Source organism: Brevibacterium antiquum, from assembly GCF_016107655.1.
GTDB classification, from domain to species: domain Bacteria; phylum Actinomycetota; class Actinomycetes; order Actinomycetales; family Brevibacteriaceae; genus Brevibacterium; species Brevibacterium antiquum.
Map to the genome: position 1 here is coordinate 1 of NZ_JABASX010000001.1, position 230,686 is coordinate 230,686.

Consider the following 230,686-nt stretch of genomic DNA (forward strand, 5'->3'; position numbering starts at 1 on the left):
GATGGTACTGCAACTTGGTGGTTGTGGGAGAGTAAGTGACTGCCGCAATATTCTTCAGTGGGGAGGCCATCCTGTCGTTGACAGGGTGGCCTTCCTGCATTCAATGGGGGAGTGTTCCTGGTTGGCTGTGATGGTCGGTGAGAGCAGTCCTCCCTTTTGCAATTCACAGGCTCTGACGGTCAGGCGTACGGGTGTGCGCTCATGCAGGGGCGAGTCCCAGGAAACGGCGAATCTCCTCGGCGCCGGCGACCTCCACTGGATCGGGACCCCGGACGATGTTCGACGCTGCCAGAATCAGTTGGTGTTCGGGGTGAGCAAGCCCGTCCTGTGCGATGATGGTCTTGACTCCGTTGGGGGAGTACCCGAGCTTCTCTGAGACTCTGCGGCTCGCATCATTGCCCTCGAAATATCCGGAATGAAAGACGGAGGCATCGAAATGATCGGCAAACGCGGTCACGACAGCCCTTCGCATCTGAGTGCCGTAGCCCTTGCCCTGCTCTTGCAGGGCCAGCCACGAACCTGTTGAGACTGACCGGGTGCGGACGAAGTCTTTCGCGCTTACCCCCTGTACGCCGACAACTCGACCGTCGACCCTGACGATGAACTCAATTGTCCACTCATCGACTCGGAAGTTCGCCCGTGTGCTCCATTGATACTGAGCGATTGACCGTGCAATTTCCTCACGGGTACCCGAATCCCAATTGATGAGAAAGGCCGGTTTGCCGTGCCTGCGAACACCGCCGTCGGCGATAACGGCCAATTCCGGATAGTCGGACTCGCGCACGGGTGACAATTCCATATCGCCGCATTTAATTCTTAAGGCAAACGGCGGCCAGACTTCTTCTAATTCCATATGTCGAGTCTAAACTCGTCATGGTTTCGGGAACGGCAATTTCCGAAACTCGCATTATATCAAATGTGCGTCCCGACACCGTAGTGTCCATTATTCGGGCGTATCAGCTCATGTTATGCGGATCACGGTAAGTTGATCCCATGAGCTTACATCCATCACTGCAGCCAATCTTCGACACTGTGCTCCATCGCAATCCCGGAGAGTCGGAGTTTCATCAGGCGGTACAGGAAGTTCTCCATTCCCTGGGCCCTGTCGTTGACAAACACCCTGAATACCTCGAACTCTCAGCGTTCGAACGCCTCTGCGAACCGGAACGCCAGATCATCTTCCGGGTGCCGTGGATCGACGACCAGGGAGTCGTGCAGATCAACCGTGCATTCCGAGTTCAGTTCAACTCTGCTCTTGGCCCCTACAAGGGCGGTCTGCGTTTCCACCCATCGGTGAACCTGGGAATCGTGAAGTTCCTCGGCTTCGAACAGATCTTCAAGAACGCCATCACAGGTCTGCCGATCGGCGGCGGCAAAGGCGGCTCGGACTTCGACCCGAAGGGGCGCAGTGACCTCGAGGTCATGCGCTTCTGCCAGTCATTCATGACTGAGCTCTCCCGGCACATCGGCGAATACCGTGACGTCCCGGCTGGCGATATCGGGGTCGGCGGCAGGGAGATCGGCTACCTGTTCGGGCAGTACAAACGGATGAAAAACGAGTACGAAGCCGGTGTTCTCACCGGCAAGGGTCTGTCCTATGGCGGATCCATGGTCCGCACCGAAGCAACCGGCTTCGGCGTCGTGTACTTCCTCAAGGACATGCTCGCCGCAGCTAAGAAGAACATTGACGGACGTACTGTTTCGATCTCAGGGTCTGGCAACGTCGCTGTGTTCGCAGCAGAGAAGGTCGAGGCCTTCGGCGGTACCGTGATCACCATGTCGGATTCTGCCGGGTTCATCCATGATCCTGATGGAATCGATACGGAGATCGTCAAGCGCATCAAGTTCGAAGAACGCGGTCGGATCTCCGAATACGTCGACGAACGCGGCGGCCGTGCCAAGTACTACGCAGGCGGCAACGTCTGGGACATCGAGGTCGACGTCGCGCTTCCCTGTGCCACCCAGAACGAACTCGATGAGGAGTCGGCGAAGACTCTCGTCCGCAATGGCGTCATCGCCCTCGCAGAAGGCGCGAACATGCCCTGCACGCCAGAGGCGGTGAGGACCTTCTCCGAGGCCGGTGTGCTCTTCGCACCCGGCAAGGCAGCCAACGCCGGCGGCGTGGCCACCAGCGCCTTGGAAATGCAGCAGAACGCCAGCCGCGACACATGGGACTTCGACTTCACTGAGGCTCGTCTGGCCGAGATCATGGGAGACGTGCACGACAGCTGCGCCGCTGCGGCCGCAGAGTTCGGTTCACCTGGTGACTACGTCGCCGGGGCCAACATCGCCGGCTTCATCCGGGTCTCGGAAGCGATGCTGGCACAGGGCGTCGTCTGACCCAAGCGACCAGGCGCAGACAGTAAGGCGCAGACAGGCTCGGGACCGAGCAGCGCACAGCGGCCCTCCGATTCTCAGACAGCTTCGCACGACGCTGTCAGGAGATCGGAGGGCCGCTGTCGTTGGTCTGGCTGCCTTGGGTCAGCGGGGTCCGATAGATCCGTAGGCCTTGCGCCACCTCAGCAGCGGTTTGTCCTTGCTGCTTTTCTCGCCGGCTCCCAAAGATACGACCTCCCCGACGACGAGGCTGTGTGTTGCCACTTCGAGGATCTCCGTGGTCCGCAGCTCAAACCAGGCGATCGCATTCGTGAGCACAGGCTGACCCGAATGGGGTGCAGGAAACGTATCGATCCCTTTGAGTGATCCGTAGAGGGGCTGTCCGGCTGCGCCCAGGCGTTCGGAGATGTCCCGCTGTGATGAGTTGAGCAAGGAGATGGCGTAATGCTCACTCGTCTCCAGCGTCTCCATCATGCGCGACCCGCCATAGATGCTGACTGCCATCGTCGGCGGATCATAGGACACGTCGAGGAACGAGTCGACGGTGATCGCGTGCAGGGCATTGCCGCGCTTGGCGGAGATCACAGCCACAGCAGCAGCAATATCGTCGCTGAGTTCGCGATAGCGTTCTGTGAGGGAATCCTCGTGAGTTCTGTCCATGGCACTCATTCTAGGGAACTACAATGGAGCCATGACCTATCCAGCATCAGGTGGTTCAGCAACAATCGAGCGTGAGCAGTCCGAACAACTTGTTGAACCCGGAGACCACGAACGTTTCAGCCACTACGCACCCAAAGACAAGATCATGGAATCCATGGTCACGGGCACACCGCTGATCGCCCTGTGCGGAAAGGTGTGGGTGCCTACCCGAGACCCCGAGCGGTTCCCCGTATGCCCGCGTTGCAAAGAGATCTACTCCACCATGTCTGAAGGACCTAAGGAGTAAATGGCCGCGGAACGTCTCCCAGGGACATCCGCCGCCGAACAACTGCCACCGGCCTTTCCCGAGCGTGCTGCTTGGGGAACGGCCGGAAAGTTGCGCGCCTGGCAGGCTGAAGCCCTGGAACAGTATTTTCGGGAGCAGCCGAAGGATTTTCTCGCGGTTGCGACACCGGGCGCAGGCAAGACGACATTCGCTCTGCGAGTCGCTGCCGAGTTATTGGCGCAGCGCGTCGTCAACCGAGTCACCGTCGTCGCACCCACAGAACACCTCAAGGTGCAGTGGGCTGATTCCGCCTCCCGCGTCGGCATCAAACTCGACCCGCACTTCAAGAACGCCCAAGGCAAGCACGCCCCCGGCTATCACGGTGTGGCCATCACCTACGCGCAGGTGGCCGCAAAACCGGTGCTGCACCACAACCGCACTGCGGCAGGCCGCACCCTCGTCATCCTCGACGAGGTCCACCACGGAGGTGACGCACTGTCATGGGGCGATGCCGTGCGAGAGGCCTTCGGTCCCGCCGTGCGCAGACTCTCCCTGACCGGTACCCCCTTCCGGTCGGATACCTCACCGATCCCGTTCGTCACCTATGCTCCCGACGAGAACGGAATCCGCACCTCGGTGGCCGACTATTCCTACGGCTATGGGCGGGCACTCAAGGACTCCGTCGTCCGACCCGTCCTGTTCCTCACCTACGCCGGCACCATGTCCTGGCGGACCAAGGCCGGCGACGAGATGTCGCACGTCCTCGGTGAAGAGACGACGAAGGACATCAACTCTCAGGCGTGGCGAACTGCTCTCGACCCCGGCGGCGACTGGATCCCAGCCGTGCTCAAGGCAGCAGACCGACGCCTGACAGAGGTCAGGCGGACCGTGCATGACGCCGGAGGCCTCGTCATCGCCACCGACCAGGACAACGCTCGAGCCTACGCCAAGGTGCTGCGTGAACTGACGGGCGAAGCACCCACAGTCGTCCTCTCCGACGAAGCAGGAGCTTCGGCACGGATCGAGAAGTTCCAGAACTCCACCGACCGTTGGATGGTCGCCGTGCGCATGGTCTCCGAAGGCGTTGACGTGCCGCGACTGTGCGTTGGGGTCTATGCGACCTCCTCGGCGACTCCGCTCTTCTTCGCTCAGGCCATCGGACGCTTCGTGCGTGCACGCAAACGCGGTGAGACGGCGTCTGTGTTTTTGCCCTCCGTCCCGATCCTCCTTGCCCTGGCCAACACGATGGAAGTTGAACGTGACCACGCCCTCGACCGGCCGAAGAATGAGGACGAGAACGATGTCGTCGTCTTCGACGATCAGGCCATGGAGCAGGCGAATCGCGAAGAGGGGGCCTCGGACCAGCTGGGCTCGTTTGAGGCACTGGGCGCCGAGGCGCTCTTCGACCGGGTGCTCTTCGACGGCGGCGAGTTCGGCACAGGCGGAGCGATCGGTTCCGAGGATGAACTCGACTTCATCGGCATACCCGGACTTCTGGAACCCGACCAAGTCCACGAACTGCTGCGGACCCAACAGGCTCGTCAGGCGAAACGGAAGACGGATGCTGCACCGCCGGCACCAGAACCCGAGCTGAGCGAACTCGACCACCGGGCGATGAAAGAGGAGCGCAACCAGCTCCAGAGCCTCGTCGGTGCCTGGTCGCGCCGCACGGGAACGCCACATGCGACAGTCCATGTCGAGCTGCGCAAAGCGTGCGGAGGTCCCGCAGTGGCACAGGCGACCCAGGAACAGATCCAAGCTCGGATCAAGAAGCTGCAGGGCTGGTTCGTCGGCAAGAAATGACGCCTCACCGACTCTGTGGGGAGACCTCAGCTCGACTGGGTCGGGCCCCGGTCATTGGGGATAGAACACAGTCGGGATCGCCGGTTCGCCGTCCTGCATGCGACGGGCCGAACGTGGCAGCTCGGCCAAGGACTCATCATGCCGAGCGCAGGCCTTCGTGACTCCCGCGGCACCGATATAGGACTCGTCGATCTCACCGTCGACGACGAGGTCAACGGTCAACGATCGGCCATCGCCGAGGTCGTCCGGCAGGGTCGGGATGCCGACGGCCTCTTCGACCGCGATCGCACCATCGATGAGGCGCAGAGCGTCCTTGTGTCCTCCGCGTGAGGGTTTGCCGGTGGAATTCTTTGCCACCGAGGTCCATGCCCCCGACTCGTCGGCACGAGCCACGAGCTTGTACACGAGCCCGGCCGCCGGAGCACCCGAGCCGGTGACCACTCGAGTTCCGACGCCGTAGGAATCGACGGGGGAGGCAGCGAGAGCAGCGATCGCATATTCGTCGAGATCGCTGGTGACCGTGATTGTCGTATCGTGAGCGCCGAGGCGGTCGAGGCCGGCACGGACTTCGCTGGCCTGCTCGACGAGGTCGTCCGAGTCGATGCGCACCCCGCCCAGGTTCTCGCCAGCCAGGCGCACAGCCGTGGCCAGCGCCTCCTCGACGTCATAGGTGTCCAGGAGCAGCGTCGTGTCGGTACCTAAGGATTTGAGCTGAGCGGCGAAGGCCTCCTGCTCCGAATCGTGAAGCAGAGTGAAGGAATGAGCGGACGTGCCGATCGTGCGCAGGCCGTACCTGAGTCCGGCGGCGAGATTCGACGTCGACGCGAAACCGCCGATGACGGCCGCGCGCGCAGCGGCGACCGCGGCATGTTCGTTGGTGCGGCGACCACCCATCTCCGCGCAGGGCCGATCTCCTGCCGCCTGGGCCATTCGCGAGGCCGCCGAGGCGACCGCACAGTCATAGTTCATCGCTGAGAGGATGAGCGTCTCGAGGATGACCCCCTCTGCGAAGGTGGATTCGATCGTCATCAGCGGCGAACCCGGGAAGTAGATCTCGCCCTCCGCGTACCCGCGGATGCTGCCTGAGAAGGAGTAGTCGGCCAACCAGTCGATGGTCCTCGAATCGACGATCTGCTCACGGCTGAGGAACGAGAGCTCCTCGTCGCCGAAGCGGAAGTCCCGGAGCATCTCGAGGATGCGGCCAGTGCCGGCAACGACTCCGTAGCGCCGACCGGCAGGCAGGCTGCGGCCGAAGACTTCGAACAGGCTTCTGCGGTGAGCGGCGCCTGATTCCAGGGCTGCCTGGACCATCGTCAATTCGTACTGATCGGTGTAGAAAGCCGTCGAACCGGACCGTGTGAGATCACTCATAGGCGCGATACTACGTCACGACAGCGTCAGTGTTCTGCCGTAAGGTGGAAACGTGAGCAATCCAACGACTCCAGTTCTGGAGCCGGACGTCGACATTCGACCGGCGACAGAACAGGCAAAGCCATGGAAGACCGTCGTCTTCAACGACCCCGTCAACCTCATGAGCTACGTCAGCTACGTCTTCCAAGCCTACTTCGGATATTCGACCGAGAAGGCGCATTCGCTGATGCTTGAAGTCCATGAGAACGGTCGCTCCGTCGTTGCCACAGGCGGACGTGAAGCGATGGAGCGGGACACCCAAGCCATGCACGAGTACGGTTTGTGGGCCGCGTGCCAACCTGAAACAGGATCCGACTGACATATGGCAGCAATTGACGCTCGTGGGGACGATGTAGTCCTCAAACTCGAGGACAACGAACGATCCCTCATGCTCACCGTATTCACCGACCTCGCAGCACTCCTGGCAGAAGACGACAATGAAGACGGACGTCCAGATTCGGAGAACTGGGAGGCACGCCTGGGACTGGTCGACCGGCCACGGCCACAGGACCCGGCGCTGCTGCGCCTCTTCCCTGACGTCGACCCGCTCGATGAGGAACGTTCGAAGGAGTTCCGGCGCCTCACTGAGTTCGACCTGCAGCAGGCGAAGGCCCATAACGTGCGCATCGTTCTCAACGGTCTGGCCAAGGGCCCTTCGATCGCTTTGAGCCACGATGAGGTTCTGGCCTGGATGAAGGGCCTCAACGACCTGCGCCTGGTCCTGGCTGTTCGCATGGGCATCGACACGGAGGAAGCTCAAGAGGAGAAATATGCTCAGCGGGACGACCTTGACGAGTCCGAAGATCTGACACTGACCCTGTACGACTTTGTGACCTGGATTCAGGACCGACTCACCACCACCTTGCTCAGCGATCTGCCGGGGGACGACGACGAATGAAACTCACTGCCATCGGCACAGCCGGCTCCTTCCCCGGGCCCAATTCGGCTGCCAGCTGCTACCTCATCGAAACCGACGAGGAATCTCCGACGCGCATCGTGCTCGACCTCGGTTCCGGGGCGCTGAGTCCCTTGCAGCGTGCCGTCGACACGGATGGGCTGACCGCAGTCGTGCTCAGCCACCTGCACCCCGACCACTGCATGGACATGACCGGGCTGTACGTCAAGCACTGCTACGATCCGAAGTTCTTCAACGGCAACATCTCCGACACCGGATCGATCCGCACGAGGACGAACGTCCTCGCCCCGGCCGGCGCACAAGAACGACTGACCCGGGCCTACTACACGGACCCCGGGAAGTCCCCAGTCGCCGCCAGCGCACATGACACTGACCTCAGCCATGCCTTCGACTTCGCCGACCTCGACCATGGGACCAGCCATCAGGTGGGAAGCCTGCAGATCGAATCCTTCCTCGTCGACCACCCGGTTGAGGCCTACGCCCTGCGAATCACAGACGCCAAGGGCGCGGTGATCACCTATTCCGGTGACAGCGACGAATGCGACAACCTCGTCGAAGCGGCCCGCGGAGCAGACCTGTTCCTCTGCGAAGCTGCCTTCCAGGAAGACCGCGACAGCGCTCGCGGCATCCACCTCACCGGCAAACGTGCTGGCCGAGTCGCGCAGGCCGCAGATGCCAAATCCCTCGTCCTGACTCACATTCCCTCCTGGACGGACTGCTCCATCGTCCGTGGCGAAGCCGCCCGCGAATACCGCGGGCCCATCGAACTGGCCAAACCGGGCAACAGTTGGACCGTGTGACGCACCGCAGCGATCGACGCCGACGGGCCCTCTGAAAGACCAGCCTGAATTCCCTGAGACCAGACCAGATCAGATCAGCAAAGATCAGCACCGACTACCGAAAGAGGCACACAGTGCGCGCAGACGGACGAACCGCCGATGAACTCCGCGAAGTGACCATCACCCGCAATTGGATCAACACCGCCGAAGGATCCGCCCTGGTGGAATTCGGCAACACCCGCGTTCTGGTTGCGGCTTCGTTGACCGCGGGCGTGCCGCGTTGGCTCAAGGGTCAGGGCCGCGGCTGGGTCACCGCCGAATATGCGATGCTGCCGCGCGCCACGGATTCGCGCAACACCCGTGAGTCCGTCAAGGGCAAGCTGGGTGGACGCACACATGAGATCTCGCGGCTCATCGGCCGCAGCCTGCGTGCTGTCATCGACCTCGAGAAGCTCGGCGAGAATACCCTCGTCCTCGACTGCGACGTCCTCCAGGCCGACGGCGGCACTCGAACCGCTTCGATCACGGGTGCCTACGTGGCACTGGCCGACGCGATCGACAAGGGTCGCTCAACGGGAATCATCCCCGCAGCGAACAACCCGATCAAGGACTCGATCGCCGCGATCAGCGTCGGCATCATCGACGGTGAGCCAGTCCTCGACCTGCCCTACGTCGAAGACTCGCGTGCCGATACCGATATGAACGTCGTCATGACCGGCAGCGGAGCGTTCGTCGAGGTCCAGGGCACCGCCGAAGGTGCCCCCTTCGACCGTGAGGAACTGGGTCGCCTGCTCGATCTCGCGGCCAAGGGCTGCACCGACCTCACTCGCATCCAGACCGAGGTTCTGGGCAGATGAGCACCTTCGTGCTGGCCACCCACAACGACGGGAAGAGGCGCGAACTTCTCGCGATCCTCCTCCCCACGTTAGGGGAGGACACCCACGTCATGACCGCCGCCGAGGCGGGTCTGGGCGACATCCCGGAAACCGGAGTCACCTTCACAGAGAACGCCCTGATCAAGGCCCGGGCCGCAGCGCAGGCCACCGGCCGCACCTCCATCGCCGATGATTCGGGGATTGCCGTGGACGTTCTGGGCGGGGCACCGGGAATCTTCTCCGCCAGATGGGCGGGCCGACACGGAGACGATCGGGCCAACCTCGAGCTTCTGCTCGCCCAGCTGTCCGACATCTCCAGCGAACATCGCGGGGCGCAGTTCCGCTGCGCTGCCGCAGCAGTCACCCCGGACGGACGCGAATTCTCAGCCGAGGGAGTCATGCCAGGACGTCTGGCCACGAGCCCATCAGGGGAGCACGGGTTCGGCTATGATCCGATCTTCGTTCCCGACGGGGGCGACATCAGTGCGGCGCAGATGACACCCGAGGAGAAGAACTCCCGGTCACACCGGAGGGTCGCCTTCGACAAGCTCGCAGCAGTCCTCGCCGCACAGGCAGGGCTCTGAGACGGGATCGTCGAGCTCCGGACAGGTGCCGGAGTCTGCTCGTTCGCTTTTCCACGATATGAACTCCGGCGCTTCAGCTGGTGAGAACTTCCGCTAAACTGGCGAGGCCGGTGCACATCTGTGCAATGTCCGGCCAGAGAAGACGTATGAGCCAGTGTGGGTTCGTGAATTTGGGAGAGCGATGAAGACTCCGCGTGTCAGTTCGTGGATGGCAGCCGTGGTTGCCTCGAGCCTATTCCTGGCAGGCTGTTCGGCAGGAGCTTCGGACTCCGGCGAGCAGGCGAAGAAGGACTCGATGACCATCGCCTTCACCGCTGAACCCGTCAACCTCGATTTCACCTCCACCTCGGGGATCGCCATCCCTGAGGCACTGATGGAGAACGTCTACGAATCTCTCGTCCGCGTCGACGGTGAGGGAGAGATCCAACCGGGCCTGGCTGAGGACTGGGACGTGTCCGAGGACCGCAAGACCTACACCTTCAATCTGCGGAAGGGTGTGAAGTTCTCCAACGGCGCCGACCTCACAAGCGAGGACGTGAAGTTCTCCTATGAACGAGTGCAGAACGATTGGAAGAACGCACTGAAGTCCAAGATGGACGTCGTCGACTCGATCGAGACCCCCGATGACCTCACGGTCAAGATCTCACTCAAGAAGCCCTCGAACACGTGGCTGTTCAATATGACCAGCCTCGTCGGAGCCGTCTTCGACACCGAAGGCACCGACGACCTGGCCAACGAAGCCATCGGCACAGGACCCTTCGCCATCGAGAAATTCAGCCGCGGTCAGTCGATCGACTTCGCAGCACGCGACGACTACTGGGGTGAGAAGCCGGCAGTCAGCAAGGTCCAATTCAAATACTTCAAAGACGCCGTTTCGGCCTCGAACGCCCTGAAATCCGGAGAGATCGATGTCGTCTCCAATCTCCAGGCCCCCGAACTGGCCGGCGAATTCCAGAGCAGCGACTACCAGATCATCTCCGGCACCACGAATGGTGAAGTCGTGCTCTCGATGAACAACGCGAAGGGCATCTTCAAAGACAAGAAGGCGCGCGAGGCGGTCATGCATGCCATCGACCGCAAGGCAGTCCTCGACACCGCATGGGCCGGCTACGGCGAGCTCATCGGCTCGATGGTCCCGCCGACCGACCCGTACTACGAGGATCTGACAAAGGTCTGGGACTACGACCCGGCGAAGGCCAAAGATCTCGTCAGGGCAGCCGGCATCGAGGGGGAGACGTTCGCCTTCACCGTGCCGAACCTCCCGTATGCGAAGGCGATCTCCGAGATCGTGTCCGCGCAGCTCGCCGAGGTCGGACTCAAGGCCGACATCGAGACGCAGGAATTCCCCGCGGTCTGGCTGGACAAGACCTTCACCGAGCACAAGTTCGACATGTCGGTGATCAACCATGCCGAACCCCGTGACATCCTCACCGTCTTCTCCAACGACTACTACATCGGCTACGACGATTCGAAGATCAAGAAGATCGCGGAGAAGGCCGACACCGGCACAGAAGAGGAATATGTCTCAGGGATGAAGGAGATTGCGAAGACGATCACCGAAGACGCTGCCTCGGACTTCCTGTTCCTGTTCCCAAACCTCGTCATCGCGAAATCCGACGTCGCCGGAATCCCCGCAAACAGGGTCTCCGACTCATTCCGGATCGCGGATCTGAGCTGGAACTGAAGTACCCTCACCCATGATCACCTATGTGGCCAACCGTGCGATCCAGTTCGTTCTGGCGCTGATCGTCGCCTCGGTGGTGGTGTTCGCACTCATGAGCATCCTGCCCGGCAATGCCGCGCAGGTCGCCCTGGGAACGAACGCCACACCTGATGCGGTGGCGGCTCTCGAAGCTCGGTACGGACTCGATCAGCCGCCGCTCATCCGCTACTTCAATTGGGTCGTGGGCATGCTCAGCGGCGACTTCGGAACCTCATATGTGACCGGGGCCGCGATTACCCCGGTCATCGTCGGCAGCGTCCAGGTCACCGCGATCCTCGTCATCGCTGCGATCATTCTCGCGATCGTCATCGCCGTTCCCTTGGGCACCTTCGCAGCCCTTGAACAGCGCAACTGGATCGGAGTCACGATCTCCGCGCTGAGCCAGATCGGCATCGCCGTGCCGAACTTCCTGGCCGCCATCATCCTCGTCATCATCTTCTCCCTGACGCTCGGCTGGTTCCCGTCCCAGGGGTGGATGGCCCCGGTCGAGGGACTGGGCGGGTTCCTCATCCGCCTGGTGCTGCCCGTCGTGTCTCTGGCACTCGTCCAGGCCGCGATCCTCACCCGGTACGTGAGATCGGCGGTCCTCGACGTCATGCGCGAGGACTACATCCGCACCGCCCGGGCCAAGGGCCTGACCCGCACTAAGGCCCTGTTCGTCCACGGACTGCGCAATGCAGCCATCCCCGTCATCACCGTGGCCGGGGTTCAGCTCGCGACGCTCCTCGTCGGTGCCGTCATCATCGAACAGATCTTCGTCATCCCCGGCATCGGCTCCGAACTCGTCCGAGCCGTGGCCAACCGCGACCTCGTCACAGTCCAGGGAATCGTCATGGTCCTCGTCTTCCTCGTGCTCATCATCAACCTCATCGTCGACGTGCTCTATCCGATCGTCGACCCTCGGATCAGGAACGCGTCATGAGCGGGGACCCGAGCACCACCTCGGCGGGGGATGCCTCTGTGGATCGGGGCAGACGCACGAAGCTTCGGCTCAACGCCTCGATGATCATCGGTGCCGTCCTCATCCTTCTCATCGTCGCGCTCGCACTCGTGTCCTTCGTGTGGACACCCTACGATCCCAGCGCAGTCGATCCGGCCGCGCGGCTGCAGCCATCGAGCCCCGAGCACCCCTTCGGCACCGACAAATTCGGTCGCGACACCCTGACCTGGATCATGTACGGTGCCCGAATCACCCTCATGGTCGGAATTGTGGCCGTCGGCATCGCCGTACTCATCGGCACACCCATCGGCATCATCGCCGCGGTCTTCGCACAGTACCCATGGGGTGCGTGGCTGAGCGCCGTGATCATGCGCGCCAACGATATCCTGCTCGCCTTCCCGGCACTGCTGCTGGCGATCGTCTTCGCCGCCGTCTACCAGCCGGGCACGGGGCCGGCCATGGTGGCCGTGGGAATCGCTGCGATCCCCGGGTTCGCCCGCGTCGCCCGCTCCGGCACGATGCAGGTGCTCGGCTCCGAATACGTGCGCGCGGCCAAGGCCTCGAACCGGAACGCCCCAGCGATCGCCGTCGTCCACGTCCTGCCCAATATCGCGGGCATGGTCATCGTACAGGCCTCTGTGGCATTCGCGATCTCCGTCCTCGCCGAGGCGGGCCTGTCCTTCCTGGGACTGGGCACGCAGGCTCCCGTGCCGTCCTGGGGACGGATGCTGCAGGAGTCCCAGCAGTTCCTGTCCACCCAGCCGCTGCTGGCGCTGTGGCCCGGACTGTTCATCGCCCTCGCCGTGCTCGGGTTCAACCTCCTCGGCGACGGACTCCGCGACCGATTCGACCCGAAGATGGAGGCCCGCGGCAATGGCTGAGAACCTGCTCGAGGTCCGTAACCTCACCATCACCCCAGCAGGCGCCGAGGCCTCTGTTCTCCACGACGTGTCTCTGAGCCTGGCCCCCGGTGAGAGGGTCGGACTCATCGGCGAATCGGGGTCGGGGAAGTCACTGACGGCACAGTCCGTGATGGGACTGCTGCCCTCAGAGCTGCGGGCCCAGGGCACCGTGTCGCTCCAGGGCTTTGCCGGAAACATCCTCGAGGCGAAGGAGAGGGCCCTCGCCAAGATGCGTTCGGACCTCGTGTCCATGGTGTTCCAGGAGCCGATGAGCGCACTCAACCCGCTGATGCGCATCGGCGACCAGATCGCCGAGGTGCTTCGCATCCATGGTGAAGTGGCCCGCGGTGACATTCCCGGTCGAGTCCTCGACCTGCTGGCAAGCGTGCGCATGCCCGATCCGAACAGTGCCCGTTACGCCTACCCGCACCAGATGTCGGGCGGTCAGCGACAGCGTGTGATGTTGGCGATCGCCCTGGCGAACTCGCCGCGGCTGCTCATCTGCGATGAGCCGACCACCGCACTCGACGTCACGGTGCAGAAGCACATGCTCGATCTCATATCCGAACGCGTCGCCGCCGTGCAGGCAGGACTGCTCTTCATCACCCACGACCTGGCCGTCGTCGCCGGAGTCTGTGACAGAGTCATCGTCATGTACGCCGGTCGCATCGTCGAGACCGGCAGCGTGGCCCAGATCTTCACCGACCCACAGCACGAATACACGCGCGGGCTGCTGGCCTCCTCTGACCTTGAGGCCACGGACGCTCACGGGAAGCTCTTCACCCTCAAGACCGCACTGTCATACGCAGGACCGATCGGCAAGGCGGGACCGAACGACGAAACAGGGGCGGGTGAGGAGGTCGCGGCGGAGGACGAGGACGAGCAGTCCTCCGCCGACGGGCCCGCCGATGTGCGTGAGCCGGCACCCGCCTCGGCGGGGGAAGCATCCATAGGCGACGGATCCGCACCGCTCATCGATGTCAGCGGAGTCTCGAAGCACTTCCGCTCGCGAGGCCTGCTGCTGCGGCGACGCTCCCCGGTTCGCGCACTCGATGACATCAGCTTCAGAGTCGCTTCCGGACAGCGCCTGGGAATCGTGGGGGAGTCGGGGTCGGGCAAATCGACCTTGCTCAACCTCCTCTCCGGATTGGATCGTCCGACCTCAGGGCATGTGCGGGTCGGCGACATCCGTGTGGAGTCGGCGAGCTCATCGGCGCTGAGGTCGCTGCGCGAGGATCTGCAGATCGTCTTCCAAGACCCCTTCGCCTCCCTCGACCCCCGCATGCGGGTCGAAGACATCGTCTCCGAACCCCTCATCGCCCGCGGTATCGCTCGAGTTGAGCGACTCGCCAGGGTCGAGGAGATGCTGCTGGCCGTGGATCTGGACACGAAGGCGATGCGCCGCTATCCGCACCAATTCTCCGGCGGACAGCGACAGAGGATCTCGATCGCCCGGGCGCTGGTGACCCGGCCGCAGATCCTGGTCGCCGATGAACCCGTCTCCGCCCTCGATGTCTCCGTGCGCTCCCAGGTCCTCAACCTGCTCACCGACCTCGTCGATGACTACGCGCTGACCCTGCTCTTCGTCTCCCACGACCTCGGCGTCGTCAAACACCTGTGTTCCGACGTCATCGTCATGAAGGACGGGCACATCGTCGAATCAGGGTCGACCGAGGACATCTACGCCCACCCGCGTGAGGAATACACCCGCAGCCTCATCGCGGCCACGCCCAGCCTGGCCGGAGCGCTCGCCTCAGCCACCTGAGCCCGCCCCCTGCGCCACTGACCCCAAGATGCCACAGAAGAAAGGACGGCAGATGAGCCACACCACGCTTGCCGACCACACAGCAGAAGCCATGACCAGCGGCTACACCTCGGGAGACTTCGATCCACTCGAGGTCCTCTCCGCAGTCGTGAACCGGATGGACGAATGCGAACCCGTCATCAACGCCCTCCACCACCGTGACGATGAGCGCTCCCGAGTTGCGGCAGAAGCCAGCACCACCCGTTGGCGCGAGGGCCGACCCCTGAGCCCCCTCGACGGGATCCCGGTCACGATCAAGGAGAACATCGCACGCAGGGGAGTGCCGATGCCCAGCGGGCATGCCTGGGTCGAGGCGCCGGTGTCGCCTCACGACGCCCCCATCACGCAGCGCCTCGAAGAAGCCGGCGCGGTCATCGTCGGGTCGACGACTATGCCTGACTGGGGCATGCTCTCCTCCGGCGTCTCCTCACTGCACGGCATCACCCGCTCACCCCTTGACCCGAGCCTGACCACGGGCGGATCGAGCGCAGGCGCTGGCGCCTCGGCCGCTGCCGGTTACGGTCCCATCCACATCGGCTCCGACATCGGCGGCTCGATCCGCCTGCCATGCACCTGGCTGGGACTGGCAGGCCTCAAACCCAGCTTCGGCCGGGTTCCGCTCGACGCCCCGTACATGGGCCGATGCGCCGGGCCGCTGGCCAGGACGATGGCCGACGTCAAGGCCGCGATGGAGATCATCTCCGCCCCCGACGACCGTGACTACTCGAGCCTGCCAGTCTCGGCCGACGAGGCGTCAGACCGTCCCGATTTCGACCCGAAGGGGATGAAGATCGGACTCCAGCTCGATGCCGGATGCGGAGCACCCGTCAACCCGGAGATCACGTCCACCATCGCCGAGGCTGCTGACTGCTTCGCACGAGCCGGAGCCGTCGTCGACACCGTCACCCCGTTCATCGATGATGAGCTGCTCAGAGACATGGACCTGTTCTGGCGTGTGCGCTCATGGAGTGACCTCCATGCCCTGCCGGTGGAGGAACAGGCCCTCATTCTGCCCTACATCCAGCAATGGGCCCAGGGAGGGGCCGACGTCACGGGACTGCGCCTCATGGAGTGCTACCACAGCGTGCAGGAGATCAGACGTCGCAGCGTGGCAGCCACAGCAGCCTACGACCTGGTCATCTCGCCCGTCTCACCCGACGCAGCATTTCCAGCAGAACAGCCCATGCCCTACCCGAAGGTTCACGAACCGATGGGACACATCGGCTTCACCATGCCCTACAACATGTCGGAACAGCCAGCAGGCACCGTCCTGGCCGGTTACACAAAGGACGGGCGCACCATCGGCGCCCAGATCTCGGGACGTCGCTTCGCCGATGAGCTCGTGATGGCGGCCGGCTCCTGGTTCGAACGGGCAGCAGGAGTGCCGGCGCCTGTCCGGGCTTCGATGAGCTGACGACGACACAAAGGAGGGCCTGAGTTCTGCAGAACTCAGGCCCTCCTTGCTGCGCGTACTCATTGTGGTGGGACCACCTCGGCGGGAGCGGCGAGGAACGTCATCGACGAATCGGATCAGAAGTCGAAGAACTCAACCGAGAGCTTGTCCCCGTCGATCTTGACGCTGCCGGAGACCGACAGCGTGTTGCCGTTGGAGAAGTACGAGGAACCAGCCTTCTGGCCCTGCACAGTGAAGTCGAACTTGCCCGGCTTCTTGGTGAAGAACGAACCGGTGTTCGTGTCACCTGAACCGAAGCTCGCCTCAACCTCTGGCATGTCCTTCATGTCCCACTTCGCGGTGTTCTTCTTCGCCAGATCAGCCAGCTTCTTATCGGAGCCGCCGACAGGGATCTCAGTCGGATCGAACTTGATGAACTTGCACTTGGGCTTGATGTCCTTGTTGTCGAAGCACTTCTTGAGCTCCTTCTCGACCTGCTTCTGAACTTCCTTCTGGAAGGCACCAGTCGGTGCGAGATCAAGATTGAGCGTCGTCGGAGCGACCTCTTCGTTGTTCGGCTTATCACCCGGGGCGAAGGCCTGCGGGAAATTCACCGCTGCAGTGTCTTTGGCTTCACTGACCCATTTGCTCTTGGGGATCGAGAAATCGTAGTTGCCCGGATATACCGCGAATGAGGTGGTGCCCGCCTTCGCCTTGTAGTCGTTGCCATTGACGCTGAGGCCATCGGACGCAGGGATGTCGAGTGCGATGACGTTGAGCGCAGGCCCGGTCAGCGACCATTTGTCGAAGAAGAGATCCTGTTTGCCGTCCTTCTTCGCCTTCAGCTCGACGTTGTATTTGGTGCCGTCGAGATCGTAGGAGACGACGACTGTGCCCTTGTCACCATCGACCTTCGAGGACTCGACCTTCGCATTCTCGACCTTCGCCGAGGACGCGTCGGTGAAATCCTTGGCCAGGAGGTCCAGGTTCGTTCCCTCCGGACGAGGCGAGGGCGCGATCTTCTCAGCAGCAGCGAAGTCACCCTTGCTCAGAGCCGATACGTAGTCCTCGGCAACCTTGTCGGGGCCGTAGTTGTTCTTGTTGACCGTGTTGACCACGAGGAACCCGACGAGGACGAGAATGATGACAAGAGCCACCGCACCCAGAGCGATGAAGAGAGGCATCCTGCTCTTCTTCTTCTCAGGGGTGGCGTCGGCACGCGTAGCGGTGGCTGCAGAGCCGGCGAATCCAGGAGCCGGAGCCGGCTGTGGGATCGCCTGCGACTGGCCGGGGCCCGAACCCGTCCGCTGTCCATTGGGACCCGAACCGGTCTGGTACTGGCCGGACTGACCCGGCTGACCCGGCTGAGCCGACTGACCTGGCTGGCCGGACTGATAGGGCGAACTCTGTGCCGAGCCCGACTGGTACGGACCACCCGGGTAGGGCGCGCCGCCCTGATACTGACCGCCCTGATACTGACCGCCCTGGTACTGGCCGGGCTGCTGCTGGCTGCCGGGCTGTTGTCCGCCGTTGTAGTTCGGAGCCTGATTCGAGCTGGCCTGCTGCACCTCTGGGCGCGGCGGCTGTGACTGCTCGGGCGGGGAAGGCTGTTTGCTGTTGGGCTGATCGTTTGCAGCGAATGGAGGAGCCTGGTCATCCCGGTAGGATGGAGCCTGTTCGGGACCGCGGGCAGGCGCCTGCGAGCCGGAGCTGCCTGTGTCCACCGAATCACCAGTGCTGTTGTCCGCCGACGTCTCCGAACCCGATCCCGTTCTGTTGTTCTCGGGTGGGTTCTTGGGAGGTGGCGGGAAATTCGGTTCGTCGTTCCCGTTGCTCATCGTTGGATGCATCCTTCTTGTCTACAAGCGTGTCCTGGCGCAATTGTACTTCCCACTGCAGAGAATCGCGCGGTCAATACCAGGAAGAGGGCGCCGAGTCAGCGAAAATGGTAGAGATGCACACTTCTCCTCACTCTCGGACCCATCGCCATCCAGTTCTGCTGGGACTGCTGGAGGCACTGCGAATCGACCTCATCGCCGTTCCCGCGGCCTTCGTCATCGCCACCGTCTTCTGGATCATCGGCCTCGGCTCGCAGCTGCCGTATTCGATCATCTCGGAGTGGGCGTTCGCCCTGTGGGGCGTCGTCCACGGACTGAGCGTGTCGACGATGGGCTTCGACTTCTCTCTGGCACCGAGCCTGGTCACGTTGGGCGTGTGGTTCTTCTTCGCCGCAGGTGCCAAACGGTTGGTCGCGCGCTTCACAGAAGCAGATCCCGATGACGCCGATGGCCTGGACACATCCTGGTGGAGGCAGGTTCTCGTCGCGTTGGCGACCTACATCCTCGCCTATGCCGTACCTCTGAGCGTATTGGCCCTTGTGGTGGGGGAGGGGACGCTGGCACCATGGGGCTTCCTCCGACTTGCCCTCATGCTGCTGTCCGCCTCGGCTGCCGGCTTCCTGTGGGTCCGCGGCGTCGACGACATCCCACGATTGCAGGATCTCGACAGCGAGGTGTGGGATGCCGGGGCCCATCTGGTCAAGAGACTGCTCTGGGGAGCCGCGTTCCTCTCGGTCCTCGTCATCGCAGTCGGCATCGTGCTGAGGTGGGACGAATTGGCCCAATCGCTGCAGGGTTACAGCTCCCCGCTGTCTGCTGGTGTGGGTCTGCTGGTCATTCAGATTCTCTTCGCCCCGGGAATCCTCTTCGCCTCATTGTCCTGGATCGCAGGCACAGGCGTGAGCGTGGGAGACGGGGTGCTGAGCTCGGTGTTCCATGCTGCGGCAGGACCAGTCCCGCACGTTCCGGTGCTCCAGCTGCTCGTCGGCGACTACCCAGAGTGGACGAACGCGGCACCGGTGCTGCTCGTGCTGCTCGGAACCCTCAGCGTCATCCTCGGGCGAGATCATGCCCGTCTGGTGATGCTGGCTTCATGGCCCGGGCTGGCCACCGCGGCAGTCAAGCTCTTCGTCGCGCTCCAGGTCCTTGCGATCTTCGCTCAAGGCGCCATGGGCCCCGTGGGCCTTGCGACGTTCGGACCCTCGCCACTGACATCTGCGCTCGTCATCACCGCATGGGTGGTGCTGGGGATGGCCGGAGGGCTGCTCCTGACCAGGCTCTCGGATATGCAGGCCGGAACCAGGGCCGCCGATGAGGAAGACGGAATCGACGACGAGCCCTTCGGCCACATCGCCGATGAACAAAGCCCCGACTATTCAGACGAAGACTGAGCAGGCTGACCGAGGATTCGGTCAGCGGAGGCCTCAGTTCGTTCCTGGCAGTTCCTGGCCGGTCAGCTGCTTGAACCAATCACCGAGGCCGGTCTGATATTCCGTGGTGCAGGAGAGTTGGGCCTGCTGCGTGATGGCATCGCGCACGCACTCCTCATACTTCGACTGGACCGGCCAGAGGACAACGGACGACAGCGTCGAGAAGATGAGGTAGAGGCTGAGCAGGCCGCCCAGAATGCCCAGGGACATGTTGCGCTTCTGCTTCGTCCTGACCACGGCGATGATGTAGCGGATCGACCACACGATGGCGGCAATGGCGAATGCGATCGACGCGACCTTGAACGGAAGCGGATACGTGAACGTCAGGACCGAGGCAAGGATCAGCAGGATCAGGACCAGGCCGTGTCGAGCGGGTGCGGCCTGCTTCTCCTCTTCGGGAGTGGGCGCGCTTTTCTCTTCAGTATTGTTTGGTGACGTCACGACAATAGTTTGTCACAGTCCACTGACAAAAGCCTTGACGGAGGTCAGCGCCCGCGTTGTTTCGGCCCGCGACCGACAGCAGATGATTCAAACGTTAGAATGGGTCCGTGCGCATCGTTCTTCTGGCATCCGGCTCGGGTACCCTCACGCAGGCAGTCATCGACGCATTCGCCGAATCGGAGCGTGGAGTCGAGATCGTCGGGGTCGGTTCTGATTCGCGGACGGCGGGTGTACTCGACCGGGCGAAAGCCCACTCGATCCCCACTTTCGTCGTGCGCCCCAAGGACTGCGCGAGTCGCGAGGACTGGAACCTCCACCTGCGTGATGCCGTCGCAGACCTATCGCCCGATTGGGTGATCTCCGCAGGATTCATGCGGATCCTCGGCCCGGATTTCATCGCGGCCTTTCACAACCGGATCATCAACACACACCCGGCTCTGCTGCCGGCGTTCCCCGGCGCCCACGGAGTCCGTGATGCGCTGGCCCACGGTGTGCGCATCACCGGAGGCACCATCCACCTCGTCGACTCCGGGGTCGATACGGGCCCGATCATCACCCAGTTCGCGGTTCCCGTCAGCGACGCGGACACGGAAGACACGGTGCACGAACGCATCAAAACCCAGGAAAGAGCCGAGCTCGTCCGCCTCCTGACCCACCTCGCCCATAGCGACCTCATCATCGATGGACGGCATGTCAGCGGATATGCCACCTCGGCGTCCCCAGCCTGACCCACACACCAACCGCACGAAACGGCAATCGAGCCTTCAAGGAGGACTTGTGACAGGAACCCGCGCGATCAAGAGAGCGCTCGTCAGCGTCTACGACAAATCGGGATTGGAGGACCTGGCCCGCGGACTGCAAGCCGCCGGTGTGCAGATCGTGTCCACCGGTTCGACAGCAGCGAAGATCGCCGAGGCGGGCGCTGCGGTCACGAAGGTCGAAGAGCTGACAGGATTCCCCGAATGCCTGGAAGGCCGGGTGAAGACACTGCACCCGCGAGTCCACGCCGGCATCCTCGCCGATTCGCGCAAGCCGGATCACATGAGCCAGCTCGACGAGCTCGAGATCGAGCCCTTCGACCTCGTCATCGTCAACCTCTACCCCTTCGCCGAAACCGTGGCCAGCGGAGCCGGCTTCGACGACTGTGTCGAGCAGATCGACATCGGTGGACCCTCCATGGTGCGGGCAGCGGCGAAGAACCACCCGAGTGTCTCCGTCATCACCGATCCCAGCGACTACCCTGCTGTCATCGAAGCGGCACAGGGACAGGGCTTCGATCTCGACGCCAGGCGAGGCTTCGCCGCCCGAGCCTTCGCCCACACTGCTGCCTATGACACGGCTGTTGCTTCCTGGTTCGCCACCGAACTCACTTCCGGTGCGCAGGCGGCAGAAGCCGAGGATGCAGCCTCGGCCGCGGGCAAGCCCGCTTTCGCCGGTGTGACCGGGGAGAAGCTGAGAGACCTGCGCTACGGCGAGAACCCTCATCAGGCAGCGGCAGTGTATTCCGATGGAACCCGTGGAATCGCCGGTGCGAAGCTGCTGGGCGGCAAGGCGATGTCCTACAACAACTACACGGACACCGATGCTGCGATCCGCGCGGCCTTCGACTTCGACCGTCCGGCAGTGGCGATCATCAAACACGCCAACCCCTGCGGAATCGCCGTTGCTGATACTGCGGCCGCCGCACACAAGGCAGCCCACGAATGCGACTCTCTGTCCGCCTACGGCGGTGTCATCGCGACCAACCGCGAGGTCGACGCCGAGCTGGCTGCCTCGATCAAGCCGATCTTCACCGAGTGTCTGGCCGCACCTTCCTTCTCTGCCGAAGCACTGGAGCTGCTGTCGAGCAAGAAGAACCTTCGCCTGCTCGAACTCGGCGACGTCGACTTCGCACCAGCGGAGATCAAACCGATCACCGGCGGGTTCCTCGTCCAGGACCGGGATGCGTTCCAGGCCGATGGTGATGCCCCGGAGAATTGGAGCCTGGCCGCGGGCGCAGCAGCGACCGCCGGGGTTCTGGCCGATCTGGAATTCGCCTGGAAGGCCTGCCGTGCAGTGAAGTCCAACGCCATTCTCGTGGCCAAGGACGGCGCGTCCGTAGGCGTAGGCATGGGCCAGGTCAATCGAGTCGACTCGGCGAAGCTGGCTGTCGAACGTGCAGGGGAGGAGAGGGCCACCGGCGCCGTGGCCGCCTCTGATGCCTTCTTCCCCTTCGCCGACGGACTGCAGATCCTCATTGATGCCGGTATCAGCGCGATTGTGCAGCCGGGTGGCTCGATCCGCGATGATGAGGTCGTCGAAGCGGCCGAGAAGGCGGGGATCACCATGTACCTGACCGGGAGTCGCCATTTCTTCCACTGAGAAGACGAGGGCCCATCCACCACGCCATGCCAGGCGCGGGCGAGGCCCGATCGCCAAGCGCTGGATCTACTGGAAACGGCGCTACTCGAACCCCGTACTCCGCGACTGGGCTCTCCTGGGCTGTCTGTTGGGCATCTTGACTGCGGCCGCATGCACCATCATCGACTTCCGTCTCGGCGCGATCGTCATGGCTGTCGTGCCGGCGGGGCTCGCGACGATGCGTGCGATGCCCCCGCCCTGGGACGAGGTCTGGACCAACCGATCGAAGAGCGTCGACATCGGAACGGGCCTGTTCTTCGCCCTGGTTCTCGTGGCGTTGGCGTTCGTTGTTCCGGAGTCACGCTGAAGCTACTGGCAGTCGAAATACGGTCACTTTGTGCATTCCCTGAGAAACGCGAAGGTTCGGTTACACCGAAGCATAATAAGTGGCAGGGTGAGTGGTGTAAGAAGGTTCGAAAGAACCTTTTCCATTGAAGGGAGACAGTATGGGACTCGACGATCTGACAAACAAAGCCAAGGACGCCGTGAATAGCGACAAGGGTGAAGAGTTCAGCGATCAGGGTCTTGATAAGGCTACTGACTTCGCCAATGACAAGACCGGCGGCAAGTTCGAAGACCAGATTAACCAGGGTCGCGACGGAGTCGACGGAAAACTTGGCAACGACTGACTTTTAGCTCCATCGCCGCGTCTGGCATGGAGAAGCGCCGAGGTGAATGTATTTTCACCTCGGCGCTTCATTTATGTCTGCGGGCCGGCGAACCGTATGGTTGGCAGCCCGGCAGCCCGGCAGCCCGGCAGCCCGGCAGCCCGGCAGTCGGACGAAAGTGCGCGAGTGGGTCTCTCCCTGTCGCGGTAACCTCAGCCGAGCTTTTCGATGGGGGCATAGCGCAGCAGGAGGCGCTTCGTTCCCAGAGAGCCGAAATCGACGACCGCGACAGTCTTGTCTCCGACGCCGTTGACCTCTGTCACGGTGCCGAGGCCGAAGGACTCGTGTGAGACCTTCTCGCCCACCGACACGGTGATGACCTCTCGGTTGGGCCGGATCCGATTCGGGAAACCAGCCACAGGAGACGAGGAGCTCGCGGACCCTGAGCGTGAGCGAGACGAACCGCCCGATCCTCGAGAAGAACCGAATCCGCCGCCGCTCGAGCCGCTGTAGCCATGGCCGCCTCCGCTGTAGCCGCCGGACGAGAAGCCGCCGCCGAGGCTGGATGAGAAGCTGCCGGTGTTCTCCCATTCGATGAGGTTCTCGGGAATCTCGGCGAGGAACCGGCTCGGCGGGTTGTACTGCGGCTGCCCCCACATGCTGCGCGTCTCCGCGCGAGTGACGATCAGACGCTGCCGGGCTCGGGTCAGACCCACATAGGCAAGACGACGTTCTTCTGAGAGCTCATTGGGATTCTCGAAGGAACGGGCATGCGGGAAGCCACCGTCCTCCAGGCCGGTGAGGAAGACGACCGGGAACTCCAGGCCCTTCGCTGTGTGCAGGGTCATGAGCGTGACCTGTCCCAGTTCGGCATCGGGGATCTGATCCGTGTCGGAGGCCAGTGCTACTTGCTCGAGGAAAGCCTCGATCGACGAATTGCCGGCCGCAGCACTCGCTGGACTCTGCACATCCGCATCGTCCTCGGTGCTCCCACCGTCACCTTGGGCTTCGCCCTCGGCGTCCTTGCTCACAGCCGATTCGGACTCAGCATCACCGGAGGCAGCCTCAGACGCGCCTTCGGAAGCAGCCGCGGTTCCTGTCTCTGCCTCAGCGTCGGCTACATCAGCGTCATCACCCGTTGCAGCGAGGGCCTGCGTGGCGACGAAGTCTTCGGCCACGGCCACGAGCTCAGCGAGGTTGTCGACACGCGACTCGTCCTGCGGGTCCGTGCTCTTCTGCAGTGACTCGAGGTAACCGCTCTGCTCGAGAATCGCCTCGATGACGCGCGACAGCGGGGCAGCCTCGGCGGTGGCTGCCAGATCTCGCATGAGGTCGTAGAACTTCGACACGGAGGTCTTCGCCCGGGCAGACAGATGGACGATCTCATCAAGACGCCCCAGCGCCGTGTAGAAGCTGATGCCCTCCCGATCGGCGAAGTCCGCAACGATGCCCTCGGTACGGTCACCGATGGAGCGTTTGGGGACGTTGAGGATGCGGCGCAGGTTCACATCATCATCTGGATTGGCGACCACGCGCAGATACGCGAGGGCATCCTTGATCTCCTTGCGCTCGTAGAATCGTGTGCCGCCGACGACCTTGTACGGGATGCCCGAGCGCACCAGAGCATCCTCAATGGCGCGGGACTGAGCATTGGTGCGGTAGAAGACGGCGAAGTCACCATAGGTGTACTTCTCGTCGTCGATGAGCTCATCGACCCGGTCGACGATGAAACGGGCCTCCGACTGTTCGTTCTCCGCTACCCAGCCGACGATGGATTCGCCCGTGCCTTCCGAGGTCCACAGCTTCTTGTCCTTGCGGTCCTGATTGTTCGAAATCACAGCGTTCGCAGCATCGAGGATGTTCTGCGTCGAGCGATAGTTCTGCTCCAGCAGAATCGTCTCCGCATCGGGGAAGTCCTTCTCGAACTCCACGATGTTGCGCACGGTCGCCCCACGGAAGGCGTAGATCGACTGGTCTGCGTCACCGACGACGGTCAGCTCGGCGCCGGTGGCGCCACCGGCGCCGTCGCCGGCCAGGGACTTGATGAGAGCGTATTGAGCCGGGTTCGTGTCCTGGTACTCGTCGACGAGGATGTGCCGGAACCGTCTGCGGTAGAAATCGGCCACTTCGGGGAAGGCACCGAAGAGATGAACGGTCTCGGCAATGAGGTCATCGAAGTCGAAGGCATTGGCCAGACGCAGACGAGAGGTGTAGCGCCTGAACACATCGGCGAGGACCTCATCGGCGGGGTTGTTCGGCCGGGGAGTGAAGTCATCCGGCGTCTGCAGGTCGTTCTTGAGATTGGAGATCCGGTGCAGCATCGACCGAGGCGTGTACTTCTTCGTGTCGATGCCGAGTTCTTTGAGGATCTGGGACACGAGCCGCTGAGCATCCTGGGCATCGTAGATCGTGAAGTTGGTCTTCATGCCCAGCACCTTGGCCTCACGGCGGAGGATGCGCACACATGAGGAGTGGAAGGTCGAGACCCACATCGCTCGCGAAGCCGGTCCGACGATGGAGCGCACGCGCTCAGCCATCTCCTTGGCCGCCTTGTTGGTGAACGTGATCGCCAGGACCTCGCCGGGGTGTGCCCGACCGGTGGCCAGAGCATAGGCGATGCGCCTGGTCAGTACGGTCGTCTTACCCGAACCGGCCCCCGCCACAATGAGGAGCGGTGAACCCGTATGGGCAACGGCCTCGCGCTGTCGCGGGTTGAGTCCGGTGAGGAGTTCGGCCGAACGTGAGTCGGCTCCCGGAGTGGCTTCTTCGATGTTCTCAGCTGCAGCAGTCATGTCCGGATCAACGATACCGTCAGCGACTGACGCAGAGAAAAGGGCAGTCAGATAAGCAGAGAAAAGCTCCGCCAGCGGCCCGGACCACATGCACGGGTCGCCGGCGGAGCCGGAATCGTCTGGGACGAGAGCCTCAGTGGACGAAGACGGCCACCAGCACGTTGATGATCGCTCCGGCGAAGACCAGGTGAGCCATCGACGCCGAGGGATTCTTCACCGCGCTCACCACGGCTGTGTCGGCGTCGCCTCCGGCCGGGGCAGCACCCGCAGCCGGTGCGGAGGCGAAGGCCTTCTGCTTCTTATTGCCGATGAATGCGAAGACGGTGACGAGAATCGCAATGAGGAGCTTGATGCCGAGCTTCATGTGGTTGACGTCGCCATCGCCCATCTCTGCCAGACCCATCAGCAGAAGCCCGGTGATCAGCTGAAGATAGGCGCCGTGCAGCATGCCGGGAGCAACTTTGGGAGAGCGGATGAGGGTGAAATATCCGCCCACGATGATCGCCATTCCGATCAGATGCAGGGCCACGAGAATCTCGCGAAGAATTTCCATACGGTTCATCGTAGTGGCATGATGGTGTCTCGTGAGCGCGGGCCCTCAACTGGTGCACGCTGTTCCGCCCTGGTGTAATGGCAGCACGCCGGCCTTTGGAGCCGTGTGGTATAGGTTCGAATCCTATGGGCGGAGCTGGCCCAATCCGACTTGCGAAGGATTCAACACATGTCGCAGACCAGACCCATCGCCGTCATCGTTCTGGCCGCTGGCCAGGGCACCCGTATGAAGTCGACCCTGCCGAAGGTGCTGCACCCGATCGGCGGTCGTTCCCTGCTCCACCACTCGATCGCGGCAGCGGCAGGAGCCACTCCCGAACACTTAGTCGTCGTCGTCAGGCACGAACGCGATCAGCTCGTGTCCCATCTGGACTCACTGCCGATCAGTTCGACGCAGACTGTGCTCATCGCCGATCAGGATGAGATTCCCGGCACCGGCCGCGCCACCGAATGTGCGCTGACCCAGTTGCCCGACGATCTCTCCGGCACCGTGGTCGTGACCTATGGCGACGTGCCCCTGCTGACTGCTGACACGATCAACAGCCTCGTCGAGGTCCACGAGTCCTCACACAATGCCGTCACGGTCCTGTCCGCCGAGGTGGACGATCCCACAGGCTACGGACGCATCGTCCGCGACGCCTCCGGAGCCCTGCTGCGCATCGTCGAGCAGAAGGACGCCAGCGATGACCAGCGCAGCATCCGGGAGATCAACTCCGGCATCTACGCCTTCGACGCCTCGGCGCTGAGGGACGGTCTCGCCTCACTGACTACGGACAATGCGCAGGGTGAGAAGTACCTCACCGACGTCATCGGATTCTCTCGCGAGGCAGGTCAGTCCGTCGCCGCCACCGCCACCCAGGATCTGTGGCAGGTCGAGGGCGCCAACGACCGCGTGCAGCTGGCCAATCTCGGCAAGGAGCTCAACCGCCGCGTCTGCGAGAAGTGGATGCGCGCCGGCGTGAGCATCATCGACCCCGACACCACGTGGATCGACATGGACGTGTCCCTGGGTGAGGACGTCACGATCCTTCCCGGAGTCCAGCTCCTGGGTGCCACCGACATCGGCACCGGTGCCGTCGTCGGCCCCGACTCGACTCTCAAGGACACCGAGGTGGGTGCCGGGGCACAGGTCGTGCGCACCCATTCGGAACTGGCCGTTGTGGGAGCCTGCGCCACAGTCGGACCGTTCGCATACCTGCGACCTGGGACCAACCTCGGCGAGGACGGAAAGATCGGCACCTTCGTGGAGACGAAGAACGCTGACATCGGACGGGCCGCGAAGGTGCCGCACCTGTCCTACGTCGGCGATGCTGAGATCGGCGAGGGCTCCAACATCGGTGCCGCATCGGTCTTCGTCAACTACGACGGTGTCGAAAAGCACCGCACCGTCGTCGGAAAGCACGCACGCATGGGCTCGGACAACATGTACGTTGCCCCTGTCACGGTAGGCGACGGCGCCTACTCCGGTGCGAGCACAACGGTGCGCAAAGATGTCCCTGCGGGAGCGCTTGCCATAACCGTGGCGCCACAGCGTAACCTGGAGGGCTGGGTCGTCAGCAACCGCCCCGGCACACCTGCAGCGCAGGCAGCCGAGGCCGCATCTGAAGGGGAACCGGCAAGTGAATGAAATTACGACGGCGGGCGAAAAGAAGCTCGTCCTGGTCAGCGGGCGCGCGAACAATGAGCTCGCTGAACAAGTCGCTGAGAACCTGGGGACGGAACTTCTCCCCACTGACATTTACAACTTTGCCAATGGAGAGATCTACGTCCGGTTCTCCGAATCGGTCCGCGGCTGTGACGTCTTCGTCCTCCAGTCGCACTGTGCACCGATCAACGAATGGCTGATGGAACAGCTCATCATGGTCGACGCACTCAAACGCGCCTCGGCCAAGCGGATCACGGTCATCGCACCGTTCTTCCCCTACGCGAGGCAGGACAAGAAGCATCGCGGACGTGAGCCCATCTCGGCTCGCCTCGTGGCCGACCTGTACAAGACGGCCGGTGCCGACCGCATCATCACCGTGGACCTGCACACCGCGCAGATCCAGGGCTACTTCGACGGACCGGTCGACCACCTCATCGCGATGCCGATCCTCGCCGGCTACGTCAAGGACAAGTACCCGACCGAGCTGGCAGTGGTCTCACCCGACGCCGGCCGCATCAAGGTCGCCGAGAACTGGTCGAACTCCCTGGGCGGAGTGCCGCTGGCATTCATCCATAAGACTCGCGACATCACACGACCGAATGAGACCAAGGCCAACCGTGTCGTCGGTGAGGTCGAGGGCCGAACCTGTGTCCTCGTCGATGACATGATCGACACGGGCGGGACCATCGTCCAGGCCGCCGACGCCTGCATGGCCGCCGGAGCCACCGGAGTCATCGTCGTCTCGACACACGCAGTGTTCTCCGGACCGGCCGTCGAACGCCTGTCGAACTCCGTGGCGCAGGAGGTCATCGTGACGAACACGCTGCCGCTGACCGAGGACAAGATGTTCGACAAGCTCACCGTGCTCTCGATCGCCCCGCTGATCGCCCGCGCCGTGCACGAGGTCTTCGAGGACGGATCGGTCACCAGCCTCTTCGAGGTCTGAGCCACCTTCCGCGATCGTTCCATCCGAATCGAACCCCGAGCCGATCTTCAGACTCGGGGTTCGATCTGTCTCATCGGAAGCATCGCCTGCCGGGGGCTCGACCGACGCTCTACACTGGAGACAACCGAGTGAAGGGAACCGTGACGATGTCGTCCCATGATTACAACCGGTACCGGGTCAGCGTCTCTGGCGGGGAACTGTCCGTCGGCGTCTGGGAGCCTGTGGCCTACGGGCCGGGCCGGGTCCCCACCATCTGCGTCATCCACGGCATCACCTCGAACCATCTGTTCTTCGCCGGTCTGGTCGCAGCACTTCCCGGGGTGCGCATCATCGGGCCCGACCTGCGCGGACGTGCTGACTCCCGTCTGCTGGGCCCACCGTTCGGGATGAGGGCCCATGCCGAAGACGTCCTCGTCGCCATCAACACCTTCGCCGAGCCTGGACCGGTCACTCTGGTCGGACATTCCATGGGCGGGTTCGTCGCCATGACCTTGGCCGGTATGGGCGCAGGTGTCGATTCCGACGCCGAGGTGGCCGATCGTTTCCGTGGCCCCGTCCTCATCGACGGAGGACTTCCCCTGCCGGTGCCGCAGGTCGGGGAAGACGAGGTCACCGGGGCACTCGATGATCTCAACGACCACGATCTCGACACCGACCACCTCATCGCCGCGGTGCTCGGACCCGCGTCTGAACGGCTGTCGATGTCATTCGGGTCGGTCGAAGAGTACCTTGCATTCTTCGCCGCTCATCCTGCCTTCGTCGACGGCCTCGACACAGTGGCCTCGGAGAGCTTCGTCTACGATCTCGCGGCCAAGGACGACCACAGCTTCCAACCCTCGACGTCGATCGAGGCGATGCAGGCCGACTCGGCGGACATGTACACCGGCGGTGCCTTCCGGAACGCGCTCGCCCAGATCATGAGCAGCCAGCGGCGCCAGGCCGAGGTGACGTTCCTCTTCGCTGAGCGTGACCTCATCGCATCCGAGCCCGGTCTCTACCCACCGGAACTCGTCGCCTCCTACCAGCAGCGGTGGGAGGATCTGACCGTTGTCGAGGTGCCCGGTACGAACCATTACGACATCCTGCTGACGGAGTCAGGCATCGACGCCTGCGCCGAGGCTGTGACCGCCCGACTTGGCGCCACCGACGACGGTGGCATAGAATCGTAGGGTTGCCTCGGCGAGGGAAACACATGTTTCCGTTATCGACGCGGTCCTGACCCACAGCGCTGACCGGCCCTTCGGAGCCGAATTGAGCCAGCGACAGTGCGGTTGAAGGCTGTTTCGCCGTGGTGCTTGCAAGATAAGTTCACCACGAAGGAGAGAAAATGGCTGACTTCAAACTCATCGCCGAACCCCGCAATGAATTCGGCAAGGGCGCTGCCCGCCGGACCCGCCGCGCAGGACGCATCCCTGCAGTCGTCTACGGACACGGCGGAGATCCTGTGCACATCTCGATTGACGGCCACGCCACCATGATGGCCCTCAAGCACGCCAACGCCCTCTTCGAGATCGAAAGCACCGATGGTGCCAAGAACGTTCTCGCAATCGCTCGCGACGTGCAGACCGACCCGGTCACCCGTCAGATCGAGCACCTTGACCTGATCATCGTCAAGCGCGGCGAAAAGGTCGAGGTCGACGTTCCTGTCCACATCATCGGCGAAGCCGTTCCCGGCACCATGGTGCAGCAGGAAGAGTCGACGCTCCTCATCAAGGCAGACGCCACCAAGCTGCCTGAGTACATCGAGGTCACCGTCGACGGGCGCGCCGCCGGCGAGCACGTTCTGGCCGGACAGATCGAATTGGCCTCGGGCGTCGAGCTCGCTGCCGATACCGAACTTCTCGTCGTCAACGTCTCGGAAGAGGCCGAGATGGACACCGAGTCGGATGCAGACGAGACCGACGACGAGTCGACCGACGAGTCGACCGAGGAAGCGGCAGAGGAGAAGTCCGAGGACGAGTGACCTCGACTTCTTCCGTCTGCGCCCAGCTTCTGGGCACAGCCTGAGATGTGAATTCGGTGGGTCGTTGAAGAAACGGCCCACCGAATTCGTTCTATGAGCACATAGAGTGCAAGAGTTCCCGGCTGATCGGGTGGTCTCGATGAGCAGCGAGAGAGAATGAGCGAATGACGACGATGACGAACGAAGCATGGCTGGTCTTCGGCTTGGGCAATCCCGGCCCCAAATACGAATCGACGAGACACAACATCGGGCAGATGGTCATTGCCGAACTCGCACATCGCATCGGCGTCAATCTGACACGGACCAAACTGCGCTCCAACGTCGGCACATCTCGACTGCCCATAGGTTCAGTCCCCGGAGTTCCCGGGCCGCGAGTGGTGCTCGCGACATCGACGGGGTTTATGAACGAATCCGGTGGGCCGGTCAGGCAGCTCGCCGATTTCTACTCGATTGACACCGACCGGATCATCGCCGTCCACGACGATGTGGACATCGCCTTCGACACGATCAAGGCCAAGGTCGGTGGGGGAGAGGGCGGACACAACGGACTGCGGTCGATGACCTCTGGGCTGGGGACGAAGAACTATCCCCGCATCCGCGCCGGCGTCGGCCGGCCCATGGGACGTCAGGACACCGCAGACTACGTGCTCAAGCCCTTCTCCAAGGACGAACGCGCCACGCTGCCGATCTTCATCTCGGATATCGCAGACGCCGTCGAGATGTACATCGTCGACGGCCTCGAGAAGGTTCAGCTCGAATACCACTCGAAATGAGGATGACGGTCACCGCTGAGGAACACGTCACCGCTCGGCGGCAGGTCGCTTCTGCGCCGCGGAGCCCGGACGCTTGCGGTGGATGAGCCAGGCGGCGAGGATGCCTCCCGCGAAGCCGAACAGATGCCCCTGCCAGGAGATCCCGTTATCCTGCGGCAGCAGTCCGAAGATCATGGACGCGCCGTAGGTGATGAAGACGAAGAACCCGATGGCGAAGTAGACGATCTTGCGGAGCACATCCTCGGTGAACCAGGTGCGCACCGCCAGGTAGGCGAAGAAGCCGAAGACGATGCCCGAGGCGCCGACGACGTGCTGGCCCACCGGCAGCGTCGTCAGCCAGGCGCCGAGCCCGGAGACGACGGCAGTGATGACGGTGACGAGCCAGAAGCGGCGTGCCCCCTCGACGGCGATGCACAGCCCGAGGATGAGGAAGGGGAACGTGTTGGCCATGAGGTGCCCGAATCCCGAGTGCAGGAGGGGAGACGTCACCACTCCGTAGAGGGACAGCGGGGTCCAGGAGGCCAGACTGAACATGTCGAGATCGACGGGCAGGACGGTGTCGACGATCTCAATGGCCCACATGATCGCCAGCAGGACGAGGACAGGGACGAAGCGCGAGAGCCTGTGATCGCGGCTGACAGTGGTCCGCAGATTGGCGACTTTGGGCTGGCCTGCGGGTGGGCGGCCGCCTGACCTGGGCGAATCGGGGGTTGTTGAACCGTTGCCGAAGATGAACTGGGATTCTTCGGGGGTGAAGCGAGGGGACTGGTTGGAACTCATGTCCCAATTGTCGGTGATGAAGCTTGGAGAACCCCGAAGAATCGGGGTCTGCGGGCAATCGTGTCCGATCCGTTAGTCCCGTTACAGTCTTGAGATCTCCGGTGCCTCAGTTCACGGTTGTGCTGCCGATGCGTTCCTTGTCCTCGTTCACGGCCTCGACGACGATCCGGGAGCCGGCGGGGGTGATGTCGGCCGCGGTTTCGAACCCCGTGCGATCGACGACTGCGGTCTCCTCGAGCTGCTCCTCGCTGTCGCCGCTGAGGATGCGCCAGCCCGCGACGTCGCTGGCTCCGTTCCAGCTCATGTGCACTCGTGTGATGCCCTCACCGGGTTCAGATTTCGTCGCGGTGGGCGGTGCTGACGGAGTCGCCTGCCAGTCGAAGCGATAGGCCCTGTAGTTCGATCCGCCCGTGAACGTGGCATCGTAGAGCAGCTTGCCATCATTGGTGAACTCCGAGAAGTACGGTTCGGAGCCCCAGCCGATGAACACATTGCCGTTGTCGAGTTCCTGCAGATTGCCCTGGCTTCCCGATGAGCGATCATCGGGGGCCGGGTACTCGGTGTCGACGCTGGCCTTGTGCGCTTCCTCATCGACGTCGAGGCGCAGACCTCTGGTATCGCCGAGGCGGGGTGCAGCATGGTTGTCGAAGAGGGTGATCATGCCGTCGTCGCGGCGGACGGCGTCATGCTGCCAGGCGAAGGCAGCTCCCTCGCCCATCTCGAAGTCGCTGGCAGACCCGCCCAGCACCCAATTCACGTCGGCGCTCTTGCGATCCAGCTGATAGATCGCATGTGTGTTGCGGGCGGAGACGAGCAGCGAATCACCATCGTCGTCGACGGACACCGAGTTCAGATGGATGTAGTCGAAGGGCTCCTCTTCGGTGCCTTCGTCGTCTTTGAGCTTCGACTGCGTCTGGTCGACGGGAACGTCGTCGAGTGATCGCCATTCGACAACGGGATCACCGGAGGCGATGTCGACCTCCTGGACCACTCCTTCCCAGGCCCAGCCGTCCTTCGCGCCGCCGACGGAGCTGAGGTCTGACTGCGTCTTGATATAGGAGAGGAGGAGCATCGTTCCATCGTCTGTGATCGTCGTCTCGTGCAGATCAGCGGTTTTGTGGGCGAGGTCCCCGCCCATGCCGACACGTGCGATCTCGTTGTAGCTGTCGTCGAGCATGACGACTTCGCCAGCTGTTTCGGGCGTCTCTGCCATTCCCTCCCACCAGGTGAGGACGGGTTCGTTCCTGTATTCCTGCACCCGGAGGTCCCACATCTGGCCCGATCCCTGTCGGATCCAGACCGGTTCTCCGTCTGAGTCGAGGATGAGCCCGCCGACCCAGGATTCCCCGTCATCGGCGGTGTGTCCCTTGGGAGCGAGGAACGTCTCGAGGTCATTGTCTTCCTCGGGCTGCTGTGAGCTGACGGCGATGTCGATCTTCGGCGGGTTCAAGTCGGGCCGCGTGTGGAAATCCCAGCGTTCGGGTTGGGGGACTTCCTCTTCAGCGGTGCATCCTGACAGGAACAGCGTCGCGGCCGCCGCAGTCGCGAACAGAGTGCGATAGGACATGACCTCATCTTCACACGTTTCCACGAAGAGCGGTCAGAGCACGGTCGCCGCCGTTTCTCGTGTCAGGCCAGTGGCTTAGAATTGCATGGTGCTCAAAGGACTCGATCTCACACGCCAGAACTCCACCATCACTGACCTCGTCGGAGCGTTCAACGACCCGGAGACAGCAGGCGGGACGATCGATGCGATCAGGGGTCTGTGGCCATCGATCCTGCGCCGAACCCTGGTGTCGGGCGACAACGATCCGGCCACCTCGGCGCCGCAACTCATCGTCACGGCCACCACGCGTGAGGCTGAAGACCTGGCGCGGGCGCTGGCGGACTGGGTGCCCGAGGATTCGATCGCGATCTTCCCCAGTTGGGAGACCCTCCCACACGAAAAGCTCTCACCTCGATCTGACACCGTCGGGCAGCGTCTGCAGATTCTGCACCGCTTGGCCCACCCGAGCCCGGACCGGCACCTGGCCTTCATCATTGCCCCTGTCCGCGCATTCCTGCAGCCGCTGGTCAAAGGGCTCGGCGACATCGAGCCGGTGGAGTTGGCCGTCGGCGACGAGTACGAGATCGACCAGCTGTCCCACCGCCTGACCGAACTTGCGTACTCACGCGTGGACATGGTCTCCCGCCGAGGCGAATTCGCCGTCCGCGGTGGCATCGTCGATATCTTCCCACCGACGGAGGACCATGCCCTGCGCATCGAATTCTTCGGCGACGAGATCGATGAGATCCGCGAATTCTCCGTCAGCGACCAGAGATCCATTCCCGCCGAGGCGGAGGCGCAACCGCTGAAGCTCTCGGCTCCGCCCTGCCGGGAGCTCCTGCTCACCGACTCCATCCGGGAACGAGCGGCCACGCTGTCGCAGACGCTGCCGGCAGCATCGGACATGCTCGACAAGATCGCCGGTGGAATCGCCGTCGAAGGCATGGAATCACTCTCGGCGGTGCTGGCAGACGGCATGGAGCCGATTATCGCGCTGCTGCCCGAATCCACGAAGATCATCATCACCGAACCCGAACGTGTGCACGCCAGGGCCGCCGACCTCGTCGTGACGACGAACGAATTCCTCGAAGCCGCATGGTCAGGAGCCGCAGCCGGCGGCGAATCCCCGATCGACCTCTCCGCCGCGACTTTCCGGACCATGGAAGAGATGGAAGAAGGCGCTCGCCTCATCGGCTTGGCCTGGTGGGAGCTCGGCGGATTCGCCACCGACGAAGAGCTCGTCTCACCCGCGGAGAATCTGTTCTCCGTTCCGGCTCGCGCACCTCGGGGATATGCCGGTGACGTCGAGGCGATCCTCGCCGATGTCAAGGGACTCATCCACGACAGGTGGCGCATCCTCGTGCTCACCGAAGGACAGGGACCGGGCCAGCGGATGGTCGAGGTGTTCTCGGAGGCTGGGGTGCCCGCGACCTTCGTCGACGACCCGACGGACATCGCCGATGCTCTGGTGACCGTCACCACGGCCGCGCCCTTCGGAGGATTCGTCTTCGACGACCTCAAACTGGCCGTGCTCACCGAAGCCGAAGTGCTCGGACGCGCGGCAGCCACCTCGACGAGGGACATGCGGCGCCTGCCCACCCGGCGCAAACGCAACCAGGTGGACCCGCTCAACCTGGCGCCCGGGGACTTCGTCGTCCACGACCAGCACGGCGTCGGCAAGTTCATCGAGATGACCCAGCGCACCACCGGCAAGGGTGCGAACAAGCACACCCGCGAATATCTCATCGTCGAATACGCCCCGGCCAAACGCGGTCAGCCCGGTGACCGACTGTACGTGCCCAGCGATGCCCTCGACCAGGTCAGCCGCTACGTCGGTGGGGAGAGCCCGACCCTGAACAAGATGGGCGGCTCCGACTGGTCGACGACGAAAGCCAAGGCCAGGAAGGCGGTCAAGGAGATCGCCGGTGAACTCGTCCGTCTCTATTCGGCCCGACAGGCCACCGTCGGCCACACCTATGGCCCGGACACACCATGGCAGCGCGAACTCGAAGACGCCTTCCACTACGTGGAGACCGCCGACCAGCTCACGACCATCGACGAGGTCAAGGGCGATATGGAGAAGGCAGTCCCAATGGACCGTCTGATCTGCGGCGACGTCGGCTACGGTAAGACTGAGATCGCAGTCCGAGCGGCATTCAAGGCGATCCAGGACGGCAAGCAGGTCGCTGTGCTGGTGCCCACGACTCTGCTCGTCCAGCAGCACTTCGAAACCTTCGCCGAACGCTACTCGGGCTTCCCCGTCACCGTCGGTGCGCTCTCTCGGTTCCAGACGAAGAAGGAATCGGACAAGGTCGTCGAAGATCTGGCTGCTGGCAAGCTCGACCTCGTCATCGGCACGCACCGCCTGCTCAGCGGCGAGGTGAGGTTCAAGAGCCTGGGCCTGGTCATCATCGACGAGGAGCAGCGCTTCGGCGTCGAACACAAGGAGACGCTCAAGGCGATGCGCACGAACGTCGACGTGCTCGCGATGTCGGCAACGCCTATCCCGAGGACCCTGGAGATGGCCGTGACCGGCATCCGAGAGATGTCGACCTTGGCCACCCCGCCCGAGGAGCGCCATCCGGTGCTGACCTACGTGGGTAAGAAGGAAGACAAGCAGATCAAGGCCGCGATCCGTCGTGAACTCATGCGCGAGGGTCAGGTCTTCTACATCCACAACAGAGTCAAGGACATCGAATCCGTGGCCGGCCACATCGCCGAACTCGTTCCCGAAGCCAGGATTGCGATTGCCCACGGAAAGATGAACGAACAGCGCCTGGAGCAGGTCATCGTCGACTTCTGGGAGAAGAAGTTCGACGTGCTCGTGTGCACGACGATCGTCGAGACCGGCATCGACATCTCCAACGCCAACACGCTCATCATCGATCACGCTGATCGCTTCGGACTCTCCCAGCTGCACCAGCTGCGCGGCCGGGTTGGTCGCGGCAGGGAACGGGCCTATGCCTATTTCCTCTACCCGGCAGACACGACGCTCACGGAGACAGCCCACGACCGTCTGACTACGCTGGCCGCCCACACAGAGCTCGGCGCCGGCATGCAGGTGGCCATGAAGGACCTCGAGATCCGTGGTGCCGGCAACCTCCTCGGCGGACAGCAGTCCGGACAGATCGAAGGGGTCGGATTCGACCTCTACGTGCGGCTTGTGGGGGAGGCCGTTGCGAACTTCCGCGGTGAGGACACTGAGCCCGAAGCAGATATGCGCATCGAGTTGCCCGTCGACGCACACCTGCCGGCAGAGTACGTCGACCACGAACGGCTGCGGCTCGAGGCCTATCGGAAACTGGCTGCCGCGGCGAACGAGAGCGAACTGCAGGAAGTCCTCGACGAACTCGTCGACCGGTACGGACCCTACCCGGAGGCCGTGGGTGTGCTCGCCGATGTCGCCAGACTGCGGATCAGGGCCAAAGCCTCGGGCATCAACGACATCGTCGTCCAAGGCAACTTCGTGCGCTTCGGTCCGCTCGAGCTCGAGGATTCGCAGCTCGTGCGCCTCAAACGTCTGTACCCGAAGTCTCTGCTCAAGCCCGCGATCCGGTCGGTGCTCGTGCCCAAGCCGATGACCGGAAACGGCTTCGATGCGAAGGAGATGACGGATTCCGATATCCTGCGTTGGGCCCACCAGTTCCTCGACGCGATCGTCCCAGTCGTCGTCTCTGAGGTCGTCGAAGCCGGCGTCTGAGGCCGGGGTCGGAATCCGAAAAGGCCGTAATGAGTCAACCGATCTGATCGACGCAGAACGAATCTGCACGTATTCTGAGAGTTCACATTCTTCCGCCGTTCCTGGCGTAGAGTGCGAATACGAGTACAGACGTACCGTGAGATTTAAGGAGAGACACCATGGGTTTTGACGACAAGTTCGACAACAAGACTGAAGAATTCTCCGGTAAGGCCAAGGAGACAGTCGGCGACATGACCGGCGATGACGAGCTCAAGGCTGAGGGCTCCGCGGACCAGCTCAAGGGCAAGACCAAGCAGGTCGGCGAGAAGGTCAAGGACCTCGGCAAGGGCGTCAAGGACAAGTTCAGCAAGTAATGCAGAATTCGACCCCCATCGCGCCTGCGGTGGGGGTCATTCTTATTGTTCGACCCTCGTAGTGTGTCGAGCCGTCACAGCGGTGCAGGAATCGGAAGGTGTCACGACAGTGGAGCAGGCAGAGACAACGGGCGTCATCGGTGCTCGAACCGAGGGCGCGATCGAGGCGATGGCGACACTGCGGCGCCGATGCCCGTGGTCGAGCAGGCAAGATCACGGAACCCTCGAGAAGTATGCGCGCGAGGAGACCGAGGAGCTCATCGAAGCACTCGAAGACTACCGAGCTGATTCGAATCCGGACCACCGCGCCGCCGTCGTCGAAGAACTCGGCGATGTCTTCTACCAGGTGCTCTTCCACTCCGCGCTGCTGGACGAGAGTGCTTCCGCCCCCTACGGGCACACGCTGGGGATGATCATCGAAGGGCTGGAGGCAAAACTCATCCGGCGTCATCCCCTGGCCTTCGGCGAGGGCGCCAGTGATGAGCACATGGCTTCCCTCGAAGACGTCGAGGCCGAATACCGCCGGATCAAAACAGAAGAGAAACAGCAGAAAGACACGAATCAGTGAGCTTGGATCGCATCGATATCGAAGGCACATTCAACTTCCGTGACCTCGGAGGATCGCCCACCTCGGCGGGGGAGTCGAGCGTCGAAAAGGGGAAAGTCTTCCGGTCCGACGGTATCGCTCAACTGACAGACAGATCGCGGGCCGACATCAGAGCACTCGGCATCAGAACCGTCGTCGATCTGCGCGACGTCGGGGAGCGATCCAAGCTGCCCGACGCACTCGAGGGACTCGACGTGGAGCACATCGAGCTGCCCATCTTCGACGATCACTTCTTCCCTGAGAAGCAGCTCAGCCGCGAGGAGATGCGAGAGGCCGCCGAGGCGACCGGAATGGATCTCTCCGATCGCTCGCTGAGTAAGATCTACGAGCTGATGATCAGTCATTTCGGAACGCGACTGGCCAAGGCCGTTGATGTCGTTGCGCGAAACTGCGAACGCGGAGTCGTCTTCCACTGCTCTGCCGGCAAGGACCGGACCGGCATGGTCGCCGCCTTCATCCTCGCACTCCTCGGCGTCGGGCGTCATGAGATCCTCGAGGACTACGCGATCACCTCCGAGCATCTGTCGGGAGGATTCCTCGAGAACATCACCCGGAATTTCGCCGACGCCGGAATCTCCGGCAACCTCGCCGAGACGGCAACAGCAGCACCGCCGGAACTCATGGCGAAGATCCTCGACTCCATCGACGCAGAATTTGGCGAGAACGGTGTCGAAGCCTATCTGCTCGAGCATGGAATGGATCCGGCGAGCCCGGATAAGCTGCGCGAACAGCTGTTGACGACTGCTGACAGGGAAGAGGCCATCCGGGACTGAGAATGAGCTCGGTCCGCCGGTGCATTAAGCTGTCCTGCAGGCACATGTTCCCCATGTGAAACCAATTGCGAAGGAGTAATCAGTGGCTGAGATCGTTGCCGCAAACGCCCGTGAAATCCTGGATTCCCGGGGAAATCCCACCGTTGAGGTGGAAGTGCTGTTGGCCGACGAATCCGTCGGTCGTGCCGGTGTCCCGTCCGGTGCCTCCACCGGTGAGTTCGAAGCCGTTGAGCTGCGCGACGGAGACCCGGAACGTTACCTGGGCAAAGGCGTCACCAGTGCTGTTGACGCAGTCGTCGACGAGATCCACGAAGTCATCGTCGGCCTCGAAAGCGATGATCAGCGTCTGGTCGACCAGGCCCTGATCGAACTCGACGGAACCGAGAACAAGTCCCGCCTGGGCGCCAATGCCCTCCTGGGCACCTCGCTGGCAGTGGCTCGTGCGGCCGCGGTGTCTGCGGACCTGCCGCTGTACCGCTACCTGGGCGGACCGAATGCCCACGTCATGCCCGTTCCGATGATGAACATCCTCAACGGTGGATCGCATGCCGATTCCAACGTCGACATCCAGGAATTCATGATCGCCCCGATCGGCGCGGCCAGCTTCCACGAGGGTCTGCAGTGGAGTGTTGAGGTCTATCACGCGCTCAAGGGCGTGCTCAAGGAGCGCGGCCTGTCGACCGGGCTCGGCGATGAGGGTGGGTTCGCACCGAACCTCGACTCCAACGCCGCGGCACTCGACCTCATCCTCGAGGCCATCGAACTGGCCGGGCACCGTCCGGGCCGCGATATCGCGGTGGCACTCGATGTGGCCTCTTCCGAGTTCTACTCCGAGGGTGCCTACGAGTTCGAAAGCGAGAAGAAGTCGGCGCAGGACATGGCCGCATACTACGAGGGTCTGCTCGCCAAGTACCCGCTGGTGTCCATCGAAGATCCACTCGACGAGAACGACTGGGAAGGTTGGGCCACCCTGACCGAGTCCATCGGCTCAAAGGTTCAGCTCGTCGGCGACGATCTGTTCGTGACGAATCCCGAGCGTCTCCAGCGCGGCATCGACACGAGCACCGCCAACTCGCTGCTCGTCAAGGTCAACCAGATCGGCACCCTGACAGAGACCCTCGATGCGGTTTCGCTGGCACAGACCAACGGCTACACGACGATGATCTCGCACCGTTCAGGCGAAACCGAGGACACGACGATCGCCGACCTGGCCGTGGCAACGAACGCCGGCCAGATCAAAGCCGGTGCTCCGGCACGGTCCGAACGCGTTGCCAAGTACAACCAGCTGCTGCGCATCGAAGAGCAGCTCGGCGATGCCGCCCGCTATGCCGGACGTGGAGCCTTCCCGCGCTTCGACGGCTGAATGGCTTCGCCCCCGAGGCGGGTGTCAGGTGATCATCAATGGTCACCCGGCACCCGCCTCGGCGGCATTCATCGACAAGACCTCCTGTCGATGACAAAACCACCTGCCCCGGCGCAATTCATACAGCTGCAGAGGTTGTTCATGCGGTTGCGGGTGAGGGGCCCTGCCGCGCCTGCCGAGCGCATCCTCGGATAATCACCTCGTGCCCATGAGGATTCGTCTGATCTCTTCGAACTTCGCCTCCGTGAATAGCTCTTTCCAACTGATTCTGATGACTCGCCATCCTTGATCGCGCAGCCATTGGTCTCTGCGCCTTTCGCGTTCGAGTTCGGCACGGGGCACCTCCGAGCCGAGATACAGCTTTCCGAGTCCATCGATTTCAACGATCAGCCGGGCTGCCTTGTGGCAGAAGTCGACGCGAATCTGACGTCGCAGCGAGGTCGCGTCGAACACGATTTGAGGGACGAATCCGACGAATCCGTGTTGAAAGAATCTCACCGCGGCGATCGACTCGGCGGGGGACTCGCGACGGGCATCGGCCAAGTCGAGAGCGAGTTGAACCTTCTTGGTGTTCCTGGTCTCCAAGCATTGAGCCAGCGTCGCGAGGATCTTCTCCCTCGTCGTCACCTCGGTCCCGCGAACTCCCTGCCGGTGCTGCTTCGGGATCGTTACGCCCCTGACATGGATGCTCTTGAATCTGCGGTTGACTCCGGGGCGCACCACCTCCACCTGGTGGGTGACGGGGTATGCAATCGGCAGGCCATGGATGAGAGCAGCGGAGACATGTGAGAACACCGCGCTCCTGCTGTCCCTGCTTCTGAAATCTGACTTCGCATCGTGCCATGACTGCGGCGTCGCGTTCTTCAATCTGATCGCGGATGTCTCCGTGAGTGAATCCGAGCCGGATGATCTGTTGTGTGGTCATAATTTTGTACATGACATTAAAATGCATCAAAATAGACAAAATAGCAATGAATGGCATTAGGTGGGTGTATAACTCTGTGGATAAGTCCTGTTTGAGGTGGAGGCTGGGAGGGGAGTGGTGAGCTGCCAGGCGGCTGGAGTGGGCGCCTTGGGGCGGTCGGGGCGAGTGCCCGGGGCGGCCGGGACTGGCGGGACTGGCGGGTGAAAGATGCGTGACGGGTGCACGACGGCAGCGAAGGAGCGCGGCGGATGCGGGCTTTCGAAAAATAGAACACGCCACGACACCCAAATCCTCGAAGTCCGGATGCTGACACGGCAGACTTAGATGTGTTGCGACAGCCTTCCCCATCCCCGGTCGCAGAGGAAAGAGACATGGTTCCGAGCAAGCCTAGAAAAAGCGCCCCCAAATCGGCTCCGGGCAGAGCCGCTCCCCGTCGACGCCCTGCCCCGGTCGTCGAGGCTCAGCCCACCGAGGACACTCGCAAGCGGAAGCTGTCCTGGCAGACGGGAGTATTCCTCCTCGTCATCGCCATCGTGCTCGTCACCTTCCTGCCCTCGATCAACTCGGCCCTCAAGCAGGCACAGCAGATCGCCGCTCTCAACAGCGAGATCGAATCGACGAAGTCCGAAGTCCAGGGACTGGAGGAGAAGAACGAGAACCTCAAAGACCCCGCATACATCAAACGCAAGGCACGCAAGGACCAGTACTACGTCGAAGAGGGCAAGAACGCGGTCATCGTCACCAACCAGGAGGCGATCAACGGTGACGATTCGGATACGGACCGCCCGGAGCGCAAACAAGCCTGGTACCTTGAGTTGCTGGAGTCGATTCAAGAGGTCGGCAATACCGTGGAGAAGGGCTGATGATCACAGAGTGCACCGAGGCGGACTTCGCCATCCTGAAGGACCAGCTCGGGCGGATTCCGCGCGGCGTCGTCGGGATTGCCGCCCGCAGCACATCGGGTGAGCCTCTGGTCGTCGCCACCGCTCCGAGGCTCGAGGACGGCACGCCGTTCCCCACCGCCTTCTACCTCACCCATCCCGCTTTCGTCACCGAATGCTCGCGTCTCGAGGCTTCGGGAATCATGGCCGAGTGGTCCGCTGAGCTCGCCGAGGACGAAGAGCTCGCAGCCTCCTATGCCAAGGCCCATACCGCTTACCTCGCGACGCGATCCGAGATCGGTAAGACGGCCGGCCTCGCCGAGGTGGAGGAGATCAAGGACTACTCCGCCGGCGGCATGCCCACCCGAGTGAAATGCCTGCATGCCTTGGTCGGCCACTCACTGGCTGCCGGCCCCGGGGCCAACCCGATCGGTGATCGCGCAATCTCCTTCATGACCGACGTCCCCACCCAGGCGGGCGCAGAGAACGCCTCGGCCGAGGCAAGCGAATAGGAGAGACTCATGCGAGTTGCCGCCTTCGACTGTGGGACCAATTCCCTGCGTCTGCTCATCGCCGACGTCGACGAGCACGGACAGATGACCGAGCTTCGTCGTGAGACCCGGATCGTGCGCCTCGGCCAGGGAGTGGACGCGACCGGTGAGTTCGCCCCCGAAGCCTTGGAGCGCACGTTCGCCGCAGCCCGGGAATTCGCCGAGGTGGCTGCCGAGTACTCACCGGAGAAGCTGAGATTCGTCGCCACCTCCGCCAGCCGTGACGTGAAGAACCGAGACGATTTCTTTGCAGGCATCTTCGGCATCCTGGGCGTCGTGCCCGACGTCATCACCGGTGACGAAGAGGCTCATCTGTCATTCCTCGGCGCCACCGTCGGACTCGGTGCCGACAGCGGACCGTTCCTCGTCATGGATCTCGGCGGGGGCTCCACCGAGCTGGTCCTCGGCACGGAAAGCGTCACCTCGGCGGTCAGCATGGATATCGGATCCGTGCGTCTGACCGAACGCCACATGTCTGTCGACGTTCCCGACCAGGCACAGATCCAGGCGGCCATCGACGACATCGATGCCAACCTCGACAAGGCCGCAGAGATCGTCGATCTCACCGCCCCGCGGACGATGATCGGAGTCGCGGGCACTGTCACGACACTGGCCGCTGGAATCCTCGACCTCGACAGTTACCAGCGCGAACGCATCCACGGCACCCATCTGCGCGTGGCCGATATCGACGGCGAAGCCAACGAACTGCTGCGGATGGGGCGTGAGGCTCGTGCGGCACTCCCGTACATGCACCCCGGACGCGTCGACGTCATCGCGGCGGGAGGACTGCTGTTCGCCCGAATCGCGGCCCGCATCGACTCCGCTGTCAGGAGCGCGGGAGCCGAACTTGACATCATGGTCTCGGAGACGGACATCCTCGACGGCACCGCGCTCGACCTGGCGCGACCGCAGTCGTGAGGCTCGGCGCACCGCGGACACCGACAGCTTCCCAGCGCCCACGCGCTGGAAGGCGCACCGCAAAACTCGCCATCGTCGGTTCTCTGGTTCTGGGTCTGGTCATGGGCACGACTCAGCCGGCACTCGCTGCGCCCGAGCCGGGACCTGGACAGTGGTACATCAAGAAGTACGGCATCGATGACATGTGGAAGAAGTCCACGGGCAAAGGCGTGAAGGTCGCCGTCATCGATTCCGGCGTCAACGCCAAACATGAGGACCTCAAGGGTGTGGTCAGCAAGTCAAAGGACTTCAGCGGGCTCGACAAGGACGGCAAGACCCCGATCGGCGGCAAGACGACGATCCACCACGGCACCGCCGTCTCTGGAGTCATCGCCGGCCAGGGACAGGGCGCCGGACCGACCGGTGTCGCACCCGACGTCGACATCCTGTCTGCCTCGATGTGGTTGGGCCCCGACCGCCCGAAGGAATCAGGCTCCACTCGTGAGCAGGCCGACAAAGCCATCCGCTGGGCCGTCGACTCCGGAGCCAAGGTCATCAACATGTCGCTGGGCTGGGACGATCCTGCCTGGCCCTCCAGCTGGGACGAATCCTTCGCCTACGCCTACGAGAAGGATGTCGTCATCGTCGCCTGTGTCGGCAATGCCTCCCAAGGCGCGACGCAGGCGTGGTCGCCGTCGACGGTGCCCGGCGTCATCGGCGTCGGCGGACTGGGCAAGAACAACCGAGTTCTCTCCGAGTCAACTGCTCCCGGAACAGCTGTGGACCTCATGGGGCCGGCGGAAGACATTCCGATCCCGTACTACTCGGGCGGCTACGCAGAGGGACAGGGATGTTCCTTCGCCTCACCGATCGTCTCCGGAGTGGCAGCGCTGATCCGGGCCGAAGACCCAGACCTCAGTGCCGACGAGGTCACCGCCAAGCTGACCTCGACGGCCAAGCCCGTGCCCGGGCATAAGGGGCAGAGCAAAAAGGGTAAGCCGGATCCCATCGTCGGCTGGGGCCGCCTCGACCCGAAGGCCGCGATGAAGTCCGACGTCCCGAAGACAGTTCTCAGCTCAGCCGACGCACTCGCCGACTGGGTGACGATGCACCGGCGTGCGAAGTCCGACCCGGCTGAGACGGAGAATGCGGCACCGGCAGAGGACAACAACCCGAAAGCAGTCGCGCCCAAGGATGTTGTCTCATCGCAGTCGACGCCCAAGCTGGGCTTCTCGGTTCTGGGTGCCGGAGGCCTCATCGCAGTTATCCTCTTCGTGCTCTCAGCAGTGGTTTTCATCCGTCGCAGACGCTGATGGAACCCGGTGCTGAACCTCTGATCTGGAGCGTCGAGATGCAATTAGTGAAAGTTTTCACAAGGGCCTAAGATGGGAATATGGCACTCATCAGAAACTCAAAATTGCGTCCTCGAATCCTCGTCGTTGGTGGCGGCTACCTTGGTCTCGTTACCGCTCAGAATCTGTTGAAGAACCTCGGTCGTGGCGAAGCCACGGTGACCGTGGTCGATCCCAATCCCTACATGACCTACCTGCCGTTCCTCCCCGAGGTGGCAGCCGGGTCCATCGAACCACGTCACGCCGTCGTGCCGTTGCGCCGCAATCTCTCCGGTGCTGAGGTCATCACCGCGAAGGTCACCTCGATCAACCACGGCGACAAGTTCGTCACCGTTGAGCCGGAGAACGACGAAGCGTTCGAGCTCGACTACGACCACATCATCATGGCCGCCGGTTCGGTGGCGCGCGCTCTGCCGATCCCCGGCCTCAAGGAGAACGCCATTGCGCTCAAGCGCATCGAGGAAGCCGTCGCACTGCGCGATCACCTCCTCAGCCGCTTGTCCGATGCCTCGCTGATGGAAGATGATGACGAGCGTCGCAAGGCGCTGACCTTCGTCTTCGTCGGCGGCGGATTCGCCGGCATCGAACTCCTTACCGAGCTCGAAGACGTCGTCCGCTCCGCAGTGGCTCAGTACGAGACGCTGACAGAAGCCGACGTCCGCTTCGTCCTCGTCGAGGCGCTCGATCGCGTCATGCCCGAGGTCGGCGAAGCTCAGGCTCGTTGGGTTGTGGAGCACATGCGCGAACGCGGCATCGATGTGTACCTCGAGACCTTCCTTCAGGACTGCACCGACAAGCACATCAAGCTCTCCAGCGGCGAAGAGTTCGACGCCGACACCATCGTGTGGTCGGCTGGCGTCAAGGCCAACCCGATCCTCGTCGACTCGGACCTGCCTCTCGATGAGCGCGGTCGCGTGACCGTGCGCGCCGATCTGCGCGTCGAGGGCGACAACGGTGTGGTCGAAGGCGCATGGGCCGCCGGTGACAATGCTGCCGTGCCTGATCTCTCCGGTGGCGGCGTGGGCGGCTACTGCGTGCCCAACGCTCAGCATGCCGTGCGCCAGGCACCAGTGCTGGCTGCCAACGTTCTCGCCGCACTGCGCGGAGAGACCGAGTTCAAGCAGTACTTCCACAAGACGATCGGCACTGTGGCAGGTCTCGGCCTGTACAAGGGCGTTTCGCAGATGGGCGACTTCGAAGCCCGCGGCGTCCTCGCTTGGCTGATGCACCGCGCCTACCACGGCTACGCGATCCCGACAGTGGACCGCAAGGTCAAGGTCTTCGGCAACTGGATCCTCAACGCCATCGTCGGCCGCGACGCCATGCCGCTGGCCGATCTCGACGTTCCTCGTAAGAACTTTGTCGAGGCAGCCAACTCAAAGCCGGCTCCTAAGAAGGAAACCGCCAAGGCCTGATGCCTGAGTGCAGGATTCGCGTCCGGTCATCACCGCGATGTGAACCCTGATGAGGTCTGAAAAACGCCGGGAGTGCAATTGCACTCCCGGCGTTCTTGTCATTGACGGGGGCGGAATCGTAGCGCCCGAGGCCCGAATTCCGTGAGGGTCCGCCGCTAGGCTCTTGATTTCCTCAGTTCGCGACCGTGAACCGGGCGTCAACATGCTTGGGATCGACGATCTCGTCAACCATGGCCACCGCGAAGTCCTCGGCTGAGATCGAATCGCCGGCGGGCGTCTCGAGCTCGGTCTTGTAGGTTCCCGTACGTTCACCGGGGCCGATCTCAGGGGCGGGGGAGATGAGAGTCCAGGGGGAGTGGCTGCCTGCACGCATCAGCTCGAGTGCTCTCGTGCCGGTTTCGGACTCGGCCTTATAGGCCTCCGGGAAGCCTTCGGTGTCCTTGAGCAGCGTGTCGCCGACGAAGAGTGATCCGGCACCGCCGACGACGAAGACGCGCTTGTCTCCGCTTGACTGAGCCAGGGTCTCCAGAGCTTCTAACCACTCTTCGTGGGGTCCGCCGGCGCGGCTGGGGCCAGTGGTGGAGACGATGACGTCATGATCGGCGACGACCTGTCGGTCGAACTCGGCGTCTCCCATGTTGCCCTTGAGATTCGTTGCGGCTCCGGGTGCCTCGGCGCCGGATCGAGTGATGGCCGTGACCTCGAGTCCGCGCTCGGCGGCTTCCTTGGTGACGCGGGATCCGATCATTCCGGAAGCTCCGAACAGTGCGATCTTCATGGTGAGTCCTTTCGTTGAAGCGGCTGTTACGACAAAGATACCCTTTGGATATCGAGTACCTCAAAGATACTATTGGGGTATGAGTATGAGCAGTTCCTGGGAAGGCGATGCCTTCGATCCCGAATGTCCGACCAGAGTCGTCCTCGACCGCGTCGGTGACAAATGGACGGTCCTCATCATCGAGGTCCTCGATGAGGGTCCGAAGCGATTCAGCGAAGTTCGTGTGGCGATCGGTGGGATCACACCGAAGGTCCTCACATCGACCCTGCGGTCTCTGGTGGCAGATGGGCTGGTGACCAGAGAAGTCTTCGGCGAGGTTCCTCCACGAGTGGAATACGCGCTGACCGAACTGGGTCGGTCCCTTCAGGAGCCCGTCGCCGCCCTGCGCCGGTGGGCGGAGCTCAATGTGGCAGCCATTTCGGATAGCCGAGACCGACAGGCGGAGGCGGGCACGCTGCCGCGCAGAGCGGGGACGAGTTGACTGTCCTCGGTCAGTCCTTCTCCGAAGACCACTGCGGAATCGGCCTGCCCAAGGGAGACGTTGAACTCCGCAGCGCCGTCAATGATGCCGATGAGTTAGCCGTCGATCGAAACTCGTCACGCCGGCAGAAATCAGTTATCAGTGATCTCCGCGAGCACCTCGGCGAGTTCGCGAAGTTCACCCGCGACGCGGTACATGCGAGGAGAGCCGGAGTACGTCCAATTGCTCGTGATCATCGACGCGCTCGCACCGCTGGTGGTGACGGAGTACTCCTCACGGCTGAGCTGCGACGTTCGGTCGGCGATCAGCCGCTGGCGCAGCTCGGGGGAAAGGCCCTCCCAGTGGTCGGCTGCCTCGTATCCGAGCTCGTGCCAATCGACGCCGGCCTCACGGTAGGCGACCGGGCGATTCGACCCGGTGGCCAAAGTGCTCCCCGCCTGAGATGTCTCAGGTGCTGAACCTTGGCCGAGCTCACCCGAGGCAGCCGAATTCGCGAAGAGCACGGCAGGTCCCGGCGTGGCAGCGACGCTGGGATCTCCCAGATCGCCGACGGGCTGAGGGGGCCCCTGCGGGGTGAGCAGCACATTCGTCATGTCACCATCTTGCCCGGGCGAACGTCCGGATGCGAACCTCCACGCTCGCGCAGGACGTTCAGATGGTGGCGAGGAACCCATGGACCCGTTCGAGCAGCAGCTCAGTCGCGCCAGCGTCGAAGGAGCCCAAGGAGGAATCGGCGAAGAGATGCTGATCGCCAGGGTAGACGAAGAGTTCTGCCGAGGGTGTGGAGTCGGCTAGGTCGCGGGCAGCGGGCAGGTCCTCTTCGAAGAATTCATCGTCTTCCTTGCCATGGATCTGCACCGGCACACTCTCAGGCCATGCGGGCCCGAATTCGGAGACCGGCAGGCAGGCGTCGATGAGGAGCGCACCGCGGGCTTCGCCGTGGGTCTGGGCGAGCATCTGGGCGATGGTCACGCCGAAGGACAGGCCCGCGAAGACGAGCCCTGTTCCTGGCGCCGGTGTTGCAACGAGGCCGCGCTGTCGGATCGTGTCGAACCCGGCCTCGCCGGCATAGGCGAAACCCTCCTCGATGGACCCGAACGTACGGCCCTCGAACATGTCGGGCACGTGCACCGTATGTCCCGAGCCTCTCAGCTCCTCGGCGAATGCTGCGACCCCGTCGGTGAGTCCCTGTATGTGATGGTAGAGCACGATCTCGGCCATGGCGATGAATATCCTTTGACTGCCTTCGGCGAATGATCCGATTGTACGCAGGAGACAAGCGCGTGGCGGGCTGAGAATGACCGGCAGAGAACGGCGAGGCGAAAGAAGTCCCCCAGTGGGACTCGCACCCACACTTGATCGATGTGGAGTCATTGAATCCGGGAGTTTCCGTGGGGTGGCTCTTGCCTCTAGAATTCAGCGGTCTCGGCGCTTCTGAGGTTCGTGTTGCTGTCATGAGTTTCCGTGGGATTCCGTTGAAAAAGATGGGTAGACGTGGGGTGAGTTGAGTCTTTCGGCTGAAGAGACTGGCGCATCTTTGTTGAAAAAGCGACAAGTTACACAACGTTTTCGTAGCATCCTATTCCGGCAGCCGGAATGACTCTTTCTGCCAGCAAGCCATTGATGCCCTCAACGCAGGCGATTTTGGCCAATGGATGGGAGACAGAGCTTCACCGGATTGGCCATGGTCACTCCGATCCCGAAACCTGTCGGCCCGTCTCTCATCGATGAGGCGAAGACTCTCCGCACGCTTGTGAACAATGTGCGATTTCTCGTCGAGCAGGCGATCGCGAATCTCAAGACTTGGAGAGTCTCGCACATTGACTACCGGAGGCCGTTGCGAACATTCACCGAGACGATCTCAGCCGTGGTCGGCCGCTACTTCTTCACCACCTCTGAATTGGGGCCAGGAATGCCGTGTTGGTTCTTAGCCAAGTCTTCGGCCTCTTGCGTCTCCATTACTCTCGACGAGGAATGGTCGAATGAGTACATTCCTTCACTCCCACGTATCAGCCACAACGGTTTAGTGGGTTGATATTCCAGCCCAAAACAACCTTGCCGCTCTGCACAACACCCGCTTACGCTGATAAGGGATCCCAAATCGGGATCCCAAATCGGAATTTCGAACAGTGATCTGCATCAACGGAATCACCACCACATGTGCACAACTTAGCTGCCCACTCACTGATTTCAATGAGGAACTTCAATGTCGAAGAATCAGCAATCTGACAAACTTTTGCCCACTCTTCCGAAGACGGCTCCACAATCGACAATGACCAGTGTCCGCTGGAAACTTTTCATACTTCTGCTCGTATTGGTCACGGTAAATTATATTGATCGCGGCTCGATCTCCGTCGCACTGCCGATGATTCAGAAGGAGTTCGACCTTGCTCCGGAACTGGTCGGCCTGCTCCTTTCCGCATTCTTCTGGTCATACGCGGCAATGCAAGTTCCCGTCGGGTGGCTCATTGACCGTTTCGGTCCTCGCAAAATACTCACTGCCTCCTGCGTCGGTTGGGGTGCAGCAACCGCTGGCTCCGGCCTGGCAGGCGGATTCGTCTCAATGTTCATCGCTCGTCTGGGAATCGGAATCACCGAAGCAGGCGTGATGCCAGCGGGCGGCAAACTCAACGCCTTGTGGATGCCGGCAAAGGAACGCGGCCGCGGAGCGACCATCTTGGATGCTGGAGCACCACTGGGCGCAGGCATCGGTGGCATCGCAATCGCCGGACTGATCGCCGCGACAGGATCATGGCGATGGGCGTTCATCATTGCCGGTGCCGCCACCATGCTGCTCGGAGTGGCCGTCTGGTGGTATGTACGGGACAGCCCCCGCAACCACCCCGGAATGAACGCGTCCGAAGGCGACTACATCGAAGCTGAGCATCTCAAAGAAGACGAGGAAAATCCCGACAACAATGGGAAAGGCAAGCTGCGCAATTATTTGAAGTATCGCTCGTTTTGGTCGATGTGCTTCGGATGGTTCGGATTCAATGGCGTATTCTACGGCCTATTGACATGGGGGCCCCTGTATCTGTCCGAATCAAAGGGGTTCGACTTGAATACCATCGGTTGGTCCACTTTCGTCATCTTTGCAGCCGGCTTCGTCGGTGAGATTATCGGCGGACGGTTGGCCGATTCGCTACGAGCCAAAGGGATCGGAACAAACAAGGTAATGCGCTCGATGCTGGGAATCTCAGCGATCATGGTCACTCTCGGGCTGGTGGGAACGACGATCATCTTTGATCCGATCACCGCAGTGATCATGCTCTCGGTCGTTCTGTTTTTCCTTCGCTGGGTCGGCCTTTTCTGGGCCGTTCCTGCGACGCTCGGTGGTCGTGCGAACGCGGGAATCCTCGGTGGTGCAATGAATCTGTCTGGTAATGTCGCCGGGTTCCTCACCCCTATCGTCGTGGGCCTCATTGTCGGCGCGACCGGTGGCTACACATGGGCCCTTCTCTATTTTGTCGGATCTGCGGTGATCATGGGACTGGCCGTGGTCACTCTCGACTACTCCAAACGACTCGCGATTTGAAGCAAGGACGAAAGGATGACCATGTCGATAGCTGATGAAACCCCAGCGAAGGCAGCGCCTCTGCGAGAGCAAGTGCGGGACACGATCAGGAAGCGTATTTTTGATGGCTACTACGTTCCTGGGGCTCGCCTTGTCGAACGACAGCTCGCAGAAGAGTTCAAAGTTTCGCGACTTCCAGTCCGTGAGGCACTTCGGATGTTGCGCCAAGAAGGGCTGGTCGTGGAGAAGTCCACGCGAGGATCTCTCGTAGCATCGTTGACCGATAAGGATGTTCGTGACTTGTTCGATCTGCGCGAAGCTCTGGAAGTCCACGCCTGTCGTCTAGCTGCTGTGCGTGCGGGCTCGGATCAGCTCGATGCCCTGGCGGAGATGTTAGACGCAGCTGATTCATTCCTCGCCACTGGCCGACGAGATAAGGCCCAGCGCATCAACAATGAATTCCACGATCGAGTATTCGCACTGGCGGACAATGAACTCCTGCGGTCGGCCTTAGAACCTCTGCTGGGGCGGTTGCATTGGCTCTTTCGACATGCGAATGATCTGAGCGAACTCATCGAAGAACATCGTCTGCTGCTGTCCGCTATCGCAAGCGGTGACTCCGAAACAGCCGCGGCGCAGTCCGCACGCCACATTGCCAAATACCGCATGCAGTTCCCCGACTTGCACGCATCAGCATTGTCAGGAGCACGATGAAACTTCTCGTTGTCAATCCGAATATCTCCAACGATGTGACCACACTGATCGCTGCCGAGGCCGAACGCAGCAAAGCACCAGAAACCCAATTGACGATTCGCACGGCCGGGTTTGGAGTCGAGTACATTGAAACTCGATTGGAGTCACTGCTCGCGGGGACGGCGACGGCAGAAGTCATCGCCGAAAATCCTGGCTTCGACGCGGTGATGGTCGCCGCGTTCGGGGACCCAGGAATGCCGGCATTGAAAGAGCTCTGCGATGCCCCCGTCATCGGGATTACTGAGGCCGCGCTTGCAGCTGCCTCACTTTTGGGGAGCCGCATGTCCATCATCGCAATATCACCTCGGATCACCCCGTGGTATCGCGATTGCGTTGAGTCATACGGATACGCGTCCAGACTGGCGTCCATTCATTCGCTATCTGACCCGCTGAATTCTATCGGATCGGTACAGCAGGAGTTCGGCCAGAAGTTGGTTGAACTCGCGCATCTGGCAGTGGAGCGTGACGGAGCGGATGCCATCGTCTTGGCGGGTGCCCCATTGGCTGGCTTGGCCCGCCAAGTAAAGGATCAGATTCCGGTGCCCGTCGTCGACGGGATTTCGGCAGGAGTGAAATTGACTGAAGCCATCGTGGCACTGGATAGCAATCCTCATCGAGCTAGTTCTTATGGGCCCCCTCCTGTAAAGGTACGCGGAGGCCTGTCCACGGCACTTGATGAACAGATCGCACGTCGTCAGAGCACTATCTACCCGGAGGGGGAAGCATGAGCGAAACCTTAGTCATCGCACATGGACTAGTGGTTAATTCGAATGGCAGACAGCGAGCGCATGTCGTGTTGAGGGATGGAAAAATCTCCGAAGTTGTAGATGCGTCGTCACCTGTGCCAACCGCAGATCGTCTCATCGACGCCACGGGCCGCATAGTGATTCCGGGTGGTGTCGATGCGCACTGCCACATCGCTCAACAGACTGGTCCACATCTCACCACAGACAGCTATGCAATCACCACGGCAGCTGCGCTGGCTGGCGGGACCACCACTGTCATGGACTTCGGCATCCCAGCGGACTCCACACAGACCCCATTGCAGGCGGCCGAATACAAGCTCTCACTAGTACCTGAAGCACGTTGTGACGTAGCGCTTCATTCTTCAGTAATCACATGGGACGAGACTGTACCGGATCAGCTCAATGCCCTCGCTGATCGTGGCATTCGATCGGTGAAACTTTACGCCACCAATAGGGGAACAACAATGGCCGATGGTGACACCATGGTCAAAGTCCTCCGTGAAATGGCGCGAATTGACGGGCTCACTTTCGTTCATGCTGAGCACGACGAGATCATCGTGGACTGCACTGAACGGCACGCCGACATTGGCGAAGTCCACGCCAGAGATCTTCCTTTCACCCGCCCCATTTTGGCGGAGGAAGCCAGTGTGCGAGAAGTCCTTGCTATGGCTGAATATGCGGGAGCGGCAGTCTACTTTGTCCATCAGTCCTCCCCAGGTGCCGTTGACCTGGTCACTGCAGCTCAGGCACGTGGTCTGCCGATCTACTCCGAAACGTGCCCACACTACGTGGCACTCAGCGACGAGGTCTACAACGGTCCCCGGCCAGAGTTCTTCGCCTGTTGTCCGCCCATGCGCGATAAAGAAACAATGTTGGCACTGAGGGAACGTCTGACCTCCGGTGCGATCAACACAGTTGCCTCTGACCATTCCAGCTATGATCTCGCCCAGAAACGCAGTCACATTGAGGACTTGCGATTGATGCCACACGGGCTGCCCGGTGTCGAGACGAGACTGCCCGTGACCTACTCCCATATGGTCGAAGGCGATCTCAGTGGGTTGGAATCCTTTGTCGCGGCATTCGCGACTTTTCCTGCACGAATCAATGGACTCCGGGGCAAAGGCTCAATCGCGCCTGGCTTCGATGCAGATGTCGTGCTCATCGATCCGGAGGAATTCCGCGAAGTTGCTGTTGAAGATCTCCACATGGGCACGGACTTCTCGCCCTTCGAAAGGATGAATCTTCGCGGTTGGCCACATGTTGTCATCAGTGGTGGCACAGTCGTATTTCAAGAGGGGCAGTTCATCGACCCTGGGCCCGTCGGCCGTTTCCTCAAACAGCATCCATTTTCCGAGGCAACGGCATGGCCTGAACTCGGTCTCCCCGGACAGCCCGAGTAAGACGAATGACACCGACAGGAGTAGAACTGATGTCACAGAACGTCGAATCGCTATCACCCCATTTGAACCACCCATCGGTCAAAGGCACTCGTCAGACTCGGATCGGCATGATCGTTCCTTCGTCAAACACGTGTTTGGAACCACAGACCTACAGGATTTTGGGACCTCGGGAGGATGTCACCGTGCACAGTACTCGAATTTCTGTGACGAGGATTGCTCTCGACAAACAGTCCGATCACCAGTTCGATGTCGGTTCGATGCAATCAGCAGCAGAACTGCTCAAAACGGCAGACGTGGATGTCATCGCGTGGAATGGTACCAGCGGCTCTTGGTTGGGTGCAGCACACGACCGGGAGATCACAGACTGCATTTCGGACGCCACGGGAGTTCCAGCCACCACTAGTACTCTGGCTTACCTCGAGATCTTCAATCGTTTCCACATCAGCAAAATCGCACTGCTCACGCCTTACACCACTGACGTCAACGAGCAGGTGGCCGAATCATATGGTCATGAAGGACTCGAAGTAGTCGAATCCCGCTGTTTGGGACTATCCGACAATGAGTCTTTCGCCAATGCGAGTCTGCAGGAGCTGTTGCCAAAGTCGCGCGAGCTTCTGTCCAATACTCCAGATTGCATGGTCTACTTATGCACCAACATGTACGGTGCGCCCTTGGTGGAACAGCTGGAAACGGAATTTGATGTCCCTGTACTCGATTCGGTCGCGGTCACGTTGTGGCATGCCCTGGATCTTGCGGGAGCAGATGCTTTGGATGCTCGGTGGGGGCGGTTACTCTCCAACTGATGACTTGGATTGCCCAGGATCGGAGGGTCGACAGATCAACGCAAGGACACAACTTGGCCAAGAAATGTTGACGTTCATTCATCCGCCATTGCTTAGTGAGGTCTGAGCCCTCAACCGGTGAATTCGCCATAGTCCGAGAAGAGCCTCCTTAGTAACCCCACAGCTTCGTCCATGCGTCGAGAAGGTCGGATTCCTCCGGGTATGACCGCACTGATGGCATTCCTTGGAATGCTGTCCGCGACAGGGATTTCGACGACTCCCGGTGCCAGTGTGTTGATCTCGTGAGGGAGGGAATAGCGGAGAGAGTATCCGAGGCCACTCGCGACCAGGGCGGTCACGGTCGCGAGGTTCGCACTTGTCCATTTGATCCGAGGCTCAACACCGGCCGCGCGCATGAACTCTATCGAGCGATCGCGGCTGGGTGGAATGTCGATCAAGATTGCAGACTCATGGGCGACTTCGGTGAAGGAGATCTCTGTCCTGTCGCCGAGGGGATGCGAGGACGGGAGCATGATTTTCAGAACGACTTCGGCGAGCTCTTGGGACTCGACAGCGTCGATGGTCTGCCGCGAGAAGACGACGGCTACGTCCAGCACTCCATCGATGAGTGCCGCCTGCAAATCACCAGCAGAACCCTCCTGATAGTTGAACGCCACCTGTGGGTGTTCTCGTTCGAAGTGTGCAGCTAATGGCGGTACGACGTGCGGCGATAGTGATGAGACACAGCCGATCTCGAGGGGCCCTGACATCTCGGAGCCACCATCGGTTGCCGAATGCTCGAGGTCGGTAGTCATCGCGATAATTTGTCGCGCACGTGCGGAGAACTCTCGCCCCACTCGCGTTGGTACGACTCCTTTGGCTCGGTTTCGAATGAGCAGATCCGTGCCCAGTTGTCTTTCCAGCTGTCCAATAGCCATTGACACTGTTGCCTGAGTGACATTGACCTGCCTCGAGGCTGCCGTCACCGATCCGGTATCGATGATGGCGACGAAGTATTCGAGCTGACGCAGCGTAATGTCACTCATCAATAATTCCTATGTGCTTGTTCATAACTATTGATTCTACAAAATCAGTGAGGTGAAGCACACTGGAAATTGATCGTTACATCACCGATTAAAAGGGGCCGCATCAATCCATGTCTGAAGACAACAGTCCGCACGTCATCACTTTGGGGACAGCAGGGGGACCACGATGGTGGCGCTATCGTGAGCAGAAGGTTCGCGCAGGTATTTCCACCGCTGTCGTCGTCGGCGATGCGGTCTACATGATTGATTGCGGCTATAGTGCGGGACGCCAGCTTGTCGAAGCCGGACACAGCCTCGACGCAGTGCAAGCGGTGTTCTTGACACATCTGCACTCGGACCACATCGCGGATCTCGCATCGATTGCGATGTTCAGTACGTTCGAGATCACTGACGAAGAACGAGAGGCTATAGTTCTTATCGGCCCGGGGGATCGAGGCGTCTTGCCGACCGTCTCACCACATGCGAAGGTGCCACCTCGACCAGTGTCTGGGCACTCACCGACGCCAGGCACCATTGAGACCTTTACCCGACTGGTCGAAGCGAATGCGACCGATCTCAACGAACGTATCCTCGACAGCCTTCGACCATCTCCTTTGGACATGTTCCAGCCTCAGGACATCGTCCTCCCTAAGGGGATCGGGTTCGAGCCGAACGAGAATCCTGCGCCGCAGATGGATCCTTTCGTCGTGTACGAGGACACTCGTGTTCGGGTGTCGGCGATACTGGTGGAACATCCGCCGATGGCACCGGCGTTCGGCTACCGATTCGACACCGATGATGGGGCCGTAGTCGTATCAGGCGATACGGCGTTTACTCCGAACCTGATCACTCTTGCCGAAGGGGCTGATCTGCTGCTGCACGAGGCCATTGACCTGGAATGGTTGACTGCGAAGTTCCCTGACCCGACGAGTGCCCAGGCGCGCGCGATTCGGAGCCATCACGAACGGTCTCATACGTCGATCTCGGACGCGTTGGCCGTAGCTCGCTCGGCCGACGTCAGTCAGCTAGCGCTTCATCACCTCGTTCCGGGTACATCGGGTCCTTCCCTCGAGCGGCAGCTCGCCGACGAGACCGGCCTGAACGCTGTGGTGCCTAATGATCTCGACATCATTCCATTTGGCCAGCACCGCTAGTGCCTTGTATCCAGGACAATCAACCTGCCCCTACCAACTCTCGGAGTGACAACGATGTACACGCCCCAGAAGCCGAACTTCATCATCGCGACCCTACCGTTGCTGACTCTCATCGGAATGGCATTCATGTCGACCGTATACTGGGGCGTTGGCATGCTCGTACCGATCATCACCGGTATCGCAGTTGCAGGCCTCATCGGAAAGGCATTGGGATATTCGTGGCGCGAGCTTGAGCAATCGCTGACCGACGGTGTGAGCAAGGCGTTGCCCGCCGTGTTCATTCTGATCCTGATCGGCATGATCATTGGCACATGGATCAGTGGCGGTATTATTCCCACACTGGTCTACTACGGCTTGAGCATTATCAACCCAAGTTTCTTCCTGCCGTTAGTGTGCCTGATCACGGCGTTCGTCTCACTTGTTTTAGGCAGCTCATTCACATCGATTGCCACCATTGGCCTGGCCTTCATGGCAATCGGCGAGGGAATGGACATGCCAGCACCGATCGTCGCCGGAGCAGTGATCTCGGGCGCGTTCTTTGGTGACAAGCTCTCACCACTGTCGGATACGACGAACGTGGCTCCTGCGATGGTTGGAGAGAGTCTCTTCGACCACATCCGACACATGCTCTGGGATACGATCCCGGCACTGTTGATCAGCGCCGTCCTCTATTGGATCATCGGCCTCAGAGTTGTCGGCAACTCACCGGTGGGAGCTGGAGACCCTGGCGCGATTCTTGCCGGGTTGCAAGACCAATTCACGATTCACCCCCTCATCCTGATCGTGGTCGTACTTGCGTTGGTCCTCGTTGGTTTGAAAGTGCCAGCAATTCCGGCACTCATCGTCGTCGCCCTCATGGGAGCGATCACGGCAATTTTGGTTCAAGGCAGGTCGCTGGGGGAGACGCTCCAGGCAATGACTGCTGGATACACCTCGGATTCTGGGCAGGGAGCAATCGATAGCCTGTTGAGCAACGGGGGTATATCGTCGATGTTCGAAACGGTCGGCCTCGTCATCGTCGCCACTGCACTCGGTGGGATCCTGGAAAGGACTGGTATCTTCGCTGCCTTGATCGACCCGCTCATTCGTCGGATCAAACGGACGGGCTCGCTCATCGCGGCAACGATCTTCGCGACATTACTTGTCGGATTCTCCAGCGGTGCCCAGTTTCTCGCGATCATTCTGCCTGCTCGTGGATTCTTTGAGACCTATAAGAGGATGAATCTCTCACCGTTGAACCTCTCCAGAGCTGTCGAAGCCGCCGGGACTGTTGGTATCAACCTCGTTCCGTGGGGTGTGCCGGCAGTCTTCGCCGCCGGAGTCTTCGGTCTCTCACCCACCCAGTTCATCCCTTGGATTTTGTTCGCGTTCATCGTTCCGTTGCTCAATATCGTCTACGGCTATACCGGTTTCAGCATTAAGCGACTGACATCGTCTGGGCGATCGAAGGAGAATGAGATGTCGCGGTCGGCTGAATGACGTCGCAGTCCTCCATAACCTGTTCGGTCCCGGTGGTGATGTCGTCTCGAAAACCATTTTGGGAGTTGGTTTGGTTGACACGCCTCGTTGGGCATTATTACTAGGGGCGCAATGAGTTTCGGAGGTGTCAGACCGGACCGCGACGAGAAAGAAGAGATGTCACACGCATGCGGTCGCTGTTGATCCACACATCGGAATATTCGATTGCTCGACCATCTGCGATATAGCTGACTTGCTGCAGATACTGAACGGGGCTCCCAGGAACGATTCCCAATGCACCTGAGACTTCTTCACCTGCGGCTTCGGCGATAAAAGTGCGGCGGGCAGTTGTGACGACCAGACCGTGCTCTGACTCCAGTGACCCAAAGAGGCTCACAGAACGGAAATCTGTATCTTCGATACCTGGTGCCATATCAGCCCTGACATAGTTCACGAGGTAAGCAATCGGCCCTTCGTCTGTGGAGCGCACGCGGCGAAGGAGTAGTACGGGCGTCTCTGGGCCGACATCGAGGAGGCCTGCCACCTTCTGCGGGGCACGGTCCAGTCTGCTTTCGAGAACAGCCACATCGGCGGTGATTCCTCTCGCGGCGAAGTCCTCGGACAGGGTTGTGAGGTTTTGCGCGAGCGCAGGTTCGAACTGCGTGGCCGTGACGAATGTCCCCTTACCTCTGACCTGGACAAGCCGTCCTTCGGTAATGAGAGTGGCGAGGGCCTTTCGCAGAGTTCCCCGAGAGACTCCGAACTCGGCCGCGAGATCAGGCTCTGGCTTGAGGCGATAGTGAACGGGCCAAGCCCCGGTGTCCAGGCGCTCACGGATCACTTCGGCGATCTGGACGTGAAACGGCACGGGGATCGAGCGGTCGACGCCGGGGGAAGTGCTTGCTGCAGTGCTCACATCTACCCTCTCGTCGTTCATTGTTGCTTTCATCATATTGACACAGTGTCCTCTGTCACTTATGTTCATTATTGTACATGGACATATATGAACAAAGAAGGTCACGATGAGAATCGCGGTTGTCGGCAGCTACGGCGTTGGCCTCACCATGCGCACGAGTCATTTCCCTGAGCTAGGCGAAACCCTGACGGGAGGCAGACTGAGTTCAGGGCACGGCGGCAAAGGATCGAACCAGGCCGTCGCGGCACGTCGGCTTGGAGCTGACGTTTCACTCTTGACCACAGTCGGGGACGACGCGCCTGCAAGTGCTGCTCATGATCTGTGGCAGAACGAGGGTATCGACGCTTCCGGTGTTCTCACGGTTCCAGGTGAGGCCACGATGACTGGCATCATCATGGTGGATGACGATGCGGAGAACCGCATCGTCATCGCCCCTGGCGCGCTGGATCACTTTTCGCCTGAAGACGTCCGGTCGCACGCTGAGACCATCGAGGCTGCCGACGCTCTCGTCGTCTGCCTCGAGATTCCGATGCCGACGGCGTGCGAAGCTCTGCGGATCGGGCATGCAGCGGGAGTCCTGACAATCCTCAACCCGGCTCCGGCCTGTCCCGTTCCTTCCGAGGTCTTTGCTCACGTTGACGTCATCACCCCGAACCTCACAGAAGCGACGACGCTCCTTCGAGGCCACGCCGACTCGGTGTCGATCGATGACGACTCCAGGCCAGATCTCGGCGGCGAAACACCAGCGGATGCGAACAGCTCACCGGAACAGTTGGCGACAACCATTCATGGGCGCACGGGTGCACGTGTCGTGCTCACCCTCGGTGGCGACGGCAGCGTCGTCGTCGACTCTCATGGGGCCAGCCGCATACCTCCGGTGCCGCCGACGCGACTCGTTGATACCACTGGTGCAGGGGACTCGTTCACCGCGGCGCTGGCCGTCTCGCTCGTCGAAGGAGAGGATCTGCACACTGCCGCCGGCCGCGCGGCAGCAGTGGGCGCGCATGTCGTCGCGCACGACGAAGTAATACCTGCGCTACCTTACCGCTCCGATCTCTCAGATCGGCTGTGGCCGCCTGTCGGTGAGTCCACAGCTTCCGACGCTCATCTTTGATTCCCTTACGACTAATCACATCGATAGAAAGCAGATACACCATGGCACGTCCTGACTTCACCGCTCTCAGTTCACGCGAGCTTGCACCCTTCATCCAGCACACAAAGATCTCTGTCGGAATCACCCGAGACGAGATCATTGCCCATGCCAAGGAAACTGTTGAATTCGGATTCGGTGCTGCCATGGTGCCGGGTTCCTGGGTCAAAACTGTGTCCGAGGTTCTGGCCGGCACCGGGATCCCGGTGGCCACAGCGCTCGACTTCCCGACCGTCGGTGTGACATCGAGCGCTGGCAAGGTAGCCGAGGCAGCTGAACTGGTCCGCCTCGGTGCAAATCAGATCGACACAGGAGTCCAGATCGGTTGGCTCAAGAGCGGCGACTACGACGCATTCCGAGACGACATCGCAGGAGTCGTCAAGGCTGCCGGTGTGCCGATCAAGGTCATGCTCGAGCTGCCCCTGCTCAGCGAGGACGAGAAGAAGGCCGCGGTTGATCTCAGCCTGGAAGCCGGCGTCTCCTTTCTCAAGAACGCCAGTTCCGGGTCCATCGAGACCGCTTCGCCGGCCAACATCCGCTACCTGGCGGAACGCTGCCCAGAGGGTGTCCAGGTCAAGGCTTCCGGCGGAATCAAGGGGCGGGCGCAGGCAATCGAGCTGCTCGAGGCCGGAGCCGCGTGCGTCGGTACGAGCGCGGGCATCGAGATCGTCACTGATTCCGAATCCGATACCACCACCAGCTACTGACGCCGACTTCTCGTCGACGACGCCGAGAAAGGACTGCCCGCTATGACTAGACGAATCATCATCGACACGGACACCGCCCAGGACGACTGCATCGCCCTGCTGGTGGGTCTCCTGGATCCGGATTCCACGCTTGAGGCGATCACGATGGTCGCCGGAAACGTCGGCTTCGCCCGCCAGGTCCACAACGCCTTCATGACGTTGAGCGCAGCGGATCGCCTAGGAGATGTGCCCGTCCACCTCGGCTGCGAACGGCCGCTGACCAGAGAATGGATCTCGGCCGAGAACGTGCACGGTGACGGTGCCGGTGGGATGCACATGGATCTGGCCGGTCTTGCGCCTGAGAGCGAACACGGCGTCGACGCCCTCGTCAGGCTCGTGTCGGAGAATCCGGGCGAGATCGACGTAGTTGCCATCGGGCCGCTGACGAACATCGCCATGGCCATCGTCAAAGACTCGACGTTCGCAGAAAACGTGCGATCTCTGACGATCATGGGCGGATCGAACAACGGCAGGGGCAACATCACAGCCGCTGCTGAATTCAACTTCTTCGTCGACCCGGAAGCCGCAGTCACGGTCTTCGGCTCCGGTATGAAGATCACGGTGGTTCCATGGGCACCGCTGACGCTCAACGACGCAGTGTTCGGTGCCGACAAGCTGGCGCAGATTGCAAAGATCGGGACGCCGCTGGCCCGCTTCTTCACCAAGGTGTGCGCAGCCACCCTCGATTTCGATGAATCCGTCGGCATCTTCGGCACTACGCATCCGGATTCGTTGTCGGCCGCCGTTTTGCTCCATCCCGAGCTCATCACCTCTGTTTCTGACTACAACGTCCAGGTTGAAGCCAGTTCCGACCTCACTCGCGGATATTCGGCGATGTCGTGGGGAGTGCACGATCTCGAACCCAACGCCCAGGTAGTCGAGTCTGTCGACAGCGAAGGCTTCTTCGACCTCATCTGCAAGTTGCTGTCTGCACCGACCTCACCGTACCGCGAGATCGCGGGTCTCCTATGAATGCGACGAGGATCATAGATCGTCAAGAAGTTCGTCCTCAGCTCGTGCTCACCGCGCTCGTCGTCGCCGTCGCCAGCTTCCAGCTCAACGCGACGATGCTGGCTCCGGCCATCGGCACCATGGCAGACGAGCTCAACACCGACATTGCCACGATCGGCCTCTCGGCCACTGTATTCTCCTTCGTAACCGCAATAGCCGGACTATTCTGGCCGCCGCTTAGCGACATCATCGGGCGCAAGCGCGCGTTGCTCCTGTCGACGTCGATCCTCACGCTCGGCAGCCTCGTCGCCGCGCTGGCGGTCAACGTCCCCATGCTGATGGTCGGACGGGCCATGCAAGGGGCATGCGGTGCCACCTTCGCGCTGTCGTTCCTCATCCTGCGCAAAGTCGTCGACACGACGAGGTTCGGGCGATACGTCGGCATCATCACTGCGATCAACGCCGGCGTCGGCGGAATCGACACACTGCTCGGAGGGCTCATCGCAGATGCTGTCGGCTTCCGTGGAATCTTCGGACTCACCCTCATCCTCGAGATCATTGCGGTGATCATGCTCGCCCGATGGACGCCGGAGGTCAAGGAAATGTCGGGCGCACGCATGGACTGGTGGGGGATCGGCACCCTCACTCTCACGCTCGTCGCCATCAACATCGGACTTACCTCGGCTTTCCTGCCTGGCGGTTGGTCCGATATGAAGACCTGGGTCAGTTTCGGCGTCGCAGTGATTGCGCTCATCGCGTTCCGCATCGGCGAAGGACGGATCTCGAATCCGCTCCTGCCCATCGAAGCGCTCTCCGACCGAGGGGTCTGGGGCCTCTTGCTGACCACGTTCTTCACCTTGGCCTCGAGCTTCTCTGTCCTCGTGTTCGTCGTACCTGCACTGACTCAGGACACAGAGTCGGGATTTGGTCTGAGCTCGACTGTATCGGCGCTGTTCTTCCTCATGCCGTATTCAATCCTTGGCTGGGGCACCGCGCCGGTATTCGGAGCTCTAGCACCCAAAGTAGGCTATCGCCTCGTCCTCAGGGTCGGTCTTCTTGGCAGCCTCTTGCTTACGGTCCTCATGGTCTTTGGTGTGTCCAACGCGGTCATGCTCGGATGCGTCGTCTTCTTCATGGGTGCGACGTACTCGGCAGCGGCATCATGCGCGCTCAACGGGCTCGGGATCATCTATGCTCCTGCATCGCATCCAGGCATCTTGCCTGGCATGAACTCCGCTGCGTTCAACTTTGGGGCGTCAGTGGGGATTGGCATCATGTCGGCGGTCATCGCCGGCAGTACAGATGCGAGCGGCTATCGAAATGCTCTTATCGTTGCCGCAGTATTCACTGCTCTCGCGTTGATATTCTCGCTTGTCCTGCCATCACGGCAGGTCGAAGGAGAAAGGGTCTGAGCTGCGAGGCTGGGCCTAGCTCTGACATATCCAACGGTTTGGCTGGCCTGAACACGTGGCAACTGTCTGCCTTTGGAGCCGGTGTCTGAGTCTGCGTTCCGCAGAAAACTATTAGACGCAAAATACTGCTGTTTGCGCTGGCATTTGTTTGGGTTGAGTGCGATGGGGATCTTGTTATTGCAAATATACGATCACGTCGTGGATCAGTACCGTCCTGAACGTCCAGGTTCTGCCGCGGACCGCCGAGCAGTCAACGGGTACGACCAGCGCGGTGACGCAGCTGTTAGCCGCCCTGTGGCGAGCATCGACGCTCACAGCGGGACAGCATGCGTTGCCGCGAACAGGGCAGAAGGTTAGTTCGAATGGACTGGCGGTGAATGGGCGTCTCGACGTGGGAGCTACCGCCCGTCGACGGGCATCCGGGCACCGTGACCTCGTCTCCACGCGGGTGGCGCGCACCTATGACAACGCCCCGGCCAGGGCAGTAGTCCTCGCAGATCGTTACTTCGATCAGCACCTTGTGGGAGCCCGCTGGCGTGGGCCCCGACTCGACGAGCAGCTAGCGGTGTTGCGGGCAGCTACAGGGCCGCGGCCGCCTAAGCCAAGCTTGCACGAAATCCAGAGGGCTCGGTACAGCCCGATCACGATCAAGTGGCGTCGGGCAGCAGAGCTGTCGTGGCGGATTTTGAACAAGGATCCCCTCGGCGTTGCGGCTCACGACGAGTCAACGCACGGCGTGCTGATCGACGTCGCCGAGCTGTGGGAGCTGTTCGTGTTGCATTGCGCTGGGCTGGCGACCGAGCAGCCTGTGCGTCATGGCACAACCACGCAGACGTCGGGTTATCTGGCGCGCTCGACGGTCGATCCCCGACGAACAATGGGCAAGCTCTACCCAGATGTTCTAGTAGGGAGAGGTTCAATTGCTGCTGTGCTCGATGCCAAGTACAAAAGACTCGGGGGTCAGCGAGGTGTCGACCGGGAAGATCTTTACCAGCTTCACGCGTATTCCTCGACTTTTGGGGCAACGCTCGCGGCGCTGGCGTACCCGGCCATCGATGACGAGGTGCCAGACGACGAGCGTGACAGCCCTTGGCAGACCAGCACCGGCGATCTGTCGTTCCTCACCTTACCGACCGAGAAGAATGCTTGTGTTGATAAGTTGACGAAGTGGTTCGGCCCGAGCTCTATCTGAGTAAATAGACTCAGTCGCTGCGTCAGGTGAACAAGCCGGTCAGCTGCTAGGGCAGCTTGCAGAGCCCGATAACTGCCGGGCGAGCTATACCGATGGATCCTGTTTGCTGTTCCCGATCTGACTCTGGATTGGAATCTTGCATTGCTTGGTTGAGGAGGAGAAGCCCTCGTGGAACCTTTAAAATAGGATCAGCCGTAGTCGAGATCGTGACTGTGGTCCGCTCTGTCGCACCATTCGTCCGGCCGAGTACCGTCTGGAGATGGAGCACGCAGTGGGTCAAATACTCGCCCGTATCAATCGGAAAACAGTTCTTGAAGTCGACGATGCCGAGACCTCGATTCTCCTTGTTCGCAAGGGACAAATCTCGCACAGCTGGGCATTGAACGAAGTAGCTCAAGTTCGCGCAATCGTGGTCAACAAATTTTGGTCATCAAGCTATGTGCGTTTTGTGCGTCAAGGCGCACCCGTGGACGATGGGCCGAAGTATTCGTCGTTCGACGACCCAGATGCCGTGGAAATTTTTGACAATAAAGAGTTCCTAGCCGCGTCAGGAATCTTGAAGGACCTTGCTCGTCGTCGTGGCATCAGTTTTGACGATTCTCTTGGCGTGGGTAATTCCGACGAGATCTCAGTTCGTACAAAAAGGGGCAAAGAGCTCGTCGTCTGGTTGAATGGAACTATTTACGTCAAAGACCGATCAGTGAGCTATCAGATTTCTGACCTCGAAGCTATACGTTTGTTCATCTCCAATTTCGGGATTTCATACATACAGCTTGTACCTAAAGGTGAGATTCTCAGTTGGCCCGATGGCCAACCCGTCGACGCATTTCCGCATACATTCGATCTTGATGGTTTCGACCAGTCGACAGCCTCACTCGAGGCAATGCAGGTTTTTAGAAAGACGTGCGAACTGAGGTATCCGGAGTTGTTCGTTGATCTCAAGAAGAGTCGCAATCGGCAGGCGGTGGAGTCGGACCTGAGCCGTCGGACTGCAGAGACCAAGGGCGGCGAGCCTATTGAGATTCGGGTCGTACCAGTAGCTATTGCCTTTCTCATCTATCCACGAGAGATTTGGACTGGGCAGCCTTTTAGCCCGTCAAGTCGAGGGGGATCGCTTGAGAGTGTGCGTGCGAGCTATTCTGTCTCTGGCAATCATCTGATGCACACTCGCACGACTAATTCTGTCGTCGGCACCACACGTATTCATTCACAGGTGGATATGCGTCAGTTTCAGGTGAATGTTGAAGGTCCCGATTTTTCGTTCACGCGTACGTGGTCAACGGAAGACGGAGCGACGGATGCAAAAATCGCCGCAATGGTGAACACCATTAACGAGGCGAGCCTCAAAGTTAGTCGGCAATCGCAGGAATTAGGTGATGCGGGACCCGCTCTGCAGGAAGAGTCATCGAAGCACTCAGCCACGGCTCCGCAGGATAACTCCGAGCAGTTTCGCCGGCTATTGAATCTGTATGCGAAAAATTTGATCTCTGAAGACGAGTTCGTTGCGGCTCGACAAGATTTAGCACGAGAAGCCGGATAGTGAAGGCGACGTCACGTTCCTTCCGCAACGCGATCGCAGAAGCGTTCATCCACACCTATACACGACGCGATCTCGAAACTGTGCTGGCCGAGGAGCTTCAGCTGCCATGGTCAATACCTGATCGCAAGCCAGGGGACGAGGAATACAAGCGCGACGTCATCAAGGGGTACACCGCAGGCTGGGAACTACCCCGTCTGGTGGCCCTCGCGCGCCGCATGGTCACCGAGCTCGATGTCACCGGCGTGCTTCTGGACGATCTGACTGCGCTGCTTGCTGAGTACGACCGCGGGGGAGGGGTCGGCACGCCGGCCAAGAACCTGATCTTCGCTGCGAACGGGCCCAAGCCCGAGCTGGTGCTCCGTGATGCCGTCAACAACGACATCGAGATCGTCCGCAACGGGGAGTTCTGTCTGGTCTTCGACCAGCCGATCCCGGCCGATGGCCTGACGTACAGCAAGCTCATCGAGTGGTGGCGTGTTCGGCAGGGTTACGCCGACGAGGTGTCACCACGGGAAGTCGGCTTGGATCTTCACAATCGCCTGCGGGACTCCCTGGACAAGAACAAGGTCGAGCAGGTGGTCTTCGACACATACGCAGCGCGGTACAAGGACAAGACGTTCGACATCCCGGCGCTGATCCCGCAGGTCTACCTGCACTTCGATCCGGCCACCCAGCTGGCTCGTCGAACGGCTGGGCAGAACAGCAGCCCGTTGGTGCGGCAGCGGATGGACTTCCTCATCCTGTTTTCCAGCAGTCACCGCGTCGTGCTCGAAGTCGACGGGAAGCAGCACTACGCGGATGGCGACACTGCGAGCCCTAGGCTCTATAGCGAGATGGTCGCCGAGGACCGCCGACTCAGGCTGGCCGGCTACGAAGTTTATCGATTCGGCGGAGCTGAGTTGACGAAAATGAGTGCGGGCAAGATGCTGACTGAGTTCTTCGACCAGCTGGCTGAACGTATGCGTTGAACTGCAATTCTGACGTCCTTAATCTTCTTTTGGAAGTTCACCCACGACACTTACTCGCAAATTGAAGAGCTTCATCACGAAGGTCCGCTACTACCTTGTGGTTCTCGAACATTGAGGCGGAATCCGTAACGAACCCTTTGAGCCTCTCAACTCGCTCGGTCACAGCATCGTCATCAAGTTGATCAACCCATGCAGTGAGAGTTTCGCGCGTTAGATTCGAAGATGTCGGTAAAAGCAGATCGACCAAACTTGGGCGTGCGCTTTCTGCACCGAATCGTCTGCTGGCCTTCTCGTTTGCAGTCACGGATGTCCCCAGTCCTATTGCCTCGCGTTCGTCATCGTGACCGCGCTTGATCTCGTAGCCGGCAGGAATCTTTTCCGGAGGAGGGTCTCCGCCGGTGATCAAGCGAGGAATTGCTTGTTCTCTGACCCATCTGGAAATTTGGTCGAGCTCATCCATCAGAAACGGCCAGTCTTCGGTGCCTGGGCGGTTGATTCCGATGGCGGGGAAAAGGGAGACGGAGACTCTTTCGCCCAGTGGAGTTTGTGCAATCACGTCTCCAACCCGAACCGGAGCCTCTGGACCCGATTTGAAATCGTTCAATGAGCGCGGCGGGTGGTTCTCATCGACAATTGCTGCCAGCCGTACGGCAACGTCCGCGGGTGTGCGGTGTTTGGCATGGTTCGTATGCAAGGCGAGGAGAGCCAATGGATGAAGATCCGGCCTGATGGCTCGGTGTAAAGGTTGAAGGCCCTCTATCCGACGAAACAGTTCGCTTCCTTGGGCTATCGCGGAGGGAGTTTGCTTGCTTTTCGCAAGTTTTTTCGCCCACTTGGCGAAATCGTCGTGCGTATTTCGGGCTGGCATTTCTATGGTCCGCGCCTGGTCGTCGCTCAGGGTTCCGCCATTCAGAAACCGGACTTCAGCGAACAGGGTGTGTTCGATGGCCGTTCGCAGATCGACCATTGCATCAGCTGCGAGCAACGGAAGGCTTCTGGGCATCGGCGCGATTTGTTCAACTACCGCATTGCTCACGATCCCATTCGGCTCTTCACGGATAGTGAATACATCGCCACTGCGCGTTACGTAATCGAATACCAATTCGCTGATCTGGGCAATGAGTTCGTCGGCGTGGGCCAGCGTTGCTACCACGCCCAGATGCCGATCAGGTAACCAGGGAAGTACAGATGTTGTCATAGCATCACCATAAGTGGCGGTGTCAATTCGTTCTCTCCTGCGGGTCTGGGTGTCCTGCAGTCGGTGGTTCGGTGAGACCGGCTCACTTGAGGTGAAGTACTCGAGGACCTGGGTCAATGCATCGGTCGCATCGACTTCGTCAGAGGGCGCATCAGGGTTGATCTGGGTGGGGCGATATGCCATAATTGAAATACCTTTATTTGTACTCGTACATGAGTCGATTAAGTCACCTGCTGCATACAGGTGGATTACTTTGAGAAGCGCCTCGGTTCCACCGGGGCGCTTCTTTTATGTCAGGCGACCGAAGGGGCCAGTAACTGACCGAGCTCGCGTTTGCGATCTGCGTCGAGTGCCGGAAAGGTGTCGACGAGAGCTTTCACTAGTTCGCTGAGCTCGTCTACCGAGGCGACAGGGGCGACGGGGGATTCGACCTCCGGGCCTGACAGGGTCTCGGCGATCAGTCCGAGGTGGCGTTCGCGAATCTTGAAGGTATTGCCAACCTTTACAGCAGGGATCTCATCGTTTTGGATTCTGCGGAGCAGCGTCATGCGGTCCTGATAGCCAGCGGTCTGCAGCTGACGCAAAGTGAAGAGGCGCTCAAGGGGCGGTGCGGCGATGGCCATGACGGGAGGTCCTTCCGGTCGAATCAGATTCGTCCGGTTGCTCTCCGCAGTCTACGGTCCGGCCCAGATACGGGACTCCCGTCCCCCACGCAAAGGCTCCGGCGGTGCCGGCGACTCGATTACAGGCAACACGACCGTAGCGACGCTGTCGACGATCTGGAAGACAGACCCCGACCTGACGAACAATTGCAGTGAGCAAACGATCGAACGCTACTCGGATAGCCTCGAGAATCACATTCTCCCGGCTCTGGGGGAGTACATGCTCATGGAGGTCACCGTCTCCCGCGTCGACCGCTTCCTGCGAAACCTGGCGCTATCCACTCCGGGGCTGGCGAAGACCACGAGAACCGCGCTCAACGGCATGTTCAAGCTCGCTGTGCGCCACGATGCGATCCGGTCGAACCCGGTGCGCGACGTGCGCCTGCCGGCCAACAGGAAGCAGTCCGTCCAGGCTCTCACGGTCGACGAGGTCGCAACACTCCGTGAAGGGCTCCGCAAGTGGCAGGACGGCACCGACTATCGCGGACCGCGGCGGGGGAGTGAACTGCTCGATGTGGTCGACATGATGCTCGGAACCGGGCTGAGGATCAGCGAGGTCCTCGCGCTCCGCTGGGATGATGTGGACCTCGGTGAACATCCGACAGTGACCGTCTCCGCCAAACTGGTCTACCTCAAGAAGAAGGGGTTGTTCAGGCAGACGCATACGAAGACCTCGAGCGGATTCCGCATTCTCACTCTGCCGACGTTCGCGGTCGAGGTGCTGCTGCGCCGAAGTGTCGAGGTGATCCCGACCGAGACGAACGCGATCTTCCCCTCCGGCGCTGGGACGTGGAAGTGGCCGAACAACTATCGGCGCACCTTGCGTGACGCGCTTAATGCGATCGAAGGTCAGCGAGGGTTTTCGCCTCACGTGTTCCGCAAATCAGTGGCGACTCTCATTGATGCCGAGGCGACCCTCGAGGCGGCAGCGGCGGTCCTCGGCCACTCGGGCACGGCGGTCAGGTCGAAGCACTATGTGGCGAAGGCGTCGGCAGCGCCGGACATGTCCTCGATCTTGAACCAATTCGGCCAGAATCAAAACGAAAAAGATGGGTAAGCGTGGGGAGCTCGACTCCCCACCAGATCTGAGTCATCCTCTTACTTTGCATTGTTGCAGGTGAGGGCTGTTTCATTGGTCCCCCCAGTGGGACTCGAACCCACACTTGATCGATTTTAAGTCGACTGCCTCTGCCGATTGGGCTATAGGGGGATATGCGGGCTTTCGGCCCGTTGCGCTGACACTGCAGGTGCGGCGCCAGCACTCACTTTATAGGGTACCGGGGACTGCCGCGATCCGAGACACGGCAGCGTGGCGTCAGCCGCGATCTGAGACACAACGACGAATAGAATGTGAGACGGCTAGTCTCAAACTCATGACAGAGAATCCGCCCAACAGACAGGCCTGGGTGATCCTCGTCATCGGAGTGCTGTCCCAGATGGCGGCCACTGTCGCGATCACCGGTCCGGCCTTCCTGATTCCGTATATGCACACTGACCTTGGCTACACGCTGACTCAGGCCGGCACCGTGGCCGCGGCGCCGAGCTTCGGCCTCATCCTCACCCTCATCGCCTGGGGTGCCTTCGCCGACAGGTTCGGCGAACGATTGGCCATGACGCTGGGCATCGCCCTGACTGCTCTGGCCTCGGGCCTGGCCGTCGCTGTGGTCGGCTCACCGGTGTGGATGGTCGTCATCATCGCGGCCTCCGGAGCGGCCGCTGCGTCCGTGAACTCTGCCAGCGGACGTGTGGTCATGGGGTGGTTTCCCCGTCATCGGCGTGGTCTGGCCATGGGCATCAGGCAGATGTCGCAGCCGCTGGGCACCAGTGTGGCTGCTCTGAGTGTCCCACCCATCGCCTCATCCAGCGGGTTCACCGGGTACCTGTGGTTCATCGTCATCGTCACCGGTGTCATGGCCGTGATCTGCTTCGGGCTCGTCCGGGATCCTCCCCGCGCCGAGGTGGCACCCACCCCCGTACCCACGTCCACCAATGATGCCCGGCCAGGACCCACCTCGGCGACGGGAGAGGTGGAAACGCCCACCTCGACGAGTAATCCATACCGGATGGATTCGTTCCTGTGGCGAATCCACGCCGTCTCCGCGCTGCTGGTGATCCCACAGTTCGCGTTCTCCACCTATGGCCTCATCTGGCTCATCGCGAACCAGCACATCAGCGTCGGCATCGCCGGCGGCATCGTCGCGGCCTCTCAGATCGTGGGAGCGATCGGGCGCATGATCGTCGGCGGCCTCTCCGATCGGCTCGGGTCCAGGGTCGGACTGATGCGGATCGTGGCCATCGCAGCCGTTGTTCTCGTGGCAGCGATCGCGTTGATCTCACTCACACCGATGCCCGCCGTGGCGACAGTGGTGTTCATTCTGGCGTCCACGGTCTCGGTGGCCGACAACGGGCTGGCCTTTGCCTCGGTCGCCGAGGCTGCCGGCCCGCAATGGTCGGGTAAGGCCATGGGCGCTCAGAACACCGGGCAGTTCGTCGTGTCCGCGATCTTGGGTCCGGGATTCGGAGCGCTGATCACCGTTTTCGGCTACCCGCTGTCCTTCGCCATCGTCGCGGCAGCGCCCCTCCTCAGTCTGGGGATCATTCCAAAGCAGGACATCGATCGGATAACCTGATGTTCATCTTTGCTCAGTACTGTGCCTGGAGACTGGTGACGACCGCGAGATGACGAGGCCAAGCCGCTGACGAAGACTGTTGCTGTCGATGTGAAGGAGCGCCCGTGAACAACCTGCTCAATGAGAATCTGCGCGAATACATCGACAAGCTTCGAATCGAGGGCTATCAGGTCGAGGACTCACACACCACTGACCCGCATCTCATCGATCCGATGGGGCGTGCGGTCGAGACCTGGCGTGAGGGCTACCCGTACCCGGAGCTCATGGACCGGGAGGAATACGAGCTCGAGAAGTATCGGCTGCAGGTGGAGCTGCTGAAATTCCAGTACTGGGGGCAAGACACCGACCGTAAGCATGTCATCGTCTTCGAAGGCCGTGACGCTGCCGGCAAGGGTGGGACGATCAAGCGCTTCACCGAGCATCTCAATCCGCGCGCGGCACGCGTGGTGGCCCTGAATAAGCCCTCGGACAAGGAAGCGGGGCAGTGGTATCTCCAGCGCTATATCAGCCACCTGCCCACCAACGGTGAGATCGTCATGTTCGACCGGTCCTGGTACAACCGGGCCAACGTGGAGCGGGTCATGAACTTCTGTACGGACTACGAGTATGAGACGTTCATGGAGCAGGCACCGGTGTTCGAGAAGATGCTCATCGATTCGGGCATCCACGTCACGAAGTTCTGGTTCTCGGTGACCCAGCGTGAGCAGCGGACGCGTTTCGCGATTCGCCAGATCGACCCGGTGAGACAGTGGAAGCTGTCTCCCATGGACCTCGAGTCCCTGGATCGCTGGAACGACTACACCGCGGCGAAGGAAGAGATGTTCCGCCGCACAGACACCGATCATGCTCCGTGGATCACCATCAAGAGCAATGACAAGAAGCGGGCACGACTCAACGCGCTGCGCTACTTCCTCAACCAGTTCGACTACGAGGACAAGGACACCTCAATCGTCTACGAACCCGACCCGATCATCGTCCGCCGCGGACGCGACGCCGTCGACGACTGAGCATAACCACCGTCGAGTGAAACCCGATCGCCGGCGCGCCAATTACTGCTGTCCGACCTGAAACCGACTGTTTGGGAAGGGCTTTCTCAGTCCGGTGGTTCCCACGCCGGGTCCTCTTCCTCCTTCGTGTCCCCGCCGCGGACATCGCGGTCTTCGTCTTCTGTTGAGTCCTTATCCAGCGAGCGCTCTGCTTCAGCCTGGACCTCCTCCGGATCCGTGTCGATCGCTACGTCGTGCTCGGTGGCAATGCGCTCGAGCTTGTCCTCGGGTGTCTCCGAGCTGCCCTCCGCTTCAGCGTCGGAGTCGACTCCGACATTGAAGTCAGTCACCTCCTGCTCGGTGGGCTCATCCATGCTGGGGGCGCCGTCTGGCAGGTTCTTCTTCTCGTCACTCATGGTCCTCTGCTCCTCTCGTTGTTCGAAGCGATCTAGTCGTTCGATCATCGACCGGGTGTCCACGGGAGGGACATCACGAGCCGTATCTTCGACGCTAGTCATGCTGCAGCGTTCCATCAAGGCCGTGACCTGCGATCGGCGGGAACTGGCATGTGCCGCCAAGGCGGCATCCATCCGCGTCTATTCTCGATATGACGTCCCAGAGCGGACGGACAGACGCAGGGCGGACGGACAGACGCAGGGCGGACCGACAGTCGCAGGACGGAGAATTCGGCCGGGTGGAAGGGGAAAGACCACCCGGCCGGAATTGTGGAGCGGGCCTGATCCCGCTGTGCGCAAGCGGGACTGAACCCGCTGTGCTCAGGCTTCTCGCCGGGCCTTCTTCAGCGCACGGCGTTTCTTGTGGCCGGCAAAGCTGAGCCAGAAGAGGACGATGGCCAAGAGGACGAAGAGTCCGCCTCCGGCAATCCCCGCGTCGACCCAGAACTGGGGCGGGAAGAGTCGGATGAGGGAATCGTCGCTGTAGAACTCCCAGGTCCCGTCGGAGAAGAAGATCTTGTGGAATCCGCGGAAGAAGGTGTCCCACCCGAGGAATGCCAGCACTGCCGCGGCGGCCATGGCGATGATGCTGATGATGGCGCCCAGACGCAGCCCGACGTGGATTCCCATACCGTGCCTGCGTGACATGTAGAGGCCGAAGAGGACCGCGCCGATGAGGCCGATCATCGCAATCAGGTACAGCAGTGAGATGAGGTCCTTGACGTCGGCCATGTGATTGAGCTCTTCGGAGATGAAGATGGGCTCGCCATTGGGCATGATCACATCGGCGAGGTAACGCCGAGAGTCGAGGTTCGCCAGGTAGTCGATGACGTAGGTGGCGTAGTGTTCGCGGTCGGCGCTGCCGAAGCCGAATTGGTCGGCCGGGAATCCGGGTCGGAAGTACTCGAACTTGATGAACAGTCCGGAGGCGACGAAGCGCACGGCCAGGGCCAGGAGGATGAACGGTATGGCCAGTGTGATCCAGATGGTGCCGATGACATCGAGGACGCTGCGGCGGCGTTCGGGTACCTCAGGGTCATGAACCTCGGTGGACGTCGCGGCGTGAGTCACGGCGGCCCAGTCGGCTTCGCTCATCACAGCAGTGCGAGCGTTGGCAGGAACTTCGCGGGTCCGGGCGGTCTCGGGGGGATGCGAAGAGTGAGCGGGCGCGACGCGGACGGGTCCGGTTGAGGGTCTGGGCTCGTCCTTGGCGATCGGCTCCCGGATCGGGTCGAACGCCTCGGTGTCGGTCGAAGGATCGTTCGCGGCCTCCAGCGGAGGATCCGTCTGCTTTTCGGCAGCACTACTGGATCCTGAACTCATCCGCCTGCTCAGGAGGTCTTCGGTCTCGTTCTTCTCGTCTCCAGCCACGTTCCCATTGTCAGTGACCCGGGTGGGCAAGCAGGCTCCGACACGCCACAGACCCCCAGATCACCTAGGCGAACGGGTGCGCCGAGGTGGCCCGCCGTCCCGAATTCTGCCCCGCAGCCCGCCCAGATGGGCAGCCCAGTGGGCCGGTCGGTCAACTCAGTAGGGCCTGGCGGTCAACCCGGTAGGGCCGGTCGGTCAACCCAGTGGGGCTGGGCAGTCAGCCCAGCAGAGCAGCGATGATGACGAGTGTCGGCACTGCCAGCACGGTGGTGATGAAGACCGCATCACGCATGAGCGCCTCGGACTGTCGGTACTGCATGGAGTAGATGTAGACGTTCTGCGCCGTCGGCAATGCCGAAGTGACGACGATGGCGAACAGAGCGATGCCGGAGTATCCCAGCAGGGGACCGCCGATGACCCAGGCCAGGGCAGGCTGGATGACCTGCTTGGCGATCGTGATGTACGTCAGCTGCTTCCTGGATCCGGGAGCAGGCAGCCCCCAACCGTCCTTGAGTGAGATGCCGAACGCCAGCAGGGCTCCCGGGACTGCGGTGGCGCCGATCATATCGATGGGTTCGAAGATGAAGCGCGGAAGTTCGAAACCCGTCGCCGAGGCGGCCACACCGGCGGCAGCACCGAGGACAATGGGGTTCCGGAGGATCTGGAGCACGCCGGAGTACCAGCGCTGATCGAGCTTCTTCGTCCCCGCGGCGTCGAGAACGGCCATGCCGATGGGTGCGAGGATGAGCAGCTGGAACAGCAGCACAGGCGCGACATATCCGATGTCGTGGAGGACGTAGGCCGCAATCGGGATTCCGAGATTGCCGATGTTGACGTAGCTGACAGCCCAGGCGGAGAACATCGCCTCGCCGGTGCTGCGTTTGCGGATGTATCGGGTGAGGACGAACAGCAGCACGCCCACGATCACGGCGGACCCGCCCGTGGCCAGGAGTGCTGTGTTGAAGATCAGCCCCAGATCGGTGTCGGCAACGGTGACGTAGAGCAGGGCGGGGGTGCCGGCATAGAAGACGAGCTTCGCGATGACCTGCTGACCGTTGGGCCCGAGGACGTCGGATCGCCCCAGCACGAATCCGACCAGGATGACACCTGCGATGACGGCGAAGCCTTCGAAAACAGCCAGCATGGGCTACCGGTGGTCCTCGCTTTCCGGATCAGTCGGCTTCGGCCGAGGCAGACAGTGGTGGTGGGTCAGTCGGTGGTGGGGTCAGTCTGTAGTGGGGTCAGTCTGTAGTGGCTGAGTCGACGGCTGCATAGGCGGCTGTCGCAGTCACGGCGGCGACGCTGAACACAGCGGGCCAGGCACCGATCTTCTTCGCCAGGGGATGAGAAGCTCCGAACCCGCCGAGGTAGCCCAAGGTCAGTGCCGTGCCGACGGGCCAGCCCGCCTTGGTGAACCAGGTGCGGGCCGCGTAGGCACCGGCGGCTGCGAGCACGACTCCGCCGAGGGGACGGATCCCGGTCTCGCGGGCGGTCAGGAATCCGCCGATGAGACCTGCGGCGACAAGTGGGGCGGTCGAAACTTCACGTGCGTCCTTCATGTCGTCCAGTTTAGGCAACGCCAGACGGGAACCGGACGGCGGTCTCACAGCGAGGAACGTCAATCGAGGGAGATCTTGATGACCGAGGCGATTCCGAGGACGGCGATGAGGCAGACCGAGCTCGTGAGGAAGAGGACCGCCCAGGGGGTCGGACGCCCCCGTTCGGCGCGAATGGACCCCGCTCCGAGGCGGTAGCGCCTGACCTGCAGGGCGATCGCGGCGATCGCCAATGCGATGCAGACGACGAAGATCACGACGGACAGTCCTTCGAACACGTTGATCCAGCGGATGAACAGGAGGCTGACAACGGTCATCGTCAGGCTGGTGCGCAGCCAGGACTGGGTCGTGCGCTCGGGTTGCAGTCCCGGATCGGCATGTGGCTGGGGCCGTCTGGGGCGCGGCGTGGTCATAGGACTCCGGCGAAGACCAGAACGAGGAGGCCGGCACCCAATGCTGTGGCCAGGCTGACGATGGGAATGATGAGAGGCAGCGGCAGCGACGTCTTGTGTCGCATGGCCGATTCGATGCGGTGCCATCTGAATGCCGCACCTGCGGCGAGGATGAATCCGATGACCATGAGCACGATCGACAGAGTCGCACGCAAGCCGGAGGTGAAGATCTCCGAGGTGAAAGCCTCGACGGCAATGCCACCGCCGATGAATGCCAGCGCCGTGCGGATCCATGACAGGAATGTGCGTTCGTTGGCGAGGGTGAAACGCGGATCGGGATCGTCGCCGTCGGGAAACATCCGTCGGGCGATCCTGCTGCGTGAGTCGTCGTGGGTCACGTATCGAGGATAACTGCTGTGGTCGAATACCATGTCAAGGTACGACGATTTCCGCTGAAGTTCGCTTCCAGACGCGGAGTCGCCGGTAGTGCGATGTGGGCGCGACGGTGAGTTCGATGTCAGTGGTGCGGGCGGTGCAGCCGATGACGAAGGTGAAGACGCTACATGACTGACAGTGAAAACAGGCCGCAGCCATCCGGTCCCGGCGACCCGGCAGACCCCGGTGCGGCAGACCCCGGTGCAGGCACGGGTGTGCCCGAGGCCGAGGGGCCAGCCAAATGGAAGGTGATCGGTCCCGGCCTGGTCGTGGCCGCGACCGGTGTCGGTGCCGCCGACATGGTGGCGACCCTTGTGGCCGGCAGCCAGTTCGGCTACGGACTGATGTGGGCCGTGATCGTCGGTGTGATCCTCAAGATCGTCCTCGTCGAGGGCGCAGGTCGATTCACTCTGGCCACGGGGAAGACGATCTTCGAAGGTTGGACGTCTCTGGGGCGGTGGACGACCTGGTACTTCGGGCCTTACATCATCATCTGGGGTTTCGTCTACGGAGCCACCGCGATGAGTTCTGCCGCTCTCCCTCTGGCCGCACTGTTTCCGGGAGTCAACCTCACCGTGTGGGCGATCGTCATGGGCCTGGCCGGTTTCGCCATGGTCTGGTTCGGGCGGTACTCCGTCTTCGAGAAGATCACCGCAGCCCTCGTCGGAATCATGTTCGTCACCGTTGTGGGCCTGGCCATCATCGCCGTTCCCAACATTCCGGAAATGCTCACCGGCCTGATCCCGCTGATTCCGGAAGGCGGCGTCATCTACACCTTGGCACTGGCCGGCGGTGTCGGCGGCACAATCACCCTGGCTGCCTACGGCTACTGGCTGCGTGAGAAGGGCTGGCACACACCCAAATGGATGCGTGTGATGCGCATCGACAACTCCATGGCCTACGTGCTGACAGGGATCTTCGTCATCGCCATGCTCATTGTCGGAGCCGAGGTCGTACGCGCAGCCGGAGTCTCCATCTCTGCCGATGACAAGGGTCTGATCGAACTCGCAGATGTCCTCAAAGCCAAATACGGCGATGTGGTCGGAACCGGCTTCCTCGTCGGCTTCTGGGCCGCATCCTTCTCCTCGATCATCGGAGTGTGGAACGGTGTCTCGCTCATGTTCGCCGACTTCTGGGGGCACATGCGCAAGAAGCCCGCTGGTCACCCTGACACGCTGACCGGCGGCAAGTACTTCAAGTTCTACGTGTTGTGGCTGACCTTCCCGCCCATGCTGCTCTTCCTGCTGGGCAAGCCGATCGGTCTGATCCTGGCCTACGGTGTGCTCGGATCGCTGTTCATGCCGTTCTTGGCGATCACACTGCTCGGTCTCCTCAATGGAAAGAAGATCCCGAAGAAGTGGGCCAACAAGCTGCACACCAATATCGCTCTGGCCATCACAGCGCTGCTCTTCATCATCCTCGGCGTTCAGCAGCTCTACTCGAGCCTGGCTCCGCTCTGGGGCGGATGAGATGTCGCCTGCCGCACCGTCGGGAAGACTCTGTTCTTCTTCCCGCCGGTGCGGCAGACTTGATCCATGGCCCGCGACGATGCGATGAAGACGATCCTGAAGAACCACCTGCAGGCATGCCGCAACGATCTGATGTGGAAGCTGGACGGGCTCGGCGAGCGGGAACTGCGGATGCCGCATACCGCCACGGGCTTCAACCTCGCAGGCGTCGTCAAACATATGGCCAACGTGGAGATCGGGTACTTCGGCGACACCTTCGGCAGGCCCTGGCCGAATCCCGAAGAGATCATCACCGATGAGCAGTTCGACGCCGACCCGCAGGCCGACTGGTATGCCACGGAGAGCGAAACGGCGGACTCCGTCCTCGAGTTCTACAGACGAGTGTGGGTCTTTGCAGACGAGACGATCGACACCCACGCACTCGCGGCGCAGGGCACAGTTCCACATTGGTCGGCTCAGAAGGCTGCGGTGTCTCTGCAGCAGATCATGGTCCACGTCCTCGTGGACCTCGCGCGGCATATAGGACAAGTCGACATCGTTCGCGAGAGCATCGACGGGCAGGTCGGACTCAACCCGCGCAGTCCGAACATGCCGGAGGGCCAGGATTGGGAGGCCTACCTCGCCAAGCTGCGGTCGTTGGCGCATAACACCTGAGCACCTTCACGCACCGCTGCCGGGCGGGTCCTCGCACGTGGGGCTGGATGCGTACACGCACGGGAGGTGCCTGCCTCGGCGGGGCAGGCGATAAGCTGGGACTGAAATGGCACATGAGAACTCAGCATCCTCGACCCCAGGCCCGGGCAACTCGACTCCAGGCAAGGGGGACTCCACCCCGCGTGCGGAACCGACGTCACCTCGCGCCGGTACACATTCACCGCGCAAGGACTCGTCGTCGCCGAAACGGCAACCTCGGCGGAATAATCAGCGGCGCAAGAACACCGGTGCCGGTCACCGGGAGCGCCGGGCACGGCTGAGCGCTGCCCGTCGGTCACAGTCGGTCGATGTCACCTACCCAGCCAACCTGCCGGTCTCCGCGGCGAAGGACGAGATCGCCGCGGCCATCCGCAATAACCAGGTCGTCATCGTCGCGGGTGAGACGGGATCGGGCAAGACCACCCAGCTGCCCAAGATCTGCCTCGAGTTGGGGCTGGGAGTCAACGGACTGATCGGGCATACGCAGCCTCGGCGAATCGCTGCCAGGACAGTGGCCGAGCGCATCGCCGACGAGCTCGGCGAGGACCTCGGCGGGACCATCGGCTACCAAGTTCGCTTCACCGCGCAGGTCGCGGATTCGACCCGGGTCAAGGTCATGACCGACGGCATCCTGCTCTCGGAGCTCTCTCGCGACAAACTGCTGCGTGACTACGAAGTCATCATCATCGACGAGGCTCACGAACGCAGTCTCAACATCGATTTCCTGCTCGGCTACCTCAAAGAAGTGATGGGGAAACGGCCCGAGCTCAAGGTCATCATCACCTCGGCGACGATTGATCCGCAGTCCTTCGCCGCGCACTTCGACGACGCACCGATCATCGAGGTCGCGGGCCGAACCTATCCGGTCGAGGTGCGCTACCGTCCGCTGGTCGACGACGAGGAAGATGACGAGGTCGATGGACCGGGGGAGTCAGGCAGCTACGAAACAGGGCCGGAGGAACAGACCGAAGGCATCATCGCAGCCTTCGACGAACTCAGCGCCGAAGATCCCGGCGACATCCTCGTCTTCCTCTCCGGCGAGCGCGAGATCCGCGACACTGCCGATGCTCTCGAGGCCCACCTGCGCAAACGGCCACGCCTGAGCAACTGGGAGGTCGTGCCGCTGTTCGCCCGACTCTCCGCCGGTGAACAGCAGAAGGTCTTCAAACCGCACTCCAGGCCACGCCTTGTGCTGGCCACGAACGTCGCCGAAACGTCCCTGACCGTGCCCGGCATCAAATACGTCATCGACGTCGGCACCGCCCGCATCTCCCGGTACTCCAACCGCACCCGCGTCCAACGTCTGCCGATCGAACGCATCTCCCAGGCGAGCGCGAACCAGCGCAAGGGCCGCTCAGGCCGTACCAGCGACGGCATCTGCATTCGCCTGTATTCGGAAGCCGACTTCGACTCGCGACCCGAGTTCACCGACCCGGAGATCCTGCGCACGAACCTGGCCAGCGTCATCCTGCAGATGGCCGATCTCGGGTTCGCGTCGAGTGACAAGGAGATCCTCGAGTTCCCGTTCCTCACCCCACCGGAAGCCAAGACCGTCCGTGACGGACGCACCATGCTCTCCGAATTGGGTGCCCTGACCAGCGATAAGGCCGGAACGATCACGGTCACCCCCACCGGCCGGCAGCTGTCGCTGCTCCCGATCGACCCGAGACTGGCGCGCATGGTCATTGCCGGCGCCGAGGCGGGATGCGGGGGAGAAGTCACCATCATCGTGGCCGCGCTGTCCATTCAGGACTCCCGCGAACGTCCCACCGAGGTGCGAGCTGCCGCCGACGAGAAGCACGCCCGCTTCACCCACCCGGGCAGTGACTTCCTCTCCTACCTCAACCTGTGGAACTACCTGGACGACCAGCAATCGGCGCTGACGAGTTCGAAGTTCCGTCGCCAGTGCAAGGCCGAATTCCTCAACTTCGTGCGCATCCGCGAATGGCAGGACCTCGTCGGCCAGCTGCGCTCTCTGCTCGGATCCGCCGGTATCCGCGTCAACAAATCCGTATGGCGCCCTGTCGACGCGTCTGGTGCCGAGAATGCGCCGTCGTCCGGCTCGTCTTCTGGGTCGAATGCCCTCGCCGAGGCGGGCCCTGGGTCCGCGTCGAAGGCTGCCGCAGCGGCGACAGGAGCGAAGAGCGCCAACGGCAAGGTCGGATTCGCCGAACTCAGTGCGCAGAAGCGCAGCGCGAAGAAGAACGGCGGACACGACGACGCGAAAGACTCCGGACAGAGTGCTGCCAGTGCGCGGCTCGACCCGCATGCCGCGGCCATTCATCGTGCGCTGCTGACCGGGCTGCTGTCGATGATCGGCTCCAGGTCCGAGCGCAACAAGGACTATCAGGGGGCCCGCGGCACCCGCTTCGCAATCTTCCCCGGTTCGGGTCTGTTCAAGAAGAAGCCCGACTTCGTCATGGCCGCCGAACTGGTCGAAACCTCCAGATTATGGGCACGCACCGTCTCAGCGATCGAACCCGAGTGGGTCGTCGAAGCGGCCGGTGACCTGGTGACCAGACAGTATTCGGACCCGCACTGGTCGAAGAAGGCCGGCGGCTCGATGGTCTACGAGAAGATCTCACTCTACGGAGTCACCCTCGTCTCCGACAGACGCGTCGGATTCGGCACCTTCGACCGGGAGGCCGCGCGTGACATGTTCATCCGCAAGGGCCTCATCGAAGGTGACTGGCACGAACGCTTCGGATTCCTCGACCACAACGCGACGATCATCGATGAGGCAGAGGCGCTGGCCTCACGCACACGCAACCGCCGGGTCCTGGATCAGGACGATGCCCTCTTCGAGTTCTACGATGAGCGGATTCCGGCCACGACCACCTCGGCGGCAGACTTCCGCTCCTGGTGGAAGAAGCAGAAGCGTCGCGACTCGCATCTGCTGGATCTGACCACGTCGATCCTGCTCAGCGATGACAGTGAGGAACTGACCGCCTCGGTGGCCGACGACTTCCCGATGGAATGGGAACTGGTCGACGGTTCGATGGCGAAGCTGCGATACTCCTTCGAACCAGGCAGCACCGAGGACGGGGTGACCGTCGAGCTGCCTGCAGCCGCCGTGCCCCTCGTGGATTCCGACGAATTCTCTTGGCAGGTCCCGGGACTGCGGGAGGAACTCGTCGCGGCCTACATTCGGTCGCTGCCGAAGAACAAGCGCCGCTACTTCGTGCCCGCACCGGACGTCGCCCGCGACATCCTGCCTGTCCTCACCCCCTATCGCGGGGCTCTGCCCGAGGTGCTCGCTGCTCAGCTGAGCGAACGCGCAGGCGGGGGAGGTCTGAATGACCTGGTGCCCATCACCGTGACCGCCGAGGACTTCGACCGCGACCGCATTCCACCGCACCTGAGGATCCGCTTCCGCGTCGTCGACGGGACCATCACAGTCGGTATCGGCGAGGACCTGAACAAATTGACGGCGACGGCGAAGCCCCAGGTGCGCAAGGCTCGGGCGAAGCAGGTCGCGTTCAATGCCAAGACCGGGCTGACCTCATGGTCGTTCGGCGCTCTGACTGACCCAGACGAGACAGAAGTCGGTGCTGTACCGGGCCTGGCCGACCGTGGCAGCAGTGTCGACCTCATTGCCTTCGATACAGCTGCCCAGGCGCGCCTGGCCTCGCGCGAGGGACTGATCACCTTGCTGAGCCTGCGCACGAACGAGTCACTGAAATACCTGCGAGACGGACTGACGACCGATGAGAAACTCGTCCTCGCCGGCCACCAGAAGTCCTCGGACGAAATGCTCCACGCACTCATTCGAGCCGGCATCCGCACTGTCGTCGAGAACGAATCGGGACCAGCAGAGACCGCCTGGGTGTCAGATGCGGAGGAGTTCGGACGGCTCGAAACCACCATGCAGGCATCGCTGACCGACATGTGCTCGAACCTGCTGCCTCACCTGATGAAGGCGCTGCGGTCCACGACCGAACTCGACCGGCGTGTGTCGAAGGCCTCGTCCCTGGCGATCCTGTCCAACCTCGCCGATGTGCAGGCATGGCGCGGATCGCGAGTCACGGGTGCGTCGGTTGCCGCGATGTCCGGGCAGATGGTTCGCGACCTGCCGAGGTGGGTGCAGGCAGAGGTGGTCCGCATCGACGGAATGCAGAACTCGCCGATGCGCGACAAGCAGCTCATGGACCGCGTCAGCGGCAGCGCCGACTCCGTGATGAAGAAGGTCGGCAACAGATTCCCCGAACTGTCCAAGGCAGACTGGTCGAAGGTTGTCGTCTCGGTGCCCAGTGAGTGGCGGGACGTGATCATCATGCTCGAGGAGCTGCGCGTCAGCCTCTACGCGAACTCGCTGGGAACGGCCCACCCGGTGTCGGAGAAGAGGATCGCAAAGGCCCTCGCACAACTGTGAAGCTAGGCGGGAGCGGAGGTGAAGTAGCCGGCGAACAGCCACCATATGGGGAGGATGGCCGCAGCCAGGAAAGCCGCGACAGACCACCAGATGCGCCATTTCCAGGTGCGCCGGCGGGTGCCGATGAAGAGGAACACGAGGTAGAAGACGAGGCAGAACGCACCGGAGAGGCTGAGCATCACCATGCTGAAGGCCTCCAAACCGGAGGTTCCGAGGTCGAAGAGGTAGCTGGTGACCTGACCGATCTCGAGTGAGAACTTGATCGCGTAAACCAGGAAGGGGATGCCGAGGATCGCTACGATAATCAGCGGTAGAGCCTTGAGCAGGCGTTCCTTCGGTTCAGAGCGTCCGGCGTATTCAACAAATTCCTCATTCATCGCCACCAAGCTTAAACGCAGAATCCGACAGGACGCTGGACGCCCCTGCTGTACCGCTCACGCAGACTGAACACAGCCGCAGACGCGCACCGACCACAACTGTGACTGACCGGACACCCGGTCGGAGACAGAAGAGAGATAAGATATTTTGGTGACTTCTGGCCAGTATTCTGACAAGGACATTCGAACCCAGGCGGCTCGCCGCCGGACGTTCGCTGTCATTTCGCACCCCGACGCGGGTAAATCGACGACCACCGAGGCGCTCGCCCTACACGCGCGAGCCATCGGCAAGGCAGGCGCCACCCACGGCAAGGCCGGTCGCCGCGCAACTGTCTCCGACTGGATGAAGATGGAGCAGGACCGCGGCATCTCGATCTCCTCGGCCGCGCTGCAGTTCGAGTACCGGGATGCGGTCTTCAACCTCGTTGACACACCGGGCCACGCGGACTTCTCCGAGGACACCTACCGTGTGCTCTCGGCCGTCGACTGCGCCGTGATGCTCATCGATGCGGCCAAGGGCCTCGAGGCGCAGACCATGAAGCTCTTCGAAGTCTGTGCCCACCGCAACATTCCGATCATCACTGTGGTCAACAAATGGGACCGTGCCGGTCTCGACGCTCTGGAGCTCATGGATGAGGTCCAGGAGCGCACCGGTCTCCTGCCCACCCCGCTGACCTGGCCTGTCGGACAGTCCGGTGACTTCAGGGGAGTCCTTGACCGTCTCACCGGTGACTACACGAAGTACGACCGCACCAACGCCGGTGCCGCCATCGCCGGGGAGGAGACCTATACCGCAGACAAGGCCATCGAGCTCGAAGGCGATGCCTGGCAGACCGCGGTCGACGAATCCGATCTCCTCGACATGGAAGATCAGAACCACGATCAGGAGACCTTCCTGGCCGGTAAATCGACCCCGGTGATGTTCGCCTCGGCGGTGCTCAACTTCGGCATCCACAAACTCCTCGACATGCTCGTCGACCTGGCACCTGCCGCAGAGGCCCGGTTGGACAAGGACGATGTACCCCGCGACGTGGCCGACCCGTTCTCCGGATTCGTCTTCAAGGTTCAGGCTGGAATGGACTCCAACCACCGTGACCGGCTGGCCTACATTCGCGTCTGCTCCGGCGTCTTCGAACGCGGTTCTGTGCTCACCCACGCCGCGACCGGCAAACCCTTCGCCACGAAGTACGCGCAGCAGGTCTTCGGCCGTGACCGTGACGTCGTCGACGAAGCATTCCCAGGAGACGTCGTCGGTCTGGTCAACGCCAGTGCTCTGCGAGTCGGCGATTCGCTCTACTTGGACAAGAAGGTCGAATTCCCCGGGATTCCGACGTTCTCTCCCGAACACTTCATGGTCATCCGGGCCAAGGACTCCTCGAAGTACAAGCAGTTCCGCCGCGGCATCGAACAGCTCGACCACGAAGGCGTCATCCAGGTGCTGCGCTCTGATCTGCGCGGCGACCAGGCCCCAGTTCTCGGAGCCGTCGGGCCGATGCAGTTCGAGGTCGCCGAGGACCGGATGAACAACGAATTCCACGCACCCTGTGCGTTGGAGCGCCTCAACTTCTCGTTGGCCAGGCGCACCACACCGGAATGCGTGCCGACTCTGGCAAGGGAACGATCAGTTGAGGTTCTGCACCGGTCTGACGGTGAGCTGCTGGCCCTGTTCTCGGATCGATGGCGGCTCCAGGGCGTGCAGAAGAATCACCCGGACCTGGTTCTGGAACCGCTCGTCGTCAGCTGAGCGCACATACCGCGATCGGCGGAGGCCAACCGCCCAGCCGATCACACGTCTCGCCGTTTCGACGAAGACGTCTCGCCGTTTTGACGAGGACATTAAGATGAATAGTCGGGGTCATTCCAAGGTGGCCCCAGTCGGGGAGACCCGACGCTCGGGGAGACCCGGAATGACAAAGGAGATATCACAGACGTGGGAACGAAATCGATTCGAGTCGCGATTGCCGGATTGGGCAACTGTGCCTCTTCCCTGATCCAAGGTGTTGAGTATTACCGGGATACAGCCCCGGGCAGTAAAGTACCGGGACTCATGCACGTTGAATTCGGGGACTATCACGTCGGTGACATCGAATTCGTCGCCGCATTCGATGTCGACGGCAAGAAGGTCGGCACTGATATTGCTGAAGCGATCACGGCCAGCGAGAACAACACGATCAAGATCGCAGACGTGCCATCGACCGGCGTCGAGGTTCAGCGCGGACCGACCCTGGACGGACTCGGGGAGTACTACCGCGAGACCATCGTCGAATCCGACATCGAACCGGTTGACGTCGCGCAGGCGCTGCGCGACGCGAAGGCCGATGTTCTCGTCTGCTACCTGCCCGTGGGTTCGCAGGAGGCCGTCGAGTACTACGCGCAGGCCGCAATCGATGCGAAGGTCGCCTTCGTCAACGCCCTGCCCGTCTTCATCGCCGGCACCAAGGAATGGGACGAGAAGTTCCGTGCCGCCGGTGTGCCGATCGTCGGCGACGACATCAAGAGCCAGATCGGTGCGACCATCACCCACCGTGTGATGGCCAAACTGTTCGAAGACCGCGGCGTCGTCCTCGACCGCACGTACCAGCTCAACGTCGGCGGCAACATGGACTTCAAGAACATGCTCGAACGCAAGCGCCTCGAATCGAAGAAGATCTCGAAGACCCAGGCCGTGACCTCGAACACGACGGCGCAGCTTGAGCCCCGCAACGTCCACATCGGACCCAGCGACTACATCGAGTGGCTCGATGACCGCAAGTGGGCCTTCGTCCGCCTTGAGGGACGCAACTTCGGTGATGCTCCGGTGTCGCTGGAGTACAAGCTTGAGGTCTGGGACTCACCGAACTCGGCCGGCGTCATCATCGATGCCGTCCGTGCAGCGAAGATCGGCCTCGACCGAGGTGTAGGCGGGGCCCTCATCTCCGCATCGTCGTACTTCATGAAGTCGCCCCCGGAGCAGAAGGGTGACGACGCTGCTCACGACGCAGTCGAAGCCTTCATCCAAGGAAACCTCGACCGCTGAGCTGAACGCCACAGCAACCTGAGAATGCCGATCGCACCAACGTGTGGTCGGCATTCTCTCTGCCCGCGGGCGTGCGCATGCTCGCCCACCACCTCGGCGGATGCCGGCAGGCGATCCAGGATATGAGATCGGCTCGCCGCAATCGGTGTTGTCCATAACACTGAGAACTTGCACACAGTGGTCCCTGCCACACATAGGTCGTGACCGGCCGACGAGGTGAACGGCTTCGTCCGGCTCATCTGCACACCCCATTGACGAACCACCGAGGAGCATCGATGTCGCGCAACGCCGCTGCCACCGACACCACACAGAAGAAGCCGGCCGAGCTCAGCTGGCTGATGCGCCTGCTGGTCATCATCGAGAAGGCCGGAAACAAGCTTCCGCACCCTTTCTGGCTGTTCTTGTCACTGGCCGTCGTGGTCATGATCCTCTCGGCAATCTTCTCCGCCTCCGGCCTGCAGGCCGTCAATCCGGCCACCGATAAGACGGTGACTGTGACCAACCTCTTCAGCACGGAATCGCTGCGCGAGATCGTTGCCGGAGCCACGAACAACTTCGTCACGTTCCCACCATTGGGCCTGGTCCTCATCGTGCTCATCGGCGTGGCCGTGGCCGAGCAGTCCGGGCTGATCCCGGCAATGCTGCGCGGAACCATCGCCGGTGCCTCACCGAAGTGGATCACGTTCATCGTGGCACTCGCCGGCACCGCCTCGTCGATCGCCTCCGACGCCTCCTACATGATCATGATTCCCCTCGGCGGGCTTGCGTTCAAAGCTGTGGGACGCAATCCGCTGCTGGGCTGCCTCGTCGCCTATGCCGCCACCTCGGGCGGATACTCCGCAGCGCCCATGGTCAACTCCTTGGATACGATCCTCGGCGGGCTCTCCACATCGGCGGCCCAGATCATCGACCCGGAATATGTGGTCAGCCCCGTCGCGAACTTCTACTTCAACTTCGTCTCGATGTTCGTCGTCGCGGTCGCCGTCACCCTGGTCACCGAACTCCTGCTGACCAAGCGCGCCGACCAGATCGAACTCGACGAACCGGATGAGAACGACCCCGACAACTTCGACGTCAAAATGGCACTGGACGCCAACGAGAAACGCGGAGTGGTCTTCGCTGTGCTCAGCATCGTCGCCTGCGCTGCGATCCTGTTCTTCCTCGCACTGCCCGAAGGCTCCTTCCTGCGCGATGAAGCCGGCGGATTCGGTCCCGAATCGGGCCTGATGGCAGGAATCGCTGCCATCATCGGCTTCGGCTTCTTCATCATCGGCATCGTCTACGGCTACGCCACCGGATCGATCAAGAAGACCTCCGACATTCCCGACATGATGGGCAAGGGGCTCCTGCCGTTCGTCCCCGTCATCGTCCTGTTCTTCGCCGCCAGCCAGTTCCTTGCGCTGTTCAAGATGTCCAGCCTCGGCGAGATCCTCGCGATCAAGGGAGCCGAGTTCTTCGGTTCACTCGACACCGGAACGTTCGTCATCCTCCTCGGAGGATGGCTGCTTGTGGCACTCGGCGCGCTGTTCCTGACGTCGGGATCGGGCCTGTGGACGCTCATGGCGCCGGTCCTCGTGCCGATGTTCATGCTCCTGTCCATCGCCCCGGAGACCACGCAGGCCCTCTACCGCATCGGTGACTCGACGACGAACATCATCTCCCCGATGAGCCCGTACTTCGTCGTCGTCCTCGGCTTCATCCAGCGGTACAAGAAGTCTGCGGGAATCGGCACCGTGCTCTCGTTCACCATTCCGCTCTCATTCGCGATGTTCGTTCTCTGGGGACTGCTCTTCTTCATCTGGTGGGCCACCGGAATTCCATGGGGCCCCGGAGCCGCCACGAGCTACCACATGGGCTGAGGCCTCTGGTTCGGCTCGCGAGGTGGGGCGGATACAACGCCTGCCGTGGATGTGGGAATGACCTGGCCGCCGACGAGCGTTACGATCGTGCAACGCTCGTTGGCTCGAGCACTGGTTCTTCAGTGACTGTCCAGCTCAAGTGACTAGACTGAGACCATGATTCAACTCTCGTGCGGCATATCGTCTGTGCGAGCAACCTGCTCAGATCGAAAGGATCTCGACCGTGAGTAACCCCATGATGAACCGGGCTCTCAACCAGGGAGTTCAGGCCGGACGCAACGAACCGGTCATGTCCGACCAGGAGCTCAACAACCTGTTCGACCAGCCTGCCGCGCAGAACCGCAATACCGGTCCGCAGGTTGCCGACCGGGCAATGACCTACGACGACGTCATGATGAAGACCGGTGTCCTCTTCACCATTCTTCTCGCCGGTGCCGTCGTCGGCTGGTTCGTTCCATTCCTCGCTCTTCCCGCGATGCTCATCGCCCTGGTCCTCGGCCTGGTCAACGCCTTCAAGAAGGAACCCAGCAAGGCACTGATCATCGGCTATGCAGTCTTCGAGGGTGTCTTCCTCGGTGGCATCTCCGCGATGTTCGAAGCCCAGTTCTCCGGAATCGTCGTCCAAGCTGTGCTCGCCACGCTCTGCGTCTTCGGCGTCATGCTCGCCCTGTTCAAGTTCAAGGGAGTGCGCTACGGCTCGAAGATGAAGAAGTTCATGATGATCGCCATCGGCGGTTATGCGATCTTCTCCCTGATCAACTTCGGCATCGCGATGTTCACCGGCACCGGTGGTGCGCGCAGCGTCGAGATCAACATCATGGGATTTGAAATGCCGCTCGGTGTCATCATCGGCATCGTCGCCACCGTGCTCGCAGCCATGACCCTGATCATGGACTTCCAGATGATTGAGCAGGGTGTGAAGCAGCGGATCCCGGAGAAGTACTCCTGGATGTGCGCGTTCTCCCTCATGGTCACCCTCGTGTGGCTCTACATCGAAATCCTGCGCCTCATCTCCTACTTCAGGAACTAGACACCCCAGACCCGGGACTACCCCAGCTGCGTGGTCCCGGGAGCGGTGTCTATGATTGAGCCATGAACAACGTGACGGCGGACCTCGACACAGAGGTCCGCCGTCTGCGTATCCGCATCATCGGTCTCAACCCGCGTCAGCTCGCCGAGGCGGGCCCGAATTCCCCCGACAACGGCGTGGGCACCTTGTCGCGCAGAGACACCATCGCCGAGGCGCTTGCGCAGTTCTCGTCGATCGGCTCCGGTGGCCGGGCGGTCCCTGACTTGGGTGATCAGAGCCTGGCCGACCAGGTCGTCGTTCTCATCGCAGAGGGGGCCGCCTCGGCCGAGGACCTCCCGGAGGCGCAACAGCAAGAGCGTTTGGCTCAGCTTCTTGACGCAGCAGTGCGACTGCGTCGATCTCTTGCCTAGGATGGATAGGACCTCATTGTCGAGCACTGCCGAAATCGGCCGTGGACAACCCGTCATCATTCTGTAAGGTTTCTCGCCCCCTCCGGCAGGCGCTGACGAGGATAATCAACAGCACCATCCGCTGCTCTGAGAAGGTGCCACACTGACGATGACAGATCGCCGCCCGCTGCTCTTCACCCTCGCCGGAATCGTCGCGACCCTCGTGTACTTCGGTGCCGCCGAGTTCATCGCTGGTGCCTTCTCGGCCACCTCGGCGCCTCTGCTGATCCTGGGTCAGACGATCATCCCGCTCGTGCCGACGGCCATGATCAAGGCCGCGATCAGCATCTTCGGCACAAACGACAAACTCGCCCTCGTCATCACTCTGGTCATCGTCGGAGCGATCCTCGGAGGAGTGATCGGACGGATCGGCCTGCACCGGCGTGCCCTGTCCTTCGTCCTCCTCATCGGCCTTGGGATCCTACCGGTGTTCCTGCTGCTGAGCACTGGCGGATCGCTCCTCGACGCGGTCCCGGCTCTTGGGGGAGTGGCATTGGGATGCGCGGCGTACATGGGGCTGATCCGCCTCGGTGATGGCCGAGAACTGCGACCCGAGGACTCGCTGAGCACCGACCGGAGCACCGACATCGACGGCCAGCCGGGCAGCGACCGTCGTGCCTTCTTCGGTCTCGCCGCAGGACTGAGTGCGGTCGGCATCGCCGCGATCGCGGCAGGTCAGTCGGCATCGATTCTCGCCCGGAATGCGGCAGGAGCGGTGACGAAGCTCGTGCTGCCACGGCCGGCCACCTCGGCGCCCAAGATCCCAGCCGGAGCCGACCTGGACATCGACGGGCTCGCACCGATCATGACACCCACTGATGACTTCTACCGCATCGACACCGCGCTCATCCCACCGTCCGTCGACGCTTCCTCCTGGTCCCTGCGAATCCACGGCATGGTTGACGAGGAAGTGACGATCACCATGGCAGAACTGCTCGAGCTGCCATTGGAGGAGCACCGCGTGAGCCTGACCTGCGTGTCGAACGAAGTGGGCGGTGACCTCGTGGGCAACGCCACCTGGTTGGGCTACCCGGTCCGAGACCTGCTCAAACGTGCGCAGCCGAAGGACGGGGCTGACATGGTGCTCTCGACATCCGACGACGGCTTCACCGCCTCGACACCTCTCGAGGTGCTCACCGACGACCGAGCGTCCCTCCTGGCGGTCGGCATGAACGGCGAACCGCTGCCCCGCGACCACGGATTCCCCGCCAGACTCGTCGTACCCGGACTCTACGGCTTCGTGTCGGCGACGAAATGGGTGACTGAACTCGAAGTCACTCGATTCGCCGACAAGGAGGCCTATTGGACGAAGCGCGGCTGGTCCACTCACGGGCCCGTGCTCGTGGCCTCCCGGGTTGATGTTCCCCGCGCCGGTGTCCATGTCAGCCCGAACAAGGAGGGGCAGATCATCACCGCCGGAATGGCCTGGGCTCAGCACGTCGGCATCGCCGAGGTGCGAGTGCGCATCGACAACGGCGACTGGCACACAGCGGAAATGAGTGAGGAACTGACCACCGACACCTGGCGACAATGGCGATGCCGCTTCGACGACGTGGAACCGGGCTCCCACACCGTAACGGTCAGAGCGGTCGACCACGACGGCAACGAACAGATCGCCGAACGTCGCCCCGCGATCCCCGGCAGCGCCACCGGCCTCCATGAACGGGACTTCATCGTCGACTGAGCACTCGGATTGCAGGGACTGGCCGGGCGAGCAGGCCAGATGCCCGAGCCAAGTCTGACGGACGCCCGATTCACTGTGGACAAATGGTCGTTTCAACCGGCGCAATCGACCATTTGCAGACAGTGAAATCCGTTTGTCCACAGCAAGGGGCCGATGCTGCCGGGCCGCTGGGCCGAGAAGCTTGAGAACTATCTGACAAAACGTTGTATCCTCACCTCAACATGGTGGTGAGCCACGTGGAAGCACAGGTCGCCCCGCGCAGCCTGTGGTTCGGCACGGTTCAGTCACCGCCGCATCCTGTCCAGCGTCACAATGAGGTGGTCTCAATGTTCGGTCTCCCGACGGCAACTGTCGTCGTCATCTTCGGCATCCCCGCGATTTGGGTGATCTACACGTTGGTCTTCGTCTACCTCTCGCGCGGTTGGAAGGCCGAAGACGTCGCCGAAGACCAGGAACTCACCTCACGCAATGCCAGCGGAGGGAACGGGCCAAACGGCCCGGCCACCTCGGCGAACCATGACCGCAGGTCCGGGACCGAGAACGGGGGACTGGCATGAACCTCGAAACCTGGTTCCTCATCATCTACTTCATCGCCATGGCCGGAATCGGCGTGTGGACGCTCAAGACCGGCAACAAGGGCAGCGAAGGCTATCTCCTGGGTGGGCGCAGCCTCGGACCGGCCGTGACCGCGCTGCGTCTGCAATCCTCATCGATGTCGGGCTACATGTTCCTCGGCGCCGGCTCCCTGGCCTACACCAAGGGCTACTTCTCACTCTGGTACGCGATGGGCGACATCGGCGGAGGCGTGCTCAACCTGTCCATCCTTGGCAGGCGGATGCGCAAACTCTCCCAGATCCTGGGGTCCCTGACCTCGATCGAATACCTCGAACACCGGTACCCGTCGCCGTGGATCCGCGCCATTGCGGCCCCGGTCGCCGTGTTCTGCATCTTCTTCTACGTCATGAGCCAGTTCATCGCCGGCGGCCGCGGCCTCGAGATGGTCACCGGCATTCCCTACGCCTGGGCCCTGCTCGTCGCCGTCGGCGTCATCGTCTTCTACACCTTCCTCGGCGGCTACCTCGCCGTGGCCTACACCGACTTCGTGCAGGCCATCATCATGCTCATCGGCATGGTCTGGATTCTCATCGGCACGCTGCAGGCAGTCGGCGGTTGGACGGCCGGCAACAATGCCGTCGGTGAGATCAACCCGAATCTGCTGACCATGTGGGGCCCCGACGGCATCGGCTCCGTACAGTGGGGCGTCATCATCGGCGCGGTCCTCGTGTTCTCCATCGGCTACATGGGCTGGCCGCACGTCAACGTCAGCCACATGGCCATGAAGCGGCCCTCGGTCGCGCGCACGGCAAGCATGTACGCCACCGGCTTCAACCTCCTGTTCATTCCCGCGCCCTACATCGTGGGCATCATGGCGCTCATCATCCTGCCCAACCTCGACAACCCCGAACTCGCGGTCTTCCAGGTCGCGGACACGGTGCTGCCGAACTTCGCCGTCGGCATCGTCATGGCAGGCATCATGGCGGCCATCATGTCGACCGCGGACGCCCTGCTGCTGCAGTCGGGCACAATCGCCAGCCAGGATCTGTTCCAGCGCTTCATCAAAAAGGACATGTCCGACAGCCAGTCCGTGTGGGTCTCGCGCTTCACGGTCCTCATCCTCGCCATCATCGGCTACATCGTCGCCGTCAACGATCCTCCGGCCGTCGCCGAGGTGGTCATCTTCTCCACGACCGTGCTCGGTGCCGCATTCGTTCCCGTCTACGTGGCCGCAGCCTGGTGGAAGAAGGCCAATGTTCCTGGTGCGATCTCTTCCATGATTCTTGGCGCCGTGTCCTCGGTCGTGTGGCAGCTGACCGGACTCGTCGACGTCACCGGCGTCGACCCGATGGGAATCGGCATCGTCTGCTCAACCCTGGCACTCATCCTCGTGTCTCTGGCCACCCAGAAGTCCCACCCGGTGCCCGCACACGTCGTCGCCGCACTGAAGGAGACGGACAAGATCGGTGCCATCCCCGCACACATGCTCACCGGGCAGAACGATGCGCTGGCAGCACAGGTGCCCAAGGATGCGTGAGCATTCTGATTCCGGTTCTGCTGGTCAATCCAGCCTGATCGCTCCCGATTCGGTGCTGAAACTGGCACCGAACATCACCGCCGCCGAGGCGCTCGCCGTATTCCGGCGCAAGCTCCCCGACGCGGAGGCTGAGGTTCGACAGGTGCTCCACCCGTTCTGGTGGACGGCGCTGCGCGCACGGACCCGCGGCCTATTCACCCGATCCGCAAAACCAGGGTCGGCGGTGTCGCCGGGCCAACGGATGAACGTTCTGGTCAACGCCTATTCCGGCAAGGGCTTCATCGCAGACTTCGAACCCCGTGGCGAAGCTGCGGCCATCGCTGACTGGGCTGATGCCTTCGATTCCTCGGATCAGGCTGGTCCCCAGCCGGGCGTGGACCAGGTGAGGCGAACAGCGCGTTCACTGGTGCGTACGAAGGTTGTGAAGACGGTGAAGCTGGGTATGGTCATCAGTATTGACGAAGCCGCTGCACCCAGCGGGGTCCTCAAACCGAACTGGATCGTGACCGGAGCCAACGAGAGGTATTCGGCGACGATCCTCGTCGACGGCCTCGACTCCTCCCACTACATCGTTCGGGTCGAGAAGCTGGTACAGGACTGAGACGCGTCCCCGCGGGGACGCCTCGGCGGGACAGCACAGATGCGTCAGCCCCAGTCCTTCGCATCAGAGAGGCAGAATGGGTGCCCTGCGGGATCGATGAGCACCACCCAGGTTTCGCCTGGCTGTGGATCGGCGCGGGTCGCTCCGAGTTCGATGCAGCGAGTGGCTGCAGCTTCGATGTCATCGGCGGCGAGATCGAGGTGGAACTGCTTGTGCCCGTCGTCGGGCCAATCCGGGCGTTTGTAGTCCGGGATCGTCCCGAAGCCCAGAGCGTGGCTGGGGCCGGTGAGCATTGCGTAGTTCTCGTCTGAGTACGCTACCGGCCAACCCAGCACCGCGGAATAGAAGTCGCCGAGCGCCGAAGCGTCCGGGGCGTCGAGCGTGACCATCGCGAGTTTCGCGACAGGGGTCCTCGAGGTGGTGGAATCGGAAACTTTCATCTCTGTGTCAGTCATGTCTGCCATTCTTGTTCCATGGACGAGGTCGTCGATAGGAAAAACCCGCCACGTGGCGAAACACCGCCCGACCACTTCTACGGACGGGTGCTCAAACCGGCAGAGATGCTCGAGCACGCTCACTACTCAGCCGTCACGGACGTTGCCGAAGAGCTGCGGCCGTGGGTGAAGCGCTATTGGTCGGTGAACTGGGATCTGGCCGCTGACGAACGCTATCAGACGGCGACGGTTTCGGAGCCTACGATCAATCTCACTCTCGAATACGGTGACATCGGTCGAGCGAATACGAACGGTGCAGGAATCTGGCTGACCGGTCCGGTGACGGGACGTCGATTCGACGTCGGGCTCTTCGGCCGCGGCGGTGTCATCGGAGTCAATTTCCACCTCGGCGCCACTGTGGCCTTCGCGAACGAACCACCCGCGACGATTCGGGATACGACGGTGCCTGCTCGGGCCTGGTTCCCGGGCATCGACGGCGACCTGCCTGTCCACGATGACTTGGCTGTCGGTGATCGCCTGAAAACCGAGGACGGCCTGGCCGCTGTCGTGAGCGCGATCGAGAGTTGGTTGCTGTCTTTTCGTCCGCAGATGACCGAGGGCTATGCCAGGTTCCGTCAGATCCTCGTCCTGCTCGATGACCCGACGATCATCAGCCTCGGCGATCTGGCGCTGCACAGCGGGACAAGCGAGCGTTCGCTGCAGCGACTGTTTCACGATCACTGCGGTGTCGGGGTCAAACAGATCCTGGTCCGGGCACGGATCAGGGACGCCATTGCCGCATTCGACCGGGGATGGGACGGAGCATTCGGTGAACTGGCTGCGGAGCTCGGGTGGTTCGACCAATCGCACTTCACTGCGGATTTCCACCGCGTCACCGGATACACGCCGACCGAATATCTCAGTGCTCACGAGAGGAGCGGCCAGCTACAGCAGTGAAGCAGCCACAGCAGTGAAGCAGATTGGTGCGGAAAGGGCCGGGCGGAGCCGAGACCATCGCAGGTCAGCGTCGTTTGGCGATGCCGAATCCGGTGTAGCCGAGGATGATCGCGAAGGCGAAGCCGACATAGCAGAACACGGCCCACGGGGCGTAGTCGAGGACGGAGACGCCCAGAACTCCTGCCATGTACACGCCTGCTGATGACCATGGAATGAGTGGAACGACCACGGTGCCGGAATCTTCGAGTGTGCGCGAGAGGTTTTTGGCGTCGAGACCTCGGTCGGCGTAGGCCTTCTTGAACAGTTCGCCAGGGACGATGATCGACAGGTAAGAATTTCCGGTCACCACAGCCATCGTGAGGCAGGAAACCACGGTTGAGAGGACAAGATCTCCCGTACGCTTCACGAACTTCAGCAGAGACCGGATGATGGTCTCGAGAGCACCGGATCTGGACATGATGCCGGCGAAGGCGAAGGCACTGAACGCGATGAGGATGACGCCGGTCATCGATGCCATGCCACCCTGTGAGACCAACTCGACGACCTGCGGGTCCAGATTCTTCAGGGTCGAGGACCCGACCTCGAGCATGTCCGGGGTGAACCCGTCGACGGTGGACGCGAAGATCGATTCGAGGCTGACCTTCTGGAAGATCGCAGCGAGGATACCGGCCACCAAAGACGACCCGATGATCGTCGGAAGTGTGGGCAGTTTGAGAATCGCTCCGCCGAGGACGATGAGCATCGGCAGGAGCAGGAGGACGTTGAAGGAGAAGAGACTGTCCAAGGTTCCCGTGACGGCCGTGATCTGCTCCGAATCGGTCCCGCCGGACTGCTGGTTGATGCCGACGAACAGGTAGAGCGCCAGCGCCACGATGGTGGCCGGGATCGTGGTGTAGAGCATGTGCCGAATGTGTTCCCACAAGGTGGTGCCGGCAGCGATCGGAGCCAGGTTCGTCGTGTCCGACAGCGGTGAGAGTTTGTCGCCGAAGTAGGCACCGGCGACGATGGCACCCGCAGTGGCCGCCAGCGGTGCGTCCAAGCCCGCCGCGATTCCCATCAGGGCGACTCCCACGGTTCCGGCCGAACCCCACGATGTTCCGGTGATGACGGAGACGATCGCGGAGATGACGAAGGCGATGAGAACGATGAACTGTGCGCTGATGAGGCCCAGGCCGTAGTAGATCATCATCGGAATGGTGCCGGCGATCATCCATGTGCCGATGAGGATGCCGATCGAGATGAGCACGAGCAGAGCCGGCATCGCGGTGTCGAGCTTCTCCCTGATCCCGAGGAGCATCTCCTCCCAGCTCAGCCCCATCCGCAGAGCCACCAGGCCGGCGATGATCGCGGAGAGGATCAGCAGCGGTTCGGGTGCGAGCCCGAGAACGCCGTAGCCCACCGCCAGCAGCACGAGCATTGCGGCCAGGGGGACCAGCGACCACCCCAGGGGCGGACGCTTCTCCTCCACATCGGTGGAGGTGGGAGTCGCCGTGTTCTGCTCGTGGCTCATTCGAAGGTTCCTTGGATCTGCGGGGCGCCGCTGCGGACGCACTCTCGTCCTCGGGCAAAGGCGAGCTGAATGGTGTGGCTGTCATCGGTGAGGAGGATGTCGGCATCTGCTCCGACGCGGAGGCGTCCCTTGTGCTCGAGGCCGAGGACATCTGCCGTATTGGAGGTAACGAGTGAGATTGCCTGAGACAGGTCGACACCAGGCAGGTCGGCACACGCCCACACCTGCTCGTACAGAGTCGTCTGCTTGGCAACATCCATGCCGATGAGCCGTCCGTCGGAGTCGAACTCCGGCAGGCTGCCGTTGGCATCGGAGGAGAGGGTGAGACGGCTGAGATCCCCGCCGAGGTCGATGTAGCGTTGCAGCGACCCGGTCGTTGTGGACGAGGCCGTCATATCAACCATGGCGCCCTTGGCGGCCAGATCGACCGCGTCGGCCAGCAGTTCGGGGGACCGGGTGATGTGGGTGGCGTAGATGGCCTGGGGCGCGATCGGATATTCGTCGAGGAGCCGGTGCAGCGGGGCAAGTCGGGTCGAGTAGGGACCGACGTGGAAGTGAGTGATGCCGGCCTTGCCGGACAGCAGCCCACCGACATGCGACTGGCTGACGAGCTCGGCCAGAGCCTCGACGGTGGGTTGGAACGACCGCCGATCCGAGATCGCGACCTCTCCGACGCCGATGACCTTGTCGATGAGGACGACATCGTCGACGACAGCACCGGTCAGCGTCCGGGCCGGGACCTGGTAGCTGCCAGTATAGATATAGGTGGTGATGCCCTCGGTCTCGAGAGCTCGGGCCTTGGCGAGGAGATCGGCGTGGCTGCGGGTCACACCGTCGGTTCCCAGGCAACCGATGACGGTGGTGACTCCGGCGCTCACGATGTCGCTGATGCGGATCTCGGGAGTGCGGTTTGCGTACCCGCCTTCGCCCCCGCCGCCGGCGATATGGACATGCGGGTCGATGAAACCGGGAGTGGCCGTCAGCCCCTGGGCATCAATGACTGTGGCGTTGGGAAGACCCTGGAGCGCCTCGGCGGGCAGATCGCCGATGAAGGTGATCTGCTGCCCCTCGATGAGGATGTCCTGCTTCCCGAGCCGTTCCGGGGCGCAGATGTCTGCTCCGCGCAGCAATGTCACCATGATTCATCTTCTCCTTGCGACGCTTCTTGCCGCCGTTATCCGGGGATGATCCCCTTGCCGTCGACCTTCGGGATGGCCGCGAGCAGTTTCTTCGTATAGGGATGCTGCGGGTCATTCCAGATCTGTTCTGTCGAACCGACCTCGACAATGTTACCTGCCTCCATCACGGCCACACGGTCCGCGATGTCACGGACGACCGAGAGATCGTGGCTGATGAAGATCATGGACGCACCGGAGTCGATGGCCAGGTCCCTCATCATCCGCGCGATCCTGGCTTGGAGAAACGCATCCAGGGAGGCGATCGGCTCATCACCGACGAGCACCTTGGGGCCGGCAGCCAGTGCACGCGCAATGGCGATGCGCTGCCGCTGTCCGCCCGAGAACGAATGCGAGAACCTCTGCGCAGCATCGACAGGCAGATCGACCGCTTCGAGGAGGGACTCCACCGTCCAGTTGTGTTCCGGGTCGAGGGCAAGTGCGTCAGTGAGCTGATCCCTGATGCGTCTGCGCGGATTCAACGACGCGTAGGGGTTCTGAAAGACCATCTGGACTCCCAGGAGATGCTCGGGCCGGCGAGCCAGGACCAAGGGCTTCACCGGGTGGGATTCGAAGGTGATGGTGCCGCCTGCGGTCTTCTCGAGTCCGCAGATGAGCTTGGCCAGCGTGGATTTCCCGCAACCGGATTCGCCCACGAGGCCAAGGACCTCCGAATGCCCCAGCTGCAGTGAGACGTTGCTGACGGCACGGAATCGGCCGCCGCCATTGAGCTTGTATTCGCAGGAGACGTTCTCAAGTTCGAGCAGTGGAGCCTGGGAGGCACGAGGAGTGTCCTCGGTCGTCGTGGTTGTCATCAGCGTGAGACCTCCGCTCCGGGCAGTGATTCGATGAGCGATCTGGTGTACTCATGCTTCGGTGCGGTGATGACAGGTTCACGATCTCCGGTCTCGACCACCAACCCGTTCTTCATCACGACGATGGTGTCGGCCACCGAGGACAGCACACCGAAGTCGTGAGTCACGAGGAGGACGGCCAAGTTGAGGTCATCGCAGAGTTCGCGCAGCAGGCGTAGGATTCCGGCCTGCACAGTCACATCGAGGGCGGTGGTCGGTTCATCGGCGATGAGCACGTTCGGATCGCAGATGATCGCTGAGGCGAAGGCGATGCGCTGCAGCTGACCACCGGAGAACTGGTGCGGGTACTTCCCGATCGCTTCATCGGGGTGGGGGACGTGAGTGCGTTCGAGGATGTGGACGGCGCGCTCGAGGGCGGCCTTCTTCGAGGCCTTCTTGTGATGCCGGTAGTGATCGGTCATCTGATCGCCGATGGTGAGCATGGGATGGAACGCCGAAGCTGGATCTTGGAAGACCATCGACAGCTGCACGCCGCGCAGGCGGTTGTGGACCTTGGCGGGCATCCCCACCAGCTCGGTGCCGTCGAAGTCGATGCTGCCGCTGAGTTGGGCACCGGCGGGGGAGAGGCCCATGATCGCCAGTCCGGTCTGCGTCTTGCCCGAACCGGAGGCACCGGCGACACCGGTGATCATTCCCGCCTCCAGATCGAACGAGACATTGCGCAGGATGTGCTTCTCCACCCTGCCCGTCCTCACCGACAGGTTGAGGTCTTGGATGCTGATCATGCTCATGAGGTGGTTTCTCCCACTTCCTGTGCGGTATGCGGGTCAAGGGAGTCGCGCAGGCTGTCTCCGATGAAGTTGAAGGCCATGACGATCGTGAGGATGCACAGGCCGGGGAAGAACGCGATCCACCAGGCGGCGAACTGCGAGACTCCCTCGCTGATCATGGCGCCCCAGTCCGGTGTCGGTGGGACGACGCCCAGGGACAGGAACGAGAGACCGGCCATCGTGAGAATCGCCGAGCCCACATCGAGCGTGGCAAGAACCACGACAGGAGAGAGCACATTCGGTGAGATCTCCCGGATGAGGGACTTTCCGGCGCTGAAGCCGAGGAGGCGTCCGGCGACGACGTATTCGCTGTTGCGTGCTGACATGACCAGCGATCTGGTGACGCGGGCGTATGAAGGCCAGGAGACGAGGAGGATGGCGATGATCGCGTTCTTCAGGCCGGGTCCCAGTGCTGCGGCGATGACCATAGCGAGGATGATCGTCGGGAAGGCGAAGACGAGGTCGGCGATGCGCATGATGATCTCGTCGACGGCTCGTCCGAAGTAGCCGGCGATCGCGCCGAGGACGGAACCGAGCACGGCCGAGCAGATGACGACGAAGACGGCTGCCGGCAGTGTGGTGCGTGCGGCCACGATGAGTCGCGACAGAACATCACGGCCCAAGGTGTCGGTGCCCAGGAGGTTTTCGCCTCCAGGAGCACTGAGCCGGGGGAAATCCTGTGCCAGCGGATTAAACGGTGCCAGAAGTGGTGCGAAGAGCGCCACGATCAGCCAGATGGTCAGGATGATGGCTCCGATGAAACCCAGCGGAGTGCGCAGTGCCTTTGGAAAGCGCAACTGCCACCGTTTGACACCGCGGTCGACAGGATTGCGATCTGCCGCCTCGGCGCTGGCGGATGTGGTGTGCGTCGGTGGCTGTTTGGGGGTCCCGATGCTCATCGCACCCTCACTCTCGGATCCACGAAGCCGTAGATCAGGTCGACGATGAAATTGACGATGATGTAGACGATGCCGATGACGAGTCCGACTCCCATGATGACGGGCAGGTCGAGTGTCGTCGCACCGCGGAAGGCGTACTGTCCCAGGCCGTTCCACGCGAACACCGTCTCTGTCAGGACTGCTCCGGACAGGAGCGAGCCGAAGGCAAGGCCGACGACTGTGATGATCGGGACGAGAGCACCGCGGAAGATGTACTTGAAGACGACCGTGCGAGCCGGCAGTCCCTTTGCTCGGGCAGCGGTGACGTAGTCGAGTCGGATGATGTCGAGAACGCTTGAGCGGCTGAACCGGGTGAGCAGGCCGATCGTGAACAGTGCCAGCACACACGAGGGCAGAATCAGATGCCCGAATGCGTTGATGAACGTCGACATCTGACCGGCCAGGAGAGAGTCGACGGTGTAGAGGCCGGTGACCCTCGGCGGTGGAGTGATCCACGGGTCAAGGCGCCCGGCACCGGGAACGACGCGGAGTTTGAAGAAGAAGACGTAGTAGCCGACCGCGGCGATCCAGAATGTGGGTGCCGAGATGCCGATGAGGCTCAAGGCGCGGATGGCGTGATCGAGGATCGTGTTCTGCTTGAGCGCGCTGGCCAGTCCGAGCAGCAGGCCGATGATGACCGAGATCAGGATGGCGCCGATACCCAGCTCGATCGAGGCAGGGAAGACCTGGCCGATCGATTGGAGGACTGGTGTCCGGGTCTGGTTCGAGACACCCATATCGCCCTGGAGCAGGTTGCTCAGATACGTGAAGTACTGGACGATGAGCGGCTGGTCGAGCCCGAGGCGCTCGCGGGTCGCCGCAACGATCGCGGGATCCGCGGCCGCCCGGTCGCCGAGGATGGCGGCGACCGGGTCGGTGGGGACCAAGTTCGTCAGCAGGAACGTCACGATGGTCACGCCCCAGATGAGGAGAAGACTGATGCCTATCCGGATGAGGATGTAGCGCAGCAACGGAGGCAACAGAGGCGGTTTTATCCGCTGTGCCTCGTCGTTGCTCGGTGGGTGCGCGGTGGAGCTATCGGTGGTGCCGACCGACATTCTCACTCAGCTTTCGCGAAGTCGAATGAGATGTCGGCGTTGGAGACGTACTTCGAGATGCTCGACCCCACTGCCACGGTGTTGACAGGCTGGACCAAAGGGATCCAGACAGCGGTGTCCGTGGTCGCCTTGTACAGCTTGGCGTAGGCGGCGTCACGGTCGCCGTCCTTGGCCTTCTCCGCTTCGGCTGCGAGCTTCTTCAGCTTCGGATCGGACTTCCAGTTGACGCGGTCGGCGACGCTGCCGCCGGGGATGAAGACGTTGTAGTTCGTGGGATCCGGGTAGTCCGCACCCCACGTACCGATGCCCATGGGCTGCTTGGCCGAGCGGAATCCGTCGAGCTGTGTCGAACTCGGTGCCGGTTTCAGTGCGAGGTTGATGCCGGCTTCTTTCAACTGAGCCTGCAGGGTCTCCGCCAGCTGAGCCAGGTCGACTCCGTTGACTGACTGGTCGCTGGGGTAGTGGAAGGGAATCTTCTCACCGTCGTAGCCGGCCTTCTTCAGCAGCTTCTTCGTCTGCGCAAGGTCCTTCTCTGGAGCGTCTTCCTTCGGCACGGCACCGACGAACTCATTGGGCACGAGGCTCGCCATGCGCTGCGACCCTTCTCCGGCGAGGTCGGTGAGCTTGGCGTAGTCGATGGCAGACATGACGGCCTTGCGGAAGTTCGGATCGGCGGCAGGTCCGCCGAGCTTCTCGTCGGTGTTGTTGAAGATGTAGAGGCTGCGCGTCGAGGGCAGGCTCGCGATCTCACCCATGGAGTCATCGATCTGCTTCGCCTGTTCGGAGTTGAGGTCGTAGGCGACCTGCGCCTGGCCGGACTGGATGTCGGTCAGCTGGGTCTCTGCGGAGACGTTGCGCAGTACGACGCGTTTGTACTTCGGCTCCGGGCCGTTGTAGTGCTCGTTCGCCGTCAACACCACCTGACTGTCGGCATCATACTTTTCGACCTTGTACGGACCCGAGCCCTGCGAGTTCTCGTTGAGGAAGGCTTCGGCGCCGTCCTTCTCGTCGGTGGTGCCTTCATTCTCCTTCACGACCTTCGAGTTCACGATTCCGATCGAGGCGTTGGGGAGAATGTAGGGGAGCGCAGGATTGGGCTTCTTGCTGGTCAGCTCGACGGTCTCGTCGTCGACCTTCTTGATGGAGACACCGTCGAGGAAGAACGAAGGATTGCCCTTGATGCCTTTGAGCCGTTCAAAAGAGAATACGACGTCGTCCATGGTGACAGGATCGCCGTTGGAGAACTTCGCATCTTTCTGCTTGAGCTTCAGCGTCATCTTCTTGTTGTCATCGGACATCTCGAAGGAGCACAGGCCGTCGGTCGGCTTGGTCAGGTCGCCATCCTTGAATTCCAAGGCGGTCTGGTAGATCGCAGTGTCGATCGTCGAGCCGGTGAATTCGAATTGTCGGTGGGGATCGATCGTCTTGAGGTTGAACGCGGTCTCAGCCACGATCGTGTCGCCGGCCTCGCCTCCTCCCTGGTCTCCTCCGCTGCACGCAGCCAGACCGAAGGTGAGAGCGAGAGCTGACCCGATTGCGAGCGCTCGGCGGGGGAGGCGGACCTTCATGTGAGATTCCTTACGGTAGGTGTTGTAGCTCACACTAAATCCGAACCGGCCCCCGTTCAATCAGCCATGCCACAACGCTGAGTGTTTTCTGCTGTGGCATTCTGCCAATGTCTCACCAGGTGGGAGCCTTGACCCGAGGGCTCTCCAGGCAGACGTCGCGTCCCTGGGGCGGTGCCTGCGGCAACCGCTAGGCAGACGTGTATACGTGCGTCACTTGTGTTCGACATCCACACCTTTGGCTAGCGGTCGCAGCGTGCAGGCCCGGGAGAAGGGTTCGGCCCCGCCGAAGCGGGCCCGCACGCCGTGCGTGCTGCGCAGTGTTGCATGGGGTTGGCCGCTGTTGCATGGAGTTGCTCAGTTTCGCATGGAAGCGCCCAGGTCAGATGCGCCTAGGTCAGGCGCGCCCAGGTGGGATGTGCCTAGTCCGGAAGTGCCCAGCCCGGATGCGCCCAGTCCGAGTGCGACGTCAGTGGCCGCCGAGCTGGCCCCGACCGCCTCGGCGTCCCAGTCGGTCCTCTCGATGTCGGGGATTGCTTGGCTCATGACGTCCTTCCAGCCGCGATGCCACTGGGCAGGGAAGGTCGAACGCAGCAGGTCGAGCATGATCGGCACGGCCGTGGACGCGCCGGGCGAGGCTCCGAGCAGTCCGGTGATCGACCCGTCCGCGCCGACGACGAGCTCGGTGCCCTGCTGCAGGGCACCGACCCGCTTCGGGTCAGGTTTCACCAGCTGTGCACGCTGCCCGGCCGGTACCAGCGTCCATTCGTTGAACCTGGCCTTCGGGTAGAAGCGGCGCAGTTGGGCTCCGCGGTGCGCCGACCCAGTCGCGTCGTCGCTCGTCTGCGCGACTTCATCCACGAACGTGCCCAGGAGTGGGCGGCTCCGTAGCCGCGGTACCGGCAGTCGCACCGTGACAACCGCTTGGCAAAGGTGCGCAGGTGCGTCACTTGTGCTCTACCTCCATACCTTTGGCAAGCGGTTGTGAAGAGTCAGTCGTCGGGGAGCGCTGCGAGCGCCCACCGGCCAGTTGCGTTCTCTCACGCCTTCGAACGTGCCAGCAGGTAGACGAAGTAGGGGGCGCCGATGAGCGCGATGATCAGACCGGCGGGAATCTGTGCAGGAGCGATGACCGTGCGGCCCAATGCGTCGGCGACGACAAGGCCAAGTGCGCCGAGGAGCATGGCCGTCGGGACCACCCGGGCGTGCTGAGCGCCGACGAGAGCCCTGGCGGCGTGCGGGGCGACGAGGCCGATGAACCCGACCACGCCGACTGCGGAGACGCTGACTGCGGCGAGCACAGCAGCCGTGACGAGCACGCCCAGACGAACGAGTTCACGTGGGACTCCGACCAGCCTCGGCGTATCGTCGTCGAGGGCCAGCAGATCCAGCTCACGCATCCACACGAAGGCCAAGGGAATTGCAGCCAGGAGGACGAGCGCCACGGGCGCGACATCGGCCCAGACGCGGCCGTAGGTGGATCCGGAGAGCCAGGTGAAGAGTGCCGGTGTATCCCACGGGTTCGCACGCACGAGGAACAGTGTGGTCAGGGCGGTGAAGCCGAACCACATGCCGATGCCGATGAGCACGAGCCGGTCGGTGTTCATCCCGCCGCGCCAGGAAAGCCCGTAGACGATGGCGAATGCGATGAGTGCGCCGGCGATGCCCGCTGTGGAGATGAGCACGACCGTGGCGCCGGGAACAAGGGTGATGACGATGACGGCGCCCAGTCCCGCACCACCGGTGATGCCGAGCAGCCCCGGCTCGGCCAGCGGATTGCGGGCGCTGGCCTGGACGAATGTTCCCGACAGTCCGAGGGCGGCACCGGCGGCAAGAGCGGCGGCCACGCGTGGAGCCCGGGAGTCGAAGGCGAAGGAGATCACTGGTGCCGCCTGGTCCTGCATCCACAGCATCACATCACCGAGGAGATAGAACCGCTCTCCCGTGAGCAGTGAGAGGACCGCACCCACGATGAGCAGGACCGTGCCCAACGCAATGACGAGCCCAGCCTGACGTGGTCCGTGGACCCGGGACCGAGCCGCAGACGTCGCCTGAGCCGGACCCGAAGCGCGCATGGATCGCGCCAGCAGCACGAGGACGATCGCACCGAGCACCGTGGTCGTCACACCCGAGGGCAGGGTGATCGCCTCCGTGGCTCCGACGATGGCGCGCAGCACAGCGTCAGCGAGGATGACGATGATCGCGCCGATGAGCGCCGTGGCCGGAATCATCACTGCATGTCGGCCCAGCACCGGCACCAGCCGAGCGAGCAGCCGGGCGATGACCGGTGCGCACAGACCGACGAATCCGATCGGCCCGGCCAAAGTCACAGCCGTTGCGGTGAGGATGACTGCGAGCAGAATCCCGATCGCGCGAGTCGACCGGATCGGCACACCGAGGACGGAGGCGGCATCATCGCCGAGGCTGAGCAGATCCAGGCGTCGCGACAGCAGGACCGTGGCAGCGACGATGATGGTGATGACGGGAATGCTGCGGATCGCGGCGGTCCCATCGAGCTGATTCAAGGTGCCTGAACCCCAAGAGTAGAGACTTGTCGTCTCCTCTTGGAACAGGATGAGCAGGGTCGAGGTGCCGGCTTGCAACGCCATAGCGGTCGCAGTGCCGGCGAGCACGAGGCGCGTCGTCGACGATGCCGCACCGCCGGCAAGCCCGAGCACCAGAGCTGCGGCGAGCAGTCCGCCGATGAAGGCGACGCCTCCGGAGGCCCACACTGGGATCGTGATGCCGAAGGCGGTGACCACGGTGACTGCGAAGTACGAACCACCGGTCACGGCGAGGGTGTCTGGTGAGGCCAGCGGGTTGCGGGCCAATGACTGGAACAGCGCACCGGCAACGCCGAGGGCGACGCCGACGAGTATTCCCGCACCCACGCGCGGAAGCCGGGACCCGATGAGGATGTCACGGGCACTCGGACCCACCTCGGCGCGGGAAGAAGTAGGCCCGGTCAGGGCCGCGAACAGGTCCTTGAATCCGATCCCTGAGGTGCCCTGCGTGATGTGCCATGCAGAGAGCAGAGCAAGGACGATGACCAGGCCGAGGAGGATCCCGGTGGTCGAGAGCGCACTGAAGAGTCCGGCCTTTCGCTCGGGTGCAACAGGCTTCGGCTCCGAGCCATCGCTTGCCGAGGTGGTCGTGGGCATGGTCGTGGGTGCGGGAGGAGTCATGGACTACTTGGTCAGTGCCTCGACGTAGGCGTCGAGAGCCTGCTCGGACGATTTCGGTCCGCCGAAGGTCCAGATCCCGGAGGGGAACGCAAAGGTGCGATCATCCTTGACGGTGGGAATGTTGGACCAGATGTCGTTCTTCTCCAGGAGCTCGACATAGTCCTCGGATTCGGGATCATCGGTGCCGGTGTAGAAGAAGTTCGCGTCGCCGACCTTCGAGATGCCCTCGATGTCTGTCTGGCCCAGTCCGTAGGCCGGATCGACCTCGCCGGTCCATACGTTCTTCAGACCCAGTTCCTCGCCGAGTTCACCGAAGAGCGATCCCTGGCCGAAGGGGCGCAGTGCCACATTCGAGCCGTTGACCCACCCGTCGAAGTAGACGAATTCCTTGGTGTCGAGCTCGGCGGATTCGAGCGCCTTCTTCGACTCCTCGACCTTCGCATCGAATTCGGCCAGGACGGCGTCGGCGCGCTCGCCGCGGCCGGTGACTTCGGCGACGGTGGAGAAGGTGTCCTTCATATAGGCGACCGGGTCCTTGCCGTCGGCTCCGGTCATCGCCATGACAGGGATGCCCTGATCCTCGAGCTGGCCGACGATCTTGTCGTCACGGGAGGTTGTCTCGATGATGACGAGATCAGGGTTGGCCGAGACGATCGACTCCACATTCGGCTCCTGCCGGGTGCCGACGTCGGTCGTGTTCTCGGGCAGCTGCTCTGCCGTATCCCAGGTGGTGAAGCCCTTCGCATCGGCGACGGCAGCAGGATCGACGCACAGGGAGAGCAGGTCTTCGGTGTACTGCCATTCGAGTGAGACGACCGTAGATGCGGGCTTGTCGAGTTTGATCTGGTGGCCGGTGTCGTCCTTGACGGAGACTGGGTCCGCCGAGGTGGTGCTCGAGTCGTCCGCGCATGCTTCGGAGGTCGACTCGGAGTTTCCGTCATCGGCCGAAGCCTCGGTGCCTGTAGTGCCGCAGGCGGACAGTGCGAGGGCACAGGCGGCGGAGAGGGAAGCGAGGGCGAATAGGGGCTTGCGCGGACGTGGTGGGGTCAGGGTATTCACAGAGGTGTCTCTTTCTTCAGAGGTGAAGCAACGGTGGTGTCAGTGATGGATTCAGGAGGCTGCTGCGAGTGCACGGCGACGGCGGGGCAGCGCCTCGATGCGCACCATTCCGGTGGCCTCATCGACGAGCGTGCGGATCGGCAGCCCGTAGACCTCGGTGAGCACCTCTGCGGTGAATACCGCTTCGCAGGTGCCCGTGGATCTGACTCGGCCCTGGCTGAGCAGGACGATGTCATCGGCGACGGCGGCTGCATGGTTGAGATCGTGGAGAACGACGCCGACGGCCGTTCCGTGATCGTCGGCGAGGTCGCGCATGAGGTCGAGGATCTCGGCCTGATAGCGCAGGTCGAGGTGGTTCGTCGGTTCGTCGAGCAGCAGGACCCCGGTCTCCTGTGCCAGGCAGGTGGCCAGCCAGACGCGCTGCAGCTCGCCGCCGGAGAGCTGATCGACCGAGCGCTCGGCCATTGGCAGCGTTCCGGTCAGTTCCAGAGCCTTGTCGATCGCGGTCCTGTCTGCATCGGTGAGGGAGGCGAAGCGGCGCCGGTGCGGGTGGCGACCGAACGCGACGATCTCGCGCACGCTCAGCCCGGAAGGATGCGGTCGGGACTGGGAGAGCAGAGTCACAGTGCGGGCGAATTCGCGCGCCGACAGCGCGGGCGTCGGAGTGGTCGACCCTGCCGAGGCGATGGTGACCTCGCCGGAGCTGATCGGATGCAGACGAGCCAGGGACCGCAGCACGGTCGACTTCCCGCTGCCATTGGGTCCGATGAGTGCCGTGACCCGACCGGGAGTGATCGAGACGGACACGTCATGGACGACCGGTGTGCGGTCGTAGCTCAAATGCAGGCCCGAGGCGTGCAGCGCAGTGGAGTTCATCGTCCCGGTCGTGTTCATGATGCATAGCCTAACCTAAGTAAGGGTGGGCTGTGTTACAAACTTCGACGGCACGGGTCCGCAGGATTTGCGGGACCGGCTGAATCGCTGCCTTCGCGCTCCGCGAGTATGACCTGTTTCACATTCCATGTCAGTGCCTGTCCGTAGGGTGGATGTGCATACATAGGATGGGGGAGAACCTAGGAGGAACCCATGAGATTCGTCGCCACCGGAGACTGGCAGTTGGGCATGACGGCGCACTATCTCAGTGCCGAAGCCCGCCCGCGGTTTCACCGTGCCCGCCTCGATGCCGTCAAGCGCATCGGTGAGATCGCTGCCGAGCAGTCGTGCGAATTCGTCCTCGTCTGCGGTGACGTGTTCGAGTCCAACCAACTCGACCGAGCCATCATCTCCCGCACCTTCGAGGTTCTGGCCGCCTTCACTGTGCCCGTCGTCCTGTTGCCGGGCAATCACGATCCCCTCGACGCCGCCTCCATCTACGATTCCCCCGCCTTCATGTCCCGGCAGCCTGACCACGTCCACGTCCTGCGCGACAGCGAACCGTTCGAAGTCATCCCGGGCGTCGAAATCGTCGGTGCCCCGTGGTTCTCGAAACGTCCCCAAGGCGACCTGGTCGCCCAAGCAACCCAGAACCTCGCCGAGGTGGCTCCAGGGTGCGTGCGCATCATCGCCGGCCACGGTGCCGTGAGCACGTTGGATCCCGATCGGGAATCTCTGGCCACGATCGACACCGACAGCCTCAAGGCTGTGGTGAAGGAGGGCCGTGCCCAGTTCGTCGCACTGGGTGACAGGCACGCCACCTATTCCGTCGACGAGACGATCTGGTATCCCGGTGCCCCGGAGGTGACCTCTCGACGCGAGGACGATCCCGGCAATGTCCTCCTCGTCGATGTCGACCCCCAGACGCATACAAGCGCGGTGGAGAAAGTGCACATCGGCCGCTGGTCCTACCTCGTCGTCGAGGAGGACGTGAACTCGGACGAGGACGTCACCCGCCTCGAACAGCGACTGACCGACATCCCGAATAAGGACAGCACCGCAGTCTGGCTCGTTCTCAGAGGCACACTGTCCACAGCAGCGAAGTCGCGCCTCGATGAAGTCCTCGACCACGCCGCAGACCTCTTCGCTCTCGTCTCGCTGTGGGAACGGCACACGGACATTGCGGTGGTCGCCGCCGACGAAGACTTCGCCGACCTCGGTCTGAGCGGATACCTGCAGGAGACCCTCGACGAATTGGCGGAATCCGCGGCAGGAGACGACCCAACTGCTGCAGCGGCACAGGACGCACTGGGGCTGCTGTATCGATTTGCGAGGAGCGGATCATGAGATTCCATTCCATCAACCTGCGCAATTACCGAGGCATTGCGGACTCCCGCGTTGAATTCGGCGATGGAGTCACCGTCGTCGAAGGACCCAACGAGGTCGGCAAGTCCTCAATCCATGAAGCCATCACCCATCTGCGCGAAGACAAATCGAGCTCACGCAAGGCCAGCGTAAAAGAGACCCAACCCGTCGGTGTCGATGCCGGACCCGAAGTGGAACTGCACCTGAGCACAGGGGACTACGAACTCAAGTACCGGAAGCGGTGGATCAAACAGCCTTTCACCGAACTCAGCGTGATCAGACCCAGACCGGAACAGCTGAGCAGCGATGATGCCCACGACCGGTTCCTCTCGATCCTCGCCGATACCGTCGATGTCGATCTGCTCGTCGCCCTCGACGTGGCACAGGGAGAAAGCCTGGCCCAGGCACCGCTGGCTCAGATCAAGGCCCTGCACAGTGCGCTCAACGAATCGGGCATCGAGGTCGCCGATCACGACGACTTCCTCGACCGGATCGAAGTCGAATATTCGAAGTACTTCACAAAGTCCGGAAAGGAGACCGGAGACTACAAAGCGGCAAATGCTGAAGTCCCCAGTGCCGAAGCCGCTTTCGAGGAGTTGCGTGAACGCAGCCGCGGGATGGACGAGCTCGTCGACAACCACGCCAGGGCGGCTGCCCGTCTGGAATCCGTCCGGGGGCAGCTGTCACAGGCCCTGAATGACCGTCACGAAGCCGAACAGGCGGCGAAGGCCGTGGCTGAACTCAAAGCAGTGCTCGATCAGACGATGGAACAGGCGAAGTCGGCACAGCGTGATCAGCAGATCGCCCGGGAGGCTCTGGACCGACGCACACAGCTCATCGACGATGTTGCTGCGGCCGAGGAGACCGTGACTGCGACCCGGTCGTCGGTCACTGACCTTGAAGCGACGCAAAGTGACATCGACTCGGACTTCGCTCGCGCGCAGAAGACCCTCGAGGACAAGCAGAGCGCGCTCGACGAGGCACGTGCATTGGCGAAGGCTGCAGCCAAAGACGTGACCGAGGCGCGTGCCCGCACTGACCTCACCGAACTCACCCGTCGACTCGACACTATTCGTGACCATGATGAGAAGAAGAGCCGGGCACAGGCGACGATCGGGTCGATTGCGGTCACCACCAAGGACGTCGAGGCGCTGATCTCGCTGGAGACGGAGGTGAGGATCGCGGAGAATGCGAAGACCTCTGCCGCGGCACAGATCGTTGCGAAGCGCCTCGGCTCGCAGGCCATAGATGTCGATGGAACCGCGCTGGGTGATGGTGCAACTGGAGAATTCGCCGCGGTCAAGGACGTGCGAATCACGATCGAGGGCATCGCTGACATCACCGTGCGCCCGGGAGCATCGCCCGTCGAGCTGGACAAGGCTCTGGCCTCGGCCAAACAAGCCTTCGACGTAGAGCTGCAGCGCCTTGATGTCGACTCCGTGGCCCAAGCCCGGGAAAGAGCCGATGTTCGTGCTGATGCAGAAGCAGTCAAGGCAGAAGCCGATTCGACGCTCAAGGTACTCCTGGGCCAGGACAGGCGAGACAAGCTTGAAGCCGCGCTCGCTCGCGCACAGCAGATCCTCGGAACCGATGGAACCTGCCCAGGCACCGAGGGCAAACCCGAGGACGGCGCCGAGGCAGACAGTCCTCATGATGAGAGGCCCCTCAACGAGCTCGAAAAGGCAGTCACAGAGTCCGAGAAGACTGTCGACGACGCTCAGTCCGCGGTGGATGCCGCCCGCGTCGAACTCGAACGAACTCGCACGAACAGAGATGACGCGCGCGTGGAGACGGTCCGGGCACAGACCAGCCTGAAAGAAGCCGAAACTCAGCACGAGCGACTGACGAGCAGTCTGGCTGCGGCAAGGACGACGAACTCTGACGCCGATCTGGAAGAAGCGGTGAAGTCTGCGAAGGCTCAAGCGTCGAATGTCGACTCACAGGTCAACGAAGCACGAGTCGCCTATGAGGCAGCCGACCCCGAGTCCTTGGAGATGCAGCTGCAGAATGTGCGGCAACTCGTCGGCAGCAAGGAAGCCCAGCGAGAGGAAGTGCGACAGGAGGTCGATCGTCTATCTGCCCTCATCGACGATCGTGCCAGTGAAGGCATCTACGAAAAGCTTGCGGCTGCCGAAGAGGCGCTGGAATCGGCTCTGAGGAAGCAGGCACGGCTGGCCCGTCAGGCGACGGCAATCAACCTGCTGCGCACCACAGTCCTCAAACACAAGGAAGAGTCCCAGCGGAAGTACGTGGCTCCATTCAAGGAGCAGATCGAGCGTCTGGGCAGGCTGGTCTTCGGGCAGGGACTGTCGGTTGAGGTCTCCGAGGACCTTGAGATCGTCTCACGCACCTTGAACGAACGAACCGTGCCCTTCGAATCACTGTCAGGCGGAACGAAGGAGCAGCTTGCGCTCATCGGCAGACTCGCAGTGGCAACACTCGTCGACAGTGATTCTGGGGCACCTGTGGTCCTCGACGACGCCTTCGGCTTTGCCGATGCGCAGCGGCTCAACGCGCTCAACGTCATCCTGAGCACGGTCGGGAAGAGTGCTCAGGTCATCCTGCTCACCTGCCAGCCGGATCGCTTCGCCCGCCTCGGCGGAGCGAAGACCGTGAGCCTGACGTAACCCAGCATCGCGTCAACAGACCCGGACGGACCCGACAGCCGCCCTTCCGGAATGCCCAAACAAACTAACACAGCCGCCGCGTCAAGCAGACGCGGCGGCCTTCGCAGGCTGACGTCATTGGCAGCGTGCAGTCGATTCGCGGATCAGTCGGTACCGGCTGCCCCTGCTTTCGCCTCCTGTGCCGCAGCAACGGCATCGGCGCGAATGGTGCGGCGCAGAATCTTGCCTGAGCTGGTTTTGGGCAGCTCGTCGATGATGGTCACCTGACGTGGCGCCTTGTACGAGGCCAACTTCTCGCGACAGAACTCGACGATCGCAGCCTCGGTGACCTCGTCGGCTTCAGGACCCGACTGCAGAGTCACGAACGCGGCGACACTCTCGCCGCGGTACTCGTCGGGAATGCCGACAACTGCTGCCTCTTGGATTGCAGGGTGTGTGTAGAGGACGTCCTCAACCTCCCGCGGCCAGACCTTGAACCCGGAGGCGTTGATCATGTCCTTCTTGCGATCGACGATGAAGAGCCATCCGTCCTCGTTCATGTATCCGACGTCGCCGGTGCGCAGCTCCCCATTCGGGATCTGTTCGGCGGTGGCCTTCTCATTGTTGATGTATTCGGAAACGACCTCAGGTCCCGAGATGGCGACTTCGCCGATCTCGTTGGGGCCCAGTGGTTCGCCGGAGTCATCGAGGATGCGGATCATGGTGTCCGGTTGGGGCAGACCGCAGGAAAGATTGCCGCTGTCAGGGTCAACCGGTGCTCGCAGTCCAGGTGGGACGGTGGCGACCTGCGCGCAGGTCTCTGTCAGGCCATATCCCTGGCCGATGTAGACGCCGGTCCTCTGCTCGAACTTGTTCACCAATCCCTCGGGCAGCGGCGCACCCCCGGACATGATGCGTTTGAACGATGAGAAGTGATCGGGTGTCGCAGACGGATGAGCCAACATCGCGGTGTAGACCGTCGCCGGTCCGGCCATGTAAGTCGGCCGCTCGCGCAGGAAGAGTTCGAGAAGCGATCCCGGGTCGAAACGATAGTTGAGGACCAGACGTGCGCCCCCGGCGACACCCGCGATGAACTGGCAGACGAACCCGGTGATGTGGAAGATGGGGGCCAAGGTGAGGAAGCCATCGCCTGGCTCGAACGACGGTGTCCGCACACAGTAGCGAGAGTTGCTCGACACGGAGGCATGAGTCCCCGATGCTCCCTTCGACCGGCCCGAAGTCCCCGAGGTGTAGACGACAATCGCTCTGTCGTCGGGCTTCGGAGCAACCGGTGTGAAATCGGTATCCAGCCTGGACTGGACGACGGCCTGGAAGTCGGGGAGATTCGGCACCTGATCTGCGCCGGGATTCTCACCAGGAGTTCCGGGCAGCTCATCGAACATGGAGAAGATCACCTCGGGGCCATCGGTCTGGAAGCCGCGATCATCGTTGAGCACAACCACAGGAAGAGATGCCGCATAAGGAGCGACGCGATTCAGGAATGCAGCCTTCGAGACCATGAGCCCCTTGACCTCGGCATCGGCGAAGATGTGCTCGAGCTCGCCTCGATACATGGGATTGAGCGGGACAACCACACCACCGACCTTCCAGATTCCGTAGGTGGCGATCATGAAGGCGGGAGTGTTCTGATCATAGATGGCGACCCGGTCGCCGGACCCGATGCCCTGCTCCGACAGATAAGCAGCGAACGCGGTGGAATACCGGTCGAATTCCGACCAAGTCAGCGTGAACCCGTAGTAGCTGATGGCCTCTTCATCACCGTACGTTGCGACCGTCGCGGCCAGGTCGCGCAGCGTTGTGGATTTCTCCAAGGTGTGCGGCTCGTTCGCAAGGTCTCCCCAGGTCTTCAGCCAGGGACGGGTGTCTGTCCACGTGCTCATCTCTTCACTTCCTTCATCGTTGAATGGGGTGGCGCACAGCTTGTCCAATTGACCAGCTATTTGCGGTACTTCTTCATCTCGTTCCGAGCGATTGAGCGTTTGTGCACCTCATCGGGGCCGTCGGCCAGACGCAGCGTGCGCATGTGCGCCCACATGCTGGCCAGTGGGAAGTCCTCGGTGACGCCGGCACCGCCGTGGACCTGGATCGCGCGATCGATGATCTTCAGCGCCATCGCCGGAGCGACGACCTTGATCTCTGCGATCTCGTTCTTCGCGACCTTGTTGCCGTGCTTGTCCATCATGTCCGCCGCATGCAGCGTCAGCAGCCTGGCCTGATCGATCTCGATCCGGGCCTCGGCGATCCAGTCCTGGATGTTCGCACGAGACGACAGCTTCTCACCGAAGGTCACGCGCTCCTCGGCGCGCTTGACCATGAGCTCCAGCGCCCGTTCGGCCGCACCGATCGCACGCATGCAGTGGTGGATTCGGCCCGGGCCCAGGCGGGCCTGACTGATCGCGAAGCCCTCACCTTCGCCCTTGAGGATATCGCTGGCGGGGACATGGACGTCTTCGAAGGTGATCTCGGCGTGGCCCTCCCGATCGTGGTAACCGAAGACGGGGAGGTTGCGCACCACGGTGACACCGGGGGCATCGATCGGGACGACGAGCATCGATTGCTGACGATGCACCTCGGCGTCGGGCGATGTTTTGCCCATGATGATGAGCACACGGCAATTGGGGTGCATGCCGTTGGAGGCGAACCATTTGCGGCCGTTGAGGACGAAGCCGTCCTCCGTAGGTTCCATGCGCATCTCGACGTTCGTGGCATCGGAGCTGGCAACCGCGGGTTCGGTCATGGCGAATGCCGAGGCGATCTCACCGTTGAGCAGAGGCCCCAGGTACTTCTCCTTGTGCTCATCGGTGCCGAAGCGGGTGAAGACTTCCATGTTGCCAGTGTCAGGGGCGTTGCAGTTGATGGATTCGGGGGCGATCTCGATGCTGTGGCCGGTGATCTCGGCCAGGGGCGCATACTCGAGGTTCGTCAGTCCCGGCCCCCACTGGGGATCGGGGTGGAAGAGGTTCCACAGTCCCTGGCTCTTGGCCTCGGCCTTGAGGTCCTCGAGTATCTGCGGCTGAGTGTGCGGGCTGGCTGCCGCGGCCATCTGCTGGGCATAGACGGACTCCGCGGGGTAGACGAAGTCGTCCATGAACTTCCTCAGACGTTCCTGGTAGTCGCGGCCGCGTTCAGTCGTTTCCAGCATGTGTGGTCTCCTCTTTGAGTCGGTTCGCTTCGTTGAGCCGGTTCTGATAGCGGCTCATGCCTTTGAGCCAGCGGTCGTAGTCGCTGCCCTTCATGCGGTACATGTCGAGCACCTCGGGGTGGGGGAGGATGAGGAACTGCTCTGCTTCGACGGCATCGAGGGCGACGTCTGCGACGGCGGCGGGTGTGAGCACTGTGCCGGCTTCGGTGACTGCTGCCTGTGCCGGCCCGTCGGCACCACTGGCGCGCAGCAGGTCGGTGTCGACGCCCATCGGAGCGATGACCGAGGCCCGGATTCCGTCTTCGCGGTAGGTCAGGGACAACCATTCGGCGAACCCGACCGAGGCGTGCTTGGTCACCGAATACGCGGCCGATCCGATCTGTGTGAGCAGGCCCGCCGCCGAGGCGGTCGCGACGAAATATCCCGCCCCGGCCTCCTGCCAGCGGGGGATGAGGGCTTGGGCTGCGCGGATGTGGGCGCGCAGGTTGACGTCGATGATTGCGTCCCAATCACCGTCGGAATCACCGAGTCCCGCGGGACCGATGATGCCGGCGTTCGCGAAGTACATGTCGACCCCGCCGAGGCGGTCGTCGGTGAAGGCGATGAGATCGTCGATTCCGTCGACCGAGGATACATCGCCCACCCATGCGTGGACTGCGGCGGGGGAGCCGAGTCCCACGGCGGTGTCGGTGACCGCGGGGGAGAGATCGGCGAGGACGACTCGGGCACCGCGCGCGATCAGTTCGGTTGCCAGCGCCGCACCGATCCCGCCGGCGCCGCCGGTGACGATGACGCGTTTGTCGGTAATGGGGTTCTTCACGCCGTCGCCGGAGGCCGTCGTATTGCCGATGGAGGGCGCCGTGTTGTACTCATGTGCGTTCATGACTTCTCCAGAAGGGTCAGAGCCTGGCGAGCGAGGTCTTCGACTCCGGCGCCAGCGGCTTCCGGATCGAGGTCGAGGTCTCCCATCTTGCCGGTCACCAGGCGTGTGTAGACACCTTCGCGGATGCACGCGAGCTTCCACATCGCGAAGGCCTCGTAGTAGCCGACGTCGTGGACCTCGTGTCCGCTGACTTCCTGGTAGCGGTCGATGATCTCCTCGGCTTCAGGGAAACCGAGGTCGGGGGTCGGCACCCAGATGCTCGTGTAGTCCGTAGGCACCGTGAGCATCGCGACGAAGTATCCCAGATCGGTGAGCACCTCGCCGACTGCCGTGAGCTCCCAGTCGACGACGGCGTTGACGCCGCCGTCGGGGGCGAAGATCATGTTGTTGGGTTTGAAGTCGCCGTGGGCCAGACCAACGGGGCTGCCGGCCGGATCTGGCATTCTCTCGGCGAGAGCGTCGTGGACCTCATGGATGATGGGGATGTCGCGCATGGAGATCTCTTCGACCTGCCCGAGCCAGCGTCGCAGCTGCCGTTCGATGAGACCGCCGTTTCGGCGCAGATCCCCGAGCCCCACTTCGTCGATGTCGACGCGATGGATCGCCGCCAGCGTATCGACCATGCCGAACGCGCACGCCCGCTTGTCGTCGGTTCCCAGTCCAGCAGGTATCCGCGCCCAATCGGAGGGTTCATTGATGGCGAACCCGGGGCAGTGCTCCATGAAGACGAAGGGCACGTCGAGGACCTCAGGGTCGTCGACGATGTCGATGACGTGGGGGACGGGCACAGGGCTGTCAGACAGCGCTGCCATGATCCGACCCTCACGGGAGACATTGTGGGCACTTCCACCGGAGTGACCGAGCGGTGGACGTCGGAGCACCCAGCGCGGGAGCCCGTCCACGGTGATCGTGAAAGTGAGATTTGAGCGTCCGATGGACATGACTTCGACGTCGAAGTCCGTGACTCCGAACCGGTCCTCAATCCATCGCCCGATGGTTGAGGGATCGAATCCTGCAGGTGCTGTGGTCAACGTCGACCCTCCCGAGTGAACAATCGTTCAGTTTCAATCACAGTATTCAACCCAGGCGTGGGAGTCAAGCTGAAATCGTGATGCCGGTCACTACCGAATGTGATAGTGATGAGTGGGTCATCCCACGCTTCTTTCATCCACAGTGAGGACATCATGAGAGCCATTCGCGTTGCCACCCTGACCGGACCAGACGATGTTGAGCTTGCGGAAGTCGACCGGCCGGCTCCGGGGCACGGCGAGGTCCTCGTCGAGGTCGCCTATGCCGGCGTGACGTTCCCCGAACTGCTCCAGACCAGGGGCATGTACCAGGTCAAGCATGACCTGCCCTTCGTCCTCGGGTCGGAAGCAGCCGGCATCGTCGCCGAGGCGGGCCCTGGGTCCCGGTTCTCCGTAGGTGACCGTGTGGCTGCGATTCCCGGCAAAGGCTCGTTCGCGGAGTTCATGGTCGTCTCCGACGAGCAGACAGTGCCCGTGCCTGATGGCATCAGCCTGGCCCACGCTGCTGGAATGCCGATGAACGTGCTCACCGCGGACTTCGCGCTGCGCTTGAGGGCGCAGGCGAAGGCCGGACAGTCCATCCTCGTCCATGGCGCAGCCGGAGGACTCGGATCGGCGGCGGTGCAGATGGCGCTGGCCATCGGCCTCGAAGTCATCGGCGTGGTCTCGACCGAGGCCAAGGCCCAGACGGTGCGCGAGCTCGGCGCCACACATGTGGTCATGGCAGAGGGCTTCAAGGACGCGACCAAGGAGATCTGCCCGAACGGAGTCGACTATGTCTTCGACCCGGTCGGCGGGGACCGCTTCACCGACTCGACCCGAGTCCTCGCGCCCTACGGCCGACTTCTCGTCCTCGGATTCACCGCCGGTGAGATCCCCTCGGTCAAGGTCAATCGTCTGCTGCTGAAGAACATCTCCGTCGACGGTGTGGCCTGGGGTGCCGCGACCCGCGAGCGGCCTGGTTACATCGCCGAACAGTGGGACGCTATCGCTGACTATGTGGCTGCGGGCAAGCTCAATCCCGCGATCCACGGCACCTACCCGCTCAGCGACGCTGCGACCGCGATCGGCGAACTCGACTCACGCAGCGTCCAGGGAAAGGTCCTCCTCGAAGTCAAAGGCGAGTGACTATTTCCTGCGGTAGCGCTTGGCGATATCGCGGCCGACGAGTTCCTTCATCACCTCGTTCGATCCGCCGAATATCGCCTGGACGCGGCTGTCCTTGAACGCTCGGGTAATCGGGTATTCGAGCATGTAGCCATAGCCGCCGAAGAGCTGCAGACACCGGTTGATGACCTCGATCTCGAGATCAGACCCGAGGTACTTCGCCTTGGCCGCATCGACGGGAGACAGTTCTCCGGCGTTGAGGGCCAGGGCGCAGCGGTCGACGAATGCTTCGAGGGCATCGACGCGGGTCTCGAGCTCGGCGAGCTCGAAGCGCGTGTTCTGGAAGTCACCGATGGTCTGCCCGAAGGCCGGTCTGGTGAAGACGTACTCGCCTGTCCATGCCAGTGCTGCCCTGGCGCCCGCCAACGTCCCGGATCCGATGAGCATGCGTTCGGTCGGCAGGTTGACCATGAGGTGGATGAACCCCTGGTCGAGCTCGCCGAGGAGGGCATCGGCGGGCACGCGCACATCGGAGAACGACAGCTCCGAGGTGTCCTGGGCATCCATGCCCAGCTTCTTGAGCTTGCGTCCTCGTTCGAAGCCCGGTGTGCCGTCATCGACGATGAACAGCGACGTGCCCTGGGACGGTTTGGCATCGGGGTCGGTGCGCGCGACGACGATGACGAAGTCGCAGTGATAGCCGTTGGTGATGAAGGTCTTCGCACCGTTGATCACCCAGTCGTCGCCGTCGCGCACGGCCTTGGTCGTGATGCCCTGGAGGTCCGAGCCGGCATTCGGTTCGGTCATGGCGATCGCACCGATCGACTCGCCCGAGGCCAGGCCCGGCAGGTACTTCTCCTTCTGCGCCTGGGTGCCGAAGGCCAACAGATAGCCGGGAACGATGCCGTCGGACACGCCCCATCCACTGGTGGTCCCGCCGACACCTCGGCGGGCGATCTCTTCGCTGCGGACCATCTCGAACCGGAAGTCATCGACCCCGGCCCCGCCGAATTCCTCGGGGATGGTCAGGCCGATGACCCCCGCCTCGGCGGCCTTCTTCCACATCGATCTGTCGACGAGATGGTCTTCCTCCCAGGCCTCGACATGGGGTACGACCTCACGGTCGAGGAAGGTCGCGACGGTGCCGCGGAAGGCTTCGTGGTCCTCGTTGTACAGGTTTCTCTTCACAGGTGGTGTCCTCTTCGTCGATCGGGTTCAGGCGGTTTCAGAGCAGTTCGAGGATGGTGGCGTTGGCCTGTCCGCCGCCCTCGCACATCGACTGCAGGCCGTAGCGGATTCCCTGCTGCTGCATGTGGTGGATCATCGTCGTCATCAGCCTTGCCCCCGAGCCGCCGAGGGGGTGGCCCAGTGCGATGGCCCCGCCGTTGGGGTTGAGGCGGTTGATGTCGGCACCGGTCTCGGCCAGCCAGGCCAGGGGCACCGAAGCGAAGGCTTCGTTGATCTCGAAGACTCCGATTTCGTCGACGGAGAGCCCGGATCTCTTCAGCGCCTTCGCGGTCGCGGGAATGGGGCCGGTGAGCATGATGACGGGATCGGCGCCGGCGAGGACGGCTGTGTGCACCTTCGCCATCGGAGTCAGGCCAAGTTCCTTGGCCTTGGCCGAGGTCATCATCAGCAGGGCTGCCGAACCATCAGAGATCTGAGAGGCGTTGCCTGCAGTGACGACGCCGTCCTGTTTGAACACGGTATCGAGACCGGCCAGCGTGTCCACACTGGTGCCGCGGCGGATGCCCTCGTCGGTTCTGACCTCTCCGGCGTGCGTGGGGACGGGGATGATCTGTGAGTCGAAGCGACCGGCATCGGTGGCTGCGGCTGCGAGTTCGTGGGAGCGCACGGCGAGTTCGTCGAGCTGGGTGCGGCTGAGCTTCCACTGTTCGGCGATCATCTCAGCGCCGATGCCCTGGTTCGGCTTGACGTTGTCATAGCGGGCGTTGAACTTCTCACCGTATGGGGACGCGCCGGCGGCAGATGAGCCCATGGGTACGCGGGACATGGACTCGACGCCGCCTGCGACGACGACATCGTAGTGACCGGCGATGAGCCCGGCCGCAGCGAAGTGCACGGCCTGCTGCGAGGAGCCGCATTGCCGGTCGACGGTGACGCCGGGCACCGACTCGGGGAGCCCGGCGGATAGGGCGACGGTGCGTGCGATGTCACCGGTCTGTTCGCCGGACTGGGATACGCATCCGAAGATGACGTCGTCGATGGCTGCCGGATCGATTACGGTCTGGGCAACGACATCGGCCACGGCGGTGGCGCCCAGATCGGCCGGGTGGATGCCCGAGAGCATGCCCTTGCGCTTGCCTGTCGGTGTGCGCCGTGCGGCGACGATGACTGCGTCGTTCATCTGTGCTCCTCTGTGACGGTGATCGTGCGGTGCGGGTTCCTGTGCCGACTTCTGTGCCGAGTGGCGAAGAATCCGCTGTGAAAATGTGACCCAGATAACTGATCGTGCGTTAAGATTTTCACGAAGACGAGAAACAGTCAAGACAGACCGTAAGTTCGCCAGGTAGTGGTTTCGGCGAATGCAGAGTCGAATGCAGAGGAGTCATCAGATGGAGATTCGCGACCAGGTTGCTCTCATCACCGGCGGAGCCTCGGGCCTCGGCCTGGCCACGGCCCAGCGACTGCTGGCGGCCGGGGGCAAAGTGCTCATCGTCGACCTGCCGAGCTCACGCGGGGACGATGCGGCCGCCGAACTCGGCGAGAATGCCAGCTTCTGCGCGGCCGACGTCACCAGTGAAGAGCAGGTACAGGCCGCCGTCGATGCCGCCGCTGCGATGGGTCCGCTGCGCGTCGTCGTCAACTGTGCGGGCATCGGCGGAGCGGCTCGTGTCTCCGGCCGCAAGGGGCCGTTCCCACTCGACATGTTCACCAAGGTCGTCAGCGTCAACCTCATCGGCACCTTCAACGTTCTGCGCCTCGGTGCGGCGGCGATGCAGACGGTCGACGCGATCGGCGAGGAGCGCGGCGTCATCATCAACACCGCCTCGGCGGCGGCATACGACGGACAGATCGGTCAGGCCGCCTATTCGGCGTCCAAGGGCGGCATCGTCGGAATGACTCTGCCGGTCGCCCGCGATCTGGCCAGCAGCAAGATCCGGGTGATGACCATCGCTCCCGGCACGTTCACGACTCCGCTCATGCAGGGGGCCTCCGAGGAGACGCTGGCGAGCCTGGGGGAGCAGGTGCCCCATCCCTCCCGTCTCGGCGAGCCCGATGAGTACGCGTCACTGGCTGAGCACATCGTGTCCAACCCGATGCTCAATGGGGAGGTCATCAGGCTCGACGGTGCGATCCGGATGGCCCCGAAGTGACTGTGAACCAGCCCGAAGCACCCGACGCCGGAAGCAGGCAGCCCGACCGCGTGGGCCAGGCGGATCGGACCGCGCGGTCGAAGGAACTCATCCTCGATGCGACGATCGAATGCCTTCTCGCCGAAGGATATTCGGCGACGACCACGATGAAGATCCAGGCCAAGGCCGGCGTGACCCGGGGCAGGCTTCTGCACCATTTTCCGTCGAAGCGGGAGCTGCTCACGGCTGCGGTCACGCGCCTCGGGCAGCAGCGTCTGAACCGGAACCTCGAGGACCGCACCGACGACTTCAGTCGCTCCCTGGTCAGACAGCGTCCGTCCGCCGGTGAGGTGGGACCGCGCTCCGACTGGGCTGTGACGACCTTGTGGGCGGGACTGATGCACTCGAGTTTCTTCACCGCACTCGAGCTGTGGATCGCGTCGCGGACAGACGATGCGCTCGCCGACAAGGTCAGAGCGCACGAGAAGAACGTGTTCGAGAGAGTGAGGGAGAACGCCCGCGAGCTGTTCGGCCCTGTCATCGCAGCACAGGCAGGGTACGACCACATGTTCTCCGTGCTCTTCTCGAGCATGCGAGGGATGGCCGTGACCTACACGTTCTCCCACCTCGACCCCCAAACCGAACCGATGATCGCAACCTGGCAGCAGATCGCACGATCCCTCCTGACCGATGAACCTGCCGAGGACCGAACCTGAACCGACCCGATGACCACCGATGTCGACGATGACAAGGAAGTGACATGTATCCAGGAAAATGGGCCGCGAAGAACCCTGACAAACCCGCGCTCATCATGGCTGACACCGAGGCGGTGCTCACCTTCGGCGAACTCGAGGACCGGTCCCTGCGGCTGGCCAACCACCTGCGCTCGGTAGGCTTTGAGAAGGGCGATCACATTGCGGTCATGGCAGAGAACCGGTTCGAGATCATCGAGGCCCTGTGGGCAGCCCTGCGCACAGGGGCGATCATCACGGTCGTCAATTCTCACCTGACTGCAGCGGAATCGGCTTACATCGTCGATGACTGCGATGCCCGAGCTCTCCTCCTGTCGACCCGGTTGGAGAAGTCGAGCGAGGTTGCCGCCGAGTGCCAGCAGGTCGAGAACCGGATCCGCATCGATGCCGTCCCCGACGGTGAGGCGGGGGAGGTCTTCGCCGGCTGGGATGAGTATGAAGCGGTGCTCGCGGCTGCCTCGGCGGATCAGCCCGAGGTCGAGCCTCGCGGTGACGACATGCTCTACTCCTCGGGCACGACCGGACGACCGAAGGGCATCCTGCCCGGAGCCACCGATCTGCTCATCGGGGACGAGGACGTTCCGCTCATCAGCTTGTTCCGCATCCTCTACGGATTCGACGATGAGACGGTCTACCTCTCGCCCGCGCCTCTCTACCACGCGGCACCTCTGCGGTTCGTGATGACGACGCACTCCCAGGGCGGCACCGTCGTCGTCATGCCCCGCTTCGACGCCGAGGAGGCTCTGGTCCTGATCGAGAAGCACCGCGTCACGCACTCGCAGTGGGTGCCCACGATGTTCATCCGGATGCTCAAACTGCCCGACGAGGTGCGACGTTCCTTCGACGTCTCCAGTCTCAAGGTCGCAATCCATGCCGCCGCACCGTGCCCGCCCGAGGTCAAGCGGACGATGATCGAGTGGTGGGGCCCGGTGATCTATGAGTACTATGCTGCGACCGAGAGCAACGGCCTGACCATCATCGACAGCCAGCAGGCGCTGGAGAGACCGGGCTCGGTCGGCCGTGACGGGGTTAAGGGCATCGTCCACATCTGCGGACCTGATGGAAAGGAGCTGCCTGCCGGAGAGGTCGGAGTCATCTACTTCGAAGCCACGTCGGCCCTGTTCGAGTACTACAAGGACCCGTCGAAGACCGCGGCCTCCAGGCACCCGGATCATCCGGACACGTGGGCGACGACGGGAGATATGGGCTACCTCGACGAGGACAGATTCCTCTACATCGCCGAGCGCAGCACGGGCCTCATCATCGTCGGGGGAGTCAACATCTACCCGCAGGAGATCGAGAATGCGCTCGCCCTGCGGCCCCAGATCGACGATGTGGCTGTGGTGGGTAGGGCCGATGACGAGCTGGGCCAGGTTCCCGTCGCATTTGTGCAGTTGGCCGATGGTGTCGCCGAGGCGGGGCAGGCCGACGAGATCCGCAGTTGGCTGGTCGATCGCCTGGCCCGGTTCAAGATTCCCCGCGAGTACTACTTCGTCCCGGAACTGCCGCGAACTCCGACCGGGAAGCTGGTCAAGCGGAAGCTGCCGGATCCAGCGACGCTGGCGGACTCTGCGACGATGGCAGGTTAGCCAGTGCCGATACCAGGGTGAATCGCACTCGGCGGGGAGGGCAGTCAGTCGTCTTCAGGCGCCGTAGACCTGGCCGAAGGCACTCATGTCACCGACGACGACGAGTTTCGTTGTCGCCCGTGACATTCCGACGTAGAGCATGTCCAATGCCCGGTCGGGGTCGCGGAACCCGTTGATGCACAGCACCACGACGGGGCGTTCGAGACCCTTGAAGCCGAGGACGTGTCCGTAGAAGATGTCATCGGCGGCGAAGTACTGGTCCCAATAGGCCGAGGTGCCTTCGGTCTCGACGATCTCTCGTTGGACCGGGTGTCGGCTGCCGGTTGTCAGCAATGCGATGTCGCCGGGATTCCAGCCGGCGTCCATGAGGGATTCGACCTGTGAATCCGCCTCGGCGAGGGCATCGTCGATGTCGACCTCGCTCCACTCGATCTCCTCACCGGGCCCATTGCGGGGAATCGGCGGATCGAGGGCGAGGTCGGCGAAGCCGGCCACGATCTGCTCGGAGTTGCGCAGGTTCTCGTCGAGCTGGATCGGGTTCATCGTGATCGGTGATTCGCCCTCACGGCCGAAGATACGCTGCCGCTCATCGGTGAAGACGTAGAGTGTGCCGTCGACTTGATTGCGCAGGCACGATTGGACGGCCTCCCACCACAGGAGGCTGAAGTCCTGGCCCTCGTCGATGACGATCGCGTCGAAGAGCTTCTTCCGCGGACGCTCGTCTGCGAGGTCTTTGAGCTGCAGCGGCAGACGGCGCTCCCAGTAGTCGGAATCGTCATCGCTGCCAGGTGCCGCTCCCCACGAGATCGGCAGATCATGGAACAGGCCCACGTAGGCGGGGCGGTCGCCTTCGGGCCATTGGGCGGTGAAGAGCTGGAGGAACCGGCCCAGGCCGCGGGAATAGCACATGAGGGCGACCCGTCTGCCTTCGCGAGTGAGCGACTGGGCCTTGAGTAGCGCCAGGTAGGTCTTGCCCGAGCCCGCACCGCCGCTGATCTCGGCCCGGTTCTGATGGCGGAGAATGCTGATGAGCTTCGCCTGTTCCCGGCTGAGCTCATCGGCGCGGTCGGAGATCTCCGTGGCCCTGAGACTGACGTTCTCCACCGCTTGATTCGTCCGTCGTAGGTTCTTGAGGACGAATTCGTGCGGAGTGGAGATACTGTCGCGCTCAGGGGTGAAGTCGTATCTCAGCTGGGTGGAGATGACATCGGCGATCGACCCGAGCTGCGTGGAGTCGACGATCTGGTGCCGAGGTGCGTCCGGTTGGTCCCAGTCCTCGGGCAGCTGCGTGTAGGGCAGCACCGCAAGATGGCTGATGGGCCCGGGCAACGTTGAGACCCGGGTCCGCAGATAGTCGACGAGGGTGTGCTTGGCGACCATCGCCTGCTCGAGCGGGGAGACCTTGAGTCGATTGCGATGGCCCTGAGAATCCTGCGTGATCCAACGCCCGTCCTCGACGCCGACCCGACCACCCTTGACCTCGATGACGGCGATGCCGAAACCGGGCCAGAGCACCAGGATGTCGATCTCGACGTCCTTGTCGTCCCCGGTCAGGCGCTGGCCGTGAACCATCGTCGTGTCGTCGGGAAGCTGCTCGCACAGAGCATTCCACACTGCCGCCTCGGCGGTGGAGCCATTGAAATCAGGCTGCTGCGGGATCAACGTGACCATAGCCCGAGACTAGCCGAGGATAGGACTATTTCTCAGCAAGCACGGACTCTTCCGAAGGAACGTCTTCGTCGATTCCGACCGGAGTATGCTCGCCCCCGAGGTTCCAGAACCGGGTGACGAAGAAGCAGACGGCTCCGAGGGCAACGCCGATGACCGAGAATGCCAGCTCGGGTGCAAAGGTCAGCAATCCAGCCACGATGAGGAGGGCTCGCATCATCCAGTTGGGCCTACGTCCGACGATGACCAGCCAACCTTCGAAGGCACATCCGAGGAAGAAGACCCCGACGATGGCGAAGACGAAGGTGATGAGGACTTCGGGCAACGGTGCTTGTGCGACGAGGGCAGGATTGAGCGCGAAGGCGAATGGGACCACATATTTCACGGCGCCCAAGCGCATCGCGACCAGGGAAGTCTGCATCGGTGGAGTTCTCGCGATGTTCGCCGCGGCAAAGGACGCGAGGGCAACAGGGGGAGTGATGTAGGAAACCGTTGCCCAGTAGATGACGAAGAGATGACCGGCGATCGGATTGACTCCCAGCTCCACGAGAGCCGGAGCCATGACGATGGCCAGGAAGACATAGACTGCGGAGACCGTCATGCCCATGCCCAGGACAAACGACGTGATGGCTGCGGCGATGAGGACAAGAATGAGGTTGCCGGAGAACGCGTTGACGAGTTCGCGAGCCAGCGACAAGCTCACTCCGGTCATCGACAGGCCCCCGACGATCAACCCGACGCCGGCGATGATGCCGAGGATCTCGGCAATCGTCTTGCCCGAGCTGTAGAGGAACTCTCCGAATCCTTTGATGCCCATGCGGTACTTCTTGGAGAAGACTGCCACGACGAGAAGGAATCCAACGATCCAGTAGGGAGCCTGGCTCTCATTCTTCTGGATCACCAGGAGGAGGACCAGGCCTAAGAGAGCCGCGAGATAAGCCCAACCGAATACAACGACTTTGCCGACGTTGGGCAGAAGATTCTTCGCAACGCCTTTCAAGCCCGACTTGGCAGAATAGGCGTCAGCCTGAACGAAGATTCCGATGTAGTACAGAAGAGCCGGGATGACAGCGGCCAGGGCAATCTGTCCGTATGGGACGCCGACGAAGGACACCATCAGGAAGGCGGCGGTGCCCATGATCGGCGGCATGATCGTACCGCCGGTGGCAGCCGTCGCTTCGATGCCGGCCGCGTAGCGTCCGGTGAAGCCCGCCTTCTTCATCGCTGGAATAGTCATCGGACCAGTGGTGAGCACGTTGGAGACGGCGGACCCACTCATCATCCCCATGAATGCCGAGGAGATGACTGAGACTTTGGCAGAACCGCCTCGGAAACGGCCGAACAGACCCATCGCCAGATCGTAGAAGAACGTTGCCCCGCCGGAGTGCTGAAGTGCGACTCCGAAGAGCAGGAAGCCGACGAGAATGGTCGCACCGGTCTGGAGAGGCAGTCCCAGGATGGAGTCCACACCCATGGCATGGATCTGTGCGGCAGTTTTGATGTCGAAGGGGATTCCCTGCAGGAATGGGATCGGAATGTAGGCCGTGAATATCGGGTACAGGGAGAAGACCAGGGCGATGATCGTGACGACGAGGCCAGCCGTGCGGCGCAGCGCTTCGAGCACCACGATCCAGAACACGAATGACAGCGCTGAGGCAGTGGGCACCGGTGCGTAGTCCCATCCCAGGGTCACGATATTTTCTGCGTTGACGCAGAAGTAGGCGCACGTGGCCAGGGTGATGAGGGCCAACGCAATGTCGTGGATGGGGACCGGTCTGTCATTCTGGGACTTCTTCGCAGGGAAGACGATGAAGACGATGGGAAGGAACGCGGCGAGGACGGCGTACATGTACGCGTTCTTCAGCAGCGAGATTCCGCCCGGATTCCAGAAGAACGCCTGGTTCATCGCAATGAGCACGCCGATCACGGTGAGCGTGATGACGGTGGCTTTCCAGAAAGTGGTGATTCGGACGTTCATTGTCGTTCCTCAACTGATTCGCGGCCTGGGCACTGGCGGTGTCGTGGTGCTGCGTCTGATCCGTCAGAGCGAACGTCTGCACTTCTTCCTTGAAAGCTGCGGACGTGCCCGGACGAATAGTGTGGTGTGTTGCATATATTACTTGAATGACAATAATCTAGGTTCATATATTCTGCAATATGTCAGCGGGACGTCCGTGTCTGATTTCTGAGACTTCGCTCGTGCCACTGAGAACGACACCGTGATCCATGCCGATGTGGAAGGCCGAACAATGAAGTTTCGCGCATTACTCGCAATTCTCTTAGCTCTTACGCTGGCACTGAGCGCCTGCACCCCGCCGACGAAGAAGGTGAACGGGATCCGCGACCCGTTGGTATTCGCCACCTATGGCACTGGAACGTCGACCTATGCGGACTTGGCCGCAGTGACGGATGCGGTGTCGACGGATACCGACGCGCGACTGCGCATCATCACCTCCGACACGGCGATCGGCCGACTGGCGCCGATGAAGGCCGGGATCGCCCAGATGGGCAGGCTCGGTGATGAGTACATCTTCGGGTTCGAGGGCCAGAACGAGTTCGCCAGTGAGAACTGGGGGCCACAGGACCTGCGCGTCGTCTGGGCTCCGCTGTCGCCGCACTCGCTGCTCACACGCAAGTCTGATGGGATCAAGACCCCCGCCGATCTCAAGGGCAAGAAGATCCCCAACGTGACCGCAAACCCATCAGTGAACGGAAAGATCGAAGCCTACCTTGCCTATGCGGGGCTGACCCTGGACGATGTGGAGCTGGTCGACGTCGCCTATTCGGAGCAGCCGGCGGCGCTAGAATCCGGCCAGATCGATGCTCTCTATCAGCAGGTCTATGGTTCTTCGCTCTTCGAGCTCGAGTCGAAGTTCGACGTCAGTTGGATTGAACTCGATCCCAAAGACAAAAAGGGAATCGAACGGGTGCATGAGCTGGCACCGCAGCTCAACATCCTGCCGTTCGAAGATGCGCCAGGTCAGGAGGAGGGCACCAGCACACATGGATTCGTCTACACCTTGCCGATTTCCACGTACGCGGATGCGTCGGATGACGAGGTGAAAAGGCTGGTGAGCTCGATGGCATCGACATTCCCGAAGTACAAAGCATCAACGCTCAATACGCCGAGGTGGAAGCCCGATGATGTTGAGACCACGCCTCGAGTCATTCCCTTCCACCCGGGTACTATCGCATGGCTCAAGGAGAACGGTCAGTGGACGGACGAAGCGCAGAAGCGCAATGACGAGCTGATCGAGCGAGGCGAGAAGCTTCGCGCGGAATGGAAGAAGTTCATGGACACCAAACCGAATAAGGACGACATTCCCAAGAAGTGGGCCGAGTGGAAGGTCTCGGCTGATCTGTAAGAAGCGATGCTCAACAAGGTCTAGAATTTCAGACCACCGGCGTGGAAGGTGAAGAGTGGAAGTTCAACAGGCGCGTGTGTTCATGGCGCTCGCAGAAGAGCTGCATTTCGGCCGGGCTGCGGAGCGTCTGGGGATGGGACAGTCGTTGCTGAGTCGGACGATTCGGCAACTTGAGGATGAGCTCGGCGCCACCCTGTTCCAGCGGACTACTCGAAACGTGCGCCTGGCGCCGGCAGGGTTGGCACTTTTCGAACCAGCTCGACAGATGATCAGTCTGGCGCGAGTGGCGGTCGATTCGGTGAAGCGCGCGGCGGCTGGAGAAGTCGGGCAAGTGGGCTTCGGATTTGCACGCGCGTCCTCGCGTGGCATGGCCGCCTCATTGGTGGCGGCGGCATACGAAGACCATCCCGGCATCACTTTCGCCATTGAGTCCAACGTCTTCGCCGACGAAGGACTGACCCGGTTGGCTGATGGGAGCCTCGATCTTGCTCTTGTGAGGTGGACCCGGCAACCACCGAACATCACCGGGCGGCCCGTATTGATCGAACGCCCCGTCGTCACCCTGCCTGACTCGCACCGTCTCGCCCGGAGGAAACTCATTCGCGTCGATGAACTGGCAGATGAAGACCTGCTCTCTCTCCCAGCGAACCCGAACTCGACGCTTCGCGAGACGACAATCCGACTGTGTCACAACGCAGGCTTCTCGCCTCGGGTGATTCTCGAGCTTCCCGACGCTCAGACGATCTCTGCTCTGATCGCAGCGGGCATGGGAATCACCATCACCTTTGACTCGGTCGCGGCAACCATGCGTGAGCCCGGCACTGTGACAGTTCCACTCGACGTTGCGGACGAGTCGTCGGTGGTCTATCTTGCACACCTGCAGACTCATGGAAGTGCATCGTTGTCTGCCGTGTTGGCAATTGCAGAGACCGTCCTGCCGACGGTAGGCAGCACCAGTGAATGATTTTGACTGAGCGGCTCGTTGGGTTCGGTCGACTCTCACCTCGACTCGTCGACGAGTTCCTCTTCCTCGAAGACGACATCGGCGCCCTCTTCGGGAAGACCGGAGCCGCGCAGTGACGCACCCTTCGTCTCCTTCATGAAGACGGTTGCGATGAAGCCGATGACACACGCACCCATCACAAAGTAGGCGGGCACGACCGTGTTCCCTGTGGCCCCGATGATCGCTTCATTGGCTGAGGGCGCGGTGCCGCCGAAGATCGCGGTCGAGACGTTGTAGGAGATCGCGAAGCCGGCGAAACGCACCGGGCCGGGGAACATCGCAGGGAAGGTCGCCGAGATCGTCGAGATCTGCGGAATGTAGAGGATGCCGAGAACGGCCAGGCCGATGAGCGCCCAGACGAAGCCGTTGGCCATGAGCATGAACATCGGAATGGCTGCAACGAACAGGCCGATGAGAGAGAAGTACCAGACCGGTTTGCGTCCGACCTTGTCCGAGAGTATTCCGCCGAACGGAATGAGGACCATCATGAACGCCTGGGCCAGGAACATCACCGTCAGCGCGGAGTTCGAGTCCATGCCGACCGGATCCTGCAGGTAGGCGGGCATATAGGACAGCAGCGTGTAGTTGACGACGTTGACCGCGACGACCATGCCGCCGAGGATGAGCAGCTGCTTCCAGTAGTCGGTGAAGAGAATGCGGAAGACCTCCTTGACCGACTTGCCCTGGTCGTTGTCGTCGAGTTCCTCATAGACAGGGGATTCGTCGAGCTTGGTCCTCATGTAGAGACCGACCACGCCGAGGACGCCGGCGAAGACGAATGGAATCCTCCAGCCCCAATCCATCATGGTCTCTTCACCGAGACCCAGCTGCAGCAGCAGAACGAAGAGCGAACCGGCGGCCATGCCGGCCAGGGTGCCGAATTCGAGGAAGCTGCCGAAGAATCCGCGGCGCTTATCGGGGGCGTACTCGGCCATGAACGTGGCGGCACCGCCGTACTCTCCGCCCGAGGAGAAGCCCTGGATGACGCGGAGGAGGACGAGGACGATCGGTGCGGCGATGCCGATTGTGGCATAGCTGGGCAGGAAGGCGATGAGGAATGTCGATCCGGCCATGAGCAGAATCGTCAGCGCAAGCACTGCCTTGCGTCCGAGGCGATCACCCATCGGTCCCCAGACGATGCCGCCGAGCGGGCGGAAGATGAAGGAGACAGCGAAGGTCAGCAGCGCCAGGAGTTGGCCGTGGCTGCCGGGGAAGAAGTGCTGGGTGATGTAGGTGATCGAGACCGCATACAAGCCGTAGTCGAACCACTCGGTGGCATTGCCGACCGCCGAGGCGGCGACGGCTTTGCGGACCGTCTTGAGGTCCGGCTCGTGTGGGGCCGCGGGGATGGTGGCCTCGGGATGCGTGTTGGAGTTACTCACGTGTTCCTCCGATCGTGTGGGGCCATCATCGTGATGGCCCTCATGAGAGAAGCGACTATGAACGGTACGAGTATCCACTGAGCGTTTCAACGCGAAGATGCTGTCAAGTCAACGGCGTGTCTTTGTCTGTTCTCAAATTCTATGGGTGTCTGACCTGGGGTGATGTGAAGATCAGGCAAAATCTGAACGCACGAATAGTTTCACATGAAATTCTACAGATATCGTTACCTGTCTCCTGTTGACAGAATTTCGGCTGAATGGCGCGCTTCGCTGGGAGTGTGAAGAGGCGTAGTGTTCGCTCATCGCTTTTCCCACACTTCGGCGACTTTCGTGGTGATAGTCTGCCAGAGTTGTGACGTGGGTCATAGAGAGAATCTGACCGCGAAGAATTGGAGGTCCGCTCACGGAAGTGCTGCGCAGGAAGGACGTCAACGACGTCATCCACCAAAACGATGAGCCGGGCGAGGGTGGGCACTTAAGGAAGAACCTCGGGGCCAAAGACCTCATCGGCTTCGGCAGCGGCATCGTCATCGGAACGGGTATCTTCACGCTCACCGGTCTGGAAGCCGAAGAGAACGCGGGACCGGCCGTGATGATCTCCTTCGTGATCGCAGGGTTCGTCGCTCTGCTCGCTGCACTCTGCTATTCGGAACTGGCAGCCGCCGTTCCCACCGCCGGCAGCTCCTACACCTACGCCTGCTCCACGATCGGTGAGATCTTCGCCTGGATCATCGCGTAAGATCTCATCCTCGAATTCGCCCTCGACGCCTCGGTCGTCCCCCGTGGCTGGTCCGGCTATATCGCCGCTGCCGTTGTATTCTTCGCCTATTCCGGGTTCGAAGCCATCGTCAACCTCGGCGAGGAGACGAAGAAGCCGGCGAAGGACATGCCGATGGGCCTGCTGGGCACACTGGCCATCGGCACCGTCCTCTATGTCGGCGTCTGCCTCGTCGTCACCGGCATGGTCCACTACAGCAAACTCTCCGAAGGTGATGCCGTCGCCGATGTCTTCACCCAGAACGGGCTCGGGTGGGCAGGCATCCTCATCGGCATCGCGGCCGTGGCAGGACTGAGTTCGGTCATCCTCGTCGATATCGTCGCAATGGGACGCATCGGCTTCGCCCTCTCCCGTGACGGTCTGCTGCCGCCCATCTTCTCCTGCATCCACCCCCGTCGTCGTTCTGCGCAAGACCTCGCCGGACATGAAGCGCCCATTCCGGACCCCCTGGGTGCCCATCCTGCCCATCGTCTCTGTCATGGCTTGCCCGGGCTTATGGCCAGCCTTGCCGTCGAGACCTGGCAGTGATTCATCGTCTGGCTGCTTCTGGGCTTCGTCGTCTACTTCGCCTACGGGTACCGGAAGTCGCGTCTGGCTCGCCAGGAACGTGAGGAAGAGCTGACATGAGCGTTCTCGTCGGATTCGGTGTCGATACGAAGAGCCGCGCCGCTGTGCGCTTCGGCGCCGACCTCGCCCGGGCCACGGGTGAACCGCTCATCCTCGGCCTCGTGGTCCAGGGCCGGTTCTCATCCAGTCAGATGTCAGACTCCTCCGGGGTCTCCGATGACTGGAAGAAGGAGATCAGGAACATGTCCTCCTAGGCGATCGCCGATGCCAAGGGAGCCCTTCCCGAGGATGTGGACGCCGAGGTGGTCACCCGATCCGGTCGCTCCGTGACCCGAGTGCTCCATACCGAAGCCATCGACCACATCGCACAGGTCCTCATCACCGGATCCTCGGTGTGTGGGCCACTGGGACGCATCGTCCTCGGCAGCACGACTGACCGCTTGGTCCATTCCTCGCCGTTGCCGATCGCACTGGTTCCTCGCGGCTACAACTCGGACCGTACCGAGTTCCGACGGCTGGTCTTCGCTGTCGACCCTTCGCGTAGAACGGAGAGGTATTACGATTCCGTGGCGCGCCTGGCTCATTGGCTGGGCATCGGAGTCGAGGTTGTCACCTTCGCCGTCAGACCCTCTCGACCCACCGGCCTGGGAGCATTCACCGACCACGGTATGTACTCCCACTGGCGGGATCAGGACACTTCCGGACACAAAGAGATCGTGTCCGCGATCGAGAGCAGCGAAGACGCGGTCTCCGTCACTGGGACGGGAATCGTCACCGGCGACCGCTGGTCGAGTGCGGTCAACGCCTTCGACTGGCAGGACGGGGACATCCTCGTCGCCGGATCGAGCGAGTCTGCCATGCACGGTGTGTTCCTCGGCTCCACAGCCACGCACATCATGCGCCACTCACCGGTGCCGATGGTTCTGCTGCCTCAGCCCAGACCTTAGCAAAGTACAGAAGAGGGCCGGTGCCTGCCCTGGCATGACACAGTCAGGGTTATCGAGTGAGTCGCCGCACATACAGATGGTTTCGTGCTCAGAGAATGACTGCTCGTCCACCCGGTCGCCTAGACTTGAGCGCTGCGAATCCTGACAGAATGCTCAACTCAACTGACTGTCCTGTTGCCGAAACCTCGGTCAGCGGGGCTCGGAAGGCAGCAAGACACGTGGACCAGACCAGAAACCCTTCGGAATCACCCGAGACGGATGCAGAACCTCCTCCCGCAAAGGAGGCGAACACCGCCGTCACCGATCATGATTTCCCAACTGGGCCCGCCGAGGCAGTCCAACGCAGCCGTATTGACATCCCCGTCGCCGGGACCAGCGTAGGAATCCTCGCCGTCTTCGTCGTGCTGGCCCTCATCCTTCCGGACAAGATGTCGAACTGGGTGGGCACCGCTTTCACTGCATGCGCGGACATCTTCGGAATGTACTGGCAGATCCTACTGCTGGCGACATTCCTCATCGCTCTCATCCTCATCTTCACCCCATGGGCCAAGGCGCGGCTGGGCAACCAGGCACGACCGGACTTCAAGCGTTTCAGCTGGATCGCCATGATCATGACGACCCTGCTCGCGGCCGGGGGAGTGTTCTGGGCGGCGGCGGAGCCGATGTACCACTATGCGACGACACCGCCGCACTTCACCGACGGTGGAGGCAGCGCTGTCGACGCGGTGGCCGCCGCTCTTGCCACGAGCTTCATCGACTGGGGATTCCTCGCCTGGGCGATCCTCGGGTCTCTAGGCGCGATCGTGATGATGCGGGCCGCAGAGATGGGGATGCCCCTGCGGCCACGCAGCCTGCTCTACCCGGTCCTGGGCAAACGCGCGGCTCACGGACCGATCGCCGCCATCGTCGACGTCGTGTGCATCATCTCTGTCGCTGCGGGCACGATCGGTCCTGTCGGCTTCCTCGGCATGCAGGTCTCCTACGGGCTGAACTCCCTGTTCGGCATCCCTGATATCTACCCGGTGCAACTCGCTGTGATTGCGGTGCTCACCGCCGTCGCCGGTGTCAGCGTCTTCTCCGGTGTCAGCCGCGGAATTCGATTCCTCAGCAGCGCCAACGTCTGGATGGCACTGGCACTCATGGCCACCGTGCTCGTGGTCGGATCGGCCTGGTTCGTGATTAAGAGCTATTTCAGCGGCTTCGCTTTGTACATGACCGACTTCTTCAGCATGACGCTTTACCGAGGAGACACCGAATGGCTCTCGGGCTGGACGGTGTTCTTCTTCGGTTGGTTCCTCGGTTATGCCCCGCTGATGGCGATCTTCGTCGCCCGCATCTCAAGGGGCCGAACCGTTCGGGACCTGCTCATCAGCACCACGGTTCTGCCTCCCATCGCCACAACATTCTGGTTCACTGTCCTGGGCGGCACAGGCATCTTCCTCGAACAGAAGTCTGCCGGTTCCATCTCCGAACCGCTGATGGACGGAGGACTGCCCGCAGCAGTCATGGCCATCAGCTCTAATCTGCCGCTGTCGTTGATCATCAGCCTCGGCTTCCTCCTCCTGACGATGACCTTCGTGGCAACGACCACGGACTCTATGTCGTTCGCGATGTCGCAGTCATGCATGACGAGCGGTGAACCATCGCCGAAGCTGCGGGCCACGTGGGCCCTTCTCATCGGAGCCACCGCGGCCGTGCTCATCAGCTTGGGAGATGGCGGGGTCGACGCGCTGCAATCGGCGATCGTCATCACCGCCGTGCCGGTGGGCTTTGTCATGCTGCCCTCACTGTTCGCAGCGCCGATCTACGTCAGGCAGATGGCCAAGGAACAGAACCTGGCCTGAGATGAGGGGGTCGGCGCCCCACCCTCGTCGAGGGCTTCTTCCCGTGTGGCACTGTTCCGGCGAATATCGTCAATGTTGTTACTGGTGTTGGTCTTCGGCATCCGCCATGATGAGGATATGACTGACGCAAACAGCAGTGCTCACACAGACACAGCGACGATGAAGGCCATGAGCCAGACCGAATTCGGCAGCCCCGAGGTTCTTCACGAGGTGGAGCTGCCGAGGCCGAAGCCGGGGCCCAGCCAGATCCTCATCAAGGTCAAAGCCTCAGGCGTGAACCCCACGGATTGGAAGCACCGCAGCGGCCCCCGCTTCCTCCCCGATCCGCCATTCGTCCTCGGCTGGGACGTGTCAGGGGTAGTCGAAGAGGTGGGTGTCGGGGTGACACTCTTCAAGCCGGGCGATGAGGTCTTCGGGATGTTGCCCTATCCCTTCGGTGTCGGTGCGCACGCCGAATACGCTGTGGGCCCGACACGTGCCTTTGTACCGAAGCCGGGCACCGTCGACCATGTGCAGGCGGGAGCGCTCCCACTCGTGGCGCTGACCGCGTGGCAGTCCCTGGTCGACACTGCGAAGATCGCCCCGGGTGACCGGGTTCTCGTGCATGCCGCTGCCGGCGGAGTGGGGCACGTGGCGGTGCAGATCGCGAAGGCGCGAGGAGCCTATGTGATCGGAACGGCGAGTGCACCGAAGCATGATTTCGTCCGCGGCCTGGGTGCTGACGAGATGATCGACTACCGCGAGGAGGACTTCGTCGAGGCGGCGCGCGACATCGACATCGCCTTTGACACCATCGGCGGTGACTATCAGCTGCGCTCTCTCCGGACTCTCAGGCCAGGTGGGATCATGGTGTCCACGGTTCCTGTCCCGGCCGCGGGGCTCTTCGAGGAGGCCGAAGCCCTGGGAGTCAGGGGTGAGACCATCCTCGTCGAAGCCGACCAGGCAGGCATGCTCGAGATCGCTGCGCTCGTTGAAAGCAGACAGCTGCGGGCAACGATCGCAGCCACGTTCCCGTTGACGGATGCTGCGAAGGCACATGAAGCAGGTGAGACGAACGCGACGACAGGCAAGCTGGTGCTGACCATGGAGTAGAGATGACCAGGGAGTGAAAGAGGGGGGAAGAGCCGCTCGAGGATGCTCACCCTTCCTCTTGGCCATGCACCCCAAGCTCGTTGATCCAGATCCACCCCTCAGGCAGGGGCGCCCACGCGGCCACATCGCGTCTGGCCTTCGAACTGTCCGCGAGTACAACGACGTGCCTTGCGCGTTCGGCGATGAGCTCCTTCGTCCGTGCTTCGTCGAGAGTCGGTTCGCCGAGTCCCTTGGCAGGATCTACCGCGTCAGCACCGAGGAAGGCGACATCGACGTGGAGTCGGCTGAGCGCATGGTCGCTCAGCGCACCCGTCGTCCCATGGGACATCGTCGAGACCTCACCGCCGACCATGATGACCTTCGGTCCCATGGGGTGGGCAAGAGCCAGCGCAATCTCGAGCCCGCGCGTGATGATGGTGAGATCACGACGATCGCGGATGCGCTCTGCCAAACGCACCGTCGTCGACCCGGCGTCGAGGAAGACCGTGCGCACAGTCCCCTCGCCGAGGTGGTCCATCGCGGCCGCGGCAATCGCATCCTTGGCCTCGGCGTTGGCCTCCATCCGCTGTCCCAGCGGAGGTTCGACATAACCGGCGGCAGTGGCCCCGCCGATGGTGCGGATGACCTCGCCGGTCTCCGACATCTCGCGCAGGTCGCGACGGATCGTCGACTCTGAAGTCTCCAGCTCGTCGGCCAGCCGGGAGATTGTCCACGAACCGGTCTTGAGCAGAGACAAGATGTCCTCGCGGCGCTTCTGTGTGCCCGTGCGAATCGCCATGGTGAAAATCCTACTTCGGCAGGTACTGGTTACTTGGGCAGGTATTCGGCGCGGATGCCGTCGACGAAAGGTGCGTAACCGATCGCGGCGGTGTAGGCCGAGCGCATGGTGTCGGCATCGGCGATGCCCTGACCGGCGATGTCGAAGGCCGTGCCGTGATCGACCGAGGTGCGCAGGATCGGCAGGCCCACAGTCACGGAGATCGTGCCGTCGAAGTCGAAGGTCTTCGAGGCGATGTGGCCCTGGTCGTGATATTGAGAGAGGATTCCGTCAAAGCGGCCGGACAAGCCCTGGTGGAAGACCGAGTCAGCTGGAATCGGACCGGTCGCCTCGAGACCGGAGTCGACGACGCGCTCAACGGCGGGTCGCAGGATCTCGATCTCCTCGTCACCGAATGCGCCGTTCTCGCCACCGTGCGGATTGAGCGCGGCGACGGCCAACCTCGGCGAGGCCACACCATAGAGCTGCAGGGCCCGATGGGCGCGTTCGATGGAATCGACCTGTGTGTCGATCGTCAGTGCGTCGATGGCTTTGCGCAGCGACATGTGGCGGGTGGCGAAGAAGATCTGGAGCTTGTGCTCGGGAGCCTTCGTGTTTTCGACGACGAACATCGTGTCCTGTTTGGTCACGCCGGTGAGCTCGCCGAGCATCTCCGTGTGGCCCAGGTGCTTCGACCCGGACTTCCATACGGCTTCCTTGTTGATGGGGCCAGTGACGATGCCGGCGATCTCACGATTCATCGCGGCCTTCGTGGCGACCTCGATCGCTGTCACGGCGGCCTGACCTGCGCGAGCATCGACGACGCCCCATGCCGGCAGATCATCGCCGAGCACGCCGATGTCGAAGACGTCGATGACGCCCTGCCCGGCGGCAGGTGTCGACCAGTCGGTGATGGTCCTCAGCTCCACGTCGAGTCCCAGGACGTCCACGGCACGTTTCATCACGGCCAGGTCGGCTACTGCGACACCGTGCTGGTCCTCACGGCCGGAGAATTCGGCGAGCACGGTCGCTGTGATCTCGGGGCCGATGCCCACCGGGTCGCCCACGGTCATGGCGAGTACGGGTGCGGTCATGTCAGTCTCCTTGTGTGGTTTCATCTGTGAATTGTCATCCCTGTCCGACGCGAGAGGTCGCCATCAGGTAGTCGAGGCACTTGACAGCCGTACCCGAGTCCCCGATGAGTCCGCCCTTCGTCACGATCGGCAGGCCGTCTGCGCTTCCTCCGACGAGGTGACCGCCCACGGCCAGCGGGACGATCTCCTTCTCGATCTCCATCCCGACTGCGCCCACGGCTCTCATCACCATGGCCGTGACATCGCCTCCAGTCGTATAGAGGCCTGTGATGACGGGGGAGCTCATGACGGCGGCCGCAATCATGGCCAGTCGCTTCGTCGTCATCTCCGACTGCTCATTGCTGAGATCGAGCAGGTCACCGGGCTCGAGTACGGTGGCGATGATGATCGCCCGCGCCGAGGTGACCTCCTCGACCCGCTCGAGTGTCGCCTCGACATCGGGGAGGTTCTCCTCATCGAGGATGGTGCGGATCAAGGTGACCGTCGGATCCTCGGCGAGTTTGGTCAGCTGGGCTCGTGTCACCTCAGTGGCCGACCCTGAGATTCCGAGGATGGCACCGCCGGGACGAGTCGGCAGCAGGGACAATGCGAGGGCGAGGCTGCCGGGACCGGGGTCGATGGTCACCCAGTCGAGGATCTCGCCGTTGCGCAGACCGGCCCTTGCTCGGGCGCCGAAGCTGTCCGCCCCGGTGGAGTCTTCTGCGATTTCCCTCGTCACCGAGGCGACGACAGCTCCGACAAGTCTCACGTGGTCCTCAGTCAGGGCATCGGCGATGATGATGTCGGCCCCATTGGAGATTGCATCGAGGACCTCGGACCGAATCGCCCAGTGCCCGGACAACACCGTCGAGATCTCGATGAGGTGGGCGTCGAGATCGGTGCCGGTTCGCAGGATCGCGTCGACATCGGAGGTGTGCATAGGGGAGCGGACATCGTGTTTGAGCTCAGTGTGCTCGAGCAGTCGGCCCTCAAGGAGCTGTTGGCCCTGGACGGTGGTTCGACCCGCGGTGGGAAACGCAGGAACGCAGAGACCCATGACCCGCTTCTTCTGTCCTCCGTGTCCGCCGGCCGATTCGGCTGCCCTTCTGCGAGCGTTGAGTGCCGCCTCGGCAGAAGGGCCGACATTGCCTCGCAGCGTTGTGTCGATGCGGCAGGCAACGAGGTCGATGTCGCTGGTGATCCCGATCAGCGATTCGGTGAGCTCGGCTGCCTTCTCCGGCGGCAGATGCCGGGAGTCGGCGTTGAGTACGACAGCGTCGTAGTCGTTGAGGAGGTCATCGAGGTTGACCGTCTCGGACCGACTCGTCCCGGTCACGGTGATGGTCCGCAGGCCCGCTTCGGCGAATAGGGCACCGCAGGCATTGCCGCCGGTGAGGTCGTCGGCGACGATGAGGATTCGTGGACTGTGCTGGCTCATACGATCAAGTCGAGCACGAACAGCAGCGGAATGGAACCGGCCCACACGGCGGTGGTGATACCCGACCAGCCCTTGATGGCATTGATGCCGTCGAGGCCGGTGAAGCGAGTGACGACCCAGAAGTAGGAGTCGTTGAAGTAGGAGAAGACCATCGAGCCGGCGGTGCAGGCCATGACCGCTACCAGTGGGCTCAGACCCAGGGGAGCGATGAGCGGGGCGGTGACCGAGGCTGCGGTGATCATCGCGACTGTGCCCGAGCCCTGTGCGATCCGGACCAAGGTGGCGATGAGGAACGGCACAAGGAAGGCCGGCAGGCTGATCGACGCGATCGCCTCGGCAAGGGCATCGCCGACACCTGATTCGGTGAGGACCTTGCCGAAGGCTCCACCAGCACCGGTGATGAGCAGAATGAGACCCGCCGAGGCGGCTCCGTCGGCCAACCAGTTCTGCACCTTGTTGCGCGGGGTCACGCGGGGCAGCAGGGTGTAGACGGCGAGGATGAGGCCGATCATCAGCGCGATGACGGGGTTGCCGAGGAACGCCAGCGGGGCGACCCAGGACGAAGGCTCGTAGGCGTCGCCGGAGAGTTCACCCTGATTGCTCTTGTCGATGGCCGTCGACACAGTGTTGGCGACGATGAGCAGCAGGGGAACGATGAGCGGCAGGAATCCGAGGAAGGCTCCCGGATTCTTCGTCGCACCAGTTTCGCTGTTGACGGTGTCCGCGTTGTCACCGGAGCCTGCGGTGTCCGCGTTGTCACCGGTCGCGGTGGCAACTCCGCCGTGACCAGCATCCGTGCTGCCGCCTCCGCTGGCCCCGCCGGTGGCATGTCCTTCCGTCGAGGTGGTCGTGACCGAGCCGTATACTTCGTGCTTGACCGTTGCGTTGAGCACGGGTTCGAGCTTCGGTCCGATCCAACGGGCGTAGATGACGACGACCGGCAGGAGAATGACGGTGAAGATGACGCCGGTGAGGATGACGGCACCGATGTCGGCGCCGAGGATGCCTGTCGCGGCAAGCGGTCCTGGGGTCGGTGGGACCATGTGGTGGGTCAGCGTCATGCCGCAGCCCAGGGCGAGAGCGAGGGTGACGTAGCCGCCGCGCTTGACGCGGGCGATCGAGCGGGCCAGCGGGTTCATGATGACGTAGCCGGAGTCGCAGAAGACCGGGATCGACACGAGTGAGCCCACGGTGCCCATTGCCCAGGGCTCGCGGCCCTTGCCGAAGGCGCTCAGGAAGGCACGGGCCAGTGAGTCCGCGGCACCGGAGACCTCGAGGATCTTGCCGATCCCGACGCCCAGGCCGATGACGATGCCGATGCTGGCCAGTGTGTTGCCGAAGCCGGTGGTGATCGCGTCGACGAGCGAGAGCAGGTCCTGACCGGCGACGATGCCGGTGACGACCGATGCTGTGAGAAGCGCGATGAAGGCGTCGAGGCGGGTCGCCAAGACGATGACGACGATCGTCGCGATCCCGGCGATGAGCGCCAAGATGAGTTGCAGATCCATGAGATCCTCCGCAGTGAGGCCGACTCAGTCAGCGAGCCGGGATTGATCCGAGCCGACTCTCAGCGAAGCCGATGAGTCAGACACGAAGTTGAACAGCATGAGCAAGTATTGCCGATATATGCGCAACTATGCAATGTGTGTGCGCCTTTGCTCCCGAAACGGTCTCGCCGTGCCGGTCTGCGACCCATCGAATCGGCTGTGCCTCAACGGTCGGTGAATGGTGGTCGGTTTTCGACTCCCAGCCGACCACCAGTTACCGACCGTTTGGCTCTTCGGCGCTACATGCTGAGGTGCTGGGCGAGGAGCTTGCCGAAAGCGGACATGTCGGTGCGTTTCGAGACCCTCAGGATCGTCCACCCTTCTGCCTCAATGAGTTGTCGCCGTTCGATGTCACCGGCAAATTGTTCTGGTGAGGTGCGATGGTGGTCGCCTTCGTACTCGATCGCCAACTTGATGCCGGGGTAGCCGAGATCCGGGTGGAGTGTGATGTTCTTGATGTGCGAGTGGATCTCCGGGTGGACGTGAGGCTCTGGGAAGCCATTTCTGATGATCCACAGTCGCAGCCACGTCTCGCGTGGTGAGTCGACATTGTTTCGAAGGAGTGAAATCGCCTGCTCGAGCAACTTCCGGCTCCGCACCTGCCTTCGGGATGCCAGCTCGGTCCGGAAGTGTTCGATCGAAGTTTTCGGGCCGCTGAAGCGCGTGGAAACCACAGCATCTCCCATCTGGACAAGTTCCGAAATGTCGAGGAACGGTGCGACTTCGATCAGCAGATGCGGAACAGAGAGAAGCGGAAGATCGAAGAAGTCGTTGTGGTTCAAGCGCTGATGGCGATGCAGGATGATCCCAGGTCGGTTGACTCTGATGCATGAAGCGTCTCCAGCAATGTGCAGTGCGTGGTCCCGAATGCGATTCGGAACTGGGAGACCGTAGAGGCGGGCAGCCGTCCACACGGTGCCGACAACGTCCGGGCGCAACAATCGAAATCCGCGCAGCCTGGTCGCCTCCCGTAGCCAGGTTGCTCCTGCCCACAGAGGAGTGGCCATCGATGCCTCATCGTCTCTGTCGATCCAGACGTTGCGAAAGATCCGCACGTATCGGGAGTTCGTCTTGAGCGAGTGGGCAGTGATGCGCCTGGCTGCAAGGTCGTTCCTGGTGAATGGTCTCGGCGCGCTCTGGAAAATAGTGGGTTGAGAATGCCAATGCGTCATACCCGACCACAATGAACTTGAGAGTCGGGCTCGTCCAGGCACCAGCGGAGCCTTGTGGACAGTCTGCCGTCATGCACAGCTGAAATGCGTCGAAGTGCAGGTGGGAATCGAACGACCGCTTGCATGGGTATGAGTGCTGGTCACCGCCGAATGCTGTGTGTGGTCGGTTCGCGCAGGACTCGACGTCCGTATTGACCGAAGGTGTTTGAGCCCGAGGCGATCGATGTTATCCACACCGAAGTGAGCGCAAGTGGCTGATTGTGCCTGCATGCCAACGGTCATTCGGTGCTCGTCGTTCCCTGATCCGCCAACGGTCGGTAATCGGCGGTCGATTTTCTGCACCCAGTCGACCACCAAATACCGATCGTTTGGTGTCGACTGCCTGCAGTCGCACATGCGGTTGGATAGTCGATGGCCGCAGTGAAGCCTGTCCCTCGGCGGGGCTCTGGTGCGTGAGCTCACCTCTGGAGCCTTGGGGTTATACCCCTAAGGGGTATATATTGAGGGTATGGGAGCACAGCACGAACATGAGAACCATTCCGGTCACTCGGGAGTCGGTGAGCACCTGAGCCACGATGCCGATAGCGGTCACGCTGACCGCGAAGCACGTCATATGCCCGCGGGACATGAAGAGGACGCCAGCCACAGCGACCACACTGACCATGCGGGTCTCGGTGGCCACGCAGACCACAGTGGCCACGCAGACCACGCCGGTCATGGCGACCACAGTGGCCACACTGACCATGCGGGTCATGGCGACCATGTCGCGCAATTCCGGCGGTTGTTCTGGATCATGCTCGTCATCGCGATCCCGGTCATCGCCTTCAGCCCCATGTTCGGCCACCTCGTAGGCTATGAGGTTCCCGAGACTGGCATCCTCGGCTGGCTGCGTTGGCTCTCACCGGTACTGGGCACCGTCATGTACTTCTGGGGCGGCAGGCCGTTCCTGATCGGCGGTCTCAGCGAGCTGAGAGCTCGCAATCCGGGGATGATGCTCCTCATCGCACTGGCCATCACCGTCGCATTCCTCTCCTCCTGGGGCTCCTCACTCGGTCTCCTCGATGCCGAGCTCGACTTCTGGTGGGAGCTGGCGCTGCTTGTCGTCATCATGCTGGCAGGGCACTGGCTGGAGATGCGCTCCGTGGCCCAGACCACCTCGGCGCTGGACAGTCTGGCGGCGCTGCTGCCCGACGAAGCAGAGACGATCGTCGACGGCGAAACGGTAATGGTCGATCCAGCCGACCTCAGACTCGGCGACACTGTCGTCGTCCGCCCTGGTGCAGCGGTCCCTGCCGACGGCCGGGTCATCGACGGCTCGGCCAGCATGGATGAGTCCATGGTCACGGGGGAATCGACGACCGTTCGTCGCGCGGAGGGCGATACCGTCGTGGCGGGCACAGTCGCCACCGACTCCGGACTGCGCCTGGAGATCACGGCCACCGGTGATGACACTGCGCTCGCCGGCATCCAGAAGCTGGTCTCCGAGGCACAGAACTCGACCTCTCGGGCACAGCGCATCGCCGACAAAGCCTCGGCCTGGCTGTTCTGGTTCGCCCTCGGCGCCGCCGTGATCACCGCGATCGTCTGGTCCCTGGTAGGTATGCCGGACTCGGCGGTCGTGCGCACGATCACCGTCCTCGTCATCGCCTGTCCCCACGCTTTGGGCCTGGCCATCCCGCTCGTCGTGTCCATCGCCACCGAGCGGGCAGCCCGCGGCGGCGTCCTCATCAAGGACCGGCTGGCGCTGGAGACGATGCGCTCAGTCGATTCGGTGCTCTTCGACAAGACCGGCACCCTGACCAAGGGCGAACCGACAGTCACCGCGGTTGAGGTCACGACCGAGGACCGCACCGAGGATGAGATCCTTGCGCTCGCCGCAGCTGCAGAGGCGGACAGCGAGCACCCCTTGGCACGTGCGATCGTTCGCGCCGCTCGGAACCGTGGTGTCGATGTCCCGGTGGCGACGAATTTCTCATCCTCCCCAGCGGTCGGCGTCAAGGCTCAGGTCGATGGCGCCGAGGTGGCTGTGGGCGGGCCGAATCTGCTCAGTGAGCACGGTGTGGGCGAAGCTCCGATCGTCGCACAGTGGAGCGGGGAGGGTTCGATCATCCTCCACGTCATCGTTGATGGAAGCGTCATCGGCGCACTCAAACTCGCCGATGAGATCCGACCTGAATCTCGCGAAGCCGTAGACGCGCTGCACCGGCGTGGTGCGCAGGTGGTCATGATCACCGGCGACGCCGAGGCGGTTGCCCAGGCCGTGGCCGCCGAACTCGGCATCGACCGAGTCTTCGCCGGGGTCCACCCTGCGGACAAAGCGGCCAAGGTCGCCGAGTTGCAGGGAGAGGACCGCAAGGTCGCGATGGTCGGCGACGGAGTCAACGATGCGCCGGCCTTGGCGGCGGCCGATGTCGGCATCGCCATCGGAGCCGGCACGGACGTGGCCATCGGCTCGGCCGGAGTCATCCTGGCCTCCGATGACCCCCGGTCCGTGCTCTCGGTCATCGAACTCTCGCGGGCGACGTTTCGGAAGATGAAGCAGAACCTGTGGTGGGCCGCCGGCTATAACCTCATCTCGGTCCCACTCGCTGCCGGTGTCCTGGCACCCATCGGCTTCGTGCTGCCGATGAGCGTGGGCGCGATCCTCATGTCAATCTCCACGATCGTCGTCGCCCTCAACGCTCAGCTATTGCGCCGGCTGGATCTGCGGCCGGAGGAGTCGGCCTCAGCCGCCCAGTGAGCGAGCTGTCATGCCCGTGTCAGAGAGGCGAGAATACCGCGTCAGGGTCTGGTCGATCGAGCTGCCGCCGATGCCCAGGGTCACCTGCGTGCCCCATGGGTCGGAGACGCGGACCGAGCGGCCGTTGTCGGCAAAGTCCATCGTGCGTGCGCTCAGGCGAGCGACCAGTGCGTCGAGGTCCTCGCGGCCCGGCACGGTGATGGCGACATCGCCGAGGCCGAGGCTGGCTGCGCGTGGACCGACACCGCGACTGTTCCAGGTATTCATCGCAACGTGGTGGTATCCACCGGCCGAGGCGAAGAGGACACCGGGCATTGCGGCGAGCGTCGGCTCGAAGTCGAGGGCGTCGACGTGGGACTTGCGAGCGGTCGGCACGTCGCCGACCTGCAGATGGACGTGGCCGACCTGCAGATGGACGTGGCCGATGAACCCACGAACTGGCTGTTCGTATTCTGCGCGGCGTGGGCAACGGTCGCAGCCAGCGAAGCCTGGTTCTCGAACAGGAAAGCGGTGTGGAAGAGACCAGCCTGGGTGCGGTCGACCCCGGGCAGATTGGGTGTGGCGACGAGCTTGACCAGGGGAGTGCCCCGCGGCCGAGCACACGGTGGATCTCACTGCCGCGCGAAACCTCTTCGAGGGGCTCCATCGCGAGGGCAGTGGAGTAGTAGGCCGACATCCCCTCGAGATCGCCGACGCGCAGGGTGACGGCGTCAATTCCGATGGCAGCGCCCGGTCGTCGATTCAGACGCTTGAGCGACACATCAGTACGGCGTGATAAGACTGAATGAACTGCTGATCACGGATGCCGAAGCCCTCCGTGGCCGACTTGAAAGGAGATGATGGCATGAATGGCGCCGAGAGCCTGCTGGAGACGCTGGGTCACAACGGAATCGAGGTCTGCTTCGCCAACCCTGGCACCTCGGAGATGCATTTCGTGGCTGCTCTGGATCGACAGCCTCATGTCCGCGGTGTGCTCGGTCTCTTCGAAGGCGTCGTCACTGGAGCTGCCGACGGCTACTCGCGGATGCTCGACAAGCCCGCGGCCACCCTGCTGCATTTGGGTCCAGGTGCCGCCAATGGTCTTTCCAGTCTCCACAACGCTCTGCGGGCCCGGGCCTCGATAGTCAACATCATCGGCGATCATGCCGGCTACCATCGGAGCCTTGACGCACCGCTGACCTCTGACATCGAAGGCGCACTGCGGCCCTTCAGCAACTGGGTGCGCACATCACCATCGGCGAACTCGATCGCCAAGGATGCCGCGGATGCCATCGGCTACAGTCTCTCGGGCCAGATCAGCTCGCTCATCCTCCCCGCCGACACTGCGTGGAATAGTGCCGATGAGTACACGCAGCCACCGAACGCGATCGCGCCCACCCCGGCCTCAGCCAATCCGTCCGAGATCGAAGCCGCAGCAGTCCGACTGCGAGCTTCAGGCCCACGCACAGCCATCCTCCTCGGCGGGCGTGCCCTGCGCTCGTCGCAGTTGGAGGTGGCTGTCCAGATCGCCGAGGCGACTGGTGCGACTTTGCTGGCAGAGACCTTTGCCGCACGGACCGAACGAGGTGCCGGTCGGCCGATGGTGACGAAGATTCCGTACCCGGTCGAGCCGTCTGTCGAGCTCCTGAAGAACTTCGACTCGCTCATCTTCGTCGATGCGAAACCGCCCGTCGCCTTCTTCGCCTACCCCGATAAGCCGAGCGTGCTCACCGCACCGGGCACCACCTTCTTCACGCTCAGTCCGATCGGCGCCGACTCGCTGCAGGCACTTGAATACCTTCACGAGGCAGTCGGGGCTGGATCGGCGGACAATCACCTCGCCGGGGCAGCCGGAAGTTCACTTAAGCGGTCTTCTCTGCGCGCGGAGTTGGCTCCGGCGCCTGTTCCCAGCGGCACCATCACTGCGGCGAAGCTCGCCGCGTGGCTCTCGGGTGCCATCCCCGAGAATGCGATCGTCCTCGACGAATCCATCACCACGGGCCGGGATTTCTACGCACAGACGGCCGGGTCACAACCCCACGACTACCTCGGCGGCACCGGCGGATCCATCGGCTGGGCACTTCCCGTCGGTGCTGGGGCTGCGATCTCGAGTCCCGACCGGAAGGTCATCGTCCTGGAATCCGACGGTTCGGGAATGTATAATCCGCAGTCTCTGTGGACTTATGCACGGGAGCAGCTCGACATCGTCGTCCTCATCTTCGCCAATCGGAAATATCAGATTCTGCGCAATGAGATGTCCAATGTCGGCGTCCCCGATTTCGGGCCGAAGGCAGAATCTCTGCTCGACATCGGCAATCCTGCCATCGACTGGGTCTCGCTGTCCTACGGCATGGGTGTACCGGCGACGCGAGTCGAGACCATCGAAGACCTTGATCGCGATTTCCGCGCAGGCCTGGCCGATTCGGGCCCGCGACTCATCGAGGTTCTCGTCTGATCTCAACTGAGCGATGTCAGCCGAAGGTGTCGCCTGCCTTCGACTCGTCAACAGCCTCATGTGAGCCATCGGGATTGAGATAGAGCTTCACTCCCTCATGCATGGCAATGGGCTGAAGACGGGACTCCGAATGGTCCTCGGTGTAGCCGACCTTCTGACCTTGGCCGATATTCACACTCGTGAATCGTTTTGCCAGATGGCTGATCGGATTGATGTATCTGTGTGATTTCTTCACTTCTGCGGTCATGATGTTTCGCCCCGATTCAACGCAGATTTCGTAGACCCATGATAGTTCTGGCGGCTGTGAAAGCTCCTGGGATTCTGCTCGGAATGAGCTATCGGCGACAGGGTTTGAGGGCCACCCGGAGTGCAGGGAGCCGGCCGGATGTCGATAGGGTGGAACCATGAAGTCTGTTCCTCATCTCGTCTCGGCATTGACCGTGACTTGTGCCCTTGCGCTCGGCGGCTGCAGCGCCAAAGAGTCCGACACGAGTGACATCGAACCCGGACAGAGCGCCGAGGTGCCCACCAGCGACTTCGACAGCACCGATGCGCTCGGTGACTATCTTCGCGGCAGCATCGATGAGGCTCATGTGCACCGCGAGTCCGAGAGCAACCCGGACTTCGACCATGAAAGAGACGTCGACCGCCTGCACGTCGAGTTCCCCTCATCCGGACAGCCGAACACCGATAAGAAGGCCACCGCCGACGCGGTTCAAGGCGCAGGAAACGCCGAGTTCGACTATGACATGCTCATGGTCACCGGCACCACCGATGAAGGCACCTGGTCATACATGTTCAGCACCGACACCGTGAAGGACCTGACCAAAAGCGGCGAGGCCGTCGCATCGGACACGGTGTGGGACTCGGCTGACCAGGACTTCGACTCAGTGCATCGCTGAATCGCAAGCACGCGCGGAAGCGCAAGCGCTCGACCGATCTCATCTGGCTCCGGACCGGATCACCCGATGACGGCCTGAGCGATGAGGTTGTCGAGCCTGCGGACATCGAGGCCCTTGCCGATCCTGATCTTCAGGTGACCGGCCCGGGTCCACAGCTCGAGCTCGGCGTTGAAGTCGAGCTTTCCGCTGTTCTCACTCGACCACATGTTGATGGACGAATAGGGGATCGAATACATCTCGATCTTCTTACCTGTCAGGCCCTGCGCGTCGCGAATGATGAGTCTCTTGTTCGTGAAGATCGCCGAGTCGCGGATCGTTCTATATGCAGCGACCGGAGTCTCTCCTGCAACCAGGATCGGACTCAGGTCATCTGGAATGGGGCACTCGGAGGTGAAGGTCCACGCTGCCAATGCCTGAAGTTCGCTAGCCATGACCGAATCATACTATGCAAGTAGTCGAGCGTTGAAACCGCTTGGGCTCCACCCCAGTTGAGGCGGAGCCCAAGCAGGACATCGTCTGGCAGATCAGGTTCGAGGATCGACGATGATCTTCACGTGCTGCTCATTGTTGTTAATGAGCTCGTCGAAGCCGCCCGAGACCAACTCATCGAGCCCAATGCGCCCGGTGATGAAGGGGGAGAGGTCGATCTTCCCGCTGCGGACGAGTTCGATCGTGGAGGGGGCCTGATCGAGGGGGATCTCACCGATCGGATGGGCCCACTGCCGCTGTACGACGATCTTCTCCGACAGTCCACCGCCGCCACCACCGAGCCCGATGAAGTTCATATCCTGCGAAAGCTGATAGCTCTCCCCGATGCTCGTATCGACATCTTCGCCGATGATGTAGGGCTCGACGACGACGTTCTGTCCCACCTCAAGATCAGAGACGCCCTCGCCGAGGCTGGTGATTTGTTCCCGAGAATTCGTGGCCCATGGTCACCGGTGCGGATTCACCCGAAATCGGATGCGGGTGTCCCTCTGGTGGGACGAAGATCGGGCCTTCGAGGTACTCGTGCAGGTCGGTCCCGCAGATTCCGCACCACGCTACGTCGATTGCGACGGTTCCGGGCTTCAGTTCGGGCTCGGGAATGTCTTCAATTCGGATGTCATTGCGATCATAGAATCGTGCTGCCTTCATAAGAGTCGGCCCTTTCGTCATTGAGAACGCAGCCGGTCTGACCAACGGCGGAGATCATCGATGACTCGTGAAGGCCGTGGCTCCTGGCCGAAACTCTACTTCGCGAAATCCCGCACTGCATCGCACCCTTATCGTCTTGTGAGAATCTTCGCGCTCAGCAGGATGCCTGGCCAGGATGCCCGCCTCGCTATTTCTCGACGACGACTCCGTCAGGATCGGCGAACACCATTGCGCCGGGGCGAATGGTGGCTCCACCGATTTCGAGAGTCACATCGAGCTCACCGTCACCGGTCTTGGAACTCTTGCGCGGGTTGCTGGCCAAGGCTTTGATTCCCAAGCCCATCGACGACAGCGCGACTCGATCGCGGACGGCTCCGTTGATGACGACACCTGCCCAGCCGTTGCTCACGGCGAGTTCGGCGATCATGTCACCCATGAGTGCAGTCGCGATCGAACCGCCGCCATCGATGATGAGCACGGCCCCGTCGCCGGGCTGGGACAGAGTCGTCTTCGCCAGCGCATTGTCCTGGTAGCAGCGCACGGTTCGAGCCGGACCGGAGAACGAGTCCTTGGCGCCGAAGTCACCGAAGTTCAAAGCGATCGAATCCAGTTCTGGTCCTCGTTCGTCCCAGAGATCAGCGGTCGAGACTGTCATGGTGTTGTCCTCCAGGTAGGTGAGTCACACAAATAGGTCAATTGAGAAGACGTTCGTCGTTGGTTCCAGACTATGCGAATGCTCCGGCGCGAGCATAGAGTCCGGGCACTCCACCCGAATGGATGAAGACCACGTTGTCGTCGGGCCCGAACCGCCCCTGACGGACCAGATCGATGAGGCCGGCCGCGGCCTTCCCGGTGTAGACCGGATCAAGCAGGATGCCTTCGGTCTGAGCGAGGAGTCGCACGGCTTCGACCATCTCCGGGGTCGGCAGCGCATACCCGGTGCCGAAGTAGTCGCCCAGGCCGAGACTGCGTTCGCGGGGGACTGCCGGCAGGTGAAGGAACGAGGCCACCTCGTCGACGAGGTTGACGATCTTCGGCTCCTGGTCCTCCTGCGTGCGACTGACATTGATGCCGACCACGGGAATCACACTGCCGGCGGCGTGGAGGCCGACGACGAGTCCGGCCTGCATTCCAGCGGACCCACTCGGGGCAACGATCGACGATACGTCCAGGCCCACCTCGGCGAACTGGGCAAGCAGCTCCTGTGCGCAGTCGACATAGCCCAGTGCGCCGGTGACGTTCGAGCCGCCGACCGGGATGACATATGGATTGCGGCCCTGAGCCTTGAGCTCGCCGGCCGACTCGGTGGCACGAGCAATGAGGTCACTGCCGTTGGGATGAACCTCAACCGAATCCGCGCCGAGGAGGTCGAAGAGCAGAAAATTGCCCGTGTGCTCCGGTGGATTGCCACCGGCATCCGCTGGGATCGGCGCGCCCTCGGAACCGAGATCCTCCTCGAGGACCAGATGACATTCGAGCCCCTCACGCCGGGCTGCCGAGAGCGTGAGTCGACAGTGGTTGGACTGCACCCCGCCCGCGGTGACGAGGGTGTCAGCCCCTTGTGCCAGGGCATCGGCGATGAGGAACTCGAGCTTACGAGTCTTGTTCCCACCTTGAGTCAGACCCAACTGGTCATCACGTTTGATCCAGATCCGCGGACCGCCCAACTGCGAGCTCAGGTGCTCGAGATGCTCAAGCGCGGTGGGTCCGTGGGTGTATCGGCGGCGGGGCAATGCGTTCAGGTCAACCATGGTTCCCGAGTCTACTTGCCACCCGCTGTCGGGAGGTTCAGTGAGACGGCTGGGTGCGGTCCTTGAAGTAGACGTGGTGAACCGCGGGGTGCAGGCCATGAGTCGCGGCTTCGTTGTTGACACCGAAGGTCAGCAGTTCTCCGGTGACCTTGTTCTTGTAGACCACGGAGGACGACTCGTCGGCCCCGTCAGCCGCGATGCGATCCCACTGAGTCGCATGCTCGTCACCATGCTCGGTCAGGGCTTCGACGACGCCGGGTGTGGCGTATTCGTTGACCTCCTCGTCGGAGCCGACACCCCACGCCTTCACAAGCGCATCCGCGTAGCCGGACGCATTCCTCGGATGGCCATCGCTGTGCGCATCGCGGGCAACGTTGGCTTCGGCGCCGGACCCGGAATCTGCTGTGGAGTTCGTTGCAGCCAGCGCGGATCCGCCGGTGAGCGCGACTCCCGCAAATCCGGCGATCGCGGCGACTGACAGTGCTGTTGCTCGTTTGCGAAAGGTGGTGTTCATAGCGTCGTTGCCTCCTGCTGTGACGGTCAGTGCGAGTGACCGTCAGTGATATGTCATCGATCCAGCTGATTATCGTCTTTGCAGGTGAGCGACGAACAACGGTCCCTGAGAAAACTCTCAGTGACTGTTGCAGTTCTGCGAATTTCACATTGCGATGAGGTCGCAACTTTGAGATATTCGCATGGAACCTTGTGGAAAAGTCGCATCAATGGCCCTGACAAGGGCTCTTTCAAGGAAGATGTCGAAATAGGATCGTGATCAAGAATTCTCGCGAGATCAAGAATTCTCGGGGGAAGCCACCTCGGCGGGGGAGATCTCCGAATCATCGGCCTTGTCCATCCAGTCCTTCCCGTCGAGCACGCGCGCGACCATCATGGAACTGGCCTGGTCGCCGACCGCGTTGACGGTGGTGGCCGGGGGATCGATGACGGTGCCGATGATCTGGATGATGGGCAGGGCTGCGGCCGGGAAGCCGTAGAGAGTGATGATCATCAGCTCGCCGATGAACCCGCCCGAGGGGATGCCTGCCATGACCATCCCGGCCAGCAGTGCCACGGCGATGCCGATGAGGATGTTGCCGGGGGTGAAGAAGTCGCGGCCGAAGACGGCGAAGAGGAAGGCGATCTTGAGGATCGCGGACAGGCTCGAGCCCTCCATGTGGATCGTCGCACCGATCGGGATGATCGTCTCCCGGATATCGCGGGGCACGCCGATGCGCTTGCCGGCTCGCAGATTGGCCGGGATCGCCGCTACCGAGGAGGACGTTCCCAAGGAGATCGCCGTCGGTTCGATGATGTTCGACCAAAACGCGGTGATCCCGCGTCGGCCGCCGGCGAGGAAGGAGTAGAGCGTGAAGGCGAGAATGAAGTAGGCGATCGCCACCGGATAGTAGACGAGGAAGGCACGGACGTAATCGCCGACCAGCTGTGCCCCGAGCTCACCGATGAGGGCCGCGAAGTAGGCGCCCAGGCCGATCGGGGCGTAGTACATGATGATCGCGGTGAATTTGAGGAAGACCTCGGAGCCGGAATGGAGGAACGCAGCGAACGGTTTGCCCGTCGGGCCGATCTTCGACGTGGCGATGCCGACGATGACGGCGAAGACGATGAGGGCGAGCATGTGTTCGGCGGAGAGGATCTTCGAGAAGTCATCGACGACGAAGGTCGACACCAGCTGATCGCCGATCGACCCGACCTCTTCCACGTCCTTGGGCTGGGTCATCTCGACCTGGACTCCCTCGGTGGCCTTGGTGATCCACAGGGCCGCGATCATCACGATCGAGGCGATGATGCCGGTGATGGCGAAGATGCCGAGCATGCTGCCCAGGATCTTGCCCAAGCGCGTGGCCGAGGACATCCCTGCCACCGCCGAGGAGATGGAGAAGAAGACCAGCGGCACGACGAGGGTGAACATCATGTTGATGAACAGAGTGCCGAAGGGTTTGATGACCGTGGCCTTCTCGCCGAAGATCAGCCCGATGATCGCTCCGATGACGACGCCGGTGAGGATGAACAGCGGGAACCGATAGTTGCGCAGGACCTGCCCGAATTTCGACGAAGTCGTGGGTGGGGTCTCGGCAGTCGGAATGCCTGAAGTGGATGCCATGACGTGACGACCTTTCCGGGAATATTGGGGTGTTCTGAGAGCAGGGCGGACTGTCCTGGAAAGCCTAGAGGATTGAGCGGATGCAGGTTGAGGCAGACTTCCCCATGAGAGCGGTGACCGACGCACCCTCTGCTTAACGATCAATTAGTTTAGACTGAGGTTCGTGAACGATCAGAACCTGGACAAGGTTGCCCCTCCTGCTTCCACTGACTCCCTGCTCTCGTCAGCAGACATCGAGTTCCTCCTCTATGACTGGCTGCGCGTCGACGAGCTCTGTGAGCGTGAACGATTTTCCGGGCACTCCCGTGAAACCTTCGACTCCGTACTGGCTGCCAGTGAGGAACTGGCCAAGGAGCACTTCGCCCCGCATGCGAGGAAGTCCGATCTCAACGAACCGACCTTCGACGGTGAGAGCGTCACCCTCATCCCCGAGATCAAGACCGCACTGGACCGATTCGCCGACGTCGGATTGCTCTCGGCGACCATGGACGAGAAGGTCGGAGGCATCCAGCTGCCCCAGACCGTGGCCACGGCCTGCTTCATCTGGTTCCAATCGGCCAATATCGCGACATCGAGCTACCCGATGCTGACCATGGCCAATGCGAGCCTGCTGCTCGAATACGGGACACAAGAGCAGATCGAGACCTTCGTCTTCCCCGAGATCGAGGGGCGGTTCTTCGGCACCATGTGCCTGTCCGAGCCCGAAATCGGCTCCTCACTCGGCGACGTCACCACACGAGCCGTCCCCGACCCTAACGGCCCCGAAGGCACCTACCGGGTGCATGGGACGAAGATGTGGATCTCCGGCGGCGACCACGAACTGTCCGAGAACATCGTCCACCTCGTCCTCGCCCGGGCCGAGGGCGACGGACTCGGAACCAAGGGGCTCAGCCTCTTCATCGTCCCCAAGCACCTCGTCAACGAAGACGGCAGCCTCGGGCAACGCAATGACGTCGTGCTCTCAGGCCTCAACCACAAGATGGGCTGGCGCGGGACCACGAACACGCTGCTCAACTTCGGCGAGGGCACCCACACACCGCACGGTGCATCGGGTGCTGTCGGCTACCTCGTGGGGGAGCGTGGCAAGGGCCTGTCCTACATGTTCCACATGATGAACTCGGCGCGCATCGGTGTCGGCGCCGGAGCCGTCGCTCTCGGCTACCACGGCTACCTCGACGCCCTGCGCTACGCGCGTGACCGTCGCCAGGGTCGTTCAGACGATGGCCGCGGCAAGGATTCCCCGCAGGTGCCGATCATCGAACACGCCGATGTCCGCCGCATGCTCTTGTCCTCGAAGAGCTACGTCGAAGGAGGCCTCGGCCTCATCCTCTACGCCGCCAGGCTTCTCGACGAATCCGAAACCGCAGACACCGAGGCCGACCGTGCACGCGCAGCCCTCCTCCTCGACGTGCTCACCCCGATAGTGAAGACCTGGCCAAGCGTGTGGGGGCTGAAAGCCAATGACCACGCGATTCAGGTCCTCGGCGGGGCCGGCTATACCCGCGACCATGCCGTCGAGCAGCTCTTCCGCGACAATCGACTCAACCCGATCCACGAAGGCACACACGGCATCCAAGCCAAGGATCTCCTGGGCCGTAAAGTCATCATGGGTGGGGGAGAAGGGCTCAAGGTGCTTCTGACGGAGATGCGATCCATCCTCGCCGAGGCGGGCGCTTCGACCTCGTGGAAGGCCGAATCCGTCGCGTTGGGAGAAGCCATCGACCGCGTCGAGACCGTCACCGCCGCTGTGTGGAAGTCCGGTGAACCCGTTCATGCCTTGGAGAATGCGTGGACCTACCTCGAAGCGGTCGGGCACACGGTCATCGCCTGGCTCTGGCTGCAACAGGGTATGGCCGCCGAGGCCGCCGCGCACTCGCGTGGTGACTCGAGGCTGCTGAGTGGCAAGATCGCTGCCGCCCGCTACTTCTTCGTTCACGAACTGCCGCAGACCGGGCCCTGGTTCGACCTCGTGGAAAGTGGCCCATCGACGTTCACGGGCTTGGACGACAGGTGCCTGTGAGGATGTGACGAGGTGAGGTCCTGTCGGCTTTCGCCCAGAGCATCTCCCTGTTACGGTGGCGGCACAAGCGGAATGGTCCTGTCGTTCCCCTTAAGAATCAGTTCCGGAGCGACGAGGCTTCCGCACTATCCGAGGAGGGAAGCACGATGACAGTACTCTCACCGTCGACAACCACGGATCTCTACCCCACTCGCACCGGCGAGACGACTGAAGTGTTCGACCGCAGGGGTCCGATCGCCTTCGGCTCGGCCGAACAGGGCCCCCTCGATGCGAAGTCGCTGCAGCATTACGATGACAAGGGCTATCTCACCATCGACGAGCTCATCACCCCGGAGGAACTCGAGACGTTCCGGGCCGAACTGCACCGCCTGGCCAATGACCCGACGGTCAAGGACGATGACGCCACCATCGTCGAGGCGAAGTCCAACGAAGTCAGGTCGATCTTCGACATCCACCGCAGCAATGAGATCTTTCGTAAGATCGCCAATGATCCCCGGGTCATCGCCCGCGCGGAGCAGCTGCTGGGGTCCGAGGTCTACATCCACCAGAGCCGCATCAACTACAAGCCCGGGTTCGTTGGCAAGGAGTTCTCCTGGCACTCCGACTTCGAAACCTGGCACGCCGAGGACGGCATGCCCGAGCCACGTGCAGTGAGCCTGTCATTGTCGCTGACTGACAACTACTCGTTCAACGGGCCGCTGATGATCATGCCCGGTTCGCATCAGCGCTACATCAGCTGTGTCGGCGGCACCCCGGAGGACAATTACAAGAAGTCACTGGTCATGCAGGGTGCGGGCACTCCCGATCCGCAGACGCTGAGTGACTTCGCCGATGCCTACGGCATCGATGTTCTCGAGGGACCTGCCGGTGGTGCGGTCATGTTCGACTCCAACTGCATGCACGCCTCGAACGGCAACGTCACCCCGTATTCGAGGTCGAACATCTTCATCGTCTACAACTCGGTGGAGAACACATGCGTCGAACCTTTCGCCGCACCGAAGCCGCGGCCGGAGTTCGCCGGCAGCACGGACTTCACTCCGGCTGGTTCCTAAGAGATGAAGCCCGGCACCTGGATGATCAGGTGTCGGGCTTCGTGCTTGGGGCGTGTGAGTGTCAGTCGTTCGAGTCGTGGGAGACCGCTTCCGGATCGATCTTCGACTCGTCGATGGCCTCATGTGAGCCATCCGGGTTGCGGTAGAGCTTCACGCCCTCGCCGTCGGCAGCGGTTCGGGCTTCCTCTTCGACGTGTTCCTGAACGTATCCGGGAGTTGATCCGTACGAGACGTCCGGTCCGCTCGCCTTCGAAGCCACCTCGTCGAGTTTGTCGTTGATCTTCTCGATCTTCTTCCGCTGATCCTGATCGTCAGTCATGTCTCAACACCTCGCTTTGCTCAGATCGTACGTGGCCCTCATGGTACTCCGGGATCGCCCAGACAGCGGGAGACCGATGCAGTCCGCGCCGTCATCGTGGGAAATGTGTCCTCAACGGTTCATGTCAATCATGGTCGCGCAGTATCGCAAAGGTGATTGAGCGCGCATGATGGTGATACCAGGTTCGAGCTCTGAATTCCGAGGGGAGGTGCAGCCATGTCTGAGAATCACCAGCCAGAGAACGGGCAGGACGAGTCCTCAATCTCCCCCGCCGAGGCGACCGACGGTTCCGCTGAGAGGTCAGAAGCCGCGCAGAGCCGTCACGACCACGACGACAAGATGGTCGACGAATGGGAAGACGAATCATTCCCCGCCAGTGACCCGCCAGGACACTACTGACTAGGCCACGAGAGTGGTCCAGACGACGAGGCCGCCCGGAGGCCACAGCGAAACGAGCAGCGCACTGCCCCGACAGATGAAGACATCCGTTCGTCGGGGCAGTGCGCCGTGTTGTGTAGCTGGGACTCGTTGTGTGAAATGGCTGAGTTCCGTTCCACTCATGCCGTCCATCGTGAAGGATCGGTATCCTCAGCGACTCGGCTGAGCACGTCCAGCGCGGTGGACACCTTCTTCGACACCCGCGCCTCTGCCATCGTCACTGCCACAATCGTGTTAGAGAATTCGGGGTTCGTCACAGGCAGATATCTCACGCGCATGCCCTGAAACGACCGGATCTCTGGGTGGGGCACAGCATTGGCAAGTGAGAACCCGAGGCCCCAAGCCACCATTGAGCGAATCGTTTCCGCGTTCGGCAGGAGCCATCTGACCTTCGGTTCGTGCCCCAAGCCTCTGATCTGCCCGATGAGTAGATCTGCGGTTGGAGGCGAGTCGAGGAGAATTAGCGGGTCGTCGATGAGCTCGGCGATTTCGACTCCGCTGCGATCCGCCAAAGGATGATCTGCTGCAACCACTGCATGGAGCTGAACTTCGGACAATGGGTGCTTTTGGAGTCCCTCGATCTGAACCTGCTTGCGATACATCACAGCCAGATCTATCTCACCCCTCAGGATCATCTGCTGAATGGTAGTCGGGTGGGCTTCGACGAAGCTGACATCAATCTTGGGAAATCGGCGGCCGAAATTTGAGGCAGTTCCGGGAAGCATCCGCGGAGCTGCAGTCGGGATGCAGCCGATGCGCAATGGTCCATGAAGGACGGCAGAGTCTTCGCTGACCGAATCTACAGCTTCAGTGACTGTGGCCAGAATCGACTTGGCGCGTATTCCGAACTCCCTGCCGGCGCTTGTCGGTCGGGCACGTCTCGCTGGCCCGCGGGCAACAAGAGTGACGTTCAACTGCTTCTCCAGTTGGCTGAGTGCTGCCGACATTGTCGCCTGAGACACGTTGGATGCGGCGGCCGCAGCGCTGAGGGAACCGTGGTCAAGGATGGCGAGAAAGTACTCGATCTGTCGGAGGGTAATATCCTTCATCGGTTTTACCTATGTCCTTGGTGACAATAATTTGATTTTCTTTTCGATCTTGTCGCGGAAGACTGAACAGAGTCAACTCATCTACGCAATGAAGCACGAGGCATCCTCACAATGAACAGATCCACAATGAAAGTCATCACCCTGGGTACCGCGGGGGGACCGCGATGGTGGAAGGGTGATCTCAAAGACCGCGCCGGCATCTCCACCGCGGTTGTCGTTGGAGACCGTTTCTATCTCATTGACGCCGGACATGGAGTCGGGCGTAGGGTCCGGCAAGCAGGATTGGATCTCGGTGACCTAGGCGGAGTGTTCATCACGCACTTGCATTCGGACCATACAATCGACCTGCCCTCTCTCGTCGTATTCGGAATGCACGAACTTCAGCAACGAGTCGACACTCCTGTCCCACTCGTCGGGCCGGGGCAGCGCGGAGCGCTCCCTCCAATCTCCCCGCGAGCGAAGTCCACGCCCAAACCAGTTGCTCCGGATAATCCGACTCCTGGAGTCGCCGGCATGTTCAAGAGCATCGTTGAGGCGTTTGCCACCGATATCAATGATCGGGTCCTCGATTCTCTTCGACCGTCACCAGAGCTGCTATTCGACCCACGCGAAATTGAGATACCCGAGGATTCCGGTTATCACCCGAATGATCATCCGACACCCGATATGGAACCTTTCGTCATTTTCACAGATGACCTGGTGACCGTCTCTGCAATCCTGGTCGAGCACCCGCCCATCGCGCCGGCGTTCGCGTTCCGCTTCGACAGCGAATACGGTTCAGTGACCATTTCGGGTGATACCTGTGAAACAGCCAACATGGTGCGTTTGGCTCGAGAGACCGATCTGCTTCTGCACGAAGCTATTGACTTCAGCTGGGTGGAAGACAAATACAGCCACCGCACCGATGACGAAGGAATAGCGTCGCGCGACCACCACTACAAGTCACATACTTCAGTCGATGGTGCGATCCGGATCGCAGACGAAGCCGGAGCGCGAACTTTGGCACTGCACCACCTAGTACCCGGTTCTGCGGACGAGTCCGTCTGGTCTCGAGGGAGCGAACAGTTCCCTGGGACGTTCCTCGTCCCGGAAGACCTCGACACTTTGTCTATTTCAACACCAACACGCGCGACACTCAGGAGCTGAACGCACAATGACGAACAACAATGATGTTGTCGATTCCGAAGGTCTGCAGACTTCGCTCAAGACTCCAGAGATGCGACGAATCCTGGCTTCGAGTTTCGTTGGGTCTGCAATCGAGTTCTACGATTTCATTCTCTACGCCACGGCGTCGTCGATTGTCTTCGCACAGCTCTTCTTCGCCGGATTGGGTCCAGGGCTCTCGCTCTTTGCTTCGTTCAGTACTCTAGCGGCAGGCTATCTGGCCCGACCGCTCGGAGGCATAATCTTCGGGCACTTCGGCGACCGTGTGGGTCGCAAGAAGGCACTCATCGTATCCATGGTGATGATGGGGGTCGTCACAGTCGTTATCGGGCTCATGCCATCGACCGAATCGATCGGAATGATCGCACCGATATCCCTTTTCGTCCTTCGGATCGTCCAAGGAGTCGCGGTCGGCGGTGAATGGGGAGGAGCGGCCCTTATGGCGTTGGAGCATGCACCGAGGAATCGCCGCGGTCTGGCCGCGGCATTCGCCAATGCCGGTGGTCCGGCCGGTGCCATTCTGGCGACCCTCGTCCTGTCTTTGACAGCTACGCTGACAGGAGATGGATTCGCGACTTGGGGTTGGCGACTGCCGTTCCTCTTGTCTGCTGTGCTCATCGTTGTCGGTCTCGTGATTCGTCTCAAAGTGAGTGAGACTCCAGCGTTTCAGCGACTCGAATCGGAAAGCGACGAGCGGAAGGTCCCGTTGCTTACAGTCTTTGCCAGTTACAAACGACAAGTGATCGTAGCACTGATGGCTACGATGACCATTTATGTCACGCAGGGACTGACTACAGTCTGGGGCGTTTCGGTCGCCGTGGCGGCTGGTGAGGACAAGTCAGAGGTACTCAATTGGAAGGCGCTCGGAGCGTTGACCACTTTGATCGTCACCTTTCTGGTCGCTCGGCTCAGCGATCGAATCGGTCGCAAGCTGACCCTGATCGGGGCGCATATTGTGGCGGCCGCGCTAGCGCTGCCAGTCGTGCTACTCATCGTCAGCGGGGAAGTCCACCAGTACGCGATCGCGATCATCCTTGGAAATGGCCTCGTCCAGGGCTTGTGCTACGGACCGATCGCAGCCTACGTTTCGGAGCTATTTCCACCACAGGTCAGATATTCAGGTGCGTCTGTCGGATACCAACTCGCTGCTGCATTGGGCGCCGGCCTCTCTCCGATGGTCGCCTCGGCGCTCATCCTCGTTCCCGGTGCCGGCCCATATCTGATCGCTGCAGCTTGGGCGTTGATTGCGCTCCTCGGCGCGGTCGCAGTATTCATGAGCCGTTCCTACTTAGACGGAGGGACCTCTCAGACAGAACCTGCGATAGGAAGCGTTCAGAAAATCACAGGAAATCAGCGAACTGCAGTGTGAAGTTTCCTGTTGTGCAGCACAAAGTGCGATCTCTCAACTGCTCACATGTCGCCCGAAGACCTCATTGGTCTTCGGGCGACGCGTGGGGTGCACAACTGGCGGGTGACCTCATTCCAAGAACTGAGAACGCGGCTTCTACCGTGAGACGTCGAATCGGGCAGGCAGGATGTCGGGGAACGCCGGCTTTCTGCTGTCGCCCCTTACAACAGAATGGAGGTCTGCAGGGATCGACATACACTTTCAGAAATGGTCGACGAATGGGAAGACGAACCATTCCTGCGGGTGATTCACGAGGATACGACTGATCAGTTCACGATTGAGATGAAAAACCTACTTTCGCGGAGGGTAGGGAAGTCGGGCCGGCCGCGTCAGTCCACTGCAGATCACACTAATCGTGTCCGAGTATTCTGAATGCATGACCCACGACCCCATGCTCACGAATAGTCCGAGCACGCAGGATGAGAGCACTGCTGGGACGACCACACGCAACACCGACGCGCCAATGCTGGGCGCAACGCCGAGTGCCGCAGTGGGTCGCTATTTCCGCAAGTACGCTGTCGTCTCAGGGCGAGCCAGTCGCAGTGAGTACTGGTGGATAGCGCTGCTCAGTCTTGTCATCTACGGTGTCGGCGGTGCCCTCGCCGGTGTGATCCAAGTGGCAACTGCTGGAACGAACGCCTACGGCGACATCAGCGACGAAACCACATTCGGTGCGGGACTGATCAGCTCACTGCTGTTCCTGTATTTCCTCGTCACTATCCTTCCCAACATCGGTCTCGGTGTGCGCAGACTCCACGACGTGAGCCTGAGCGGGTGGGTGATACTGATCGGCATCGTGCCCTTCTTCGGTTCACTCATTCTCTTCGTCCTCTCCTTGCTGTCGAGCAACCCTTCCGGACAGCGATTCGACCGACGGTGAGCGCGGACGACACGACCCCGATCACCGAGGGGCAACCTCGGCGGTGATCACAGAAGGGAAGCAGGACAATGCCACAAGCACCAGGTCCTCAAGGCGCCGGAATCGCAAGCGGGATCACCCCACCGGACTTGTCCTACTTAGCCACCATTGACGTTGATGTGGACGCACCGATCACCATCGGCACTACGGTCGACGGGTTGCGCAAGGTCGCCCCGATCCGCGGCGGAAAAGTCTCAGGCCCGGGACTGCGCGGAGAGGTGCTTGACGCCGGTGCCGACTTCCAGCAATACCCCAGTGAGACCGTGGCCTACCTTGCCGCAGACTATGTACTCAAGACCGATGACGGGCACCACATCCTCGTCGAGAATCGGGCACTGCGCACCGGCAGCAGCAGCGATCTGAACAAGTTGATGAATGGCGAACAGGTCGACCCCGAGCGAATCTATTTCCGCTGCCTACCGCGACTGAGCGCCGACCAGTCGGGCCCGTATGCCTGGCTCAGCGACGTCCTGTTCATCGGCTCGGGTGTCCGCAGCCCCAACGGCGTGCGGATCGACATCTTCCAGGTCCACTGACACCCGCCGACTCCGCTCGCACCATCCAGTGCCGCAGACATCGGGCCTATGACCTGACCGCTATACTCCTGCAGCTTCTCTGGCGTCCGGGCGACGGTTGGCCTCGACATCGACTCCGCGCATGCCCAGAAGCACGACTGCCGCCAGCAGAAGCACCACGCCGACGAAGACGTAGATCGCCTGCGGAGTCCATCCGCCGTCGAGCATCGCACCGGTGGCCGTCGGGGCGATGATCGCGCCGAAGCGACCGATCCCGATTCCCCAGCCCACACCGGTCGACCGCAGTGAAGACGAGTAGGACTGCGGGGTGAGAACGTAGAGTCCGGCGATGCAGCCGTTGCTGAACATGCCGACCAGGACACCGACGATGACGACCAGGACGATCCACTGCGCGGTGAAGATGAACACCGCCATCAGGATCGCGGCCAGCACTGAGAAGCATGTCAGCACCGACCGGGTCGACCAGCGCGAGGTGAACAGCCCGAAGATGACAGAGCCGATGGCCCCGCCCAAGGTCAGTCCGACAGTGACGATCATCGACAAGGTGTCGGTGAGCCCGGTTTCGTGCATGAGGCGCGGGGTCCAAGAGTTGACGAAGTAGAAGCCGAACATCACGATGAAGAACGTTGCCCAGACGACGAATGTGACCCGGCGGTTGCGACGGTTGAACAGAGCCAGGACACCCGAGTCGCTCGTCGCGTTCTCCTCAGCGATGCTCGTGGCACAGAGATCAACACTGTCGGTGAAGCCCAGCTTCCGAGCAATGACGTCGAGGTTCTTCTGTGCGTTCGCCGGTTGCCGGTTGTAGAGATAGGACGGTGATTCCGGCACCAGCAGCAGCACGAGAATGAGGGACACCGTGGCGAGGCATCCGCCGAGGACGAAGACCGCGCGCCACCCTGAGGTGGCGATGAGTGAGACCATCACCGATCCGCCGAGAGCTGCACCGATGCCGTAGCCGGCGGTGTAGATGCTGATGACCAGGCCGCGGCGCTTGCGGGAGGCGTACTCCGCGCAGATGACATTGGTGCCCACCAGAATGCCGCCCACACCCAGTCCTGTGACGACGCGCCAGATGCCCAGCTGAGCCGCCGAGGTGGCGGTGGCGGAGAGGAAGAGACCGCAGATATTGACGATGAGAGCCACAATCGTCATGTTCCGTCGCCCGATCCGGTCCGCAACCGGGCCCAGGACCAGGGCGCCGATCGCCATGCCGAGCAGCGCCGCACTCATCACCAATCCGAGCACCGTCCCCGAGAGTGAGAACTCCTCGCTGACCTGATTCGAGGAGAAGGAGATGGCGAGGACGTCATAGCCGTCCAGGGCGTTGAGAAAGGTGCAGATACCGACGATCAGCCATTGATAGGCCGACATCCGAGAGGTGTTGAGTCGTTCGCGCAGGTCCACCGCATACTCCGATTCTGAGGTGAGATAAGCACCCGCATCATTGCGGGATACCTATGATGATAGTGAAAGCGTGACGCTCAGCACATTATCAGTGGCTTCAGGCTCGAGCAATGCTTGTGCATTGCCGAGTGTGCTCATTGCACCCAGGTGCCACCAGTCGAGGTGCCACCAGCGGGAGACGGTTTACCTGCGGGAGATCATTTACCTATGGACATAGGTAAATACCTATGCGTATAGTGATTTTAAGAACCCACCGCAGTGTTCACGAAAGGAATCGCCACGTGGAGGCAACGACCGCAACCAAGGTGCTGGACGACTTCTCCTTGGAGATGACCGGCAAAGACGTCCCCAGCCTGCAGCAGGCTGCCCATGCGATTCCTCAGGGAACGCGCGTCAACGTCACGTTCCTCGGCAACGAGAACCTGCAGATGCGTGTCGAGGCCGCCAAGGAAGTCCTCGAGCTCGGGTTCGTTCCCGTTCCTCATATCTCGGCCCGTAGGTTGAAGTCAGAGACCGAGCTGCGTGAGTTTCTTCAGGCTCTGCAACAGGCCGGAGCCAGCGAGTATGTCTTCGTCGTCGGGGGAGACCCGGCAACTCCCGAGGGCCCCTATTCCGATTCGCTCTCGGTCATTCGTACCGGCATCCTGCAGGAATACGGGGTGACCGAGGTGGGAATCGCGGGTTACCCCGAGGGCCATCCGGACATCAGCACGGCGAGCCTTTGGGAGCACATGGAGGCCAAGAGCGCGTCCCTGGTAGAACAGGGGCTGGGTCAAGTCGTCCTCACTCAGTTCGCCTTCGACGCCGAGGCGGTCGTGGCGTGGGTCCATGAAGTGCGCGGCCGCGGCATCGAGGCTGACCTTCGCATCGGCACCCCCGGTCCCGCAGGCATCAAGCGACTCCTGGGCTATGCCCGCCGCTTCGGTGTGGGCACCAGTGCGGGAATCGCAAAGAAGTACGGATTCTCGCTGACGAATCTGATCGGCACTGCCGGACCGGAGCGATTCCTCAAGGATCTGACCTCTTACGAATCCATCACCTCGGCGTCCTCAGGGGTCAAGACCCACTTCTACACCTTCGGCGGACTCGCGGCCACAGCCGAATGGGTCCAAGACTTCACCGCACAGGCCTGAACGCCAGGCACACACAGAGATAAGAACAGAGAGGTTCATCGACCATGACCGACAATCTCCAGCAGATCCTCGATTCGACCAATGCCGTTGACCATCTGCGCAATTCGCAGATCGGCTCGTACATCTATCCGGTCGTCCCCGCTGACTTCACCAACTGGATCAAGGAACAGAAGGCATGGCGTGAGACCGCTGTCCTCTACGATCAGTCGCACCACATGGACAACGTGTTCCTCAAGGGCCCCGATGCCATCAAGCTGATCTCTGACACCGCGATCAACTCCGTCGCCAAGTTCGCTGTGAACAAGGCCAAGCAGTACGTGCCCACCACCGAATCCGGCCACGTCATCGGCGACGGCATCCTCTTCCACGAGGCCGAAGACGAGTACGTATACGTCGGACGCTCACCGGCATCGAACTGGCTGCTCTATCACGGTGAGACCGGCGGCTACTCGAACCTCGACGTCGAGGTCGACCGCAGGTCCCCATCACGGCCATACGGTCACGCCGTCAGCCGCCGCTACTACCGCTTCCAGATCCAAGGCCCCAACGCCTGGGCGATCATCGAAAAGCTCAACGGCGGCGAGCTGGAGAAGCTGAAATTCTTCAATATGTCGACCATGACCATCGCCGGCAAACAGGTTCGCACCCTGCGCCACGGCATGGCCGGTGCCCCCGGCCTCGAGATCTGGGGGCCCTACGAGGATCACGGCGTGATCCGAGATGCCATCGTCGAGGCGGGTGCCGAGTTCGGTCTGCTGCCCGTCGGCGCGCGGGCCTACCCGTCGAACACACTGGAGTCGGGGTGGATCCCCTCGCCGCTGCCGGCCATCTACTCCGGAGAGGCCGAGCGCGGCTACCGCGAATGGCTCGGCGCCGACAGCTACGAAGCCACCGGGACCCTGGCCGGATCGTTCGTCTCCGACAACATCGAGGACTATTACCTGACTCCATGGGAGCTCGGCTACGGGTCGTTCGTGAAGTTCGACCACGACTTCATCGGCCGCAGTGCCTTGGAAGCCATGGATCCGGCAGCCCAGCGTAAGAAGGTGACTCTGGCCTGGGATGCCGATGATCTGGGTGAAGTGCTGGCCTCCCCGCTCAATGTCGATGGACCGAATTACAAGTACTTCGACCTGCCCTTGGCCAACTACGGTTCGGCGAACTATGACTCGGTCGTCGATGCCGAGGGCCATGTCGTCGGCTTCTCGATGTTCACGGGGTACTCGGCCAATGAGCGCCGAGGTCTGTCCTTGGCCACGGTCAATCCTGACGTTCCCGAGGGAGCTGAGCTCAAGGTCGTGTGGGGCGAGCCCGATGGCGGTACAGCGAAGGCATCGGTGGAGAAGCACGAGCAGACAGAGGTCGGTGTCGTCGTGAGCCCCGTTCCGTATTCGACGGTTGCACGTCAGACCTACCGTGGCGGGTGGCGCACCGGCCAAGACGCCTGAGAGTTGTAGTCTGAGGGGGTTCGGGCAACAGGCCCGGGCCCCCTCGCTGATTCACAGAATAGGAACCACGATGAGTCTCCGAAGCGCTCTCCTGGCGTTGCTGCGCATCGGCCCGATGTCCGGCTACGAGCTGCAGAAGCAGTTCTCCCAATCCGTTGGTCACGTGTGGCACGCCCCGGATTCGCAGATCTATCCCGAGCTGCGGAAGATGGCGACAGAAGAGCTCATCATCGCTGAGGAGCAGACTCGCGGATCTGCTGGAATGCGCCGTGTCTACCATGTCACCGAGGCGGGGGAGCAGGCCTTCATTGACTGGATGCACAGTCCGTTGAAGTACCAGCGCACACGCGACGCCGCTCACTTGAGGGCCGCATACCTCGAGTCGGCTGACCAGGACGCCGTCTTTACCTTCCTCCACGAGCACATAGCTCACTGGACGAGCGAGCTCAAAGTCTGGGAGGACGAGATCGCCACCATTGAAGCTCTCGAATCTCCGATGCTCAATCGTCGTCTGGCAGTCACGGCCGATGAAGACCGTGAAGTCACCATTGAGTATAAGAAGTTCGCCTACGAGGGTTTGGCCGCCCGAGCCCGCAGCGAGATCGAATGGGCCCAGCGAGGCCTGAAGCTCAGCAAGAGGCTCGAACGAAAGAACGCGCAGACCGCACAATAGGGCGTCGGGGCTTGCTACTGTGACCTCTTGGGTAGGCGCCAGCCGGGTTAAGTGTGATTGTGAACTATGTCCAAAAATACAGTGACACTCTTGTAAAAATGTGATCTGTTTCATACTATTGTCATACTTCGAAGGAGAAGAGGGCAAATGGCTCAGAGTGCTTCACTGTCACCAGAATCCGTCAAAAAGAGTGAGCCGTACATGTCAGGCAATGACGCGTCTCAGGTCCTTGCGGAATCCATCAAGAAGCTGCGCACATCGCAGAAGATGACTCAAAGTGAGCTAGCGTCGAGAGCGCAATTGAGCACCTCGTTCATCAGCCAACTCGAGCGAGGAAACACAGATATCACCTTCAGCACGCTGACACGATTGTGTGCGGCTCTGGGCACGACAATCGGCCATCTGTTCCCGGCAGACCAGCCGAGCGGCCGAATAGTACGGTTCGACGAATACAGGCACCTGGACTACAACGGAGTCGACAAGTACGTCATCACCCGCGAAGAGATGGCAGACGTCGATGTCTGCCTGTTCGACTTCCCGCCCGGGTCAAGCACCGGAACACGAGTCCCTCCAGGGGTCGATCGCACCGAACTGTGGATCTGCCAGGCAGAGTACCTCGGCATCGACATCGGCTCAGATGTTCACCTCCTCAAAGCCGGTGACAGTCTTGACTTCGCCTCCGATCGAACGAACACGGTCTACAACCCAGGACCGAATTCAAGCAGAGCGCTCTTAGTGATCAAGAATCATAAGAAATAGAGGAATCATGATGAAACGATATTCCGCAATTGCTGCGGCACTGATATTGCCATTCGCCCTCACCGCATGCATGCAAGGGGGAGGGAGCACCAGCGAACTCAACGCAGAGGATTTCAAGGATCCGGTCGCCGGTGAAGTTGCCGAAGGATCGTTGGACGGTACGACGATGACGTTTGTCTCCTGGGGCGGAGGGCTCCAAGATGGTCAGACGAAGGCCTTCTCTGAGCCATTTGCCAAACAATCCGGGGCAGAAGTGCTTTCGGATGGTCCGACGGACGCCGCTAAGCTCAAAGCTCAGGTAGATTCCGGCAATGTCTCCTGGGACGCAATCAACGCAAGCCCCACGCAGAACGCCGCGAATTGCGGTACTTTGTTCGAGAAGCTGGATCTCTCGCTCATCGATACCAGCAAGATCCCCGAAGGTACTCCGCAGGGCGACTGCTACCTGCCATCTCTGGTCTATGTCTATGGAATGTTCTACGACGCGGACAAATACGGCGACAATCCTCCCACCGGGTGGAAAGACTTCTTCGATACGGACAAGTTCCCCGGCACTCGTGCCGTTGAAGGCCGTCCATCGGCTACCGCTGGAACATTCGAAGCAGCGCTGTTGGCTGATGGTGTGAAGCCGGATGACCTGTTTCCCCTCGACACAGAACGGTCCTTGAAGAAGTGGGACACCATCAAGAAGGACGTCAAATACTGGCAGACAGGTGCTGAGCAGACTCAGATGGCCCAGGCCGGCGAAGCCGATATGATCTTCGGCTGGAGTGGCCGGATCTATGAAGCCAATCAAAACGGTTCTAACTTCAAACCAGTCTGGGATCAGGGATTCCTTGCCAGCGATACTTTCTCGATTGCCAAAGACTCGCCGAACAAGATCGCTGCACATGCCTATATCAACTACGCGTTGGGTGCGAAGCAGCAGGCAGAAATGGCGGAGGCGACCAGCTATTCGCCCGTCAACGTGGACTCCAAACCGAAATTTGAGGGCGAAGCCAAGGAATTCAATGTAACGCGGCCCGAAGTGCTCGACGTGACGCTCCCGCAGAATGCCGAGTACTGGGGAAAGAACCAGGAGGAGCTTTACGCCGCCTGGGGAGATTGGCTCAATAAATGAGCGGTTTCGTAAAGGTGTTCTCTGATGAGTACTAAGCAATCGCGAACAGCAGTGCTGGCTTGGCCAGCACTGCTGCTGGTGGCGCTCGGCTTCATCGTCCCCGTCGCAATCATCTTGGTGATGAGCGTGACGGACCCGCAGCCGGGTACCCAGAACTTCGAGTGGTTGGCCACGAACTCGACCGCTCACGACATTATGTGGCGGACGATCTACATTGCGGTGTTGGCAACCCTGATCACTGCAGTGTTGGCCTACCCGTTCGCCTATCTGATGGCAACCAGTTCGACCTTGGTCCGCTCGATTCTCATGGTGGTGGTCCTGCTGCCATTCTGGACCTCGATGATGGTCCGGGCATTTGCGTGGATCATCATCCTCCAGAAGAACGGACTGCTCAATACGGTCCTCGGCGCTTTCGGCATCGAACCTCTGACCATTCTGGGCACGAATACGGCTGTGCTCATCGGCATGTGCCAGATACTCATGCCGTTTATGGTCTTGCCGATGGTGTCTGTCATGGTCGGGATCGACTCCCGATTGCCATTGGCCGCACGCATCATGGGAGCTCCGAAGTGGAAGGCATTCCTACAGGTCTATTTTCCACTGTCCCTGCCCGGTGTTTTCGCTGGGTCTCTGATCGTTTTCATCCTGTCCTTGGGCTTCTATGTAACACCGGCACTTCTGGGCTCACCGAGGCAGCAACTCATTCCCAACGCTCTGTTCACACAGGTGCTTGAGCTGCTCTCGTGGGGCAAGGGAGGAGCATTGGCAGTTGCCACGCTGGTCATGGTCGGAGCAGTATTCCTGCTTCTCTTCCTTGTGGCCAAGGTGATGGGCATCAAGATCGGAAAGATCGGGGGCGGACTGTGAACAAATCACGCGTAACACTATGGGCCGCATGCGTCTTCATCGGGCTGTGGCTGATCGCTCCGACTCTCATCGTCATCCCGATGAGCTTCAACGAACAGCGATCGCTGGCGTTCCCTCCCAAGGGTTTCTCCTTGCGATGGTTCGAGAACTTCTTCAGCGACGCACAGTGGCTCGGAGGTTTCCTCAACTCTGTGCAGATTGCGCTGCTGACTGCCGTCTTGGCAACTGTGCTGGGAACACTGGCGGCCTACGGACTGTTCAAGGTCAAGGGCATCAGGGAATCAATCGGCCGCAACTTCCTCATCATTCCGATGATCATTCCGTCCGTCATCTTCGGCGTCGGACTCTACAGCCTGTTCCTCAGACTCGGTCTGGTCGGAACGCTGCCTGGATTCCTCATCGCCCATACCGCACTGGCCGTCCCCTACGTTGTCGTGACGGTGGGGTCGACGCTGGCTGCATATAATGTCTCTCTCGAAAGAGCAGCTTGGGTCTGCGGAGCCAATAAATTCCGCGCATTCATTGGCGTCACCGTTCCCATGCTGATGCCGGGGATCCTCTCCGGAGCATTCTTCGCGTTCATCACCTCCTTCGATGAAGTGGTGGTATCGATGTTCATCTCAAGCCCCTACCTGCAGACACTGCCCGTCACAATGTTCGCCGGGATGCAGCGTGAGGTCGATCCGACGATTGCCGCCGCGGCGACTCTCATCATGATCACTACGACCGCTGCCGCTATCGGCGGAATCCTGTCTCAACACCTCAAGAGGAAACGCACATGAGCACACAAGTCATCGGTGCAGCGCTGAGTCTTCGCGACATCGGCAAACAATTCGGAACCGTCACTGCTGCTGCGGACGTCAACCTCGACGTCGAGCCGGGAGAGTTCATCTCCCTGCTGGGGCCCAGCGGTTCTGGTAAGACAACGACGCTCAACATGATCGCAGGGTTCGAAGAGCCCAGCGGCGGTCGAATCATGATCAATGAGAAAGACATCACCGATATCCCCATCCATCGCCGCAACATCGGCATGGTGTTCCAGGGTTATGCCCTGTTCCCGCATATGACAGTCGAGAAGAACGTCGAATACCCACTCAAGCAGCATGGGTTCGATAAGCCTGAGAGGAAGCGGGCCACCGACGAGGCTCTGGCAAAGGTCTCCCTCGAGAAGTACGGTGCTCGGATGCCGGCACAGCTGTCCGGAGGTCAGCAGCAGCGAGTGGCACTTGCGCGTGCCATCGCCTATAAGCCGCCACTGCTGCTGATGGATGAGCCGTTAAGCGCACTCGACAAGGCGCTGCGTGAAGGACTGCAGACAGAGATTCGGCGCATTCACCGTGATCTGGGCACCACGGTCGTCTATGTCACTCACGATCAAGACGAAGCGATGGCACTGTCCGACCGCATCGTGGTGTTCAACGAGGGGCGGATTCAGCAGATCGGAACTCCCAACGAACTGTACAAGAACCCGAGCAATGAATTCGTCTCGCAGTTCCTCGGCGAATCAATCCACCTCGACGGGTTGATCGAAGAGCAGGGAAGCGGCCACGAGTTCGTTAGAGATGACTTCCGCTTGCCCACCGAGGTCGACCATCGTGGTCCTGCGCAGTTGATGATTCGACCCGAGAGCGTCGAGCTCATCAGCGCTTCGAGCGCTGAACAGTCAGGACCGACCGTAGCAGCAGAGATCATCGACAAGGTCTACGTCGGACATTCGGTGAAATACATGGTCTCCTGCCGAGGCGGGGGAGGCGTTGTCCGATCGCGGCAGACCGACGTCGATGACTTCACCATCGGTCAGGAAGTGCTCCTGACCTGGGAAGCTGCTCGATCTCGCATCCTGCCCCTGGCCACCTCGGCGAAGAACGGGGAGGAATCATGAAGAACGGACATCTGTCCCACTGGCTCGACTCCACCAGGGACCTCAGTCGAACTCGGCAGAGGATCGAAGGTTCCACTCAAGCGGACGTGGTCATCATCGGCGGCGGATATACAGGACTATGGAGCGCCTATTGGACCAAGAAGCAGGATCCGTCACTCGACGTCGTTGTGTTGGAGAAGGAGTTCGTCGGATACGGAGCCTCCGGACGAAACGGCGGCTGGATCAGCGGAAAGACGGTCGGCCTGCGCCGAAATCTCCTGTCCGAATCGGTCAGTGCTGAACAGGTCTTAGAGATCGAGCGCACGTGCCACCAAGCCGTCTTTGAGATCGACGATCTGATGGCCGCCGCAGGCAAAGACATCGACGCACACAGAGGCGGTTGGATGCAGATCGCTCGCAGTGACAGTGAGTTTGCCCGGTTGCGGAGCCACCTTGATGAAGACCGGAGCTGGGGGTTGACCGAGGACGAAATCTCTCTGCTGAGTGAGCAAGAGACCTACGACAGAATCCATGTGCCCGGCGTGCAGGGTGCTGTCTACAGCCCCTATTCGGTCAAATGCAATCCGGCGAAATTGGTGTACGCACTCGCGGAACTATGTGAAGATCTCGGCGTCAGAATCTATGAGAATTCCCCAGTAGTGGAGTTCTCCGATGGCGATTGTCAGACCACTCGTGGACACGTGCGTGGGTCAGTGGTCGTTCTGGCGACCGAGGGATACACCTCGGCGCTGCCCGGCAGGAAACGGGACCAATTGCCGATGGTTTCGTCCATGGTTGTCACTGAGCAGATTCCTGAGTCGCAATGGGAATCGATCGGTTGGTCGGGCTACGAATGCGTGAGTGGCGCACAGCATATCTACTTCTATGCTCAGCGAACTGCCGACAATAGGATCGCTGTCGGCGGGCGCGGGGTGCCGTACTTCTGGGGATCGCGATTCGATACGAGCGGAGAGCTCGACCCCAGGACGACATCTCAATTGGGAGAGATCCTGCAAGGACTGTTCCCGACTGTTCCCATCAAACTTGCGCACTCGTGGCGAGGGGTTTTGGGAGTGCCTCGTGACTGGTCACCCTTCATCGACTATTCCAAGCCGAATCGGCTGGTTCGTGTCGGAGGCTACGCCGGGCAGGGGGTGACGGCCTCTTATGTAGCCGGACGCACGGTGGCAGGACTCATCTCCGAGCAGGATTCTTCGCTGACAGAGTCGGCGTGGGTCCGGAACATGCCGCGTAGATGGGAGGCTGAACCATTACGCTGGATCGGTTCGCGATCTGTGCAGATGATGTACAAGGCGGCAGACACGATCGAGCATCGAAGGGGAGGTGCGGACACATCCGTGTTCGGTCGCCTGGCCACTAAGATCTCGGGACGATAGGGCGGAGGCGGCCGAATGATGTTGAGAGTTGTCATCATCGACCGATCTGATGGCGCGGATTCCTCTCTTCTGGGCGACCTGGGCTCGGCAGCGAACGTCCCGGGCACCGAGTTCAAGGTTCAGCGGTTGCTGCCTGAGGATCTTCGACAGGTTCATCCCGACACTTCGGTGGCGTTCGTGCGTGCGGGATATTGGAATGACGTCGAGCGTCTTCTCGAACTGGCACCGGCAGTGTCGTGGGTGCATGTGAACATGACCGGTGTCGACCATTTGCCCGTGGATCGCATGGAATCAGCCGGAGTCATTCTCACGACTTGTCGCGGAGTCCTCGACCATTCAATTGCCGAATTCGTCCTCGGCAGTGTGCTCCTATGGTCCAAGGGGCTGCTCCGTTCAGCCCTCGATACACGAGAGCGCCGAACAGATTATCGAGAGCCGAAAGCGAATTCCGAACTGAACGCTCTGATCATCGGAACGGGAAATATCGGGTCGGAGTGTGCACGAGTGTTTCGGCAGGCAGGTTTTGGGCGCATCGTCGGCATCCGTCGAACACCTCTTCCGCTTCCTGCCTTCGACGAGGTGGCTAGTGTGAGTGAACTGCAGCTTCACGTCGGTCAACATGATGTGGTTGTGTCTTGTCTGCCAGCTACCACGGCGACCGACGGGCTGATCGGCTCCGCCTTGCTCAGGCAGCTGCGCGAAGAATCCGTCTTCATCAACATCGGGCGAGGATCAACGGTCAATCACCTGGCGCTGGCAGAAGAGATGAACGATCGCGCGGGAGCTGTCGCGGTGCTCGACGTCACCGATCCCGAGCCACTTCCGTCGGATCATCCCCTGTGGGATTGTTCCAACGTGGTGATCAGTCCACACATGTCAGGAGATACCGTCGGCAGGCACGACGCCTTCGCGGCTCTGTTTCTGGAGAATCTGCGGCGCTACTGTTCCGGGGACGACCTGCTCAATCGGGTTGGCCGCTCAGCGTAGGTCGCGGCCACTGGACGACCTTGCCCCGACGCGGTAAGTGGGGATGGAAACTCAACCACGAGTTTCCACCCCACCCGGTTGATCAGCCGATCCTACTGCGCGGCTGAGAGCTCCGGCAGGAAGGTGACAATGTCAGGGATCATAATCAATACCGCAACGACTGCCACATCTGCGACGATGAACGGTACGATTCCGCGGAATACGTTGCCCAAGCCGGCTCCTCGGACGGCACCGGCGTACACGAAAGCGTTCATGCCCACAGGCGGTGTGATCAGAGCCATTTCGGCGACTTTGACGATCAACACTCCCAGCCAGATTCCGTCGAAGCCGTATTCGGTGAGAATTGGGTGCAGGAGCGGCGCCGCAATGAGGATCATGGATATGCCGTCCAGGAACATTCCCAATGGCAACAGGAGCGCCAAGCAGAGTACCAACACCACGTAGGGCGGCAGATCTGCACTGACGACTGAGTTCACGAGCGCTGAACTTGTTCCTGAAAGAGCGAGGAAGTAGGTGAATACGCCTGCACCGGCCATCAGCAGGAAGGTCATTGCGGTGAGTCCGATCGCCTCGGTCATCGAATCTTTGAGAGCACAAAGCCATTTCGGCGGCCGAACCCGAATCAGGGTGACGATCAGAGCAGCGATTGCACCAAACGATGCTGCTTCTGTGGGAGTGGCTATACCCATATATATGGTGCCGATGGAGACGATGAAGATGACCGCAAGGAACGCGACGCCGACAAAATCGAGTTTCGGCTTCTCCTGAATAGAGCCGGTCGTCTGGACCTTCGGCGCTGATGTGACATCCGGATTTGTCCTCGCCCACCGGTTTTCGATCGTCACTATCAGCATTGCTGTGACCCCATAGGCGAGTATCGTCAGCAGACCCGGACCTATTCCAGCCAAGAGCAGCTGACCGATGCTTTCGCTCGCAACTATCCCGTACAGGACCAGCACAATTGATGGTGGGATCAAAACACCGAGCGTTCCACCAGCACAGACGACACCTGCGGCAAGCTTGAGACCATGCCCGGCTTTGGTGATGGCGTCAGTTGAGACTTTCGCCATTGTGGCAACAGTCGCCACGCTTGAACCTGTCACTGCTGCGAAGAGTCCAGAGCCAGCTATGGACGCTAGGGCGCTTCCGCCTGGGAGTTTCCGGAGTGCTCGTGACGAGAAGTCGAAGCCGGCTTGTGCCAGTCCTGCTCGCACAGCCAAGACCCCCATCAATATGAAGAGCGGAATGATGGTGAGTGAGTAGTTGGCCGCTGCGGAATAGGGTTGGTTGGACGCAGTTCCCACTGCGGCATCTAGGCTCCTCAGCACGATGATGCCCAGAATTCCGGAAAGCATCAGCGACAGGCCGACGTGGAGCCGTGTGGCTAGGCATCCGAGGAAGGTGAAGATCACCAGACAGACAGCAAGGATGGCTTCAGCGCTCATCAGTGGCCTCCAATTCTTTCGCAGCGCGGTCCAGCTCTGCTTGTTGCTCCATTGCAAACGGGTCGTGGCCGGAACGGAGGATCCGGAAAACGAAGAATTCCTTCCATAGAGCGGTGACGAAGAAGAAGGCGAACGAGAGTAGGAGAACGACCTTGGCCGGCCAGGTCGGCAACCTCAGAACGTCGTTGGTCGTCTCGCCTCGAGTGAAAGCACTTTCGAGAACAACGGACATGCCGGTGAGCAGCGCTACGGCCAGAACGACTATGAAAATGCTGCGCATAACGCTGAGAACAATTCGTCCGTTCTGTCCCAGATGCTCCTCCACCAGCGAGACGGTCACGTGCTTGCCGTTGACTTCTGCAGCCGCCAATCCGAGGAAGGCAACTGCGACCAAGAGGAGAGTGGAGATCTCGACAACTCCCAAAATTGACTGTCCGCGTACATTTCGGCTCACCACATCAGCAACTGTCAATCCGCCGACGAACAGTAGAAGCACTCCTGCAATAGTTCCCAACCACGACGCGGTACTGCGCAGTGCGCCAGGCAACCCGAAGCTCATCATGTCTCCTCCAAACAACTCGTCAGAGCATCTTCATATGTTGAGGATGCGCCTTCTTCAGCCAGGAAGGATCGATATTCATTGAGAACAGATTGCGCGTCGTATCCGCGCTCCTCGTATCGTGCAACCCACTGATCTGCGATATTTGAGCGTGCTTTGAACTCTTTGACGTCGGCATCTGCCCATTCAAAGAACTCAGTGTCCACTTCCCTTGCTTGCGCACATGCGAGCGAGCCTTCCTTATCGAGTTCCTCGATCCCCATTGACAACGCTTCATCCGACGCCTGAGATATGGCGTTCCGGATGTCTGCCGGCATTGAGTCATACAGCTCTGCATTGATCCCTACAATCGATGATGCATAGGCGCCGATACCTGGGTCTGCAATGTATTTCGTACTGTTCGCCAGACCGAAAGTTGGCAGATTCGACATGCCCAGAGAGGTGTATCCGTCGACGACTCCCCGTTCCATGGATTCGTACACGTCCGTCGCCGTCATGGTCACGGGGTTCGCACCTCCCGCGAGCAAGATCTCCGATACGAGACCGCCGGAACGAATACTCTTGCCGCTGAAGTCGTCAATTGATTTGATCGGTTCGTTCGACCCCATGACCGCGCTGCCGATTGGCAAAGGGAACAATTGACGCACTCCCTGCCGATCGAAGTCTTCTCGATAGGTTTTGTTGTCACTGAAGAGTCGCTGTAGGGATTTCATATGCGCTTCTGGGTTCTGCGTTTCAAACGGCAGTTCCGCGGCTGTATACATCGACAGATCGGAAGCGGCGTACATCGAACCAACTTGTGCCATATCCACACGGCCATCGAGCAGGGCTGGTACCGATTCGTCCGCGCCGACAAGACTCTCCGAGTAATGGAATACGACTGTTACCTCGTCATTGGTCAATTCGCCGATTCTCTCGGCCCACCTCTGCATGGTGAGAGATTGATCGGACGTTGAGTTGGAGTAGGTCGAATAGTGCAGTTCGTACTCGTCACCTTCTGTGGCCGAACAACCGGACACGAGGAGCCCACTGATAGCCAATCCGGCTAACGCGCTCAGTTGTAACCGTCTCTTGATCATGGGATTCAGTCCTTCGGAGTGACCTGGAAGCGCCGCATCCCAAGTGCGGGGTTAGTTTGGCGGACTTGATCGATCCGTTCACGATTGATTTCTGCCTGCGCCAGTCCCGTACCGTCAGCAATCATGGCGACGGAGATTCCCATCGGATCGACAATTGCGCTATGCCCTACACCGGTTGGCGCAGACTGGTCGGCGGCAGCAACATAGACTGTGTTCTCGATGGCTCGAGCGCGCAGCAGTGCTGTCCAATGGAATTCTTTCAACGGTCCAGGGACCCATTCAGCTGGGAGTGCCAGCACGTCAGCACCAGCATCGACAAGCGTTCGTGATACTTCAGGAAAGCGCAGGTCGTAGCAGGTCTGCATCCCGATTCTGAATCCATTGATCTCCATCAACTCCGGTTGAGTCAACGGCCCGGGCGTGACAACTGCTGATTCTTCGACTCCGAAAGCGTCGTAGAGGTGGACTTTTCGGTAGGTCGCTTGGATCTCACCATTGTTGATCGCGACGAGAGTGTTGAACATCCGTCCATGCCCATCAGGCTCATTGACACCGAGGATCACGGAAACCCCATTGTGGGCACTGATTCGCCGCACCTCGGTGACGGTCTTGCCGTCAAGGGGTTCGGCAGATTCGACGAAGGATTCGTCAATGACCGAATTTGTAAACGTTGAGTACTCAGGAAACACGACGAGCTCGGCGCCTTCGCCAACTGCCTTGTGGACAAGTTCTCTGATCTGAGTGAGGTTGTGTGCCTTGTCGGTCGTCGGTGCGAACTGCGCTGTTGCGACTTTGAGGGTCATGCTGGTTCTCCAAACTGTTCAATGATCGCTGCGGCGGTCTCCGCCGCGGCTGTAAAGCCCTGTAGCAGGGCGCCGTACTGCATTGTCGTAATGATGGTGCCGGCCCCTTCCTGGGCAGCTAGTTTCTTTTCTTCATCGCTCCACGCGGGAAGGATCCAGGTCTTTCCAGCCTGTTGTGCAACGCGAGCGATCTGTCGGATATCAGCGAGGTCGTCGTCAGACGCGGTGTATGCTCCGCGGCCACGCAGCAAGGACAGATCTGACGGGCCGATGAATACTCCATCGACGGTATCCAGAGCAAGGATTCCTTCGATTTCGTCTGCGGCAGATGCATCCTCAATCATTGGAAAGCACTGTGTCTGAGTGTCCTGTTCTGTCACCCAGTCGTCGCTGAAGCCTCGATAGTTTGAGGTCCGTCCGCCTGCGAATGAACGATTGCCCAATGGCGCGAACTTGGCGAAGCCGGTGATTTCTCTAGCATGTTCGGCGGATTCGACGTGTGGAATGGCGACGGCGTGTGCTCCAAGATCGAGCGCCTGTTGGATCGGGCCGCGCTCAGGAGCCAGTACCTTCACAATCGACTTCATGCCGTTTGAAGAGATCAGGGGGAGTACCCAATCGAGGGCTCCGAGGTCGAACGTGCCGTGCTCTACATCAAGCACAACGGTGCTATAGCCTGCGATGCGAGCGATTTCGATCGCTGCGCTTGACGGTTCAGACAACCATATGGCCAGGTCTGGAGTGTTGTGCATGAGGTGAGTCACCCTTCAAAAATACGCTGTGTCGACACTGTGTATACAAGATGCGGTAAAATAATAACCATGACGAAGGTCACGGTCAGAATTAACGATAGGAGTAAGCTCGAGAATATGTCAATCCCCAATCAGCCTGGTCGACGGGAAAGCCGAACGGTCAAGCAATCTGCTAAAGACATGGCATACCAGCACATCAGTGAACAGATTCTTCGCGGGACATTCGCAGCAGGAGAATTTCTAGATGAAACGGAGCTCGCGCTCGCGATCGGCGTTTCACGGACACCAATTCGAGAAGCACTTCTGCGACTTCAGGCGGAGCGATTCATCGAACTGCTCCCTCGGCGTGGCGCTCAGGTCCGCAGCATCACGGTTTCAGAGATGCATGAAGTGTATGAAACCCGAATAATGATCGAGTCCACCGCATATGGTCGTATTTGTCGTGCACATCGCCCCATACCTTCGGCTGCGAGAGATCTGATTGCCGAGATGAAGGCGGCTGGCGATTCGCAGGATTGGCCTGCTTACGGGCAATTGGACCAGCGGTTTCATTCACTCTTGGTGCAATGCGCAGACAACTCGGTGATGCACCATCTCTATGAGAGCCTCAGACCTCAACACGTTCGTATTGCCATTCGCGCGATTAGAGAGTCGCCAAGGAGACGGTCCACGATTGAGCGGGAACACGAGCGTATTCTTGACGCTTTGACGGAAGGCGATGATGAGCGTGCGGCCACTATTCTTCGTGAACACCTGAGGGAAGTCCCGGAAGTCGTTGAGGCACTCGACTGAGTCCCGAGGTGTAGTGGCTGAAACTGAACACCATATGCGCTGGTCGGCAGTGCCGATTTCTCAGTGTTGACGACACGAACAACATGGCTTCGGGCGAATATCAAGCAGGCATGCAGGCGGCCTTCGCTTGAAGAGTGAATGCAAGGGTGCTGATCGTCAGGAGCCTATGCCGTCTCGTTCGAAACTGTCCATACGATTCCACCGGTAGCGCGTACGTCTGTCGCACTGCACCAGGATGCGCAGGAACAGACCGCCCGCAATAAGGCCACCGAGGAGGTCTGTGGCCCAGTGCCACCCGAGGAGGAAGGAGACCACCACGGAGTTCACACTGATCGCGACCACGACCCAGCACAGAATATGGACGAGCCGCTGTGATGCACCACTGTAGTTGGCGATGAGGTAGACGGCGGCACCGTAGATGAGCACCGCCTCGGCGGAGTGCCCGGAGGGAAAGCTGATCCCACGATCACCGAACTCGAGCAGACCGCCTTGGAAGAATCTCGGATCATGCAAAGTTGTCGCTGGCCGGGCCAGCAGAACCTTCAGCCCCCCGATGCCGATGAAGAAGGCGGCCTCGGCTGCCAGAGCGAATCCGATAGGACGCCAGGACTGCCTTCTGCGCGCGAGCACAATCGCAACAATCGCCAGCACGGGCATACAGACTGCCTGCCCGGCGATGCTGTCGAGGATGTTCTGTGTGAACCACACCAGATCAGGGTTGAAGAGGTAGAGCCAGCGACGATTGAGTTGGTAGTCCCAGACTCGTAAGGGCCCCATGGCGAAGATGGTCAACACGACGAATCCGAGTGCCAGTACCCAAATTGAGGTTGCCCGAGTAAGCCATCCCTTACTCTTCGCCTGTACTCGGTCATGATCGGTGGGAAGGCCGGTCTGACCATCAGGCGTCATGCGTGAATCGACAACCATCAAGGGCGAGTTTAGTCGGTTCGAGGTGCCTACGTGGAAACAGCTGAATAATGGGAGTTGAACCACCGGCGCATCTTGGCGCTGAATACTATTGGTGTTATGACATAGCTCACGTAGCATCAAGTATGGACGTCGTTGACTTTGTTCCAGAGCGCAATCAGTTCGTCTACACCTTTGGCGGATCCCAACCGGCAGCCACGATCACACCAGGCACAGCCCTGCGCCTGTGGTCCGAGGACGCATTCAACAATGCGATCACCTCTGTCGCTGACGTTCCGAGCGAAAGGCTCGACCCACGGTATCTCAACCCGCAGACGGGACCCTTCTACGTCGAAGGAGCCGAACCGGGGGACACCCTGGCCATCCACATCGTCGAACTCACCCCTGCACGCAGTTGGGGAGCCTCGGCGATGATCCCGTTCTTCGGCGGACTGACGGCGACGGACAGAACCAGCCTCCTGCACGATCCTTTGCCGGAAGGAGTCTGGATCTACGAGATCGATTCCGCCGCACAGACGGTGGGATTCCAGACGCGCAAGGGCGACTTCGAACTGGCGCTGCCTCTCGAACCCATGCTCGGCACCGTCGGCGTGGCGCCGGCCGGCAGTGAGGTGCATTCCTCACTGACTCCCGAACGCTACGGCGGAAACATGGACACACCGGAGATGAAGGTCGGTACGACAGCCTATTTCGGAGTCAACGTCGACGGCGCCATGTTCTCCATCGGCGACGGTCACTATCGTCAGGGTGAGGGGGAAGCGTGCGGCACGGCGGTCGAGGGTGCGATGAACTCGACGATCATCGTCGACCTCATCAAAGGCAGCGCTCCGGCGTGGCCGCGGTTGGAGAACGACGGCCATTGGATGGTGGTCGGGTCCTCCAGGCCGATGGAGGACTCGTGGAGGATCTCCCAAGTCGAAATGATCCGCTGGCTCGGCGAGCTCTACGGACTGGAGACCATGGACGCCTATCAGCTGCTCACCCAGATCTCCTTAGTCCCCGTCGCCAATGTGGTCGACACCAACTACAGCGTCGTGACGAAGATTGCGAAGTCCCTCCTGCCCACGCGCAGTGCCTTCGACGGGATCCACGCGGACCTGCGTGATCGTGCACGTTCCTTGTCCTAGTTCCAGAGAGCATCGAGGAGAAAGAGTTCCGTCATGGACTTGAAGATCAGCGGAAAGTCAGCAATGGTCACCGGGGGTACACGGGGTATCGGGCGTGCCATCGTCGAGGCATTTATCGCCGAGGGTGCCAACGTGGCCTTCTGTGCACGCAACGCCTCAGAGGTCGCCGAGGCGGAAGAATCCTTGGCTTCGAAGGGCAGAGCCATCGGCACGGTCCTTGATGTCCAAGACGCCACGTCTCTGTCCGAATGGGTCGAAGTCACGGCCGCAGAGTTCGGCGGAATCGACATGGTCGTCAACAGTGTCAGCGCTCTGGCGATACCTGATACCGAAGAGAACTGGTATGAGTCGTTCAACGTCGACATGATGGGCACGGTCAACCTGTCCAAGCTCGTGATTCCATATTTGGAGAAGAGCGATGTGGCATCGCTGATATCCATCTCGAGCGTCTCTGGTCGAGAAGCTGACTTCGCCTCCGGGCCCTATGGAACGATGAAGACCGCGATCATCGGCTATATGGCCGGACTGGCGCTCAGCCTGGCTGACAAGGGCATCAGGGTGAACACGGTGTCGCCGGGCAACACCTATCACCACGACGGGGTGTGGCCGGGAATCGAATCTTCCGACCCCGAACTGTTCGCGCAGGCGATGAGTCTGAATCCCACCGGACGCATGGGCACTCCTGAGGAGACTGCGGCGAGCGTCGTGTTCCTGTCGAGTCCGCTGTCGAGTCGGACCACTGGGGCGAATCTCTTGATCGATGGAGCGTTGACGCGCGGGATCCAGTTCTGAGGTCAGAGAGCCTGAGGGGACTGCTCAGCCATTGGATTCGTCGGGCTCGTCATGTTCCCTGTTCGCGGCCTTCGAGTTCAACGCATCTCCCTCGAAGTTCTGTCGACGTTCCTCTGCTTCAAAGTCCTTCGTGTCGAATTCGATTTGGTCGACGCGTTTCTGTGACGGTGCCGCATCAGCAGCTTGGTCAAGGTTCTCGGTAGCTTTGCGAATTCCGTCTTCGGTGGACATGTAGATCACCTTTCGCATTCGAGTGTGAGGTGGCGCCCAGTCTACGCGCTCCTCACAACCCCAACACCCGCACTGCGTTGTCTTTCATGATCAGCGGCACGGCTTCTTCCTTGATGCCCAGGGTTTCGAAGTCGTTGATCCAACGCTCTGGGGTGATGAGCGGGAAGTCGGAGCCGAAGAGTGTCTTCGTTTTGAGCATCGACCCGATCGCGCGGGTCAGCTGCGGTGGGAAGTACTTCGGTGACCAACCGGAGAGGTCGATGAACACATTGGACTTGTGCGTGGCGATCGAGATTGAGGCGTCGGCCCACGGCACGGATGGGTGGGCGAAGATCATCGTCAGCGTGGGGAAGTCAGCGGCCACGTCATCGAGGAGCATCGGGTCCGAGTACCGCAGCTTGATGCCGCGTCCGCCGGGGAGGCCGGCACCGATTCCGGTCTGCCCGGTGTGGAAGAGCGTAACCAGACCGTGCTCGGCGCAAGCTTCGTAGATCGGGTAGTACGTGCGGTCGCTGGGATCGAATCCCTGCAGGCTGGGGTGGAACTTCATGCCCCTGACCCCGTAGTTCGTCGCGAGATCGTGGACCCGGGCAATCGCCTCGGCGGTGTTGAGAGGGTCGACCGAGCCGAAGGGGATGAGCACGTCGTTGTGTTCAGCAGCCTTCTCTGCGATCATCTCCGACGACACCGCAGGGTGCCCGCCGAGTGCCGTCTTGGCATCGACAGTGAAGATCACGGCCGCCATGCTCCGCTCCCGGTAGTACGCTGCGAGGTCATCGACCGTGGGCGTGCGGGGGACCGGTGCCTTGAAATACCCCGCCGAGGCGTCGAGGAGCTCCCGATCGAGTGACGTGTGCTGGTGGTCGTCGGCTTCGACATGGGTGTGCACGTCGATTGCGGTGATCGTCGAGAGATCGATATTGGGCTGGTAGATCATGAGTGTCCTTCCGGAAGCGGGGTGGTCGGCATCGTGTTTGTGTGGGTGGCGGGATCTACGGCAACTCGCCGTACTTGCGTTTGAGGGCGATGAGCTCGAGGAGCATGTCGTCGCGTTGCTTCGCGAGCACCGCCGGGTCACGATCCTGAAGTTCCTCATCAACGCCGGCGATGAGTTTCTCCTTGAGATCTTCGCCGAGGTGGACCTTTTTGAGGTCGTGCATCCACACTTCCTGAGGTGGCCCCAGATGGTCGAGCACGTGCCGCATGCCGCCAGCGCCACCGGATAGGGACTGCTGTGCCAGTGGTCCGAGGATCGCCCAGCGCAGGCCTGGCCCGTAGGAGATCGCGGTGTCGATATCGGATACGGACACGACTCCCCGATCGACGAGCGAGTACGCCTCCTGCCACATGGCGGCCTGGAGGCGGTTGGCCACATGTCCGGGGAGCTCGGCGCGGACAAGGATCGGCTTCTTCCCGACCGCCCGATAAGTCTCCATCGCACGCTCGATGACCTCCGCCGATGTGGCCGATGAGGGGACGACCTCAACTAGAGGGACCAGGTGCGCGGGATTGAACGGGTGGCCGACGACGATGCGCCCTGGCGCCTTTGTCGCTTGTGCGCTGAGCTGGCTGGGCGAGAACCCGGAAGTCGACGAGGCGATGACCGCAACCTCAGGTGCTGCTGCGTCGATTTCGGCGAGCATGGACTGCTTGACCTCGAGGCGTTCGGGCCCGTTCTCCTGTACGAAGTCAGCATCGGCGACCGCCTCGGCGAGGCTGGGTGCGAAGGTGAGGTGCTCCAGCAGTGAGGCGGCACTGCCCGAACCGGCATCCTCAACACAGTTGGTCACCTGCTCACGCAGCCGTTCCTCCGCTCCTTCGGCCGGGTCGAACGCCGTGACGCTGTGTCCCGCACTCAGAAACCCGGTCGCCCAGGCGGCCCCGATGACACCGGTGCCGATGATCGCCACCTTGAGAGTCGTGCCGCTGTCCGTGCCCGGCGCCGCCGTAGAAGAGTCAGTGCTCATGCATCCACCTTCGCCTTCCGCGATTGCGCGTATTCCACATACTCATCGAGTGACTTCGGATCCTGCAAAGCACCGGCGCTCGCCACCGAATCGGCGGTGGCACCTTGGACGATGCGCTTGACCGGTACCTCGAGCTTCTTGCCTGTCCGACCCAGCGGGATCCGGGCCACCGGGACCACTTCATCGGGGGTATGACGTGGTGACAGGCGCGTCTTCAGCTCACGCGAAATCCGGCCCGAGAGCTCAGAAGTGAACGACACACCGGGCTCACATTGGACGAAGAGCACGAGTTCGCCCATCCCACCATCGGGGTCCTCGAGGTGGATGACCAGGGCATCGGCCACCTCGACGAGGGTGTCAAGGACCGAATAGAAGTCAGCGGTACCCAGCCGCACCCCGCCCCGGTTGAGGGTGGCGTCGGAACGGCCGGTGACGACGACCCCGCCACCGGTGGTGAACTTCGCCCAGTCGCCGTGGCGCCAGACGCCGGGGTAGTTGTCGAAGTACGCGGCCTCATAGCGGGCGTCACCGTTCTCACCCCAGAAGGTCACAGGCATGGAGGGTGTCGGCTGGGTGATGACGAGTTCACCCAGTTCATCACGGACCTCGTTGCCGGAAGCGTCGAAGGCTGTGGCCGCGAACCCGAGGGAGACTCCCGACATCTCACCGGAGTAGACCGGGGTCAGCGGGGAGGCCTGGAGGATGCCGGTGCACACGTCGGTGCCGCCGCAGCCCACGTTGAGCAGCACGTCCTGGCCGAACTGGTCCATGACCCATTCGTAGCCCTCGGCCGGCAGTGGTGCGCCGGCGGCTCCGAACTGTGAGACCGTGGACAGGTCGAATTCCTCAGTGGGGTTGAACCCGGCCTTGCGTGCGGACATGATCGCCCCGGGCGCCACACCCATCAGCGTCGCCTTCGTGTTCGCGGCGATGCGCCAGAGTTCCTTCGGATCCGGATAGTTCGGATTGCCGTCGATCATGACGATTGCGGATCCCACGACCAACCCGCCGACGAGGGCATTCCACATCATCCACGCCGTCGTGGAGAACCAGCAGAACTGGCTGCCTGGGCCCAGATCGAAGTGCAGCCCGTGGTTCTTCAGTGTCTCGAGCAGAATGCCGCCATGGCTGTGGACGATGGCCTTCGGCTTGCCCGTCGTGCCCGAAGAGAAGAGGATGAACAGCGGATGGTCGAAGGGGACCGGTTCGAATTCCAATTCCGCTGAGGCGGCTCCATCGTCCGTGCTCGCCGAGGTTGGCCGGAGCCCCGCATAGTCAACGACGTTGATCGCGTGCTCGAGTCCAGAACCGGACGTGAACCGTTCGCGTGTGTCGTCATCGAGGGTGAAGTTCCCGTAGTCGACGGAGACGAGGTGGGCCAGCGAGGGGAGCGCTGCGAGGACCTCAGTGAGTTCGGCGCTGCGGTCGACAGTCTTGTTGCCGTACATGTATCCGGGGATGGCGAAGAGCACGGTGGGTTCGACCTGGCTGAAGCGGTCGATGACTGACTGCGTGCCGAATTCGGGGGCGCAGCTGGCCCAGATCGCGCCGAGACTGGCCGAGGCGAGGAAGGCGACGAGGGTCTCGGGCTGGTTGGGCAGATACCCGACCACCCGGTCACCATTCCTCACCCCCAAGTCCACGAGGCCGACGCGGACTCGTGCCACTTCGGCGCGCAGCTGCGCGAACGTCAGTGTGGAGTCATCGCGGGTCTGAGACACCGCGGTCACGGCCACGTCGTCGGCCTGGTCGGGAGTGCCGAAGGAGTGCTCGGCGTAGTTGAGCGTCGCTCCAGTGAACCACTGAGCGTGCGGCATGACCCGTTTCGCGAGCACCGAGGTGTACGGTGTGTGGGACTGGACGCCGAAGTACTCCCAGACGGTTTCCCAGAAGTCCTCGATGTCGGTGACCGACCACTGATAAAGCTCGTTCCAGCCGGTGAACGCAGAGCCGAACTTCTGGTTGACCCAGCCGAGGAAGTCGCCGATGCGGCTGGTCTCGAGGGCATCAGTGGGAACCTCGCGGATGATTGTCGACATATCAGGTCCTCTCACTTCGTGACTTTGGGGCCGGAGCCGTCGAGGAAGGCGCGCATGAGGTCCTTGGCCTCGGTGCTCGATTGGGCGACGGTGGCCATGAGGGACTCCATCATGTAGCCCTCGTCGCGGCCGGATTCGACGATGCGCGGCAGCGCCTGGGTGATGGCGTAGTTCGTCACCGGGGAGTTCGAAGCGATCGAAGCGGCAAGTTCGCGTGCCTTGGCCAGTCCTTCACCGGCGCCGACGCGGTAGTTGACGAGTCCGATGGCCTCCGCCTCGACCGCGTTGAATCGGCGACCGGTGAGCATCATGTCCTGGACGCGGCTCAGTCCGATGAGGCGGGGGACGCGGACAGAGGCGCCGCCACCGACGAAGAGTCCGCGCTTGCCTTCGGGCAGAGCGAAGTACGCGGTCTCTTCGGCCACACGCAGGTGTGCGGCGGTGGCGAGTTCGAGTCCGCCGCCGATGACTCCGCCCTGGAGGACGGCGACGACGGGGATCTGGGATTCGGTGATCCGGTTCATCGTCGTGTGCCAGCCGCGCGAGTGGTGGAGGCCGGCCACCGCGTCGCGTTCGGCCATTTCTGAGAGGTCGAGGCCGGCGCAGAAGTGATCGCCGATGGAGTTGAGGATGATCGCGGAGACCTCGGGCGGGGTGCGGAAGAACTCGCCGAGGCTGGCCACCGTCGCGTCATCGAGTGCGTTGCGCTTGGCGGGGCGGTCAAGGGTGAGGATTCCGATGTTGCCCTCGGCCGTGAAGTGCAGCGTGTCGGAGATGTCGACCGTGGTCGGCTGTGCCGAGACGTCGGTGAGGTGGGAGGTGGGGAGATCGGTCATGCGTTGTCCTTCGGTGCTGGTGCTGAGTTGGCAGTGCTGGGGTCTGAGAGGCTGGTGGTTGCGTGGGCGCCGAGTCCGCCGGTTGCGCGCAGGGAGACCTTGTGCACCTTGCCGGAGCCGGTGCGTGGCAGGGAATCGACGAAGTCGAAGTACTTCGGCACCTTGTACTTGGCCAAGCGGGCCAGGAGGAACTCGCGCAGCTCGGAGGCGCTCGGCTGCTTCGCCTGAGACTCGGCAGACACGACGATGAACGCGTGTCCCACCTCGCCCCAGCGGTCATCGGCTGCAGCGACGACGGCAGCCTCGGCGACGGAAGGGTGGTCGAAGAGGTTGGATTCCACCTCGGCGGGGTAGACATTCTCTCCTCCGGAGATGAACATGTCCTTGAGCCGGTCGACGATGAAGAGGAAACCGTCCTCATCGAGGTACCCGATGTCACCGGTGTGGAACCAGCCGCCGGGGGAGAAGGCCGCATCCGTGGCGGCCTGGTTGTTCCAGTAGCCGCCGGTGACATTGGGTCCGCGGGCGACGATCTCACCGTTGACTCCCGCCGAGCAGGCGTTGCCGGAAGCATCGCGGACCTCGACCTCGGTGAAGGGCACGGCCCGTCCTGCCGAGCCAGCCTTGTCCAGGGCGAATGCGGCGGGCAGGAAGGTGCATCCGGGGGAGGTTTCGGTGAGCCCGTACCCCTGGCAGAACATGATGTCCTTCGCCTGGTAGGCCTGGATCAGGGAGACGGGGATCGGGGCGCCACCAGAGTTGATGAACCTCAGGGATGACAGGTCAGCGGTCTCCCACCTCGGCGACTGGAGCATATCGGCGAACATGGTCGTCACACCGGCCATCCAGGTCAGCCCCTCGTGCTCGATCGCATCGAAGGCGCGGTCCACATTCCACTTGGACTCGATGAGCATGCGCCCGCCGCGCAGGTAGCTGGTCATCACCTGCTGGTTGAGGCCGATGACGTGGAAGAGGGGAGCGGTGACCAGCGTGACGTCGTCGGCGGTGAGATCGGAGTTGAGCAGGAGGTTGAAGGAGTTCCACAGCAGGTTCGCATGCGTGAGCACCGCGCCCTTCGGCCGTCCCGTGGTCCCGGAGGTGAAGAGGAGGAACGCTGGCTCGTCGCCGCTGACCTCGGCTGCAGGGACGGCAGGCACCGTCGCCGAGGTGGGCGCCTGGTCCCAGTTCACTGTGTCCTGGGCGACGTCGACACTGAGTCCCGCGGCTGTTTCAGAATGCTCAGGGGCGACGATGAGCAGGGAGACCTCGGCGTTGGACAGCTGAAAGTCGAGCTCGGCCGGGGCCAGGCGCCAGTTGAGCGGGATGAAGATGGCACCCAGGCGCAGGCAGGCGAGCAGGACTTCGATGAGCGCTGGGTGGTTGGGCCCGAGGTAGGCGACCCGGTCGCCTCTGCGGATGCCGCGTGAGTGGAGGTCTGCAGCCCGGGTCAGCGTGCGTTCGTGCATCTGGACGTAGGAGTAGTCGATGCCGGCGAAGGTGACCGCGGTCTTCTCGCCGTAGTCGATGGCCTGGCGTTCGGACAGCCGAGCCAGGCTGGGGTGGGTGAAGGTCAAGGAGTCGGTCCTTCCATGGCTGCTGGTGGGGTGTCGGTTGCCGGTGCGGTACTGGTGGGAGTGGTTGTGCCCGAGGTCGAAGCGCTGGGGACAGAAGGAGTCTCGGCGAAGTTCTGTTCGGACAGGATCCGTGACTTCGTTTCTCCCAGGCGCCAGATGCAGAGGATGCTGATGGCGGCCACCGCCAGGAGAACGATGGACAGCGGGATGGTTGATGGTGAACCGGTCGAGCTCATGATTGCGGCGAAGAGCACGGGGGAGATGCCCGCGCCGATGCCGGCGATCTGATAGCCCAAGGAGGCACCTGTGTAGCGGTGCTCGGTGTCGAAGAGCTCCGAGTAGAGGCCCGCCAGTGGGCCGTAGATCATCGGGTGGATGATGCCTTGGCCGACGATCATGCCGATGGTGATGATGAGACCGTTCTTCGTCTCCAGCATCGGGAAGAGGGCGAAGCCCCAGACAGCGATGAGCACGGCACCGGCGATGACGAGGGGCCTGCGCCCGACCGTGTCGGAAAGGCGGGACCAGCCGATGATGCCGAAGATTGCGAAGAAGGAGGAGAAAGACAAAGCGTTGAGGATTGTCTGTCGTTCGATGCCGATCTGGACTCCATAGGCGATGGAATACGTGGTGAGCAGACCCTGGAACATGAACGCGGACAGGCCCACACCGACCGCGAGCACCAGAGTGAGCGGTTGTTTGCGCAAGGTCGCAAGGATCGGGAGGCCACGCTTGGGTGTGCGCTTCTTCGCTGCGAGGAACTCGGGGGACTCGTCGACGGCGGAGCGGACGATGACGCCGATGACCAGCAGGAGGACCGAGGCGAGGAACGGCAGGCGCCAACCCCAGGCGATGAAGGCATCCGGGCCCATGGCTGCCAGGGTGCCAGCGATGACGAGCGCGGAGACGAGCTGACCGGTGGGCGCGCCGGCGCTGGTGAAGCTGGCCCAGAAGCCGCGGTTCTTGGTGGCGTGCTCGGCGGACATGAGCATGGCGCCGCCCCATTCGCCGCCGATGGCGACACCCTGGATGACGCGGATGAGGATGAGGAGGACCGGTGCGATGAGCCCAGCCTGGTCATAGGTGGGCAGCAGGCCGATCGCGGTGGAGGCGATTCCGATGGTGAACATGCTGACGACGAGCATGCGTTTGCGGCCCAGCTTGTCGCCGAAGTGGCCGAAGATGATGCCGCCCAGGGGGCGAGCCAGATAGCCGGTGGCGAATGTGGCCAAGCTGGCCAATGTGCCGACAGCTGGGGTGAGGTTGGAGAAGAAGACGTCCTTGAAGACAAGGGCGGCGCAGACGGAGTAGACGAAGAAGTCGTAGTACTCGATGACGCTGCCCAGGTACGCCGAGGCGGCTGCTCGCTTGAGCATCGGTGTCGATTTCGTTGGCGTGGAGTTCGCGGAAGCCATGTGATCCTCGCTGATTAAGTGGCTTGAATGGTTGTCAGGTGCCGTGGGGGAGGAAGCCCGATCCTCACTGACCGGGCTCACATCGATACTATGCATCACAATGCTGTTACGTCAATGAATTGCGATGCATTAACGAGGTTGAGCGCGGAGGAGACCGTAAAGTAGTTCCATGATGGTTCACCCTCAGTCGCTCTTCTTCGCGCTCGCTGGCCTGCACATGCTCGACGACCCCAGGCCGCTGAGTGGAGCCTCGATCGTCTTCGTGATGGGCAGGCTGGGTGTGGGGGAGTCGGCGTCGAGGTCGGTCCTGCAGCGGATGACGGCGAAGAAGTTCATCGTGCGGCACAAAGAAGGCCGCAAGACCTTCTACACTCTGTCCGATCGTGGCCGAGCAATTCTTCGTGAGGGCCAGGAGAAGATGTTCGCCGGTTGGCAGCCCCAGGATTGGGACGGACGGTGGACCTTCGTGCGCATCCAGGTGCCTGAGTCGAAGCGGACTCTGCGCCACCAAATGGCGTCACGGCTGTCGTGGGCGGGTTTCGCTCAAGTTGATGGTGGGCCATGGGTTGCTCCTGGGCAACATGATGTGGTCGCGATTCTTGGCCCGGAGCATTCCGAGATCTCACCGATCGTCGTCTATGGCATGCCGCAGCCGCCGACGACTGATGAGAAGCTTGTCGGCGCGTTCGACTTGGAGGCATTGGCTGCCGACTATGAGGCGTTCGGTGAGAAGTGGCGGGCAGTTGTCCCCGCTTCACTGTCGTCGGTTGAGGCGCTGGTCAGGCGTGTCGAGCTGCACTTCGACTGGTTGACGCTGACGCGGTCGGATCCACAGCTGCCGGGCGCGTTGTTGCCGGAAGTGTGGCCGGGGACCGTGCAGAGTGCTTCTTTTCGAGTGCTTGATTCTGAGTTGAGCGTCCGTGAAGGCCCGGTGGTTTCGGGCTTCTTCAGGGGAAACTTGTCTGAACATTGCTCAATAGTGTGACAGGCGCCACTTTCTCTGACGATCATCGAGCACTACATGCGTGACGTGATAGGTACAATGAGTCTCTATCGTTAGTAACGGTTGCGTAACCATTGGAGTAGTTTGGCCTCCTTTGGAATGACCACGTTCTTTGGTGGGTATTCTGGAAGAAAGTTGAATCTTCTAGTACCGAGGTAGCATGAGCCAGAGCTTTGATCCCAACAACCGTCCGCCACAGAGCCCGATCCAGGGACAGGCTCAGGTTCCTCAGAACCAGGAGCCCGCCATGCAGCAAGCCAGTGGTATGCCTCCATACGACGGTGCCAATGCATACGGTGCCAACGGACAGTACCCGAGTGGAAGTTTCGTGCCTCCAGCACGGAAACGTAAGAAAAATGTGATGGGTATCGTCGCTTTCATAATCGCCGTCGTAGGGTTCATCTTCGCGTGTATTCCAGGCGCACTGATTATGGGATGGATTCTTCTTCCAATCGCATTCCTTTTGGCAATCATTTCGTTTTTCCTCAAAGGCGGAAAGGGCTTCTCCATTGCGGCGTTGATCTTATCGGTCGTTGGAACCATAGTGGCGATTCTTGTGTTCCTCTTTGTGGTCGCTTCTTCGTTCGACGATGCGTTCAGTGATGATGTCTCAGCGGAAGCGCCAGCCGAAGAAGTTGTAGCGGAAGCTGGGGAAGCAGAGGAAGCCGGAGCCGAAGAAGGTACCCGAGAGAACCCGTACTCTATCGGAACTAAGATCAGCAGTGACGCGTGGGATATGACGATCACCAGCGTCACGTTGGACGCTACTGACGAAGTCCTTGCAGAAAATGAGTTCAACGAGAAGCCGGACTCTGGCAACCAGTACATGATGGTTGATGTCGAGATGACGTATACAGGTGACGCGCCCGATGGTGAGATGCCGATGGCTACCTTTGAATACGTGTCCGTGGGCGGAAATACTTTCGACGGTCTCGACGACATGGTGGTAGCGCCGAACGCGCTCGACGACATGGAGAACATGTACAACGGTGCGACGACATCCGGGTCGATTGCCATTCAGATTCCCTCAGAAGATGCCGAGGCCGGGGTACTGGCAGTCAACCCCGACATGTTCGCTGACAAGGTTTATGTCGCGGTGAAGTGAGCGCACTGAAAACCATCTTCTATTGGCTGTTCCGGATCAATGACTAATGTTTGGCCTAACGTACGTCTGAGCTCAGTTGTTTGTTCTCTTGTGCCGGTATCTCACCTGCAAAGGGAGGGGCTGTGCTCCTTCCTCTAGAGATGCCTCCTGCCAAAGATGTCTTAAACTGTTGCGTTGGAATGATGCTATTGAGGTGCTGAGGATAGCAATTGCAGGCACGTAGGTGATTCGGCGTCAACAGTAGAAATCATGCTGTCGCCACCATCACCCGCCGTCAGTGAACGGCCAACACTCACGCCGCATGCCCGCAAAGTAGCAGTGTGCATTCAGGGCCCCAGCGTCACCGCACGGTCGATGATCGCTCGTGCGGCGGAAAGAGTCTGTCCCAAGAACCCAGTGCCGAACAGCTTTACATGCGCGAGCAACGCGAAGAAGTTGTGTACAGGCAGGTCATCTCGCCAGCCGTCTGGCAGTGGATGAACCGCCTCATAGCCGGCGAAGATGTCATCGAGGAATGGTGTGCCGAACAGCGCCAGCATCGCGAGGTCCTCAAGGCGGTGCCCACCGTGGGCAGCAGGGTCGATGAGGGTGCAGCCAGCTGGTGTCCACATGAGATTCCCTGCCCAGAGGTCGCCGTGGACTCTCGCCGGTTTCTCCGTTCCGATGCCAACGATTCCGTCGAATATTCCGGTCGAGATGGCTTCGATCGCCGAGGTGATGGTTGCTTGTTCGTCTTTCGACAGCTGATTGGCGATGTCATTCGCCACCGGTTCCAGCCTGGTTTCCACCCAGAACTCGGTGAACGAAGCACACGAGGCGACTTCAACTTCGAATGGAGAGTCGAGCGGGCCGAACCACGCAGGCTCTGCCGGTGCCCAGCCGAAAGCCGGAGCACCGGAGTCGTGCAGCAAGGCGAGCCGTCGGCCGAATCCGAAGGCCGAATGCGCATCCGGACTGGATTCTTCGACGCGGTCGAGTCGCAGACTGGTCCTATCGTGATCGATGACTGCGACCACGGGAACAACGTCAGGTTCGGCCAGCCAATTCAGACCGGCTGCCTCGGCGGCGAAGAATCCTCGTGGAGACCTGGCGTGTTCTTTGACGAAATCGTCCATGACCCCAAGGGTAGTGGTATCCGGTCTCGATCATGCTCAGAGAGTCAACCGCATTCTCCGAGGCAGTCCCTCCAGCAACGGCAGCCACAGTTCAGAGGCTGAGGGGAAGCTCGGAACCGCGTGGCGCAGAACATGAACGGGTACCTGCCCGACGATCGCCACCGTCGCTGGGTGAATCAGTTCGGCGGCCTCCGGGCCGACGAACGTGGCTCCGAGGAGCAGGCCGGTACGAGCGTCGACGACAATCTGTGCCGTTCCCTCGGCATCATCGCGCAGAAGCGAGGTGCCCGCGCTGCTGGTGAACGGCAGCTGGGAGACTTCAATCTCGTGCCCATCCTTCCGGGCCTCTGCCTCTGTCATTCCCACCGAGGCAACCTGCGGATCACTGTAGACGACTTGAGGGACCGGAACATTTTCGGGGACGGATTCGGATTCTTCGCCTGTGGCACGAGCACGGATCTGTGCGCCGATGACGCGTGCACGATATTTGCCCCAATGAGTCAGCGGTGCCTCACTGCTGGCATCTCCGAGGGCATACAGCCATTCGGGTAAGCGTCTCGCTGCGATGTCCTCGTCAGCAAGTCCCACGCTCTCAAGTCCGAGCTCGTTGAGTCGAGGCTCTCGGCCCGTTGCCACGAGGATCTCATCCGCTGTGACGGTGGACTCTCCGTCGGGGCCGAGGGTCTGGACTGTAACCTGTCCACCGTGGATCTGGCCCAGCCCGGTGTCTTCGGCGCCAGGCCGGTAGCAGGCCTCAACCTTGGTTTCCCGGTCGACGATGACTCCTGCACTCTCGAGTGCCTTGGTGACGTGTTCTCCTGCGAACGGTTCCTGACCGGACAGAAGGCTCTGACCACGCACGAGCATGCGCACGCGAGTGCCAAGTGCTGCCATCCACGTCGCGGCTTCCACTGCAACGACTCCGCCACCGACGATGATCAACGAATCCGGCACCTCCCTGACGCCGGTCGCGTCACGGGAGAGCCAGGGTGCGACATCGACGAACGTCGAAGGAACGGTCGGCTGAGAACCGGTGGCAATGACAACCGCATGTCGCGCATGCACGACCACCGGATTCGGTTCGTTGATCAGGACTCGCCGTTCGCCGATCAGTTGTGCGTGACCGCGTTCTACCCGCAGGCCAGCACCCTGAGCCCAGTCGATCTGGCCCTTATCCTCGTAATGAGAGACCCACTCATCGCGTCGCTGCAGAAGTGCATCAGCCTCGATACGAGCACCGGTGAGACCCTGCAGGTGCTGGGTCTCGTGGGCAAGTTCAATGGGACGCAGCATCGTCTTCGAGGGGATGCATGCATAGTAGGAGCACTCTCCGCCCAGCAGCTCCTCTTCAATGATGATCGCTTCAAGATCGGAGTCTTCGGTTGCGTACTGGGCCGCGTTCTCACCGACAGGGCCTCCGCCGATGATAATGATATCTGTGGTCAGTGTTTCAACCTTGGCGGTGTTGGCGTCTTCGGTACTCATATCGAACCTGCGCTTCCTTCATTCGGTGGGATTCAGCTGTGTTTTCGCTGCCTCTATATGGTCAGCATCGCCCGTCTGCAGTGCGTAGAGCCCGAGCTCGACCGGCGAGGTAGAGAACAGTTCGCCGCAGTGTTCGGCGAACTTCGGCCACACTTGACCGCCCTTGTCCACATAACGCTGGATCGTCGCATCGAATGCCTGCGCCGAGACGCTGGCATGGTGGAACATGAAGTCCCTGGCCGGGTCGCCGATGGCAGCAGTGGTCCAGTCGAGGATGCTGAGGTTTCTCGCGCCGTCCATGAGCTGGTGTGCCGGATACACCTCGCCATGGGTGAGCGTGGTGAAGGTGGGCCAATAGGCGTCATCGTCGAGCCACGCAGACCACCGCTCACGCAGACTCTGGGCCACATCGAACTCGGCCACAACGCGAGCGATGTCATCGCGTTTACGCAGTCTCACCTCGGCGGGGGAGAACTCATCAATGCCCGAGGAACGCACGAGCGCGGGATCGACGGTGTGGAGCTCGGCGAGGACATCTGCGAGGGACTGGATGTATTCGCCCGACTCGAGGTCGAAATGCCACTGCGGCTGGCCCTGGTCATCGATCGTGAGTCCGGGAGCACCGGGCAACAGCGGATAGGCGATGAGGTCTTCCGTATGGATCTGCCAATCGGGGACCGCGACACTCAGGTGGGGTGCGATGGCACGGAGGAAACGGCCCTCGACGGCGGCTCGGTCGGTGACGTCCGGGCGACGGGGGATCCTCAGCACCCAGGACTGGCCGTCGACCGCCTCGGCGATGGCGACTTGGAAGTCGAGGCCCAGCTCATTGACGTTGATGGTCTCAGGATCTATTTCGAGACCATGCGTACTTGCGAGCTCTCGGATGGTCGTCGTCTGTGAACTGTCGGTTGGCATCTGGTCGCCTTTCGAGAACGGACTCGTTCCGTTGGGATCTACGGTCAGTCTAGGGCGGGGACCTTCGGCTGCGCCCGGTGAATTTTCTGGTCACGCAGGATGACGATGCCGACGATCATCTCCCACACTACGATCGCGTACATACCGATGCGTTCCCAGGTGCCGTCGGCCAGGATGGTTCCGGGAATGACTCGGACGTCGACCTGGAACATGACGATACCGAGGACGCCGACGAGGCCGATCACAACGCTGAAGACACCGAGCAGGCTTCCGCCGCGCACGAGGTGATTGCGGCGCAGTAACAGGGAAAGGCCGAAACATATCGCTGTCAGGTGCCCACCGATGAAGGCGAGGAACGCGCCGAGGAGGTGGATCCCTCCCAGTCCGAGGCTGTTGTTGTGCGCTCCTCCGTTGACCACGGCAATGAGGACCATACCGAGGGCATGGGCAATGGCGAAGACGCTGATCGGCAAACGCAGGGGAAGTCGCGATCCGCGCACCATATATATGGCCGCAGTCGTGAACAAGACGCCGTGGACGAGGAAGGCGATGTTCATGACCATATGCAGCGGCGAATCAATGGCCCGATCACCCAACATTTCGACATCGGGCACGCCGAGATCGCTGATGTAATTCATCGCATATGAATAGTCAGGGAATGCAGATGCGGCAAGAGCCTCGGCGAGGAGATAGACGAGGCCGGCGAGAATCCAGCAGATCGGCGCCGTGGCGCTCGAGCCGGGTTTCGCAGCCGCATCAGATCGGATGTCTCGCATTCTGCTAACACTAGATGGCCCAAAGGTGCAATAAAAGGGTCCATTTGGGCTCTGTGGCACTCGACACGCCGAAGTCGTTACTGTTCAAGCGCTTGTCAGGGGTGAATTGCCGTGCAAATATGAAATCATCCTGTTGATCGGATCCACATGATCAATGAGAACCGAATAGGCAGCAAGGAGAGAGCGCATGAGTACAACTACCATTATCTGGATAGTCGTTGCGATCGTCGTTATTTTGATTGTCGTCGGCATCATCATCGCGGTCAGCCGAAAGGCCGCAGCTAAGAAGCGCGAACACCAGCGCAAGGAGGCCGCCCGGATCCGTCAGGAGACAGCTGAGTCCGAGCATGAAGTCCATGCTCGGGAAGCGGACGCCGATCACCGCAAGGCTGAGGCCAAGAAGGCCGATGCCGACGCTGAGGTTCAGGCCGCAGAGGCTAAGCGCAAGCAGGCTGAAGCCGAGAAGCTGGACGCTGACGCCGCTGAACGCGATCGTCTTGCCCAGGAGAAGCGTCTCGAGCAGGAACGCCAGCTCAAGCGTGCCGATGAGCTCGATCCCGACGTCGACACGCATGGCAACAAGAACGCCGCTCCCGGTGGAGCCGGTGCCGGAGCAGCCGCTGGTGCGGGTGCCGGTGCAGTGGCCGGTCATGACCGTGACGGACACGACCGTCATCACGACGGACGACCCGTTGCCGATGAGCGTCGCGTAGCCGATGACCGTCCAGTCGCTGATGGTCGCCCGGTTGCGGATGAGCGTCATGCGGGCCACGACCCTCGTGCTGCTGATCAGCGTCCCGTCGATGACGGTCGCCCTGTTGCAGACGGTCGTCCTGTTGGTGACGGTCGTCCCGTTGCCGATGAGCATCACGCGAGTCATGATCCTCGTGTCGCCGACCAGCCTCAGGCACCACAGGCTCAGCAGCCGCCGGTTGCAGGCGATCCTCGTGTCGCTGACCAGGGCCAGGCACCTGCAGGCCAGCAGCCGCCAGTGGCCAACGACCCCCGCGTCGCTGACCAGCGTCAGGCTCCGCAGGGCCAGCAGCCGCCGGTCGCGAACGATCATCGCTTTGCCGATCAGGGTCAGGCACCACAGGGACAGCAGCCTCAGGCCCAGCAGCCGCCAGTTGCCGACGACCCCCGGGTCGCTGACCAGCGTCAGGCGCCTGACGGCCAGGATCCGCGCTTCGCAGACAACGGTGCAGGTCGTGCACCAGGTGAGCGCCTCGGCGATCGACCTGTCGACGATGGCCGTCCCGTCGCGGACACCAACCAGCCGGTCGAGGACGATTACCGTATGGGCGGCAACCGTCCAGCTGCGGATGGTCGTGCTCCTCGGGCGCCCGAGGGTGATCCGCGTGCCGCTGAGAACGATCCTCGTCTCAACGACCGCAGCTACGATCCTCGGCCCACCGAGCAGAGGACGTTCGAGGACCCGGACACCCCGCGGCACTGAGAGAGTCTCAGACTCCCACTAGGTTCATAAGCCTGTGGGTGCAACACCAAGTGTTCAACAGTTAGGGAAGGGACAAGACTATGGCTACCATTCTCTGGATCATCGCAGCACTGCTCGTCATTTCGGGCATCTTCGCGATCTTCCGCAAACAGATCCTCTGGGGAGTCATCCTCATCGTGGTCGGTTGCCTCGTCGGTCCGGGTGGAGTGAGCATCTTCACTTGACCTGCTGAGGCACCACTGCGGCGCCCCAACCCACTCCAGGGTTGGGGCGCCGCAGTACGTTGTCAGCAAATGCGCCTGACAGACTGTCAGGATCAGCCGTTGAGGTGCTCGATCGCGTAGTCGGCTTGCGAGGTGGTGAACTGACCGCCATATTCACTGGTCAGCTGGTCGTGGATGGCGGCCGGAGACATCGCCATTTCATTCTGGTAGGTTTTGGCTGACTCGAGCGCATTGCTGTTCCAATCGGCGTCGATATTGTCGACGGCGTACTGGGCAGCATCATCGGTGAACTGACCGCCGTATTCGCTGGTCAGCTGATCGAAGATTCCCTGTTTGCTCATGTGCATCATGTCGGAATAGGTCTCGGCCGAGGTCAGAGCCGAGGTGTACTCAGCCGGAACGCTTGCCTCTTCTTCAGCGGCTGGCTCCTCTTCAACGACCGGTTCTTCTTCAACTGGTTCCTCAACTGCAGTGTCCCCTGCTGGGGCCGCGGCGGGTTCTTCGGCAGGTTCCTCGGCGACGGGGACGTCCTCTGCCGCGGCCTTCTCCTCCGGAGCTTCGTCGGCAAGGGCCTCTTCAATAGGCTCCTCGATGGCTGCAGGTTCGGCCTCGGCGCTGGGAACCGGGTCAGCGATCTGCGTTGAAGCCGTCGACTTCGGCGACAGTGAGCCGATGAGAATCCCCAAGGCAACGAGGACGCCGGTGACGATCCAGGCGGCCTTCTTGTGCTGCTGGTATCCGTTGAGCGGCAGCCCCCGCATGTCCTTCTGTGCGCCGGTGAGAGTGAGAATGAGGTCGACCAGGGCCCAGATGCCGAAACCACCCAATGTGATCAGCTTGAGAATTCCGGTGCCGATCTTTCCCAGATAGAAACGATCGACTCCAAGTCCGCCTAACAGCAGAGAGAAAAGCCATGTTGCAATGAAAGATTTTTGTCCGGTCTGCTGCTGTGGCGGAACCCACGCGCCTGCGTAGGTGGTCGGGGGCATCTGCTGCTGTGTCATTATCACTTCCAGTTTTTTCGATACAAAACAAGTACAGAAATAGTCTACCCTGTAGTTGAACAGTAAACTAGAAATTTGAAGTGATTCTGCTCACCGGATGAAGGTGGCCGCGCAGCTGTTCTGTCAACGCCTGTGCGGGGCTACAGTAGCTGGTGACTCCAGACGTCATTGGCTCAGAGAGGAACCGTCATGTCAGAAGCTCGTCCGCACGTCCCTCCTTTCACCGCCGACACTGCCGCACAGAAGGTGCAGGGCGCCGAAGATGCGTGGAATACCCGCGACCCGCAGAAGGTATCGCTGGCGTACACACCGGATTCGGTGTGGCGCAATCGCAATCAGTTCCTCTCAGGACGCGCGGAGATCGTCGACTTCCTGACCGAAAAGTGGGAACGCGAACTCGACTACGCCCTGCGCAAGAGTCTGTGGTCGTTCAGCGATGACCGGATTGCCGTGCGCTTTCAGTACGAATGGCATGACACGACTGGCCAGTGGTGGCGCAGCTACGGCAACGAACTGTGGGAATTCACCGGTGATGGGCTCATGTCCCGTCGCGAGGCGAGCATCAATGATGTCACCATCGCCGAGGTGGATCGGCGGATATTCGGTCCCCGTCCACCCGAGGAGCACGGTCAGGACATCGATCTCCGCTGACGGAGTGCCACCTCGGCGGCGGTGCTGGGCCCGTGCGGACCGTGCCCAGTGCTGAGGTCACAGAAAGACCACCGGTGATCACGTGATCACCGGTGGCCGTCTGTTTGCGGACCCTCATAGGGGAGGGACAGCCATGTCAGTTCGACGGGGAGCGCGTCTCCGCGCTGAGGAACCACGCCTGCTGCTCCAGCTGTGAGATGAACTCGTGGAAGATGTCTGCCGTGGTCGGGTCGGCCTCATCGACTTCGTCGTGGACCTTGCGCATGGTCGCGACCGTGGCTTCGACGGCGCGCACGCTGAGGTCGATGGCGTCATGAGTCGTGATCTCTCCGGCCGGGAATTCTGGCAGCGACGACTGCTCGGCAACAACGCTGGGGCGACCGTCGGCGGTGGCATGGAGGGCTCTCATCCGCTCGGCAATGCTGTCCGAACCCGTGCGGGCGATGTCCACAACCTCATCGAGGTTGAGGTGGAGGTCGCGGAAGTTGGGGCCCACGATATTCCAATGAGCCTGCTTGGCGACCAGCTGCAGGGCGATGAAGTCGACGAGGACGGACTGCATATTCTTGGCCAGAGCGGGGGAGGCGGTGAAGCCGTGCTCCGCGTTCTCGGCCTTGGTGGTCTTCGTTCCGGCTGGCTGGGGTACCTTGACTGATTGAGCCATGATTCGTTCCTCCTAGAACAGTGCAACGACGTGCCGTATCCGGGCACCTGGTGCCGACCATAGCCCTCATTCTTGGGTATGAGGTTAACGTTGCCCAGAATTGGGAGCGGATACACTGAATCGATATGGAATCCACTCCACGAAATCTTCGTCAGGGAATACAACGTCTCCGCACCATCGCACCCTGGGCTGTTGCCGGGCTCGCCTGCGCCGTTCCCCTCACTATTGGTGCATCGATGGCCATCGACCTGGTGCAGAAGCGTGGTCGCAAACAGCGCAAGGCGCCACGGCCGGGGACGTTCCACACCCGCGTCGAGGACTCCGATCTGAGCATCTATACCGACGGATCGACGCTCTACGATGACATGCTCGACGAGATCGGGTCCGCGACGGAGTCGATTCAGATGGAGACCTTCATCTGGAAGAACGACGAGGTGGGCCAGAAGTTCATCGACGCCTTCAACGCAGCAGCCGAGCGCGGCGTCGACATCCACCTGATCTACGACGGCTTCGCCAACTTGACCATTCCCCGCTCCTTCTACGACCAGCTCGACGAGTCGATCAAGGTTCTGCGGCTGCCGGCGGCCAGGAAGCTCTGGAAGGGGCCGGTGCGTCAAACCGGGTTCAACCACTCCAAGATCCTCGTCATCGACAATGACGTCGCCTTCGTCGGCGGCTTCAACATCGGTTCGCTCTACTCTCGTCACTGGAGGGACACCCACCTCAAAGCGGCCGGACCCGGCACCTGGGGGCTGCGCCAGTCCATCGCGCAGGTGTGGAACGAATTCCATGACTCCGATGAGCAGATCGAATGGGTCAAACCGACCGCATGGGAGTCGAAGCTTCGGGTCTCAGCCAACCTGCCGATACAGCTCGTCTACCCGATCCGCGCGATGTACATCAACGCCTTCGAACGCGCGCAGGACCGGATCTGGCTGACGACACCCTACTTCATCCCCGACCAGCAGCTCCTCAAGGCACTGATCGACGCGGCCGCCCGCGGAGTCGATGTGCGGGTCATGGTGCCCCAGGAATCCAACCACGTCCTCGGCGACTATCTCTCACGAGGATTCTTCGAAGAGATGCTGCGCTCCGAGGTCACAGTTCTGCTCTACGAGGCGGCCATGATCCACTCGAAGATCGCCACGGTCGACGGGAAATGGTCGACGATCGGCACCGCGAACATCGACCGCCTCTCACTGTCATTCAACTATGAGACCAATGTCGAAGTCATCGATCCCGACTTTGCCGCCGAGGTGGAGAAGACCTTCCTCAGCGACGCCGAGCACAGCAGCGTCCTGGGCCGCGACTGGTTGGACCGTCACCCGGTGGCCCACGTCGTCGAAGCCGCGCTGCGGCCAATGCGCCCGTTCCTATGAGTGTCTGAGTAGAAGTCCGGATCCTAAGGAAAGCCCGGGCAGGATTCAGGACAGGAGCTCGGTCAGCGTCTCTGCTTCCTCGGCGCACACGGCGCACCCTGCCAAGTGCACGTCCATGGGCACATCGCGGTAGCTCGAATCGGCAAGCGTGTGTTCGACGTATTCGTCGATGCGAGCGAAACACTCATCACATGACAAGGTCACAGATTCACCTCACTGGACGGGATGGGCGGATTCTCGGCCCGGACTTGCTCCACAACCCAGCTCACCTGCGCTGTTAAGATGTTCGTATGGCTTGGCAGTACTGGACCGAAGCTCACCGACAGGGATGTTGGAGGGAGGTGACGACCCCTCATACAGGGGTGGACGCTGGCGCTGAGGCAGGCGCCGGCGCGAGTCGGATGATGCGGGTGCGCACGACCGCCTCGGCGGTGTCGAAGGGGACCGAGACACTCGTTCAAACCGGTCGAGTGCCACCACGAGTCGCCGAGCTTATGCGAGCCCCGCACCAACTGGGCGATTTCCCCTATCCCGTCTCCTACGGATATCTGGCTGTCGGCGTCGTCGATGAAGGCCCGGCCGAATGGATCGGCACGCGTGTCTTCGGACTGCTGCCCCACCACAGCCATCATCTGGTGACCCCCGACGATGTGTATCCGATCCCCGAGGGCATCACCGATCATCGGGCGCTGCTGGCCGGAGCCGCGGAAACCGGGATCAACATCCTCTGGCAGTCACCCCCGCGCTACAGTGACCGGGTGGCGATCATCGGTGCGGGCATGGTCGGGACCGCCACCGCGCTGTTGGCTTCGCATCTTCCGCTCGAGCGTCTCGAAATCATCGAGACCAACCCTGCACGGCGCACCCTCCTGACTAGCCTGGGCCTGACTGCCCTCGCTCCCGAGGACGCCGGTGATGACTGCGATATCGTCATCCACACCTCGGGGAGCGAAGCCGGTCTGGCGCGCGCCCTCGAGATCGCCGGCGATGACGGGACTATCGTCGAAGCCTCGTGGTATGGGGACACAGAGCCCCAGGTGGCACTCGGCTCTGATTTCCACGCGAGGCGACTGGCGATCGTCGCCAGCCAAGTGGGCCAGATCCCGGCCGGACACCGCGCGCGGAGGACCCGCAGCGAGAGACTGGGTGCCGCACTGAGCGCACTCCACGACGACCGCTTCGACGCCCTCATCACCGGAACTTCGGGGTGGCAGGACCTGCCATGGCTGATGGACGAACTCAGCAGCGACACTGCGCTCGCGACAGCCACCCTGTGCCATGTGCTCGACTACGAAGAAGGATCCTGAATGTTCACCCTCAGCGTCAACGACCACGTCATGATCGCCCACAGTCTTCCGCACGAATTCTTCGGGCCCGCGCAGGCTCTCCACGGTGCCACCCTCGCAGTCGAGGTGACGTTCACCCGGGAGGAGCTCGACGAACATTGTGTCGTCCTTGACATCGGTGAGGCTCTGGCGCTGCTCGACGAGGCCCTGACACCGCTGCGGTACACGAACCTCGATGAGCATCCCGATTTCGCAGGCCGTCTGTCGACGAGCGAAGCGATCGCCGAATACATCGGCACCGACCTCTCCACTTCTCTCGCAGACCGTCCCGAGATCGGGATCACGGTCCACCTGCGCGAGAACCCGCGCGCTGCGGTGTCCTATACCGTTGCGAATCGGCCGTGACCTACACCCTCATCGAACCGGACCTCGGCCGCATCAGCGGGGGACTGCGCTTCAACTCCGAACTCGCCGCCGCGTCCGAGGGGCGGATCGAGCGCATCACCGCGCCTGGAACCTGGGCAGAACCCGCGGGCGAGGATGTGGCCAGGTTGCGCCAGCTGGTTGCACGATGTCAGGAAGCTGGCGATGCTGCGGCTGGGCGGGACCGCCCGGTCCTCATCGACGGGCTTATCGGATGCAGCCTCCGTACACCTCTGCAGGGTCCGATCGTGATCCTCCAGCATTCGCTGGCACAGACACCTGCCGCTGCCCGTCGTGAAGTCGTCTGTCTGCGGTCCGCATCCGCTGTGGTGACGACGAGTGCATTCGCCGCCGCCGAGGTGGCCCGGAAGTACGGCATCACCGCCGAGATGGCCCTGCCCGGAACGCATCCACGTTCCGTGACGCAGCCCGGTTCGCCAGCCCACCTCATCTGCCTCGCAGCGATGGAGGACAACAAGAACCAGCTGTTCCTCGCACACGTCTTTCAGGAGCTGAGACGACGCGGCATCACCGATTGGCGTTGCACCTTCGCCGGGCCCATCACCGACACCGACTATGCCGCGGACGTGCGTGATGCACTGAGTGGACTGAGCTCGGTGGATTGTGTGGGCGAACTCGACGGGGCCGCCGTCGATGAGCTCTACCGGCACGCGGACCTGCTTCTCCTGCCTTCGAAGGCCGAGACCTTCGGGATGGTCGTGCGCGAGGGTGCCGCCGCTGCTATTCCTTCACTCGTGAGCGCGGGCACCGGGGCACAGGAGGCTCTGGTTGCCGGGCACGCACTGGAACTGGACGTCCCCATATGGGCAGATGCCCTGGAACGGTGGATGAGAGACGCGACCTACCGAACCGAACTTGCAGCCACGGCGCTCGAAGCCAGGGAATCCTCTGTGCACGGGTGGGACGAGACAGCGCGCACCATGCTCTCCGTCATGGAGAGCGTCTCATGAACGCCGCAGAACCGGACTGGCTGGATCTGCGGGTGCCCTTCGATGATGCTGCACGACAGTATGCACTTCCGCTCCTGGACATGGCGGCCCGCGCGCTGAGCCTAGACGCAGAACGACAAGTCGGCACAGAACGACCGCTGGTCGTCATCGACCTCGGAGCTGGAACCGGCAACTCCATGCGCTTCTTCGACCGTCACCTCGTACAACGACTGCCGGAACGTCCGCTGCACTGGGTGCTCGTGGATGCCGATGAGTCCGCACTCGAGATCGCCGCCGGCAGGTTCACCACGGCAGTGCGCACGGTCGCTGCCCCCATCACTTCCCTGCCGGGCATCGCTGCCGAAGTGCTTGACGAGGTGCTGACCGAGGTGGGCAAAGCCAGCATGACGGAAGTGGGCACAGCCAAGCCAAGGGACGAGCGGCGAACAGCAGCCGCCGCAGGGACGCCAGATTCGTGTGATCTCCTCATCACCGGCAGTGCCCTGCTCGACGTGCTCACGCGCGATGACCTAACGGCCATCGTCGATACGCTGCATCGTTTCTCCGGGATCGGAATCTTCCTGCTCAGCATCTCCGGCCAGTGGCATCTGACCCCGACACGGCCAGAGGACGGTGTTCTCGATGAGGCGTTCGTCGCCCATCAGCGCCGCGATTCACGCCTTGGCACCCAGGCCGCGCCGGTGCTGGAGACCAAGGCACGCAGCATCGGTGCACGAGTGGAATCATCCGCGAGCCCCTGGCACCTCGAAGCACCACGTGACTCGGAATTCCTCACCCGATTCCTCACCGAACGCGTCGATGCCGCCGTCGAAGAGGGCCCCCGCCTGCGCACGGCCGGTCGAGCATGGTTGACAGACCGATTGGCCCAGGCTGAGCTCCGCGTCGTCGTCGACCATATCGATGTGCTCATCGACGCGACGGGCCACCAGCGCCCGAGGAGATCTCAGCTCAGCACGAGGTCAGACGAGCCGAAGCGATGAGGAAGATGTGGGTGCGGCGGGCGCTGATGTTCCTCATCACCATCGCCCTGCTCGTCCTCACAGTGCGTATAGTCGGGGTCCAGGCCCTGCTCGAAGGCGGACGAGTGGTCACGCCTGTGACGGTCCTCGCCGCGCTGGGCCTCGGTCTTCTCGCCACGACTGCGCAAGCAATGCGGTTCTCTCTGCTGCTGAGGCAGACGGGAACACAGGTGAGTCGCAGCCGAGCTCTTGCCGACTGCTATTCGGCCGGTCTGCTCAACACGATCCTGCCCGGCGGGTTGAGCGGAGATCTTGCTCGTGTCGCCGCCTACCGCAATATCGGCCGCCGCCGGTGGCTGTCTCCGCTCACCGTCGTCGGTGCTGAACGGCTGAGCGCAACCACTTTGCTCTTCATCACGGCCACGCTCGCCCTCATTCCCGTGGCCCCGGCCTTCGCGTGGGTTGCCGCAGCAGTCGCCGTGGTCACCGGGGTCCTCTCCGTCCTGGGCATGCGGGGAATGACAGCATCGACCATCGGGCTCGTGTGGCTGACAGCGGCGGTGACCATCGGATCGTTCTTCGCCCTCTACCTTATTGCGATGCTTGCCCTCGGCGGTCCCGTCATTCCCGCGCTTGCCGTCATCGGCCTCGCGGCGATGAGCATCCCACTGGGCGTCGGCGGCTGGGGAGTGCGCGAAGTCAGTGTGAGTATTCTAGCCGGCAGCCTCGCAAGCTCCGTCGAATGGGCTGTCACCTCGTCGACGGGCTACGGTCTCCTGGCCGCGATCTCAACGCTGCCGGGCGCAATCACACTCATGGTCAGGCTGTGGAGGCAGCACCAGGATGGAGGTCAGGATCCCGTGCAGATCCGTCGCGTGCCAGTTCGCTGAGCAGGTATTCGGTGCACATGTCCTCACCAAACCGGTAGCGCCGGAACGGCCGACGCAGCGCTTCAGCCATAACCTCAGTGCCCACGAAACGGATGCCAGGGACTCCGTTGCCGATGAGCACGGGCGCCGAGGTGAGGAACAGTCGGTCGAGTATGCCGGCCGACAGGAACGACGATACGGTGCGTCCGCCGCCCTCGACGAGGATGGCACCGGAGACACGCTCGCGGATGAGCGAGACGATGGCGGCGGGAGAGATCTCATTCTCTGTCGTCGCTGGCAGCCGAACCATACGGACGTGGTCACCGATGTCCGGTGGGGGGACTATCTCGGCGCCGGTGAGCCATATCGTGGGCGCCTCAGGTGAGGTGAGGACCGTCGCTGTGGCCGGTATCCGACCGTGCGGGTCGAGGACGACTCGCACGGGATTCACGCCGGGGACGGCGCGCACCGTCAGCCGGGGATCGTCGGCGATAACCGTGCCGCAGCCGACGAGGACGGCACCGACGGAAGCCCGGATCCGATGGAGGTGGGCACGGTCGATCTGCCCGGATACGAACTGCGCGTCACCCTTGGACGTCGCGATGAATCCGTCCTCGCTCTGGGCCAGCTGTGCGACGACCTCGTCACCACCGGCGATCGTGTCGTAGACGGCCAGCGTGTTCTCTGCGTACGCTGTGCTCGCGGCGCACTCGGTGTCCGTCTCCGTCTGGTCCTCGTGCGAGTGACCGGCGGGGGCGATATGGTCCATTAGACGGCGTTTGGCCTCGAGATACCCGGCATTCTCTGGTCGGTCTGGCACCTGGAGGCTGAGGCGATCGGCCACCGTGATGCCCATGTCCTCAAGGGCGGTGACCTTGCTGGGGTTCGAGGACAGCAGGGTGATCTGCGGGCAGTCGAGATCGTGGAGGATCGCAGCAGCAGCTGTGTAGTCCCGTGCATCGTCGGGCAGGTCGAGGGCACGATTCGCGGCGACGGTGTCGAGACCGGCGTCCTGGAGGGCGTAGGCGCGCAGCTTGTTCTCCAGTCCGATGCCGCGGCCCTCGTGTCCGCGCAGATAGATGAGAACACCGTCGCCAGCTTGCGCGATAGCCGCGAGCGACGCCGAGAGCTGGTCACCGCAGTCGCAGCGATGCGAGCCGAGGGCATCGCCTGTGAGGCATTCGCTGTGAACTCGTATGAGAGGAGCGTCTGCCTTGGCCGGGTCGCCGATCGACATCACGGCGTGGGCCGTTCCATTGAGAGTGTAGGTGCGAAGCGCGAAGAGCCCGTGGGCGGTGGGCAGTCGGCTCGGCGGCCCGCTGACCAGGCCGGTTGAGTCTATGCTTCCGTGCAAGGCGTTCATCCCTCAAGTGTACGATCACGCTGGCTTTCCGGCTTTTCTGACTTCACCGAAACAGCTTCTGACTTCCCCGAAACAGGCTGGAGCCGGACGGAGCCTTCTGCATATCTGTGGGAATCTTCTGGCGTCTGGGCTCTGGCACGCCTTTCGAGCCACAGGACGTCACGGCCGAAGGAGAAGACGAGTGCGGCAAGGGCGATCGCTGCACTTATGATGCCGATACTCGGATTTTCCAGAGCCAGTGGTGATCCAGCGGTGAGCAGGAGGATTCCTTGACTTGCTGCGATCGTCTTGCGCAGGACCGACGGTGGCAGCTGTTGTCCCCAGGCGGGCCGCAGGAGGGCTGCCCCGCGGAAGAGGTAGTAGAAGGTGCCCGGCAGAACCACCCACCATCCCCAGACTGGAACGAGTGCGACGGAGAAGACGAGGACAACGAGAGCATCGACGGATTCGTCGAAGTCGGCCCCTGCCGAGGTGGCCCCGGTCCGCCGTGCCACATAACCGTCGCAGGCGTCGAGGACGAGCGCCAGCGCACCGATGACGATCGCCAGCCACGAGAAGCCGTCATTACGGATGATGAGGGCAGCGACGACCATGATGAGTCCGAGCCGCACGGTTGTGACGTTATCTGCCGGTTGCCACCTTTCGGCGCGGAACAGACTCTGGCCGGCACCGAGACCGAAGAGGGCGAGCATGATGAGAACAGTTGACCACTGCGGATGGAGCGTGGCAGAGATCAGAGTCGCAGCGCCGAGCAGGGCTAACGGCGTCAGGAGACGGAGGCCGGATGACTTTCCGGATGAGTGGGAAGTGCACATGCATCCGTTTTACCAGAGTTCACGCGGCGGTCAGCAGGCGATGGCCCAGCCTGTGACTATCACCGCCACAGAGGAATAGGATGCGAAGGTATCCTTCTGCCGATCGAATCGAGGCTGCGCACGTGAGCGTGTCACTCCAGCTCCATGACCAACTCACCGCCTGGCGACGGGACTTCCACAAGTTCGCCGAACCGGGATGGACGGAGTTCAGGACCACTTCGGCGATCATCACCGTCCTGCGCGATCTGGGGTGGGACACGACATACGGACCAGAGCTCCACGATGCCGATGCCCGGCTGGGAGTGCCCAGCGCCGAGGTGCTGGCGACCGAACGCGAACGCGCCGTTGAGCAGGGCGCGGACCCGGAGCTCGTCGAGGCGATGGGTGACGGATTCACCGGTGCCCTCGGCATGCTGGAGACCGGACGGCCCGGGCCCGTCGTGTGCTTCCGCTTCGACATCGACTCCAACGATCTGGTGGAACTGGCCGATGAGACCCATCGGCCCTTCGCCGAAGGATTCGCCTCGGTCAACGAGGCTGCCATGCACGGGTGCGGTCATGACGGCCATGCCGCCGTCGGACTGGGGTTGGCCACTTTGCTGACCCAGCGTCGTGACGAACTGACCGGGACAGTGAAGATCATCTTCCAACCCGCCGAGGAGGGGGTGCGTGGCGCTCATTCGATCGTGGCCGCCGGCTGGTTCGACGATGTGGACCTGTTCGTCGCGACCCACCTGAAATCCGATGATGGGAAGGGCAATGTGCTCACCGGGTCCGATGGGTACCTGGCGAGCACGAAGCTCGACGTCACCTTCACCGGCGTCGGATCACACGCCGGGGGAGACCCCGAGAAAGGCAAGAACGCGCTTCTCTCAGCCGCCTCGGCGACGTTGAACCTGCATGCGATACCCCGGCACTCCGAGGGTGCCAGCCGCATCAACGTCGGCACCTTCTATGCCGGTGAGGGCCGCAATGTCGTGCCCAGGGCAGCAACGCTCAGGGTCGAAACGCGCGGCGAGTCGAGCGAGATCAACGAATTCATGCTTGAGCGGGCGCAGGACGTCATCGCTGGTGCCGCGAGGATGTACGACGTCGACTTCGAATCGACTGTAGTCGGCAAGGCGGACCAGGAATCACCGAGTCCGGAACTGCTGCCCTATATCCGGACCTGTTTCGAGGGTGTCGATGGAGTCGCCGAGATCAGCGACACTGGTGGACTGGGCGGATCCGAGGACGCGACGGCGATGATGAAGCGAGTCAAGGAACGCGGCGGCCTGGCGACCTACGTCCAGATCGGCATGGACACCTCCTGGGGGCACCACACCGAACGCTTCGACGTCGACGAGGACATGCTCGCCGTCGGCGTGGAGGCCGAGGCGAAGATTGCGATTGGGGCAGCGGAGTTCCTGGCCGGGTTGAAGTGACACAAACTGCATCCGATAAACTCATGTGAATGTCGAGAATTACGTGCCCTGACCTGAGTTCGAAGGTCGTCACTGCAGAGGCAGCGGCTGTTCTCATCGGTCACGGCGACCGCGTCGCCATGAGTGGATTCACCGGTTCGGGATATCCGAAGTCGGTGCCCGGTGCCATTGCAGTGCAGGCTCGCACTGAGCACGATGCCGGTCGTGACTTCGGTATCGAGCTGTGGACCGGCGCCTCGACCGCACCCGAACTTGACGGAGTCCTCGCCGAGGCGGGAGCCGTGAGCAAACGACTGCCCTTCCAGTCCGACCCGGCAATGAGGAAGTCGATCAACGCCGGCGATACGGAATACGTCGACACACACCTCAGCCACTCGGCCCAGCAGGCGTGGTTCGGCTTCTACGGAGACCTCGACGTCGCCATCGTCGAAGTCGCTGCGATCCTGCCCAACGGTCTGCTGGTTCCCGGCAGCTCGGTCGGCAATTCGAAGACATGGCTCGACCTGGCAGACAAGGTCATTCTCGAGGTCAACTCCTGGCACCCGCGCGCCTACGAAGGATTCCACGACGTCTACTACGGCACCCGCCGCCCACCCGAGCGTCTGCCCATCCAGCTCCTCGAGCCCATGCAGCGCATCGGCGACCCGTACCTGCGCGTGGACCCATCCAAGGTCGTTGCCGTCATTGAGACGAACGCACCCGACCGGAACCTGCCGTTCAAGCCCGCTGACGAGGATTCGAAGGCCATCGCTTCCCACCTCGTGGACTTCCTGCGCCACGAGATCCAGGCCGACAGGCTGCCTGCAGAGCTGCTGCCGCTGCAGTCGGGCGTCGGCAACGTCGCCAACGCCGTTATGGGCAACCTGGCTGACAGCGAATTCGAGGGTCTGAGCGCCTACACCGAGGTCATCCAAGACGGGATGCTCGACCTCATCGACAACGGCAAGCTCGCCTCCGTCTCGGCTACGGCCTTCTCACTGTCGGCCGAGCGTGCCGCCGACTTCAACGAGAACATCGAGTCCTACAAGGGGCGCATCCTCCTGCGCACACAGGAGATGTCGAACCATCCGGAAGCCATCCGCCGCCTCGGCGTCATTGCGATCAACGGGATGGTCGAAGCCGACATCTACGGCAACGTGAACTCCACCCACGTGATGGGTTCGTCCATCATCAACGGCATCGGCGGGTCCGGCGACTTCGCTCGCAATGCCTACCTCAACTTCTTCGTGTCGAACTCCTTGGCAAAAGACGGAATGATCTCCTCGGTAGTGCCCTTCGCCAGCCACATCGACCACACGGAACACGACACCCAGATTCTCGTCACTGAGCAGGGACTGGCCGATCTGCGTGGACTCTCCCCGGTGGCACGAGCACGGACAATCATCGCCAACTGCGCGCACCCGAGCTATCGGGACCGCCTCGGCGACTATCTGGATCGGGCGATCGCAGAGAACCCGAACGGACGCCACACTCCGCACCTGCTGGGTGAGGCGCTGTCCTGGCACGGGAACTTCCAGGCCAACGGGAGCATGTGACGTCCGTCAGTGCGGTTTGCTGAGTCAACCAGTGCGGTTTCCTGAAGCAAGGAGCCGGACTATTTGTCGATCCCGCGTCACCTATTCGTCGATGCCGCACCACTCGGCGATGAAGAGCGCCATGGATTTCGTGCACTTGCGCACGGATTCGATGCTCACACGCTCGTCGAATCCGTGGATGTTCTCCGAGACCGGACCATAGACCAGAGTCGGCATCTGTCCGTAGTTGACGAAGACTCGACCGTCGAGATAGCCGGGAGTGGTGAAGCTCGTGAGCTCGGCGTCGAAGGTCTCACGGTGGGTGCGTTCGAGCAGCTCTTCGGCATCACTGCCGGGCTCGAGGACGTAGCCGTCGGCGTAGAAGCCGTTCGGAGTCAGGACCGTTTCAAAGGTCGGGCGAGCTGAGGAGCCGCCGTCCGCTGACCGTCCGGCGCCGGCATCCCTCACGCATTTCTCGACTTCGGCCCAGGCGTCATCGGCGTTGGTTCCGGGGTAGGTGGCGACGCGGACCTGGAGTTCGCACCAGGCAGGCACGCTCGAGGGCCAGTCGCCGCCGCGGATCTCACCGAAGTTGAAGTTGATCGGGTGGTCGAGGTCCTCGAAATACGGGTGCTCACCCTTCCTGTCATTCCATGTCTGTTCGAGACCGCGCAGAGCCTGCATCACGTCGAACGCGGCATCGATGGCGTTGAAGCCATTGGCCATCTCGCGTGGATGTGTGGGGTTGCCGCTGACTCGGACCGTGAACCACAGAACTCCCACATTGGCTCTGACCAGGGCATCTTCCTCGGGCTCTGAGATGATGACCGCGTCTGCGGTGTATCCGCGCAGCAGTGCCGCCAAGGAACCATTGCCGGTGCATTCCTCCTCGACGACGGATTGGAGGTGGACGCGGCCGGTGAGGTCGAAACCGGCCTGACGGATGGCGTCGAATGCGAACAGATTGGCGATCAGACCTGCCTTCATGTCACCGGCACCGCGGCCGTACATCCACCCGTCGACCACCTCGGCGTCCCAGGGTGAGCGCGACCATCTGTCCTCCGGACCCTGCGGCACGACATCGATGTGGCCGTTGAGGATCAGGGACTTCCCGCTGTCCTGGGCAGGCTGGTACGTGCCGACGATATTGGTCATTCCGGTGTAGTCAACGGTGGAGGGACCGAAGCCGGGGTGGGCCTCCAGCTCGGGGGAATCGATGATCCATCTGTCGATGTCGAGGCCGAGGTTCTGCAGACGGGACTCGATGAGATCCTGTGCGGGCTCCTCATGCTCACGTCTGGACGGCGAATTCACCAGCTCGGCTGTCGCCGCCAGCTGTTGGTCGAATTGGGCGTCGACTGCCGCGAGGATCCGTTGTTGTGCGTCGTTGGTGATCATTGGCTCTCCTTCGAGTGCAGCTCGTTGAGGTGTGGGGTGCTGATTCGAGCCTAGGGGAGCGCGGATGAAGGGGCATTGGATGAATGTCTCGGCTTTGAGCACCGCGGTGTGCATATGAACCTCTGGGCCGGCAATCGTCGGTCAGTACCGTTGCGTGTCCTGCGTCAGAATCAGCGCGATCGCCGCATCACGGGGGATGGTCACGTCCAAACCGGTGATGTCGTGGAAGGACTGCAGACGTTTGAACACGGTGTTCCTGTGGACATAGAGCGAGTCCGCCGCCTCCTGAACCGAACCGTTCTTCAGGTAGGCTGCGATGGTTGTGCCCAGACGCTTCATTCTCTCATCAGACTCTTCGCCCACCGAGCTGACAAAGTCACCGAGCAGTTCATGCTCGAAGCCGCTGATGAGGGGCTCCACCGCGGTGCGGGCGATGGCGGCGAATCCTTCCTTCACAGTGACTGCAGAGCGACCCGGATGAAGCTCGCCGAGGTGTTTGGCCAGTGCCGCTGCCCGTGACACCTGCCCCAATCCGTCGACCTTCGAGATGTGTCCGCCTGCGAGCTCGGGCAGTTCGTCGACCAGGCTGATCAGCGTACGCCGATGACGGAACAGATAGGTCATCTGTTCGTCTTCGTAGGAATGTGCCTCGAGGGTCGAGAAGCTCTGCTCCAGATCATCGGTGATGACATTGGTGGGAAGTGCGATGAGTTCGAATTCACCGTCGTGTCTCATGCCGAGAACCGTGGCGATGGCACTGATGTCGTCATCGACGGCGTGACCGGAGAACAGTTTTGTCAGGGCGCGTTCGCGGGCGGTTCTGCGCGAACGCGCCATTTCCCCCGTCTCGTTGAGAAAGGACCGCTGCACTTCCGTCGCATAACGTTCCACAACGTCGAGGACGCGTTCCCCGTTGTCCATGAGCACGCCGGTGAGATCTGGCTGCGCGGCCCGATGAAGTGCTCGCCACAGCACCCGAAAGTTGATGCGCACAGCCTCAGTGAACTGATCGACTCGCAGGCCCTGTCTGGCACGTCGTCGTCCCAAAGCATCTGGAAGGGACGATTCGTCGGCCATCTGTTCAGCGGTGGACAGCCGCCGGAGGAAGAGGTCGAAGACCTGCTCAGCGGTTCCTGTGAGATCGGAGGCAGGAACGCGGCCGTGGGTGTAGCCCTCATGCTGAGCAAGTTCGGCGAGGAAGTCGTTGAGAAGCTGTGGGGTGTCCTGTCGCACTCGCTCGAGGAGTTCGTGCCAAAGCGGATCGTTCATACTGCATTGTTGCACCGAGGGACTCAAGCCTGGTGAGTTGAGGGACCTGGGCGAGACGAACGGACGCCGGGCCAGGGCTTTCACATGGTCAGCAACCTCGACAGGTCGGCACTCACCTCGTGAGAATCGTCGGCACCGCTGCGACGACCCAGGCCAGTCCGGGACCGATGAGGCACATGAGGCCGGCATAGCCGATCATCTGCTTGTAGTAGCGATCGCGGATCGTCGAGTGCACATTGGCCAGCAGCATCGCACCATTGGTCGAGAACGGACTGATGTCGACGATGGTTGCCGCGATCGCCAGCGCGGCGACGAAGCCGCCCACATGCACGTCGCCTGATTCGAGGAACGGCACGGCCAGGGCGATGACGACGCCGATGATCGCCAACGATGACGCCAATGCAGAGATGAGGCCCGACATGGAGAAGAGCAGAAGGGCAGCCAGCAGCGGGATGCCGATGGCCGAGATCCCGGCCGAGACCCATTCGACGGTACCCGCGGCCTGGAGCACGGCGATGTAGGTGAGGACTCCGGTGATGAGAATGACGACCGACCATGACACCTTGGTCATCGCGGCCTTACCCGCTGCCGGGTTGATGAAGGTGAGAACGATGGCGATTGTGATCGTCACGATCCCGACGTCCCAGCTGAATATCAGCACGGACAGCGCCATCGCGATGAGTCCGATCAGGGTCGGCACCTGGCTCCGAGTCAATCTGGTGGTGCTTGTCTCAGCTTCGGCGGACAGGGCTTCGTCCGCCTCGGCGCGCAATCCAGGTCGCCGATGAAGGACGAAGTAGACGACGAGAGCGAAGACCACGTTGAAGATCAGCGGCGCCAAGAACAACGACAACGGTGTCGGAGTCAGGCCGTTCGTGGCCAGGTAGTCGTTGATGAAGATGCCGTAGACGCTGATGGGGGAGAAAGCCCCGGCCAGTGCACCGTGGACGACGAGGAGGCCGACCATGAACTGGTTGATCCGATGTCTACGTGCGAACGACAACGCCAGCGGCGCGATGATGGCCACGGCGAAGAGCGCACCCAAGGAGATGAGGATCGCGGTGAGGGCGAAGAAGATCCACGGCATGAGCGCTGTCCGACCGCCTACGAGCTTGACGCACCAATTGACGATGACTTCGATGACGCCGTTGTTCTGGGCGAAGCCGAACAGAAAGGTCAGTCCCACAAGGGTGAGGAAAAGGTCGACGGGGAAGCCGGCGAGGAACTCCTCTGGGGCCTGGTGGAGGACGAGTCCGCCGACTCCTGCCGCTGCGACGAAGCCCAGCAGGCCCATGTTGATGTCACGCCATGTGCCGATGACGAACATCAGGCCGAGGACGATCACGCAGATCAGTTCCGCACTCATGGAAGCAGTGTCTCCTTCATCTTCACTATGACGATCATCGACCCACGTTTCGGCGGGGTCTGCGGATGGAGCCGCATATCACACGTTGTTCAACCTAAGCGAAATCTCAATTGCTGACAGCGCTATCTCGCAATGCAGGCAGCGGCGTGGGCGTGGAGTGCGCCGCTGCGGGTGGCCGGTGGCGCAGTCCGCAGTGGATAAGCAACTCGACAATCACTCCACTGCGTACAGTGTGCTGAGTCACCAAATCACTAGAGTTTCACTCGGTCCATCAGCTCTGACTGCGACCGCCCGCGAGAACCTGCGACAAAGAAAGTTGACGATCGTCATGCCCAACGATGTGAATGAACCCAGCCACGCCGAGGTGCTTCGCGCCGCCGACGCCATCGTCGCCGCATTTGCGACGACCGATGCGAAGGCCTACTTCGCAGCCTTTGCCCCCGACGCCACATTCATCTTCCATCCAGAGAGCAACCGCTTGGACTCACGTGCGGAGTACGAGGAGACGTGGGACTCATGGATAGCCGAGGGATGGTCAGTCGCCGACTGCGTCTCCTCAGCCAGGCTCGTGCAGACTTTCCCGGGCGGAGCGGTCTTCTCTCACACCGTCGATACGACGGTGACGACGAGGGAGGGCGCGGAATCGTATCGGGAACGTGAGAGCATCATCTTCCGCCACCTCGGCGACGGAAATCTCCTGGCGATCCACGAACACCTGTCGACTGTCCCCGACGCTGTACCTGCGGATGCGTCCGCTGATGCAGAGCCCAACGCCGCCGAGGTGGTCGCCCAGTGAACTGGTATCGCAGCCTCGAGTCGCGCTTGGAATCCGGAAGCGACGACTCCGGAGTCATCCGCGGGCACTTGGGCACCAGACGAATGTTCATGATCTGGTTGGCCGCCAACCTCGTCGTGACAACCATGCTCACCGGCACACTCTTCGTCCCGGGCATCGACTACCTCACCGCCGTCGTGGTCATCATCGCAGGCACGATCATCGGCACAATCGTGCTCACTCTGATCGGGAACATCGGCACCCGCACCGGCCTGGCCACCATGGCGATCACCCGGGGAGCATTCGGCCCCAAAGGCAGTTATCTGCCTGTCGCAGCCAACGTCGTCATCCTCATGGGCTGGAGCTGGGTCCAAGCCATGCTCGCGGGCATCAGCGTCAACTTCGTCGTCGCGCAGACGACCGGATTCTCCAACCCGATCCTCTTCTCCGTTCTGTGCCAGGCCCTGGTCGTCGGGCTTGCCATCCTCGGGCACGAGGGCATCGAGAAGGCCGAACCTTGGTTCGCGCTCCTCATTCTGCTGGTCATGGCCTATGTCTTCGTCATCGCCTTCAACGGGCACTCACCGAGCGAATACACTGCGATTCGGGCCGATCCCAGTCTGGAATTCACCCCGGTGCTCGCTCTCGATATCGTCATCTCGACTGCGATCTCGTGGACTGTGCTCTCTGGTGACCTCAACCGCCTGGCCAAGAGCCAGAAGTCAGGGATCATCGGCTCGGGCCTCGGCTATATCGCCTCCACGGTGCTTGCTATGGTCCTCGGTCTCACCGCCTTCAGCTACATCCTCCTCGACGGCGCAGACGCGGCTCCCTTCGACCCGACCGCGCTGGCCGCGGAATTCGGGTGGGCGTTGGCGATCGTCATCTTCCTGTCCGTGATGGCGACGAACACGATGGTCGTCTACGGCATGGTCAACTCGGTCGTCGGCGCGCAGAGCCGGACGAAGCTGAAGTTCCTGCCAGTGGCATTGGTGCTCGGAATCGTCTCGATCCTCGGATCGACCTGGTTGGCCCTGCTCGACCAGTACACCGACTTCCTCACAATGATCGGGGCCTTCTTCGTTCCCGTGTTCGCGATCCTCATCGTCGATTACTACATCATCAAGCGCCGGACCTATACGAGGGACATCTTGAGTGACGCGGGAGGTATCTACTCCTACTCGCGCGGCGTCAATTGGGTCGCAGTCGCAGTGTGGATAGTCGGCGCCATTGTGTCCTACCTGCTCACCTATGCATTCCCGAGTCCGATGGGGGCAACGATCCCGTCGTTCGTCGCCTCATTCCTTCTGTATCTGGGGCTCTCATGGCGTTCACGACAGCAGTTCGCCGAGGTTGCCAGCAGTCACCTGTCGAAGTCCAGTGACTGAGTGGGTTGGGCTGACAGTGCCGCACGACAGTACTCGTGTCAGTGCCGTCTGCAATCATTGAACAACAAAATGATCCGGACGGCACTGATGCTTCAATGGAGAATCAGAAATGATCATCAATCAGGTCTATACAAGTGATATTCGAATAATATAGAATGTAACCAGCAGTTAACCTGGTCAGTGTTCTACTCACTCTTCCCGACATAGATGTACGAGGCAGGTGATACACGATGAAAAACACATCCGAAACGCATGACGGGCAACGTAGCGAACGAAGCGAGAAACCCGACTCTGCCGGCGAAGGCGCCGGCGCGAGTGCAGATGAAAGTGCGTCGCCACGTTACAGCGTTCGCTGCGAATCGAGCGTCACCAATCTTGGCAGTGCATCTGCTGAATACGACCAAGCGCAGCTGAAGGTATTCGAGCTCAGTGCGGGAGTCATCCTCGAGCAGGTCATCCAGCACCACGGAGCCGACGTTCCTGAAGGGGACGACCCGTACACGTTCGCCACGATTGCCGGCTCGGTCGATCGATGCCCAAAACCCTCAGAAGAGGAACGAGTCAGAGAAGCCAACCTACGTATGACCGTCAGCGATTTGGCTTGGAACTCGGGACCGCCGGAAGAATTCGACCTCGACGAGCCCTGCGCCGAGCTCGTACTCGTTGTCGACACCTCGACGGCAATGATGGCCTACGATGCCGAATTTGCCCAGAGCCTTCGAACGCCCACGGTTGAACCCGAGCCAGAAGCTCCTGAACCTCCGGACTTCCCCGGTTTCGAGCCCGACACCGACTTCTCGCGGTGGATCCACGACAATGTGTTCACCGAGGACCTCGTTGAGATCTCGGCAATCTTCGGAACCTCAACGCCGCGCACCTACCGCCGCCTGACTGCCGCGATGACGGTGATACACGGTCTCCCACGGTTCGCCGACCGAGTCCGAGACGGCGAGTTCACGCAAGCTCATGTTGATGCCGCTGCCGACCTATGCCAAACGGTTGCCATGCGATTCCTGCCCCGACTGGACGAACATCTCTCTGTCAGAAGAGCAGATGTGACGAGCGAGTACTTCCGAACCGCACTGCGCAAGAAGATCCAGCTCCTCGAACCTGCAGAAGACCGGGCAGAAACAGCCGCCCGTCGACGGAGAGTCGATGTCGACACATTCAAGGATGGATCGGCATGCATGACTCTGACAGGGCCGGCTGCTGAGGTCCATGCCAGCTTTCAGCGCATCCAAGCCATGGCGCGAGCGATTCATGCGGGACAGGCCAACACGTTCAACCTGGCGCCCGGTGTCGAGGTCATCGACGAGCGCACCATCAGCAATCTCATGTTTGACATTGCGACCCGGCCACAGCCGAAGCTGAGCATCAGGGTCAAACGCATCGACCCGGTGACGGGAATCCAAGGCACTACAGAATCGTCGCTTCTTGATGACAAGGGAAGCCCTCTGTTTGATTTCGATGATCAGGGAGTCAGTGGGCTGACCGATTGTGCGAAAGATGCCGCAGGGACGTCTCCGAAGGGCACAGCCTTTTCCCCCGCTTCGCCACCGCAAGAAGAGATCACAGAATATGACGTAACGGTCGGCATGCCCACCGACCAGTGGTGGATAGCGAACCAAGCCGCCGTCGTGGTCACGGTCCCGTACCTGACGTTGACCGGCGAATCAGAGCTTCCGGGAACACTCGCTGACGGTTCGCCGGTGCCAGCAGAGACAGCGCGACGCATCGGTGCCCGTTCGAAGACGCTGACGAGAATACTGACGGATCCGGCGACAGGCACACCCATCGACGCGAAGGCCACCACCTACAGAATTCCGAACGATGTTCGGAGAACACTCATTGCCAAATGGGCGATCTGCACAGTGCCGGGGTGCAGTCGAAAGGCGGAGAAGTCGGAGATCGACCACGTCATTCCATTCGACCATGACCATCCTGACCAGGGTGGGCTCACTCGCTTCAGCAATCTGCACTGTCTCTGTAAAAAGCACCACGCGGTGAAGACTGCCCGAAACTACTCAGTGCGGATGCCGGAATCTGGACTGGTCGAATACGAGTTCTCCCATGGTGTGACAACCACGGTTGCGGCTCCCGACCAGCCCGTCGACGCAGCTCAAGCCATCGAGTTCTACGCACTGACTGGTATCAGTCCCAGAAAGTGGCGATTTCCCAAAGACAAGGTTCCTCCACCGCCGTACGTCCTTGAACTCATGCCCGGTGAGACGACGATTCGAGAACGCGACGAAGCGAGGCAACGCGAGCAAGCAATCGCCGACCATCAGCGACAACTGCAGGAGAGCTATGACCTGGCGAAAGCCAAGCGTCGACAATTGATGGTCGATCGGATGTCGGACTGGCAGAACGCGGTATTCCAACGCTGCCTGCCACCGGGACCGAACCCGGTGACTATGAAACGGCTGCCGCGAGGTCGCCGCAGGAATCAGCCGTACCACCGACTGAAGAAGTCAGGCGACTACCGTACGTCGAAGATCGAGTATGTCCGGATCAAAAGGGCCTGGCAAGAGGCACGTGTGCAATGGGAACATGATCTCGCGAAAGATCCGCCGCCATTCTGAGCAGGCTGGAAACGACGAGACCGTTCAGATGATGCCGGAACCCGTGGTCAAACCGGACCGCTCGACGAGGACAGCGATACGGACCCGGTTACTGGCATCGAGTTTGACGTTCACCCGGTTGAGATGAGTCTTCACGGTGGCCTCGCTGGAGTAAGTCGCCTCGGCGATCTCACGATTCGACAACCCCCGTGCGACGAGGACAGCGATCTCGCGTTCTTTCGCTGTCAGGGTGGAGATGAGCGCGGCGGCATCGCGTTTGGTCCGATGATTCTGTTTCGCTGTGATCGCTCTGATGATCCGCAGCGTCGCCTGCGGTGCCAGAATCGACTCACCGGCATGAACCTTCCTGATGGCCTCAGCAATCTCCGCAGGACCGATGTCCTTGAGGAGGAAGCCACTGGCACCTGCTTCGAGAGCGCCGAAGAGATAATCATCGGAATCGAAGCTGGTGAGAGCAATGACTTTGGGCGGCCGCACACTGTTGGTCAACCGCGCAGTTGCTTCGATGCCACCGATTCCGGGCATCCGCACATCCATGAGCACGATGTCAGGGAAATGAAGTGAAGCCTGCTCCAGTGCACCTTCGCCATTGAGAGCAGTTGCAACCGTGTCAATGCCCTCGGCGACCTGAAGTATGGCCTTGAGCCCAGTCAGCACCATCGGGTCATCGTCGGCGAGGAGGACGCGGATACTGGGAGAAGTCTGAGCCATGAAAACAGACTACAGGAGGCCCAGGACACGACAGCGGCGAAGCCGTGCGGGCACAGCATCGGGAGGGGAACGGCGCCACAGAAGAGCGCCGTGACGCAGGTGATGAGCGTCCCAGAGGTTGGTCAGCCCTGAGACTGGTCAGCCCTCAGGTCGGTCAGCGCTGAGCCTGGTCAGTGTTGAGACCGGCGTTCGAACGGCGGGAAGGATACGTCGACGACGAACAGCCCCTCACGCGGTCCGATGCTGACCATGCCCGAGAGCAGGTGCGTTCTTTCACGAATTCCCTCGAGCCCGGCTCCCGAACCGCTCGTCGATAAGTCCGACTCCGGATCTTCGTTCGTCCTGGTCGTCGGCAGCGCGTTCGATACGACGATGCGCGCTCCCTGGTTTGCCGAAACGCTCAGGCTCAGATCCACAGGTGCACCGGGGGAGTGCTTCAACGCGTTCGTCAGCGACTCCTGCACGATGCGATAAACCGCTCGGTCAAGCACCGTCGGCGCACTCTCAACGTCTTGCATGATGATTGACGGACGAATCTGCGTGCCGGTCGCCTGAACCGAGGCGATGAGCTGCGGGATGGAGTCCATGGAGGGCAGGCTCGGCGGAGTCGACGTCGGTCCCAGTCGGCTCTGTTCGCCGAAGTTTCCTTCACGCACACCGCCGACGAGGTGGCGCAGATCGTCTAATGATGCACGTGCCTCTCGGCGCAGGGCAGAGGCGACGGTCGCCACCTCGGCGTCATCCTGAGTTCCGACTTCCAGCGCCCCGGAGTGCAGGGAGATGACGGACAACCGGTGGGAGAGGGTGTCGTGGAGCTCGCGGGCCAGGAGATTGCGCTCGGACTGGCGAGCTAGTTCCGTAGACAGCGATTCGCTGCGTTCGGTTTCACGCTGGGCGATCGTCTCGACGGTCTTCATTCTGCGAGTCCGGCGCAGCAGCAGTCCGAACCCGATGCTCACCCCAAGTCCGACGACGCCGGCGATGATCGTCATCAGATTCATCGCCAGCAGAGAGTCCGCAGGTGGGGCAGAAGCTTCGACGTCGGTGATCACCGCAGGATCACCCACGATCATGAGGCCGAATGGGTTGAGAGCAGGAGGCAGGAGACAGTGACGGATCACTCCGGCGATGACGAGCACCGACCCGATGACGGCGGTGACGACCATCCGCACCCGAGGTCCGCGGATGACGATATGGAACAGGCCGATGAGGAGCAGGAGCCCATCGCCCCAACCCGCGGCGAGGAGAGCCCCGGCGATGAACGGCACGAGGGGCCAACGACGACGGACGAAGACGCTGAGCCAAACGAGACTCAGCAGCAGGACCACGACGATTCCCGTGTTCGTGAGTTCACCGTTGCTGCCGAAGGCCCACGGGTTCGCCTGCAGCGCCATCGCCGAAATGAATAAGCCCGTCACATAGGCGATGACGCCCACAAGGATGCTCACCGCCAGTTGGGCTCCGTGCCGGAGACGCCGTTTGCGTTCCGAGTGCGAGGCAGCACCCGGATGTGGCGTCGCAGAGGCAGCAGGCATCGGTGGCTGGGCCGGCTTCGGTGGGACGGAGGAGCCATGATGCGGCGGCGGGAACGGATGAACTGTCACAACAGGAATCGTAACCGCACGGGCTGACACCGGACGTCAGCCATCAGGCTGGCGTCGCCTGGCCGATCGATGATCGAGGTCGAGCCGAACGGTTGATGTCCAATCTTCGCCGAGGCGGAATGCTGAAGGAGTATCAACGCGAACCTCGCTATTTCATTTGCGCCAGCTGCTTCGACCCGCCTTCCAGCGGAGCGCGGCGCTCATCATCAAAGGAGCATGATGTCCACTCACAATGACCCACACACGCAGCCCGGTGCTCAGCCGCAAGCACAGCCCGGTGCTCAGCCTCAGCCGCACCCTGGAGCCCAGCCTCAGCCTGGTGTCAATGCGCAAGGTTCCACCTACCGCGTGCCTGGTCCACAGATGGCCGGCTCGCCGATGGCTGACCCGCAGGCGTCCGGTGACCCGGGTGCTGGACATCCGAGCGCGGGCCCCGCAGGAGCCAGCGGCTATGGTGGCCCCGGTGGGTACGATTCTGGTGCGTTTGGCCAGGGCGCCTATGGACCCGGTGGTTACGGCCCCGGTGCCTATGGTCCAGGCAGCTCAGGACAGAAACCGCCGAAGCGGAAGAAGCCGCTGCTCAAACGCTGGTGGTTCTGGATTGTTCTCATCTTGGTCGTCGTCATCATCGGAAGTGCCATCTCCGGCGGGGGAGACGATTCGGCAGAGAATACCGAATCCTCTGCTGCCGTCGCCGAGGATGAGGCGGCAAGCGGTGACAAGGCGAAGGAAGAGCCTGCCGCGGACAAGGCGGCCGAAGAAGACGCTGCTGCCAGCTACGGCATCGGCGATGTGGTGGCCGCCGATGACTGGGAAGTCACCGTCAACTCGGTCAAGGACGGCGTCTCCTCAGTCGGCGACGAGTACCTGGGCGCAGAGGCCCAAGGCCAGTTCGTCACCGTCAACCTGTCCGTGAAGAACACTGCTTCGGCGCCGGACTTCTTCTGGGAGGACAACATCAAGCTCGGCGACGAAGCTGGGAACACTTATTCCGCGGACTCGGAAGCCGGACTCTATGCCGACGCTGATTCCATTCTCTTCGCCGAGGAGATCAACCCGGGCAACACGGCTAAGGGCGTTCTCGTCTTCGACGTCCCCGCCGATGTCTCACCGGACAAGCTCACCTTCGAAGGTGGACTCTTCGCTGATCCGATCGAGATCTCACTGGGTTGAGCGACATGGTCAGACCGGGCCGACTGGCAGAAGCCAGGGACCACCTCGGCGGTCTCTGGCTTCTGCTTTCCCATTTTCCGGTTCATCGCAGCGTCCTCAGGTTCAAAGCGGTGTTCTCAAGTTCAATGCGGACACAGATTCGAGTTCTCACGGGACGCTTAGCCGTGTTTGCTACTGTCACACTGACGAAGTGTGCCAGGTGAGTCGACCTTTCGGGTCGATGAAGGACCGAATAATCGGCGCAGGGCCGCAGAAGGAGAACCGGAATTCGTGCTGTTCAGCAAGCTGTTCGACAGATTCCTACCACCGGACCGCAGATTCAACCCTGAGGCGCTGGCTTGGGTGGCGGTGATCTTCACTGCCATCGTGATGCTCGCCGTCGAGTCCTCGATCGCGGTGGGAGTCCATGAAGCCCCTGTGGCCTTGGCGTTCATCGTCACCGTGATCCACGCGGGGTCGATGCCGCTGTCGATGCTGCGCCCGCTCTTCGGCGCGATCGTCTCCGTCATCGCCTGCGGTGCTCTTCCGCTGCTCGGCCCGTACCTCTCGGGCGCTCCCTGGCCATGGATGGTGCCGATGATGATCACCCAGATCCTCATCATCCTCATTGTGGGGCTCCGTGCTCACTGGGGTGTGGCCTTGGCCGCGCTGCTGGCGAGCATCGCAATCTCAGCGGCGGCTGCCGTCTTCGGGCATATTCAGTACCCCGAGAGCAGGTCGGAATCCTCGATCGTCAACATCGTCATCTTCTCCTGCATCGCAGGTGGCTTCTATGTGGCCGCAGTCATCGTCCAACAGTGGCATCTGATCCGATCGCAGCTGCTGCAGGAACAGGAGAATACCGCCGAGGAGCATTCGAAGCGCGTCGTGGTCGAGGAGAAGACGCGGATTGCCCGCGAACTGCACGACATCGTCGCCCACAGCATGTCGATCATCAACATCCAGGCCTCGAGCGCACCTTTTCGCCACCCCAACATCGACGCAGACGTGGAGAAGGAGTTCGAAGACATCTCCATCTCCGCCCGCCACGCCCTCACCGAGATGCGAGGACTGCTGGGAGTTCTGCGCAATGACGATTCGGGCCAGCAGCTTGCACCTCAGCCGAAGTTCTCCGAGGTCGAAGGTCTGGTGAAGAAGGCACAGCAGGCTGGAGTCAACGTCACCATGGAACGCAGCGGGGGACCGCTGGATCGCAGTCTGCGCGACAGCACCGGGCTGGCCGGATACCGCATCGTCCAGGAAGCGCTGAGCAACGCCATCCGCCACGCCACCGAATCCCAGATTCACATCAAGATCGACAGCGGCGGCACCGCCCTGTGGATCAATGTCGGCAACACTGCCGGGAAGGGCCCGTCGGAGGCGGCGAAGAACGAAGTCCATCGTCATCAGGGCCTCATCGGGATGCGAGAACGTGCGGCCTCGGTCGGAGGCGAGCTTCGAACCGGCTGGACCAGCAGCGGCGGTTTCGAAGTCGAGGCCGTGCTGCCGCTGGCCGTGGCCGATTCGCCTAAGGGCGATTCCGGTAAGCGTGATTCGAGTAAGCGCGATTCGAGCGAGCGCGAAGTACTCGCTGACTCAGGCCCAGATTCAGACATAGCCACAAATTCAGAATCAGACTCAAACGACACAGGCATAAACGCAGACGGCTCAGACATAAGCGCAGACGACACATCAGATCAATCGCAGGGTGATGAGAGGAGCAACGCGTGATTCGCATCGTGATTGCTGATGATCAGGCAATGGTTCGAGCAGGCTTCGCCGCGTTGTTGGACGCGCACCCCGACATCGAGGTGGTGGGTCAGGCGCAGGACGGCGTCGAATGCGTCGGCCTCGTCGCCGAGCTGAAGCCTGACATCGTGCTCATGGATGTGCGCATGCCGGAGCTCGACGGCATCGAAGCCACCCGTGAGATCCTCTCGGCCAGATCGCGGCAGGCGGTCCGGCAGACGACGAACCCGCAGACCATGAACCCGCAGACCATGAACCCGCAGACCACGAACCGGCAGGCGTCGAAGTCGGCATTGAGCACTCAGGACACCAGCGCAATCGACGATGACGTTCCGCGCATCATCATGCTCACGACCTTCGACATCGACGACTATGTCTTCGATGCGATTCGTGCCGGTGCCAGCGGCTTCCTCCTCAAGGACGCCCCACCCGACGAACTCGCCGAGGCGGTGCGGGTGGTGGCATCGGGTGATGGCCTGCTGGCCCCGAGTGTCACCCGCCGAGTCATCGAGCACTTTGCCGCAGGACCGCAGACATCGAATGCGGCCGCCCTGCCCGACCTCACCGACCGCGAACGCGAGATCCTGGTACTGGTGGCACGAGGTGAGACCAACACGGAGATCGCGGCCTCACTGTTCATCGCAGTGCAGACCGTCAAGACCCATGTTTCGCGAATTCTCTACAAACTCGACGCCCGAGACCGCGCTCAGGCAGTCATCGCCGCCTACGAATCCGGGCTCGTCGTGCCCGGCGCCCAGGTCTGATGACGCAACCCCCTACCTGGGTAGGGGGTGAAATACGGTGCTCTGGGGTGATGCCAAGACGATGATCAACCTCGTACCGTAAGTAATATGGAACCAGTAGATGTCGTGAATAGGTCGCTGTCGACGCCCACTCTTGGAAAAGAGTCAAGGGCCGAGGTGCTGGAGCAGAGGCGAGCCAATCGCGGTACCGATAAGCAGGAGTTCACCAGCGATTTCAGCGCGCTGATGGCTCAGGTCAAAGAGGCCGGTCTGCTAGCACGACGCCCCGGGTGGAATACGCTGCGCTTCGTCCTCCTCGGACTCTCCTACGTCGTCGCCTTCGCGATGCTCTTCCTCATCGGCGAGAGCTGGTGGCAGATGGCCACAGCAGTCGTCTTCGGAATCCTCTTCACCCAGACGGCATATGTCGCCCACGACGCAGCTCACCGTCAGATCTTCACCAACGGCAAGGTCGGTGAGTGGGTCTCCACCATTGTGGGCAACCTGTTCATCGGTCTCAGCTATGGCTGGTGGCTGAAGAAGCACAACGCTCTTCACCACGCCAACCCGAACAAAGCCGGAGTCGACGGCGATATCGCACCGGGCGCCCTGATCTTCGACCCTGATGATGCTCAGGGGCTTACCGGAGTGCGGAAATGGTTCGCCTCACACCAGGGATGGTTCTTCTTCCCGCTGCTGACTTTGGCGGGCCTGCAGCTGCATGTGAACTCAGTCAAGGCGATCCTCGTGGGACAGTCCTCGATCAAGCGCCGCTGGATCGAAGGCATCTTCATCGGAATCCGCGTCATCGGCTTCCCCCTCATCGCCATCTGGGCCGCCGGCCCCCTCATCGGCAGCGTCTTCTTCATCGTCCAGGTCATGGTCTTCGGGCTGCACATGGGCGGTTCGTTCGCTCCCAACCACAAGGGACAGCCGATCGTTCCCAAGGACGTGAAGATTGACTTCCTGCGCCGCCAGACACTGATGTCACGCAACATCTCGGGAGGTCGTCCGATGGGCTTCCTCATGGGCGGACTCAACTACCAGATCGAACACCACCTGTTCCCCAGCATGCCCAGCGTCAACCTGCACAAGGTCCAGCCGATGGTCCGCGAGTACTGTGCTCAGAAGGACATCAAATACACGGAGACGACGCTCTTCGAATCGTTCGGCATCATCGTTCGTTACCTCAACCGGGCCGGACTCGGTCAGGCTGATCCCTTCGACTGCCCAGTCACCGCGCAGTTCCGCTCACGCTGATCTTCACAGCATCGCTGGATTCTCCGGCCAGGTCCGTCAACTCGGACCTGGCCGGTTTTTCGTGTTGTGGTTCGGGCCTTACAGGAGCATTCCGGGCGGGGGCTTTCTGAGCAGGAACTCGAGCCGTCTTCTCAAGTGAGCTTGTCGTGGGCCCCTGAGACCCATTCGGCGTAGCGTTCGGCCGAGGTCGCCACAGCCTCCCTGGCTCCACTCGAGATGGTCTGCCCGAAGTTGCCGTACATCCGATCGAAATCGAGGTCAGCCACCGAGGCAGCGATGCGTCTGACAACACCTGCCGACAGCGGCAGATAATTGGGGAAGCTGCGCATGAACGTCACCCACCCTGAGCGGGCGACCGGTGCGATCGTGTCTCCACTGAGCATGACGCCCTGGCCGTCCTGGCCGGTCCACATGGCCACCGCGCTTCCAGGGAAGTGACCGCCTATGCGCATCAATCGGACACCGGGAACAGGTTCAGCAAACTGATAGTAGCGCCAGATGTTCATTCCTTCGCGCTGGACCCAATGGGCATCTGCACGGCAGACGAAGATCGGGGCATCGTCGAAGGCCGCGCTCCACTCGAGCTGCAGGCCGAACATGTGAGGATGACTGGCAGCGATGGCCTGAACTCCGCCGAGGTCCGAGACTGCGGCGATGACGTCCTCGTCGATGTAGGGCGGGACATCGAAGAGCAGATTGCCATGCTCGGTCTGAGCCAGATAGCACGTCTGACCGATGCCCAGCTTCGGCTCCACACGCAACGCGTAGAGACCTGGTTCGCGTTCGACGATGGAGACGCTGTGGTGTTCGAACTCAAGTTGTTCACGCGTCGTCCAGTCCTGCCCGGACGTCGGCAGCCACTGGCGATCATCCGAACAGATCGGACACACATCCGGTGGAGGCGTGCTCGTCTCGACACCGCACGTGCGGCAGATCGTCACGTTCGTCAGTGCTGTCATCGGTGTGTACCCCCTGCACCCGAGGATAGTCGTCGAGTGCAGGTGGGGCCAGGTGACCGGTGTCAGGTGTGGCTGGATGACATCCATATCACTGAGCGAAACAACTGAACAGCCATGCAGTTACTGCTGTTAGCCTCGGGCACTATGGCAACAACTTCTTCGCACCAGCACACACGTACAGAACCACCAGCCGATGCCACGGAGGAATCCTCTGTGAGCAGCAATTGCGCACCTGCCGACCGATACCGCACGAACCCTCGCGGCGTTGACGTCATCGAGCACACGCGCATT

At 61.7% G+C, this 230,686-nt stretch carries 210 protein-coding genes, 2 tRNA genes and 2 pseudogenes (1 of these 214 cut by a window edge); 123 read left to right on the top strand and 91 right to left on the bottom strand.

What is annotated here, in order from left to right:
* Positions 1 to 199 precede the first annotated feature (199 nt).
* Positions 200 to 799 carry a GNAT family N-acetyltransferase gene (locus tag JFC13_RS00005; RefSeq protein WP_198395085.1) on the bottom strand — a complete coding sequence of 200 codons (600 nt, stop codon included), beginning with the start codon at positions 797 to 799 and terminating at the stop codon, positions 200 to 202.
* A gap of 194 nt (positions 800 to 993) precedes the next feature.
* On the opposite strand from JFC13_RS00005, the gene gdhA reads away from it, so the two are divergent.
* Positions 994 to 2,340 carry an NADP-specific glutamate dehydrogenase gene (gene gdhA / locus JFC13_RS00010; protein ID WP_198395086.1) on the top strand — a complete coding sequence of 449 codons (1,347 nt, stop codon included), beginning with the start codon at positions 994 to 996 and terminating at the stop codon, positions 2,338 to 2,340.
* 141 nt (positions 2,341 to 2,481) lie between these two features.
* Here the strand turns inward: gdhA and JFC13_RS00015 are convergent, their stop codons facing one another.
* Positions 2,482 to 2,997, bottom strand: a complete 516-nt coding sequence (locus JFC13_RS00015; RefSeq protein ID WP_198395087.1) for a flavin reductase family protein — start codon at positions 2,995 to 2,997, stop codon at positions 2,482 to 2,484.
* 31 nt (positions 2,998 to 3,028) lie between these two features.
* On the opposite strand from JFC13_RS00015, the gene JFC13_RS00020 reads away from it, so the two are divergent.
* Complete coding sequence (locus tag JFC13_RS00020; protein ID WP_096160529.1) at positions 3,029 to 3,283, top strand: DUF3039 domain-containing protein; 255 nt, start codon at positions 3,029 to 3,031, stop codon at positions 3,281 to 3,283.
* Positions 3,284 to 5,065 carry a DEAD/DEAH box helicase gene (locus JFC13_RS00025; protein ID WP_198395088.1) on the top strand — a complete coding sequence of 594 codons (1,782 nt, stop codon included), beginning with the start codon at positions 3,284 to 3,286 and terminating at the stop codon, positions 5,063 to 5,065.
* A gap of 51 nt (positions 5,066 to 5,116) precedes the next feature.
* On the opposite strand, the gene JFC13_RS00030 is transcribed toward JFC13_RS00025, so the two are convergent.
* Positions 5,117 to 6,436, bottom strand: coding sequence for a nicotinate phosphoribosyltransferase (locus JFC13_RS00030; RefSeq protein ID WP_198395089.1), 1,320 nt, complete (start codon positions 6,434 to 6,436; stop codon positions 5,117 to 5,119).
* A 52-nt stretch (positions 6,437 to 6,488) separates the two neighbouring features.
* Between JFC13_RS00030 and clpS the strand changes: the two genes are divergently transcribed.
* The 10 genes from clpS to JFC13_RS00080 all read left to right on the top strand — a co-directional run bounded on the left by clpS (position 6,489) and on the right by JFC13_RS00080 (position 16,412).
* Positions 6,489 to 6,794: an ATP-dependent Clp protease adapter ClpS gene (gene clpS, locus JFC13_RS00035; protein WP_143921017.1), complete on the top strand. Its 306-nt coding sequence runs from the start codon at positions 6,489 to 6,491 to the stop codon at positions 6,792 to 6,794.
* A 3-nt stretch (positions 6,795 to 6,797) separates the two neighbouring features.
* Positions 6,798 to 7,373: a DUF2017 family protein gene (locus tag JFC13_RS00040; protein ID WP_198395090.1), complete on the top strand. Its 576-nt coding sequence runs from the start codon at positions 6,798 to 6,800 to the stop codon at positions 7,371 to 7,373.
* On the top strand, positions 7,370 to 8,191 hold the full coding sequence (locus JFC13_RS00045) for an MBL fold metallo-hydrolase (protein WP_198395091.1): 822 nt from the start codon (positions 7,370 to 7,372) through the stop codon (positions 8,189 to 8,191). The genes JFC13_RS00040 and JFC13_RS00045 overlap by 4 nt, the downstream gene beginning before the upstream one ends.
* A 113-nt stretch (positions 8,192 to 8,304) precedes the next feature.
* Entirely contained in the window at positions 8,305 to 9,027 is a 723-nt protein-coding gene (rph, locus tag JFC13_RS00050) for a ribonuclease PH (RefSeq protein WP_198395092.1), read from the top strand.
* A complete protein-coding gene (gene rdgB / locus JFC13_RS00055; protein ID WP_198395093.1) occupies positions 9,024 to 9,629 on the top strand; it encodes an RdgB/HAM1 family non-canonical purine NTP pyrophosphatase in 606 nt (201 codons plus the stop codon). Before rph ends, rdgB begins: the two co-directional genes overlap by 4 nt.
* Before the next feature lie 181 nt (positions 9,630 to 9,810).
* Entirely contained in the window at positions 9,811 to 11,313 is a 1,503-nt protein-coding gene (locus JFC13_RS00060) for an ABC transporter substrate-binding protein (RefSeq protein WP_198395094.1), read from the top strand.
* 13 nt (positions 11,314 to 11,326) lie between these two features.
* Positions 11,327 to 12,274 carry an ABC transporter permease gene (locus tag JFC13_RS00065; RefSeq protein ID WP_198395095.1) on the top strand — a complete coding sequence of 316 codons (948 nt, stop codon included), beginning with the start codon at positions 11,327 to 11,329 and terminating at the stop codon, positions 12,272 to 12,274.
* Positions 12,271 to 13,173, top strand: coding sequence for an ABC transporter permease (locus JFC13_RS00070; RefSeq protein WP_198395096.1), 903 nt, complete (start codon positions 12,271 to 12,273; stop codon positions 13,171 to 13,173). The genes JFC13_RS00065 and JFC13_RS00070 overlap by 4 nt, the downstream gene beginning before the upstream one ends.
* The gene (locus JFC13_RS00075) at positions 13,166 to 14,959 is read left to right on the top strand and encodes a dipeptide ABC transporter ATP-binding protein (RefSeq protein ID WP_198395097.1); all 1,794 of its coding nucleotides are present in this window, start codon (positions 13,166 to 13,168) and stop codon (positions 14,957 to 14,959) included. Before JFC13_RS00070 ends, JFC13_RS00075 begins: the two co-directional genes overlap by 8 nt.
* A gap of 52 nt (positions 14,960 to 15,011) precedes the next feature.
* Positions 15,012 to 16,412 (top strand): amidase, encoded by a 1,401-nt coding sequence (locus tag JFC13_RS00080; RefSeq protein ID WP_198395098.1) that lies wholly within the window; start codon positions 15,012 to 15,014, stop codon positions 16,410 to 16,412.
* 116 nt (positions 16,413 to 16,528) lie between these two features.
* On the opposite strand, the gene JFC13_RS00085 is transcribed toward JFC13_RS00080, so the two are convergent.
* Entirely contained in the window at positions 16,529 to 18,229 is a 1,701-nt protein-coding gene (locus JFC13_RS00085) for a zinc ribbon domain-containing protein (RefSeq protein ID WP_198395099.1), read from the bottom strand.
* Positions 18,230 to 18,345: 116 nt separating this feature from the next.
* On the opposite strand from JFC13_RS00085, the gene JFC13_RS00090 reads away from it, so the two are divergent.
* Positions 18,346 to 19,620 carry a cell division protein PerM gene (locus tag JFC13_RS00090; protein ID WP_198395100.1) on the top strand — a complete coding sequence of 425 codons (1,275 nt, stop codon included), beginning with the start codon at positions 18,346 to 18,348 and terminating at the stop codon, positions 19,618 to 19,620.
* 33 nt (positions 19,621 to 19,653) lie between these two features.
* Here JFC13_RS00090 and JFC13_RS00095 read toward each other — a convergent pair whose 3' ends face one another.
* On the bottom strand, positions 19,654 to 20,100 hold the full coding sequence (locus JFC13_RS00095; protein ID WP_198395101.1) for a hypothetical protein: 447 nt from the start codon (positions 20,098 to 20,100) through the stop codon (positions 19,654 to 19,656).
* Between the two features lie 107 nt (positions 20,101 to 20,207).
* Between JFC13_RS00095 and purN the strand changes: the two genes are divergently transcribed.
* The 4 genes from purN (at position 20,208) to JFC13_RS00115 (ending at position 23,129) form a co-directional block, all read left to right on the top strand.
* The gene (purN, locus tag JFC13_RS00100) at positions 20,208 to 20,828 is read left to right on the top strand and encodes a phosphoribosylglycinamide formyltransferase (RefSeq protein ID WP_198395102.1); all 621 of its coding nucleotides are present in this window, start codon (positions 20,208 to 20,210) and stop codon (positions 20,826 to 20,828) included.
* 49 nt (positions 20,829 to 20,877) lie between these two features.
* Positions 20,878 to 22,461: a bifunctional phosphoribosylaminoimidazolecarboxamide formyltransferase/IMP cyclohydrolase gene (gene purH, locus JFC13_RS00105; RefSeq protein WP_198395103.1), complete on the top strand. Its 1,584-nt coding sequence runs from the start codon at positions 20,878 to 20,880 to the stop codon at positions 22,459 to 22,461.
* Between the two features lie 136 nt (positions 22,462 to 22,597).
* The gene (locus JFC13_RS19170; protein WP_232488008.1) at positions 22,598 to 22,807 is read left to right on the top strand and encodes a hypothetical protein; all 210 of its coding nucleotides are present in this window, start codon (positions 22,598 to 22,600) and stop codon (positions 22,805 to 22,807) included.
* Between the two features lie 139 nt (positions 22,808 to 22,946).
* Positions 22,947 to 23,129 carry an antitoxin gene (locus JFC13_RS00115; RefSeq protein WP_198395104.1) on the top strand — a complete coding sequence of 61 codons (183 nt, stop codon included), beginning with the start codon at positions 22,947 to 22,949 and terminating at the stop codon, positions 23,127 to 23,129.
* 191 nt (positions 23,130 to 23,320) lie between these two features.
* Here the strand turns inward: JFC13_RS00115 and JFC13_RS00120 are convergent, their stop codons facing one another.
* Both JFC13_RS00120 and JFC13_RS00125 read right to left on the bottom strand, forming a co-directional pair.
* Complete coding sequence (locus JFC13_RS00120; RefSeq protein ID WP_198395105.1) at positions 23,321 to 25,900, bottom strand: UvrD-helicase domain-containing protein; 2,580 nt, start codon at positions 25,898 to 25,900, stop codon at positions 23,321 to 23,323.
* A 133-nt stretch (positions 25,901 to 26,033) separates the two neighbouring features.
* The gene (locus JFC13_RS00125; protein ID WP_198395106.1) at positions 26,034 to 26,453 is read right to left on the bottom strand and encodes a hypothetical protein; all 420 of its coding nucleotides are present in this window, start codon (positions 26,451 to 26,453) and stop codon (positions 26,034 to 26,036) included.
* 63 nt (positions 26,454 to 26,516) lie between these two features.
* On the opposite strand from JFC13_RS00125, the gene JFC13_RS00130 reads away from it, so the two are divergent.
* The 6 genes from JFC13_RS00130 (at position 26,517) to pth (ending at position 31,779) form a co-directional block, all read left to right on the top strand.
* Positions 26,517 to 26,588, top strand: a tRNA-Gln gene (locus JFC13_RS00130).
* Positions 26,589 to 26,621: 33 nt separating this feature from the next.
* A complete protein-coding gene (gene glmU / locus JFC13_RS00135; protein WP_198395107.1) occupies positions 26,622 to 28,079 on the top strand; it encodes a bifunctional UDP-N-acetylglucosamine diphosphorylase/glucosamine-1-phosphate N-acetyltransferase GlmU in 1,458 nt (485 codons plus the stop codon).
* Positions 28,072 to 29,043, top strand: coding sequence for a ribose-phosphate diphosphokinase (locus JFC13_RS00140; RefSeq protein WP_198395108.1), 972 nt, complete (start codon positions 28,072 to 28,074; stop codon positions 29,041 to 29,043). Before glmU ends, JFC13_RS00140 begins: the two co-directional genes overlap by 8 nt.
* A 128-nt stretch (positions 29,044 to 29,171) precedes the next feature.
* Positions 29,172 to 30,212: an alpha/beta fold hydrolase gene (locus JFC13_RS00145; protein ID WP_332839289.1), complete on the top strand. Its 1,041-nt coding sequence runs from the start codon at positions 29,172 to 29,174 to the stop codon at positions 30,210 to 30,212.
* Positions 30,213 to 30,370: 158 nt separating this feature from the next.
* A complete protein-coding gene (locus JFC13_RS00150; protein ID WP_198395109.1) occupies positions 30,371 to 31,006 on the top strand; it encodes a 50S ribosomal protein L25/general stress protein Ctc in 636 nt (211 codons plus the stop codon).
* Between the two features lie 173 nt (positions 31,007 to 31,179).
* Positions 31,180 to 31,779 carry an aminoacyl-tRNA hydrolase gene (gene pth / locus JFC13_RS00155; RefSeq protein WP_198395645.1) on the top strand — a complete coding sequence of 200 codons (600 nt, stop codon included), beginning with the start codon at positions 31,180 to 31,182 and terminating at the stop codon, positions 31,777 to 31,779.
* Positions 31,780 to 31,806: 27 nt separating this feature from the next.
* On the opposite strand, the gene JFC13_RS00160 is transcribed toward pth, so the two are convergent.
* Both JFC13_RS00160 and JFC13_RS00165 read right to left on the bottom strand, forming a co-directional pair.
* The gene (locus JFC13_RS00160) at positions 31,807 to 32,559 is read right to left on the bottom strand and encodes a rhomboid family intramembrane serine protease (protein ID WP_198395110.1); all 753 of its coding nucleotides are present in this window, start codon (positions 32,557 to 32,559) and stop codon (positions 31,807 to 31,809) included.
* Between the two features lie 106 nt (positions 32,560 to 32,665).
* Entirely contained in the window at positions 32,666 to 34,126 is a 1,461-nt protein-coding gene (locus JFC13_RS00165; RefSeq protein ID WP_198395111.1) for an arylsulfotransferase family protein, read from the bottom strand.
* 85 nt (positions 34,127 to 34,211) lie between these two features.
* Here JFC13_RS00165 and mfd point away from each other — a divergent pair, with 85 nt between their 5' ends.
* From mfd to eno, 5 genes are all read left to right on the top strand, one after another.
* Positions 34,212 to 37,805, top strand: coding sequence for a transcription-repair coupling factor (gene mfd, locus JFC13_RS00170; RefSeq protein WP_198395112.1), 3,594 nt, complete (start codon positions 34,212 to 34,214; stop codon positions 37,803 to 37,805).
* 158 nt (positions 37,806 to 37,963) lie between these two features.
* Positions 37,964 to 38,158 carry a CsbD family protein gene (locus JFC13_RS00175; RefSeq protein ID WP_198395113.1) on the top strand — a complete coding sequence of 65 codons (195 nt, stop codon included), beginning with the start codon at positions 37,964 to 37,966 and terminating at the stop codon, positions 38,156 to 38,158.
* 109 nt (positions 38,159 to 38,267) lie between these two features.
* Positions 38,268 to 38,726: a MazG nucleotide pyrophosphohydrolase domain-containing protein gene (locus JFC13_RS00180; RefSeq protein WP_332839290.1), complete on the top strand. Its 459-nt coding sequence runs from the start codon at positions 38,268 to 38,270 to the stop codon at positions 38,724 to 38,726.
* The gene (locus JFC13_RS00185) at positions 38,723 to 39,538 is read left to right on the top strand and encodes a tyrosine-protein phosphatase (protein WP_198395114.1); all 816 of its coding nucleotides are present in this window, start codon (positions 38,723 to 38,725) and stop codon (positions 39,536 to 39,538) included. The genes JFC13_RS00180 and JFC13_RS00185 overlap by 4 nt, the downstream gene beginning before the upstream one ends.
* An 82-nt stretch (positions 39,539 to 39,620) precedes the next feature.
* Positions 39,621 to 40,901, top strand: coding sequence for a phosphopyruvate hydratase (eno, locus tag JFC13_RS00190; RefSeq protein WP_198395115.1), 1,281 nt, complete (start codon positions 39,621 to 39,623; stop codon positions 40,899 to 40,901).
* A 195-nt stretch (positions 40,902 to 41,096) separates the two neighbouring features.
* Here eno and JFC13_RS19760 read toward each other — a convergent pair whose 3' ends face one another.
* Entirely contained in the window at positions 41,097 to 41,696 is a 600-nt protein-coding gene (locus tag JFC13_RS19760; RefSeq protein ID WP_332839291.1) for a DUF559 domain-containing protein, read from the bottom strand.
* A 501-nt stretch (positions 41,697 to 42,197) separates the two neighbouring features.
* Between JFC13_RS19760 and JFC13_RS00200 the strand changes: the two genes are divergently transcribed.
* The 5 genes from JFC13_RS00200 (at position 42,198) to JFC13_RS00220 (ending at position 46,922) form a co-directional block, all read left to right on the top strand.
* The gene (locus JFC13_RS00200; RefSeq protein WP_198395116.1) at positions 42,198 to 42,689 is read left to right on the top strand and encodes an FtsB family cell division protein; all 492 of its coding nucleotides are present in this window, start codon (positions 42,198 to 42,200) and stop codon (positions 42,687 to 42,689) included.
* A complete protein-coding gene (locus JFC13_RS00205; RefSeq protein ID WP_198395117.1) occupies positions 42,689 to 43,219 on the top strand; it encodes a DUF501 domain-containing protein in 531 nt (176 codons plus the stop codon). The genes JFC13_RS00200 and JFC13_RS00205 overlap by 1 nt, the downstream gene beginning before the upstream one ends.
* Positions 43,220 to 43,228: 9 nt before the next feature.
* Positions 43,229 to 44,176, top strand: coding sequence for a Ppx/GppA phosphatase family protein (locus JFC13_RS00210; RefSeq protein WP_198395118.1), 948 nt, complete (start codon positions 43,229 to 43,231; stop codon positions 44,174 to 44,176).
* The gene (locus tag JFC13_RS00215; RefSeq protein WP_198395119.1) at positions 44,173 to 45,468 is read left to right on the top strand and encodes a S8 family peptidase; all 1,296 of its coding nucleotides are present in this window, start codon (positions 44,173 to 44,175) and stop codon (positions 45,466 to 45,468) included. Before JFC13_RS00210 ends, JFC13_RS00215 begins: the two co-directional genes overlap by 4 nt.
* A gap of 80 nt (positions 45,469 to 45,548) precedes the next feature.
* On the top strand, positions 45,549 to 46,922 hold the full coding sequence (locus tag JFC13_RS00220) for an NAD(P)/FAD-dependent oxidoreductase (RefSeq protein ID WP_198395120.1): 1,374 nt from the start codon (positions 45,549 to 45,551) through the stop codon (positions 46,920 to 46,922).
* Between the two features lie 172 nt (positions 46,923 to 47,094).
* Here JFC13_RS00220 and JFC13_RS00225 read toward each other — a convergent pair whose 3' ends face one another.
* Positions 47,095 to 47,700: an NAD(P)-dependent oxidoreductase gene (locus JFC13_RS00225; protein ID WP_198395121.1), complete on the bottom strand. Its 606-nt coding sequence runs from the start codon at positions 47,698 to 47,700 to the stop codon at positions 47,095 to 47,097.
* 79 nt (positions 47,701 to 47,779) lie between these two features.
* Between JFC13_RS00225 and JFC13_RS00230 the strand changes: the two genes are divergently transcribed.
* Entirely contained in the window at positions 47,780 to 48,181 is a 402-nt protein-coding gene (locus JFC13_RS00230) for a winged helix-turn-helix transcriptional regulator (protein ID WP_198395122.1), read from the top strand.
* A gap of 131 nt (positions 48,182 to 48,312) precedes the next feature.
* Here JFC13_RS00230 and JFC13_RS00235 read toward each other — a convergent pair whose 3' ends face one another.
* Both JFC13_RS00235 and JFC13_RS00240 read right to left on the bottom strand, forming a co-directional pair.
* Positions 48,313 to 48,774: a hypothetical protein gene (locus JFC13_RS00235; protein ID WP_198395123.1), complete on the bottom strand. Its 462-nt coding sequence runs from the start codon at positions 48,772 to 48,774 to the stop codon at positions 48,313 to 48,315.
* A 58-nt stretch (positions 48,775 to 48,832) separates the two neighbouring features.
* On the bottom strand, positions 48,833 to 49,402 hold the full coding sequence (locus tag JFC13_RS00240) for a dienelactone hydrolase family protein (RefSeq protein ID WP_198395124.1): 570 nt from the start codon (positions 49,400 to 49,402) through the stop codon (positions 48,833 to 48,835).
* Positions 49,403 to 49,865: 463 nt separating this feature from the next.
* Here JFC13_RS00240 and JFC13_RS00245 point away from each other — a divergent pair, with 463 nt between their 5' ends.
* The 6 genes from JFC13_RS00245 (at position 49,866) to JFC13_RS00270 (ending at position 55,397) form a co-directional block, all read left to right on the top strand.
* On the top strand, positions 49,866 to 50,216 hold the full coding sequence (locus JFC13_RS00245; protein ID WP_198395125.1) for a hypothetical protein: 351 nt from the start codon (positions 49,866 to 49,868) through the stop codon (positions 50,214 to 50,216).
* Between the two features lie 171 nt (positions 50,217 to 50,387).
* On the top strand, positions 50,388 to 51,716 hold the full coding sequence (locus tag JFC13_RS00250) for an MFS transporter (RefSeq protein WP_198395126.1): 1,329 nt from the start codon (positions 50,388 to 50,390) through the stop codon (positions 51,714 to 51,716).
* A gap of 15 nt (positions 51,717 to 51,731) precedes the next feature.
* The gene (locus tag JFC13_RS00255) at positions 51,732 to 52,409 is read left to right on the top strand and encodes a GntR family transcriptional regulator (RefSeq protein ID WP_232488009.1); all 678 of its coding nucleotides are present in this window, start codon (positions 51,732 to 51,734) and stop codon (positions 52,407 to 52,409) included.
* On the top strand, positions 52,406 to 53,176 hold the full coding sequence (locus JFC13_RS00260) for an aspartate/glutamate racemase family protein (protein ID WP_198395127.1): 771 nt from the start codon (positions 52,406 to 52,408) through the stop codon (positions 53,174 to 53,176). Before JFC13_RS00255 ends, JFC13_RS00260 begins: the two co-directional genes overlap by 4 nt.
* Positions 53,173 to 54,594 (top strand): amidohydrolase family protein, encoded by a 1,422-nt coding sequence (locus tag JFC13_RS00265; protein WP_198395128.1) that lies wholly within the window; start codon positions 53,173 to 53,175, stop codon positions 54,592 to 54,594. The genes JFC13_RS00260 and JFC13_RS00265 overlap by 4 nt, the downstream gene beginning before the upstream one ends.
* Positions 54,595 to 54,623: 29 nt before the next feature.
* Complete coding sequence (locus tag JFC13_RS00270; protein WP_232488010.1) at positions 54,624 to 55,397, top strand: maleate cis-trans isomerase family protein; 774 nt, start codon at positions 54,624 to 54,626, stop codon at positions 55,395 to 55,397.
* A gap of 110 nt (positions 55,398 to 55,507) precedes the next feature.
* Here JFC13_RS00270 and JFC13_RS00275 read toward each other — a convergent pair whose 3' ends face one another.
* Positions 55,508 to 56,422, bottom strand: a complete 915-nt coding sequence (locus JFC13_RS00275) for a LysR family transcriptional regulator (protein ID WP_198395129.1) — start codon at positions 56,420 to 56,422, stop codon at positions 55,508 to 55,510.
* Between the two features lie 110 nt (positions 56,423 to 56,532).
* Between JFC13_RS00275 and JFC13_RS00280 the strand changes: the two genes are divergently transcribed.
* Both JFC13_RS00280 and nhaC (JFC13_RS00285) read left to right on the top strand, forming a co-directional pair.
* Positions 56,533 to 57,555 (top strand): MBL fold metallo-hydrolase, encoded by a 1,023-nt coding sequence (locus JFC13_RS00280; protein ID WP_198395130.1) that lies wholly within the window; start codon positions 56,533 to 56,535, stop codon positions 57,553 to 57,555.
* 54 nt (positions 57,556 to 57,609) lie between these two features.
* On the top strand, positions 57,610 to 59,034 hold the full coding sequence (gene nhaC / locus JFC13_RS00285; protein ID WP_232488011.1) for a Na+/H+ antiporter NhaC: 1,425 nt from the start codon (positions 57,610 to 57,612) through the stop codon (positions 59,032 to 59,034).
* Between the two features lie 127 nt (positions 59,035 to 59,161).
* Here nhaC (JFC13_RS00285) and JFC13_RS00290 read toward each other — a convergent pair whose 3' ends face one another.
* On the bottom strand, positions 59,162 to 60,034 hold the full coding sequence (locus JFC13_RS00290; RefSeq protein WP_332839292.1) for a GntR family transcriptional regulator: 873 nt from the start codon (positions 60,032 to 60,034) through the stop codon (positions 59,162 to 59,164).
* Between the two features lies 1 nt (position 60,035).
* Between JFC13_RS00290 and JFC13_RS00295 the strand changes: the two genes are divergently transcribed.
* From JFC13_RS00295 to JFC13_RS00325, 7 genes are all read left to right on the top strand, one after another.
* On the top strand, positions 60,036 to 61,043 hold the full coding sequence (locus JFC13_RS00295) for a ribokinase (RefSeq protein WP_198395132.1): 1,008 nt from the start codon (positions 60,036 to 60,038) through the stop codon (positions 61,041 to 61,043).
* A 41-nt stretch (positions 61,044 to 61,084) separates the two neighbouring features.
* Positions 61,085 to 61,786, top strand: coding sequence for a deoxyribose-phosphate aldolase (gene deoC, locus JFC13_RS00300; RefSeq protein WP_198395133.1), 702 nt, complete (start codon positions 61,085 to 61,087; stop codon positions 61,784 to 61,786).
* 42 nt (positions 61,787 to 61,828) lie between these two features.
* Positions 61,829 to 62,797: a nucleoside hydrolase gene (locus JFC13_RS00305; RefSeq protein WP_198395134.1), complete on the top strand. Its 969-nt coding sequence runs from the start codon at positions 61,829 to 61,831 to the stop codon at positions 62,795 to 62,797.
* Positions 62,798 to 62,841: 44 nt separating this feature from the next.
* Complete coding sequence (locus JFC13_RS00310; RefSeq protein WP_198395135.1) at positions 62,842 to 64,188, top strand: MFS transporter; 1,347 nt, start codon at positions 62,842 to 62,844, stop codon at positions 64,186 to 64,188.
* A gap of 157 nt (positions 64,189 to 64,345) precedes the next feature.
* On the top strand, positions 64,346 to 65,380 hold the full coding sequence (locus JFC13_RS00315; protein WP_198395136.1) for a 5-methylcytosine restriction system specificity protein McrC: 1,035 nt from the start codon (positions 64,346 to 64,348) through the stop codon (positions 65,378 to 65,380).
* A gap of 259 nt (positions 65,381 to 65,639) precedes the next feature.
* The gene (locus JFC13_RS00320) at positions 65,640 to 66,920 is read left to right on the top strand and encodes a hypothetical protein (protein ID WP_198395137.1); all 1,281 of its coding nucleotides are present in this window, start codon (positions 65,640 to 65,642) and stop codon (positions 66,918 to 66,920) included.
* Positions 66,920 to 67,888: a hypothetical protein gene (locus JFC13_RS00325; protein ID WP_232488012.1), complete on the top strand. Its 969-nt coding sequence runs from the start codon at positions 66,920 to 66,922 to the stop codon at positions 67,886 to 67,888. The genes JFC13_RS00320 and JFC13_RS00325 overlap by 1 nt, the downstream gene beginning before the upstream one ends.
* A 37-nt stretch (positions 67,889 to 67,925) precedes the next feature.
* Here the strand turns inward: JFC13_RS00325 and JFC13_RS00330 are convergent, their stop codons facing one another.
* Both JFC13_RS00330 and JFC13_RS00335 read right to left on the bottom strand, forming a co-directional pair.
* The gene (locus JFC13_RS00330; protein ID WP_198395138.1) at positions 67,926 to 69,269 is read right to left on the bottom strand and encodes a hypothetical protein; all 1,344 of its coding nucleotides are present in this window, start codon (positions 69,267 to 69,269) and stop codon (positions 67,926 to 67,928) included.
* A 110-nt stretch (positions 69,270 to 69,379) separates the two neighbouring features.
* The gene (locus JFC13_RS00335) at positions 69,380 to 69,709 is read right to left on the bottom strand and encodes a hypothetical protein (protein ID WP_198395139.1); all 330 of its coding nucleotides are present in this window, start codon (positions 69,707 to 69,709) and stop codon (positions 69,380 to 69,382) included.
* Positions 69,710 to 69,746: 37 nt separating this feature from the next.
* Here JFC13_RS00335 and JFC13_RS00340 point away from each other — a divergent pair, with 37 nt between their 5' ends.
* A complete protein-coding gene (locus JFC13_RS00340; RefSeq protein WP_198395140.1) occupies positions 69,747 to 70,805 on the top strand; it encodes a tyrosine-type recombinase/integrase in 1,059 nt (352 codons plus the stop codon).
* Positions 70,806 to 70,881: 76 nt separating this feature from the next.
* Here the strand turns inward: JFC13_RS00340 and JFC13_RS00345 are convergent.
* A tRNA-Leu gene (locus tag JFC13_RS00345) sits at positions 70,882 to 70,958 on the bottom strand.
* A gap of 163 nt (positions 70,959 to 71,121) precedes the next feature.
* Between JFC13_RS00345 and JFC13_RS00350 the strand changes: the two genes are divergently transcribed.
* Both JFC13_RS00350 and ppk2 read left to right on the top strand, forming a co-directional pair.
* Positions 71,122 to 72,378, top strand: coding sequence for an MFS transporter (locus JFC13_RS00350; protein WP_198395141.1), 1,257 nt, complete (start codon positions 71,122 to 71,124; stop codon positions 72,376 to 72,378).
* 104 nt (positions 72,379 to 72,482) lie between these two features.
* Entirely contained in the window at positions 72,483 to 73,385 is a 903-nt protein-coding gene (ppk2, locus tag JFC13_RS00355) for a polyphosphate kinase 2 (RefSeq protein ID WP_198395142.1), read from the top strand.
* 86 nt (positions 73,386 to 73,471) lie between these two features.
* On the opposite strand, the gene JFC13_RS00360 is transcribed toward ppk2, so the two are convergent.
* The 6 genes from JFC13_RS00360 to JFC13_RS00385 all read right to left on the bottom strand — a co-directional run bounded on the left by JFC13_RS00360 (position 73,472) and on the right by JFC13_RS00385 (position 77,569).
* Entirely contained in the window at positions 73,472 to 73,780 is a 309-nt protein-coding gene (locus JFC13_RS00360; protein ID WP_198395143.1) for a hypothetical protein, read from the bottom strand.
* A 360-nt stretch (positions 73,781 to 74,140) separates the two neighbouring features.
* Positions 74,141 to 75,190: a TIGR01906 family membrane protein gene (locus tag JFC13_RS00365; protein WP_332839293.1), complete on the bottom strand. Its 1,050-nt coding sequence runs from the start codon at positions 75,188 to 75,190 to the stop codon at positions 74,141 to 74,143.
* 217 nt (positions 75,191 to 75,407) lie between these two features.
* Positions 75,408 to 76,334, bottom strand: coding sequence for an AEC family transporter (locus tag JFC13_RS00370; RefSeq protein WP_198395144.1), 927 nt, complete (start codon positions 76,332 to 76,334; stop codon positions 75,408 to 75,410).
* Positions 76,335 to 76,431: 97 nt separating this feature from the next.
* On the bottom strand, positions 76,432 to 76,749 hold the full coding sequence (locus JFC13_RS00375) for a hypothetical protein (protein WP_198395145.1): 318 nt from the start codon (positions 76,747 to 76,749) through the stop codon (positions 76,432 to 76,434).
* Between the two features lie 59 nt (positions 76,750 to 76,808).
* Positions 76,809 to 77,159 (bottom strand): DUF202 domain-containing protein, encoded by a 351-nt coding sequence (locus tag JFC13_RS00380; RefSeq protein ID WP_198395146.1) that lies wholly within the window; start codon positions 77,157 to 77,159, stop codon positions 76,809 to 76,811.
* Positions 77,156 to 77,569, bottom strand: a complete 414-nt coding sequence (locus tag JFC13_RS00385) for a YidH family protein (protein ID WP_198395147.1) — start codon at positions 77,567 to 77,569, stop codon at positions 77,156 to 77,158. The genes JFC13_RS00380 and JFC13_RS00385 overlap by 4 nt, the downstream gene beginning before the upstream one ends.
* A 132-nt stretch (positions 77,570 to 77,701) precedes the next feature.
* On the opposite strand from JFC13_RS00385, the gene JFC13_RS00390 reads away from it, so the two are divergent.
* The 3 genes from JFC13_RS00390 (at position 77,702) to hrpA (ending at position 84,107) form a co-directional block, all read left to right on the top strand.
* Positions 77,702 to 79,042, top strand: coding sequence for an Nramp family divalent metal transporter (locus tag JFC13_RS00390; protein ID WP_198395148.1), 1,341 nt, complete (start codon positions 77,702 to 77,704; stop codon positions 79,040 to 79,042).
* Positions 79,043 to 79,108: 66 nt separating this feature from the next.
* Entirely contained in the window at positions 79,109 to 79,696 is a 588-nt protein-coding gene (locus tag JFC13_RS00395; protein ID WP_198395149.1) for a DinB family protein, read from the top strand.
* 106 nt (positions 79,697 to 79,802) lie between these two features.
* Complete coding sequence (gene hrpA, locus JFC13_RS00400; protein WP_269769965.1) at positions 79,803 to 84,107, top strand: ATP-dependent RNA helicase HrpA; 4,305 nt, start codon at positions 79,803 to 79,805, stop codon at positions 84,105 to 84,107.
* Between the two features lie 2 nt (positions 84,108 to 84,109).
* Here hrpA and JFC13_RS00405 read toward each other — a convergent pair whose 3' ends face one another.
* Positions 84,110 to 84,484 carry a hypothetical protein gene (locus JFC13_RS00405; RefSeq protein ID WP_198395150.1) on the bottom strand — a complete coding sequence of 125 codons (375 nt, stop codon included), beginning with the start codon at positions 84,482 to 84,484 and terminating at the stop codon, positions 84,110 to 84,112.
* 151 nt (positions 84,485 to 84,635) lie between these two features.
* Between JFC13_RS00405 and JFC13_RS00410 the strand changes: the two genes are divergently transcribed.
* The 9 genes from JFC13_RS00410 to JFC13_RS00450 all read left to right on the top strand — a co-directional run bounded on the left by JFC13_RS00410 (position 84,636) and on the right by JFC13_RS00450 (position 95,215).
* A complete protein-coding gene (locus JFC13_RS00410) occupies positions 84,636 to 86,228 on the top strand; it encodes a peptide chain release factor 3 (protein ID WP_198395151.1) in 1,593 nt (530 codons plus the stop codon).
* A 186-nt stretch (positions 86,229 to 86,414) separates the two neighbouring features.
* Positions 86,415 to 87,500, top strand: coding sequence for an inositol-3-phosphate synthase (locus JFC13_RS00415; RefSeq protein WP_198395152.1), 1,086 nt, complete (start codon positions 86,415 to 86,417; stop codon positions 87,498 to 87,500).
* Positions 87,501 to 87,775: 275 nt separating this feature from the next.
* Positions 87,776 to 89,359 carry an AbgT family transporter gene (locus JFC13_RS00420; protein ID WP_198395153.1) on the top strand — a complete coding sequence of 528 codons (1,584 nt, stop codon included), beginning with the start codon at positions 87,776 to 87,778 and terminating at the stop codon, positions 89,357 to 89,359.
* Positions 89,360 to 89,594: 235 nt separating this feature from the next.
* Positions 89,595 to 90,389, top strand: a complete 795-nt coding sequence (locus JFC13_RS00425) for a Bax inhibitor-1/YccA family protein (RefSeq protein WP_198395653.1) — start codon at positions 89,595 to 89,597, stop codon at positions 90,387 to 90,389.
* Positions 90,390 to 90,451: 62 nt separating this feature from the next.
* A complete protein-coding gene (locus tag JFC13_RS00430; RefSeq protein ID WP_198395154.1) occupies positions 90,452 to 90,799 on the top strand; it encodes a hypothetical protein in 348 nt (115 codons plus the stop codon).
* A 148-nt stretch (positions 90,800 to 90,947) separates the two neighbouring features.
* Positions 90,948 to 92,522 carry a molybdopterin-dependent oxidoreductase gene (locus JFC13_RS00435; RefSeq protein WP_198395155.1) on the top strand — a complete coding sequence of 525 codons (1,575 nt, stop codon included), beginning with the start codon at positions 90,948 to 90,950 and terminating at the stop codon, positions 92,520 to 92,522.
* Positions 92,523 to 92,758: 236 nt separating this feature from the next.
* Entirely contained in the window at positions 92,759 to 93,079 is a 321-nt protein-coding gene (locus JFC13_RS00440) for a hypothetical protein (protein WP_232488014.1), read from the top strand.
* Positions 93,076 to 94,614 carry a sodium/proline symporter gene (locus tag JFC13_RS00445; RefSeq protein ID WP_198395156.1) on the top strand — a complete coding sequence of 513 codons (1,539 nt, stop codon included), beginning with the start codon at positions 93,076 to 93,078 and terminating at the stop codon, positions 94,612 to 94,614. Before JFC13_RS00440 ends, JFC13_RS00445 begins: the two co-directional genes overlap by 4 nt.
* Positions 94,607 to 95,215, top strand: coding sequence for a hypothetical protein (locus JFC13_RS00450; protein WP_198395157.1), 609 nt, complete (start codon positions 94,607 to 94,609; stop codon positions 95,213 to 95,215). Before JFC13_RS00445 ends, JFC13_RS00450 begins: the two co-directional genes overlap by 8 nt.
* 44 nt (positions 95,216 to 95,259) lie before the next feature.
* On the opposite strand, the gene JFC13_RS00455 is transcribed toward JFC13_RS00450, so the two are convergent.
* The gene (locus JFC13_RS00455; protein WP_232488015.1) at positions 95,260 to 95,670 is read right to left on the bottom strand and encodes a VOC family protein; all 411 of its coding nucleotides are present in this window, start codon (positions 95,668 to 95,670) and stop codon (positions 95,260 to 95,262) included.
* 18 nt (positions 95,671 to 95,688) lie between these two features.
* On the opposite strand from JFC13_RS00455, the gene JFC13_RS00460 reads away from it, so the two are divergent.
* Positions 95,689 to 96,606 (top strand): helix-turn-helix transcriptional regulator, encoded by a 918-nt coding sequence (locus tag JFC13_RS00460; RefSeq protein ID WP_198395159.1) that lies wholly within the window; start codon positions 95,689 to 95,691, stop codon positions 96,604 to 96,606.
* A gap of 64 nt (positions 96,607 to 96,670) precedes the next feature.
* On the opposite strand, the gene nhaC (JFC13_RS00465) is transcribed toward JFC13_RS00460, so the two are convergent.
* From nhaC (JFC13_RS00465) to JFC13_RS00515, 11 genes are all read right to left on the bottom strand, one after another.
* The gene (gene nhaC / locus JFC13_RS00465; RefSeq protein ID WP_198395160.1) at positions 96,671 to 98,116 is read right to left on the bottom strand and encodes a Na+/H+ antiporter NhaC; all 1,446 of its coding nucleotides are present in this window, start codon (positions 98,114 to 98,116) and stop codon (positions 96,671 to 96,673) included.
* Complete coding sequence (iadA, locus tag JFC13_RS00470; RefSeq protein ID WP_198395161.1) at positions 98,113 to 99,255, bottom strand: beta-aspartyl-peptidase; 1,143 nt, start codon at positions 99,253 to 99,255, stop codon at positions 98,113 to 98,115. The genes nhaC (JFC13_RS00465) and iadA overlap by 4 nt, the downstream gene beginning before the upstream one ends.
* A 35-nt stretch (positions 99,256 to 99,290) precedes the next feature.
* Positions 99,291 to 100,106, bottom strand: a complete 816-nt coding sequence (locus JFC13_RS00475; protein WP_198395162.1) for an ABC transporter ATP-binding protein — start codon at positions 100,104 to 100,106, stop codon at positions 99,291 to 99,293.
* Positions 100,106 to 100,897 (bottom strand): ABC transporter ATP-binding protein, encoded by a 792-nt coding sequence (locus JFC13_RS00480; RefSeq protein ID WP_198395163.1) that lies wholly within the window; start codon positions 100,895 to 100,897, stop codon positions 100,106 to 100,108. The genes JFC13_RS00475 and JFC13_RS00480 overlap by 1 nt, the downstream gene beginning before the upstream one ends.
* A complete protein-coding gene (locus JFC13_RS00485; RefSeq protein WP_198395164.1) occupies positions 100,894 to 101,835 on the bottom strand; it encodes an ABC transporter permease in 942 nt (313 codons plus the stop codon). Before JFC13_RS00485 ends, JFC13_RS00480 begins: the two co-directional genes overlap by 4 nt.
* Positions 101,832 to 102,932: an ABC transporter permease gene (locus JFC13_RS00490; RefSeq protein ID WP_232488016.1), complete on the bottom strand. Its 1,101-nt coding sequence runs from the start codon at positions 102,930 to 102,932 to the stop codon at positions 101,832 to 101,834. The genes JFC13_RS00485 and JFC13_RS00490 overlap by 4 nt, the downstream gene beginning before the upstream one ends.
* Positions 102,933 to 102,934: 2 nt before the next feature.
* On the bottom strand, positions 102,935 to 104,500 hold the full coding sequence (locus tag JFC13_RS00495; RefSeq protein ID WP_198395165.1) for an ABC transporter substrate-binding protein: 1,566 nt from the start codon (positions 104,498 to 104,500) through the stop codon (positions 102,935 to 102,937).
* A 354-nt stretch (positions 104,501 to 104,854) separates the two neighbouring features.
* Positions 104,855 to 105,358, bottom strand: a complete 504-nt coding sequence (locus tag JFC13_RS00500) for a malate:quinone oxidoreductase (RefSeq protein WP_332839294.1) — start codon at positions 105,356 to 105,358, stop codon at positions 104,855 to 104,857.
* A 179-nt stretch (positions 105,359 to 105,537) separates the two neighbouring features.
* Positions 105,538 to 107,682 (bottom strand): iron ABC transporter permease, encoded by a 2,145-nt coding sequence (locus tag JFC13_RS00505; RefSeq protein WP_198395167.1) that lies wholly within the window; start codon positions 107,680 to 107,682, stop codon positions 105,538 to 105,540.
* A gap of 3 nt (positions 107,683 to 107,685) precedes the next feature.
* On the bottom strand, positions 107,686 to 108,741 hold the full coding sequence (locus JFC13_RS00510; RefSeq protein WP_332839295.1) for an iron-siderophore ABC transporter substrate-binding protein: 1,056 nt from the start codon (positions 108,739 to 108,741) through the stop codon (positions 107,686 to 107,688).
* A gap of 51 nt (positions 108,742 to 108,792) precedes the next feature.
* On the bottom strand, positions 108,793 to 109,635 hold the full coding sequence (locus JFC13_RS00515) for an ABC transporter ATP-binding protein (protein WP_232488017.1): 843 nt from the start codon (positions 109,633 to 109,635) through the stop codon (positions 108,793 to 108,795).
* Positions 109,636 to 109,827: 192 nt separating this feature from the next.
* Between JFC13_RS00515 and JFC13_RS00520 the strand changes: the two genes are divergently transcribed.
* Positions 109,828 to 110,961 (top strand): metallophosphoesterase family protein, encoded by a 1,134-nt coding sequence (locus tag JFC13_RS00520; protein WP_198395168.1) that lies wholly within the window; start codon positions 109,828 to 109,830, stop codon positions 110,959 to 110,961.
* Complete coding sequence (locus JFC13_RS00525) at positions 110,958 to 113,606, top strand: AAA family ATPase (RefSeq protein ID WP_198395169.1); 2,649 nt, start codon at positions 110,958 to 110,960, stop codon at positions 113,604 to 113,606. Before JFC13_RS00520 ends, JFC13_RS00525 begins: the two co-directional genes overlap by 4 nt.
* A 143-nt stretch (positions 113,607 to 113,749) precedes the next feature.
* Here the strand turns inward: JFC13_RS00525 and JFC13_RS00530 are convergent, their stop codons facing one another.
* The 4 genes from JFC13_RS00530 to JFC13_RS00545 are packed head-to-tail and all read right to left on the bottom strand — an operon-like array spanning position 113,750 to position 118,662.
* Positions 113,750 to 115,486, bottom strand: a complete 1,737-nt coding sequence (locus tag JFC13_RS00530; protein ID WP_198395170.1) for a class I adenylate-forming enzyme family protein — start codon at positions 115,484 to 115,486, stop codon at positions 113,750 to 113,752.
* 56 nt (positions 115,487 to 115,542) lie between these two features.
* Complete coding sequence (locus JFC13_RS00535) at positions 115,543 to 116,748, bottom strand: acyl-CoA dehydrogenase family protein (protein WP_198395171.1); 1,206 nt, start codon at positions 116,746 to 116,748, stop codon at positions 115,543 to 115,545.
* Positions 116,732 to 117,631 carry an SDR family oxidoreductase gene (locus JFC13_RS00540; protein WP_198395172.1) on the bottom strand — a complete coding sequence of 300 codons (900 nt, stop codon included), beginning with the start codon at positions 117,629 to 117,631 and terminating at the stop codon, positions 116,732 to 116,734. The genes JFC13_RS00535 and JFC13_RS00540 overlap by 17 nt, the downstream gene beginning before the upstream one ends.
* Entirely contained in the window at positions 117,628 to 118,662 is a 1,035-nt protein-coding gene (locus tag JFC13_RS00545) for a phosphotransferase family protein (protein ID WP_198395173.1), read from the bottom strand. Before JFC13_RS00545 ends, JFC13_RS00540 begins: the two co-directional genes overlap by 4 nt.
* 153 nt (positions 118,663 to 118,815) lie before the next feature.
* On the opposite strand from JFC13_RS00545, the gene JFC13_RS00550 reads away from it, so the two are divergent.
* Entirely contained in the window at positions 118,816 to 119,787 is a 972-nt protein-coding gene (locus JFC13_RS00550; RefSeq protein ID WP_198395174.1) for an NADPH:quinone oxidoreductase family protein, read from the top strand.
* Here the strand turns inward: JFC13_RS00550 and JFC13_RS00555 are convergent, their stop codons facing one another.
* Together JFC13_RS00555 and JFC13_RS00560 are read right to left on the bottom strand one after the other, a co-directional pair.
* Positions 119,788 to 120,954, bottom strand: coding sequence for an acyl-CoA dehydrogenase family protein (locus tag JFC13_RS00555; protein WP_198395175.1), 1,167 nt, complete (start codon positions 120,952 to 120,954; stop codon positions 119,788 to 119,790).
* Between the two features lie 37 nt (positions 120,955 to 120,991).
* Positions 120,992 to 122,134 carry a thiolase family protein gene (locus tag JFC13_RS00560; protein WP_198395176.1) on the bottom strand — a complete coding sequence of 381 codons (1,143 nt, stop codon included), beginning with the start codon at positions 122,132 to 122,134 and terminating at the stop codon, positions 120,992 to 120,994.
* A gap of 208 nt (positions 122,135 to 122,342) precedes the next feature.
* On the opposite strand from JFC13_RS00560, the gene JFC13_RS00565 reads away from it, so the two are divergent.
* Genes JFC13_RS00565 through JFC13_RS00575 form a run of 3 tightly spaced genes read left to right on the top strand, consistent with a single transcriptional unit; the run spans position 122,343 to position 125,424 of the window.
* Positions 122,343 to 123,104 carry an SDR family NAD(P)-dependent oxidoreductase gene (locus JFC13_RS00565; RefSeq protein ID WP_198395177.1) on the top strand — a complete coding sequence of 254 codons (762 nt, stop codon included), beginning with the start codon at positions 122,343 to 122,345 and terminating at the stop codon, positions 123,102 to 123,104.
* On the top strand, positions 123,101 to 123,799 hold the full coding sequence (locus tag JFC13_RS00570; protein ID WP_198395178.1) for a TetR/AcrR family transcriptional regulator: 699 nt from the start codon (positions 123,101 to 123,103) through the stop codon (positions 123,797 to 123,799). The genes JFC13_RS00565 and JFC13_RS00570 overlap by 4 nt, the downstream gene beginning before the upstream one ends.
* A 44-nt stretch (positions 123,800 to 123,843) precedes the next feature.
* Positions 123,844 to 125,424, top strand: a complete 1,581-nt coding sequence (locus JFC13_RS00575) for an AMP-binding protein (protein ID WP_198395179.1) — start codon at positions 123,844 to 123,846, stop codon at positions 125,422 to 125,424.
* A 54-nt stretch (positions 125,425 to 125,478) separates the two neighbouring features.
* On the opposite strand, the gene JFC13_RS00580 is transcribed toward JFC13_RS00575, so the two are convergent.
* Both JFC13_RS00580 and JFC13_RS00585 read right to left on the bottom strand, forming a co-directional pair.
* Positions 125,479 to 127,095 (bottom strand): nuclease-related domain-containing DEAD/DEAH box helicase, encoded by a 1,617-nt coding sequence (locus JFC13_RS00580; protein WP_198395180.1) that lies wholly within the window; start codon positions 127,093 to 127,095, stop codon positions 125,479 to 125,481.
* A 25-nt stretch (positions 127,096 to 127,120) separates the two neighbouring features.
* A complete protein-coding gene (locus JFC13_RS00585; protein WP_198395181.1) occupies positions 127,121 to 129,070 on the bottom strand; it encodes a TRAP transporter permease in 1,950 nt (649 codons plus the stop codon).
* A gap of 271 nt (positions 129,071 to 129,341) precedes the next feature.
* On the opposite strand from JFC13_RS00585, the gene JFC13_RS00590 reads away from it, so the two are divergent.
* Together JFC13_RS00590 and JFC13_RS00595 are read left to right on the top strand one after the other, a co-directional pair.
* Positions 129,342 to 130,457 (top strand): TAXI family TRAP transporter solute-binding subunit, encoded by a 1,116-nt coding sequence (locus JFC13_RS00590; protein WP_198395182.1) that lies wholly within the window; start codon positions 129,342 to 129,344, stop codon positions 130,455 to 130,457.
* A gap of 55 nt (positions 130,458 to 130,512) precedes the next feature.
* Positions 130,513 to 131,421 carry a LysR family transcriptional regulator gene (locus tag JFC13_RS00595; RefSeq protein WP_332839296.1) on the top strand — a complete coding sequence of 303 codons (909 nt, stop codon included), beginning with the start codon at positions 130,513 to 130,515 and terminating at the stop codon, positions 131,419 to 131,421.
* Between the two features lie 35 nt (positions 131,422 to 131,456).
* Here the strand turns inward: JFC13_RS00595 and JFC13_RS00600 are convergent, their stop codons facing one another.
* Positions 131,457 to 132,842 carry an MFS transporter gene (locus tag JFC13_RS00600; RefSeq protein WP_198395183.1) on the bottom strand — a complete coding sequence of 462 codons (1,386 nt, stop codon included), beginning with the start codon at positions 132,840 to 132,842 and terminating at the stop codon, positions 131,457 to 131,459.
* Positions 132,843 to 133,251: 409 nt separating this feature from the next.
* Here JFC13_RS00600 and JFC13_RS19180 point away from each other — a divergent pair, with 409 nt between their 5' ends.
* The 6 genes from JFC13_RS19180 to JFC13_RS00625 all read left to right on the top strand — a co-directional run bounded on the left by JFC13_RS19180 (position 133,252) and on the right by JFC13_RS00625 (position 138,070).
* Complete coding sequence (locus tag JFC13_RS19180; RefSeq protein WP_332839297.1) at positions 133,252 to 133,581, top strand: amino acid permease; 330 nt, start codon at positions 133,252 to 133,254, stop codon at positions 133,579 to 133,581.
* 6 nt (positions 133,582 to 133,587) lie between these two features.
* A complete protein-coding gene (locus JFC13_RS19185; RefSeq protein ID WP_332839322.1) occupies positions 133,588 to 134,148 on the top strand; it encodes an APC family permease in 561 nt (186 codons plus the stop codon).
* Between the two features lie 95 nt (positions 134,149 to 134,243).
* A complete protein-coding gene (locus JFC13_RS00610) occupies positions 134,244 to 134,441 on the top strand; it encodes a hypothetical protein (RefSeq protein ID WP_198395184.1) in 198 nt (65 codons plus the stop codon).
* Positions 134,442 to 134,477: 36 nt separating this feature from the next.
* Complete coding sequence (locus JFC13_RS00615) at positions 134,478 to 135,134, top strand: universal stress protein (RefSeq protein WP_198395185.1); 657 nt, start codon at positions 134,478 to 134,480, stop codon at positions 135,132 to 135,134.
* A 218-nt stretch (positions 135,135 to 135,352) separates the two neighbouring features.
* Entirely contained in the window at positions 135,353 to 136,978 is a 1,626-nt protein-coding gene (locus JFC13_RS00620; protein WP_198395186.1) for a BCCT family transporter, read from the top strand.
* A gap of 117 nt (positions 136,979 to 137,095) precedes the next feature.
* Positions 137,096 to 138,070: an NADP-dependent oxidoreductase gene (locus JFC13_RS00625; RefSeq protein WP_198395187.1), complete on the top strand. Its 975-nt coding sequence runs from the start codon at positions 137,096 to 137,098 to the stop codon at positions 138,068 to 138,070.
* A 46-nt stretch (positions 138,071 to 138,116) separates the two neighbouring features.
* On the opposite strand, the gene JFC13_RS00630 is transcribed toward JFC13_RS00625, so the two are convergent.
* From JFC13_RS00630 to JFC13_RS00650, 5 genes are all read right to left on the bottom strand, one after another.
* Positions 138,117 to 138,848, bottom strand: a complete 732-nt coding sequence (locus JFC13_RS00630; protein WP_198395188.1) for a DeoR/GlpR family DNA-binding transcription regulator — start codon at positions 138,846 to 138,848, stop codon at positions 138,117 to 138,119.
* A 29-nt stretch (positions 138,849 to 138,877) separates the two neighbouring features.
* On the bottom strand, positions 138,878 to 139,921 hold the full coding sequence (gene pdxA / locus JFC13_RS00635; protein WP_198395189.1) for a 4-hydroxythreonine-4-phosphate dehydrogenase PdxA: 1,044 nt from the start codon (positions 139,919 to 139,921) through the stop codon (positions 138,878 to 138,880).
* Between the two features lie 34 nt (positions 139,922 to 139,955).
* Positions 139,956 to 141,338, bottom strand: a complete 1,383-nt coding sequence (locus JFC13_RS00640; RefSeq protein ID WP_198395190.1) for a four-carbon acid sugar kinase family protein — start codon at positions 141,336 to 141,338, stop codon at positions 139,956 to 139,958.
* Positions 141,335 to 142,846, bottom strand: coding sequence for a GntP family permease (locus JFC13_RS00645; protein WP_198395191.1), 1,512 nt, complete (start codon positions 142,844 to 142,846; stop codon positions 141,335 to 141,337). The genes JFC13_RS00640 and JFC13_RS00645 overlap by 4 nt, the downstream gene beginning before the upstream one ends.
* Before the next feature lie 278 nt (positions 142,847 to 143,124).
* On the bottom strand, positions 143,125 to 143,892 hold the full coding sequence (locus tag JFC13_RS00650; protein WP_198395192.1) for a hypothetical protein: 768 nt from the start codon (positions 143,890 to 143,892) through the stop codon (positions 143,125 to 143,127).
* Positions 143,893 to 144,670: 778 nt separating this feature from the next.
* Here JFC13_RS00650 and JFC13_RS00655 point away from each other — a divergent pair.
* Positions 144,671 to 146,797 carry a heavy metal translocating P-type ATPase gene (locus tag JFC13_RS00655; protein ID WP_408610721.1) on the top strand — a complete coding sequence of 709 codons (2,127 nt, stop codon included), beginning with the start codon at positions 144,671 to 144,673 and terminating at the stop codon, positions 146,795 to 146,797.
* On the opposite strand, the pseudogene JFC13_RS00660 reads toward JFC13_RS00655, so the two are convergent.
* A pseudogene (locus JFC13_RS00660) lies at positions 146,783 to 147,557 on the bottom strand (VOC family protein). The gene JFC13_RS00655 and the pseudogene JFC13_RS00660 sit on opposite strands and share 15 nt — an antisense overlap.
* 84 nt (positions 147,558 to 147,641) lie before the next feature.
* On the opposite strand from JFC13_RS00660, the gene JFC13_RS00665 reads away from it, so the two are divergent.
* Entirely contained in the window at positions 147,642 to 149,231 is a 1,590-nt protein-coding gene (locus JFC13_RS00665; RefSeq protein ID WP_198395194.1) for an acetolactate synthase large subunit, read from the top strand.
* Positions 149,232 to 149,247: 16 nt separating this feature from the next.
* Here JFC13_RS00665 and JFC13_RS00670 read toward each other — a convergent pair whose 3' ends face one another.
* Positions 149,248 to 149,478 (bottom strand): hypothetical protein, encoded by a 231-nt coding sequence (locus JFC13_RS00670; RefSeq protein ID WP_198395195.1) that lies wholly within the window; start codon positions 149,476 to 149,478, stop codon positions 149,248 to 149,250.
* Between the two features lie 157 nt (positions 149,479 to 149,635).
* Here JFC13_RS00670 and JFC13_RS00675 point away from each other — a divergent pair, with 157 nt between their 5' ends.
* The gene (locus JFC13_RS00675; RefSeq protein WP_198395196.1) at positions 149,636 to 150,133 is read left to right on the top strand and encodes a hypothetical protein; all 498 of its coding nucleotides are present in this window, start codon (positions 149,636 to 149,638) and stop codon (positions 150,131 to 150,133) included.
* A 59-nt stretch (positions 150,134 to 150,192) separates the two neighbouring features.
* Here JFC13_RS00675 and JFC13_RS00680 read toward each other — a convergent pair whose 3' ends face one another.
* The 6 genes and pseudogenes from JFC13_RS00680 to JFC13_RS00705 all read right to left on the bottom strand — a co-directional run bounded on the left by JFC13_RS00680 (position 150,193) and on the right by JFC13_RS00705 (position 155,140).
* Positions 150,193 to 150,564, bottom strand: coding sequence for a PH domain-containing protein (locus JFC13_RS00680; RefSeq protein ID WP_198395197.1), 372 nt, complete (start codon positions 150,562 to 150,564; stop codon positions 150,193 to 150,195).
* 93 nt (positions 150,565 to 150,657) lie between these two features.
* Positions 150,658 to 151,270, bottom strand: a pseudogene (locus JFC13_RS00685) (alcohol dehydrogenase catalytic domain-containing protein).
* Positions 151,271 to 151,457: 187 nt separating this feature from the next.
* Positions 151,458 to 151,925, bottom strand: a complete 468-nt coding sequence (gene rraA / locus JFC13_RS00690) for a ribonuclease E activity regulator RraA (protein ID WP_198395198.1) — start codon at positions 151,923 to 151,925, stop codon at positions 151,458 to 151,460.
* A 70-nt stretch (positions 151,926 to 151,995) separates the two neighbouring features.
* Positions 151,996 to 153,021 (bottom strand): D-cysteine desulfhydrase family protein, encoded by a 1,026-nt coding sequence (locus JFC13_RS00695; protein WP_198395199.1) that lies wholly within the window; start codon positions 153,019 to 153,021, stop codon positions 151,996 to 151,998.
* 37 nt (positions 153,022 to 153,058) lie between these two features.
* Positions 153,059 to 153,535 carry a hypothetical protein gene (locus JFC13_RS00700; RefSeq protein WP_198395200.1) on the bottom strand — a complete coding sequence of 159 codons (477 nt, stop codon included), beginning with the start codon at positions 153,533 to 153,535 and terminating at the stop codon, positions 153,059 to 153,061.
* A gap of 276 nt (positions 153,536 to 153,811) precedes the next feature.
* A complete protein-coding gene (locus JFC13_RS00705; RefSeq protein ID WP_232488021.1) occupies positions 153,812 to 155,140 on the bottom strand; it encodes a dicarboxylate/amino acid:cation symporter in 1,329 nt (442 codons plus the stop codon).
* A 163-nt stretch (positions 155,141 to 155,303) separates the two neighbouring features.
* On the opposite strand from JFC13_RS00705, the gene JFC13_RS00710 reads away from it, so the two are divergent.
* Both JFC13_RS00710 and thpD read left to right on the top strand, forming a co-directional pair.
* Entirely contained in the window at positions 155,304 to 157,160 is a 1,857-nt protein-coding gene (locus JFC13_RS00710; RefSeq protein WP_332839298.1) for an acyl-CoA dehydrogenase, read from the top strand.
* 146 nt (positions 157,161 to 157,306) lie between these two features.
* Positions 157,307 to 158,212 carry an ectoine hydroxylase gene (thpD, locus tag JFC13_RS00715; protein WP_198395201.1) on the top strand — a complete coding sequence of 302 codons (906 nt, stop codon included), beginning with the start codon at positions 157,307 to 157,309 and terminating at the stop codon, positions 158,210 to 158,212.
* 61 nt (positions 158,213 to 158,273) lie between these two features.
* Here the strand turns inward: thpD and JFC13_RS00720 are convergent, their stop codons facing one another.
* Entirely contained in the window at positions 158,274 to 158,531 is a 258-nt protein-coding gene (locus JFC13_RS00720) for a hypothetical protein (protein WP_198395202.1), read from the bottom strand.
* Between the two features lie 216 nt (positions 158,532 to 158,747).
* On the opposite strand from JFC13_RS00720, the gene JFC13_RS00725 reads away from it, so the two are divergent.
* The gene (locus JFC13_RS00725; protein WP_198395203.1) at positions 158,748 to 158,930 is read left to right on the top strand and encodes a hypothetical protein; all 183 of its coding nucleotides are present in this window, start codon (positions 158,748 to 158,750) and stop codon (positions 158,928 to 158,930) included.
* Between the two features lie 158 nt (positions 158,931 to 159,088).
* On the opposite strand, the gene JFC13_RS00730 is transcribed toward JFC13_RS00725, so the two are convergent.
* Entirely contained in the window at positions 159,089 to 160,018 is a 930-nt protein-coding gene (locus JFC13_RS00730; protein ID WP_198395204.1) for a LysR family transcriptional regulator, read from the bottom strand.
* 513 nt (positions 160,019 to 160,531) lie between these two features.
* On the opposite strand from JFC13_RS00730, the gene JFC13_RS19205 reads away from it, so the two are divergent.
* The 4 genes from JFC13_RS19205 to JFC13_RS00750 all read left to right on the top strand — a co-directional run bounded on the left by JFC13_RS19205 (position 160,532) and on the right by JFC13_RS00750 (position 164,045).
* Positions 160,532 to 161,164, top strand: coding sequence for an MBL fold metallo-hydrolase (locus JFC13_RS19205; protein WP_232488160.1), 633 nt, complete (start codon positions 160,532 to 160,534; stop codon positions 161,162 to 161,164).
* Positions 161,165 to 161,171: 7 nt separating this feature from the next.
* Positions 161,172 to 162,551 (top strand): MFS transporter, encoded by a 1,380-nt coding sequence (locus tag JFC13_RS00740; RefSeq protein WP_198395206.1) that lies wholly within the window; start codon positions 161,172 to 161,174, stop codon positions 162,549 to 162,551.
* Positions 162,552 to 162,966: 415 nt separating this feature from the next.
* Positions 162,967 to 163,470: a DUF805 domain-containing protein gene (locus JFC13_RS00745; RefSeq protein WP_232488022.1), complete on the top strand. Its 504-nt coding sequence runs from the start codon at positions 162,967 to 162,969 to the stop codon at positions 163,468 to 163,470.
* Between the two features lie 68 nt (positions 163,471 to 163,538).
* Positions 163,539 to 164,045 carry a DUF3237 domain-containing protein gene (locus JFC13_RS00750; protein WP_198395207.1) on the top strand — a complete coding sequence of 169 codons (507 nt, stop codon included), beginning with the start codon at positions 163,539 to 163,541 and terminating at the stop codon, positions 164,043 to 164,045.
* 60 nt (positions 164,046 to 164,105) lie between these two features.
* Here the strand turns inward: JFC13_RS00750 and JFC13_RS00755 are convergent, their stop codons facing one another.
* Positions 164,106 to 165,452: an MFS transporter gene (locus JFC13_RS00755; protein ID WP_198395208.1), complete on the bottom strand. Its 1,347-nt coding sequence runs from the start codon at positions 165,450 to 165,452 to the stop codon at positions 164,106 to 164,108.
* Positions 165,453 to 165,733: 281 nt separating this feature from the next.
* On the opposite strand from JFC13_RS00755, the gene JFC13_RS00760 reads away from it, so the two are divergent.
* From JFC13_RS00760 to JFC13_RS00805, 10 genes are all read left to right on the top strand, one after another.
* Positions 165,734 to 166,585 carry a methylenetetrahydrofolate reductase gene (locus JFC13_RS00760; RefSeq protein ID WP_198395209.1) on the top strand — a complete coding sequence of 284 codons (852 nt, stop codon included), beginning with the start codon at positions 165,734 to 165,736 and terminating at the stop codon, positions 166,583 to 166,585.
* Positions 166,586 to 166,629: 44 nt separating this feature from the next.
* Positions 166,630 to 168,033 carry a vanillate/3-O-methylgallate O-demethylase gene (gene ligM, locus JFC13_RS00765; protein WP_198395210.1) on the top strand — a complete coding sequence of 468 codons (1,404 nt, stop codon included), beginning with the start codon at positions 166,630 to 166,632 and terminating at the stop codon, positions 168,031 to 168,033.
* Between the two features lie 70 nt (positions 168,034 to 168,103).
* On the top strand, positions 168,104 to 168,706 hold the full coding sequence (locus JFC13_RS00770; RefSeq protein WP_198395211.1) for a PadR family transcriptional regulator: 603 nt from the start codon (positions 168,104 to 168,106) through the stop codon (positions 168,704 to 168,706).
* A gap of 201 nt (positions 168,707 to 168,907) precedes the next feature.
* Complete coding sequence (locus tag JFC13_RS00775; protein ID WP_198395212.1) at positions 168,908 to 169,465, top strand: XRE family transcriptional regulator; 558 nt, start codon at positions 168,908 to 168,910, stop codon at positions 169,463 to 169,465.
* Positions 169,466 to 169,472: 7 nt separating this feature from the next.
* The gene (locus tag JFC13_RS00780) at positions 169,473 to 170,585 is read left to right on the top strand and encodes an ABC transporter substrate-binding protein (protein WP_198395213.1); all 1,113 of its coding nucleotides are present in this window, start codon (positions 169,473 to 169,475) and stop codon (positions 170,583 to 170,585) included.
* 24 nt (positions 170,586 to 170,609) lie between these two features.
* On the top strand, positions 170,610 to 171,452 hold the full coding sequence (locus JFC13_RS00785; protein WP_198395214.1) for an ABC transporter permease: 843 nt from the start codon (positions 170,610 to 170,612) through the stop codon (positions 171,450 to 171,452).
* The gene (locus tag JFC13_RS00790) at positions 171,449 to 172,234 is read left to right on the top strand and encodes an ABC transporter permease (RefSeq protein ID WP_332839299.1); all 786 of its coding nucleotides are present in this window, start codon (positions 171,449 to 171,451) and stop codon (positions 172,232 to 172,234) included. The genes JFC13_RS00785 and JFC13_RS00790 overlap by 4 nt, the downstream gene beginning before the upstream one ends.
* A complete protein-coding gene (locus JFC13_RS00795; protein WP_198395215.1) occupies positions 172,231 to 173,334 on the top strand; it encodes an ABC transporter ATP-binding protein in 1,104 nt (367 codons plus the stop codon). The genes JFC13_RS00790 and JFC13_RS00795 overlap by 4 nt, the downstream gene beginning before the upstream one ends.
* Complete coding sequence (locus tag JFC13_RS00800) at positions 173,331 to 174,710, top strand: NAD(P)/FAD-dependent oxidoreductase (RefSeq protein ID WP_198395216.1); 1,380 nt, start codon at positions 173,331 to 173,333, stop codon at positions 174,708 to 174,710. Before JFC13_RS00795 ends, JFC13_RS00800 begins: the two co-directional genes overlap by 4 nt.
* A gap of 126 nt (positions 174,711 to 174,836) precedes the next feature.
* Positions 174,837 to 175,697, top strand: a complete 861-nt coding sequence (locus JFC13_RS00805) for a D-2-hydroxyacid dehydrogenase (protein ID WP_198395217.1) — start codon at positions 174,837 to 174,839, stop codon at positions 175,695 to 175,697.
* Between the two features lie 92 nt (positions 175,698 to 175,789).
* Here the strand turns inward: JFC13_RS00805 and JFC13_RS00810 are convergent, their stop codons facing one another.
* Genes JFC13_RS00810 through JFC13_RS00830 form a run of 5 tightly spaced genes read right to left on the bottom strand, consistent with a single transcriptional unit; the run spans position 175,790 to position 180,335 of the window.
* Positions 175,790 to 177,142 (bottom strand): TRAP transporter large permease, encoded by a 1,353-nt coding sequence (locus JFC13_RS00810; protein ID WP_198395218.1) that lies wholly within the window; start codon positions 177,140 to 177,142, stop codon positions 175,790 to 175,792.
* Positions 177,132 to 177,704 carry a TRAP transporter small permease subunit gene (locus tag JFC13_RS00815; protein ID WP_198395219.1) on the bottom strand — a complete coding sequence of 191 codons (573 nt, stop codon included), beginning with the start codon at positions 177,702 to 177,704 and terminating at the stop codon, positions 177,132 to 177,134. The genes JFC13_RS00810 and JFC13_RS00815 overlap by 11 nt, the downstream gene beginning before the upstream one ends.
* The gene (gene dctP / locus JFC13_RS00820; RefSeq protein WP_198395220.1) at positions 177,701 to 178,780 is read right to left on the bottom strand and encodes a TRAP transporter substrate-binding protein DctP; all 1,080 of its coding nucleotides are present in this window, start codon (positions 178,778 to 178,780) and stop codon (positions 177,701 to 177,703) included. The genes JFC13_RS00815 and dctP overlap by 4 nt, the downstream gene beginning before the upstream one ends.
* 5 nt (positions 178,781 to 178,785) lie before the next feature.
* The gene (locus JFC13_RS00825; RefSeq protein ID WP_198395221.1) at positions 178,786 to 179,583 is read right to left on the bottom strand and encodes a carbon-nitrogen hydrolase family protein; all 798 of its coding nucleotides are present in this window, start codon (positions 179,581 to 179,583) and stop codon (positions 178,786 to 178,788) included.
* Entirely contained in the window at positions 179,580 to 180,335 is a 756-nt protein-coding gene (locus JFC13_RS00830; protein ID WP_198395222.1) for an HpcH/HpaI aldolase family protein, read from the bottom strand. Before JFC13_RS00830 ends, JFC13_RS00825 begins: the two co-directional genes overlap by 4 nt.
* A gap of 69 nt (positions 180,336 to 180,404) precedes the next feature.
* On the opposite strand from JFC13_RS00830, the gene JFC13_RS00835 reads away from it, so the two are divergent.
* Positions 180,405 to 181,127 (top strand): GntR family transcriptional regulator, encoded by a 723-nt coding sequence (locus JFC13_RS00835; RefSeq protein WP_198395223.1) that lies wholly within the window; start codon positions 180,405 to 180,407, stop codon positions 181,125 to 181,127.
* A 156-nt stretch (positions 181,128 to 181,283) separates the two neighbouring features.
* Here the strand turns inward: JFC13_RS00835 and JFC13_RS00840 are convergent, their stop codons facing one another.
* Positions 181,284 to 181,922, bottom strand: a complete 639-nt coding sequence (locus tag JFC13_RS00840; protein ID WP_332839300.1) for a phosphatase PAP2 family protein — start codon at positions 181,920 to 181,922, stop codon at positions 181,284 to 181,286.
* Between the two features lie 257 nt (positions 181,923 to 182,179).
* Here JFC13_RS00840 and JFC13_RS00845 point away from each other — a divergent pair, with 257 nt between their 5' ends.
* Complete coding sequence (locus JFC13_RS00845; protein ID WP_198395225.1) at positions 182,180 to 183,181, top strand: acetamidase/formamidase family protein; 1,002 nt, start codon at positions 182,180 to 182,182, stop codon at positions 183,179 to 183,181.
* Positions 183,182 to 183,214: 33 nt separating this feature from the next.
* A complete protein-coding gene (locus tag JFC13_RS00850; RefSeq protein WP_198395226.1) occupies positions 183,215 to 183,973 on the top strand; it encodes an SDR family NAD(P)-dependent oxidoreductase in 759 nt (252 codons plus the stop codon).
* Positions 183,974 to 183,997: 24 nt separating this feature from the next.
* Here the strand turns inward: JFC13_RS00850 and JFC13_RS00855 are convergent, their stop codons facing one another.
* Genes JFC13_RS00855 through JFC13_RS00885 form a run of 7 tightly spaced genes read right to left on the bottom strand, consistent with a single transcriptional unit; the run spans position 183,998 to position 192,035 of the window.
* Complete coding sequence (locus JFC13_RS00855) at positions 183,998 to 184,204, bottom strand: hypothetical protein (protein WP_198395227.1); 207 nt, start codon at positions 184,202 to 184,204, stop codon at positions 183,998 to 184,000.
* A 52-nt stretch (positions 184,205 to 184,256) separates the two neighbouring features.
* Positions 184,257 to 185,141 carry an amidohydrolase family protein gene (locus tag JFC13_RS00860; protein ID WP_198395228.1) on the bottom strand — a complete coding sequence of 295 codons (885 nt, stop codon included), beginning with the start codon at positions 185,139 to 185,141 and terminating at the stop codon, positions 184,257 to 184,259.
* A gap of 55 nt (positions 185,142 to 185,196) precedes the next feature.
* Complete coding sequence (locus JFC13_RS00865) at positions 185,197 to 186,171, bottom strand: 3-hydroxyacyl-CoA dehydrogenase NAD-binding domain-containing protein (RefSeq protein WP_198395229.1); 975 nt, start codon at positions 186,169 to 186,171, stop codon at positions 185,197 to 185,199.
* On the bottom strand, positions 186,168 to 188,210 hold the full coding sequence (locus JFC13_RS00870; protein ID WP_198395230.1) for an acetoacetate--CoA ligase: 2,043 nt from the start codon (positions 188,208 to 188,210) through the stop codon (positions 186,168 to 186,170). The genes JFC13_RS00865 and JFC13_RS00870 overlap by 4 nt, the downstream gene beginning before the upstream one ends.
* 11 nt (positions 188,211 to 188,221) lie before the next feature.
* Positions 188,222 to 189,046 carry a crotonase/enoyl-CoA hydratase family protein gene (locus JFC13_RS00875; protein ID WP_198395231.1) on the bottom strand — a complete coding sequence of 275 codons (825 nt, stop codon included), beginning with the start codon at positions 189,044 to 189,046 and terminating at the stop codon, positions 188,222 to 188,224.
* Entirely contained in the window at positions 189,043 to 190,620 is a 1,578-nt protein-coding gene (locus JFC13_RS00880; RefSeq protein WP_198395232.1) for an acyl-CoA synthetase, read from the bottom strand. Before JFC13_RS00880 ends, JFC13_RS00875 begins: the two co-directional genes overlap by 4 nt.
* The gene (locus JFC13_RS00885; protein WP_198395233.1) at positions 190,617 to 192,035 is read right to left on the bottom strand and encodes an MFS transporter; all 1,419 of its coding nucleotides are present in this window, start codon (positions 192,033 to 192,035) and stop codon (positions 190,617 to 190,619) included. Before JFC13_RS00885 ends, JFC13_RS00880 begins: the two co-directional genes overlap by 4 nt.
* A gap of 169 nt (positions 192,036 to 192,204) precedes the next feature.
* Between JFC13_RS00885 and JFC13_RS00890 the strand changes: the two genes are divergently transcribed.
* Positions 192,205 to 193,020 (top strand): PaaX family transcriptional regulator, encoded by an 816-nt coding sequence (locus JFC13_RS00890; protein ID WP_198395234.1) that lies wholly within the window; start codon positions 192,205 to 192,207, stop codon positions 193,018 to 193,020.
* 178 nt (positions 193,021 to 193,198) lie between these two features.
* Positions 193,199 to 194,143 (top strand): DUF4190 domain-containing protein, encoded by a 945-nt coding sequence (locus tag JFC13_RS00895; RefSeq protein ID WP_232488024.1) that lies wholly within the window; start codon positions 193,199 to 193,201, stop codon positions 194,141 to 194,143.
* A 326-nt stretch (positions 194,144 to 194,469) separates the two neighbouring features.
* On the opposite strand, the gene JFC13_RS00900 is transcribed toward JFC13_RS00895, so the two are convergent.
* The 5 genes from JFC13_RS00900 to JFC13_RS00920 form a co-directional block, all read right to left on the bottom strand.
* Positions 194,470 to 195,258 carry a fructosamine kinase family protein gene (locus JFC13_RS00900; RefSeq protein WP_198395235.1) on the bottom strand — a complete coding sequence of 263 codons (789 nt, stop codon included), beginning with the start codon at positions 195,256 to 195,258 and terminating at the stop codon, positions 194,470 to 194,472.
* A 36-nt stretch (positions 195,259 to 195,294) separates the two neighbouring features.
* Positions 195,295 to 196,743 carry a dihydrolipoyl dehydrogenase family protein gene (locus JFC13_RS00905; RefSeq protein ID WP_198395236.1) on the bottom strand — a complete coding sequence of 483 codons (1,449 nt, stop codon included), beginning with the start codon at positions 196,741 to 196,743 and terminating at the stop codon, positions 195,295 to 195,297.
* Between the two features lie 18 nt (positions 196,744 to 196,761).
* On the bottom strand, positions 196,762 to 197,661 hold the full coding sequence (locus tag JFC13_RS00910) for a macrolide 2'-phosphotransferase (RefSeq protein ID WP_198395237.1): 900 nt from the start codon (positions 197,659 to 197,661) through the stop codon (positions 196,762 to 196,764).
* Between the two features lie 44 nt (positions 197,662 to 197,705).
* Positions 197,706 to 198,437 (bottom strand): DUF998 domain-containing protein, encoded by a 732-nt coding sequence (locus JFC13_RS00915; protein ID WP_198395238.1) that lies wholly within the window; start codon positions 198,435 to 198,437, stop codon positions 197,706 to 197,708.
* Between the two features lie 151 nt (positions 198,438 to 198,588).
* Positions 198,589 to 199,890 carry a hypothetical protein gene (locus JFC13_RS00920; RefSeq protein ID WP_198395239.1) on the bottom strand — a complete coding sequence of 434 codons (1,302 nt, stop codon included), beginning with the start codon at positions 199,888 to 199,890 and terminating at the stop codon, positions 198,589 to 198,591.
* 83 nt (positions 199,891 to 199,973) lie between these two features.
* Between JFC13_RS00920 and JFC13_RS00925 the strand changes: the two genes are divergently transcribed.
* A complete protein-coding gene (locus JFC13_RS00925; protein ID WP_198395240.1) occupies positions 199,974 to 200,117 on the top strand; it encodes a GPGG-motif small membrane protein in 144 nt (47 codons plus the stop codon).
* A 92-nt stretch (positions 200,118 to 200,209) separates the two neighbouring features.
* Here the strand turns inward: JFC13_RS00925 and JFC13_RS00930 are convergent, their stop codons facing one another.
* The gene (locus JFC13_RS00930; protein ID WP_198395241.1) at positions 200,210 to 201,121 is read right to left on the bottom strand and encodes an Ltp family lipoprotein; all 912 of its coding nucleotides are present in this window, start codon (positions 201,119 to 201,121) and stop codon (positions 200,210 to 200,212) included.
* A 189-nt stretch (positions 201,122 to 201,310) separates the two neighbouring features.
* Between JFC13_RS00930 and JFC13_RS00935 the strand changes: the two genes are divergently transcribed.
* Entirely contained in the window at positions 201,311 to 201,772 is a 462-nt protein-coding gene (locus JFC13_RS00935; RefSeq protein ID WP_198395242.1) for a nuclear transport factor 2 family protein, read from the top strand.
* Positions 201,773 to 201,908: 136 nt separating this feature from the next.
* Here JFC13_RS00935 and JFC13_RS00940 read toward each other — a convergent pair whose 3' ends face one another.
* Positions 201,909 to 202,436 (bottom strand): Dps family protein, encoded by a 528-nt coding sequence (locus tag JFC13_RS00940; protein ID WP_143921168.1) that lies wholly within the window; start codon positions 202,434 to 202,436, stop codon positions 201,909 to 201,911.
* Positions 202,437 to 202,672: 236 nt separating this feature from the next.
* Here JFC13_RS00940 and JFC13_RS00945 point away from each other — a divergent pair, with 236 nt between their 5' ends.
* Positions 202,673 to 203,815: a phospholipase D-like domain-containing protein gene (locus tag JFC13_RS00945; RefSeq protein WP_232488025.1), complete on the top strand. Its 1,143-nt coding sequence runs from the start codon at positions 202,673 to 202,675 to the stop codon at positions 203,813 to 203,815.
* A gap of 45 nt (positions 203,816 to 203,860) precedes the next feature.
* On the opposite strand, the gene JFC13_RS00950 is transcribed toward JFC13_RS00945, so the two are convergent.
* Positions 203,861 to 204,019, bottom strand: a complete 159-nt coding sequence (locus JFC13_RS00950) for an anti-sigma factor (protein WP_198395244.1) — start codon at positions 204,017 to 204,019, stop codon at positions 203,861 to 203,863.
* A 137-nt stretch (positions 204,020 to 204,156) separates the two neighbouring features.
* Between JFC13_RS00950 and JFC13_RS00955 the strand changes: the two genes are divergently transcribed.
* From JFC13_RS00955 to JFC13_RS00975, 5 genes are read left to right on the top strand one after another with little or no spacing between them, the layout of a single operon-like run.
* Positions 204,157 to 205,122, top strand: a complete 966-nt coding sequence (locus JFC13_RS00955; RefSeq protein WP_198395245.1) for a zinc-dependent alcohol dehydrogenase — start codon at positions 204,157 to 204,159, stop codon at positions 205,120 to 205,122.
* Positions 205,123 to 205,506 carry a 6-pyruvoyl trahydropterin synthase family protein gene (locus tag JFC13_RS00960; protein ID WP_198395246.1) on the top strand — a complete coding sequence of 128 codons (384 nt, stop codon included), beginning with the start codon at positions 205,123 to 205,125 and terminating at the stop codon, positions 205,504 to 205,506.
* On the top strand, positions 205,503 to 206,495 hold the full coding sequence (locus JFC13_RS19765) for a glycosyltransferase family 4 protein (RefSeq protein WP_198395247.1): 993 nt from the start codon (positions 205,503 to 205,505) through the stop codon (positions 206,493 to 206,495). The genes JFC13_RS00960 and JFC13_RS19765 overlap by 4 nt, the downstream gene beginning before the upstream one ends.
* Positions 206,492 to 207,475 (top strand): class I SAM-dependent methyltransferase, encoded by a 984-nt coding sequence (locus tag JFC13_RS00970; protein WP_198395248.1) that lies wholly within the window; start codon positions 206,492 to 206,494, stop codon positions 207,473 to 207,475. Before JFC13_RS19765 ends, JFC13_RS00970 begins: the two co-directional genes overlap by 4 nt.
* Complete coding sequence (locus JFC13_RS00975; protein ID WP_198395249.1) at positions 207,472 to 208,344, top strand: lysylphosphatidylglycerol synthase domain-containing protein; 873 nt, start codon at positions 207,472 to 207,474, stop codon at positions 208,342 to 208,344. Before JFC13_RS00970 ends, JFC13_RS00975 begins: the two co-directional genes overlap by 4 nt.
* Here the strand turns inward: JFC13_RS00975 and ribA are convergent.
* Positions 208,274 to 209,686, bottom strand: coding sequence for a GTP cyclohydrolase II RibA (ribA, locus tag JFC13_RS00980; RefSeq protein ID WP_198395250.1), 1,413 nt, complete (start codon positions 209,684 to 209,686; stop codon positions 208,274 to 208,276). The genes JFC13_RS00975 and ribA overlap by 71 nt on opposite strands.
* A complete protein-coding gene (locus JFC13_RS00985; RefSeq protein ID WP_198395251.1) occupies positions 209,683 to 210,501 on the bottom strand; it encodes a CDP-alcohol phosphatidyltransferase family protein in 819 nt (272 codons plus the stop codon). Before JFC13_RS00985 ends, ribA begins: the two co-directional genes overlap by 4 nt.
* A 122-nt stretch (positions 210,502 to 210,623) precedes the next feature.
* On the opposite strand from JFC13_RS00985, the gene JFC13_RS00990 reads away from it, so the two are divergent.
* A complete protein-coding gene (locus tag JFC13_RS00990) occupies positions 210,624 to 211,925 on the top strand; it encodes an amidohydrolase (protein ID WP_198395252.1) in 1,302 nt (433 codons plus the stop codon).
* Positions 211,926 to 211,954: 29 nt separating this feature from the next.
* Positions 211,955 to 213,460: an acetyl-CoA hydrolase/transferase family protein gene (locus tag JFC13_RS00995; protein ID WP_198395253.1), complete on the top strand. Its 1,506-nt coding sequence runs from the start codon at positions 211,955 to 211,957 to the stop codon at positions 213,458 to 213,460.
* Between the two features lie 81 nt (positions 213,461 to 213,541).
* Here the strand turns inward: JFC13_RS00995 and JFC13_RS01000 are convergent, their stop codons facing one another.
* The 3 genes from JFC13_RS01000 to JFC13_RS01010 form a co-directional block, all read right to left on the bottom strand.
* Positions 213,542 to 214,837, bottom strand: coding sequence for an ArgE/DapE family deacylase (locus JFC13_RS01000; protein WP_198395254.1), 1,296 nt, complete (start codon positions 214,835 to 214,837; stop codon positions 213,542 to 213,544).
* 141 nt (positions 214,838 to 214,978) lie between these two features.
* A complete protein-coding gene (locus tag JFC13_RS01005) occupies positions 214,979 to 216,106 on the bottom strand; it encodes a helix-turn-helix domain-containing protein (protein ID WP_198395255.1) in 1,128 nt (375 codons plus the stop codon).
* A gap of 112 nt (positions 216,107 to 216,218) precedes the next feature.
* Positions 216,219 to 217,472: an SLC13 family permease gene (locus JFC13_RS01010; protein WP_198395256.1), complete on the bottom strand. Its 1,254-nt coding sequence runs from the start codon at positions 217,470 to 217,472 to the stop codon at positions 216,219 to 216,221.
* A gap of 328 nt (positions 217,473 to 217,800) precedes the next feature.
* Here JFC13_RS01010 and JFC13_RS01015 point away from each other — a divergent pair, with 328 nt between their 5' ends.
* From JFC13_RS01015 to JFC13_RS01025, 3 genes are all read left to right on the top strand, one after another.
* On the top strand, positions 217,801 to 218,268 hold the full coding sequence (locus JFC13_RS01015) for a YybH family protein (protein ID WP_198395257.1): 468 nt from the start codon (positions 217,801 to 217,803) through the stop codon (positions 218,266 to 218,268).
* Positions 218,265 to 219,635 (top strand): purine-cytosine permease family protein, encoded by a 1,371-nt coding sequence (locus JFC13_RS01020; RefSeq protein ID WP_332839301.1) that lies wholly within the window; start codon positions 218,265 to 218,267, stop codon positions 219,633 to 219,635. Before JFC13_RS01015 ends, JFC13_RS01020 begins: the two co-directional genes overlap by 4 nt.
* 581 nt (positions 219,636 to 220,216) lie before the next feature.
* Positions 220,217 to 222,217 carry an HNH endonuclease signature motif containing protein gene (locus tag JFC13_RS01025; RefSeq protein WP_232488027.1) on the top strand — a complete coding sequence of 667 codons (2,001 nt, stop codon included), beginning with the start codon at positions 220,217 to 220,219 and terminating at the stop codon, positions 222,215 to 222,217.
* 24 nt (positions 222,218 to 222,241) lie between these two features.
* On the opposite strand, the gene JFC13_RS01030 is transcribed toward JFC13_RS01025, so the two are convergent.
* Positions 222,242 to 222,928 carry a response regulator transcription factor gene (locus tag JFC13_RS01030; RefSeq protein ID WP_198395259.1) on the bottom strand — a complete coding sequence of 229 codons (687 nt, stop codon included), beginning with the start codon at positions 222,926 to 222,928 and terminating at the stop codon, positions 222,242 to 222,244.
* A 170-nt stretch (positions 222,929 to 223,098) separates the two neighbouring features.
* Positions 223,099 to 224,376 (bottom strand): sensor histidine kinase, encoded by a 1,278-nt coding sequence (locus tag JFC13_RS01035; protein ID WP_332839302.1) that lies wholly within the window; start codon positions 224,374 to 224,376, stop codon positions 223,099 to 223,101.
* Between the two features lie 375 nt (positions 224,377 to 224,751).
* Between JFC13_RS01035 and JFC13_RS01040 the strand changes: the two genes are divergently transcribed.
* The 4 genes from JFC13_RS01040 (at position 224,752) to JFC13_RS01055 (ending at position 229,436) form a co-directional block, all read left to right on the top strand.
* The gene (locus JFC13_RS01040) at positions 224,752 to 225,705 is read left to right on the top strand and encodes a DUF4352 domain-containing protein (RefSeq protein ID WP_232488028.1); all 954 of its coding nucleotides are present in this window, start codon (positions 224,752 to 224,754) and stop codon (positions 225,703 to 225,705) included.
* Positions 225,706 to 225,975: 270 nt separating this feature from the next.
* Positions 225,976 to 227,415: a sensor histidine kinase gene (locus JFC13_RS01045; protein ID WP_198395260.1), complete on the top strand. Its 1,440-nt coding sequence runs from the start codon at positions 225,976 to 225,978 to the stop codon at positions 227,413 to 227,415.
* Complete coding sequence (locus tag JFC13_RS01050; RefSeq protein WP_198395261.1) at positions 227,412 to 228,197, top strand: response regulator transcription factor; 786 nt, start codon at positions 227,412 to 227,414, stop codon at positions 228,195 to 228,197. Before JFC13_RS01045 ends, JFC13_RS01050 begins: the two co-directional genes overlap by 4 nt.
* Positions 228,198 to 228,284: 87 nt before the next feature.
* Positions 228,285 to 229,436 (top strand): fatty acid desaturase family protein, encoded by a 1,152-nt coding sequence (locus JFC13_RS01055; RefSeq protein WP_232488029.1) that lies wholly within the window; start codon positions 228,285 to 228,287, stop codon positions 229,434 to 229,436.
* Positions 229,437 to 229,567: 131 nt separating this feature from the next.
* On the opposite strand, the gene JFC13_RS01060 is transcribed toward JFC13_RS01055, so the two are convergent.
* Positions 229,568 to 230,395: an MBL fold metallo-hydrolase gene (locus JFC13_RS01060; RefSeq protein WP_198395262.1), complete on the bottom strand. Its 828-nt coding sequence runs from the start codon at positions 230,393 to 230,395 to the stop codon at positions 229,568 to 229,570.
* A 213-nt stretch (positions 230,396 to 230,608) separates the two neighbouring features.
* Between JFC13_RS01060 and JFC13_RS01065 the strand changes: the two genes are divergently transcribed.
* Positions 230,609 to 230,686, top strand: partial view of a CocE/NonD family hydrolase gene (locus tag JFC13_RS01065; protein WP_198395263.1) — the 5' end (the start) only. 2,055 nt of this gene lie beyond the right edge of the window; only the first 78 of its 2,133 coding nucleotides appear in the window; its start codon is at positions 230,609 to 230,611; its stop codon lies beyond the right edge, outside the window.

Coding starts and splice junctions, on each gene's coding strand:
- JFC13_RS00320 (WP_198395137.1), top strand. CDS start 65,640: ATGGAGCACGCAGTGGGTCAAATACTCGCCCGTATCAATCGGAAAACA.
- JFC13_RS00665 (WP_198395194.1), top strand. CDS start 147,642: ATGAATGGCGCCGAGAGCCTGCTGGAGACGCTGGGTCACAACGGAATC.
- JFC13_RS00150 (WP_198395109.1), top strand. CDS start 30,371: ATGGCTGACTTCAAACTCATCGCCGAACCCCGCAATGAATTCGGCAAG.
- glmU (WP_198395107.1), top strand. CDS start 26,622: ATGTCGCAGACCAGACCCATCGCCGTCATCGTTCTGGCCGCTGGCCAG.
- JFC13_RS00075 (WP_198395097.1), top strand. CDS start 13,166: ATGGCTGAGAACCTGCTCGAGGTCCGTAACCTCACCATCACCCCAGCA.
- JFC13_RS01040 (WP_232488028.1), top strand. CDS start 224,752: ATGTCCACTCACAATGACCCACACACGCAGCCCGGTGCTCAGCCGCAA.
- nhaC (WP_232488011.1), top strand. CDS start 57,610: ATGTACACGCCCCAGAAGCCGAACTTCATCATCGCGACCCTACCGTTG.
- JFC13_RS01015 (WP_198395257.1), top strand. CDS start 217,801: ATGCCCAACGATGTGAATGAACCCAGCCACGCCGAGGTGCTTCGCGCC.
- JFC13_RS01055 (WP_232488029.1), top strand. CDS start 228,285: ATGGAACCAGTAGATGTCGTGAATAGGTCGCTGTCGACGCCCACTCTT.
- JFC13_RS01005 (WP_198395255.1), bottom strand. CDS start 216,106: ATGAACGATCCGCTTTGGCACGAACTCCTCGAGCGAGTGCGACAGGAC.
- JFC13_RS00245 (WP_198395125.1), top strand. CDS start 49,866: ATGGTCACTCCGATCCCGAAACCTGTCGGCCCGTCTCTCATCGATGAG.
- JFC13_RS00505 (WP_198395167.1), bottom strand. CDS start 107,682: ATGACTCCTCCCGCACCCACGACCATGCCCACGACCACCTCGGCAAGC.
- JFC13_RS00335 (WP_198395139.1), bottom strand. CDS start 69,709: ATGGCCATCGCCGCACCGCCCCTTGAGCGCCTCTTCACTTTGCGTCAG.
- JFC13_RS00650 (WP_198395192.1), bottom strand. CDS start 143,892: ATGGCCACTCCTCTGTGGGCAGGAGCAACCTGGCTACGGGAGGCGACC.
- JFC13_RS00030 (WP_198395089.1), bottom strand. CDS start 6,436: ATGAGTGATCTCACACGGTCCGGTTCGACGGCTTTCTACACCGATCAG.
- JFC13_RS00480 (WP_198395163.1), bottom strand. CDS start 100,897: ATGAGCATGATCAGCATCCAAGACCTCAACCTGTCGGTGAGGACGGGC.
- JFC13_RS00450 (WP_198395157.1), top strand. CDS start 94,607: ATGCGTGAGCATTCTGATTCCGGTTCTGCTGGTCAATCCAGCCTGATC.
- JFC13_RS00700 (WP_198395200.1), bottom strand. CDS start 153,535: ATGAACACCACCTTTCGCAAACGAGCAACAGCACTGTCAGTCGCCGCG.
- JFC13_RS00005 (WP_198395085.1), bottom strand. CDS start 799: ATGGAATTGTCACCCGTGCGCGAGTCCGACTATCCGGAATTGGCCGTT.
- JFC13_RS00975 (WP_198395249.1), top strand. CDS start 207,472: ATGAGGAAGATGTGGGTGCGGCGGGCGCTGATGTTCCTCATCACCATC.
- JFC13_RS00775 (WP_198395212.1), top strand. CDS start 168,908: ATGTCAGGCAATGACGCGTCTCAGGTCCTTGCGGAATCCATCAAGAAG.
- JFC13_RS00970 (WP_198395248.1), top strand. CDS start 206,492: ATGAACGCCGCAGAACCGGACTGGCTGGATCTGCGGGTGCCCTTCGAT.
- JFC13_RS00475 (WP_198395162.1), bottom strand. CDS start 100,106: ATGACAACCACGACGACCGAGGACACTCCTCGTGCCTCCCAGGCTCCA.
- JFC13_RS19205 (WP_232488160.1), top strand. CDS start 160,532: ATGTTCAAGAGCATCGTTGAGGCGTTTGCCACCGATATCAATGATCGG.
- JFC13_RS00260 (WP_198395127.1), top strand. CDS start 52,406: ATGAAACTTCTCGTTGTCAATCCGAATATCTCCAACGATGTGACCACA.
- JFC13_RS00295 (WP_198395132.1), top strand. CDS start 60,036: ATGAGAATCGCGGTTGTCGGCAGCTACGGCGTTGGCCTCACCATGCGC.
- JFC13_RS00280 (WP_198395130.1), top strand. CDS start 56,533: ATGTCTGAAGACAACAGTCCGCACGTCATCACTTTGGGGACAGCAGGG.
- JFC13_RS00835 (WP_198395223.1), top strand. CDS start 180,405: ATGACGAAGGTCACGGTCAGAATTAACGATAGGAGTAAGCTCGAGAAT.
- JFC13_RS00625 (WP_198395187.1), top strand. CDS start 137,096: ATGACTGACGCAAACAGCAGTGCTCACACAGACACAGCGACGATGAAG.
- JFC13_RS00420 (WP_198395153.1), top strand. CDS start 87,776: ATGTCGCGCAACGCCGCTGCCACCGACACCACACAGAAGAAGCCGGCC.
- JFC13_RS00225 (WP_198395121.1), bottom strand. CDS start 47,700: ATGAAGATCGCACTGTTCGGAGCTTCCGGAATGATCGGATCCCGCGTC.
- JFC13_RS00670 (WP_198395195.1), bottom strand. CDS start 149,478: ATGACCGCAGAAGTGAAGAAATCACACAGATACATCAATCCGATCAGC.
- JFC13_RS00630 (WP_198395188.1), bottom strand. CDS start 138,848: ATGGCGATTCGCACGGGCACACAGAAGCGCCGCGAGGACATCTTGTCT.
- JFC13_RS00610 (WP_198395184.1), top strand. CDS start 134,244: ATGAGCGTTCTCGTCGGATTCGGTGTCGATACGAAGAGCCGCGCCGCT.
- JFC13_RS00985 (WP_198395251.1), bottom strand. CDS start 210,501: ATGTGCACTTCCCACTCATCCGGAAAGTCATCCGGCCTCCGTCTCCTG.
- JFC13_RS00785 (WP_198395214.1), top strand. CDS start 170,610: ATGAGTACTAAGCAATCGCGAACAGCAGTGCTGGCTTGGCCAGCACTG.
- JFC13_RS00495 (WP_198395165.1), bottom strand. CDS start 104,500: ATGAAGGTCCGCCTCCCCCGCCGAGCGCTCGCAATCGGGTCAGCTCTC.
- JFC13_RS00645 (WP_198395191.1), bottom strand. CDS start 142,846: ATGGATCTGCAACTCATCTTGGCGCTCATCGCCGGGATCGCGACGATC.
- JFC13_RS00550 (WP_198395174.1), top strand. CDS start 118,816: ATGAGAGCCATTCGCGTTGCCACCCTGACCGGACCAGACGATGTTGAG.
- JFC13_RS00485 (WP_198395164.1), bottom strand. CDS start 101,835: ATGAGCATCGGGACCCCCAAACAGCCACCGACGCACACCACATCCGCC.
- JFC13_RS00235 (WP_198395123.1), bottom strand. CDS start 48,774: ATGACGAATGTGCTGCTCACCCCGCAGGGGCCCCCTCAGCCCGTCGGC.
- JFC13_RS00125 (WP_198395106.1), bottom strand. CDS start 26,453: ATGGAAATTCTTCGCGAGATTCTCGTGGCCCTGCATCTGATCGGAATG.
- JFC13_RS00810 (WP_198395218.1), bottom strand. CDS start 177,142: ATGAGCGCTGAAGCCATCCTTGCTGTCTGTCTGGTGATCTTCACCTTC.
- JFC13_RS00845 (WP_198395225.1), top strand. CDS start 182,180: ATGGACGTCGTTGACTTTGTTCCAGAGCGCAATCAGTTCGTCTACACC.
- JFC13_RS00730 (WP_198395204.1), bottom strand. CDS start 160,018: ATGAAGGATATTACCCTCCGACAGATCGAGTACTTTCTCGCCATCCTT.
- JFC13_RS00250 (WP_198395126.1), top strand. CDS start 50,388: ATGTCGAAGAATCAGCAATCTGACAAACTTTTGCCCACTCTTCCGAAG.
- JFC13_RS00460 (WP_198395159.1), top strand. CDS start 95,689: ATGGACGAGGTCGTCGATAGGAAAAACCCGCCACGTGGCGAAACACCG.
- JFC13_RS00040 (WP_198395090.1), top strand. CDS start 6,798: ATGGCAGCAATTGACGCTCGTGGGGACGATGTAGTCCTCAAACTCGAG.
- JFC13_RS00515 (WP_232488017.1), bottom strand. CDS start 109,635: ATGAACACGACCGGGACGATGAACTCCACTGCGCTGCACGCCTCGGGC.
- JFC13_RS01060 (WP_198395262.1), bottom strand. CDS start 230,395: ATGACAGCACTGACGAACGTGACGATCTGCCGCACGTGCGGTGTCGAG.
- JFC13_RS00015 (WP_198395087.1), bottom strand. CDS start 2,997: ATGGACAGAACTCACGAGGATTCCCTCACAGAACGCTATCGCGAACTC.
- JFC13_RS00890 (WP_198395234.1), top strand. CDS start 192,205: ATGATGGTTCACCCTCAGTCGCTCTTCTTCGCGCTCGCTGGCCTGCAC.
- JFC13_RS00800 (WP_198395216.1), top strand. CDS start 173,331: ATGAAGAACGGACATCTGTCCCACTGGCTCGACTCCACCAGGGACCTC.
- JFC13_RS00360 (WP_198395143.1), bottom strand. CDS start 73,780: ATGAGTGACGAGAAGAAGAACCTGCCAGACGGCGCCCCCAGCATGGAT.
- JFC13_RS01030 (WP_198395259.1), bottom strand. CDS start 222,928: ATGGCTCAGACTTCTCCCAGTATCCGCGTCCTCCTCGCCGACGATGAC.
- JFC13_RS00370 (WP_198395144.1), bottom strand. CDS start 76,334: ATGCTGGCTGTTTTCGAAGGCTTCGCCGTCATCGCAGGTGTCATCCTG.
- JFC13_RS00895 (WP_232488024.1), top strand. CDS start 193,199: ATGAGCCAGAGCTTTGATCCCAACAACCGTCCGCCACAGAGCCCGATC.
- JFC13_RS00405 (WP_198395150.1), bottom strand. CDS start 84,484: ATGAATGAGGAATTTGTTGAATACGCCGGACGCTCTGAACCGAAGGAA.
- JFC13_RS00255 (WP_232488009.1), top strand. CDS start 51,732: ATGACCATGTCGATAGCTGATGAAACCCCAGCGAAGGCAGCGCCTCTG.
- JFC13_RS00720 (WP_198395202.1), bottom strand. CDS start 158,531: ATGACTGACGATCAGGATCAGCGGAAGAAGATCGAGAAGATCAACGAC.
- JFC13_RS00675 (WP_198395196.1), top strand. CDS start 149,636: ATGAAGTCTGTTCCTCATCTCGTCTCGGCATTGACCGTGACTTGTGCC.
- JFC13_RS00020 (WP_096160529.1), top strand. CDS start 3,029: ATGACCTATCCAGCATCAGGTGGTTCAGCAACAATCGAGCGTGAGCAG.
- JFC13_RS00575 (WP_198395179.1), top strand. CDS start 123,844: ATGTATCCAGGAAAATGGGCCGCGAAGAACCCTGACAAACCCGCGCTC.
- JFC13_RS01010 (WP_198395256.1), bottom strand. CDS start 217,472: ATGAGTGCGGAACTGATCTGCGTGATCGTCCTCGGCCTGATGTTCGTC.
- JFC13_RS00875 (WP_198395231.1), bottom strand. CDS start 189,046: ATGACCGATCTCCCCACCTCCCACCTCACCGACGTCTCGGCACAGCCG.
- JFC13_RS01000 (WP_198395254.1), bottom strand. CDS start 214,837: ATGATCACCAACGACGCACAACAACGGATCCTCGCGGCAGTCGACGCC.
- JFC13_RS00350 (WP_198395141.1), top strand. CDS start 71,122: ATGACAGAGAATCCGCCCAACAGACAGGCCTGGGTGATCCTCGTCATC.
- ligM (WP_198395210.1), top strand. CDS start 166,630: ATGACCGACAATCTCCAGCAGATCCTCGATTCGACCAATGCCGTTGAC.
- JFC13_RS00780 (WP_198395213.1), top strand. CDS start 169,473: ATGATGAAACGATATTCCGCAATTGCTGCGGCACTGATATTGCCATTC.
- JFC13_RS00740 (WP_198395206.1), top strand. CDS start 161,172: ATGACGAACAACAATGATGTTGTCGATTCCGAAGGTCTGCAGACTTCG.
- JFC13_RS00380 (WP_198395146.1), bottom strand. CDS start 77,159: ATGACCACGCCGCGCCCCAGACGGCCCCAGCCACATGCCGATCCGGGA.
- JFC13_RS00770 (WP_198395211.1), top strand. CDS start 168,104: ATGAGTCTCCGAAGCGCTCTCCTGGCGTTGCTGCGCATCGGCCCGATG.
- JFC13_RS00090 (WP_198395100.1), top strand. CDS start 18,346: ATGCACACTTCTCCTCACTCTCGGACCCATCGCCATCCAGTTCTGCTG.
- JFC13_RS00065 (WP_198395095.1), top strand. CDS start 11,327: ATGATCACCTATGTGGCCAACCGTGCGATCCAGTTCGTTCTGGCGCTG.
- gdhA (WP_198395086.1), top strand. CDS start 994: ATGAGCTTACATCCATCACTGCAGCCAATCTTCGACACTGTGCTCCAT.
- JFC13_RS00085 (WP_198395099.1), bottom strand. CDS start 18,229: ATGAGCAACGGGAACGACGAACCGAATTTCCCGCCACCTCCCAAGAAC.
- JFC13_RS00115 (WP_198395104.1), top strand. CDS start 22,947: ATGGGACTCGACGATCTGACAAACAAAGCCAAGGACGCCGTGAATAGC.
- ribA (WP_198395250.1), bottom strand. CDS start 209,686: ATGAACGCCTTGCACGGAAGCATAGACTCAACCGGCCTGGTCAGCGGG.
- JFC13_RS00455 (WP_232488015.1), bottom strand. CDS start 95,670: ATGACTGACACAGAGATGAAAGTTTCCGATTCCACCACCTCGAGGACC.
- JFC13_RS00240 (WP_198395124.1), bottom strand. CDS start 49,402: ATGGCCGAGATCGTGCTCTACCATCACATACAGGGACTCACCGACGGG.
- JFC13_RS00060 (WP_198395094.1), top strand. CDS start 9,811: ATGAAGACTCCGCGTGTCAGTTCGTGGATGGCAGCCGTGGTTGCCTCG.
- JFC13_RS00750 (WP_198395207.1), top strand. CDS start 163,539: ATGCCACAAGCACCAGGTCCTCAAGGCGCCGGAATCGCAAGCGGGATC.
- JFC13_RS00165 (WP_198395111.1), bottom strand. CDS start 34,126: ATGTCCTATCGCACTCTGTTCGCGACTGCGGCGGCCGCGACGCTGTTC.
- hrpA (WP_269769965.1), top strand. CDS start 79,803: ATGGCACATGAGAACTCAGCATCCTCGACCCCAGGCCCGGGCAACTCG.
- JFC13_RS00265 (WP_198395128.1), top strand. CDS start 53,173: ATGAGCGAAACCTTAGTCATCGCACATGGACTAGTGGTTAATTCGAAT.
- JFC13_RS00025 (WP_198395088.1), top strand. CDS start 3,284: ATGGCCGCGGAACGTCTCCCAGGGACATCCGCCGCCGAACAACTGCCA.
- JFC13_RS00270 (WP_232488010.1), top strand. CDS start 54,624: ATGTCACAGAACGTCGAATCGCTATCACCCCATTTGAACCACCCATCG.
- JFC13_RS00795 (WP_198395215.1), top strand. CDS start 172,231: ATGAGCACACAAGTCATCGGTGCAGCGCTGAGTCTTCGCGACATCGGC.
- JFC13_RS00825 (WP_198395221.1), bottom strand. CDS start 179,583: ATGACCCTCAAAGTCGCAACAGCGCAGTTCGCACCGACGACCGACAAG.
- JFC13_RS00930 (WP_198395241.1), bottom strand. CDS start 201,121: ATGACACAGCAGCAGATGCCCCCGACCACCTACGCAGGCGCGTGGGTT.
- JFC13_RS00220 (WP_198395120.1), top strand. CDS start 45,549: ATGGCACTCATCAGAAACTCAAAATTGCGTCCTCGAATCCTCGTCGTT.
- JFC13_RS00995 (WP_198395253.1), top strand. CDS start 211,955: ATGTCGAGAATTACGTGCCCTGACCTGAGTTCGAAGGTCGTCACTGCA.
- JFC13_RS00905 (WP_198395236.1), bottom strand. CDS start 196,743: ATGAGTACCGAAGACGCCAACACCGCCAAGGTTGAAACACTGACCACA.
- JFC13_RS00865 (WP_198395229.1), bottom strand. CDS start 186,171: ATGAGCACTGACTCTTCTACGGCGGCGCCGGGCACGGACAGCGGCACG.
- nhaC (WP_198395160.1), bottom strand. CDS start 98,116: ATGAGCCACGAGCAGAACACGGCGACTCCCACCTCCACCGATGTGGAG.
- pdxA (WP_198395189.1), bottom strand. CDS start 139,921: ATGACCGCACCCGTACTCGCCATGACCGTGGGCGACCCGGTGGGCATC.
- iadA (WP_198395161.1), bottom strand. CDS start 99,255: ATGGTGACATTGCTGCGCGGAGCAGACATCTGCGCCCCGGAACGGCTC.
- JFC13_RS00705 (WP_232488021.1), bottom strand. CDS start 155,140: ATGGCATCCACTTCAGGCATTCCGACTGCCGAGACCCCACCCACGACT.
- JFC13_RS00210 (WP_198395118.1), top strand. CDS start 43,229: ATGCGAGTTGCCGCCTTCGACTGTGGGACCAATTCCCTGCGTCTGCTC.
- thpD (WP_198395201.1), top strand. CDS start 157,307: ATGACAGTACTCTCACCGTCGACAACCACGGATCTCTACCCCACTCGC.
- JFC13_RS00175 (WP_198395113.1), top strand. CDS start 37,964: ATGGGTTTTGACGACAAGTTCGACAACAAGACTGAAGAATTCTCCGGT.
- JFC13_RS00925 (WP_198395240.1), top strand. CDS start 199,974: ATGGCTACCATTCTCTGGATCATCGCAGCACTGCTCGTCATTTCGGGC.
- JFC13_RS00330 (WP_198395138.1), bottom strand. CDS start 69,269: ATGGCATATCGCCCCACCCAGATCAACCCTGATGCGCCCTCTGACGAA.
- JFC13_RS00680 (WP_198395197.1), bottom strand. CDS start 150,564: ATGGCTAGCGAACTTCAGGCATTGGCAGCGTGGACCTTCACCTCCGAG.
- JFC13_RS00565 (WP_198395177.1), top strand. CDS start 122,343: ATGGAGATTCGCGACCAGGTTGCTCTCATCACCGGCGGAGCCTCGGGC.
- JFC13_RS00945 (WP_232488025.1), top strand. CDS start 202,673: ATGGCCATCGACCTGGTGCAGAAGCGTGGTCGCAAACAGCGCAAGGCG.
- JFC13_RS00815 (WP_198395219.1), bottom strand. CDS start 177,704: ATGATGAGCTTCGGGTTGCCTGGCGCACTGCGCAGTACCGCGTCGTGG.
- JFC13_RS00160 (WP_198395110.1), bottom strand. CDS start 32,559: ATGAGTTCCAACCAGTCCCCTCGCTTCACCCCCGAAGAATCCCAGTTC.
- JFC13_RS00425 (WP_198395653.1), top strand. CDS start 89,595: ATGATGAACCGGGCTCTCAACCAGGGAGTTCAGGCCGGACGCAACGAA.
- JFC13_RS00655 (WP_408610721.1), top strand. CDS start 144,671: ATGCCCGCGGGACATGAAGAGGACGCCAGCCACAGCGACCACACTGAC.
- JFC13_RS00390 (WP_198395148.1), top strand. CDS start 77,702: ATGACTGACAGTGAAAACAGGCCGCAGCCATCCGGTCCCGGCGACCCG.
- rraA (WP_198395198.1), bottom strand. CDS start 151,925: ATGACAGTCTCGACCGCTGATCTCTGGGACGAACGAGGACCAGAACTG.
- JFC13_RS00080 (WP_198395098.1), top strand. CDS start 15,012: ATGAGCCACACCACGCTTGCCGACCACACAGCAGAAGCCATGACCAGC.
- JFC13_RS00540 (WP_198395172.1), bottom strand. CDS start 117,631: ATGAACGCACATGAGTACAACACGGCGCCCTCCATCGGCAATACGACG.
- JFC13_RS00275 (WP_198395129.1), bottom strand. CDS start 56,422: ATGAGTGACATTACGCTGCGTCAGCTCGAATACTTCGTCGCCATCATC.
- JFC13_RS00695 (WP_198395199.1), bottom strand. CDS start 153,021: ATGGTTGACCTGAACGCATTGCCCCGCCGCCGATACACCCACGGACCC.
- JFC13_RS00860 (WP_198395228.1), bottom strand. CDS start 185,141: ATGATCTACCAGCCCAATATCGATCTCTCGACGATCACCGCAATCGAC.
- JFC13_RS00305 (WP_198395134.1), top strand. CDS start 61,829: ATGACTAGACGAATCATCATCGACACGGACACCGCCCAGGACGACTGC.
- JFC13_RS00885 (WP_198395233.1), bottom strand. CDS start 192,035: ATGGCTTCCGCGAACTCCACGCCAACGAAATCGACACCGATGCTCAAG.
- mfd (WP_198395112.1), top strand. CDS start 34,212: ATGGTGCTCAAAGGACTCGATCTCACACGCCAGAACTCCACCATCACT.
- JFC13_RS00535 (WP_198395171.1), bottom strand. CDS start 116,748: ATGCTGGAAACGACTGAACGCGGCCGCGACTACCAGGAACGTCTGAGG.
- pth (WP_198395645.1), top strand. CDS start 31,180: ATGACGAACGAAGCATGGCTGGTCTTCGGCTTGGGCAATCCCGGCCCC.
- JFC13_RS00445 (WP_198395156.1), top strand. CDS start 93,076: ATGAACCTCGAAACCTGGTTCCTCATCATCTACTTCATCGCCATGGCC.
- JFC13_RS00070 (WP_198395096.1), top strand. CDS start 12,271: ATGAGCGGGGACCCGAGCACCACCTCGGCGGGGGATGCCTCTGTGGAT.
- JFC13_RS00935 (WP_198395242.1), top strand. CDS start 201,311: ATGTCAGAAGCTCGTCCGCACGTCCCTCCTTTCACCGCCGACACTGCC.
- JFC13_RS00725 (WP_198395203.1), top strand. CDS start 158,748: ATGTCTGAGAATCACCAGCCAGAGAACGGGCAGGACGAGTCCTCAATC.
- JFC13_RS00205 (WP_198395117.1), top strand. CDS start 42,689: ATGATCACAGAGTGCACCGAGGCGGACTTCGCCATCCTGAAGGACCAG.
- JFC13_RS00120 (WP_198395105.1), bottom strand. CDS start 25,900: ATGACTGCTGCAGCTGAGAACATCGAAGAAGCCACTCCGGGAGCCGAC.
- JFC13_RS00490 (WP_232488016.1), bottom strand. CDS start 102,932: ATGTCGGTCGGCACCACCGATAGCTCCACCGCGCACCCACCGAGCAAC.
- JFC13_RS00940 (WP_143921168.1), bottom strand. CDS start 202,436: ATGGCTCAATCAGTCAAGGTACCCCAGCCAGCCGGAACGAAGACCACC.
- JFC13_RS00855 (WP_198395227.1), bottom strand. CDS start 184,204: ATGTCCACCGAAGACGGAATTCGCAAAGCTACCGAGAACCTTGACCAA.
- JFC13_RS01025 (WP_232488027.1), top strand. CDS start 220,217: ATGACCGTCAGCGATTTGGCTTGGAACTCGGGACCGCCGGAAGAATTC.
- JFC13_RS00525 (WP_198395169.1), top strand. CDS start 110,958: ATGAGATTCCATTCCATCAACCTGCGCAATTACCGAGGCATTGCGGAC.
- JFC13_RS00640 (WP_198395190.1), bottom strand. CDS start 141,338: ATGAGCCAGCACAGTCCACGAATCCTCATCGTCGCCGACGACCTCACC.
- JFC13_RS00230 (WP_198395122.1), top strand. CDS start 47,780: ATGAGTATGAGCAGTTCCTGGGAAGGCGATGCCTTCGATCCCGAATGT.
- JFC13_RS00850 (WP_198395226.1), top strand. CDS start 183,215: ATGGACTTGAAGATCAGCGGAAAGTCAGCAATGGTCACCGGGGGTACA.
- dctP (WP_198395220.1), bottom strand. CDS start 178,780: ATGATCAAGAGACGGTTACAACTGAGCGCGTTAGCCGGATTGGCTATC.
- JFC13_RS00900 (WP_198395235.1), bottom strand. CDS start 195,258: ATGGACGATTTCGTCAAAGAACACGCCAGGTCTCCACGAGGATTCTTC.
- JFC13_RS00395 (WP_198395149.1), top strand. CDS start 79,109: ATGGCCCGCGACGATGCGATGAAGACGATCCTGAAGAACCACCTGCAG.
- JFC13_RS00530 (WP_198395170.1), bottom strand. CDS start 115,486: ATGAGCACGTGGACAGACACCCGTCCCTGGCTGAAGACCTGGGGAGAC.
- JFC13_RS00830 (WP_198395222.1), bottom strand. CDS start 180,335: ATGCACAACACTCCAGACCTGGCCATATGGTTGTCTGAACCGTCAAGC.
- JFC13_RS00045 (WP_198395091.1), top strand. CDS start 7,370: ATGAAACTCACTGCCATCGGCACAGCCGGCTCCTTCCCCGGGCCCAAT.
- JFC13_RS00580 (WP_198395180.1), bottom strand. CDS start 127,095: ATGGTCACGTTGATCCCGCAGCAGCCTGATTTCAATGGCTCCACCGCC.
- JFC13_RS00915 (WP_198395238.1), bottom strand. CDS start 198,437: ATGCGAGACATCCGATCTGATGCGGCTGCGAAACCCGGCTCGAGCGCC.
- JFC13_RS00560 (WP_198395176.1), bottom strand. CDS start 122,134: ATGAACGACGCAGTCATCGTCGCCGCACGGCGCACACCGACAGGCAAG.
- deoC (WP_198395133.1), top strand. CDS start 61,085: ATGGCACGTCCTGACTTCACCGCTCTCAGTTCACGCGAGCTTGCACCC.
- rdgB (WP_198395093.1), top strand. CDS start 9,024: ATGAGCACCTTCGTGCTGGCCACCCACAACGACGGGAAGAGGCGCGAA.
- JFC13_RS00435 (WP_198395155.1), top strand. CDS start 90,948: ATGACAGATCGCCGCCCGCTGCTCTTCACCCTCGCCGGAATCGTCGCG.
- JFC13_RS00745 (WP_232488022.1), top strand. CDS start 162,967: ATGACCCACGACCCCATGCTCACGAATAGTCCGAGCACGCAGGATGAG.
- JFC13_RS00200 (WP_198395116.1), top strand. CDS start 42,198: ATGGTTCCGAGCAAGCCTAGAAAAAGCGCCCCCAAATCGGCTCCGGGC.
- JFC13_RS00375 (WP_198395145.1), bottom strand. CDS start 76,749: ATGAAGGACGCACGTGAAGTTTCGACCGCCCCACTTGTCGCCGCAGGT.
- JFC13_RS00430 (WP_198395154.1), top strand. CDS start 90,452: ATGAACAACGTGACGGCGGACCTCGACACAGAGGTCCGCCGTCTGCGT.
- JFC13_RS00870 (WP_198395230.1), bottom strand. CDS start 188,210: ATGTCGACAATCATCCGCGAGGTTCCCACTGATGCCCTCGAGACCAGC.
- JFC13_RS00910 (WP_198395237.1), bottom strand. CDS start 197,661: ATGCCAACCGACAGTTCACAGACGACGACCATCCGAGAGCTCGCAAGT.
- JFC13_RS00960 (WP_198395246.1), top strand. CDS start 205,123: ATGTTCACCCTCAGCGTCAACGACCACGTCATGATCGCCCACAGTCTT.
- JFC13_RS00385 (WP_198395147.1), bottom strand. CDS start 77,569: ATGGTATTCGACCACAGCAGTTATCCTCGATACGTGACCCACGACGAC.
- JFC13_RS00520 (WP_198395168.1), top strand. CDS start 109,828: ATGAGATTCGTCGCCACCGGAGACTGGCAGTTGGGCATGACGGCGCAC.
- JFC13_RS00590 (WP_198395182.1), top strand. CDS start 129,342: ATGAAGTTTCGCGCATTACTCGCAATTCTCTTAGCTCTTACGCTGGCA.
- JFC13_RS00585 (WP_198395181.1), bottom strand. CDS start 129,070: ATGAACGTCCGAATCACCACTTTCTGGAAAGCCACCGTCATCACGCTC.